Genomic DNA, 230047 nt, shown 5'->3' on the forward strand with positions numbered 1-230047 from the left:
CCCGCAGCGTATAGGCATTCATCGCCTCATAGAAAGCATGAAGACCTACCTGTAAAGCACCACGAAGTCCGCAGTTCTGATTAAGGCGGCATGCTTGGCCGTCACAATCGACTAACTCCGCATCACCTTCTAACTCACGCAGAACGGTTCCAACTTTCAAGGCTGATGCGTCAATGCAAAGACGCATGCCGCCGTTGCGTCCGCGGGTCGTTTGTATCCATCCGGCACGTGCAAGACGACCGACCACCTTCACCAGATGGTTAACTGATATGTCAAATTGAGAAGCGATTTCTGCAACCGTCACAGACGATTGAGCCTCGCGAACGCGGGTGAGGTAAATAAGGACACGAAGTCCAATGTCTGTGAAGTGGGTTAGGCGCATTGCAGGACCATTGAAGAAGCATGGATGCATTCTATCAAATATGCATATTCAATGCACCTTATGCAGTTTCTCTGTTGATTCCACCGGGTGGAACACACCGCTATCCATGGGAATGCCGGAGTACGAATTTTTCCGTACCCTATCAAGTAACCCAATAAGGCACTGGCAACGCAGCGTAGCCTTAGACTCGTTACTTGATTGGGATAATGGACTTTACGCCGTCAGCCTTTCCAGACCCGCTCCAAACCGGTGTCGGCATGAATCCACCCACCGCGGCTACTTTGCCGATAATAGAAACCTACCCCGCCTTGGCGGAAGCTGCGTATCAAGCCACCTAACACTTCCGAGTCCAATTTTGCGAAGCGGATGTCGGCCGCGCGTCCTTCCAGGTGCAACGATTTGCGCGCCGCCGGCACCCCTGTCTCGATTAAAGCTTGGTTGGACGCTGCGGTGCGGTATCCCGATAAGATTTCCAGCGGCTGGACCATCCCATAGCGCGCAATAAAGGCTTGAGTGCACCAGAGCGTTTCGAGTAACTTAGGGTCAATCGGTGCAGTTTGCTTACCGTGTACATCGCGTAACAGATGGCATAGCTGCTGGTAAGCAGATTCTTGGATTTCCCCGTCTTTCCAATACAACAACTTGGCACGCTCATTGCTGGCCGGGCGTATCACGTTTAATACCCGAGGTTTCAACCAGAATTCCAAATCCAATAGCTGGGCGTCAAAGAGGTCTGGTGGTGGTTGCGGTGGGAGCAATGCGGTGCGCGGCTTGGAAATGTTCGGCGTCTCTGGCGAGAGCGTCGACGATGTTGCGGATGCAATCTTGCAAAAATATAATCCCGATGAACCCAAAAGCAAGCTTTGCTTCAAAAATTTTCGACGTGAGGGCATGAAAGTTTTAAACGTATGGTGGATGTTGGGCCCTAAGGTGGCCCCTGAGAAGCAAAGAAGAAATAAACGGGTGTGTTGTGTTGGGGGCAGTGTGAATAATTCCGGCGGTCAGGCAAACGTATCTGCGGTCGGCCACAATTGTAGACTTGCTTTTCACTTTTTGGCACCCTGAATCAAAGGGAAAACCTTGATGAATCGTTACGGGTAGGCTGCTAGAGACACGAGTAGCTGGTCGTGCCGACTTTCGGGGAAGTAACCTCTTTCCTAAAGAAGATTTACCGAAAAGATTCAAGTAGCCGCCGCTTAAACTAACTTGACACTTGCCAAAGCTTAGTTTACCAAAGACATCAACTTCCAGTGTGGACTTTTGTGTCGACATGGGACAGCCGCCATTCCCGCAGTTGTTCCCGTACCACTTCGTCAAACACGCCCAGTTCCGAGTCGCAAATGATGAGTTCTCGCAGACCTTCCGGAAATTCGCTGGAGTAGTCGTGGAGCATTCTGTAGTCTGCCAATTTATACTGGTCCACGGGCCACTCCACGCTTTCCCAGCGTGACAGGTCGCGCGGAGTACCGCCGGCTAACCTTTCCGCGAGCGGACCCAGCCAGTCGCTTAGTTCATCATCACCATGGTTTTATCTCCAGTTTGTTGGAGTCGATGAATTTTTGACCCATGGCGCCGATTTTAAGTGACCCGCTTTATTGGTTCGAAAACTCGCATGCAGTAAAGGTGTCAGGGGTCTTGCGATGAGTCAGTAAAAATCGACGGCCTGGGTTAGTTTAGAGTCGGCCCCAGCAGCGTCTGTTCTAATTTCACACTGGCAGCATCGAGGGAGTGGCTTCTCAACAATACTGCAGTTCCTAGAGCCTGATGCACGTAGATGGCGGACGCAATTCGGGAGTCACTAGAGGATAAGTTTGCAGATGGAAAATACATCGCAATGTGGTGCTCTAGTTATCGAGGTGACGCTGAATTTTCTCTGCAGTTGTGACTGCAGAAGGTTCGAGTGATACGAACTAATGCATTGTCTACACATTTCAACTTCGTAAAAGATGCTTTCCAATGGCCCAAAAACTCCCCATTCATCCAAGTAACCCCAAGCGGATTTGCTGGGGCTGCGACAAATATTGCCCAGCCGATTCCCTTGCATGTGAAAACGGCTCGGACTGCACACAGTATTCGGTTGAACTGTTTGGAAATGATTGGCTTGATTGAGGCCTCGATGCTCCTGCCGAACTGTCAGAATCGGAAGGGCGCCTGGACCTCAGCGGCAAATCTCAGACGTGAGATAACAGGCAAGGGTGCTTATCCCTGGGATGATGGACAGCCCTGCGTTGGAGAATGTTGTTGGCCAAAAAGGTAAGAGGCTGGATTACAGTTTTAAGCCAGGTCCATTTCACGCACGCGGCCCCGGCGCATGGTTTCAACATGTTCCCGAATCGTACTCGCGAGCGCTTCCGCATCAGGAACTGCCCGAATCACAACGGTGGGGTGGGATTTATCGGAGGTCTCCAAAATAATGTTTGCAACCGAGAACAACCGGAGAAATAATGGTTGTTCAACTGTAAAGTCTTTCACACGATAGAGTTCCAAAGTACTCGACTCCTTGTTAAGCACACCGCTGCGCAGCCGCAATCGTTGCGTGGTCAACTCGTACTGAGTATTGCGAACCACCAGCCATTTCCAGAGCAAAATAAATACAGGAATAATCAACCAGAAAAACAGGATGCATAAAACATAGGTTCCAAGGTTAATTACTTGAGAAGGTGTTCCGGACCAGATAGTTTGCTCTTGAGACATGTTTGCGCTTTTAGGGGTGCCTGATATGGGAGTGGATTGCAATTCTAGTGCAAATCATCTTATCAGTTTCATACCGGGCCAGGAAAGCACGGGAATGTGTTAGCGCCGGCCGCCAAGTGAGCAATCTGTCGGGAAATTACTAAACCAGGCACATGCTTTCCAAGTTATTGTCATTATTGCGATTTGTGAACAGTGGGGCAACTCAAAATCTGCATCTGGAGCGACTGGCGGCAACTCTCTATACTCCTTAAGTTATGCGCATACAACTTTTCTCCGACCTTCATTTAGAACGTTATCCTGACTTCTTGCCCCAGTTCGCTCCCGACATTGACGTTTTGGTACTCGCGGGTGACATCGGCTCTTATCAATGTGGCTCGCGCCTGACGACCGACGACTTTGGTCTGGAACGATTTTCACCACTGCGGCCGGGCTCAACTTGTCCGAAGGTCCTATACGTACCAGGCAATCACGAATTCGACTCACTTGAGTTCGATGAAACGTACGCCCGACTCCGCGAGACTTGTGACCGTCTCGGCATTACCTGGTTGGAGCGGGAAGTCGTAACACTCGGACGTGTTAGATTCATCGGCACCACATTGTGGAGTGACTTCGAGGCACTCGTCGGCAACCAGACGAGCATGACCAAGCGAATGCAGTTACTGGAAAAAGCCTACCGTGCTGCGAACTATTATTTGAGAAAAAACACAACGCTGAAGAATGGAGAACCCCTTCTGGCAGAGGGCATCCGGGAGATGTCACTTGAATGCCAAGCTTGGCTTCGGGAGGCACTATCTGTGCCATTCGACGGCACAACCATAGCGGTCACGCACTTTGCACCCAGCCTGCGCAGTGCCGACCCGCGATACGGGCATACGCCGGGCACCTCTGGCTTTTGCAGTGCGCTAGACGACCTTTTCCCACTTGCGCACGTCTGGATGCATGGACATCTTCATTGCCTGAATGACTATATTGTTGAAGGCGAAAAGGATGGACAACCGTGGGCATGTCGAGTCGTTGCAAACCCGCTTGGCTACTTCAGTAAGGGCGAACAGGCGGCATTCAGGGAAAATCTCGTCATCGAGGTCCCGTCGTAATCACCAACGGAAACAAGTTACTGCGCTTATTTATTGAAAAGCAGCGGCAGCTTCCTGCCTCCCATTTGAATTCAGGATTACCTTCCCGTTAATGCTGCTTGGCCTAATATCGTCCTTTATAGGCTAAAGGTGTCGCGTACCTACGCGTAGTCACTCTGTAAAATTTTGGGCAAGGTCAACAGCCGACAGTCGAACTCGAGCCTATTCGAGTATCTAGCATGTCCACTGAGATGGCGACGTGCGGCATCTTCTCTTTAATGGAGAAGTCATCAATCAGGCTTTGCGCGTACTCGGTCTTGTAGGTCGCCTTGTCATCGAACTACACGCTGTACGGCGACATGAGCAACCGGGTCATGACCATCCTGCGCGACTTTAGTCCCCATATGGAAGTCTATTCAATCGACGAGAGTTTTCTGGACCTAAATGGTCTGGCCGGCCACTGGGATTCCATGACCGCTATGGGGCAATCGATACGCCACCGGCTGCGCCAATGGACCGGGCTGCCGGTCTGCGTCGGTAGCGCCCCCTCCAAAACTCTGGCCAAGCTGGGGCCAATCATGTCGCCAAGAAGCGTAAGGAGTTCGACGCGTGTGTGATTTCGCTGCGATGACGGAATCCGAGCTGGACGCGCTGTTTGCCTCCATCGACGTCGGTGAAGTCTGGGGCGTCGGCGGCAAAATCAGCGCCCGCTTGCGCACCATGGGGATAGAGACCGTCAAGGCTTTGCGGGATGCTCCCCCCGCATGGCTGCGCACGCATTTCGGTGTGGTGATGGAACGCACCGGCAACGAATTGCGCGGCATCTCCTGTCTGGAAATGGAGGAGGTAGCCCCACCCAGAAAGCAAATCATGTCGTCGCGTTCGTTCGGGACCATGGTGACGACGCTCGATGAACTGTCAGAAGCGGTGGCCACCTATGTGGCGCGGGCGGCCGAGAAGCTGCGGCAGCAAGGTTCGGTGTGCGGCGCCATCCATGTATTTATCCGCACCAATCGATTCCGGGAGCGCGACTTGCAGTATTCGAACGGCATCGTCATCCCGCTGCCGAATCCGTCAAACGACTCCATGATGCTGACCAAAGCGGCATTGTTCGGGCTGGAGCGGCTATTCCGCGAAGGTTATCTGTACAAGAAAGCTGGTGTGATGCTGATGGCTTTAACGGATGCGAAAAAACGTCAAAGTACGCTATTCGATGATGGGGCAGAGGACGCACGCGCGGCAAAACTCATGGGTGTTCTGGATGCGCTGAACCGGCAGCATGGGAGAGATACCGTGCAAATAGGAGCTGCAGGTATCCAGGCCAGATGGGCCACGCGCGCGGACAATCGCACGCCAAAGTACACGACCAGCTGGGATGAGGTGCCTGGCGTGTGGGCCAGGTGAGTCAAACAGCAAAAATCGACTAAGCAGTAAGCAGGCGAAAAGGGTATAGAAAAGATGGCAACGGACCGCAATAGAAGCCCGCCAGAAGTAATTTTTGTTGGAGTCACACCTGGCTCGGCTGCTGCTATTTATTGCTAAGAAATTAGCAATTGCGATTTTAGTGACAACTCACGACAATGAATTCGATGAAAGCATTCGATGAATTTAAAGGAGTTCAGTGTCCCGGCATCGCCAATAGCGTTTGTGCTGATTAGACCTTCACATTCGACACAGGTTTTAAGCTTGTTGAACAGCATTCTGTTGTGGCCCCACGTGAATTTGCCTGCAAGCTGTGATAGTAATCAACTGAAATTCGAGTCTAGCTGATGAGTGCCAAGATTACAGCTTTCAGCTAGAGATGTTAATTTTCACTAACCCGGCAGTGCTTCTAAATCCGAATCCATAGCTACCTCCTCAAATTCATCCGTTTTTTGCCCTGCTTCCGTGGGTAGATACGCTACGACTGTCCGGTACTCAACGTGAATGCTGGTTATTGATGCATCTGCGCTACTCGGCTGTATTCCATGCGCTTCAAGTGTCTCAATAACGTCTCGAATAACATCGTCACGGTGAAGAACAAAAGTTGATGCGAAGCATCGCCAGAAACGCCAACCAGCACGCTCAAGAATTCGTTGGCGTCGCATATCGCTGTCCCATTGGTCAGGCCCGTGGTATCGGTCCCCGTCACATTCGATTGCCAAGCGACTATCGTTTTCGCCCTCAATGACCATGTCAATCCGATAAGACCCCACTGGAATTTGGGGAACAACGCGATAGCCGCGCTCAACTAGGATGTCAAAAACCTCTCGTTCAAATGGCGACTCACAAAGGTCTCGAAGGTTCACAATCTCATCTTCGCTTTGGAAAAATGGCGCTTTGAAGTGTTGAATCAATTTTGCCCTGAGATGGTCTGCCTGGCTGAGGTCCTCTAGTTGAAGGCTTCTGACCAGGTACATCCGGTCACGTGCCCGAGAGGCTGCAACATTAAAGCGCTGTGCGACCATATCTTGAGTTTGCGCGTGAGCATTACCAGGTGAGGCCACCATAGAAAGAAACATGATGTCTCGTTCCTTACCTTGGAAAGTTCGAGCATCCCCACAGGCGATTTTGTACTGAGTAACAACTTGATCGCCAAGCTCTTCGTTGAGCATTTTCATGACTAATAAAGCCTGCTCATTACCAATTAACGAAACGACTCCAATTGTTCGGCCAAAAAGTTTCGGATTCTCAACAATGCACCTGATTTCGTCAACGATGAAGCGTGCCTCTGGGTGGTTCACATTCTTGTTGCGATACCCATCAGATACATAAATATCGACCAAGGGCGGGTCAAGCCGTTCCGAGACTTTCGGAAGGCGAAGTGGATTTAACTCGTGGTTATAGAACTCGCGCTTTGAATACTCAATAATCGGAGCAACGCACCGGAAATGTTCCCTGAGCATGACGGCACTTTTCGTAAAAACTACCTTGAACAGGTCATAGATAGACCGTTCTGGGGTCATCTGGGGACGATAGATATCTACCTGATTCACCAAAAATCGGGTCATCAGGTTCCTGATTTTACTTTCTTCGAGACCGACCCCGTCAGGCGAAACCTGCTTATCGTCACCTACGACCAATACCTTCTGAGCTCGACGAATCGCGGGTAGGCAGAACTCTTATCATCCAGTAACCAGACAATTATTTCCTAGTTTTTCAAAGATTGCATATACAACGAATGTAGAAATTTCATACTTTAATAGTTGTAATTAAACTTAATTTACACTCTAACCAGTCGTCGTATTCGTAACGTAGGACGATTTAAAGGTCGGCTATTGGCCGACATGGCAACTTCCGGTGAGGCGTCCCGTCTAGTCAATGGGGTTGCCGGCATGAGTAGAGTTAAAGGATATTGGCTGGAAGAGAGTCTTGACACTTTCTACCGGCATCAACACTGATAGCGAAAGAGAATATTTTTATTGATGACCGAGCTAGTATCCGGTAGCGAGTTCTTTAGCACGGGACTGGTGATAAAATACGCCATCATTAGTTGCCATGTGGAAATATTTTTATCGTATTATTTTATTACTATTCATTACCCGACTCGCTTTGTAAATGCATAGCGCCCCATGTCTAGTTCCAAGAGTCGACCGTACCGCAATCGTTTGCTGCTGTTTTCTTATAGTTGTATTGAACTGATTATCGTCCTATGACCGACAGCAATCCAGTTAAACGCCTGACCCAGAGTTTTAACGTCTTGCGTTTCTGCAGGCCCTTTCTTTGTTGGTATAAAACAGCTATTGGACACACGTTGTCTGGGTTTGAACTATCCAATAGCAGCTCTATTAGTGAAAATATTTAGATTCACGAACTAACAGTCGATACCAATAGTGAAAAACGATACACTTGGTTGCGCCCTCAAAGAAATTGCTTTTTTGTAGTAGTAAAAATATTATTGGCGTGTCTTTATTCGCATAAAAGGACCATATAAATGGATGATGCCCTCAGAGGCCTGAAACGAAAAAACAGCCATGCTTAATATTGATGAAGATATTGATAACCCGCAGCTTTTTACGCACTTCGGCACAACCAATCCTTTCTGGAAACTGGCAACCGACAGCGACGCGCTGCGACTTTCGGGAGAAGATAGAACTGCCATAGTGGCAGTAGAGCTCTCTTCTGAACAAGCCCAAGAACTCCGCGCCATGACTGGGGTCACTTCCAGCTTGGCGCTGTCGGTTGCTATTTTTGGTACCCCAATTCAACTCCATCTGGTTGGACGCAAGATAGACACTTGGATGTGGGGTGGCACCGCTGCACGCTATGATGATACAAAGGCTGTTGCCCGAGATTTGGGAAACAGCCTGACTTTCTCTGAAAAAGTCGTATCTGAAGTCAATTCGCTGGTTATCATTCTTGATGCTGCAGGTAAAATCAAAAGGTTCAATCGTTTGTGTGAGGAAGTCACGGGCGTGATGGAAGCTGATGTGGTAGGGAAAAACGCATTTGACCTCTTTGCTAATGAACAACAACGCGAAGACATCCGGGTTAATGTCCAGGATTTCTTTACAAAAGGTGTGACGTCCGGAACGGTGCGCCCCATCAACACCAAAACGGGTGTGCGCATGATTCAGTGGCGAAACACTCTCATGGAGTCCGGAAACGGTGTGCCAGAGAAATTTCTTGTTTGCTCCGGCACCGATGTGACAGAACAGCTACTCGCGCATTCCCGTTTGGCCGAGTTAGCCAATAACGATGTGTTGACCGGTCTACTGAACCGCCATGCCATTCAGGAGAAAATCAAGGCCGCAGTCACGTCAGAAAATGCCGAATCGTTCGGGTTGATATTTCTCGACCTCGACAACTTCAAGAAGGTAAATGACTATTATGGACATCTCACCGGCGACGCTCTCATCAAGGAAGTGGCCGGCGCCCTTGGCACCTGTCTGACTGATAACGATGTGCTGGCGCGCCTGGGGGGCGACGAATTCTTGGTTATAGTCGGAAGCCCATCGCAGGATACGGTGGAAGCAACAGCGCAACGCATCCTGAACCGTATGATGCGACCGTTCGCACTCAAGCGCGCTGAAGTTTATTCTAGCTGTTCGATTGGTATCGCCATGTTCCCGGCGCATGGCTCCAGCCTTGAGGAGCTGGTGCGCAGCGCCGACACCGCAATGTACGTCTCTAAAGAAGAGGGCAAGCGCACATACAGGGTGTTCTCGCCGAACATGGATAACAAGGCCAGCGAATATATATGGCTCGACACAAACATGCGTCACGCATTGGAGGAAAATCAGTTCGAGCTGTACTACCAGCCAAAAGTATCCCTGCTATCTGGTAAGGTGGACAGCGTCGAAGCGCTGATTCGCTGGAATCACCCAGAACGTGGTCTGATTACACCAGCGTCATTTATTCCGTACGCAGAAGATTCCGGACTGATTGTCCCGCTGGGGAGGTGGGTGATGAATGCGGCTGCCAAGCAGGCCGGCGTCTGGAAGAAGCAAGGATTGAACCTGCGTGTTGCCATCAATGTCTCCGCACGGCAATTGCGTATCCCCACGATTATGGAAGATTTTACGCATGCAATTCTTACCAACGACATGTCCCCTTCGATGCTCGACATTGAATTGACAGAGAGTTGTCTCGTGGAAGACGAGAAGTTGGCGCATCGTTTAATTCGCATGTTCCGCGAACTGGGTGCACATGTGCATTTGGACGATTTTGGTACCGGCTACTCGTCATTGTCGCAATTAGCCCGTTTGCCGCTTGATGTCTTGAAACTTGACGGTAGTTTCATCCAGTCTATACACACTGACGCCAAGATGAGAGCGCTAGTACGTTCGATGGTGGTTGTGGGGCATGAGTTGAACCTGAAAATAGTTGCCGAATGTGTCGAGACCGAGGAGCAAGCCGATTTCCTGCGAAATATCGGGGTCGACTACGCGCAGGGCTACCTATTTGGTAAACCGATGAAACTCGCCGACTTTCAGGCATGGATGCCAGTTTCGCCGAATAAAGTGCTGCGCCTCATCGCATAGTTCCACCGAAATCTGGTCGCGAAAAAGCCCCGGAAAGTCGTAGATATTTCGGGGCCTTTGCTTTATGTTTACAGAGGAATCGCGAGAGCGATTACTCCTGTGTCGCCAACTCGATTATTTTTGGTGGTATTCATATTTGCTCTGTCAAATATATTGACTGTCTATTTGCGCAACGTGGATGAGGTCGGCTACGTAAATATTCAGAGGAGAATTCATTCGGAATCGGACGCCCCTCCATGATGAATTTTGGATTCGGTCGGTCGCGCAAACATTTTGCGAAACTAAAATAGCCCAGTACCCGTTTTTAGCAATTATGCCCTGCAGTCGGCGCCGCAGATTCTTCATTAGCTGCGGGTGTTACCGCCGCTGCCAATGTTTCAAGGGTCTTGCCGCTGCGCCTATTCTGGAGCAGAACCAGGCGCTCCATGTAGGCGAGGTCTTTCTCTTCCAGAAGAAATGCAGATTCAGCCCAGTCTTCGGTGATGTCGAGCAGTTCAATTTTAGTGAGGGGAAACACACGCCGGCGGGTACGCAGCATTGCACGGATTCCATTTAGTTTTGGGCGCATCCCATCGATGAAGGTACGGGTCGCCTTGTAAGCTTCCCCCGGCTCAAATACGCGGTCTACCAATCCTTTCCCATGATGCCATTCAGCGGTATGGGCTTCGCCGCCACTAATGAGTTGCTCCGCCAGACGCATATGCGCCTTTCGTGCGACCAGCGAATAGCCCCCCATGCCCGGATACAGATTGAAGGCAATTTCGGGAAAACCCAACTTCACGTCTTTTTGCGCCAACACGTAGTCGTGTGCCAAAGCTGTCTCAAAGCCACCCCCAAGTGCGCTTCCTTCTACCATCGCAATGGTGATGGCCCCGACCCCAAAGCCGGTTATCACCTCGTGGACTGCATCAATGCACGCACGCGCATACGCCTTCAGAGATGCGCGCTCTCCTGAACGGATTTGGCGTGCAAAAAAAGATAAGTCACCACCGAGGTTATACAGCCCCGGCACCGTGGAGCCGGTCACCCAAAATTCAATAGGAAGATTCGAAGCGCGCGCGGCGCGCGTCAGATTGGCGATGTCCTTTAGGAGCTCAAAACTGACGCAAGGGCGTGGATGAGCTTGCAGCATCATCCACATCACATTACGCTCGGCTTCATACCATGCTGACATTTGGGTAAGGATACCTGCTTCGATGAAGCGTCGGGTTTTGGGGTGGTTTAATAAAGGCATTTTGAGGACTCATAAAATAGTAATAGGAGTCAAGATAATGACCAATACAGATGCGTCTGAATAGGTGTGTTGGCACCAGTCGTCAATTGACCGATACCGGAATATTGTTGACCTAGGCTCATGCCTTGCAAACCTTTGCCATTACTGGGTTTTTGAACTTAAATATAGGTCAGTACAACACTGGCATCTAGGTCAATTTCGGACTCGCAACAAAGTTGCCAGCATGATTGCTTTTGGCGATGGGAAGGACAGCCGGAATTGGAGGATTTTCCAGAGATTGCAAAGATAATCATTGAATAGTTTCGAATCGAATTTTACTATCAGTCTGTTTCGTTCCCGTCGATTTGAAAAGATGCAACTGTGCTGCTCCCCTGAATTTTTTCCCTCGCCGTATCTGGGCGTGGGATACGAATAAGTTTTTATACTATTTAACTATGCGCATACAGCTTTTTTCCGACCTTCATTTGGAACGTTATCCTGACTTCCTGCCCCAGTTCGCTCCCGACATCGACTTCTTGGTACTCGCGGGTGACATCGCAAGCGCGGAGTCAGTTGTTCCGGCTGCGTGGCATCATTTTTTTGTACGGTCATGCCTTCGGGCACATCCGCTTTTTCTGGCGAACGGACAATGCCCGTGACAATGTGGCCACGGCGAAGCGCTTCTGCGGCAATACGGAGCCGGCGCGGCCGGTGACCCCAATAATCGCAATCTTCATGACTACTTTCCTTTCTGTCGTGACGCACCGTATGTGCATACACCGTAAAAATTACAAGAATAGAGTGGTCCAGTGTCACGAAGACGCGGATAGCGGTGAATTGGCTTGATTTAACACAAACAAAGCGAGCATCTAGCATCCAAAACAGCGACATCGCATTTAACTGAATGCGCTATCAAAGATAACGATATCTAACAATTATCGTTGAAATTACTTTATCAAATATACCCTTTCACGCAACACAAAAACTCCCCATTGTCAGTTAATCTATGAATATGAAAATTCATCTTGATACCGTTATCCCATTACTGCACACAACATCATACGGCGTGCTGGCAACCCAATCCACGCAGGTACCAGGATATCCATTCGCATCCATCTTGCCATTCGTACCTGATGAGCGGCATACCCCCGTTTTTCTGATAAGCGGCTTGGCCGAGCACACGAAAAATCTCCTGGCGGACCATCGCGCCAGTTTTCTTGTCTCCAGCCCGACCGGGGGAAACGTACTGACCGGGGCGCGCCTGACATTAGTCGGAGATGTGCTGCGTTTCAAAGCATCGCAGGAATTGGTTGCGCGCTACCTTCGCTATCAGCCAGACGCAAAACGGTACCTGGGCCTTGGTGATTTTGCTTTCTTCCGGCTCACGCCGCGGCGCGCCAGGTACGTTGCTAGTTTTGGTGAAATGGGCTGGGTGGAAGAGGACGAGTGGGCGAGTGCGGCAGTTCTGCCGTTGGCCGACGAGGCAAAACTCTACCAGGACCTTAGCGAGGTTTTGCCGATAGGTATTCGATTGCTAGGCCTGGATTGCTATGGCGTCGACATCGAACGTCAGGGCAAGCATGAACGACAGCAATTTACGAATGCACCGGTGGCGGCAGAGAATATTGGCGATGTGGTTAGACGGTTTCTAACCGCGTTGTGAAATGCGAAGAAATCGCTTACATGGGAAGACTAGTACTCGGGTGCGCATGGCGAGACGCGAAAACGCTGCAAATTACCGGACATACTTAAGCCACCAACCGACAATATCCAAATTGAACTCATCGATGTGAGCCTAAATGAACCCACTTGCAGGTAGCAGACCGCTCTGCATTGTTCCAGCCGCGCATCTGCTAGTCGCCTAAGTACAGTTACTTCTTGCCAGACGCCTTAACGGATGGTGCTGTGGTCTTCCCACCTGTCATCTGCTTACCTCGATTACCTTGGTTCTGGTCGTACTGCTTATTTGTGCCGGGAGTACCCTTATTGGCATTTTTAATGTTGGAGTTGTTATCTTTCGGTGCGATTTTTCCAGTCATTTTTCTCTCCGAATGGATGACAGACCAGCGAAATTCCGCCCTATTCGTATAGACCATTTGCGAGGTGGTTGGTTCGGTGCATGCTGTAGGTTGCGCAACCGATGCGAGGTGTCATAGATGTAAATCAGCGCGCCATACTTTTTAGAAAAACAGCATATTTCTTCCGGGATATGCTTATCGTAAACGGTATCCCATGAAGCTTTCGCAGCCTTGTCCGCATGCTGATTTTCTCTAAAATTGGGAAATCGATGACGTTTTTTTGGCTCTTCAACGTTTATCGTGAGCGTCGTCATAGCCACCCGCCCATCAATTATGGACAAAGTTCTGCCGTTGCCGCTCCGGCATGATTGACCAGATGGCTGCCAATGATAGCGATGCTGCCACTATTCAAGTGATGTCCACATTTGGTGAAATGCGTCTACCTATTCAGCTAAATCGCCAAGATGGAGAAGCAACGCGTCGCAAGCCTCGATATTAGTAATGTGAGATTCGCGCATTTCATCCAGCATCTCGCGTAGTGGCCCCGGAGAAATTCTCGGGAGTGCTTCAATAATTTTGCGCGCGACCCATCCTTGGCCGCGATTAAGGAATGCCAACCGTGGTGCACGGCCTTCTATCGCAAGTGCCTTATCGAGGTACTCACCTACGGAGCGACTAGGCTTGTATTCAAGACTGCGAATTGCATCAATCAGTTTGGCGCAATTGTTTGCCTCGTCTTGCTGCAACTGGTGCAGTTGATTCCATGAATCTGAGCCACGTGTGTTTTCGTCAAGAAATGCAGCCAACACTTTTGCTCCGGCCCGCTCCGCTTCAAGCAACGTGTTAAGAAGTTTGACCAATCTTCCGCAGCTAAAACATCGGACGCTTCTGGCAATGCAATAGACAAAGATTGCTGTTTCATTTCTTAAACCTCACTTCAATGATGGTGGAAGAACGGGGGCCTACGAGATTTTGGCCCAGGCTGACGGATTTGGTTGACCCACCCGCATGCTTAGTAAATGATTGCTCTGTGTGGGATTTCAGAGTTTTAATATTGGGCAGTTAAATTCAGCACCTTGGGTGAAAACAGCATCAGCGCCAACAGATATGACGATGGCCTCTGCGTTGACGATTGGTTATGTCGCCTGTTTTGATGGAAAAGCTTCACTTGCTACTCATCATACATTTCCGTTTAAAACTAGCTGCAGCGCCGGACATTCACGACGATTTTCACCGAGGCACCGGCATTTTGGTGCTATCGATAGATTCATCAAAAGCTGTGGCCGTCGTTCAATCTCACTATTCGTATTCAAGTACGGGAAGCTTAGGGGGTGCCGACCTCGACTGGACGAATTTGACTTTGACCAACGGTTAAACATGACTATCCGTGACAAGCTGGAAAGGTGGATACTAGAGCAAACGTAAATCGACTTTGTACCAGTGCAAACGGGTATGCGTGTAGTAAAAAATGTATATCAAAAGGGGCAACGTGATGAGCGCAATCAACCTGACTTACACAGTAATTTCAAATCCAGACACCCTCGTAGGATTCAATTTTTACGTAGCATCTGGACATGTATTCGATGCCGATGAGTATGCGGAGGTATACAAATTGAATCGCACCGACCTCGACGCCGATGACGTGCGCGCCATTCAGGACGCCGCAGCCAGCCTCAAAACCGAAGAGTGGCTAAGGGTTTCGCATTCCATTGCCGCGTAACAGTTCATAGCGACAGGCTATCCCCGCAAGGAGAAAATCAGGAACCTTCGCTAGCCTGTTTGGCGCCATATTCAACGAAGGTACCTTTTGAAGGAATGTAGTGTTGATGCGCGTCGACATTTCGTTGAACCGCAATACTTGTAACCTACTGGGGCAAGAAAGGGCTCGCGTTGTCAGCCGAACGTTTCCATTATCTCTATCCCGAGGCGGAACTCCCGGAACTCGCGACGGCTCGGTGCAAAATCCCGACGGGTGCATGTCTTCTTCAACAATAATTACTCAAACTATGCACAGAGGAATGCGGCGGACTTTCGACAGTTGATTGATTAACTGTCCAGGCGTGCACAGGAGAATCGCGGGACACTTGCACTGCTGGATTTCTCGTATATCTCAGATGATGGCATGGCTTGATGTAGCGACCTCACTATTTCTTTTTTCCTGCACGCACATGCTGCGCATAGGCCAAAGCAAAACCATATACAAACTCCTTGTCACGTGCCGGCAACTCGGTCATTACCTCCGCCAACATCTCGGCATATGCGCCGCTCTTGCTTGTGTCGGCCAATAAAGCGGTGAGGGATACTTTCAACGCCTTGGCAATTTCCTCCAGTCGGTCGATAGAAGGAAGTTGCGCGCCGGTCTCAATACGCGACACGGTGACGTTTTCCAGGTCCAGCGTTTCCGCTAATTGACTTTGCGTTATGCCGAGTCTGGTTCGCGCAATCTTTACGTTACGACCTATTCGAACGCCCAAGCTGGCTCCGTCCGTAGTTTTGACTTTCCGAGGCATGTCGTCTTCTTTTGAAAAAGACACATGTTCGGTCGATGTTCGCCGCAAAAAAATGATGTAAAACGATATGTAACTTGATGTAAAACGATATGTAACTTGATGTAAAATGTTGCTTATTAAAAATGTTGTCGCATTATGCCCCTGTCGGATATGCGCTGCTTACGACAACCAACTATTTTTCATAATGCATTTTTACCAAGGTTTCAATGAATAATTTCAAGCTCCCTATTGCAGTTGTTTGCGCTATTGCTTTGTCTGGTTGCGGTGGCATGAACAGTTACCTGGCCGCCAAGACCAAGACGGTTGAGATGTATCACATTTTCGACATCAAAACTTCGGTCGATACGGCAACCATTGCTAAAGCTACGGCCAGTGGATTGAGCCAAAACACGAACGAGATTAGGGAGGCCATGCCACTACAGCTTGGTAAAATGGTGCCCAAAGAGCCGGGACGCTTCACGCTGAAGGACATTTCTAGCGTTCTAGGTGGTTCAGGCGGCGCCTTCTTGCAAATGACACAAATGCAGGGCGGGAATATCAGCATGAAGATGGCCAATTGCGAAGATGCCGTTTGGAATGCGAAAGCAACTCGCACAATTTCAGGTTCAAGCAATCTGACGCTCTACTCATGCCTGTATAAATATAAGGCCGGTTACAACCTCGATATGTATGCCATTTTTACTAAGCAAGAGGGTGGCTTATATCAAATCAGTCAAACGGTTGCGAATTCAATTGTCGGCACGCCAGAGGAGTGGGTCACCAAAACAATTATGGACACAGTGAGGTCTATCGAGAAAGCGACATCGGCAAAAGTCGTGCATCTGGAAGGACAGCCGGAACTCGGTAATTTGCCCTCGATTGACAAACTGAGCAGCAAATAGGAATTAAAAATCTGCGAAAAAAAACACTGAGCAATGACATGGATTCTTGGGTGGCTATTGCGCTTCTGGTGAAGAAAAAAATGCATCGATTGAGCCTACTTTGTGCTTTCCTATTGAACGCAACGATAATTTCTTTGTGTGTAAGCACCGGCACCGCATTTGCTGCGGACGGCAATTCTTATGTCGAAGGATTCCCAATCAACCATGCCGTTATCTTGGTGGGAGGAATTCACGATACTTCCCATTATTTTGATAATTGGGTAGCAGAACTGGCTTCTCCAGATACCGTTGTAATGGGCTGGGACCACGACCACCGGACGATGTCGATGAGGAAGAGTGCAAGGTTACTGGCCGGAAGAATTAGCGACCTGAGCGCCCAAGGCATCACCGACGTTACCATTGTTGCCCACAGCATGGGTGGCTTAGTTGCTAAAGGTGCCATCGACGAATTGTCCCGGACGGGCGAAGCAAAAAACTTCGTCCGAATTGAATTACGGGCATTCGGAACGCCATGGGGGGGCTATACCTTGGCTGACCTAGTTCCAGTACTTCCGTGGTCGGAGACCATTAGTAGGGCAATCGGTTATCCGATGGGGCCTGACATAGGTCCGCATAGCGATTACATGACGAGTCTGACGCAGCCCATGCCAGCCAATGGCGAGTTGCATATCTATGTCGGGACTGACGACGATATCGCGCGGCCAGAGGCTTTCCGCACGAAGGAGCGGTACAAGTCAATAGAAGCGCGTGCCGTCACTATCAAGGATATCGAGGGCATCAACCATGTTGCTTACAACACGGCACCTGCCTATTTGCCGAACAAGCCGCGCACCTTGGTCGCGCCCGACGCTAAAGCGCTCTCGTCTGCGGAGCACTGACCCCAAAATAAAGGTGAGCCGCTCAACGGGTCCCGTGACTGTTGTCCGCGTTAAAAATACGGTCCATGAGGTCGGCAGGACATTTTGTAATTATTAGGGCGTGAAATAGGTAGTGAAATGAAAAATGTGAAAATAAAGCGCACTACAGAAGCATTCTTATCACTAATCTTTTTTTTTGTAATTACGGGGTGTGCTTCCACGAAGCTGACAGTCGACGATGGACGTAAGCTCAACGAAAATATGTTGTCCGAGATGACTGCCTATGGTCGTGCGGTAACCGTTGTTCGCCCCGCCATTGTGAGGTCGGCAGCGCTTAATGACCCAGGCTGCAGCAACCAATACGAGTTACCGTTTGCCGTTTTAACGTCCTACGGAGTGAAGGGCGAGGATGCAAAAGTCGCATGGGTTCGCTCGTTGGGTGTAAATGAGAGCCTTTCGATTATTGCAGCTGACGCTTCGTCAGGTGTTGTGGTAGGTGTCCATTGTGATACGTGTGAGAGAGAACGCGCGCCGGACCGAGCAATTGCTTAGCGCAATCCGCACAAATCCAGCCTTGAATCGCGGTGTCAGTGCGTGCGAATGGCACATCTAACATTGGAGCATCAAACATTGGATGCGCAAGAGCACCCTTGGCCGCTTGCTTAGCGATAACTGAAATTTCGTATCGCAATGGATAGTGACGCAGCGCTTGTCGAGCACGCCCCCGGACCGAGTCCGGCACACCCGGGGTTTTAACTGGGTCAAGCAGTTCGGCTAGGAATTCACCTGCGTACAATAGTGCGCGGGTTCGCTCAAATGGCATGGTCATAAGTGTTTCCAGTCTTTAATCAGCTCGTTTAATTGACATCAATCATGTATGCAAGGAAAAGCGGGACTCTCAATGCTCAGTTCCTCAACGTTCGCTAGGGTTTTCATTTTTACCCTCGCGGATGAAAATCCTCACTTGAAGTCACAGCCCGCTCGCGGCGCAACTCGATGCGCGTTTTGTCCAGAGTAAGGCCATAAAATTCATGGTTACCGGCTAGATACAGAACCGGCACCGGCAAATCCTTGAACAAGTCGATGGCTTGTGTGCCGTTAGCGATATCCCCGGCGAGAAGGACATAAGCACCATACGCAGGTGCAATCAAGCGTTCACCTGGAAAGTCACGCTGAAAAAATTCAAGATGAAGGTCAGAGGCGAGCTGAATTTTCATTAAAAACGCTCCAACATTATGCGGACTGCATGTTGTATCTCAGGGGCGCTGATGCCACGAGAGCCATCGGTCTGTATCAGATTATTTCGGCACCACGCAGGCCAGTACATCGCGTCGTCATCAATCGAAAACCACGATTGCGGCGAGCGGCGGTAGACATCTTCCGCAATCTGCACACCGCGCGGCAGCATTGAAAACTCTCTATTTCGCATCTCTCGATTGTGAAAAGTTGCACCAATGACTCGTTCTTGCAGCGCGGGAGCCAACTGTTTTTTCGCAAAATTGAAGCTGCGTACCCGTACCCAACTTGTGGACAAAACGATTCGGACATCCGGGTGCGGTGCCAACAGCTCATCGAGAATGTGCATCCACTCAAACAGCTTTCGGTCGGGAGTATTCATGTAAATGCCGCGCTTCGGATGAAAGTAAACCTCTTCATCATGCAGCACGCCGTCAAAGTCCAGATACAGGATTCTTGTCATTTTTTCGTCCTGTCTTGGCGTTTTTTAAACGCACACAGTTGGTTATCTGTCATTACTCCCACGCGATGCAATGCCGTAGCTGACGTGAGTTGCGGCAACACCTGTGTTGTAATGTTCACCTAGCCTCCTAAAGTATTTTTCGGATTGGTTTGTGCACGGAGCTGCGTCTGCGCCTCCAAGAGCCTCGCAGCAACAAACCCACTCCCTGGCTCACACAGTACAACGTAGCTACGGTAGTCAAGTGGCGACCCGACCAAGTTCCACCCGCTTTCGCGGTCGTCAAGAACGAGTACCGGTTGCGCCGGCTGCCGGTGCAGGGCAATCCAAGCCTCGATTTCGCCCGGCCGCGAGGGCCCCAGGACTTTCGGTGTCGTCCAGTGTTTATGCAGATTTTTTGCAACGAACCCGAGTCCCGTGCGCCGGAAAACTACTTCCATCTGTCTTCGAGACAGGTAATTCGACCAGCTCGACGATACGACGTATTGTGGCCAGAACTCGTTATGCAACGCCTGGAGGTTGGTGCGTGCTTCGTCCAGAATTAGGCCAGACCAAAGTTCCGGCCAGCCATTTAAATCCTCCGTTTTAATGGCGGACATTACCTGATAGCTGGTGAATTCAGGGCTAATCGTAAGCACGTCATCGAGGTCTAAAAAAATTATTGGGCGCATCGTATTATTCTTTGCTGACGGTTTGAGCCTTTGGCACAATTACGGGCCGCATCGTCATGTCGGAATTTTCGTAGCCGTTGGCCGTGATAAACGTCTCGCTTGATGCTCCACACCGATGGCATTTTTTGTAATCATCAATTGACGGCGTCCGGTCACCGTAGCTGCGCTGCCGGTCGGCGGGCTCCAGCCGTGTCAAATACTCGGCCATTGTCCTCACCTCGTCGGCAGCATCCGCTTCGGCCATGCCGACATGGATGTGCCCACAGCCGGGGCATTTCAAGAATTTTGTTTTCACGTGCGCTCCTCCTGCGTATTGGCCGAGACCGGAACCGCCCATCCGAGGAGCTCGGCGGTGCGGCGGATTACCCACTTCATCTCGGCGTCCGAGCCCCATCCTGTTTTCAATAATCTTTCGAGGTACTGGGCAAGAATTTCTTCATCAGACATGTGAGAGCGCTTGCCCGCTTTGCTTTCCGTTGATTTCACAGCGAGATGCTGTGCAATGTCTTCGCACATATCCCAACGCTGAGACCGTTCCGGAGGTGTCCCACCTGGAAGATAGAACTTGCCTTCATATTCAACCAAAGCAAGTTTCGCCTGGTAGCCAGCAACCGCGCTTGCTATTTCGGGACGGGGAAAATCGTCCGGCACTCGCGCATAGCGCGCCACAGCGTCATTATTTGAAAAAGCGGTTCTGTTCATCTCACTTTGCCTCGACGTTGTACTTAAGATATTTAGTGTGGCGGTATTTTTTCGCGATTCATAGTAGGTGCTGCTATACACGGAAACAGCGGAGCTACTATCGATATCAGGCCGGCAAACCACCCGAAATTGCAGGCTTGGCTGTGCGAAGATTACCCATCGGTGTCGCCAGACTTCAGAGACGCAGATGTAGTTGGCGCTGATGGTGAAGAGGCGGTCTGCTGCGGCGCTTCCCTCGGGCGGCGGTAAATTTGCTGCAGCGCCTCGGCGCGTGTCAAATCCGTAAAGTCTTGCAGGTTGCAATTGGCACGTAGCGCGTAGTTTACCAACGCCCTCATCGCAGCGACCAGCGGTGTCGCGCCGTGCGCACTAAGATGACAAAATGTCGCGGTCCAAGTGTTATTTTCCCAAACAAGGTTAATGCCGTAATGCTCAATTAATGGTCCGCCAACGGACCATTCCCTACAGAACGACCGCAGAAAGGGAGATTTTTCGGGGTCGCCAACGAGGGCGATGGCCGCCCCATTTTCAAGTGAGCCAACAGCCGTTTTACCGTCGTAAGACACTTCCAGTCCTAGTGCAGCGACTACTGCAAAATCCAAGTAATTCCCTTCCATCATGTTTACGTTTAATAGTTGCGGGTCTGATGCCTCCATTAAAGTACTCCTTCAAAAAACTCCGCACAGACCCATAAGCGCAATTTGCCTACAAAGAGTGGGAGGTGAATTTGTGGATGCTTCTGAAACATTTGAGCCAATCAGTTTTCGTAATTAAAAATCTAGCAATTCAGCATGTGATACGTTTGCTATACAAAACATTCACATAAAAGACTCTTCTTTACGGGCCAGTTAGCACGGAAGGAAGAATCACCGACGAATAAATATAAACGCAAACAGTGTAGCCTTAAACAGTGTAGACGTAAACAGTGTCGCCTTAAACACTGTAGACCCAAACACTGTGGTGAGGGACGCTACGCATTAATATGACCCCTCACACACAAGAACCAACATTGCGCATAAGGTTTGCGCAAAATCTCCGAAAACACCGTACATCACAGGGCGTGTCTCAAGAAGCGCTGGCCGACATTGCCGGAGTTCATCGGACGTTCGTTAGTGAAGTTGAAAGAGGACTAAGAAGCCTATCAATAGATAATATTGAGAAGCTTGCAAAAGCACTGAAGGTTGACCCGGTAGAGCTTTTTAAGCCGCAATAAGGCCAATAATGCTGAGCAGGTCATCAGACTCCAAAATTAAAGACACTGTCTATACGCATCAGGTGGTGGCAGTGGGCCTCTTGTGTTCCATTGCCTCCACGACTCCCTTTCCTGATGAGTGCGCGTGTGATGACAAAATATTTGGATATTTATGAATTGGCAGAATTGTTGGGCAGGAGCTCTGAAACAATACGGCAAGACCTCAAACGCAATCCTATAAACGTACCGCCACGAATGTATATTCCAGGGACAAAAATGCTTAGATGGCGACCGCTGAAGTAAATAATTGGTTTCTCGAACAGACGGAGCTAGACGGTTGAGCCTATTTCGGCGGTAGACCCACCTCATGTTTAATAAAACACGATACGATGTTGAGCAAACTGAAAAAACAAATTCACTGAATAGTTTAGTCACCGGACGTCTAACCTTGAACGCCAAGCAATTGTCGAAAGCGCGTTCCGACATCCACCGAGTAGCACAAACATCGAAAATAGATAATTAAATTTAACCCCTAAATTTTTACGTTAGCGGAAATTCCCGCGTCTGTCCGTGGATAACTGGGTTGCCCACAGCCTCCTCGCGACGTTCGCCTCCGGCCTGACGCGCAGCGCTTGCCCAATTTTTGATTAAATTTCTTCAAGAAGTGCAGGGAAATATCGTTAGTCAATATTTTGTAGTAAGTAATTGGCGCCAATTGCTGGCCTTTAAATGTTAACTTTCGTGTCATGCCTTTCTTGATGTTACTTATGGTTATCGTAGGGCATGAGTGATGCCCAGCAACGGGAGTATTTTGTCAATTTTGTCTAACTACACCGTTGATAGTTATTATCTCCAACTCACCCGCCCGTAGCTTTGGTGCTGCAACTGCACACAACGACTACTCATTACGCGCTGACACCAATAATGGACAGTGCGTGCCGTCCTTGGCCACTCTTCACTGCAATGAGAAGAAGGGCGTTTGGCTGGGTGATGGGGTATCGTAAAAATACTGCGTAATTCGTCACTATTATGACGATGCACGGGGCACGCTTGTCGTCACGTCCGCCTTTTGCTGGAAGCGAGTTGGTTTGAGCCGCAAGGATGTCGGTGCTGGTCGTCGACATCATTCGCAGGGCGGGGGCAGGCGTACGGCACGGCGAGAAGGTGAGGGTGGACAATTCGCGGCGGGCTGACGAGCTGGGTGGTTACGGTCTGGCAGTGAAGGAGGCGATTACCGGAGGTCATCTGCAGGTGCAGATGGGCGTAAATCTGTTGGCGCTGTTGGGGGCGTGAGTAGATGGGGACTTACGATACCCCGAGCTGAGCGAGGGTGAGGGAGTGCGCTTGGAGCACCCCTACTTAGTATCGGGTTGAATCCGCTCAAACTGCCCGGTGTTGTTGAGCTTGTTCGAAAAGTCCAACCCTGTCGATGTAGGCATTGACGAGGCCTGAGGCGGCGCGGAAGCACCGGGATAGCTGTAGTAGTCGGGAAGAAAAAATTTGATGGAATTTATGCCAAATGGACCTTTTCCTGCTACCTCGGGTATGCTAATCTGTTGCTACACCGTTGCAGGTAAAGGTGAGCATTATCAAGGACTTAGATAGGTGGTGGGAACTCCCTCAGTCTCCGCCAGTAATTTGCTTTAGAATCAAGGCCCTACGGGGCCTTTGGTTTTTAAGCGACACCGCAACTGACATCCTGCGCACATGACACTTGACCACGTGCCATTAGTCCCTTCTTTCTTCCCTATACGGAGCGCTTGGTTAATCGCCACCCGATTCCAGCATCAGCCTGTTTAGTGGGTAAGCGCCTCATCAGGGCCGTCTGTACATTGGATCATTGACGCGCCAAAGTAGTGTCCACCAAATAGTAGTGGGGACCACTTTGAACACAAGCATAAAGACAGGCAGCCGGAAGGGTCGGCGCAATTACAACGTTGATTTCAAGAAGCGGCTGGCGATCGCCGCCTGCGAGCCAGGTATTTCGGTAGCCCGCCTCGCGCTGGACCATGGCATCAACGCAAACATGCTGCACAAGTGGCGGTGTGCGCATCTTGCCGGCGGCGTGGGCATCACAGAACTTCCTCAACCGGGATTTCTGGCCGTAACCATTGCGCGTTCGGGAAACACATTGGCGCAATGCCCGGCGTATGCGCCGTCACCTCCCATGGACCTCCCTGTATCAAAGCTACCTGCACCAAAGCCGGGAGTCATCGAAATCAGAGTGTGCGCTGCGACCCTGCGCCTGGAAGGTGTGGTCGACACAGCAACCCTGGAACAGGTGCTGCGCCACCTCCATCCATGATCGGCCTGCCAGCCGGGACACGCATCTGGATTGCCGCCGGTGTCACCGATATGCGCTGCGGCTTTCAGGGACTCGCTGCCAAAGTGGAAACGGCGCTTGCGGCCGATCCGTTCAATGGCCATGTCTTCGTCTTTCGCGGCCATCGCGGCGACGTCATCAAATTGTTGTGGGCCACCGGCGATGGCCTGTGCCTGCTGGCCAAGCGCCTTGAACAAGGCCGGTTCGTGTGGCCGCAGGCCACCAGCGGCTCGGTGTGTCTGACGCCGGCGCAGCTCTCCATGCGGCTCGAAGGGATCGACTGGCGGCAGCCCCGACGCACCTGGCAGCCCAAATCGGTGTTGTAAACTTTGCCGGGCATGCGTAAACTGCGCGCATGCCCCTCACCGCCACGCTCCCCGACGACATCGACGCCCTCAAGGCGATGGTGCTGGCGCAGCAGGCGTCGATGGAGCAGATGACGCTGGCACTGGCGTCACGGGCACTGGAAGTCGAACAACTCAAACTGCTGATCGCCAAATTGCAGCGCATGCAGTTCGGTCGCAAATCCGAGAAGATCGACCGGCAGATCGAGAAGCTGGAATCCCGGCTGGAGGATCTGCTGGCTGAAGAGGGCGTGATCGATGCGCAGCCGCCGGCCAGCGTGCCAGTAATGCCGCGCATGCCGTCGACGCGGCAGCCCTTGCCGCCCGAACTGCCGCGCGAAGACCGCATTCTTGAACCCGCCGATCAAGCCTGCCCGGACTGTGGTGGCAATCTCAAACCGCTCGGAGAAGACGTTTCCGAGCAGCTCGAAATCGTCAACGCGGCGTTCAAGGTGATTCGCCACATCCGGCGCAAAAAAGCGTGTGCGTGCTGTGACCGCATCGTGCAAGTGCCGGCACCGAGTCGCCCGATTTTGCGCGGTGTGGCAGGTCCCGGTTTGCTGGCCCATATCCTGGTGTCGAAATTTGCCGATCATCAACCGCTGTATCGGCAGTCGGTGATCCATGCACGGCAAGGCGTCGAGATCGACCGCTCCAGTATGGGCCGTTGGGTGGGCGCCTGTAGTGCGTTGATGGCCCCGTTGGTCGACGCACTGCGCCGTCATGTGATGGCCAGATCGAAACTGCATGCCGACGACACAACCGTGCCGGTGCTGGCAGCCGGCAATGGCCAGACCAGGACCGGTCGGCTCTGGACCTATGTGCGCGATGATCGCAACGCGGCATCGACGGTCGCACCGGCCGTATGGTTTGCCTACACGCCGGACCGCAAGGGGATCCATCCGCAAACCCACCTCGCAGGATTTCACGGCATACTGCAGGCTGATGCCTATGCCGGCTTCAATGCGATTTATGAAACTGGCCGAGTACAGGAAGCGGCATGTTGGGCACACACCCGGCGCAAATTCCACGATCTGCATGTCGTGCATCCAACGGCATTCACGACTGAGGTCCTGCGAAGAATCGGCGAACTGTATGGAATCGAAGACCAGGTACGCGGCAAGCCACCGGATCTGCGCCGTCAAATTCGGCAGGAGCGCGCGCTGCCGTTACTCATAGATTTCGAAGCGTGGCTGTGTGCTCGCTTACCGATGCTATCGGCGAAATCCAACACCACCAAGGCGATCAACTATGCGCTGAACCAGTGGCAGGCGCTGTTGCTTTACTGTGAACACGGCATCGCCGAGATCGACAACAATGCTGCTGAGCGCGCGTTGCGGTCGGTTGCATTGGGGCGAAAGAATTTCCTGTTTATGGGGGCCGATAGCGGTGGCGAACGTGCTGCCGCGATGTATACACTGATCGGAACGGCCAAACTCAACGGCATGGATCCGCAAGCGTATCTGCGCCATGTGCTCACGCACATCGCTGAACATCCAATCAACCGGATCAACGAGTTGCTGCCTTGGAACGTGATCGACCAGCTCGGCTCCACCGCCCCCTAACCGATCAGGCCCGGTTGCTATCGCAATGATTCAATGTCAAGACGTCCTTCGCGCGTCGCTTACTTTAGTGGCATACGTGTGCCGCGTATTGTATGGACGCCGGTAACAAATCCCCAGCGTTTCTAGAGCCAGAGTCCAGTATCGCTTTCTTGCATTCTGCTCATATGTTCGGCTTGTTCCTGCCCGGACTGCGGGTCAGCTTAATCGGAGTTTTTAAATCATGATCCTGCGCTGCATTCTGTGCAGGATCACCCTTAAGTCTCTTTTTAAATCTATCTTCAAGAAAATTTGATTTGTGTCCTAGTAGGCCGCGTTATCAAACGCGCGGCCTCAGAGATATCGTTTTATGGAAAGGCGCTCAGAGCTCCTGCGCTGCATCCGCTTTTGGAGTCGAGACAACCATCGGCTCCTCGTCCTTGAAACGCTGAAACAACGTCGCGAGCAAGGGGCCGGAAATGTTGTGCCAGACGCTGAAGATGGCGCTCGGCACGGCGGCCAGTGGTGAGAAATGCGCCGTAGCCAGCGCCACACCCAAGCCCGAGTTTTGCATACCTACTTCAATCGCAATGGCCTTGCGCTTGGGAACGCTTAATCCCGTTAGCTTGGCTAGCCAGTAGCCCAGCAGCAGCCCCAAGCCGTTATGCAGCACGACGACGACAAAGATCATCAGTCCGCTAGTGGCGATCTTGGCCTGGTTGCCGGCAACCACGGCTGCCACGATGGCTACAATCGCCACCACAGAAACCAGAGGCAGCACCTCCACACAGGTTTTGACTTTCTCACGGAGAAGGGATTGCGCTAGCACGCCCAGTGCGATGGGCAGGATCACCACCTGAACGATCGACCAGAACATGGCTGCGGCGCTGACTTCCAGCCACTGGCTCGCCAGCAGATAAATCAGCGCAGGCGTCACCACGGGCGCCAGTAGGGTAGTGACTGAGGTGATTGCCACCGATAGCGCGACATCCCCGCGTGCCAGGAAAGTCATCACGTTGGAGGCCGTGCCGCCAGGACAGCAACCCACCAGAATCACACCCACAGCGACCTCGGGTGGTAGTTGCAGCAGCGTGCAGAGCAGCCAGGCGAGGCTCGGCATGATGATGAACTGGCCGGCTACGCCAATGGCGACGTCACCAGGGCGCTTGAATACTTCGAGAAAGTCGTTCCTGGATAGGGTCAGGCCCATGCCGAACATGATGATGCCCAGCAACGGCACGATGTAAGGGCCGATCCAGCGGAACTGATTGGGAGTAAAGAAAGCGAGTACGGAAAATAACAATACCCAAATGGCAAAAGTCTTGCCGACAAATCGGCTTAGACGGGCGATGGTCTGCATGGTAAATGTCCTTGAAATTATGGGGCGGCCGCATCCGATGACACACAAAATGCAACCAGAAAAAAGAAAATGGGCGCGACTACCGCCAGAATGAAGCAGTGGTGTGGACCAACATGCACATGCCAGAGGCCGCAAGGTATGCGAGGCTGACAACAGTTACGCAGATCATGCGCAGACAAAATAACGCCAGCCCTGTTGGCTGGCGCTGCAACGGTAAGCGCCGATTATACTATTCAGGTACACACCGTTTCACACACGTCTTAGATGCGACCGCAGCACAGCGCTTGTGGCTTTTGCCAACGGCAGCGCTGTCGATTCTCGAATATCCAAGAACTCTCTAACTCGGCATCTGTTTGTTTAAGTTCGGCTAGAAGATATTCTTGCGGTGGCATCCAATGTTCTCGGCAGCATCTGCAATGATTGGCGGCGACCGTGGCCTTGCTCTGTACCAATTTACTCGGCGTGGCGTCGCTACGATTTTCGAAGGAAAGGCGCGTGATCAGTAGCGGCCGTAACTTTATTGCTCGACCCTAGTGGATCTGCAGATTAACAGACCGCCAGCCGCTACCGATCCCGGTTTGATGTTATAAGCTCAGGTTCGAAACCCATAGCAGAAAAGGCAAACCATGACGAGCAGCGCGAATAACTCACAAAAAATCATTGCAGATACCCAGGCGTGGGTCGAAAAAGCCGTGATTGGCTTAAATCTGTGTCCGTTTGCCAAGGCGGTGCATGTCAAGAATCAGATTCGTTATGTGGTCAGCGCAGCGACAACGCCGGAAGCGTTGCTGGAAGATTTGATGGCTGAACTGCAGATGCTGGACGATTGTGCGGCCGAGCAGATTGAAACCACGCTTTTGATCCATCCGGGCACGTTGACTGATTTTCTGGATTACAACGATTTTCTGGATGTGGCCGATGCGGCGGTTGAGGATATGGAGCTGGGCGGCGTGTTGCAGGTAGCCAGCTTTCACCCGCAATACCAGTTCGAGGGCACACGACTGGACGATATCGACAACTACACCAATCGCGCTCCTTACCCGACCTTGCACTTGCTGCGCGAAGAAAGTATCGAAAAAGCAGTGGCTGCGTATCCGCAGGCTGAAGATATTTTTGAAAAAAATATCGAAACCTTGCACCGCCTGGGACATGACGGCTGGGCGCGCTTGTTCGCCGCTGAATAAGCAATTTCCCGCAAGTTTTTATGCAGCTCCGCGCTCTCTATTGGCGAACATCAGCAGCAGCGCAGCGCCGCAAAAAACTGCTCCGGCATAAAAAGTAAAAGATGCGCCGTAGCGATCCCACAGCCAACCGGCCAGCGGACTGGCTACCAGCATCGCCAGTCCGCTGGCAAGATTGAAAAAGCCGAAGGCGGTGCCGCGCAGATCGACCGGTGCGGTAGCCGCCACCATCGCGGCCAGCAAGCCTTGCGTCATGCCCATATGCAAACCCCACAGCACTACGCCCAGCAACACTACCGGCCACGCATTGCTGCTGGCTAACACGATATCGGCTGCGATCAACACCAGCAACCCCGCTGCCAGCAAGCCGGTATGGCTCACGCCGTCGGACAGTTTGCCGAACGGATAGGCCGAGAGCGCATACACCACGTTCATCGCCACCATAATCAGCGGCACCCAGGCCAGCGCCATGCCGCCTTGCTGCGCGCGCAACAACAAAAATGCTTCGCTAAAACGGGCCAGCGTAAATACCGCGCCGATAATCACCACCCACCAATAGTCGCGTCCCATGCGCTGGAGATTGTCCCAGCGGATCGGATTGCTGCGTTTTTCCGTGATTTTGCGCTCGGGTTCCTGCACGCCGACAATCAACAGCACGACCGCCAGCACCGCAGGCACGGTAGCAACCCAGAATATGGCTCTGAAATCATTAGCCCACAGCAGCATCAGCACTATTGCAGTCAGCGGGCCAAGAAACGCGCCCACCGTATCGAGCGACTGGCGCAGCCCGAACGCTGCGCCGCGCAAATGGGGCGGCGCCAAGTCGGCCACCAACGCATCGCGCGGCGCGCCCCGAATCCCTTTGCCGACCCGGTCCATCAGACGCGCGCTCAAAATCCAGCCGATGCCAGACGCCAGCGCGAAGATCGGCTTGGTCAGTGCAGCCAAACCGTAGCCGAACACTGCCAAGCCTTTGCGCTTGCCCAGATAGTCACTCAATGCCCCTGAAAATACCTTGACGATCAAAGCGGTTGCCTCGGCCGCACCTTCAATCAGGCCGATGATGAAAACGCTCGCGCCCAAGGTGGTGACCATGAAGAGCGGCAACAGCGCATGCACCATCTCGGAGGAAACATCCATCAGCAGGCTGACCAAGCCGAGCGCCCAGATGCTAGAAGGAATCTGGCGCAGCGTGTGGAATTTTCCAGCTTTTATCATATTGAATTAATATATGGAGTATAGGTAAAAACATACTACGCCACGCACTGTTTTATTGCGGAACGTAAAAATACATTATCCAGTATATTAAATAGCGCCAATCGCAAGCTTGGCGCGCTGCGCTGTCACGGCGCAACACTCAGCAGCCAGCCGACCACGGCTGCATTGATTACGGGTAGTACGATTAGGGTGTGAAGCTGGCGACACAGTAGTTCCCAGAAGGCGCAATTGTGCTTACTGAATCAGGTCCACTGGACGCTTGGCAGGCAAGTTCTTCAGTTTGAACACATCGCTTAATCTATAAGGTCAACGCTGCGCGCATCGCGTCATCGACGGTTTCCAGCCAGACGAATGCCAGCCGCGTCTGCGCATCTTGCGAAATTTCTTCCAGATCTTTCTTGTTGCGCAGCGGCAGCAGTACGGTTTTGATCCCTGCGCGCAACGCGGCCAGCACTTTTTCCTTGACGCCGCCGACCGGCAACACCAGACCGCGCAGGCTGATTTCCCCGGTCATTGCATGGTCGCTCTGCACCGCCCGGTTGGTGGCCAATGATGCCAACGCGATGAACATGGCTACGCCGGCACTGGGCCCGTCTTTGGGGATTGCGCCGGCGGGCACGTGTATGTGGATGTCGCTTTTGTCGAACAGATCGGGGTCGACCTGCAATTCGGCAGAGCGTGATTTGAGCAGCGTCAGCGCAGCTTGCGCACTTTCTTTCATCACTTCGCCGAGCTGTCCGGTCAGTATCAGTTTGCCGTGCCCAGGGGCGCGGCTGGCTTCGATGAACAGGATGTCGCCACCCACCGGAGTCCAGGCCAGCCCGGTCGCAACGCCTGGGATGCTGGTGCGCATCGCCAGTTCGCTCTCGAATTTGGCGGGGCCGAGAATGGCGTGTAAATCGGCTGCATCAATGCGTACATGGTCGGCCGTGCCTTCGGCGATGCGCATCGCGACATGACGGAAGGTGTTGCCGATTTCGCGCTCCAGATTGCGCACCCCGGCTTCACGCGTGTAATCGCTGATGATGGCGTCGATCGCTTCGGCGGTGATTTCGCACTGCTGCGGCTGGAGGCCGTTGGCTTCCAATTGGCGCTGTATCAGATACCGCTGTGCAATCTGTGCCTTTTCCTGCTCGGTATAGCCGGGCAGGTGGATTACTTCCATGCGGTCGTGCAGAGGGCCGGGAACGGTATCGAGCAGGTTGGCGGTGCAGATGAACATCACCCGGGACAGATCAAACGCAACGGCAAGATAATTATCGCGAAACGTACTGTTCTGTTCCGGGTCCAGCACTTCCAGCAAAGCAGACGACGGATCGCCATGCACGCCGGTTCCGAGCTTGTCGACTTCATCGAGCATCATCACGCAGTTATTGGCGCCGGCTTTGCGGATCGCCTGGATGATATTGCCGGGCAGGGCGCCGATATACGTGCGCCGATGTCCGCGGATCTCGGCTTCATCGTGTACGCCGCCCAGACTGATGCGCACAAACTTGCGGCCAGTTGCCCGGGCAATACTCTGCCCCAGGGAGGTCTTGCCCACGCCCGGCGGGCCGACGAAGCACAGAATCGGGCTCTTGCCTTGCGGGTTGAGTTTGCGCACCGCGAGATGCTCCAGGATACGGCGCTTGATTTTTTGCAGTCCATAGTGCTCATCGTCCAGGATCTTGCGTGCTTCGGCAATATCGATACGATCGTCGCTGGCAACCGACCAAGGCAGTTCGGTCAGCCATTCCAGATAACTGCGCAGCATCGAAGATTCGCCCGCCGCTTCGGACATGCGTTCCAGTCGCCGCAACTCCTTTCTGGCATGAATATCGACCTCTTCCGGCATCTTTGCCCGGGTGATGGCCTCCAGCAGATCGGCCGTCTCTGCCGCGCCATCTTCGGCTTCGCCCAACTGTCTCTGGATCGTTTTCAATTGTTCGCGCAATAGCGCTTCCCGTTGCCGCTCTTCCAGTCGCTTCTTGGTTTGCTCGTCGATGTCAAGGCTGATGCGTAACACGTCGATACGCCGCACCAACAATTGCAGCACCTTGTCGAGCCGGGCTTGCAGATCGAAGGTTTCCAGCACATTCTGCTTTTCTTCATAGGGCAAATCCATCAGGCCAGCAATAAAATCCGCCAACATTCCTGGCGATCTGATGTTAAGCGCCATCGAAGCCAGTTCGGCCGGCGCTTGCGGCAGCAACTGCAGAATTTCGCCAGTACGCGCCTTGAGCTGCAACATGCGGGCCTCGATTTCGGCGCTCACGACTTCGGTTTCAGTCTCATGCAGCGGCACGATGCGCGCCACATGAAACGGGTATCCGGCCAAAAACTCCAGCACCCGAAACCGTTGTTCGCCCTGGCACACAATGTGGTGCGAGTCATCCTGCAAAGTGACATAACGCACGATGCTAGCGGTAGTGCCGACCTGATACAAGTCGCTCGGTTCAGGGTAGACGACATCGGGATCGCGCTGCAGAATGATGCCCAGTTTCCCCCCGCTGCGGGCAGCCTCGCGGGCCGCAGCAATAGAGCGTTCGCGGCCGATGGTGATCGGCACGATCAGACCGGGAAACAGCACCATATTGCGTACTGGCACGACGATAATGGCGTCAGGCGGCAATGCCAGAAGCGGATTCTGCTCCGTCTGTTGCGCTGCCGCTGCGGCCTCGGAAGACTGCACTGGAGCTTCGCCGGATGCTGCATCGGCGTGTTTTTTATCGTGCTGATTATCCATGGTTCACCTGTAACAAGTGGCGGGCGCAGCACAATGCGCAGGTGTGCAGCAGCCGCGGCCCGGCAGACGGGGCTGCCTACTCTGGTATCAGTATCTTCAACAGGGGATCACCAGTATTGCGCCGGCACAAAGACAGAAAATCTATTTCAAGCAAACCGTTTTTGACGCGGGCGCGATCTCAGAGCTTGCCTGTTCTGGACTTAAGCAGATTGCCTGCGGCATTGTGCGTGAACTGGTCCGCTTCCTCGATATAGCCTTGCACCGTGCCGTCATGCCGCCAGCCGCCTTGACGCTTGATATCCAGGAAATTAGCGCCGGCCCGGTGCGCGCTGGTAGCTAGCCCGCGCCTGAAACTATGGCTACTAAGCTCGGGCGCATACGGAAGTTGTATCGCTGTGGCGCATGCCGCCAGAATAGTGTTGACGCTGCCCGCATACAGCGCGCCGTCACCAATACGGTCCCAGCGCGTAATGCACCGAAACACCGGTCCGCTTACCAATCCAGCCGCTTGCAGCCAGCGTTTGAGCGCAGTGGCCGGGCAGCAAATCCCATCCGGCGCGCCATACGGAATGGCGCGTGTGATGCCTTGGCCTTCCTGATCGGTTTTCGAGCGCATCAGCGTGATTACCAAGCCATCGGGCTCCCAAGCGATGTCTTGCAACTGCAGCTTGACTACTTCGCTGCGCCGAAAAGCGCCAAAAAATGCAAGCTGCAGCAGCGCGCTATTTCTCAGCGCCGCCAAACTGGTTTTTTCAGACAACGCCACAATCATCCGTTCCAAATCTTCCAGCGGCAAAGCTTTGGCTTTCTTTTTCGGTTTGCCATGGGTGCGCCCGATACCGCGCAGCATCTTGCGTACCTCCGGTTGATCGGTCGGATCGGCAAAATTCTGGAAGCGATGCCACTGCGATAACGCAGTCAGGCGCAAGGCTAGGGTGCGCGGACTTAACGTCTCGGCGTAATTCAGCAGATAGCGCGTTATTACCGCCGTTTCACACGGCAATACGCCGCCCCAGGCATAAAAATGCCGGATTGCAGAACGATAAGCAAGGCGGGTGTTGTCAGAAGTTGCCGCCGCGATAAATTGCCGATGCCTTTCCTGCACCTCCAACTCTGTAAGCGCCGTACCGTCGGTACGCGTAACGGCGCCAGCCTGCATCAGGCTTGGCATGGCTTGCAGGGATTGAGAAATTTCAGCAGTCATGATTTTCGTTAATTTCAAAGAACGTACCAGTCATTACGCATTTTCAGGCATGTTTTATTCTATAAGCCACGATAATAAACTTTATCGTGCGTTAAAAATAGTAATTTCAATATTTTAAAATAAACTTTTTAAAGTATTATTACGTAATACGTAATACGATACAAAATATTCCTGGAGAACTTTTATGGCACGCGTAGGAATTACTTATGCTGAAGTGGAGCAGGCTGCATCGTTATTGGCTGCTGACGGCAAAAACCCCACGGTCGATGCAGTACGCGCCGCATTGGGCGGCACCGGCAGCAAAAGCACCTTGGCACCGATGCTCAAGCAATGGAAAAGCACGCACCGGGAACAGGCGCAGGCACATCAGGCAGGTCTGCCGGCAGAATTGCTGGACGTGGTCAAAGGGTTGCATGCGCATTTGCAGCAAGAAGCGGATTTGCAAGTACAGGCCGCGCAAGCTGCCGCCGCAGCCGTTGTCGCCGAATGCCGGCAACAACTCGAAGATGCGAATGCAGCAACAGCCGACCTGGCTGGCAAACGCGATGCGCTGGAGCGCGATTTGGCTCTGGAAAAAGCCCGGCGCGAACAACTGGAGACCTCGAATCACGCCCTGCAACTGGCATGCGCCACAGCGGAAGCGCAGAGCGTGGGGTTGATGCAGCGCCTGACTGACCGTCAAACCGAGATCGAGAATGTAAACCGGCAACTGGGTCAGTCGCGCACCCAGTTTGAACATTATCAGGAAGCCGTCGCAGCGCAGCGCGCCACCGAGCGACAAGAAGCGCAGCAGCGCTGCAATCAGCTGGAACAGGATTTGGGTGGGTTACGGCGCAGTCTGTCCGACTTGCAGAAAACGCTGGCGCAACGCGAAACGCAGCTGGAACAATTCTGTGCGCAGAATAATCGGCTGGAAAACGATCTCACTGTCTTGCAGCAAACGCATCAAGCAGTCTTGGCAGAGCGTCAGCAACTTAGTCAGGAAATTGCCACACAATCGGTTGTTTGCTCCGAACTGCGCGTGCAGTTGAAGGCAGTTTCGGAGACCTTGACCGAAGCCATAACCGAAGCCCGCTCGGAACTGGCCGTTTTGCATCATCAGACACCGCAGTTGCAGGCCCGTTTACTGACTCTGGAAAATAGCGCCGAGGCATTACAGCTTGAAAATCAGCTTTTAATGCAAGATAAGGCAAGGTTGGAAGGGCGGCTGGATCAGCTTTCTCAAACGGGATTTATTACAAAAATATAAACCAAGTAAATTGTTCTCATCAGCCCGCTAGGTGAGGACTATTGCGTTCTCTCGTCCGCCTGTGGGAGAAGGTTAGAGGCTGCCCTTGAGTGCTTTGCTCGGGGGCAATACGAGGAGGCAAATCGCATCACCGTCGTATTGTGCAAGGATGCGGTGCATATTCAGGAATATCGGCAGTAGAGTCGTTCGGGTTTGATAATGCATGCGTCAGCATTAGTGTCCAGTTAACTGCCTTGAATAATAGTTGCGTTTAATAGCGTCTACTCAACTGCCTTGGCGCACAAGCAAACGTGGTCTCAAAGTTACTTGGCAGCCAATGCCAACACACTCTAAACAATGGGTTTGCGCCTAAATCAATATAAATTTATTAAAATTTTCCATGTGGAAATTAAATTAACTAAGGCAAAAATCGTATCAAGATGTATCAGTTTTGAACTAATTGAATTGCAATACCTCTCACTGCCGTGATCATTTAGCCTGTGGCAATTATTCAGTATGGCAAATGCGTAAAAAATTATTTTAAGAGGGTTGTGAATTTTATTAGAGTTTCCATTAACTAAGCCCGGAGGGAATTATCTGAGCGCTTGGTTATAGCCTGCTTGACTCAATCTGAACGGTACTACAAATGAATTAGGTATATGCGCCTGCCTATGTGTGGCATCGCACAGATACAGCATTAATTCCAAATTAATATCAACATTTGTAAGTTACTAATTTTGGTATACACGCTGCAATTGTAGTTTGCGCGGGTAGCTATAACACGCATTGAGCGGCATCAAATTCGTCATCAAAACAGAGTCTAGTTTTTCGTTAACCATTCTCTACAGAAATACACACTAATTATGGGCCTGCATAAGCCGGCACCGAGAATAGCCGCGCCATTTCTCAAAAATATGGGCGATCTCGATGGGCTTGCGGCGAGCAAGAGTTGCGCTTTTCAATCGCATTGCAAGAGAAGCCACAAGAGTAATAATTTACTGCATTGAAATAAATAGAAGAGCCTATGTTTTTTAAAAAAAGGAATCCTGTACAAATGAAAATCAAGTTGCCTGCGTCCCCGTACCAACAGTTACCACTTTTGCGTCGGCAGTCGATGTTGCATTTGTTTCTGGGCCTGGGGGTAGCGACTTGCTTGCCTGCGTTTGCCGCAGAGGGCGATGTATTTCGTCCTTACGTAGGCTATTCGTTTGCCTATGACGAAAACGTATCGGGCATCTCGAACGCGGCTAATCCAGGCAACCTAAAGCTGTCCGACACTTCCCGCCGTGCCGAGGCTGGATTGGCCATCAACAAGCGTATCAGTCAGCAAGTGTTATCTGCCAAGCTCAATGTCGCGCATGTAACTTATGACGAACACGGTACGCTCAATAATGACCCCAAGGATCTCCTTGGCAACTGGAACTGGCATGTCGGCGATCGTATCGAAGGCAATTTAGGTGCAAGCTATGTACAGGACCTTTCTTCCTATGTGGAGGGGCAGAGCACGTCGGAGCCCAACCTGCGCACGCAGCGCCGGGAGTTTTTCGATGGCTCGTGGTTACTCCATCCGAGCTGGCGCTTGCGCGGTGGATTGTCGCGCGACCAACTCAGTTACGATGTTGATTCGGCCGCTGACCGCAACGAGAATATATCTGAACTCGGCATAGACTATTTGGCGTCCAGCGGCAGTACGGTCGGTATGCAGTTGCGCCACACACGCGGCAATTTCCCGAATCAGCAGAGCGTGGGCAATAGTTACAATCAGAACGAGATCAAGGCCAAGATCAACTGGCTGCTTACAGGAAAAACGCAGCTGCAGTTTCTGGGCGGATATGTACAACGCAAGCACGACTCTTCGTCGGTGCGTGATTACAATGGCGTGAATGCGCGCTTGATCGCGAACTGGAAGCCAACCAACAAGGTTGGGGTGACGTTAAGCGGCTGGCGCGAGATCGGCGCGATCGATGATCTGACTGCCGGCTATACGCTCGATCAACGCGCGTTCCGCGCACCGGAAAATCTAACTGCCAGCTATACGCTCAATCAGGGGGTTAGCATTGGGTCCACATGGGACTTGACGAGCAAACTTCGGCTTGATGGCCAACTCAAGCATGAGACCAGCGACTATAGCGGCGCTGCTGCGCTTACATCCGTGCTACCGGCGGATCGTAAAGATACTTTTCGCACCGCATCGGTCAAGCTTACTTACCGCACTACCGATCACCTGCAACTGGCAGCCTTGCTCTACCGTAGAAACAGGGATTCCAATATTGCCGGCAATAGCACTCCGAACAACGGCATGATGCTCAGTTCACGTTATGAATTCTGAGTTGATTCCATTTCTAAATCCATCGTCTACTTTGTCGGTTTCGCCAGTCGTGCCTACTGTACCTGGGTGCTGTCTACGCTTCGCCTTCGCACTCACGATTGATGGTGAAAAGGAACGAGATAGATCATGACCGTCAGCGACCTTCCAGTGCTATCGTTTTTCAAGCGCGTGCTTGATCCTCTCGTTATATTGAGCACACTGTACTTATTGACCCTGGCGCAAAAAGAACAGTTTTCCGGCAATTACCTGGTGCTGGCGATTATTGCTTTTTTCATTTCGTCGTACGTTCACGAGCAGATCGATTCATACCGCAACTGGCGGCGCGGCAGGTTGCTGGCATTTGCGGGTGATATTTTTTTCGGTTGGACAATCTTCGTTGCGGTTCTGGTTTTTATCGGTTACGCCACCGGATTTTCTTATAAATATTCCGATCGTGTCATCTTGTCCTGGTTCATCATTACGCCTTTCGCACTGCTGGCGGGTCATCTGGCATTGCGCAAAATAGCTTCCAGCCTGAGCAAGGGCGGGCAAGTTCGTTCTGTGGTGATCGTCGGCGCCAACGAGGTCGGTATGAAACTCGCCGATCGCATTGCGGAATATCCTCACATGTTCATGGATGTGCGCGGCTTTTTTGATGACCGGGCCAAAACTCGTCTTCCGGCGGAACTCGATATGCCTCTGCTCGGCCGCATGGCGGATATCGCTGGCTATGTCCGCGAGCACAATATTAATGTGATTTTTATCAGTCAGCCGATATCGGCGCAGCCACGCGTACGCCAATTGCTCGAAGAGTTGCAAGACACTACCGCTTCAATTTACTTCCTGCCTGATATTTATATCTTCGATCTGATGCAGGCGCGCTTTGATGAGGTAGGTGGCGTGCCGGTGGTCGCGATCCGCGAAACCCCATTTACCGGCATTAATAGCGTGGTCAAGCGCTTGAGTGACATCGTATTTGCCACGCTTATCCAACTATTGTTAGCGCCCGTCATGTTATCGATCGCGTTGGCTGTCAAGTTGACATCGCCTGGCCCGGTTATCTTTAAGCAACGGCGCTACGGCTTGAACGGTGAAGAAATCATCGTCTATAAATTCCGCTCTATGGCTGTGTGCGAGGATGGCGCGAATGTGACTCAGGCCCAAAAAAACGACCAACGGGTAACCAGGCTCGGCGCTTTTCTGCGCCGCAGTTCCCTTGACGAATTGCCGCAGTTCATCAATGTATTGCAGGGGCGGATGAGTATCGTCGGTCCGCGGCCGCATGCGGTAGCGCACAACGAGCAGTACCGCGGATTAATTAAGGGCTACATGCTGCGTCACAAGGTCAAACCCGGAATTACCGGGTGGGCGCAAGTGAACGGACTCCGAGGCGAAACTGATACCTTGGACAAGATGGCGGCACGCATTAAATATGATTTGGACTATCTGCGCAACTGGTCGATATCGCTCGATTTTTGGATCATCTTGCGCACTGTGAAGGTGGTGTTAGGTCGAGATAATGCCTATTAATTTGAGCCATTTTTCATAAACTGCAGCGTATCCAATGCGAAAAAATCCGACGCGTCCGGCGTGGAATTTGCCGGCGTTTTGAAACAAACTAAAAGGAGTTGCAATGAGAAAGCAGCGATTGTTGTTGGGTGCGCTGATCTTTAGCGTCTCCGGTTGGGTCAGTGCGAGCGTACCGATTATTAAGTTGCCTGAATCCCAGAGAGTAGAAGTGAATTTTTATTCGCTCCTTGCTTTGAATAACACTTTTTTTGGAATCAGAGACAACAGCAAGCCGGTCGAAAATAATGCAGGCAATGGCATGCGCGATTTGCAGCCGGCACCTGTTTCGCCTATGGCATTTGGCGTTTTCTCAGGCATCTTGAAGCAAGTGGGAAATATGTCGTCTCTGACCGATCACCAAGTAAGTGAAGGGTCATTCTCGTCTTCCGCTAAAGGGATATCTTCATCTTATCCCGGGTCAGTTTCCGATGTCGGTCCCCGCAGCACGGAACTGCGCTACGGCCCGATGGTTGTGTCGCCGCCAGCGCTGAAAAGTTGGGCCGTTCTGTTGCTTGCCGTTGGCTGCGTGATTTATCTAGGACGTCGTCGGCAACGTCCGTTTGGCTATCGAAAGTTAAATTGAGTGCCGTGTCTATTAACGCATTGACCATATGTTGCTGGAGCGATCCGCGCTCTTCCCTTGCTTTTATCGCTGGGTTGGTCCCGAAAAAACAATCTTGAAGGATCTAAATTTTGATTTTCCAAAAAGTTAGCCCATGCATTCAGACTGGGATAACTAACTACCCGACCTTAAAAAGGCAGGCATTGCTCGGCGCTCTCGCGTTGGTTGCGATTGTGAGTCTGTCTGCCTGCGACCGGCAAGCGAGCTCGGAAGCTAAAGTTGAGCGCTCGCTACCGCTAGTTAAGGTCAACGACGTCGAAATCGCCATGCTGCAACCCGTCGATGATTTGGCGCCTGCCGAAGGCCGCCCAACAGCGACTAAAGAGGCTGTCAATAAGCAATTGCTGGAGATGTCGATCGACCGCCAGTTGCTGCAGAAGGAGGCACTGCACAATGATCTCGACCGTGATCCGCAAGTGATCCAGGCGATTGATCACGCCAAGGCACAAATCCTGGCCCAAGCTTATCTGCAAAGCAAGTTCGTCACTATAGGCAAGCCTTCCAGGGCCGAAGTTGATGCCTACTTTCAGGCGCACCCCGAGTTATTCACCCAACGCAAGTTGTTCTACATGAATGAATTGGTGGTTGCCACCAAGGACTTTAGCGCGCAACTCAAAACAAGACTTGATTCTGCCAAATCGATCGATCAAGTCGCGACCTGGCTCGATAAGAACCATGTGCAATATAAACGCACCCAATTGACGCGTAGCACTGCGGACCTTGCGCCGGAAATGATAACGAAGCTGCGAACAATGCGTAGGGATCAATTGTTCGTCATTAAGGCAGGTGAATACAGCATGCTTGACTCTATTTATGATGTAAAACCCAGTCCTGTTACGGCGGCAGCGGCCGCTCCGCAAATTGAACTCTTTCTGCGCAACAAAAAACGCAAGGAGATCGGCGATATGGAACTTGGGCGCTTGCGCGCATCGGCCAAAATCGAATATCTCAACAAAAAGCAACTAGCTTCAGCGACTTCGCCAGCAGCCAAGACAGCCAGTTCGCCTACCACGATACAAATACAAAACGGCATGACAGGACTCAAGTAGGGCGGTCTACCTGGGTTTGCGGCTATCAGCTGAATATTGAATTAAATATCGATTAAGAATCGAGTAAGAATAGGATGAACAGAAAATGACAAAAATTATGATGGCCTTATTGGTATTGGCGCTCGGTGCCTGGAGCGCTGGTGCCAGCGCCGAAGATGTTCAGCTTGGCCCAAGCGATGTATTGAAAATTTCTGTGTATGGGAATCCTGATCTGTCACTAGAGACCAGAGTGAGCCAAACCGGCAGCATCACTTTTCCCCTGGTGGGCGAAGTCAAGGTTGGTGGACTTGCCACCTCGGCGGCCGAAAAGGAAATCGCCGGCTTGCTAATGAGCGGCGGCTTTGTTCGCGAGCCACAGGTGAATATTCTAGTCACCTCGTCGCAGAGCCAAATGGTTTCGGTCCTGGGTCAGGTTACCAAACCAGGACGCTATCCGATTAATGGAAAGCACAGCGTGATCGATATTCTGGCGCTTGCCGGGGGCGTGGTGTCGGATGGTGGCGACAAGGTAATCTTGATTCGCAAACGCAACGGCCAGAGCAAAAAAGAAGTGATCGACCTGACCGACATGATGCGCTCTGGCAATATGAAAAAAGATCTGGACTTGATTACCGACGATGTCGTGTACGTCGAGAAAGCTCCCAGATTCTATGTCTACGGCGAGGTCCAGAAGCCCGGTTCTTATCGCCTGGAGCGCAACATGACGGTCCAGCAGGTACTGTCGGTCGGCGGCGGGCTGACTGCGCGTGGCACCGAGCGCGGCATGCGCATCAAACGGCGCGATGCGGACGGCAACGTGCACGAGTTCAAGGCCAAGCAGGAAGATCTGATTCAGATTGATGACGTAATTTACGTTAAAGAAAGCTGGTTTTGATTTGTGCTGGCATTGGTATGCAAAGTCAAAACTGTCATCATGATCTAAGGACATCCCCATGAATTTATCCCAGTTTTTGCTGATTCTGCGCGCGCATTACAAGCTCATCCTCCTCACGCTCATCGTGACTGTGGCAGCGACATTTAGCGTGACCGTGCTCAAGCACAAGACCTACAAGGCAACGACATCGCTGGTGCTTAATTACAAGGGTAGCGATCCCGTGACCGGCGTCGCTATGCCGTCACGATTATTGCCCGGCTATATGTCGACGCAGGTCGATATTGTCAAGAGCCTGAGCGTCGCATCGATGGTGGTCGATGCGCTCAAACTGGCCGAAGGCGAGGATGTGAAGCAGAGCTTCATGAAATCTACTAATGGCGAAGGCAACATCCGTGACTGGGTGGCTGCGGGGCTGCTGGGCAAGCTTGAGGTTGAACCGTCGCGTGAGAGCAGCGTACTCAACATCACTTTCACGAGCTTTTCTGCGCAGATGGCAGCCAACGTTGCCAATGCTTTCGGTAATGCCTATCAGCAAGTGAGCGTCAAACTGAAAGTCGATCCATCGAAAAAAACCGCAGTGTATTTCAACGATCAGATCAAGTTGTTACGCGACAATTTTGAACTTGCGCAAAACAAGCTTTCCAAATATCAGCAGGAAAATGGCATTGTCAACTCTGACAAAAGCCTCGATGTCGAATCCGTCCGCCTTAACGAACTCTCCAGTCAGTTGGTGGCCGCGCAAGGATTGTCGATGGAAGCCGGGTCGCGTCAGAGCCAGGTCCAGGGTAGTAAAGCGGCCGACTCACCCGATATCGCGAACAATCCGATGATCCAAAACCTCAAGATGGGGCTGGGAAATGCCGAATCGAAGTTCTCCGATATCAAGCAAAAACTGGGCGAGAACCATCCGCAATATCTGAGCGCCAAAGCCGAAGTGGACAAGCTGCGCGCAGATATGAACGCGCAAATCGGTGCCGCCTCGAATGTCGTCAGCAGCAATGCGTCCATTATGCGACAGCGTGAAGCCGAGATACGTGCAGCATTGGGTGCACAAAAAAGCAAGGTACTGAAGCTTAATCGTACGCGCGATGAATTGTCCGTCCTCAGCAAGGACGTGGACAGTGCGCAACGCGCCTACGAGACCATCTCGCAGCGTTTGACGCTGACCAATCTTGAAGGACGGTCGAACCAATCCGATATCGCTGTGCTTACTCCTGCGCTCGTGCCTCTTATGCCGTTCGGTCCGAATCTTATGCTCAATACCCTGCTGGCACTCGTTGTCGGTACGCTACTTGGCATCGGTGGTGCGGTAATTCTTGAACTATTCGACAGGCGCGTGCGTTCGGCTGCGGATTTGGCCGGATCGCTCGGGCTTCCGGTACTTGGCGTAATAAAGAAATCCAATGCTGTGGCACGCCAACAATCCAATAATGCGGCGATCACGCGGCGCGCCCCCTCTACCGGATCGTCGGTTGCCGGTTAGTTGCAGCGGGCAGTCGCAGAGAACAACAATAGGCAGAAGCAACTACCTTGGAAAAAAATGATAGATACCAACATACCAGTGAAAACCAGCACCGAGTCAGAGTTCGCCGGTAAAGAAGATACCAGCCACCCGCATCGCTCAATTGGCGCGATCCTGGTCGATGCCGGACGTCTCAGCGCCGATAACGCTGAAAAAATTCTGCACCTCCAGCGTGAGCGTGGCCAGCGCTTCGGCGAAACTGCAATCGGTCTGGGTTTATTGACACAGGCCGACATCGAACTGGGATTGTCGCGCCAGTTCGATTTCCCCTATTTATTGAAAGGTGAAAGTCAGGTCAGCCATGAGCTGATCGCAGCTTACGATCCCTTTAGCACACAGGTTGAAGCGCTGCGGGCGTTGCGCAGCCAGCTCATGCTGCGTTGGTTCGATAGCGCTAAAGAGCACACTGCGCTGGCGATCACCAGCTCGGAGCGCAATGAAGGTCGTAGCTTTCTCGCTGCGAATTTGGCCGTTGCGTTCTCACAACTCGGTGAGCGTACTCTTTTGATCGACGCCGACATGCGCAATCCGCGCCAGCACGCACTGTTTGGCCTGCCAAACCGGACTGGCCTGTCCGCCATCCTTTCCGGTCGCAGCAACATCGACGCAATTGTGCGCATTCCCTCGCTAATCGATCTTTCCGTGCTGCCGGCCGGTGTCATACCGCCCAATCCGCAGGAATTGCTGGCACGATCGTTGTTCCAGCAATTGCTGCATGAGTTGGCGCGCAGGTACGACGTCATCCTGATTGATACTCCTGCTACGGATGTGTTCGCGGACGCCCAATGCGTCGCTGCCCGTGCCGGTGCAGCGCTGGTTGTCGCGCGCAAAGACATCAGCCGCATTCGTGCAGTCCGTAATTTGGTTGACACGATGAAACAAGCCAGCATCGTCGTAGTCGGTACGGTGCTGAATGAGTTTTGATAACTGCAGCAGTCCTGAATCGTGGTTGACTGTGCCGCTGCCGGTGCTTGCCCGTAGAGGGAACAGCGCCGCTGTCTGGGCGCTCTGTATATGAAAAGACAGATCTGGATAGACGTATTGAAGGGCATGGGCATCATCTTTGTGGTGGTGGGACACACCACGTATAACCAAGTGCTGTTCAAGACGATTTTCATGTTCCACATGCCCTTGTTTTTTTTGATCGGCGGCTGGCTGCATAACGCAGATGTTCCGCAACGCACCTATTTGAAGGCGAAGACGTTCAGCTTGCTGCTGCCGTACCTGAGCTTCTTGCTGATTCTGTGGCCATTGGAATTGCTTATTGCGTTTCCTGACCAGCCCTGGACCGGCGCCTGGATGCTCACTGAATTGATCAAGCCGATGTTGGTTGGCGGACAACTTTTGACCGGTTTTGCTGCGGTGTTCTGGTTTGTAACCTGCTATTTTCTGACGCAGCAGTTGATGCACTTTCTGTTGCGCAGATACTCGATGCAGCGCTGCGCGCTGATTTGCAGTGTGCTGCTGGCGTGCGCCTACCTGAATGCCCTGCTGTTGCGTCCGTGGTGGTTGCCCTGGAACGCCAATGTCGTACTCATCGCCGCTCCGTTTTACTTCATCGGTTATTGGGCGCGCTCCCGCAATCTTGTCAGCGTCATAGCCAGCGAGCTTACTAAGTACATGCTGGCGCTGGTGGTCGTCGCGTTAACTGCTGTGGCGCTTATTGTGCTCGGCTACCACAATAATTTCGACATGAAAGCCGTTGACTACGGATTCCCTGTTGTCACGTTCGTCAGTGCGCTGGCGTGTGTAGCGGTACTGGCCGTGATCGCCTGGCACTTGCAGTCAAACATTATTGGGCGCGGCCTTGCGGCAGTTGGCGCCGCCTCAATGACGATCATGTTCCTGCACCAGTTTGTGCAGCTGATGATGGGGAAAAAGCTCGGCATAGAACAGGCTCTGCCGCGCATCGTGGCGGCCCTGGTGGTGTGCTATCTGGTCCATGAGTTGCTGAAAAAATCGCCGCTTATGGCACGTTTTTTCCTTGGATTGCACGCGACTAAAAAGCCGCTTGCGGCTGCCGATGGATTGAAAAATGCAAAATAAAACTAAGATTACTGCAATCGTACCGGCATACAACGTAGAAAATTATATCGCCGCGGCGATCGATTCTTTACTGAATCAAACCGAAAAATTTCATGAAATTATTATTGTCAATGACGGCAGCACCGACGGCACCGGAGCGTTAATCAACCAATACAAGGATATCGCCGGAGTAAAAATTTTCCACACCGAGAATAATGGGCAAGGGTGTGCCAGAAATTTTTCCATATCTCAGGCAAGCGGCGACTATCTGTATTTTTTTGATTCTGATGATTTGCTCAATGCGGATTTTGTCGAATCGATGCATGCATTAGTGCGCCAAAAACCCGAGATCGACATCATTTATTTTTCAGGCGAGTCATTTCTGGATGACGGATGCAGGTCGGAATACATGCCATCGTATGACAGAAAAATCGACATGGAGTATCCATCCGGTATTGAAGCGACAGGTTTTATGCTACGGCGGGATGTCTATTTTGCTAGTCCCTGCCTGTATCTGTCCAAAAAAACTTTATGGGATGACAACAAGCTGTCGTTCATGAATATTGTGCATGAGGACGAAGAGATCATCATGCGGCTGAGTTGTGCTGCCGGTGTGTCGCACTGCCTTAGCAAAGTTTTCTTCAAACGTCGCATCCGCCTGGAATCGACGATGACGCTGCCGAAATCAAAACGCAATGCGATGGGCTATCTGCGCACGCTGGAATCGATTGCGTCCTACTGCAAAAGAAACAGGGCGCAGGTTGCACCAATTCTGGGTGACCTGGTCAGACGTTTTTACAATATTTTGCGTGGATATTTTGCGCTATGCAAAGCGATCAATCTACGTCCGGAATATAAAAAACTATTCATCCTGCTCATCAAATTAGGCCGCTTTCCCGCTCCCAGGCAGCTTTACGAAATGTGGGTTACTCCGGCTTTTCATGCAAGGATTTCCACCGTTAAACGGAAGTTGTGCAAATAAGAAATTTCACCGTTGATGCAGCGCATTGTCCACGAAAGACACGAACAGCACGAACAGGATTCGGAGCCCGACAAGTTTCGAAAAAACAAGGGGTATAGCAATTTTCATGGCATTTTCCGCATATATTCATTGCGGTAACAAAATATACGCCAGCAAGTACAAAATAAGCATCAAGCCCTTGCCTGACAACTTGGGCAGCTGCTCCGATGCACTCCATTGCCACCTTTTTTCGTGCCTTTCGTGGACATCGTTTTCACCATGATGAACATGCGCAACTTCAGTTACACAGAAAAAATAAGGATAAAACGTTGTCGACAATTTCAAATGCACGATGGGTCGCGCTATCGCAAGCTGCCAGGGTAGTGTCGCAATTGGTCAGCATGACCGTGCTGGCGCGATTGCTGGCGCCTGAAGCCTATGGCCTGATGGCATTGGCCGCTATCGTGACCAATCTTGCCTATCTTTTCCGGGATATGGGAACGGCTGCCGCCGTGATTCAGGCTAAAGATGTTTCGCCGGTGATGGCAAGTACGGTGCACTGGACCAATGTCGGTCTTGGCCTGCTGATCGGGGTTCTGATTGCTGCCACCGCGCCGCTGATGGCACATGTTTTCCATGAGGCGGGGCTGGCCAATGTGCTGTATCTGCTGGCGTTTGTGTTTCCGATGACCGGCTTGAGCGTGCTGCACCAGGCTTTGCTGGAACGCGAGTCGAAGTTCTCGATCGTGGCCAGCGCGGAGATCGTCGCCGCACTGGCCGGATTGGCGGTCGCTCTGCTGTTGGCCTGGCGCGGGGCTGGTGTGTTGAGCCTGGTATTTCAGATCATTGCCGCGACCCTGGTGTCGACCACCATCATCGTGCTGCGCTCGACATTTCGCCCTGGCATGCATTGGAGCGCGCAGGCGTTCAAATCAATCGCCCGCTTCAGCGGCAATTTGTCTCTGTTCAATGTCGTGCTGTATTTTTCCCGCAACTCCGACAGCATGGTGATCGGCAGAATTCTCGGTACGGCCGTGTTGGGGGTCTATTCGATGGCGTACCGGGTGATGCTGTTCCCGCTGCAAAACATGACCTTTGTCGTGTCGCGCGTGCTGTACCCGGTCATGAGCCGCAAGCAGGATGATGTCACCGATGTGGCGCGTTTGTACCTGAAGGCGGTCGGCTTCATCGCTTTCCTGACGGCGCCGCTGATGGCCGGTTTGTTCGCCCTGCGGGAGCCTTTTGTTCATCTGTTGCTGGGTGAGAAATGGCACGCATCGGCGGTTATTCTTGCCTGGTTGGCACCGGTCGGTTTCATCCAATCCCTGGTCAGCACCACCGGCACGGTGCTGATGTCGCGCGGCAGTACCGGCTTGATGCTGCGGCTGGGTCTGTTGGGAGCGGTGTTGCAGGTTGGCGCTTTTGTGGTCGGTGCCCGTTGGGGTATCGAAGGTGTGACAGCCGCCTATCTGGCGGCCAACATCCTCAATGCGATCCCGGCCCTGTATTTCAGCGGACGCATGATAGGCATCACTTTGGGCGCGCTGATGCGTTGTATCGCGCCAGCCGTTGCGGCCTCGGTTTTCATGGCTTTTGTGGTGATCGCGATGACAGAAACCGTCTCGGCTGCCGTCCCTAACGCCTTGCTGGCGTTTCTGATAATGATTGCCATCGGCGCTGCGACGTATGGCGTGGCAAGCCTGTTGCTGCTGCGCCCGCAACTCATCAGCCTGCGCTCGTTTTTAGGTTTTCAGAAGAAAGTAGAGGGGTAGATGGCCACTTTTGACGTATTGCTGCCGGTTAAAAACGGCATCGCTTTTCTTGCCGAGGCGATCGACAGTATCGTGCACCAGACTTTCAAGGATTGGCGCCTGATCGTTCTGGATCACGGCTCGACAGATGGCAGTCTCGAACTGGCGCAGGCTTATGCCGAGCGTGATGCGCGCGTCATTGTTCGCTGCTTCCCTGAGGCGCAAGGGCTGTCCGGCTTGCTCAACTGCGGCCTGGATCTGTGTGATTGCGCATATGTGTTGCGGCAAGATGCCGACGATGTCTCGCTGCCGGACCGCATGGAAGTGCTGGCACGCACGTTTGAGGCCGACAGTGCATTGGTGGTGGTGGGTTCGCTGGGCGACGTCATCGATGCGCGTGGCAAGACCATCGGAAAAATCGATATGCCCACCGGACGCCACGGGGTAGCCGCAGGCGCATTGTTTCGCACGCCGATCTGCCATCCAGCGGCCGCGATGCGGCTCGACGGGATGCGCCGATTAGGTAGGGCAGGGGGGCCGGGGGTTCGCTATGGCGAGGATTTCATCGGCGCGGTGCCGGCCGAGCGACGCATGCAAGTTCCGGGGCTGGCGGAAGATTACTTCTTGTTCGGACAATTGGCACTGGTTGCACCATGCATCAACATCGACCGCGGCCTGATCCAGTACCGATGGCATGGTGCCAACGTCGGGGCCACCAAACACCTGGCGCAAATGCAGGTGGCGCTGAATATCTCCCGCTATCTTGCCGAATCCATCTCCATTGTGCATGGTGTGACGCAGCTTGATCCCGCACCGTTTTGCAACCATGGCGAGCGTTTGTTCGAAATCGAGGAACAGAGCGATTTTTCAGCAGAATATGCGGCGCTGCGCCAGGTCCTGGTGAAGATTGTGCCGGCCAGCGACGCGCTTGAGCGCGAACTGGCTTTTCGCAAGGTGATTTCCAACAGAGCAAAGGCAACGATGGCTGCACGCTTTTGCTCCTACGCTGTGCGCCATGGTGTGCGCCCGGCAGAATCAAACACGATCAAATCCTGGATGTTGCACGGCTTTAAAAAACAGCCCATTTTGAAACTCAAGCCATCCGGATTGTTGCCATGAGCATCACCGGCAATATTGCCGAAATTAATGGAATCACTGGAGAAGGATTGCGCATGCTTACCACGTCTACCACGCCTGCCACGCCGGTCGTCAGCATCATCATTCCCTCGTATAACCGAGGGTATTGCATCGCGCAATGTATCCGAAGCGCACTGAATCAGACCTTCACAGACTTCGAAATTATTGTCGTGGACGATGCCTCGAGCGACGATACGCGGGCCCAGGTTTTGCGCATTTCCGACTCCCGCATCCACTACATCGCGCATGACTCCAACCAAGGCGGGGCAGTCGCACGCAATACCGGCATCCGGACCGCGCAAGGCGAGTTCGTCGCCTTCCTCGATAGCGACGATTACTGGCAGCCGGACAAGCTGGAAAAGCAAATTGCGTCGTTGCGGCGGCTTGGGCCGACATGCGGCCTGAGCTACACCTGGCTTTCTTGCGTCGATGACGACGGCACGGAAACCTTGCGCATCAACCCCGAAATCGAGGGCGAGTGCTTTGAAGAGATGCTGGTAAAGAACTTCATGGGTACTTTTTCCAATATTGTCGTGCGCAAATCCTTGCTCATCGAGGTTGGGGCGCTGGATGAATCATTTCGCAGTTGCCAGGACTGGGACTTGTTCATTCGTCTGACCCGGCGCGCATCGGTGCATTGCTTGCGCGAATACGCAGTGTGCTATTTGCTAAGTGCATCCGACAAGGTTCGGATTTCAACCAACCCGCGCTCCGTGATTCAGGGACACAGGCGTATTCTGAAAAAATATGCACACGATTATTCGGCATTGGCGCTGCCATACCGGCGCCGCGCGTTTGGCTTTTTCATGCGGGTATTTGCCGATGCGGGCAGTGTCCCCGACGCGATCTCGAGCGGCTTCAAGCGCTTGCGTTGCGGACTCTCGCTTGTTGAAGTGAAAGATTCTGCTCACCTGATGCTGCGTGTATCAAGAAGGTTCTTGATGATGAAGATGCATGCATTGCGTCGTGCCTGAAGGTCGTATTCTTATGGAAAAACGCTTCTTTTTATCGTCCAGGCAGTTCTCTGTGGCTGCGCTTGTCCTGATTGCCATTCTGGTGGGAATGGCGCTGCCGGCGTATGTGGGTGCGATGGATGACAATATTGCGCGTTCGATGGCGTTGCCTGCGGTGCTCCTTTTGGGCCTGTTGCTGCTGTACAGCCGGGTAATGCTGCTGATGCTGATACTTTTGTTCAGGTCTTCCGGTGACTTAATCTTTGAATCAACGCGGTTTTCTTTGGGAGCAATGCAAATCGGCGTGGGTGGCTTGATCAATGTTTTTGTGGTTTTGATTGCATTGCTGCTGGTAGTCGAGAAGCCAAGCTTCGTACCGAAAAAAATGCTCTCGATGTGGGCTCCGTTTCTCATTCTGGCAGTCGTCGGTGTCGTGATCGCCCCGGAAAAAGGCGCTGCGATCCGTGTCTTGCTTGCACTGATCTCCTATTTTGCGATTTTTGTCAGTGCCTTTTATGTGGTCCGGTCGCCGGACGATTTCAAGCGCTGCGTACGGGTCGTTTTGTGGTCTTCGGTGTTGCCGGCGCTGTATGCCCTGGCTGATATGGCGCTGCACGGCGGCATTACCGGGCCACATGGGGCCAGGCTGATGAGCACATTCTCGCACCCAAATATCTTTGCATTCTATTTGACGCTGGTAGTCTCCTTGGGTTTTTACGTGCTCAAGAGCGCAACTTATACGTTATCAAACCGGGACCGGGTGATATTGACCGCGTATACATTTCTGATGCTTGCGTTCCTGATGTTGACGCAAACCCGAAGCGCCTGGATTGCATGCTTCTCGTTGTTCGCCGCATACGGCTTGTTTTTTGAGCGGCGATATCTGCTGTATCTGATTTTGCTTCCTTTGCTTGCCTTGCTGATCCCGAGCGTGCGCGATCGTTTGCTTGATCTGGGTGCAGGCAATGAAGTCGTCCAGTATGCAAAATTGAACTCGTTCGCCTGGCGCGTGTATCTCTGGGAGTCCGCCTTTAATTGGATGCGCCCGGAGAATTACCTGGTTGGATACGGTCTGGATTCATTTCAACGCTATTCCCCAACGTTTTTTCCACTTGCGGGGAAAACCAATTTCAATGCACACAATATTTACGTCCAGTGGATTTTTGAATTGGGTGCGCTCGGCTTGCTCGCGTATGTGTGGCTGTTCGGGCGCTTGTTATGGTTACTCAGGAAGATGCTGCCGATCAATAAGCTGGGCGGCTTCGTTCTGATATTGCTGGTAATTCAATATTTGATGGTTTCCTTCTCAGACAATATGGCCGCGTATCTGGCTTTCAATTGGTATTTTTGGTTTATCGCAGGCTCGGCATGCGCGGTGGTGGCGTCTGATTTGAAATCGAAATCGGACAAAAACAGGGGAGGTGATGCCAATGGCGCGTGATCCAGACTGGTCTGCCGACCTGCAGCGGTACGGCGTATCTCGCCCCTTCTTGCAGGAACAATCAATTTGGGCGGTGTGGACTTACCGTTTCGGTCGGCGTTTGGACCAACGCCCCGAGGGCCTGGTCAAGCGCCTGTTGACGACCGGGTACTGGCTGCTGTTCCGTCTGGTCGAGACGGGCGTTGGCGTGAGTCTGCCCAAGTCGGTACGGATTGGACCAGGCTTGCGCATATGGCATTTTGGCGGAATTTTCATTCATCCCGAAACGGTGATCGGATCGAACTGCACGCTAAGACAGGGTGTAACGATTGGTAATCGACGGGAAGGCGGCCCGGTTCCGGTGCTCGGAGATAACGTCGAACTGGGCGCCTACGCGCAAGTTCTCGGTGGTATCCGCATAGGCAATGGTTGCAAGATCGGGGCGATGGCGGTTGTGCTGTGCGATGTCCCCGATGGCGCCACAGCGGTCGGGGCGCCGGCCAGAATTACTCTTGCGAAATGCGCCGAGGTGTGAAGGTGAAGGTATTTTATGGATAAAACGAAACGAATGAAAATTGCGTATCTGGTTAATCAATATCCAAAAGTAAGCCATAGTTTTATCCGGCGCGAAATTCTCGCGCTGGAGCGGCAGGGGTTTGACGTCCAGCGGATCGCGGTTCGTGGCTGGGACGGCGAACTGGTGGACGATGAGGATCTGCGCGAGCGCGATCGCACGCGTTATGTTTTGCAAGATGGAATGGCAAGCTTGTTGGCTGCCAGCATGCGCATGCTGGCAGCCAGTCCGCTGCGGTTTTTTCAAGCATTGCAATTGGCGCTGAAAATGGGCTGGCGTGCGGACCGGCCGTGGCCGTTTCACCTGATCTACCTGGCGGAAGCCTGTCGCATCGTTCCCTGGTTGCACGAATTCGGCGCGTGCCATCTGCATGCGCATTTCGGCACCAATTCTGCGGAAGTGGCAATGTTGGCGACGACCTTGGGTGGCCCGCCCTACAGCTTTACCGTGCATGGACCGGAAGAATTCGACAAACCGGAATTTCTTGGTATTAAAGAGAAGGTCAGCCGCGCCGCTTTTGTGGTGGCGATCAGCTCCTTTGGCCGCAGCCAGCTGTTTCGCTGGGTCAAATATGTCGATTGGCCCAAGGTGCAGGTGGTGCATTGCGGGCTTGAGCCGGTGTTCCATGCAGTGCCTGCGGTGCCGATTCCCGCTGCGCCTCGGGTGGTGTGCGTGGGACGATTGTGCGAACAAAAAGGGCAATTGCTGCTGGTGAACGCGGTCAGCCAATTGGTCCGCAAGGGCATCGAGATCGAGCTGGTGCTGGCCGGCGACGGAGAAATGCGGGCCGAACTGGAGTTGCTGATTACACAGCGCAGGCTGCAGGCCAAGGTGCGCATTACCGGCTGGATCAGCAGCGACCAGGTCCGGGCAGAAATTCTGGCGGCGCGGGCGCTGGTGCTGCCGAGCTTCGCCGAAGGGCTGCCGGTCGTGATCATGGAAGCGATGGCCTTGCGGCGACCGGTACTGACCACCTATGTGGCGGGGATACCCGAACTGGTGCGTGCGGGCGAGAGCGGCTGGCTGTTTCCTGCCGGGGATGTCGATGCGCTGGCAGCAGCGCTGGAGGAGTTTTTGGCAACGCCTGTTGCGGTACTGGAATCGATGGGCGAGGCCGGCTACCAACGCGTGCTGGAACGCCATTCGGTCGATATCGAAGCGGCAAAACTGGCGCAGCTGTTTTGCGCCGGGCAGGCTGTGGCCCCAGCCATAACACCGGCTCCGGCCTCCATGCCGCAAGTCTGAATGGAATGAACGCTATGGTTTTTTTTGAAACGATTTTCCTGTTATTGCTGGTGCTATTGTCGGTGCCGGTATTGGTTTTTGCAATACAGATTGCCATTGCGCTGCCGGCCGAACGCAGGAAACCAGCTTCCGGCGGCTATCGGCCATCGATCGCCGTCCTGGTGCCGGCGCACAACGAAGCCGCTGGCATCGCCGCAGCCTTGCGCTCGATTCAGGCCCAGCTGCAGATTGGCGACCGGTTGTTGGTGGTGGCGGACAACTGTACTGATGACACTGCCGCCGCTGCCTTGGCGGTTGGGGCCGCAGTCCTGGAGCGGCGTGACGCAGAGCGGCGCGGCAAAGGGTATGCGCTCGATTTTGGCGTGCGCCATCTGGCATTGGCGCCACCCGAGGTAGTGATCATTATCGACGCTGATTGTTTGCTGGCGCGGGACGCGCTCGATCTGTTGGCTTGCCGGAGCCTGGCTGCCAACCGGCCCATTCAGGCTTTATATCTGATGCAATCGCCAGCTGGGGCAGGGCTCAAGACCAAGGTAGCTGAATTTGCCTGGACCGTGAAAAATCGGGCCCGGGCCATCGGTTTTCAGCGCCTGGGTTTGCCGTGTCAATTGATGGGTACCGGTATGGCGTTTCCCTGGACCTTGATGGAACGCGCAGAGCTGGCAAGCGGTCATATCGTTGAAGACCTGAAGCTGGGTCTTGATTTTGCACGCTTGGGCCAGGCGCCGCTGTTTTGCCCTGAAGCGCAGGTCACCAGCGTGTTCCCGGTAAATACGGAAGGGATGCAGTCGCAACGCACGCGTTGGGAGCATGGACATCTGGGCATGATGCTCAAGGAAGGCCCACGGCTATTACTCGAAAGCCTGCGTACGAGGAATCGGGACCTGTTTGCGCTGACCATCGATATGTGCGTCCCGCCGCTGGCCTTGCTGACTTTGCTGGTGCTGGTTGTTGGTTTGTTGGGGATGATGTTATGGGCCGTGACTGGCAATGCGCTGCCCTGGAGTCTCGCCATCATTAGTCCGGCCCTATTGGGCCTTGCAGTATTACTGGTGTGGGCCAGGTTCGGGCGCGGCATCCTGACGTTCCGTAATCTGGCGTATGCGCCGATTTACGCTCTGTCGAAAATCCCGCTATATATGAAATTTTTAGTGCGCCGTCAAGTTGAATGGGTGCGCTCCCACCGGGATGAACCTTGAATCATCGGGTGCGCAAAAGCATTTAATTTATGTGGCAACACGGAGCTGAAACAGAGCTGAAACACAAGGAGAATAATTATGAAATCAAATCATGCATCACAATTTTCCTGCGCGCCCGGCCGGCAAGCATCAGCCGCTGCCGCAGCAGGCGCCACAGAGTCGAAGCGACATGTAGCAACCGCTTTGACTGCCTTTACCGCCTTTACAATACTTGTGGCGGTCTTGGCTGCGTCTTCGTCCAATGCCAGTGCCGCACAGACATTGTTTACAGACAAAGTCTTCGCGCCCGACAGTTTTTGGTATTCTCAGATCCCGAAACAGGTGCCGTTGCATGCCAATTCCGTCGCGTTTGTCAGTGAGTTCTTGCGACAAAAAAAATCCTATTACGGCAACGTCAACATCAACACCAAGTCTTACGCCAGTCCGGTGTTCGTGGCCGATGCTAATGTACCTATGACGCGGGTCACGGAATGGAATTGTCAAAAAAAGACATTCACAGACAAGAACCTGGCGCAGCAATGGGCGGCAGTTCCGATTCCTCCCCATGCGGAACCGGCCGATGGCACTGACAGAGAAATGGCTATTTATCAGCCTTCGACCGACACGATTTGGGAATTCTGGCAAGCCCGCAAAGTCGATGGCAATTGGCAAGCATGCTGGGGTGGACGCTTAAGCAATGCCACCAAGAGCGATGGCAGCTTCCCCAATCATTACGGCACCACGGCGACCAGTTTGCCTTTTATCGGCGGTCAAATCACGGCAGAAGAACTACGCCGTGGCGAGATTCGCCATGTAATCGGCATTTCGCTGGTGGAGGCCGAGCATTTCACCGTGAAGTCATGGCCAGCGCATCGCTCGGACGGCTACAACCCGACAAAAGTACCAAACCGGATTCCTGAAGGCTTGCGTTTTCGCCTCAATCCGGACGTGAATGTGGATAATCTCAACATGCACCCAGTCGCAAAGATTATTGCGAAGGCGGCGCAGAAATATGGTTTCGTGGTTTGGGATAAAGCCGGCGCAATCTCAATTCGGGCGCAAAATCCGAAATCCTACACGGCACTGGGAATGCCTGATCCCTATCCCGCCTTATTCAATGGCACCAGTTCTCCGAAGGTCCTGGATGGCTTCCCATGGGATCAGTTGCAGTTTTTGCCGAAAGATTATGGCAAACCATAAAGAGTTCAGATGGGATTGACGCATTGACGCAATATCGCTCTTCACTTTATTTACCGAAAGTAAAATCACAATATGAAAATAACTGTCATCGGCACCGGCTATGTGGGACTGGTTACCGGCACCTGCCTGGCTGAAATGGGCAATGAAGTACTGTGTCTGGATTTGGATGAAAACAAGATTAAGATTTTAAACGAGGGCAATATCCCGATCCATGAGCCAGGTTTGCTGGAGATGGTGCGACGTAACGTGGCCACCGGACGCTTGCGGTTCACCACCAGCATCGAGGATAGCGTCGCGTTCGGCATCTTGCAGTTCATTGCCGTCGGTACTCCGCCCGATGAAGACGGTTCTGCCGACATGCAGTATGTCACTGCCGCTGCCCGCAATATCGGCCGGTATATGATTGAATATAAGGTGGTCGTCGATAAATCCACGGTTCCGGTCGGCACCGCTGACAAGGTCAAGGCTGCCATGCAGGAGGAGCTTGCCACCCGCAGTATCGATCTGCCGTTCTCAGTCGTATCGAACCCCGAGTTTCTCAAGGAAGGCGCTGCGGTAGACGATTTCATGCGTCCCGACAGAGTTGTCATCGGCGCCGAAGATGAGCGGGCGATTGCTCTGATGCGCGAATTGTATGCACCGTTCATTCGCAATCATGATCGTGTCATCGTGATGGACGTGCGTTCAGCCGAACTGACCAAATACGCGGCCAATGCCATGCTGGCAACACGCATCTCGTTCATGAATGAGCTTGCCAATCTGGCCGATAAGCTGGGCGCGGACATCGAGCAAATCCGGATCGGCATCGGGTCCGACCCGCGGATCGGATTTCACTTCCTCTATCCTGGCTGCGGCTACGGCGGCTCGTGTTTTCCGAAGGATGTGCAGGCTTTGATTCGCACCGCCGATGAAAACGATTCCGGTCTGAAGGTGTTGCAAGCGGTTGAAGAGGCCAATGAGGCGCAGAAGCATTTGCTGCTGCATAAGATCAGGGCGCGTTTCGGCGCCGATCTGAGCGGCATGAATTTCGCGCTGTGGGGCTTGGCATTCAAGCCCAATACCGATGACATGCGGGCATCCTCCAGCCGTGTCGTAATCCAGGGCCTGTGGGATATGGGCGCCACAGTAACGGCTTACGATCCGGTGGCAATGCGTGAATCAAAGCGTATTTTTGGTGCAGACCCACGCCTTATTTATGCCGATTCGCCGATGGCCGCCCTGAAGAACGCCGATGCGCTAACGATCGTCACCGAGTGGAAAGAATTCCGGGTGCCGGATTTCAATGCCATCAAAGCGGCATTGAGAACGCCCACCATCTTCGACGGTCGCAATCTCTATAACCCCGCGCAAGTTCGCAGTCACGGCATTGAGTATTTCGCGATTGGGCGGCGCTGACAGCGGTTCTGTAAAGCGTCTTTGCACCAAAAGCTGGAAGGACGCTGGATGCAAAATCGACGCGTGATGGCGTGCTTTCACTCTGTTCGAATATGCGCTTGCCATTACTAGCCATAATTACTTGCCATGATGTCGGCGGTATGTTGGAAGCTGCATGGTGTGCAATCTGGCATGGCAGATTGCCATCCGCTGGTTCGTCAGAATGTGTGACGAAATGTATCAATGTTGAACTATCAGTATTAAATTTCCTCTATTTTCAAGTCTTCAAGAAGCTTGTGAGAGACGTAGTGTCGAAAAACGAGGAAATATATTGCTTTTGCGAATGAAACGATCTGCCAAATTTTGTCACTTGTCATTTCTTCCTCGAGCTGTTCCGCTCATTTAATCGTTTGCCTTAATAGGGAAATTTCAAGAAATTGCATTTTCCTTAAGCAAGCCAACGCGTCAATTTATGTGTGGCATCACACAGACAATGTCGTGGTAGCACGACTATCTTAAATAGTTGTGTCTTCTTACCTAGTAAAAAAACCAAAATTTTCCTGTGCGCGTGGTGTGAAATCGCCGCGAGCTTATTAATTTAAGTCCGGAAAATACAGCCGGAATGTGGGTGGGTGTGCGATTTTTTTTAAGCCGCCCTAAATGATATGAACAAGTATGAAAGTAAGTAAGTTATGCAATCAAAAAAAACTATTCCAATTGCCGGTTTTTTAGTTAGAAAAACCAGCTCTCATAGTTTGGCCCAGTATCTATTGGCAGAGTTGCAGATTAAAAATAAAGTGGCGTTATTTTTTGCAAATACCAATTTCATTGTGCAGTGCCGAAGCCAATTGCACCGGATGCGTGATGACTCCGTAATCGTCGTCAATGATGGTGTGGGGATGGATATTGCCGCTCTGTTGATGCAAAAAAAACGTTTTAAAGAAAATTTAAATGGCACTGATTTCACGCCGTATTTTTTTAATCGCTCTGACAGGCCGCTGCGCGTCTTTTTGTTGGGCGGAAAGCCGAATGTTCTGCAAAAAGCAGCAGATTATGCCCGCCATCAGCTAGGACAAAAAATTGTCGGCGTCTGTGATGGGTATGAAGATATACAGAAAGAACATAATTTAATTAATACGATTAATCGAACCAAGCCAGAGGTCGTATTAGTGGCGCTCGGCAATCCTATTCAGGAAGAATGGATTCTGGATAATCGCCACGCGCTCAATGCCGGTGTAGTGATTGGTGTGGGTGCATTATTCGATTTTTGGGCCGGCGATAAGGCCCGGGCGCCCATTTTGATGCAAAGACTCCGGCTTGAATGGTTTTATCGGCTTTGCTTGGAGCCGCGGCGTTTATTGCGTCGATACACGGTCGATATTGTCCGGTTTCTTTTGCACTGCCATAAATATCGTTACAGCGATCCCTTGGCGCCAAAAATTGGTAATAGGTAATAGATCGAAAAATTTTAAAAAGGTTATTTATGAAAGTATTGGTGGTAGGAGGAGCAGGGTATATCGGCTCTCATATGGTGCAGATGCTGCTTGCCAACGGGCATCAGGTCATTACTTTCGATAACCTTTCGGGCGGTTTCCGGGATGCCGTGTTGGGTGGCGAGTTTGTTGAAGGCGATCTTGCTGACAGGGTTGCGCTTGACAATGTATTTGCGCTGCATCAGCCCGATGCGGTGATGCATTTTGCATCCTTTATTCAGGTAGGCGAATCGGTGAAGTTGCCCGATAAATATTATCGCAATAATTTTTCCAATACCCTGAACCTGTTGGACGCGATGTTGGCGCATGGCGTGAAGCGCTTTATTTTCTCATCGACTGCCGCCATTTTCGGCGAACCGGAATATGTGCCAATCGATGAGCTGCACCCGACACGGCCGCTTAATCCGTATGGGCGATCGAAGTGGATGGTGGAGCAAGTGTTGGCCGATTACAGGCTTGCTTTTGGATTGCAGTATGTTTGCCTGCGGTATTTCAACGCGGCCGGCGCCGACCCTGGCGGTTTGCTCGGCGAGCGGCATGAACCTGAAACCCATCTGATTCCGTTGGTGCTGCAAGCCGCATCCGGTCGACGCCCGCATATCGCGGTGTTCGGCCGCGACTACGACACCCCCGACGGCACCTGCATCCGCGATTACATCCATATTGTCGATTTGTGTTCGGCCCATTTGCTGGCGCTGAATTTGCTGAACAATGATGGGCACAGTGATTGTTTCAATCTGGGCAATGGGGAAGGATTTTCGGTACAGCAGGTGATCGAGGCCGCGCAGCGGATCACCGGCGTCAGCATCGATGTGGTCGATGCAGAGCGTCGCGCAGGCGACCCGGCCAGATTGGTGGCCGATGCTTCCAAGGCGCGCCGCATCCTGGGCTGGACCCCGCGCCATGCCGAGCTCGATTCCATCATCGAAGACGCGTGGCGCTGGGAGTGCAAGACAGCCAGCCGCAGCAATAAGCAATAAGCAATAAGCAATAAATAGATCCGTTGGTCGTCTGCTGGTGTCGGCTTTGATAATTTTTGATGTAATGGAGAAAAAATGAAAGCGATGATTCTTGCAGCAGGTAAGGGCACACGGGTGCGTCCCTTGACCTACGATTTGCCCAAGCCGATGATTCCGATCCTGGGCAAGCCCGTGATGGCGTACCTGGTGGAGCATCTTGCCAAATTTGGTGTTCGCGACATCATGGTCAACGTGAGTTATTTGCACGAGAAAATCGAGGAGTACTTCGGTGAGGGCGACCAGTTCGGGGTCCAGATCGGTTATTCCTTTGAGGGTTATACCAACGACAATGGCGATGTGGTGCCGCAACCGATCGGCTCTGCCGGCGGAATGAAGAAGATTCAGGAATTTGGCGGGTTTTTTGATGAAACCACCATCGTCCTGTGCGGCGATGCATTGATTGATCTTGACCTGAAATCCGCACTGTTCGAACACAAGCGCAAGGGCGCATTAGCCAGTGTCATCACAAAGGAAGTGCCGTGGGATAAGGTGTCCGACTACGGCGTGGTGCTCACAGACGAGGATGGCAAAATACTGTCGTTTCAAGAAAAACCATCGCAGGAAGAGGCGCGCTCGAATTTTGCCAGTACCGGCATCTACATTTTTGAGCCGGAAGTGCTCGAGCTGATCCCCGCCGATACGGTATTCGATATCGGATCGGATTTGTTCCCGTTGATGGTGGAGCAGGGGCTGCCATTTTATGCGCAGAAACGCACTTATAACTGGATTGACATCGGCAGCGTTACTGATTTCTGGACCGTATCGCAGAGCGTACTGATGGGCGAGGTGGCGCAAATGGATATGCCGGGCCTCCAGATCACGGACGGAGTTTGGGTCGGCCTCAATACGCGTATCGATTGGGAAGACACGATCATCGAAGGGCCAGTGTATATCGGGTCCGGCTGCCACATCGAGGCGGGCTGCCATATCGTCGGCCCGACCTGGATCGGACACGGTAGTCACCTCTGCGCCGGATCAGAAGTGATCCGCAGCGTATTGTTCGAATACACCCGAATCTCGCCCAACGTGTATCTCGACGAGAAGGTCGTGTTCAAGGAATACAGCGTAAATCGGGCCGGTGAGATGACGCATGTTTCTGAATACGGCGACAGCGAATGGGGCAATGCCCGCGACCGGCGCCTCAAACGTCGTTCAAGCAACATTAACGAGTCAGAGAAAGCAAACGCCTGATAGAAATATGCTGGATCGTGAAATTGTTTTTTTAACAGTTTGTTGGGCTTGATAATGCATGTGTCACCCATATTTCCTGGGGTGTGTACAACTCTGCATTGATGGGAGATCGTAATGCATACGACGCGTCAGCCAGCTGTCGCCGGTGCTTTCTACCCGGCGCAAAAACAAGTATTGGCAAGCAATCTGGATGCCATGCTGAAAGCGGCAGAATCGGGCGATCGCGCTCCTGACAAAAGCTACCCCAAGGCAATTGTCGTGCCGCATGCCGGATATCGCTACTCCGGTCCGACTGCTGCGCTTGCCTATGCGCGTCTGGCTGCCGGACGCACAGCGATCAGGCGCGTGGTATTGCTGGGGCCGGTACATCGGGTGCCGGTACGCGGGCTGGCACTGCCTGGTGCCGACGCTTTCGCCACGCCGCTGGGCGAAATTACGCTCGATACCGCAGCCATCGCATCGATTGCCGGCATGCGTCAAGTCAGCGTCAGCCCCGCTGCCCATGCCCTGGAGCATTCACTGGAAGTCCAATTGCCGTTCCTGCAATCGGTTCTGGATGATTTCACGCTGGTGCCGCTGGCAGTTGGCGATGCCACACCTGCCGAAGTGGCGCAAGTGTTGGAGGCGCTATGGGACGGACCGGAAACGGTCATCGTGATCAGTTCCGATCTGTCGCATTTCCTGTCTTACCATGCAGCACAGAAAGTCGACCGGGAAACCGTGCGCAGCATTTTGCAGCTCGACAGCACCCTCACGCATGAACAGGCCTGCGGCGGCACTCCCGTCAACGGCTTGCTGCTGGCCGCGCAGCAGCACCACCTGCAGCCCGAACTGCTCGAACTGTGCAACTCGGGCGACACCACCGGCGAGTGGGACCGAGTGGTCGGCTACGCTTCGTTTGCTTTCATTGAGGAAACAAATCATGCCTGAAGCCGCCGAAAATCCCGGTCAAATACTGTTGCAGATTGCCCGTTCCGCCATTTCCTGTGCATTGGGAAATGTTTGGGACGCAGATGAAAAAGCCGCCTGGTTGCAGGAGCCGGGCGCATGTTTTGTCACGCTGACGCAAAACCGGCAACTGCGCGGATGCATCGGCACGCTGATGGCGCATCGTGCGCTGTTGGCAGACGTTAAAGCCAACGCCCAGGCAGCAGCTTTGCGTGATTCGCGCTTCGCGCCTCTGAGCGCGATCGAACTGAACCATATCGAAATTGAAGTGTCATTATTATCAACCCTGCAAGCGCTGAATTTTTCCTGCGAAGCAGATGTTCTGACCCGATTGCAGCCTGGTATTGACGGTGTAATGTTTGAATTCGGCCGTTACCGCAGCACGTTCTTGCCGCAGGTCTGGGAGCAGTTGCCGGTTGCCGCCGAATTCATGGCGCAACTGAAGCACAAGGCCGGATTGCCACCGGATTTCTGGGCGGAAGAGGTCAAGATCAGTCGCTACACGGTGCGAAAATGGCGTGAAAATGATTTTCGCAGATCATCTTAGAAGTAAAAAACATGGGAGTATGAATAAAAACATGCCATTTTACGCATATTGATATTGCGGAATATTAAAATACATTATCTAGTATATTTAAATGCAAAGTTAAATACAAAGCCCAGCCGGCGGTAGCGGGCAGCTTCAGAATCGCACTTGCCGCATTGATGTCGCATTGATCCACAGAGGGATAAATGATGGGAAATTCCAGCTACCCAGCCCGCTACTGGCACTTTTTAGAAGATAGTCGCATTCAGTGCGACCTGTGCCCGCGCGATTGCAAGCTGCATGAAGGACAGCGCGGCGCCTGCTTCGTGCGCATGCGCGCCGGTGACCAGATGATCCTCACTACCTATGGACGATCGTCCGGTTTCTGCATCGATCCGATCGAGAAAAAGCCGCTCAACCACTTTTACCCAGGCAGCAGCGTGCTGTCGTTCGGCACTGCCGGCTGCAATCTGGCATGCAAATTCTGCCAGAACTGGGACATCAGCAAATCCCGGGACATGGACCGCCTGATGGATCAGGCGTCGCCGGAAGCGATTGCCGCCGCAGCGCTGCAGTCCGGCTGCCAGAGCGTGGCATTCACTTACAACGATCCGGTCATTTTTGCCGAATACGCGATGGATGTGGCCGATGCCTGCCGTGCGCACGGCATCAAGACGGTGGCGGTGACTGCGGGCTACATGCACGACCTGCCGCGGCGCGATTTCTACGCGAAAATGGATGCTGCCAACGTCGACCTGAAGGCATTCACCGACGATTTCTACGCCAGAGTCACTAGTGCGCACTTGCAGCCGGTACTCGATACCTTGCGCTACTTGAAGCACGAGACCGATGTCTGGTTCGAGATCACCACGTTGCTGATTCCCGGCAAAAACGATTCCGATTCCGAACTCGCCGCGATGAGCAAGTGGATCAGGCAGGAGTTGGGTACCGATGTGCCACTGCACTTTTCGGCTTTCCACCCCGATTACAAGATGGACGATATCCATGCCACGCCGCCGGCCACGCTGGTGCGCGCACGGGAAATCGCGTTGCAGGAAGGATTGCACTATGTGTATACCGGCAACGTCCACAATCAGGAGGGCGACACCACCTTCTGCCCGGATTGCCATGCGCCGCTGATCGTGCGCGACTGGTATCAGATCGAGCAGTACCGGCTGACCGAAGAGGGCCGCTGCCCGCACTGCGGCGCTGCTGTGGCAGGACGCTTTGCAGAACAGGCCGGGCATTTCGGCAGAAGGCGCATACCGGTTGCGATCAACCTGGCCGGGGTCTGAGAAAAGGGCGGAATCGTGTCAGCCAAAGTTGAGCGCCTGGTCCGCAGGTCAGCATTCCAGCCGATTCCGTCCACGTCGAAGGCATGCTGTCCGCGTTTGCTCGTGAAAACTCCAAATATCCGGCGGCTTCAGTTCCACGTCGGACAACGATATTGTGTAGCGGGCCGGGACGATTGCCCTGGCCGCGAAGGTAAATATATTAGTCGGCGATCTTGATGACCACCTTGCCGAACGCGCCACGCGAGAGGTGCTCGTAAGCCTGAACCGCTTCTTCGAACGCATAGACATGGTCGATAACTGGCTCGATTTTGTGCTGGTTAAGGAATGGATTCATGCGATCAAACGAACTGCGAGGAGCGACCGCGATGCCACGAATCGTGGTCTGGCGGAAGATGAGCGGCATCAGGTTGAGCGCCGTGGTTTGTCCGGTCAGGAAGCCCACCTGCGCGATTACACCGGCGGCCTTGGTCGCAGCGACGGATTGGTTTAGGCCATCGCCACCGGCCACGTCGATGGTAATGTCGACGCCTTTTCCATCGGTCAACTCAAGCACTTTTTGTTCCCAGTTGGGGTGCGTCTTGTAATTGATGCCATCGGTGACGCCCAATGCTTTGACTTTGGCCAGGTTGGCGTCGCTGCTGGAGGTCGCAATCACGCGTGCGCCATGCGCTAGGGCAATTTGGGCGGCAAAAATCGACACGCCACCAGTGCCTTGCACCAGCACAGTTTGGCCCGGCTGCAAATTGCCTACATCCATCAGCGAATACCAGGCAGTCAGGGCGGCGATGGGAAGTGTCGATGCACCTTCGTCGCTCATGGCTTCCGGTGCTTTAACGGCGCCATCTTCATGCAGAATCATGTATTCGGCCAGGCCACCGGGAAGTGGCGAACCCAGACAAAACTCTGGCTCATCCGGTGCTGGAGCACCGTCCAACCAGTGCGAGTACAAATGCGAATTAACGCGGTCGCCAACCTTGAAACGGGGGACGCCGGGACCAACCGCCACCACCACGCCGACGGCATCCGAGACAGGAATCAAAGGCTTCGGTACCTTGTGCGGCTCATAGAAGCCGTCGACAATCGCCTTATCGCGGAAATTCAGGGAGACGGCACTTACCTTCACCAGCAACTCGCCAGCTTTCGCCACAGGCGTCGGCACATCTTCTAGATGCAAATTTTTCAAGCCAAAATCTTTCAACAGCCATGCTTTCATTTTTTTCTCCAGGTAGCGGGCATAGGTAAAGCGTTGGGCGGTGCCGCTAGGTCTTTCAACGCTAGAAATAGTTTAATTGTTTCCTTGAGCGATAGTTAGTAGGCAAGGCGATTGACACTCCATCCAAAAATTCCACAATTGGGTGAAAAGAAGCACTTTTTGAAAGCGACAAAAATCTCTCTTTTACCTAGATAAGCGCCCGTTCAGCCCGAGCGGCCCGGTTTTGGTTTCCGAATTGACCCAAGATACGACGGCGAGACTCAATCGCGCGTTTGGCGTCGACGTCAACTTCGATGTTTTGTCATTGAGCCCCGCCAAGAACTTCGGACTGAGCGTGACATAGCCGTCGTAGACGGTGGTCACAACTGGAAACCCTATCGACTGTTCCTAACGTTGAACCTAGCTTAATTCAATCCAATAAATCCAGTTATTAACTATAATTACATACACTTCATCCAAAAACTCCGTAATTAGGTAATGCATGGAAGATCGGTTCGCAGGAATCAGAGAGTTTGTCGCCACTGTCGATGGCGGCAGTTTTACGGCCGCAGCCGTTGAACTGGGCGTCACCGGCTCGGCTGTGGGTAAAAGCATTTCCAAGCTGGAGGCGAGATTGGGTGCGCAACTTCTACACCGGACCACGCGCCGGATTGACCTGACCACCGAGGGCGAGGTGTATTTGGTCAGTTGTAGGCGTATTTTGGAAGAGCTGGACCAGTCTGAAGCGTATCTGGCAACTGGCCACCAGCAGCCCATAGGGCGTTTGCGCATTGATTTGCCGACGACCTTCGGACGACGCCACATCTTGCCTTCGTTGTTGGCGCTCGGACTGCGACATCCCGGTTTGGACCTATCGATTTCGCTGCGTGATCGCGCTGTCGATATGGTGAGCGAAGGGATTGATATCGCGGTGCGCATCGGCGCTCTTGGTGACCATGCGGACCTCGTCGCGCGTCGTCTGGGCGAGCAGCGTCTGGTCCTCTGCGCTTCCGCCACGTATTTACAACTGCGCGGCGCCCCGGTCACGCGCGCCGACTTGGCCAAGCACGATTGTCTGGTCGGTTGGCGACGCGGCAATCGCCCTACCTGGCTACTGAAAAACGAGCAGGGCGATACCGCGCCCCAGGAGGTGCCGGTACGCCATGAGCTGACCGACGGCGATGCGCTGCTACAGGCCTGTTTGATTGGGTGCGGCATTGCGCAGATGCCGACGTGGTTGGCAGCCGAATCCTTGCGTACAGGAGCCTTGCTGCCGGTGTTGAGCGACATCGCTGGCGGTGCGATGCCCATCCACGTTATTTGGCAGAAAACCTGGCATATGCCACCGAAGGTTAGGGTGACAGTGGATGAGTTGGTGCGCGTTGCGGCGGCTGAAAGTGCTGTCTTCACCCCGATCTAAGCTCGATGTTAAGTGGCCTCAACCGCGCGGCCTACGCCTGCATGCGCTGCGCCAAGGAACTCTCCATCGTTCCCGGCTCATCGAACCGGGAACGCTGGAACAGGTAGCGCGTCAGGCTGCCGCGTGGTTCAGCCGCTACCTGAAGGGGCCGCACCGCGCCCAATAACCCGCTGCAAATTCCAGGCGGGGTCATCGCTAGCATACAAACAGCTCAGGCCGAAAATCCTGGCCCTGTTTCTGCCCCGTTTCGCTCTGGTAAGCCCGAGTCAGAACTTGGGCGATATGCGATTCAGAACAAAGTTATGGCAATAATACTTGCATGCCATCAATACGCGTTTAGCGTACCGCCCCGTTTCGACTACAATGCCCCGCTGTAGGATGCACACCGGCACACAACCAGATAGGGAGCGTACGCACCATGTCAGTCCAGGACCTGTACAGAAAAAAACGTGGCACCGTAGAAGATGCGATCGGCCAGATAAAGAACGGCGACTTCATCATTGTCCCCACCGGTGTCGGCGAGCCGCCAACTCTGCTAACAGCGCTGTCAGAACAGCGGCGACGTTTCCATGATGTGAAGGTGGGGCAGATCCTGGCGGTGCGCAAGTATGGCTACATCGACCCGGAAACGGTCGACCATGTACGCCATGTTGCGTTTTTCTTCGGTGGCGCCTCGCGCACTGGCGGCCAGAACGGCTGGATCGATTTCATTCCAAGCTATTTTTCGGAAATGCCAAGCATGATCGAACGCGGCCAGATTCCGGCTGACGTGGTGTTTTCGATGGCTTCGCCCATGGACCAGCACGGCTATTTTTCACTCAGCCTGGGTGCCGATTACACCATGGCGGCGGTCGCCAAGGCTCGCGCAGTAGTGCTGGAAGTGAACCCAAACGTGCCGTTCGCATACGGTAATTGCCATGTACATATTTCGCAAGTGGCGGCCCTGATCGAAAGCAGCGAGCCGGTCCTGGAAGTGGGCTTGCCGAAAATCGGCCCGGTGCAGGAAGCCATCGGCAAATATGTCGCCGACATGATCGAGGACGGCTCGACGCTGCAGATCGGCTACGGCGGCATCCCGGATGCGGTGGTGATGCAACTGACCCACAAACACGACCTGGGCATTCATACCGAGATGATCGGCGACGGCATCCTGACGCTGGTCGAAAGCGGCGCCGTCACCAACCGCAAAAAGACGTATATGCCGGGAAAAATGGTCGCCACTTTTGCGCTTGGCTCGAAAAAACTGTACCAGTTCATGGACCGCAACCCGGCACTCGAAATGCATCCGGTCGACTTCACCAACGACCCGTATCTCGCGGCGAAAAATGACAATCTAGTGGCGATCAATGCCACGCTGCAGATCGACCTGCTCGGCCAGTGCGGGTCCGAGAGCCTTGGCTACCTGCCGTATTCCGGCAGCGGCGGCCAGGTCGATTTCGTGCGCGCCGCCAATCGCTCACGCGGCGGCAAGGCGTTCATCGTACTGCCGTCTACCGCCAAGGACGACAGCATTACGCGCATCGTGCCAACACTCACGTCCGGCACCCACATGACCACCAGCAAGAATGACATCAACTACGTCGTCACCGAATTCGGTGTCGCGCAGCTGCGCGGTAAGTCGGCGAAACAGCGCACGCAGGAACTAATCTCGATTGCCCATCCGGATTTCCGCGCCGGCTTGACCGAAGCGGCCAAACAGATGCATCTCTTGTAACAACTGACACTTCCGTGCCTGCAAGCTTGGGCACGGAACTTGCGCACTCCATCCAACTCCGGTGCTGTAGCGTCTGGCAAGCGTAGTGTGCGCTCTTGTTTTCTTCAGAGTTGGATCGCTAAATCACACTAGGTGAGCGTACTTTCCAGCACATAGACCGAGTTACCTTTAATTTCTCGATTAAAAAAATATCTCATAATATATTTCGGAATTTTGTTTATCCCGAGATCTACAGATACCTCCACGATGGAAATTTTCTTTTTGACTTTATAGCCGTTTATTAAGAATATCGATTCAGGATTATCGACTGCCTTGAAAGAAGCCTTCATTTTCGAGGCTATCTCTTTCAGTTTTTGTCCGTAACTTTCGACCATCTCGCGATTCACCAGATCGCAAATAAGTTGATGCTTTGGAAATAGGCTCTTGAATATTTGAAGTAATTTCCTGATCTCGTTTTCATTTAAATATATAAAGACGCCTTCAAGAATGAATACGATTGGGCCTCTATGCGAAATAGAGGCGAGTTTTTCTTCCAGTGAATCAGTGCAAAAATCTATTGGGATACGGCGCAGTGGATTTACGCATTCAGCAATCGGTAATCGTGCATTTTTGTACGTCATCACCTGAGGCTCGTCCAGTTCAAACCATGTGCCTCCAGCTAATCTATAAGGACGACTATCAAAGCCGGCGCCTATAGTTATAACGCACAAATTGGGTTTGGAAACCAGCATTTTACGTAAAGCGTCATCGATTATGCGGTGCCTGACAATAATGCTGGCGTTGCAAAATATTTCCCCTTTGAATTTATTGTAAATGCGCCGCCCATATTCATCCATGAACAATTTCGCATACTCATCGCTACATACGGGACTTGTTTGTGCGGCATCCTGCATCCGTACGCCGCAGCAATAAAAAGCCATATTTGAAATTGGTTTCATCCGGCGCGGAGCTCATTTTTTTGCATCATACTCTGTGGCGCATGGAATAATTTCATGGACCACCAGAGAGGTGTCGGAAGATACCTCAGCAAGCCATCCGGAGAGTTCGATAGCCCGGCTAAGGTCGCTATAACCTTGCTCCCAGCGCCATTCAATGGACCCCCTTGAAAAATTGATATCCTTGAATCCCATGCTCCAGTCCCGTCCGGCATAAGAAAGTCGCACGATATGAAGCGTGGTGTCGCAACCGAGGGTGGACAGCACTTTCAGATCAGCCTTGTTTTTTTGGCCGGGCGGTAAGCGCTCATATAAATCGCGTGCAATGCGCTGGAGTTTATGCATGTTTATGTAATCTTCCATATGGCGTATTGAGCGCGATGCAAACATCAGATCTTTTTCTCGCGTTGACACTTCGTCGAGTGTGGCCGGTTCTTTTCCTTGCGCACTCCATAAATCCACCATGAAACATAATGCATCGACATGTGGCTTGTCGCGCAAAACGGTCTCAAGAGGCGTATTTGAATATAGGCCGCCATCCCAATAAAGATCTCCGTCCACGCGAATCGGCGGGAAACCTGGCGGCAGTGCGCCACTCGCCATAATGTGCTCGACGCCGATAGTTTGTTTCGCACTGTCAAAATTGACCAGTTCTCCACTTTTTACTTTCATCGCATTCACTGTGAGCCGCATACGCTTAATCGCATTCAGATAGTCGAAATCAACCAAATCGTTTAGCGTATCGGCCAAATTGCTGGTGTCATAAAAGCTCGCAGCTTCTGGTGCTACCGGAAGGCCTGTTGCAAAAAGGCTAGACAAACGGGGCGAGAAAAAACCAGGTATGCCGCGTACCATGGTATCGAGCGTCGATAAGCGAATATTCATGCGCCGCACCGCATCTGGCACTGTGCGCATATCAACACTATCTTGCAGCGATACCCGATCCCAAAACCCTTTTAGCCGCGCCAGTCGATTAGCCTTGTTATTGCCAGCGATAAGAGCGGCATTAATCGCGCCGATTGACGTTCCTACCACCCAGTCGGGGATCAGATTGTGCTCATGCATCGCGTGATAGACCCCAGCTTGGTAGGCGCCGAGTGCACCGCCACCCTGCAACACCAGGACTACACGCTTATTTTTAGGATTTAATCTATTTTCGACAGCTGCATTGGTTTTCATGTGAGCCTCTTTTAAGAAGCTAAAAGACGACAACAGGGACTGGATCTGACGGCTCTTCCGTATGACACGTTCGCCGATAGTCCATAAACACTAGCAGGCGCAAGTAATCAGTTCTTTGAGGTTCATCAAAGTTAATTGCCGGTCTTTAAATATACTTTTTGGATTAATTAGTGTAATTAATCCAAAAAGCATCACATCGTTCGATCGGAATATTCTCGGCTTTGTGAGGATTGCACCAGTAACTGCACCATTAATCGGCAGGATCGGCAATCTGACATCCGAGACTGCAAAAAAGTGGCTGGTCAAACTGGAAAGACTGGGCGGGCAGGGTGATTAACGGTCAAGTCTTGATTGGCAGCGTAGCTCTGCGGTTACTGGAACTGCCACGGGTTCAGTTATGAGCAGGACGTGATCCCGATGCCAAATCTGAAGTATTTTTTAAAAATGATGTGATTCCGGGCCGATACAGCATTCCAAAGGACATGTTATCAGTCAGCTTCCGTTCATTTCGACGTGCATACCTTTAACCTTGATTAAAGGCCGAGCAGTCCAACGCACAAACCAAAAAGAAGAACACCATGTATAAATTATTGAATATCGCTGCGCGAGTGGCTTATAGCTCAGATTTTCATCATCTCCGGTTTTGGAAAAATTATGGGCTATGGCGCAACCGTGTTTGGCGACAAAATGCAGATGATTAGCTTCATGAAAAATCTTGCGATGGCGGGCGGTCTGCTGTTGGTTGTAAAGCATGGAGTGGGGCAACCGAGCATCGACAATAAGTAGGTCAGATCAGACGTATTCAATGGAATGTAGTAGTGAGCGGGCAGAATTCTACTAGTGGGTTATTACTGCCTCCTTCTTTGATTTAACATAATATACATTATGCGAAGTTCTCCAAAGCAGTAAATACACCAAGGCCCTGAACATTCAGGGCTTTTTTTTATTGTCATACTGCAACAATGAAACACCCCAACCAGCGCTACGGCAACCCGGCCGAATTTGCCTACTACACCACAGGCATACCAATTCCCGAAATTGCCCGACGCCTGCGCCGCTCGGAACGCTCAGTCAAAGACTGGCTATCCGGCAAACGAAAATTGCCGTGGTGGATACCGGAACTACTCAGACTACAACAGATGGAAGCCGCCGAGAAAACACGCCAGATGCAAAAATATTAGTGACGCATCACATTAATCAAAACGGGCAATCCACAATCAACGCCCCAGCATGCGGAGCCGTCGCAAGCCACACCACCCCCAGCCCATTGTTGCACCACGTCTGTACACCCTCTAAACCATGTTCAGCAGCCACCGCAAATGCCACCTGAACAGCACTTAACATGTCGGTAGAACCTAGCCGCCAACTAATCACTTCTGGCAGCACAATCCCCCTCGAGCGAAAATAGCGTTTTTGATTCAAATCACGACAATCCATTGTTTTTGAGCAATATTTGGCGATATACGCCGCCAACTTATGCGCACCATTTCTACCGAAGCCAAAACGGTGAGGATCACGCACGTTTACCTGCCCCATCTGTTCTCCATGCTGGCCCAAACCACACACTGAATACCAAATCGCACGCAACAAATGATAATTTTGCCGACCGCGCACAGCAATGTGAAAATGCAACGAACCACGCTCTTGCGGCTCAATGACAGCAACGTAATAAAATTTTGTATGTTTACCGAGCTTGCGACGAAAAAGATCAAAGTGCCTGAGTGCCAAATCACGATCAACAACATTGTCACGATGCGTTAATGTCAACATTCTGTCAGCGCCAATTTCCTTACAGCACAACCGCACATTTTTCTTGGCCCGACGCCCTGCCACGTCATCATTGCGTTCACGTTTCTCAGACTCACCACGCACAGCACGCGGCATAGCCCTGATTTCCCCGCCTATATGAAATTTTTCCTTGCTAATTGTGATCTCGCATTGACCATCCGGGAAAACACGCTGACGTGCCGTATACGTGTCTTGCCACCCGTGACCATCATCAGACCACCACTTAGGTTTTTGATTTATTGCAGGAATTGTTGATAAAGCAATTGACGTATCGAGAGATTCAATGTCAAATTCAGTCATTCGGTTTTCCTACTTCAACTAGGTTTATCGAAGGCCCGGACAGGTTCGAACTGTACCGGGCTTTTTTTTGTCTAATTCAAAAACTGGACTTCAAAAAACAAGTGTTTTAGAACCACTCTTCATTCTGTTTTACCTATGTCATCCGTTAAGTGTTCGTAATACAAGTTTAGGCGGCGCTTCGCGCCGCCGCTCGCTGGTGCGCTTCGCTCCCCACTCACGGCGGCACTCGCTATCGCCAATCCACAATATCTGCGCATCACCAAACACGAGCCAGCCACCGGCCATCAGGAACGCTTCAAAAGCAAAAACCGAACGGGGTATCGACAATGCGAGAGTGGCGCGCTGGAGGCGCACCATAGAGGCGGCAAGGTGCGGCGCTACGCTTGCATCCGACCATGCGGTTGTGTCTGCGCTACGCTCGCACAATTCCAGCAATGAAGCCGCTGGAATCAGACTCAAATCGCCTTGCTTCGGTTGATTAACGGTCTGTAGGTCAGCTTGCATAACGAAGGAATTTACAGCGCCGTCGCCAAACCAAGATTTACCCATAATCAAAGTGATCATAAGACAGGCGGCTTTGGCAACGCCTTGCCACGATGGCCGCTAGCAGGCACGTCTTCATGCGCAGAAACAGACTTCGGAGCATCGACAGGCGCAGACAACGACACCGTAGCGCCACCCACACGACCGGAATCATTGGACGCCAAAACCACCGCATCCGACCGCGTATTACTGGCTACAGGCGCTAGACTCTTGCCGCCATTAACATCGAAATCCACAAAATAACCACGAGCAACAATTTCACGACAAACGAGCTGAGGAACAATCATTGAAGTAGCCTGTTGCGTATAACACTGGCACCGTTTTTTATCAGCAATGCAACTGGACGGCACCGGTACAACCGTGGCTTTAGTCAGTGCATCGTACCTGGGTGATGTTTCAGGCAACCCGGCCACGCGAGGCGTGTGATCGAACGCAAACTGATGCGCATCAGGCAACGCATTCAGGTACGAGGCCCCGACAGCAGCAGCAGGAACAGGAGCAGACACAGAACCGGGAGCAGCTCCGGCAGCGGCAACGTCAGCATGTTTTGTCCCTTTTTCACGTAAACGATTAAAAACATAGAAACCAGTAGCGATAACACACACAACGAACAAACACGCCAAAATTAACTTGGCAGGAATAGAGCGCTTGACGGTATGCACTTCGGCAGATTTGTACCAGCCGAAAACCTCTTTCGGATAACCAAATTTATGCAACACCGCATTTTTGTGACTGGACGCTTTTTCTGGAGAAATATTGGCCGCGGGCCACTCCCATACATTGGCACGTTGCATGCCAAATTTGCGAATAACGTGCAGATGACGCCCGATCAAATCACGTACAAAACCATCGAAAAACTTAGGATGTTGCGTAATTAAAAAAATGTCGTAACCGGAATGACGATGCACCGCCAATTGCTCATAATGCGGCGGCAATTTGGAGCCATTCGGTTTTTTCGGAAAAACAAATTGCGCTTCATCAATAACGATAATGGCGCCAGCCGGACATTTTTGCCACTCTTCAGGCTTAAATTCAGTCCACGGCAACGTGCATTCTTTAATGCCATGATAGTAAACTTCTCTGCCCTCTTTTTCAGCAAGAGCATTGATATACCACAGCGCATAGAGCGTTTTCCCGTTACCCGGCAACCCCGTAATTGTAGTGATCATTTGAAAATCATCCGCTTGACCGAACCGCCAATCGCGCGCATAGCCAGCGACGCCGCAACAGCGGAAAACATGATCGTAATCCCCTTATCCAGCCACAAATAACCAACCAAACTCAAAGCATCACCGGGAATCCCACTCACAGCAGACATGACCGAAGATTTCATTGCGGTAATCGCCACCGTGATACCGGTATACGTCACAAAACCAATACCCAAGGCAAGAATTGCACGGCCAATAAGCGACCCCATAACCGTAGCCAAAGCACCGATCAACGCAGGAACAAATACAGCAAGAAACATACGTTTACCCCTGTAAAACGGACTTAGAAACGAGCAAATAAGCAGCGATCAACGAACACGCCAAAATCACATAACGCAATGGCGTAATGTTGCTGCACACCTGAGAAAAAGACACCGGAATAGAATGACCAGCAACAGAAATTGAGCGATCGGAGAGACAGGAACCACCCCCAAGAAAACCAGATTGATCCAGCGCCTGAGAGCTTAAATCTACTGTAGTGCCAGCAAAAGCAGCATCAATTTGCCCCTGCATTGGATCAGAACCATTAATCAGACTATTGCCAAGGTCCTTGACAGCAGAAGCTTGCAAATTCGCACAATTATCGTCAGCCAATTGCTTCAATATCGCGCCTTGAATAGCATCACCGGTCACAGAAACATTAGACACGGCACCACTACAACCTGAACTATTCACAGCCGAATTAATGCACACATTCAATTGCGGATGCAATGTGCATAAATCATCCGGTTTACGATCCGGCAACGGCACACCGGGCGCACCGGGCGCACCAGCAACACCATCCTTACCAGCAGCGCCGTCCTTACCAGCAGCACCACCCGCACCAGCAGCACCGGCACCATCACCCTGACCGCCGACACCACCCGCACCACCCGTGCCACCAGCACCAGCAGAACCACCAGCGCCACCCGCACCACCAGCAGCACCCGGCCCACCCGTACCACCAGCAGCACCGTTAGAACCATTACCACCAGCACCACCCGGTGATCCCGCACTACCAGCACCACCAGCAGCACCAGAACCCGCAGGAGCATTAGAACCGGCAGCACCAGCAGCACCCGAAGCACCGGGCGAACCAGAGCCACCCGCACCACCAGCACCACCCGGAGAACCCACATTACCGCCAGAAGCACCGGCGGCACCGGGCGCGCCATCCTTACCAGCAGAACCACTACCAGCGGCACCGGCAGCACCACCAGCCGCACCAGAAGAACCCGTAGCACCGGGCGCAGAACTTGGCCCCGTACCAGCAGTCACACAAACAAAACTGCCCTGAAACTCGCCCAACACCTTGCCAACCGGGCAACGCGGCGGAGCAGTGCCGGGAATACACACCAGCATATTGCCAGCCGGCAGTCCGGCAGAAATGCGATCTACATAATCTTGACTCGGAACCATGCCGGGATTACACGGATTGGCATTACATGTGCCAACAGCATCAGGCACCATGCCGTTAGCGCACAAACAAACACCCGAACTATTTTGAGTTACACCTGGAGGACACACAGGAAGCGCAACACACAACCCCGTTACAGAATCATATGTTTCAGGAGAAACACACGTAGAACCAGAACGAAGAACCGTTCCAAATCGACTAACAGTACCGAATTCAACATTTTTCTCATTACAACCATATTCAGTAGTCGTAACAAAAAACGAACCAACATAAACCACAAATGTTTGACTAGGTGAACGAATAGAGGCCCACTTAGCGCGACACGCTAAATCCGGACTAACATATGTTGACGCACCATTAAATGCCCACACGTAATCAGCGGCAAAGACATTTTGCGAAAAAATCAGGAGAAACAGTGCGAGAATGCGCAGAAAAAAATATCTCATGAGCTAAACAAAATCCAGAAAGCGCCACAAACCGCAAAAATAACAAATAGACCGTTCATAACACCCCCGAAGAAAAAAACAGGAGCCGCAGCCCCCGTTCAATAAAACAGAACGCCGCTTGAATTAATGCACCACGCGACGAATCCAAGCAATAGCAGCAACAGCCACCATCACACCGATAATCAACGCACCAGCAGTGCCAACATCGGTTGTGGCCGTAGCAGTAGCAGCCGAAATATCCAGACCAACAGCACCGGCAACAGACGACGCAGCAGCCAGAGCAGAGACAACGGAAACGCCAGCAATTTGACGGCCATACTTACGAGCTTGTTTATACAATTTCATTTGAAGACCCCTTAATAACATTAATAACAACCTTTATTCCCCATGCAGCCAACCAAACAGACACCAGCCCCGCAGAGATTAAAGACCCATCTTCGGCAGACATAGAAAACAAAGAATTTCCAATATCCGCACCGCTTTGCACGACATAAGAACACGTCGTCACATCAATAACCGACGGATCAATTTTCAAAAAATATGAACCATCCGGCTGTAATACTGCAACGGCACAAGTCGCCATTACATGCCCCAGACAAAAACCAGACCGCCACCGATGCACACACCGGTAAAAAGCCAGCCTAGTAGGAGAATTGAGCGAAACATTTATGCAGTTTTAACCTGAGATTGCACAGGAGCAGGAGCTCCTGCAGGACGCGGCACAAACAACGTCATAGTGTCAACCACCGAACCCACGCGCTTTTCTTGCGTAATGGAAACTTCGAAATCGACTTCATAATGGCCGGGCGCAATTTCCTTATAACGCTCAGGCAGCACCAGTTCACCTATTAGCGGCTCAATGACGCCCGTTTCCTTATTGACTTTATGCACGATACATTGCGCCATGCGCATGTCATAGTCGTTACCGGTTTTTTTGGAACGACCAGCCACTTTGGAAACGTGGAGAATTTGGATAATAGTTTTTTTAGACATTTTCAAGCCCCTAGACTGATTGATTAAAATAAAAGTTGACTACTTGATAGCAGCCATTAATTCACTACAAAACATGAGAAAAATCACAATTCATCCGCAAAATCTCAGCTTCAATTTCAGCAAGCGCCGCAAATTCTTGCGCTACCCACCTATTCAATTCAGACGGCCCACACACCCGATCAGATTCTTCTTTTAAAAACTTGCGCGATTCAAAAAGCGATGTCGAAACAGATGCTTGTGCGATGCGCAATGTGGAATAATTCATAACCTAGCCCCTAGACTGATTAAAAAACTAAGAAAATCATGCAAATAAAAATAGACGGCATTGAACTGATACTTGACTGGATTTGGAGCTCGCTACTCATTGCACTAGGAATGTGGATTCAAAGAATCTACGACAGACGCAAAGCAAAAAAAGACAACACAAAAAATGCATTCAACCCAAAAGAACCCAACTGGTAAAAAATAAACTTGTGCTATCGTTTACGTAACCGTTCGGATTCATAACCGAATGGATACGTCAAATATAAACTGTTTGGTTATTAGTTGCAAGGAGGAAATTCAATGAATTACGCAGAAATGATTACAAAAGCCCTAAAAGGACGAAGCGTGTATGCCGCAGCTAAACTATGGGGATTGAATCAAATGTCATTAAATCGATATGTCAGAGGCGAAAGACTGCCTGACTATTCGACAGCATTATTAATAGCAAAAGAAGCAGGAATTGACGAAGGCGAAGCATTCAAAATGCTAGCCGAAGAAGAAGTAAAAAGACGATCAAAAACAGACAAAATGTCCACGTCTTTTGAGTACTTGCTGCGCACCGCAAACGCTTACTGGGCTTGGCCCCGGCGAGTGGCGTAGCTCGTAATTTGGAGACTTAACAGCATATACATTATGCGAAGTTATTGAGGTGCAATAATGACAATGTCGCCTTCAAGCACTCCCATGTTTAATTCTCTTAACGTCTCACGTAAAAAAAATCAAAAACCGTTTGAAATCATCGAAAATTTCTCCAGTAGCTCTGACGAAATCAACAACCCCCCAGGCGAATCGATGCCGATCAGCCTGGGTATTTTCGCCAGTTGGGTGCCAAATCACGTACGCCGCTTGGGGGCGACTTGTCGCAATAGAAAGGCTTAGTACAAGCTTCGAATCAACCGATTGCGAGCCGCCATAGCGATGTCAGTTCTGCGGCGCGCGCTTTGTGGAGCGCATCGATAGCGTCGCTGGCGCGCGGATGATGCGGCTTGATATCGGCTCTAGCCACGATTTTCAATCCCGCTCGATCGAAAGCAGCCAGCAAATCGGCGCGGGTACGCAAGCCCAGATGTTCGGCCAGATCGGAGAGGATCAGCCAGCCTTCGCCGCCCGGTTCCAGATGCGCGGCCAAACCATTCAGAAATCCGTACAGCATGCGGCTGTCGGGGTCGTATATCGCGGATTCGATGGATGCGCTGGGCCGGGCCGGCAACCACGGCGGATTACAGACAATCAACGGTGCCCGTCCGGCTGGGAACAGGTCTGCCTTCACCACCTCGACTTGCGCGGCCAGCCCTAGCCTGGCGATGTTTTCGCCGGCGCAGGCCAGCGCGCGCGGATCCTGGTCGGTGGCGATGATGCGCTTGACGCCGCGCCGCGCCAGCACAGCGGCCAGTACGCCGCTACCGGTGCCGATATCGAAAGCCAGTTCCATGGACGGCAGTGGCGCTTCAGCCACCAACGTCACATATTCGCCGCGTAGTGGTGAAAATACGCCGTAGTGTGGATGGATGCGCTCGTCGAGCGCTGGAATTTCCACCCCTTTTTTGCGCCATTCATAGGCACCGATCACACCTAGCAATTCACGCAACGAGATCACCGAAGCGACTTCGCCCGGGCCATACGCTTCCACGCAAGCTTGCTGCACATCGGGTGCGCGCCGCAGCGGAATACTATAGTCGGCCTCCAGCGGCAATAACAGCATCGCCAGCGTGCGTGCGCGCTGGGACTGCGCCTGACGATGCAGGTGAAAAGCTTCGCTCGGCACTTCGGACGACTTGCGCGGCTTGCGGTCGGCGCGCCGTGCAAGCGCCTGCAGCAATTGGCGCGCATTCTGAAAATCGCCGCGCCACAACAGCGCGTTGCCTTCGCAAGCCAGACGATATGCAGTGTCGGCCGCCATGCGGTCATCGGCAATCAGCACGCGCTTGGGTGCCGGTGCTGCGCTTTCGGAATGCCAGCGCGCGCTGCGCTCTACGCCCTCCTCGCTCCAACAAATAACCGGATGGTTGCTCATTGCGACGCCTTGCGCTGGCAGAGAACAACTGGGCGCTGCAATATCGGCAGCGCATTGAAATGAAAATGCAAACGCATGGAATCGACCTGATAAAAGTGTGTGATAAAAATGCGCAATAAGGAAAACGCGATGTTTGTTGGTTGGTATGTTGAAGCACCCCAGCGCAGCCGCATTATTTGCCTGCGGGCTGCAGCTTGCCGGCTTTCTCCAGTTGATATTGCAATCCTTCGGCAATATCCTTGTGGCCGGATTTGACTGCGAAATCAATCGCGCTCATGCCCAGCTGATTTTTGAGCGTGGCGTCGGCCCCTGCATCAAGCAATAACTTGACCGTCAGGATGTGGCCGGAACGCGCCGCCATCATTATCGGCGTGGTGCCGTTCGGCGATGCGGCGTCGATGTAGGCAAACTTATCCAGCAGCAGTTGCACGATCTCGTTATTGCCCACTGTTGCCGCGTAATGCAGCGCGGTCCAGCCGGGGCGGTTGACCTCGGCGCCCTTGTCCAGCAGCGTTTGCACCACTTGCGGCAACTCTTTGTAGGCGGCCAGCATGAGAGCGGTGTTGCCATTGAATGCGCGGGCTTCATAGTCGATGTTGCGCGCATGGATCAGCACTTCGATGACTTTTTTGGAGCCGCCCTGAATTGCCAGCATCAGGCCGGTATCGCCGCGTTTTGCCTCAATGGTGTTGGGGTCGAAACCGCGCTGAAGCAAGGAAGATACTTCGCCCGCATTGTCGTTGTCCACCGCGCGGAAAAAATCGGTATAGGAGTCGGCAAAAGCTGGCGTCGCAATCAATGCCAGCGCTGCAATCCAGCCGGCAAGCGCTGCCAGGCGCAATTTTCGTCCGATGTTTTTTATTAAATTACTTTTAATAATCGACATGATGAATTCAGCGTATGACATTGAATAGATTGAAAAAATTATCGCTGGTCTGCTCTGCAACTTGCGCCAGCGGAACGCCCTTCAGATCGGCCAGGTGCTCTGCCACATGCATGACGAAGCCCGGCTCGTTCATCTTGCCGCGATGCGGCACCGGTGCCAGATAGGGCGAATCGGTCTCGATCAGGATGCGTTCCAGCGGCACCACACGCGCCACTGCCTGCAATTCCCGGGCGCTTTTGAAAGTGACGATGCCGGAAAACGAGATGTAAAACCCCATCGCCATGGCCGCTTCCGCAACCTCCAGCGATTCGGTAAAGCAATGCATGACGCCAGCAGCGCCGCCTGCCCCGGCCGCATTACCGGCGCCCTCCTCCTGCATGATCCGTATCGTATCGGCGGATGCGGCGCGGGTGTGGATGATGAGCGGTTTGCCGCTCGCCCTGGAAGCGCGGATATGGGTGCGAAAGCGTTCCCGCTGCCATTCCAGGTCCCCTTTCAGGCGGAAATAATCGAGGCCGGTTTCACCGATGGCGATGACTTTAGGGTGCTGCGACAGCGCAACCAGTTGTTCGACGCTCGGCTCCGGCGTGTCTTCATAATCGGGATGCACGCCAACCGAAGCATAAATGTGCGGATATTGCTCGGCCAGTGCCAGCACTTGCGGAAAGTCCGGCAGATCGACGCTCACGCACAGCGCATGCGTGACGTGGTTTTCTGCCATGCGGGCCAGAACCTCGGGCATCCGTGCTGCGAGCTCAGGGAAATTGATGTGGCAATGGGAATCGATATACATAGTGTGACTTTACGCGCTTCCTGCAGAATCCGGATAATTAGACAAAATTAGGGGGTATGGCAAAAAACATATGATTTTCCGCATAATTTATATGCGGAGTTAAAAAATACCCCATAGGTTGGCGCTGAGTGCAGCGAAGCCCGGCATTTACCGCCAGATGATCGAAAAATCCTGCTCCAAAAATATCGTAAAGCGAATTTACCCCACCCGCTTGCCCAGGATTATTAAGTCGCGCTCAACGCCGTCCAGCGTTGCAACGCGCGGCAACAAGGCCCAGCGCGCAAAACCGAAGCCGTCGAACAGTTTCAGGCTGGCCAGGTTGTGGCCGAAGACGAAGCCGAGCAAGGTATGCACGCCGACTTCCGGCGCAAAGCGAATCGCTTGCGACAGCAGATAACTGCCCAATCCTTTGCCGCGGGCGTCCTGATGCAAATAGATCGAGAGTTCGGCGGTGCCGGCATACGCGGGCCTGCCGTAAAAATTCGAGTACGACAGCCAGCCCAGAATATTAGCCGTGCCGCCGGCCTCCGATTCAACCACCCACAGCGGACGTTTTTCCGGCGAATGTTCAGCGAACCAGGCGTGGCGCGAGGCGACGCTGACCGGCTCGGTATCGGCCGTGACCATGCGCGATGCGACGGTCGAATTGTAAATGGCGACGATGGCGGGCAAATCCTCAAGGCGGGCCGGGCGATACGTATAAGACATTCTCATAATTTACAAAGTGTGCGTGGCGCGGGTCGACTGCAAGGCAGACCCCAGTAATGCCTCAATGGAATGTTTGACGCGCTTGCCGCTTTCGTCGTCCGGGAAATGCACGCCGATGCCCTGCGTCTTGTTGTTCTGCGCATTGGCCGGCGTGATCCAGGCCACCTTGCCGGCAATCGGATATTTGTTCGGATCGTCCATCAGCGACAGGATCAGATAAATTTCGTCCCCCAACTTATAAGATTTGTTGGTCGGCACGAAAATGCCCGCATTCTTAAACAAAGGCATATACGCCGAATATAGCGCCGACCTTTCCTTGATCGACAGCGACAGTACGGACGGCCGGCCGATTGGCGTTTTTGCGGCGGGGTTTGCCACCGTAATTGGTGCTGTGACGGCTGCGCTAGCGTCATTCATTGTGGGTGCTTTCAAGGAAATAGAGTCAAATAATCCAGCAACATGTCTTCCACGAACAGCTTGGCCGACAGCGGATGTTCCGCAATCGCCCGGCGTTGGCTGGTGGCTTTCAGTATCCGCAACAATGCCTGCGGTTCGATGCGTTCAGCCAGCGCCGCAAGCGCCGTGCGGTGCGCCGGGTAATATCGAATTTTGCCGGCAAGCTTGACAGAAATCAGATCGAACAACCAGCGTTGCAGCCACGTTACCAGACGGGTTGCGGGCACTTTTTGCAGCCGGTCGGCGGTTTTCAGCAGCGCGTCTGCACCAGGCTTGGCCAGCAAAGCCAGCAGCGCGTCAATCTCTTCGCGATTGCCAGCCTGCGCCTGGGCGCTGGCCGCAAGCGGCGCTCCGCCCTCTTGCGCCAGCCAGACGGCGGCGTCGTTTACGCCTTGCTGTTGCAGCCAGGCCAGTGCTTGCGCGGTCGATGGTATGTTCAGCGCAAATTTGCGGCAGCGCGACAAGATGGTTGGCAACAGGCGATCGATGCTGTTGGTGACCAGCAAAAACAAGGTGTCCGGTGCCGGTTCTTCGAGGGTTTTCAGCAATGCGTTGGCTGCCATCTCGTTGAGCGCTTCGGCCGGATACAGCACGATCACGCGCTTGCCGTGCCGGTGGGTGGAAATATTCATAAAATCCGCCAGCGCCCGGATCTGGCCTATCTTGATTTCCTTGGACGGCATCTTGGTGGACTTCCCCGCCTTCTTGCCGTCGTCGGATTCTCCATCCTCGGCTGCGCCGCCGTCCGGCTCCAGAATTTCAGGCCGCACACGGCGATAATCGGGATGGCTGTAGCGGGCAAACCAGCCGCAGGAGGCGCATTGGCCGCAGGCATGACCGTCCACGCGCGGCGCATCGCACAGCACTGCTTGCGCCAAGCGCTCGGCAAAAACGGTTTTACCGATCCCTTGCGCGCCGTGGAGCAGAATCGCGTGCGGCATCCGGTCGCGCTGTTGCTGCAACTGTTGCCACGCTGTTTGCTGCCAAGGATAAATCGAATTATTCATTAATAATCAAACTATTATGATTTTTTATTAAAGCCAAAAGTGTAAAGTTAAAACTGATGTTGCTTACAAAAAATCGGACAATATTTTTCATGTCAACTATAGCAATATCAAATGTTTGCAACGATTTCTTCAAGCACTTTGCGAACACTGACAATCGGCTGGGTGGCATCGACGATGCGAAAGCGCTGCGGAAATTGCGCCGCGCGGCGCAAATATTCGGCACGCGTGGCGCCAAAGAAATCTTCCCGTTCCTGTTCGAACTTGTCCAGCGTGCGGCTTGCATCCAGGCGCGCGCGCGCCACTTCCAGCGGCACGTCGAACAGCAAGGTCAGATCGGGTTGCAAATCCGGATGCACCCATTGCTCCAGCAGATTAAGCTTGTGCAAGTCAAGCTTGCGGCCGCCGCCCTGATAGGCAAAAGTGGCATCGGTAAAGCGGTCCGAGATGACCCAGTCGCCGCGTGCCAGCGCCGGTTCGATCACTTGCACGATATGTTCGCGGCGGGCGGCAAACATCAGCAGGGCTTCGGTTTCCAGGTGCATTTTTTCATGCAGCAACAATTCGCGCAGCTTTTCGCCCAAGCGCGTGCCGCCCGGTTCCCGCGTCGTGACCACGGTTTTGCCGCTGGCTGCGAGCAACTCGGCGACGAAGCCGATATGGGTCGATTTGCCGGCACCATCGATGCCCTCGAAAGTGATGAATTGTCCGCGTTCCGGATTGCGCATGGCTAGTTTCCCCCACGGATATATTTGTTGACGGCGCGGTTATGGTCATCCAGATTGCTTGAAAACTGGCTGCTGCCGTCGCCCCGCGCGACAAAATACAAGGAATCGGTATTGGCGGGCGCCAATGCTGCCCGCAGCGATTCGGCTCCCGGCAAGGCGATTGGAGTCGGCGGCAGGCCTGCGCGGGTGTAAGTGTTATAGGCGGTGTCGGTTTGCAGGTCGCGCTTGCTGATATTGCCGTTATATTGCTCGCCCATGCCGTAAATCACGGTCGGATCGGTCTGCAGCATCATGCCGGCTTTCAGCCGATTGATGAACACGCTGGCAATCGTGTTGCGGTCTGCCTTTTTGCCGGTCTCTTTTTCGACGATGGACGCCATGATCAGCGCTTCATACGGCGTCTTGTACGGCAGGCTCACGTCGCGCTTGCTCCAGGCTTCATTCAGGCGCGCCATCAGCGCGGTATTGGCCTGACGGTAAATCTGCAGGTCGCTCGCGCCTTTGGCGAACAGGTAGGTATCGGGAAAGAACAGGCCTTCCGGATGCTTGTATTCCTGGGAGATTTCGGCCAGCAGTTGTGCATCGGCAAGGTCGACGGTGTCGTGTTTCAGGCCCGGATGCGCGGCCATCGCACTGCGCATCTGCTTGAAAGTCCAGCCTTCGATGATGACCAGGGACTCTTGCGCGAACTGGCCAAGCACCATTTGCCGGATCAGCGTTTTCGGGGTTGCGCCGGGCTTCAACTCATAGCTGCCGGCCTTGATCTTTCCGGCCTGGCCGGTGATGCGCGCCAGCAGCGTCAGTAGCTCGGCATTGACCGGAATGCCGGCACCGACGATTTGATCGGCGGTGCTGCGCAAGTGACTGCCGGGCTTAATGGTGAATGGCAGGCTTTGATACGGCACACTCTGCGCGCCGCTCTGGATCGGCTGGTCGGCCCAGAAGTACAACCCGGCACCAGCCAATAGCACCAATATGATGCAACTTAACAACAATTTTTTCAGGAAATACATGTCTGATAGTGGTTCCGGCGTAATTTTTTTAGCGGCTCTATAATCGCCCACAATGATAAAGCATAGGGCGCGCCCAGATACGGTATCGGGCGCGGAGACACAATTTAAGTTGCAAATAACGGCAACGCCGATTTGATGACTATTATGGGTATAAGACAGGGATGATGAATAATTGGTTGCAATTTTTGGCCGCGCAAGGCGCACACGTTAGCAACGACAATCCGTCCGAAGTTCTGTATTTCGGCCAGCCTGCGCCGCTGGCAACGTTACAGGCCGGCTTCGTCGCGCCGCTTGCCGACCTGGGCGTAATTGCCGTTGGCGGCGCAGAGGCTGCCGGCTTTCTACATAATCAATTGACCAACGACGTGGCCCATCTGGGCGCCGATGAAGTGCGGCTGGCCGGTTATTGCACGCCCAAAGGCCGCCTGCTGGCAACCTTCCTGATGTGGAAACCGGCCGAGACGATTTTGCTGCAGCTGCCGCGTTCTTTACAGCCAGCGATCCAGAAGCGCTTGCAAATGTACGTCATGCGCGCCAAAGCCACATTGACCGATTTGAACGACAGCCATGTATTGCTGGGACTCGGCGGACGGGCGGCCGGCGCTGCGTTGAACGCCTGGTTCCCTGCCCTGCCGGCGGCACCGTATGCCAGCGTGAGCAATGACGCCGGCACTGTGCTGCGTCTGGCGGACGCTTTCGATGCGCCGCGTTATCAGTGGTTTGCCAGCGCAGAAGCAGCGCAGGAAGCCTGGCCGGCGCTGACTGCAAAGCTCGCGCCGGTTGGCAGCAGCGCCTGGCGCTGGTCGTCGATCCAGGCCGGCGTGCCGCAAATTACCCCGCCGACGCAAGAACAGTTCGTGCCGCAAATGTTGAATCTGGAGCTGATCGGCGGCGTCAACTTCAAGAAGGGCTGTTATCCCGGCCAAGAAATCGTGGCCCGCATGCAGTATCTGGGCAAACTCAAGCGCCGCATGCTGGCGGCCAGCGTCAGCGCTCCCGCCGTTACCGTCACCGCCGGCATGGAAGTTTTCTCCAGCAGCGATCCGTTGCAGCCTTGCGGCATGATCGTTAATGCCGAGCGCAGCGCAGGCGATAATTTTGATTGTCTGGTCGAAATAAAGATTGCCGCAGCCGCTGAGGGCGCGATCCATCTGGGCGCTGCCGACGGCGCACCGCTGCAGTTCCGGGCGCTGCCGTATGCGTTGCCAAACGATCCGGAATAATTTCGCCCATCAAACATACTAGACTTTGTATTTTATAAATGCGCAATGAATTATGCGGTGAGTCACTTGTTTTTGGCTATACCCCTTATATTTTCGTTTATTGAGGCAAGCCTAAGTGGATTACTACATTTACTATCAAGTCGGCGATGCACAGGCGCAATCCTTGCGCGACAAGGTATTGCCGATGCAGGCTGCACTGCAGCAGCAATATCAGATCAGCACCGCTCTCAAGCGCCGCCCTGATCGGCAGGATGGTCGCCAGACCTGGATGGAAGTCTATCTGGCGGTGCCAGATGGCTTCGATGCAGCGTTGGCCGCAGCATTGGCTGCGGCGGAAATCGCGCTGCTGATCGATGGCGAACGCCATATTGAACGTTTTATCCCCGTTTTATAGCTTTATTGGAAACCAGCTTATGTGCTTGATCGTCTTCGCCTGGCATGTGTTGCCCGATGTGCCACTGATTGCGGCTGCCAATCGTGATGAATTTCTGGATCGCCCCACTGCGCCCGCCATGAACTGGGATGATTACCCGCAAATTTACGCGGGACGCGATCTGCAAGCCGGCGGCACTTGGATGGGCATTACCCAGCCGGGCCGTTTTGCCGCCATCACGAATATCCGAGCACCGTCCGAAAAGCGCACCGATGCGCCGTCGCGCGGCAATCTGGTGGCCGATTTTCTGCGCGGCGACATGACTCCGCGCAGTTATATCGACGCGATCCGGAACACTACCGAGGAATACAACGGCTTCAATTTGCTGGTCGGCGACCGCGAACAGCTGATCTGGTTTTCCAATCGCGGCGCGGAAGACGCGCGCAACGGTCAGATTTTGGCACCGGGAATTTACGGCATATCGAACGCATTGCTCGACACGCCCTGGCCGAAAGTGGTGCGCACCAAAGCGCAATTTGCCAGCCTGCTGTGCCAGCGTGCGCCGGAAGAAGCCTATTTCGACATGTTGTTCGACACCACCCGCGCCGCCTCCGATTGCCGCTTGCCCAAAACCGGCATCGATATCGAACTGGAACGCCTGCTGTCGGCCCCGTATATCGAAGCGCCGAATTACGGTACCCGCGCATCGACTTTGGTGCGGCTCTATAACAAGGCTCCCGCTGCGCTGATCGAACGCACCCGCCCAAGCATCGCCCTCACTCTCGCCCAAAAGCAGGACGCCCAAGCTGAACGATTGTATTCAAGTAATGTACGCAGCTGTCGCTACTCAGAATACAACCCTGAAGGAGATCATCATAGACGTTAGCAGCATTGCCAGCCTGGCAACATCCCTTGCATCAACCCAGACCAATGACGCAATCGGCATCTCGGTACTCAAGAAAGCCATGGACATCGGCGCGTCCAATGCAGAAGCGTTGATCGCCGGCTTGCCGGAAATTCCGGTCGCAGCCAGCAATCTGCCGCTGCATCTGGGCCAGAACGTAAATACAACCGCTTGAGTTTGATGTGAATTAACGCAAATAGTGCGCAAAAAACCAAAGGGCTGATTTTTCAGCCCTTTGGTTTTTTTTCGTGCATTTCGTGGGCCGAACAAGAACGTCAGCTACGTTCATTGAAGATATGCCGCATGGTCACATGCGGTATTCCGGCGTCCTGGTATTGCTCGCCTTCGCGCACGAAGCCGTGGCGGGCATAAAAAATTTCGGCGTGGGTCTGGGCGCTGAGTTCCACTTGATGCTCGCCGCGCCGCTGTGCCTGTTGCATCAGCGCCAGCAGCAGCGCAGCGCCGACGCCGTTGCCGCGCGCTTCATTCAGTACCGCCATGCGGCCAATATGGCCGTCCGGCAACAAGCGTCCGGTGCCAACGGCACGCTCCACACCATCGCCATCCGGCATGAAAGCGACCGCGTGCAGGCACTGCGCGTCCATCTCATCCCATTCCATTTCGAGCGGGACTTTTTGCTCCAGTACAAAAACCACATAACGAATGGCTTGTGCTTCGGACTTTTGGGTGGCCCAATCACCGAGTGCGATGCGAATAGTCATAAATATCCCGGAGAAAATTTTTCAAAGGCCGCAGTTTACGCCGCTTTCATCTTGGCCCGCAGCATGTCGCGGATATGCGGCGTGGCGGCAAACGGATCACTCGGATTGGTCTGGCTGACGATCTCTTCCATCCGGATCTGGACCCCGGCCAATGCGTCCGGATGCGAGTAGATGTAAAACTTGCCGTCGCTGATTGCATCGAAAGTCCATTGCGCGACATCGGCCGCACTGACCTTGCCGGAACTGACTGCTTTATCGACCATGATTTGCGATGCCATCTGGCTGGCGGTCGGCTTTGCCATCATTTTCACATCGTCAGGTCGGTTGCGGTGCGACTGACTGATGCCGGTCGGCACAAAATACGGGCATAGCACCGAGGCGCCGATCGGCGCTTCAACCAGTTGCAGGTCGTGGTACAGCGACTCCGACAGCGACACCACCGCATGTTTGGAAACGTTATAGACGCCCATTGCCGGCGCATTCAGCAAACCGGCCATGGAAGCGGTATTGACGATGTGACCTTGATAGCCGGCTTCCTTCTTCGCGCATTCCAGCATCAGCGGGGTGAAGATGCGTACGCCATGGATCACGCCCCACAGGTTCACGCCCAGCACCCATTCCCAGTCGGCCACCGAGTTCTCCCACACCAGGCCGCCGGAGCCCACGCCGGCATTGTTGAACAATAGATGCACCGCACCGAAGCGCGCCATGGTGGCGTCTGCCAGCGCTTGCACTTGCTCGGCCTTGCGCACGTCGCAGATCATGGCCAGCACTTGCGCGCCTTGCGCTTCGAGTTCGGCTTTGGCTTGATCGAGTGCATCTTGCTGCACGTCGGCCAATACCAGTTTCATGCCGCGTTGCGCACCGATATGGGCGAACTCGCGGCCGAAACCGCCTGCACCGCCAGTAATGACCGCGACTTTATCCTTGAAGTTTTGCATCTTGTCTCCTGATTGTTTTTTTGAAAATTACGCTTTTTTGAGCTGAAAACCTAAGCGCGGAAAATGCACCACCACCGTGCCGGCACGGTCATCGCTGCGGCGCACGGCAAATTCCTCCGCACTACAAATGACCAGTTCGCCGGCCACCGGATCGACGCCGTAATCGGTGGCGGCGATAGTGACTTGCGTACCGAGGGCAATGCGGTGGGTATCGACGAATGTTGCAGCGCCTGTGGCATCAATCGCAACAGGCGTACTGTCGCGGGCAATTGTCAGTGCATCCTCGGCGCGCAACTTGCCGCACTGATGATGGCCGATGGCGGCCATGCGGTCGGCCCAAGCCAACAGCTTGGGTGCGACGTCCAGAATACCGGCCACCGCGTTGATGCGCCGGATGGTCCAGATTGCGTGATACACCGAAAAATCCGCGATGCAAGGCGCGTTGCCCAGCAGATAAGGCGTGCCTTGTTCCAGCATCGATTCCAGTTGGCCCAGGTATTGGCGCAACTGGCCGGTGGCGTCGGCCGCCGAGATGCGCGCTGCGTTGCCGCGCAACAAGGAGCGATCGACGGCAAACGCCTTGAGGTGCTCCTCGGGCACATTGGCGAACATTTCCTGCAAGCCAGCCGGCTGGAATGCGTACGCGATGGCAGTCCAGAACAATGTCGAATCGGCCCACTGCGCCAGCGTCCTGGCAAGTCCTGCCACCGCGCTCGGATACAGCGATGGCGTCGGCGCGATGCGCTCCAGCACCTCGGCAATCAGTGCTGTATCGCAATAGATGTCGGCGCCGATTTGCAGCACCGGCGTTTTGCGATAACCGCCGGTCAGCGCGGTCAAATCCGGTTTCGGCATGATCACCGGGATATTCACCGATTGCCATGCCAGTTGTTTAAAGCCGAAGATCAGCCGCACTTTCTCGGAAAACGGGGAATTCGGGTAATGATGAAAAATAAGATCCGGCATGGTTTTTCCAGTTGCTGGCTGCGAAAGGCACAGCAGTCGCAGCGAGGTTGGTTAATTTGGTTGATTATTAGTCGCCCACTTGCCCGGGCAATGGCGTACTACCGTCATCAAAGTGGCGCAGGTATTTGAAGGTGCCCATGGCCTTGGCCACCAGTTTGTCGCCGTTCCAGACTTCCCCTTCGCAAAAACACAGCGAAGTGGAGCGATGAAATGCTTTGCCGATGGCGATCAGGCGGCTGCCCGGCTTGCCGCCGGGTTGCAGGAAGCTGGTGTTCATCTCGACCGTGACTGCGCCCTTGGCCTGCGGAAAAATCGAGCGCCCGGCCAGCGACATCGCCACATCGAGCAGCGTCATCGTCAGGCCGCCGTGGGCGACCGCCCAACTGTTCATGTGGCGTCCTTGCAGATCGACGGCGACTTGCGCCTGGCCGTCGCCCATACTGAGCAGTTCGACGCCGATTTCATTGAGGAACGGGATTTCGACCGGAAACGGTATTTTGGCCGATGTAGGCACCGTGCTCATCAGACTGCGCTCACGCCGCCATCGACCGCCATGATCTGGCCGGTGATGTGCTTGCCGGCGTCGGACGCAAACAATGCCGCGATGCCTTTCAAGTCTTCGTTGTCGCCGATGCGCTGCAGCGGCACGCCAGAGCACAGCGCGTCGATGCCGATGTTTTGCAGCACGCCTTTGGTCATCTTGGAGGGGAAGAATCCGGGTGCGATGGCGTTGACGGTGATGCCGTACTTGCCCCACTCGCCTGCCAGCGTGCGGGTGAAATTGATGACCGCGCCCTTGGAAGTGTTGTAGGCGATGGTATCCATGGTGCCGGGCGGATTGCCGGAGAGGCCGGCAATCGAGGCCAGGTTGATGATGCGACCGTATTGGCGCGGAATCATCGCGCGTTTGCCCACCGCTTGCGAGACCAGGAAGATGCTGCGGATATTCAGGTTCATCACCTTGTCCCAGGCTTCGATCGGATGGTCTTCGGCCGCTGCGCCCCAGGTAGCGCCGGCATTGTTAATCAGGATATCGATATGACCGAGACGCGCCAGCGTTTCCGTTACCAGCGGCTCGATGGCGGCGTCCTGCGACAGATCGGCGGCAATCGCGCTGGCTTCGATGCCGCGCTGCTTCAGGTGCGCGACCGCATCGTCCAGATCTGACTGCTTGCGCGCCGACAGCACGATTTTTGCGCCCAGTTCGCCCAGCGCTTCGGCGATCTGCAGCCCGAGTCCGCGCGAGCCGCCAGTAACCAGCGCGGTTTTACCTTGTAAATCAAAGAGTTGCTGAACTGTACGCATGTGTTTTCCTGGTTGTAAGTTTGGGCGGGTGAAACCCGTTCAGTTTGATTATATGAAAAGCGCGGGTTGCACCCGCACAACTGTAATATAACGGGAGTATGCACAAAAATAATGCATTTTCCGCATTAATATAAGCGGATATTAAAAATACACCACGACGTATAGCTTATGCTGCGACTATTTACAGCCTGTTGGCAACCTGCCTACAGCACATAATCCATGCACTGCCGGGCCTGCCGTATTGCGCCGATAAAGGGCTTGATGGCTTGGTGCGTCGGATGATTTTGATACGCGTCCAGCGCTGCTGCCGACTCGAATTCCGCATACAGCACCACGTCGTAAGTCGCCTCCAGCCCGTCCTGCGCCAGCGCGACTTCAAGCTTCAGGATGCCCGGCACGATGCCATTGCAACTTTCGATCATCTGTTTCATCTTTACCGCATTGCTGGCCTTGTCTGCGCCTTCGGCGTGGTCTTTAAGTTGCCACATGACGATGTGCTTGAGCATGATTGATATCCTGTTTATGTGATTTTGAAGAGACCAGCACCTTAAATCTTTGCGGGCCGGATGTCCAAGCGCAATAAGTGTGCCGAGTCAGGGCCGAGTCAGGGCTGAGTCTTAAACCACTTCAAACAGGCCGGCAGCGCCCTGGCCGCCGCCGATGCACATGGTCACAACCACGTATTTGACGCCGCGCCGCTTGCCTTCAATCAGCGCATGCCCGGTCAGGCGTGCGCCGGATACGCCATACGGATGGCCCACCGCAATCGCTCCGCCATCGACATTCAGGCGATCCATCGGAATCCCGAGCGTGTCGGCGCAATACAGCACTTGCACCGCAAACGCTTCGTTGAGTTCCCACAGGCCGATGTCGGAGACTTTCAGGCCGGCTTTTTTCAGTAGTTTGGGAATCGCAAATACCGGGCCGATGCCCATCTCGTCAGGTTCGCAACCGGCTACCGCAAAACCGCGGAAGATGCCGAGCGGCTGCAAGCCTTTGGCTTCGGCAACCTTGCTGTTCATCACGATGGCAACCGATGCGCCGTCGGAGAATTGGCTGGCGTTACCGGCGGTAATCACGCCGCCCGGAATTGCCGAACGGATTTTCGATACCGCCTCGAGCGTGGTGTCGGCGCGGATGCCTTCATCGGCGCTGATCGTGACTTCCCGCGTCATCAGCATGCCGCTCGCCTTGTCGGCCACGCCCATGATGGTGGTCATCGGCACGATTTCATCCATGAACCTGCCGGCGGCTTGCGCGGCTGCGGCGCGCAACTGGCTTTGCACACCGTATTCGTCCTGACGCTGGCGCGCGATGTTATAGCGCTTGGCGACGGTTTCCGCGGTTTGCAGCATCGGCCAATACAGTGCCGGCTTGTGCTCTTGGAGCCAGACTTCCCGGATCATGTGCAAGTTGGCTTCCTGTTGCACGCAGGAGATCGACTCGACGCCGCCGGCTGCATAGATATCGCCTTCGCCGGCGATGATGCGCTGCGCCGCCAGTGCGATGGTTTGCAGCCCGGAAGAGCAAAACCGGTTGATCGTCATGCCGGCCGTGGTCACCGGGCAACCGGCGCGCAAGGCAATCTGGCGCGCAATATTGCTGCCGGTCGCACCTTCCGGCGTGGCGCAACCCATCATTACGTCTTCCACTTCACCGGGCTCGATTCCAGCGCGTTCAATCGCGGCATGCAATACATGACCGCCCAGCGTGGCGCCATGGGTCATGTTGAAAGCGCCCTTCCAGGATTTGGCCAGAGCAGTGCGGGCGGTCGATACGATGACGGCATCGGTCATGAAAGTCTCCTAATTGTCGGTGGTATGTTTGGTTTTCTAGTCTTGCAAAGGGCTTGTTTGCAACAAAGCCGATGCGTTCATTGGGTTTGTTAAATCGCAGAATATCATAATTTAGTACGATCGTTCGTAAATATAAAAGACGCTTGAAATTCCAATCAGGCTTGCCCTTTGCGGCGCTGCCGGCTGGTAATTTCCTCGCAAGAATCACGTAAGCTTCAAAGCTGAAACTCAAACACTGCTTGGACCAGCGCGTAGCGCGCAAGCCCCTGATAAAAATAGTTTGAGGAGAAAAAATGGCGCCCGCAACACCCCCTGCGCACGTCATCACAGCAGAAGAACAGAAGGTGATTTTTGCATCCTCGCTGGGCACCATTTTCGAATGGTATGACTTTTATCTGTATGGCTCGCTCGCCACCATCATTGCCCGGCAGTTCTTCTCGGGCGTGGATGAAAACACCGGTTTCATCTTTGCGTTGCTGGCATTTGCCGCCGGCTTCATCGTGCGCCCATTTGGCGCGCTGATTTTCGGCCGCTTGGGCGACATGATCGGGCGCAAATATGTCTTCCTGCTGACGATCCTGATCATGGGCAGTGCAACTTTCATCGTCGGCCTGTTGCCCAGTTACGCCTCGATCGGAATGGCCGCGCCGATTGCGCTGATCACCATGCGCATTTTGCAAGGCCTGGCTCTGGGCGGTGAATACGGCGGAGCCGCAATTTATGTCGCCGAACATGCGCCGCATCACAAGCGCGGCATTTTCACCTCGTGGATTCAGACCACGGCAACGCTGGGTTTGCTGATGTCGTTGCTGATTATTCTGGGCATGCGCAGTGCAGTCGGCGAAGAAGCATTCCAGGATTGGGGCTGGCGCATTCCGTTCCTGGTATCGATCTTTCTGCTGGCGGTGTCGGTCTGGATCCGCATGTCCTTGCGTGAGTCACCCGCTTTCGCACGGATGAAGGCGCAAGGCAGAACTTCGCCGGCACCGCTCACCGAGTCTTTCGGGCGCTGGAAAAACATGAAAATCGTCATCCTGGCGTTGTTCGGCTTGACCGCAGGCCAGGCTGTAGTCTGGTACACCGGCCAGTTCTACGCGCTGTTCTTCCTGATCCAGACCCTGAAGGTAAACAGCCAGACCGCAAATCTGCTGATTGCAGCCTCGCTGTTGCTGGGAACGCCGTTTTTCATCATTTTTGGCGCGCTCTCCGACAAAATCGGCCGCAAGCCGATCATCATGGCCGGCTGCTTGCTGGCTGCATTGACGTATTTCCCGATCTTCAAGGCCATCACGCATTACGCTAATCCGGCGCTGGAAGCGGCGCAGATCAGCGCACCCGTAATCGTCAAAGCCGATCCAGCCGAGTGTCATTTTCTATTCAATCCCACGGGCGTAAAGAAATTCGATTCTTCCTGCGACATCGCGCGCACCGCGCTGACCAAGGCTTCCGTCAATTATGCAAACGTCGACGGTCCTGCCGGATCGGTCGCCACGATCCAGATCGGCGAGCAGGTCCTGCAAGGATTTGACGCCTCCGGCCTGAGCGCGGCAGATGCCGACGCGCAAACCGAAGCTTTCACCAAACAGATGGCGGTCGCCCTGAAAGCTGCCGGTTACCCAAGCAAGGCCGATCCGGAACAGCTCAACCGCGGCATGCTGCTGTTTTTGCTGTTCATGCTGATGCTGTTTGTGACCATGGTGTACGGCCCGATTGCGGCGCTGCTGGTGGAATTGTTCCCGACCCGCATCCGCTACACCTCGATGTCGCTGCCGTACCACATCGGCAACGGCTGGTTTGGCGGCTTTTTGCCCACCACCACTTTCGCGCTGGTGGCCTTCAAAGGCGACATTTACTACGGCTTGTGGTATCCGGTGATCATCGCCCTGATGACATTCGTTATCGGCATGCTGTACATCAAGGAAACCAGCGGCAAAGACATTTACGCCAGAGATTGATGTTATTTGGATACGCCACACCGGTACAATCGACGCCACTTGCATGGCCGCGTTCAGATCGATTGCGGCTTCCACGATGAACAGAAAGAGAAGATATGGCATCCGGAAAAATTCTTGTCGCCCAAGGCGGCGGCCCGACTGCAGTAATCAACCAGTCGCTGGTGGGCGTGACGCTGGAAGCGCGGCGTTTTCGCAATGTTGAACTGGTCTATGGCGCCCGTCATGGCGTGCGCGGCATCTTGGAGGAAGACTTTCTCGACCTGACGCAGGAAACCAGCCAAAACCTGGAACTGGTGGCCAATACGCCTTCTTCAGCGCTCGGCTCCACCCGCGACAAACCGGACGTCAAGTATTGTCAGGAAATCTTCAAGGTGCTGAAGGCGCACCAGATCGAACACTTTTTCTACATCGGCGGCAACGATTCAAGCGACACCGTGCATATTGTCAGCCAGCAAGCGCAGAAAGCCGGTTATCCGCTGCGCTGCATTCACATTCCAAAGACGATAGACAACGACCTGGTCGGCAGCGACCACACGCCCGGATTTCCATCGGCGGCACGCTTTGTGGCGCAAGCGTTTACCGGCGCCAACCTGGATAACGCATCTTTGCCCGGCGTGTATGTCGGCGTCGTGATGGGCCGCCATGCGGGCTTTCTGACGGCGGCAGCGGCGCTGGGCAGGAAATTCCCCGACGACGGGCCGCACCTGATTTATCTGCCCGAGCGCACCTTTGTGCTGGAGCAATTTCTGGCCGACGTGAAGGCAGTGCATGATCGTATCGGGCGCTGTGTAATTGCGGTTTCCGAGGGCATTCACGACGCTTCAGGTACGCCCATTATCAGCCTGCTCGCTAAAAATTCAGAGCACGATGCGCACGGCAATCTGCAACTCTCGGGCACCGGCGCGCTGGCCGATCTGTTGTGTGAGGAAATCAAGAACAAGCTCAAGATCAAGCGCGTGCGAGGCGACACCTTCGGCTACCTGCAGCGCTCGTTCATCGGTTGCGTGTCGGATGTGGATCAGCGCGAAGCGCGCGAGGTCGGCGAAAAAGCGGTGCAGTTTGCGATGCGGGGCGGCCGCGACGGCTCGGTGGCGATCCGGCGCAGCGGCAATTATGCGGTCGATTATACGTTGCTGCAATTGCAGGAAGTGGCGGGAAAAACGCGCGTAATGGAAGATGCATTCATCGCCGCATCCGACACTGACGTCACCGAAGCCTTCCGCCAATATCTCCGTCCTTTATTGGGCGCCGACATGCCGGAAGCATCCCGGCTGCGGGCCAATCCGGTGGCGAAGATTATTGCTGCCGCTGGTTGATATTCGACGGTATTCACCGCCATGGTTCAGTTTTTCCGCTCGCACCACCACCTACGCCTGACTTTTGCACTGCTGACCGGGTGTGCTGCCATATTTGCACTGCCCGAATCCTGGCTCTGGATCACCCGTATATTGGTTGGCTGGGATATTGCAGTGTGGTCGTATCTGTGCCTGATGGGATGGTTGATGCTGCGCGCCGATCACGCCAGGGTGCGAAAAATTGCCGAGCAGGAGGATGAGAGCGCGGTTGCCGTGCTGGCTATCATGTCCCTCAGCGCCATTGCCAGTCTGGCTGCAATCATCCTGGAACTGGCAGCCGCGCAAGAATTGTCCACTGGCCAGCGCGTTCTGCACTATGCGTTTACCGGCGCTACCGTGCTAGGTTCATGGTGCATGGTCGGCACCATGTTTACCATTCATTACGCCCGCATGTTTTATCGGGCTCCGGCCAGCAAGCGGCCGCTCGGGTTTCCAGAGCAAGAAAAAAATCCGGATTACTGGGATTTCCTGTATTTCGCATTCACCATCGCAGTGACGGCGCAAACCTCGGATGTAAGCATTTTGAGTCGCCCAATGCGCAAGGCGGTGCTGGCGCAATCCCTGCTCAGTTATCTGTTTAACGCGGCAATTCTGGGGTTTTCGGTCAATATTGCGGCGGGCTTGCTGGCGGCCTGAGTATTTCGCGTACAGCATGCTTCTTTCGAATGAAGCGGAGTATGCATAAAAACGATGCCATTCCCGCATTAATTATTTGATCTACTAAAAATACATCAGCATGTATTTTCATGCTACCGATTATGCCAGCTATCAGTTCGGGGAAAAAAAACGGCCATCACTCGATGGCCGTTTTTTGTCAAACACATCCAGCACATCAGCTTATCCGTTAAAGGTTTTTCCTTCATCGGCCAGCTTTTGCAACAACGGTGCTACTTTCCACGCGTCACCATTGCGGCCGCGTGCGTATTTTTCCATCGCCATCACCACATTCGGTAGACCGACGGTATCGGCATAGAACATCGGGCCGCCACGGAATAGCGGGAAGCCGTAACCGGTCAGGTACACGATGTCGATGTCGGAGGCGCGTTGGGCAATTCCTTCGTCCAGGATAGTCGCGGCTTCATTGAGCATCGAGAACACCAGGCGCTCGACGATTTCCTGATCGCTGATCTTGCGCCGTTCGATACCCAGATCGGCCGAGTGATTAACGATCATGTCGTTGACCACTTGTGCTGGGTACGCCTTACGGTCGCCGGCCTTGTAGTCATACCAGCCAGCCTGTGTTTTTTGGCCGAAACGTCCCATTTCGCACAGCAGATCGGCGGTTTTGGAGTAACTGATGTCCGGTTTGTCGATATACCGGCGCTTGCGGATATACCAGCCGATATCGTTGCCGGCCAAATCGCCCATGCGAAACGGTCCCATCGCGAAGCCGAATTTCTCGACAGCTTTGTCGACCTGCTCCGGCAGGCAGCCTTCTTCCAGCAAAAAGCCGGCCTGGCGGCTGTATTGCTCGATCATGCGGTTGCCGATGAAGCCGTCGCAGACTCCGGAAACGACGCCAGTTTTCTTGATTTTTTTCGCCAGTACCATGACGGTGGCCAGCACATCCTTGCCGGTTTTCGCGCCGCGCACGATTTCCAGCAACTTCATCACATTGGCCGGGCTGAAAAAGTGGGTGCCGATCACGTCTTGCGGTCGCTGTGTATAGCTGGCGATGCGGTTTATGTCTAGCGTTGAAGTATTGGTGGCCAGAATGGCGCCCTGTTTCATTACTGCATCGAGCTTTTTGAACACGGTTTCTTTCACGCCCATGTCTTCGTACACTGCCTCGATCACGATATCGGCCTGACCGATTTCTTCATACGATAGCGTGCCCTTGATCAGATCGATGCGCTGTGCGCATTTCTCGGGTGAAAGTTTGCCCTTCTTCATCGTATTTTCGTAATTCTTGCGAATCGTAGCTAATCCCTTGTCCAGCGCTTCCTGCTGCATTTCGAGAATGGTCACGGGAATGCCGGCATTGGCGAAATTCATCGCAATGCCGCCGCCCATGGTGCCGGCGCCGATCACGGCGACCGAATGGATCGCGCGCACTGGCGTGTCGGCAGGTACGTCGGCAATCTTGCTGGCCGCTCGTTCGCTGAAGAATGCATGACGCAACGCTTTGGATTCCGTGGTTTGTATCAGTGCCATGAACAGGTCGCGCTCGAACTTGAGGCCATCTTCGAACTTCATGGTTACCGCTGCTGCCACCGCATCCACGCATTTCAACGGGGCCGGAAACGGACCCGCCATCGCCTTGACCGTATTGCGCGAGAACTGGAAAAACGCTTCATGGTTCGGGTAGTCGACGTTGATGTCGCGCACCTTCGGCAGCGGACGCACGTCAGCCACGCTGGCGGCAAAGGCGAGTGCACCCTGCATCAAATCGCCTTCGATGATTTGATTGAACAAGCCAGTTTGTGCCAGCTTTTCAGACGCAACCGGCGTGCCGGACACGATCATGTTCAAAGCCATTTCAACCCCGACCGCGCGCGGCAGCCGCTGGGTGCCGCCGGCACCGGGCAACAACCCAAGCTTGACTTCAGGCAGGGCGATTTGAGCGCCGGGCACCGCTACCCGATAGTGGCAAGCCAACGACAGCTCCAGCCCGCCGCCCATGCAGACCGAATGTATTGCCGCTACCATCGGCTTGGTGGAATTTTCGACCATATTGATAACGGTGTGCAAGGAAGGCTCAGTCAGCGCTTTGGGCGAATTGAATTCCTTGATGTCGGCACCGCCGGAGAATGCCTTGCCGGCACCGGTAATCACCACCGCCTTGACGGCATCGTCTGCCAGCGCTTTTTTCATCCCGTCGACCAGCGCGCTACGGGTCGATAATCCCAGACCATTTACCGGCGGATTGTTCAGAGTGATGACGGCGACCGCGCCATTGACTTGATATTCGGCAGTCATAACTGCTCCTTTAGGGTGAGGTTGTCTCACATTGTTGAATGGTTGAAATGCGGCTGTTGAAAACGGGTGTTTCGCGTACTGCAGAGCGTTTAACTATACCGTAAAAAGAACGATCGTATTATTTTAAGTTTAAAAAAACCGATGCAAAAATGCATCGGCAAATTCCGTCTTGCGTTGCCGGTCAAACTTCCAGCCATTCCTTGCGAATTGCGGCGTCAACGCGCAATTGCTGCGGCGTGCCCTCAAATACGATGCTGCCGTGTCCCATGACATACACGCGCTGCGAGATTTCCAGCGCAATCGCCAGTTTTTGTTCGACCAATAGTATCGAGATGCCCCGCTCTTGCAGTGCTTTCAGATATTCGGCCACCAGATCGATAATTTTTGGCGCCAGACCTTCGGTCGGCTCATCGATCATGATCAGATCAGGATCGCCCATCAAGGTGCGGCACAGCGTCAGCATCTGCTGCTCGCCGCCCGACAGCACGCCGGCGGCCACCTGCCGGCGCTCTTTAAGCCTGGGAAACATTTGGTACATGTCGTCAAACGACCAGCGCGACTTTTTACCTTTTTTCTGGCCCAGCAGCAGATTTTGCTCCACCGTCAGGGTGGGGAAGATGTCGCGATTTTCCGGCACATAGCCGAGTCCTTTGTGGGCGATCTGAAAAGCCTTCAAGCCAATCAATTCCTCCCCCTTGAACAGAATCGAGCCGACAGCTTCGACCTGCCCCATCACAGCCTTGACTGTGGTGGAGCGCCCGACGCCGTTGCGGCCCAACAGGCTGACGATCTCGCCTTTGGCAACCGTCAGGTCAACCCCGTTCAGGACGTGGCTCTTGCCGTAAAAGGCGTGCAAGCCCTTGATTTCGAGAAGTGGCTTCATGCCGTAGCCCCCTCTGGTGCATGATTGCCCAGATACGCTTCTTGCACCTGGCTATTGCCGCGAATATTGGCCGGAGTATCGCAAGCGATGATTTCGCCATACACCAGCACCGCAATTTTGTCCGCCAGGCCAAACACCACGCTCATGTCGTGCTCGACCATCAACAAGGTTTTGCCGGCCGTTACCTTGCGGATCAGTTCCACCGCCGCATCGGACTCGGAGCGGCTCATGCCGGCAGTGGGTTCATCGAGCAGGATGACATCGGCGCCACCGGCAATGGTGATGCCGATTTCCAGCGCGCGCTGTTCGGCGTAGGTCAATAAGCCAGCCATCACGTCACGCCGTCGGGCCAGGCCGATATCGACCATTACCTTTTCGGCGCACTCCTTTGCATCTTTCAAGCCATTCAAGCGGTGCCAGAACGAGTATTTGTAACCGAGCGACCAGAGCACTGCGCAGCGCAGGTTTTCGAATACCGTCAGGCGATGGAAAATATTCGTAATCTGAAAACTGCGCGACAAGCCCAGCCGATTGATCTGAAATGGCTTGAGCCCCGCAATGCTGCTGCCATTGAGCAAGATATCGCCGGAACTCAGCGGGAAACGCCCCGAAATCAGATTGAATAATGTCGATTTGCCCGCACCATTGGGGCCAATCACCGCAAAACGCGCGCCTTTCGGTATCTGCAAATGGGTGCCGCGAATGATTTCGGATTTACCAAAACTCTTGCGCACATCCTTCAGTTCCAGAGAAAAATTACACATTATGCTGCACTCGCAATCAATTGAATTTCCGCATTTACTTCATCCCAGACTTGCTGAAATGCCGGCCGGGTGCGATTTATCCCCAGGCAACCCAGCACGAACAAGATGGCAGCCACCGTCCAGCCGGGGGCTGCCATGGTATCCACAGTAAAACCGAACAATTGCATCTCGCTGCCGTTGACCAATTCGAGACTCAGGTGATACAGCATTTCGATGGCGATCACAGCGCCGCAGAAGGCCACCAGCGAGGCCGCGCACACTGCGGCCAGATGCGGCCAGACGCGGCCAAACTTGCGGTATTTCATCAGCCGTAAATTCAACATCAGCAAGCTGGCGATGCCGCCCGGCGCATAAATCACGATGATGATGAAAAATACCCCCAAGTACAACTGCCAGGCCTTAGTAAAATCCGACAGCAAGACGGTCAGGAACACGCCGATGACGGCGCCCAGCATCGGGCCGAAAAAGAAGCCGATGCCGCCGATAAAAGTGAATAACAGGATGGCCCCGGAGCGCAGCGCACTGACGTTCTCGGCGCTGACGATTTCAAAGCTGATGGCCGACAAGCCGCCCGCTATGCCGGCAAAAAAGGCCGACAGAATCAGGGTCAGGTAGCGCACCCAATGCGGGTTGTAGCCAATGAATTCAACCCGCTCCGGATTGTCGCGCACCGCATTGATGATCCGGCCGAGTGGGGTCTGGGTAAATGCGTACATGCCGATGGTGCTGACGAACAGCCAGAATGCAATCAGGTAATAGACCTGAATCTGTGGGCCATAAGTAATGCCAAGGAAAGCCTGCCCGACCACCCGATTGGCCGAAACGCCGCCTTCACCGCCGAAAAATTCCGGGAACATCAGCGAACAGGCAAACACCAGTTCGACAATGCCCAGGGTAATCATGGCGAAAGTGGTGCCCGATTTTTTTGTGGTGACATAGCCGAACAGCACGCCGAACAACATGCCGGCAAAACCGCCCACCAGCGGAATCAGGGTTATCGGAATCGGCACCGTGCCAACCGTAGCCAGATTGATGGCGTGAATGGCACAGAATGCGCCCAGTCCGGAGTACACCGCGTGACCGAACGACAACATGCCGCCCTGCCCCAGCAGCATGTTGTAGGACAGGCCGAAAATCATGATAGTGCCCATCTGGGTCAGCACCGATAGCGCAGCGCCTTGATGGAAAATGACCGGTGCGATGACCAAAATCAGCGCAAACACACTCCAGATGATCCAGCGACCCAAGTTCAACGGGGTAAATTTTACATTGGTAGTCATGGCATCATCCCTCCCGCGTGCCCATCAAGCCCTTCGGCCTGAAGATCAGAATCAGCACCAGAAACAGGTACGGCAGGATCGGCGCGACTTGCGCAATCGTCAGCCGCAGCACCGGGTAGCCAAAGGTTTGTGCGTTGATTTGAGCGCCAAACGCACTCAGCACGCTGATGATTGAATAATCCAGCGCCACCGCAAAGGTCTGCAGAATACCGATCAATAGCGACGCCAGCAGTGCGCCCACCACCGATCCCATGCCGCCGACAACTACTACGACAAAAATGATGCTGCCCACCGCATGCGCCATATTCGGCTCGGTGACAAAGGCATTGCCGCCGACCACGCCAGCCAGCCCGGCCAATGCACAGCCGCCGCCAAACACCAGCATGAATACGCGCGGCACGTTGTGCCCCAGCGCTTCGACGGCATCCGGATGGGTCAGCGCAGCCTGGATTACCAGGCCGATGCGGGTGCGCGTGAGCATCAGATACATCGACAACAACATCAGCAAGGCAATCAGCATGATGAAGCCGCGATAAATGGGAAAGGTAGTTGTATACAGCGTAAACAAGGGGCCATCCAGCTCGGGGGGAATTGGGTACGGCACTGCCGCGCGGCCCCAGATCAATTGCACCAATTCGACAATTATGTAAGACAAGCCGAAGGTGAATAACAGTTCAGGGATGTGTCCATATTTATGCACTTTACGCAGACCATAGCGCTCGACACCGGCCCCCAGTACGCCAACCAGCAAAGGTGCAATAAACAAAGCCGGCCAAAACCCTAGTTGGGTACTGATGCTATAGGCGAAATACGCGCCAACCATGTAGAAACTGGCATGGGCAAAATTGAGTATGCCCATCATGCTCAGAATAAGGGTCAAACCGGATGAAAGCATGAACAGCAAAAGCCCATAGCTCAAGCCATTCAATAATGTAATTAAGAGGAACTCCACGCGATGCGCCCTTGGTTTTTGGGTTATTCAGACTTTTTCAAGTGCACCGGATTGTCTACCTAAGGCACGAAAAAAGTGGCGCAGATGCAAACTGCGCTACTTTGCTATATCAATTCGTGAGTATTCAGCTCGATTCAGTTTTAATCTGGAGTATGCCAATTTTCATGGCGTTTTCCGCATATTTTTATTGCAGATATAAAATATACCCATACTTTTTCAATTTTATTTGAATCTACATCTGCATCTGTAAGTGAAATTACGCTGTCGGCAATTTATGATCTTTAAACTGTTCCCGCATCTTGTTTTTCAGAATTTTTCCGGTGGCGCCGATCGGCAACGCTTCCACGAAGGCGATATCATCCGGAGTCCACCATTTGGCGATCTTGCCTTCATAAAACTGGATCAATTCTTCCTTGCTCACTTCGGCACCCGGCTTTTTCACCACCACCAATAACGGGCGCTCGTCCCATTTTGGATGCACTACGCCGATGCATGCCGCTTGCTGGACTGCGGGATGCGCCATTGCGATGTTTTCCAGCTCGATAGTGCTAATCCATTCGCCGCCGGACTTGATCACATCCTTGCTGCGGTCGGTAATCTGCATGTAACCATCGGCATCGATGGTGGCCACGTCGCCGGTCGGGAACCAGCCGTCTTCCAGCACATCGCCGCCTTCGCCCCTGAAATAACTGCTGATGACCCACGGCCCCTTGACCAGCAGATTGCCGTAGGTTTTGCCATCCCACGGCAACTCACGGTCATCGTCACCGACAATTTTCATGTCCACGCCATAGATCACATGGCCCTGTTTTTCCAGAATTGCCTCTTTTGCGTCTTCCGGCAAGGCGGCCTGCCGCACCGACAGCGTGCAGGCGGTGCCGAGCGGCGACATTTCGGTCATGCCCCAGGCATGCACCACCTCGACCCCATATTGATGGCGCAAGGTTTTCATCATGGACGGCGGACAGGCGGAGCCGCCGATCACGGTACGCTTGAAGCTGGAGAATGTCAGATTGTTTTGCGCCACATAGGTCAGCAAACCGAGCCAGATAGTCGGCACGCCGGCAGAGAACGTCACCTGCTCCTGCTCAAACAATTCATACAGCGATTTGCCGTCCATCGCAGGGCCGGGAAACACCATTTTCGCGCCGACCAGCGGCACCGAATACGGCAAGCCCCAGGCATTGACGTGGAACATCGGCACCACGGGCAATACCGTATCGCGCGCAGAAACATTCAAGCCATCCGGCATCGCCGACGCATAGGAATGCAGTAACGTGGAGCGATGCGAATACAGCGCCCCCTTCGGATGGCCGGTGGTGCCGGAGGTATAGCACAGGCTGGACGCGGAATTCTCGTCGAATAGCGGCCATTCATAATCGTCGGAGCTGGCGGCGATCAATTCCTCGTAGCACAACAGATTGTCGACCTTGCTTGTTGCGGGCATGTGTTCGCGGCCGCACAGCATCACGAAACCCTTGACCGTGCCGCATTGCGCCGCAATCGCTTCGATGATCGGCAGGAAATTCATGTCAAACAGCAGATACTGGTCTTCTGCATGGTTGACCATGTAAGCGATCTGCTCCGGGAACAGGCGCGGATTAATCGTATGCAGCACCGCACCGGAGCCCGAAACAGCGTAATAGGCTTCCAGATGGCGATACCCGTTCCAGGCGATGGTGGCCACCCGGTCGCCCATTTTGACGCCCAAATTGGCCAGCGCCTTGGCCAGTTGACGCGCTCGCTTGTGGCAATCGGTATAAGTGTATCGATGCAAATCGCCCTCAACCCGCCTTGATACGATCTCGCTTTTACCGTAATAACGATCGGCGTGACGGATGATATTGGAGATCAACAAAGGCTGACTCATCATTTGCCCCATCAGCGGGCTTTTTGAATACTGCGACATGAACTCTCCTGAGTTAGAGCAAGCTGGTTTGCGATTGATTATTTGATTGATTTTCGAACGAGCGTGCTAAAAGTGTCAATTACTTTCTGTTGTGCAGGGCAGCATGAAAACCCCATCGCCCTCCCTGTCAATAATAAATTTAACATGGAGTATGGTATTTAATTGTGCATTATCTGCATATATTTAAGCATGCATTAAAAATACATTATGTAGTATATAAAATTATCAAATAATACTTGAATGCCGGAGATACGAATCGCCGTCAAAATGCACGACTTTCCGGATAGTGTGATACTGCCGGAAAACACAGACAAACATTTGACACAGACAGGATTAATCGACATGAGCGCCCCCATTTCACCCCAGAGCGGTCATTTAACAGGCACCTTGCCACTTAGCAATTCATTCGCGAGACTGCCGCCGGCATTCTTTACCAAGCTGATGCCAACGCCGCTGCCCGCGCCTTATCTGGTCGGCGCCAGCGCTTCTGCTGCACGGTTGATCGGGCTTGCACCGGCCGAATTTACCAGCCGGGAGTTCATTGAAACCTTTACCGGCAACCGCACGCCAACCAGCGCGGTGCCGGTGGCGGCAGTGTATTCCGGTCACCAGTTTGGAGTCTGGGCCGGGCAACTCGGCGACGGCCGCGCGATTCTGCTGGGCGAAGTGCCGGATTGCAGCAACTCCGGGAACGCCTGGCAGGAATTGCAGCTCAAGGGCGCAGGCCTTACGCCCTACTCCCGCATGGGTGACGGGCGGGCGGTGTTGCGTTCCTCGATCCGCGAATTCCTATGCTCGGAAGCGATGCACGGGCTGGGCATTCCCACCTCGCGCGCGCTCTGCGTGACCGGCTCGGATCAATATGTGATGCGCGAGACGCCCGAAACTGCCGCGGTCGTCACGCGCATGGCGCCCACTTTTGTGCGTTTCGGTTCCTTCGAGCACTGGTTTTACAACGACAAGATGGAAGAGCTGAGAACGCTCGCCGATTACGTCATCGACCGTTTCTACCCGGAATTACATGCAGCCGACAATCCGTACCAGGCCTTGCTGCAGGAAGTAACCCAGCGCACCGCGCACCTGATGGCCGGCTGGCAAAGCGTCGGCTTCATGCATGGCGTCATGAATACCGACAATATGTCGATACTCGGCCTGACGCTCGATTACGGCCCGTTCGGCTTCATGGAAGCGTTCGACCCGCAACATATCTGTAACCACACCGACCGCCAGGGCCGCTATTCGTATCGGATGCAGCCGCAAATGGCAGAGTGGAATTGCTACGCGCTGGGGCAAGCGCTGCTGCCGCTGATCGGCAGTGTCGATGCGACGCGGGCCGCGCTGGAACCGTTTCAGGCGCATTACGCCGCTAAACTCGATCGCCTGCTGCACGCCAAACTCGGCTTGATCAGCGTGCAAAAATCGGATCAACTTCTGTTCGACGCGATGTTTGGTTTGATGCAGGCCAATCAGGTCGATTTCACTTTGTTTTTCCGTCTTTTGTGCGATCTGGAATTGGATAATGCAGGTAAAGATACGCGGTTGCGCGACCTGTTCATTGACCGCGCCGCCTTTGATGCTTGGGCCGATCAATACCGGGGCCGCCTGCGGCAGGAGAATAGTTCCGACCTCCAGCGCAGGCTTGCAATGCAGGCAATAAACCCCAAGTACGTGCTGCGTAATTACCTGGCGCAGGTTGCCATCGAAAAAGCGCAAAATAAGGATTTTTCGGAAGTTGCCAAGCTTTTGGCAATCCTCGAAAAACCGTTTGACGAACAGCCGGAACACGCCGCTTACGCCGAATTGCCGCCAGACTGGGCAAGTCAGCTGGAAGTGAGCTGCTCATCCTAGGAGGCACGATGAATTCACCCAAAGTCACCAAAACCGAGGCCGAATGGCAGGCACTGCTCGATCCATCCGATTATGAAGTCACCCGACACGCGGCGACCGAACCCGCTTTCAGCGGCCGCTTCTGGGATCACCATGAAGCCGGTATCTATACCTGCGTCTGCTGTAACACGCCGTTGTTCGAGTCGGACGCCAAATTCGACTCCGGTTGCGGCTGGCCGAGTTATTTCAAGGCAATCAATCCTGACAATGTTTCCGAGCATGTCGACCGCAGCCATGGCATGATACGTACCGAAATTTTATGCAATGTATGCAATGCCCATCTGGGGCACGTGTTCCCGGACGGGCCGCCGCCGACCGGACTACGCTATTGCATTAATTCAGCATCATTGCGATTCGAGCCAAAAACCTAGCCATCAAGAAAAATTATCCAATGAAATTTTTATTCGACCTGCTCCCCGTCATCATTTTCTTTGCCGTATTCAAATGGGGCGAGGGCCACGCCGATTCGGCGCAAGCGCTGGTATCGCATTATTTTTCCGGTCTTATTTCCGGCGGCGCGATTACTGCCAGCCAGGCGCCGATCCTGCTCGCTACCGTGGTCATGATTATCGTGAGCGTGGCGCAAATCGGCTATTTATTGTCGCGCGGCAAAAAAGTCGATCCGATGCTGTGGGTGTCGTTACTGATCGTCGGCATATTCGGCGGCGCCACCATCTATTTCCATAACGAGAATTTCATCAAGTGGAAACCGACCGTGCTGTACTGGTGTTTTGCCTCAGCGTTGTTGGGCGGCCAGATTTTCATGCGGAAAAATCTGATTCGCTCCATGATGGAAAAACAGATAAAGCTCCCCGACATCATCTGGCAGCGGCTGAATCTGGCCTGGAGTGCATTCTTTCTGGCAATGGGCGTTCTTAATCTGTATGTCGCGTTTAATTTCCCCACTGCGATCTGGGTCAATTTCAAGCTTTTCGGCGGCATGGGCTTGATGTTCGCGTTCATCATCGCGCAAAGCTTGTTCTTGTCCAAATACATGAAGGATTCGGCATGAGCGCGCGTTTTGATGCGATCCGCAACCAGTTGATTGCAACTTTCGATCCGACCGCATGTCAACTGGAAGATGATTCGGCGCGTCATGCCGGCCATGCGGGTGCCGCATCCGGCGGTGGACACTACACGCTATACATTGTGTCGCGCCACTTTGAGGGGCAAAGCCGCCTTAGCCGGCATCGGCTGGTGTATGATTCCTTGCAAGGTTTGATGCATTCCGACATTCATGCCTTGGCCATTACAGCCCTGGCACCGTCCGAAATATAATAAAATTATTTTCTTTTGTATTTTTCTTTACTTCCCATTTTAGGAATCAATGATGACTTTAAAGCCTGCCCGTTTACTGGTGATACTTTTTGCAGCCGCTGCCCTGCCTGTAATGGCACAAAACCTTGCCATAGTTAATGGCAAGAAAATTCCTTCCTCACGTGTTGAACTGATGGCCAAGCAACTGGCGTCGCAAGGCCAGCAGGATTCGCCGCAGTTGCGCGCGATGATCAAGGAAGAATTGATCAACCGTGAAATCCTGATTCAGGAAGCCGACAAACGTGGCTTGGGCATGAGTGCCGATGTCAAGAATCAAGTTGAAATTGCCCGCCAATCAATCGTAATTCGTGCTTTGGTGGCAGACGTCATCAAGAAAACCCCGGTCAGCGACGCCGATATCAAAGCGGAATACGACAAGTTCAAGGCTCAGGCCGGCGACAAGGAATACCATGCGCGCCATATCCTGGTTGAAAAGGAAGACGACGCGAAAGCAATCATCGTCAAGCTCAAATCGGGTAGCAAGTTTGAAGACCTGGCCAAGCAATCCAAAGATCCTGGCTCGGCAGCCAACGGTGGCGATCTCGACTGGGCCGCTCCTGCCGCCTACGTAAAACCGTTCTCCGACGCGATGATCGCGCTGCAAAAAGGCCAAGTCACTGAAACGCCGGTCAAGAGCCAGTTCGGCTATCACGTTATCAAGCTTGAAGATGTTCGTGCCGCAAAAGTGCCGACGCTAGAAGAAGTCAAACCACAAATTGCAGAAAAGCTGCAACAACAAAAGCTGCAGGAATTCCAGCAGGGATTACGTAAAAAAGCGAAAGTGGAATAAAACCCAGGTTTTTGATGTAATCAAAAAAAGCGCTCTGAAAAGAGCGCTTTTTTTATAATATGCAACTAATTACCCAACTCGATTACCCAACCCATTTGCGCGCATTGCGGAACATGCGCATCCACGGCGAATCCTCGCCCCATGACTCCGGGTGCCAGGATTGCTGCACCGAGCGGAACACGCGCTCGGCATGCGGCATCAATACGGTAAACCGCCCATCCGGCGTAGTCACGGAGGTAATCCCTTGCGGCGAGCCGTTCGGATTGTACGGATAGCCTTCTGTAACTTGGCCTTGGTTATCGACGAAACGCATTGCGGCAACAACTTCATCGATATTGCCTGTCTGGCTAAAATCCGCATAGCCTTCGCCGTGTGCGATCGCGATCGGGGTTTGCGTGCCGGCCATGCCCTGGAAGAAGATCGATGGTGAATCCGCCACTTCGACCATCGCAAAGCGCGCGTCGAACTGTTCCGATTTGTTGCGCGTAAACTTGGGCCATGCCTGCGCGCCAGGAATGATGGATTTCAAATTGCTCATCATCTGGCAACCGTTGCAAATGCCGAGACCGAAAGTATCGGTGCGCTGGAAGAACAGCGCAAATTGCTCGGCCAGTTTGGCATTGAAAAGTATGGTCTTGGCCCACCCTTCGCCGGCGCCCAGCACGTCGCCATAAGAAAAACCTCCCACCGCGATCAGGCCGCTGAAATCATCCAGACGAGCACGACCGGCAATCAAATCGCTCATGTGTACATCGACTGCGGTAAAGCCCGACTTGTGCATCACATACGCGGTTTCCACATGCGAATTGACGCCTTGCTCGCGCAGGATTGCCACGCGCGGCCTGACTCCGGTGGCGATATACGGCGCGGCGATATCTTGCTGCGGCTCGAACGTCAGTTTCGGGGTGATGCCGGGGTCTGTGATATCCAGAATGCGGTCGTATTCGGCATCGGCGCAGGCTGGATTGTCGCGCAAACGGGCGATGCGCCAACTGGTTTCGCTCCACAAACGCTGCAACGCCACACGCGGTTGTTTGTAAATCGACTTGGCATCGCGCATGAATTCAATCACGTCCTGCATATGCGGCTTGCCGATGATGTTGCTGCAGGCACCCAGATTGTGGGCGCGCAGCACGTTCATCACGTCCGATTTTTGCTCCGCACGAACCTGAATCACTGCCCCCAGCTCTTCACTGAACAGTGCGCGCAGGGTCAGGTCGTTGCGGCGCTCTGCCACTTGGCCGGCCCAATCCTTGGCTTCGCCACTGTCGGTGGCGTGCTCGCCTTCCAGCGTTAGCATATCCAGATTGATGGCTAAACCACACCGGCCGGCGAATGCCATTTCGGTCAGCGTGGCAAACAGGCCGCCGTCGGAACGGTCGTGATACGCCAGCAGCTTACGTTCGGTATTGAGTTGCTGGATCGCCGCGAAGAAAGCTTTCAAGTCGTCGGCGCTATCGACATCCGGCGTTTCGTTGCCGATTTGCTGCATGACTTGGGTTAGTGCGGAAGCTCCCATGCGGTTTTTGCCGCGACCGAGATCGATCAGAATCAGCACGGTGTCGCCAGCATCGGTGCGGATTTGCGGCGTCAGTGACAGGCGTACATCGTGTACTGGTGCAAAAGCGGTGACAATCAGCGACACCGGCGAGGTAACCGCTTTGGCAACGCCTTCGTCTTTCCAGGTGGTGCGCATCGACAGCGAATCCTTGCCGACCGGGATGCTGATGCCGAGCGCCGGACAGAGTTCCATGCCGACTGCCTTGACGGTATCGAACAAGGCGGCGTCCTGTCCCGGCTGGCCGCAGGCGGCCATCCAGTTGGCGGACAATTTAATGTCTGAAATATCCTTGATCGGTGCCGCGGCAATATTGGTGATCGCTTCGCCTACTGCCATGCGGCCGGAAGCGGCGGCGTTGATGGCAGCCAACGGGGTACGTTCGCCCATCGCCATCGCTTCGCCCAAGAATCCCTCAAAACTCATCGTGGTGACTGCGCAATCGGCCACCGGCACTTGCCACGGGCCGACCATCTGATCGCGTACCGTCATCGCACCGACGCTGCGGTCGCCGATGGTGATCAGGAAGGACTTGTCAGCCACTGCCGGCAGGCGCAACACCCGCTGCGACACTTCCAGCAAATCCATGCCGGTCAAATCGAGCTCGGGTAAATCCAGTGCGACATGCGTGGCGTCCCGATGCATTTTCGGCGGCTTGCCGAGCAGCACGTCCATCGGCATATCGACCGGATTGTTGCCATGTTCCGGATCGATCACTTTCAGTTGGCGCTCTTCGGTGGCGGTGCCAACCACTGCGAACAAACTACGCTCACGCTGGCATATGTATTCGAACAAAGGCAGGCTGTCGGGCGCGATGGCGAGCACGTAACGCTCTTGCGACTCGTTGCTCCAGATTTCTTTCGGTGCCAGACCGCTTTCTTCCAGCGGAACTTTGCGCAAATCGAAAATCGCGCCACGCTTGGCATCATTGGTAATTTCCGGAAAAGCGTTCGACAAACCGCCGGCGCCGACGTCGTGAATCGAAATGATCGGGTTCTCGTCGCCCATCGCCCAGCAAGCGTTGATGACTTCCTGCGCACGGCGTTCCATCTCCGGATTGCCGCGTTGCACCGAATCGAAATCCAGATCGGCGGTGTTGGTGCCGGTCGCCATCGAGGATGCGGCGCTGCCGCCCATGCCGATGCGCATGCCGGGGCCGCCCAACTGGATCAGCAGGCTGCCGACCGGGATATCGTTCTTGTGCGTGTGTATGTCAGCAATGCTGCCGATACCGCCGGCAATCATGATTGGCTTATGGTAGCCCAGCACATTGCCACCGACGTTTTGCTCGTAGGTACGGAAATAACCGGCCAGCGTCGGACGGCCAAATTCGTTACTGAACGCAGCGCCGCCTAACGGGCCATCGATCATGATTTGCAATGGCGACGCGATGCGGTCCGGTTTGCCATACACACGGGAATCGGTATTGGCATCCACGCCGGCTTGCGTCACATCGAGATCGTTTTCCCAAGGCTGAACGGCATCCGGCAAATTCAGGTTGGAGACGGTAAAACCGCACAAACCAGCCTTCGGCTTGGAGCCACGGCCAGTCGCGCCTTCGTCGCGGATTTCGCCACCGGCACCAGTAGAAGCTCCAGGAAATGGCGAAATCGCAGTCGGATGGTTGTGCGTCTCAACCTTCATCAAGGTATGCGTCAATTCCACCGAGCTCTCATACACGTTGCCCTTAGCCGCACCGCGCTGATAAAAGCGCGCGACAGTCGCCCCTTCCATGATGGAAGAATTGTCGCTATAGGCAACGATGGTGCCTTTCGGCTGCAGCAGATGGGTATTCTTGATCATCGCAAACAGCGATTTATCTTGGACTTCACCGTCAATGGTCCAGTCGGCGTTAAATATTTTATGGCGACAATGCTCGCTATTGGCTTGCGCGAACATCATCAATTCAACGTCAGTCGGATTGCGCTTGGCTTGCGTAAATGCGGCCAGCAGGTAATCGATTTCATCGTCCGACAAGGCCAGGCCGAGATCGGTATTCGCCGTCACCAGCGCAGCTTTGCCGCCGGCCAGCATATCGATAGATTCCAGCGGCTTGGCTGCCAGCTCGGTGAACAAGCCGGCGGCGTCGCTGGCCGAACGCAATACCATCTCCGTCATACGGTCATGCAGCAAGGCGGCAACCGTTTGCGCTGCCGCATCAGATAATTTTTTAACGCCGCCCAGCAAGCCGGACTTCAACTGCACCCGATACGCCACGCCGCGTTCGATGCGCTTGATATGCGCCATGCCGCAGTTGTGCGCGATGTCGGTAGCTTTGCTGGCCCAGGCAGAAATAGTGCCAAAGCGTGGAATGACGATGAACTCTTCGCCATTTTCGACCAAATCTGAAAAGGGTTCGCCATAGGTCAGCAACGCGTGCAGGCGGCTGGTGTCGTCTTCCGATGCAGTCAGGCCGGCATCAACAAAATGGGTGAAGCGCCCGGTGATGGCGATAATATTGGCATCGACAGCCTGCAATTGCGACAGAAGACGTTGGGTACGGAAAGCGGACAGTGCGTTGGAACCGGGAAGAATCAGCATAGGGAGAGGAAACGCTCGAAGGAGATTTGATGCAGTGGAACTGCATGATTAAGACATTTAAGGGATGCGGCATTATACCGTGGCGCACTAGGCGGGGCAGCAGACAAAACGGCAATCCGGCGTGCCTGCACAATTGGGCAACAAGCATCCGATAGCGTATCGGCCGGATTTGAACGCTATTCGTAAAACGCTGTGAATAAATTCTGGAAGTTTGCGGCAATGCAATACTGAAGAAGCTTACAAATGTTACATTCACGGCCCGGAATATGAGACACGCAACAGCGAGTGCGGCAGTATCTTGCCGGCTTCTGGCAAAAAGGATTAGGTTCTAAATTGGCACAAAAGCAAATAGCAGTTATCGGTGGTGGCGTAATTGGCGTTTGCACAGCGTATTACCTGGCTGTCGCGGGGCATCAGGTGGTCGTGATCGAACGTCGCGGCAATGTCGCCGAAGAAGCCAGTTTTGGCAATGCAGGAATAATGGCGCCAGGTTATGTGACACCGTGGGCCAGACCCGGTATGCCCAAGCATTTGTTAGGCTATCTGTTCAAGCAGGAAGCGCCGCTGATGTTGCCGCGCAAAATGGATCCGGCCTTGTGGCGCTGGATCCGCTTGTGGCTTTCCGAATGCGAACTGAAAAATTTTCACGCCAATATGGAGCGCATGCAGCGCCTGATCGCCTATAGCCGCGACACCTTGCAGCAACTGAAGCAGCAGTTGGAGCCGCAAGATTTGCAAATCGACAAAAAAACGCAGGGCTACCTGCAGCTGTTTCGTACCGTGCAAGATGTGGCGCTAGCCGAGCCGGCGCTTGCCATGTTAATCGAGCTGGATAGCGCGCACCGCTTGCTCGATGCCGATGCTGCACGCCAGCTGGAGCCGGCACTGTCGCCGCACACAGCACTGGCCGGCGCGTTGTATCTGCCCCATGCAACAACAGGCAACTGCCCTTTGTTTACCAAGCAACTCAAGCAGATTGCGATGTCGATGGGAGTGGAGTTCATTTTCGGCAACAGCGTCAGCACAATCACACAAAATGGCAATCAGCTTGCGCTGGAGATCGGCGAGACTTCTTTTTCGGCTGACGCCATCGTGCTGGCAGCAGGCGCAGAAAGCGCCCGGATGCTCAAGACTCTTGGTATCAGCACCCCGCTTTTTTCCGTCAAAAGCTTTGCTGCAACAGCAACCGTGAAAGATATGGATACGCTGCCGCTAGCCGCATTGATGGATGAAACCTATCGCGTTAGCATCACCGGCATGGGCAACCGAATCCGCCTCGCGGGAACCGTAGAGCTGGCCTCGCGCTCTGTAACAGTGGCCGAGACCGCGCAACGCACTTTGCGTAAAGTAGGCGTTGACTGGCTTCCGAACGCTGCCAACTATAACAATGTGAATTTCTGGTGCGGCCTGCAAGCGACTTTGCCGGGCGGCCCGCCGCTCATTGGCGCAACCCCGATCAGGAATCTATTCGTTAATATCGGCCACGGTGCGAATGGCTGGGCAATGGCTGCAGGCGCCGGCAAACTGGTGGCCGACATCGTTTCCGAACGCGAACCGGAAATCGATCTGGACGGTTTGACGCTGGCGCGCTATGGAGTGCAAACTTCCTGCTAATCCAGTTACCATGTAAATATTAAAATAGTGGGAGTATATTAATATTTAGCGTGTTATTCTCAATATTTTATTGCGGGGAACAAATATACAGTGGCCTAGTATTAGATTTAGAATTTTCCTGCAGTACATAAATAGTGGATGCGCTATTTAGCACGAACGTGTTGCCACTCTTTACAAAAATATAGCGGAGCCTCGATGCCAACCCGACACGCACTATATTCGATTGCTGAAATCCGCCGGATTGAACAAGCCGCCTTGGCCGAATTGCCCTGCGGCACACTGATGCATCGCGCCGGGCAAGCCGCCGCCGCTGCCGCAATGACTCTGCTGCAGCCAACGCCGTCCGGCGCGCAGGTGTTGATATTGGTCGGCCCCGGCGACAACGGCGGCGATGCTCTCGAAGTCGCCGCCCAGTTGGCGCAAACCGGGTTCGCTGTCACCGCCTTAATCGCCGGTCCGATTCCGTCGTCAAAAGATGCGCAACAAGCTTTGCAACGCGCCCAGAACAGCGCGGCTGTGTTCAGGGATGGTGCATTTTTGCCGGAAATCTCCAACACCCAATGGGCGCTGATTGTCGATGGTTTGTTCGGCATTGGCTTGACGCGTCCGATTGCCGGCGTCTATCGCGATCTGATCGAGAGCATTAATCGCATCAATCGACTCAATCACTTTACCTGCCCGGTACTGGCGCTCGACATCCCAAGCGGATTGGACGCCGACACTGGCAATATCCTTGGCGGGGTTGCGAACGCCGATTCCGGCAATTCAGCCGTAGCCGTCAACGTGCAGCAGACTATTACTTTCATTGCCGACAAGCCCGGCCTGCACACTTGTGACGGCCGTGATTATGCGGGCAAGGTTACAGTCGCCGCACTGGATATCGACGCGCGGCATTTCGATCGCAACCCGGCCAGCATGCATCTGGCTACGGTTGGCGAATTTAGCCATTCGTTGCAACTGCGCCGAAATAATTCGCACAAAGGCAGCAATGGCGATGTCGTCATCGTCGGTGGTGCAACAGGCATGCATGGCGCACCCGTGCTATGCGGACGCGCCGCAATCCAGAGTGGCGCGGGCCGGGTTATCGCCGGATTCATTGGCGCGGCGCCCGCCTTCGACAGCGCGCAACCGGAACTGATGTGCCGGTCCGTGGCGCAATGCGCTTTTGCTGCAACCGTGGTAATCGGGCCGGGGCTGGGAAACTCGCATGCCGCGCTTGCAGCACTGCGCAAAGCGCTGCAATCCGAGGCGCGGCTGGTGTTGGATGCCGATGCACTGAATCTGATCGCCGCCGATCCTGCGTTGCAGCAAACACTGGCGCTGCGCACGGCAACTGCCATCATGACGCCGCATCCACTGGAAGCCGCGCGCCTGCTTGGTATATTCAGTGCCGAAATCCAGGCAGATCGGGTTGCCGCCGCCCGCCGATTGGCGCGCACTTACCATGCAATCATTGTGCTCAAAGGATCTGGATCGATCATCGCCGCCCCGCAGGACAATATCGTGATTAACCCAACCGGCAATCCAGGATTGGCTACCGCAGGCACCGGCGATGTTCTGGCAGGCATTATCGGTGCGCTGCTGGCGCAAGGATGGCCGGAATGGGAAGCTGCAATCGCGGCAGTCTGGCTGCATGGCGATGCAGCCGATGCACTTGTAGCCACAGGCCAAGGGCCAATCGGGCTAACGGCAAGCGAACTGATTCCGGTTGTGCGCCGCAGCCTGAATCGCCTCAGCAATCAATACGCAGCGGTACGCTGATGGTCCTCTGATGACAATAATCTGCCGGCCGCAATGGTAATCGTGCGCTCGCAGCGGGCGGCAATCAAGCTATCGTGCGTGACCAGCACCAGAGTCGAATGGCGCTCCCGATTCAAGTCAAACATCAATTGAATCACCGCCTCGCCATTTGCAGCATCCAGGCTGCCGGTCGGTTCATCGGCAAATAGCAAAGGCGGTTCGGTCACGAAAGCGCGTGCCAGGGCGACCCGCTGTTGCTCGCCGCCGGACAGGTATTTCGGAAAGTGTTTCAGGCGACTGGATAATCCGACCCTACCCAACATGGCTTCAGCTTTGTTTCTTGCATCAGAATCACCACGTAACTCCAGCGGCAGCATGACGTTTTCCAACGCATTCAGGTGTGCCAGCAACTGGAATGACTGGAACACAAAGCCGATTTTTTCCTTGCGCAAAAGTGCCCGGCCATCCTCATCCAACGCAAAGATATCGACCCCGTCAAGCCGAACCGTACCACTCGATGGCGTATCCAGCCCAGCCAGCAAGCCCAGCAGGGTTGATTTGCCCGATCCGGACGCGCCCATTATCGCGAGCGTCTGCCCGTATGGCACGGTAAAATCGATGTCGTGCAAAATAATCAGTTCACCCGTCGCATCCGCGACGCGTTTAGTAAGGTTGTCAGCGGCAATGGCTGGCGCAAGCAAGGAAAGATCAGGCATGCAGAAAAATAGTGGATGGTTGGAAGGTTTAATGCGCATATTCATAGCCGCAACGTTGGTCTTGTTGACCCTATTCGCGACAAGCGCCCATTCTGCATCAAAAACGATACTGGTGCTTGGCGATAGCCTGTCAGCAGAATATGGTTTGGCGCGCGGAACCGGCTGGGTGTCGCTGCTCGAAAGTCGCCTGAAAACCGAAAATATCAATGCCACAGTCATCAATGCCAGCATTAGCGGCGAAACCACCAGTGGCGGCAAAAGCCGTCTTGGCACCTTGCTGGAAAAGCACCACCCCACGGTGGTCGTAATTGAATTGGGCGGCAACGATGGCTTGCGCGGCTTGTCGATCCGAGCATCGGAAGACAATTTGCGTAGCATGATTAGTGCAGCCAAAAAAAACCGAGCCAAAGTGCTTCTGGTTGGCATGCAGATCCCACCCAATTATGGTCGGAATTACACAGACCAGTTCTCGGCCCTGTATCCCAAATTGGCCAAGGAAACCAGGTCGGCTCTCGTGCCTTTTTTACTCACTGGAGTCGCCGATCGGCCTGAATTGTTCCAGTCCGACCGCATACATCTAAAAGCGCAAGCCCACCCGGTCATACTCAAGAATGTCTGGGCGCACCTTAAACCCCTTTTGTCCAAGTGAGCGTATGAAGTACCCTGCCCTACTCCCTTTTGCCGAAATATTGCCTGTGTTGGATAAATTCGATGCCATCATAGACGTTCGAAGCCCAGCCGAATTCGCAGAAGACCATATCCCCGGCGCCATTAATTGTCCGGTGCTGAGTAATGAAGAGCGTCAACGCATCGGCACTCTATACAAACAAGTCAATGCATTCGAAGCCAAGAAAGCCGGCGCGGTAGTGGTGGCAAAGAATATCGCCCATCACATTGACACCTTGTTCATGGATAAACCACGCGATTGGTCACCCCTAATTTATTGCTGGCGCGGAGGCAACCGCAGCGGAGCGCTGGCCCATATCATGGCCAAAATCGGCTGGCCGGCGGTACAACTGGATGGCGGTTACAAGGAGTATCGCCGTCATGTAAATGCCGCATTCGGCGAAATCGCATCGCAATTTTCTTTTCAGGTCTTGTGCGGCACCACTGGCAGCGCCAAAAGCCGTTTGTTGCAAGTTCTGGCGCAGCAAGGTGCGCAAGTACTGGATCTGGAGCAACTGGCCGAACATCGGGGCTCCGTGCTGGGCAACTTGCCGCTGCAGCCGCAGCCTTCACAAAAAATGTTTGAGAGCCGCCTGTGGCAAACGCTGCGCGAGTTCAATCCTGCACAAGTCGTGTATGTCGAATCTGAAAGCAAGAAAGTTGGAAATGTCCGGATACCGGAAATATTGATAGAAAAAATGCGTTCTTCATCCTGCATTGCGGTGCAACTATCACAAGAGAATCGCATCAAATTGCTGATGGAGGATTATGCGCACTTCGTCGGTGACCCTGAGAAATTGAACGTGCAACTGGACTGTCTGGTCAGTATGCACGGCAAGGAAAAAATCGCGCACTGGCAACTGTATGCCCTATCCAGCAACATGGAACCTTTAGTCACGGAACTCTTGGCAGAGCATTATGACCCGGCCTATAAGCGCTCGATCCAGCGCAACTTCAATCAATATGGGCAGGCGCGAATACTGGAACTCGCTGGCATCGATATTGACTCTTTGCAGAGCGCGGCACGGCAACTCACTGGTATGCATTGATACGCTTTCAAGTCATCTACTGACACGATAAAGACCTTCGCTACTGCGTAGCGGTCATTGGAATCCGGAACAAGAATGATGCAAGGTTTTTGCAACCGAATATAGAATAAAAAAACCGCTCATTGAGCGGTTTTTTGTTATGTAGCTTAATTTTCTTGCAAAAATGAGCTGCGCCCTATTCTATACATCACTGTTTTTGGGTGTGATAGGTTGCAATATTTTGACTATGGCTTTCTGCTTTAAATAATCAATATAAGTGAGCATTTCCTGCTGGGCCAAAGCATTAGAAATTTGCTGCTGCTCCGCTATCCGGCGTACTTCATCCTTAACAGCAGGCTCAGTTACTTTATTAATACGATAAATCGCATATCCTTGGCCCGGTAAATCAATGCCAACGAACGCGGGTAATTTTGAGACGTCGGCTTTCATTGTGGCAGCCAGCACACTACTGTCTAAATCGGACTTCTTCGCCCTGGAAACAATTTTTGTTGCACTAAAACCAGCATCAGTAGGGATTTTCTGCAGGGATAGCAATCTTGATTGGCCTGCTTTCTTAGCCAGTTTCTGTGCTTCAATTTGCGTTACACGCTCTCGCACTGAGGTTTTTACCTCCTCAAAAGGACGCTTGCTAGTCGGCTTGTGTTCGACCACGCGTCCCGACATCAGGATATTTGGAGCAATCTCCACTGCCTCCGTGTTGTGCTTGTTTTTGATCGAGTCATCAGAAAACAATGCCTGCAGGAACTTTGGATTATTAAACGCAGCATTGTTACCGGCGGCATTGTCAATCTGACGCGTCACCTTGGATGCAGTCTCAACCGTCAACTTCAGTTTATCAGCCACCGGTTTCAAGCTGTCTGACTGCTCATAGATTGTATTGCTGAAAATTTCCGCCATTTCCGCATACTTCTTTGCAGTCATCTGCTTTTTAATTTCTACTGTAATCTCGGCTCTGGCATCATCCAAAGACTTAACAGAAGCAGGTTTGATGGCACTTATCTGGATAATATGAAAACCAAAATCGGATTGGACAATATCGCTGACTTCCCCTTTCTTAAGCTTGTAAGCTGCCTCTTCAAAAGGTTTGACCATCATTCCACGACTAAAAAAATCAAGATCGCCACCGCGTTCTGCAGAGCCGGGGTCTTGGGAATTTTCCTTGGCAAGCTTGGCAAATTCCGCCGGATTTTTACGCAATTGAGCTAGCAGATTTTCCGCCTTTGTCTTTGCCTTTGTTATTTCCGCTGGCGAAGCATCTTTCTTAGTTGCAATTAGAATATGGCTGGCGCGCCGTTGCTCGTCAACCGTATAGCGTTTTGCATTTTGTTCATAGTAAGACTTGATGTCGGCATCCGTGATCGACAACTGCGACTCAACGACGGCACTGTTCAAAATGACATATTCAATTTTCAATTGTTCAGGAATCGCATACTGAGCCGAATTATCCTTGTAATAGGACTGCAGCATTTCGTCAGTCACTTTTGCCTGCGCATTGAAATCAGTAGCATTGAAATTAAGCTGTTGAATTTCTCGCTCTTGGGTTGCAATTCCAGACAAACGGGCAACCACAGTTTTTGGTGCGAATGCACTTGATTGAATGGCGCTATTGAGTTGCTGCAAAGCCAGATCCTGGCGCAAGCTTGCTTCATAAGAAGATGGCGTCAGGCCCTGTGCTGCAAGCAAAGAAGCATAACGTTCACTATCGAATTTTCCATCAGGAGAAGTCAGACCCGGCATGGATAGAATTGCCTGCTGCAATGCCTGATCGGAAACAGACAGGTTTTTGCGTGATAATTCGGCCAATAATGCGCGTTGCGCAATGAGTTTATCCAGTGCGCTTTGTCGCATTTCTGGAGTATCCAGCAATTTTTGATCAAATTGTGTTCCAAGCATTTGCCTGAAGCGATCCATTTGCTCTCGCTGCGCCGCTTCTAGTTCTTGCTTAGTAATTGAATATCCTGCCACTTTGGCGACAACATTACTGTCCGTTCCAAATCGGCTATAGCCTTCAAGCCCCACGAAAGCAAAAGAAGGAATAATAAAGAGCAATAACAATAACTGTGTCAAGCGCTTGTGGCCGCGGATAAACTCTAGCATGGTCAACCAATCTGGCAAATTTCAAAAAAATGACGCTTAATGTAAAAAAAGGCGAACTTTCGTTCGCCTTTTTTTTGTTCTGGCGGAGTGGACGGGACTCGAACCCGCGACCCCCGGCGTGACAGGCCGGTATTCTAACCAGCTGAACTACCACTCCTGAGTTACTTTAATAAAAATTGACTGATTGGTGGGTGCTGAGAGGCTCGAACTCCCGACCTACGCCTTGTAAGGGCGCCGCTCTACCAACTGAGCTAAGCACCCATAACTACTTAGTCAGTCAAATTTTTGATGCTTGTCACCACACCAAAAAAGCTAGTTTACAGCATCTTTTAAGCCTTTGCCAGCTTTAAATTTAGGGACTTTAGCAGCTTTAATTTTAATGGATTCACCAGTACGCGGATTGCGCCCAATACGCGCCGCACGCTTACCTACCGAGAATGTACCGAATCCAACGAGGGTAACAGCCCCATTCTTTTTCAGCGTAGTTTTTACCGCAACAATCAATGCCTCAAGCGCACGCGTTGCCGCTGCCTTGGAAATATCTGCTGACTGGGCAATATGCTCGATTAGTTCAGTTTTATTCACTTAATCCCCCTAAAGGTTGAATTCCGCAATAGTGCTATGCATCGTTTTTTTTCGTGCATCCATTGCGCCACAGGAAACCTGCAACCGGTATTAAAACAAGCCTTAAAGGCCGATGTCAAGCGCTTTACAACTTAATCAATAACAGATAATCCTGTGGTACCGACATTTGATAAATGATTACATGTGCGCTGTCATACGAACAAAAATGCCTCTACGTCAGGCACTCTTGTTAGCAACTGTAAGGTTAATGTTTGACGACACCAATATCAGTTTGAGTGCTTTGGCCAGGAACAGCGGATACAGTTGCCTCCTCGTCCGTCAATGGCTCTGGGTGCCGCTCAAGAGCAATCTCCAGAACCTTATCAATCCAGCGGACCGGGATGATTTCGAGTTTATTTTTGACGTTATCGGGTATTTCAACCAAATCCTTGACATTCTGCTCTGGAATCAGCACGGTTTTTATGCCGCCGCGGTGTGCTGCAAGCAATTTTTCTTTCAAGCCGCCAATAGGCAACACTTCTCCTCGCAAAGTAATTTCACCCGTCATCGCAACGTCTGCACGCACCGGAATTCCTGTGAATATAGACACCAAGGCCGTCGTCATTGCAGCACCGGCAGATGGACCATCTTTAGGGGTGGCGCCTTCAGGAACATGGATATGGATATCCGTTTTTTCGAAAACTTCGTTCTTGATTCCGAGGCTTTTTGCCCGACTACGCATCACAGAACGGGCAGCTTCTATCGACTCTTTCATTACATCGCCGAGAGTGCCGGTACGAATAACTGCACCTTTTCCAGGCATTGCCACTGCTTCGATTGTCAATAGTTCACCACCAACCTCAGTCCAGGCGAGTCCAACCACCTGACCAATTCGATTGTCTTTTTCGGCCACGCCATAATCGAAGCGGCGAACACCCAGGAATTTATCTAAGTTCTTCGCCGAAACGATAATTTTCTTGTCTTGTTTCTTGAGCAGCAACAATTTAACTACTTTACGGCAGATTTTCGAAATCTCACGTTCCAGCGAACGTACTCCCGCTTCTCTGGTGTAAAAGCGAATAATGTCTCGAATAGCGGATTCGGCAACGCCGATTTCCTCATCCTTCAATCCGTTATTCCTGATTTGCTTGGGTAGTAAGTATCGTTGAGCAATGCTGGTTTTCTCATCTTCCGTGTAGCCGGACAAGCGAATAACTTCCATCCTGTCTAGCAGTGCTGGCGGGATATTATATGAATTCGATGTAGCAACAAACATCACATCCGACAAATCGAAATCGACCTCGACATAATGATCGGCAAAAGTATGATTCTGTTCGGGGTCAAGCACCTCCAGCAGCGCTGAAGAAGGATCGCCCCGATAATCCGCTCCCATTTTATCTACTTCATCAAGCAGAAATAATGGATTGCGCACACCCGCCTTGGCAAGACTTTGTAAAATTTTGCCTGGCATCGAGCCAATATACGTGCGACGATGTCCACGTATCTCAGCTTCATCCCTAACCCCGCCCAGTGCCATACGAACAAATTTTCGGTTTGTGGCGCGCGCTATGGACTGCCCTAGAGATGTCTTACCTACTCCTGGAGGACCAACAAAACAAAGAATAGGCGCTTTGAGTTTGTCAACACGTTGCTGAACGGCAAGATACTCAAGAATGCGTTCTTTAACTTTATCTAGGCCGTAGTGATCATTTTCAAGGATTTTTTCAGCATTGGTCAAATCATTATTCACCTTGGATTTTTTCTTCCATGGCAAACTAACTAGAGTATCAATATAGTTACGAACAACCGTAGCTTCGGCCGACATTGGCGACATCAGCTTAAGTTTCTTAAGCTCACTCTGTGCTTTCTCACGGGCTTCCTTAGGCATTTTTGCAGTAATGATTTTTTTCTCAAGCTCATCAAAATCTGCACCTTCCTCACCTTCCCCCAATTCCTTCTGGATTGCCTTGACTTGCTCGTTCAGATAATACTCACGTTGGGATTTTTCCATCTGACGTTTGACGCGTCCGCGAATACGCTTTTCCACCTGAAGAATATCAAGCTCACCTTCGAGTTGGCCCAATAAATGTTCAAGGCGCTTTGCGACGTTGAAAATCTCAAGGATCACTTGTTTTTGTTCGAGCTTCAAAGGCAAGTGTGCAGCAACCGTATCGGCCAGTCGACCGGCATCGTCAATACCTGCCAGTGATGTCAGAATTTCAGGGGGGATTTTTTTGTTTAGTTTTACATACTGGTCAAATTGTTGAACGATAGTGCGGCGCATCGCTTCCAATTCGGAATCGTCCCCGAGTTCGGATTCAATAGGGGTCAGATCGGCAACAAAATGCGTTTCCAATTCACTAATATGATGGATCCGTGCGCGTTGAGCGCCTTCTACAAGTACTTTTACAGTGCCATCAGGCAACTTAAGCATCTGCAATATATTTGCTACGCAACCGATTTCATAAATGTCTGCAGGTGATGGCTCATCCTTTGCTGCGGTCTTTTGTGCTGCGAGCATAATGCTCTTGCCCTGTTCCATGGCAGCTTCTAAAGCCTTGATTGATTTTGGCCTACCAACGAACAACGGTATGACCATATGCGGGAAGACAACAACGTCCCGCAACGGCAATAGCGGCAGTTGGCTTTGTTCAGTAAATGTGGGAGTCGTCATAGCAAGCCTTTTCAAATAAACCTGTTAGTGATGTTGGCGCAAGTGGCCAGAACACAAGCCCGAGAGAAACAAAAATCATCGCCAATAGGTAAAATCCCAATAAAAAAAGCCACACACGAGATATTTCTCGGGTGGCTTTGCGATTGAAGCCATAATAACCATTATTACATTAAATTATATCGCTTTTAGCAACCATTTAACGCAGGCCTTTAGGCTAGTGTCTCTAACTCGGTTTGGAAGGGGTTTGCACCCATCCAAAACCACACTGATCGAAACACCTGCCTTCAGACCGGGGATTTCAAACTTATTTAGATGCCCCAGATGCCTTGGGCTGCTCATGATAAATCAACAATGGCTTGGCGCCATTTGTGATGGTGTTTTCATCGATGACCACTTTTGCCACATTTTGTTGATTAGGTAAATCGTACATAACATCGAGCAATGCATGCTCAAGAATTGAACGTAATCCACGTGCACCCGTTTTGCGGGCAATCGCTTTTTTGGCAATGGCATGTAAAGCAGCTGGTCTGACCTCCAATTCAGTGCCTTCCATTTCGAGCAGTTTTGAGTATTGTTTGATCAGTGCATTCTTTGGTTCCACCAAAATCCGTATCAGTGCCTCTTCATTGAGTTCAGTCAAAGTGGCAACAACTGGAAGGCGCCCTACCAATTCTGGAATCAATCCAAACTTGATCAGATCTTCTGGTTCAGCTTCCAGCAATACATCACTGGCCATTTTCTGGTTTTCACTCTTTACCGTTGCAGAAAAACCAATTCCACTTTTTATCGCACGATTGGATATAACCTTCGCCAATCCATCAAATGCACCACCACAAATAAACATGATGTTCGTGGTATCAATCTGCACAAAATCCTGATTAGGATGCTTGCGTCCACCTTGCGGCGGAACTGAAGCCATTGTGCCTTCGATCAGCTTCAACAGCGCCTGTTGCACGCCTTCTCCAGAAACATCGCGTGTAATGGATGGGTTATCGGATTTGCGCGAAATTTTGTCGATCTCGTCAATATAGACAATACCTTTTTGCGCCTTTTCGACTTCATAGTTACAGCTTTGCAACAATTTTTGGATAATATTCTCGACATCTTCACCAACATAACCGGCTTCAGTGAGTGTTGTTGCATCTGCCATCACAAAAGGCACATTCAACATACGTGCCATGGTTTGCGCCAACAAAGTTTTACCTGAACCGGTTGGACCAACAAGCAATATATTGCTTTTTGCCAGTTCAACATCATCCACTTTACCCAAATGCTTGAGCCGTTTATAGTGATTGTAGACAGCTACAGACAAAATACGTTTCGCGGTAGTCTGTCCAATAACGTATTGATCGAGCAAGTCGCTAATCTCTTGCGGTGTAGGTAGCGCAGATTTTTCTCCGCTAATGGATTCAACACTAACGGCTTCATCATGAATGATGTCGTTGCATAAATCGATGCATTCATCACAGATGAATACGGAAGGACCGGCGATGAGTTTTTTGACCTCATGCTGGCTCTTACCGCAAAATGAACAGTAGAGCAGTTTTTCGCCGCTGGAGGTTTTTTTGTCAGACATGGGGAGGGATCTATATAAATTTAAAGTTTCAGCTTGATATTACCCGTTAATTTAAAAATCGTCATATCAGTTTAATCGGGCAATCACTGCATTATCAATGGAAAACGCCCGGACGATAAAACGTTCGGGCGTTTTCCGCAGGACTATACGTCACTCGCGGTTTATCAGAACTTTGTCAATCAAGCCGTATTCAACTGCGGCGTCAGCCGACATGAAGTTATCCCTATCTGTATCTTTGCCGATTTGCTCAAGGGTTTTCCCAGTTTTTTCTGCCAGGATACCGTTTAATCTTTCACGCAGATAAAGAATCTCACGCGCCTGTATCTCGATATCGGACGCCTGCCCCTGAGCACCGCCCAGAGGTTGATGAATCATGATGCGAGAGTTAGGCAGAGAAAACCGCTTCCCTTTAGCACCAGCCGCAAGCAGAAAAGCACCCATGGATGCAGCCATCCCGGTACATAGTGTTGAAACATCGGACTTGATGAATTGCATCGTATCGTAGATAGCCATGCCGGCAGACACCGAACCACCGGGTGAATTAATGTACAAGGAAATATCCTTGTCAGGATTTTCACTTTCCAGGAACAATAATTGCGCCACTATCAAATTCGCCGTTTGGTCATTGACCGGACCGACCATGAAAATCACACGTTCCTTCAACAGGCGCGAGTAAATATCGTAGGAGCGCTCGCCCCGACCGCTTTGCTCAACCACCATCGGCACCAGACCGAGCATGTCTGTATCAAATGCGGATTTTCTGATTAGGCCTGTCATTTTCGCTCCATATGAAAGACGCTCAAGTATATGCTTGAGCGGTATTTGCTAGCGAATTATGCTTGCGTGTTATTACCCATCAATTCATCAAACGCAACGGATTTTTCTGTCACTTTCGATTTACTGAGGACATAGGTGACGACATTTTCTTCCAGCACAAGGGCTTCAACCTCAGACAAACGCTGACGATCGCTGAAATAATATTTAACGACCTGCTGCGGATCTTCATAACTTTGCGCAAAGTCTTCTACTTGTGCTTTTACTTGTTCCGCAGTTGCCTGCAGTGTATTTTCCTTGACCACTTCAGCCAGAATCAGTCCCAGGCGTACCCGACGTTCCGCCTGTGCAGTAAACAATTCAGGAGGGAACGGCATATCTTTGGCATTCATGCCGCGTTGCGTCATGTCTTGACGCGTCATCTCTGTCAGACGCACGACATCCTGATCAACCAGCGCTTTTGGAACGTCCAACTCAGCAATCTTGATGAGTGCATCCATCACGACATCCTTGTTTTTCGCCTTGATGCGGCCGGCAACTTCGCGCTCCAGATTGGCTTTGATATCTTCACGCATTTTTTGCATGTCGCCATCTACTACGCCAAGGGATTTTGCAAACTCGGAATTCAACTCAGGCAAATGTGCCCATTCGAGCTTTTTCAGGGTAATGGTAAACTCCGCTGTTTTCCCTGCAACGTCCTTGCCATGATAATCGGCTGGAAATGATAATGGAAAGGCTTTCGCTTCGCCTATTTTCAATCCGATTACCGCAGCCTCAAATTCAGGCAGCATGCGGCCTTCACCCAAAACGAACGGGTAATCTTCAGCCTTGCCGCCAGTGAATTCAACGTCATCAATTTTGCCGACAAAATCGACCGTCACGCGATTGTCGTTCTGTGCCGTCAAATTTGCGCCGCCATCGCCATGTTCACCCTGCTCGCCTTTGACGTGGTAATGCACACGTTGTTTGCGCAGAATTTCGATAGTCTTGTCGACCTCTACGTCTGTTACGGCAGCTGTGATTTTTTCGACCTCAACGTCGGACAGATCGCCGATTTTGACTTCCGGGTAAACTTCAAAAGTAGCATCGAATGCGACCGAACCATCAGCCAAATCCTCGCTTGTTTTTGGCTCAATTTTCGGATAACCGGCGACGCGCAAATTGTTTTCATTCGCAGCATCGCTGAATGCACGACCAACTTTATCGTTCAATACTTCAGTTTCGACTTGAAAGCCATATTGTGCGGCGACCATTTTCATCGGCACTTTACCTGGACGAAAGCCCGGCGCTTTGGCCGTGCGAGCGCGGACTTTCAGGCGCTTTTCAACCTCTTCCTGGACTTCAGTCAATGAAAAAGTGATGGTGAGACGGCGCTCTAATTTACCTAGGGTTTCGACTGCAGTTGCCATGTAAATCATCCAAAAAATAAGAATTCTGTGGTGTGAGAAAAGGGGTTTGAATAACGCATCATTTCTGGCTGCGGATTCGATCGATTTCTCAAGAAATAAAATAAAATTGCCGGCTTGAAAACGATTGAAAAAATTAAGCAATTTATTCAGTGACTGGCAGCAAATATCCAATGCATTTTTTGATCGGCCGAGTTGTTGGCTATGATCAATAAAGATCCAATAAAAATCTTGGTGGACTTGGTGGGGATAGTCAGACTCGAACTGACACGTCTTACAACGCTAGAACCTAAATCTAGTGCGTCTACCAATTTCGCCATATCCCCAAAATACTGCAAGCCCTCTATTGTGCAGTAGTATCGGCTACTTATCAACCAGGTCAACCAGGTTTTTTTACGCGGAACCAGGCTGCATACAAGGCCGGTAAGAATAACAGAGTTAGCGCAGTTGCGATGATCAAGCCTCCCATGATGGCGACCGCCATCGGCCCCCAGAACACCGAGCGCGACAGCGGAATCATTGCCAGCACTGCGGCCGCGGCAGTGAGAATGATGGGGCGGCAACGCCGCACGGCCGATTCGATAATCGCATTCCAGGGCGCTACGCCGGCAGCGATATCCTGTTCAATCTGATCGATCAGGATCACGGAATTGCGGATAATCATGCCAAATAACGCAATTACCCCGAGTTGCGCGACAAAACCGAATGGACGCTGCAGTAGCAGCAGCGCCATTGCCGCTCCGGCGATACCCAGCGGACCGGTCAGAAATACCAGCAACGCCCGCGAGAAGCTGTGCAACTGCAGCATCAACAAGGTAAAGATGATGAAAATCACGAGCGGAATATTGGCTGCAATCGAGGCCTGCGCCTTGCCGCTGTCAGCTGCAGCGCCAGCCAGTTCTATCTTGTAGCCTGGCGGCAATGTGGCACGCAGCTTATCCAATTGCGGACTAATCTGCCCGGACACGGTCGCACCCTGGATGCCATCGACCACATCCGACTGGACTGTCACCGCCCATTCTCGCCCTTCGCGCCAGACCACGCCGGGCTCCCAAGCCATCCGGATATGCGCCAGATTGGACAGCGGCACCGACTTGCCGCTAGCGGTTGGGATATTTGCTGCATTGAGAGCTTCCACGGTCGAGCGCTCTTGCACCGGTTGGCGCACCACTATGTCGATCAGATTATTGTCTTCACGATATTGTCCGACGGTGGTGCCGGTCAAAATGGTATTGGCGGCACGCATCACGATTTGCGAACTCACACCCAGCGCGCGCAATTTTTCCTGATCCAGATCGATGCGCACTACCTTGATCGACTCATTCCAGTTGTCGTTAACTCCGATCGCATTCTGGTTGGCGTTCATGACGGTTTTTACCTGATCCGCGATGGCGCGTACTGCGTCAACCTCGGTGCCGGTGACGCGGAACTGCACTGGATACGGCACCGGCGGGCCGTTCGGCAGCAGCTTGACGCGCCCCCGCACTTCCGGGAAATTATTTTTGAAGACTGCAGTAATTTTCAGGCGCAGCGCTTCGCGTGCCTTCAAATCCTTCGGCAGCACGACAAATTGCGACACGTTGGTCTGTGGAAATATCTGATCGAGCGGCAGGTAAAACCGCGGACTGCCGGTGCCAACATAGCTGGTCACGCTTTCCACCCCGTCCTGCGCCAGAATAAAGGCTTCAAACTTTTTTGCTTGCGCTTCATTGGCAACAAAAGTGGTGCCCTCGGGCGACCACATTTCGACCATCAGTTCCGGACGACTGGAGTCGGGAAAGAATTGCTGCTCGATGAACTTGAATCCGAATACGCCCAGCGCAAATACGCCCAAAGTGATCAGAATTGTGGTCTTGCGCCAGGTAATGCACCAGGTCACGGCGGCTCGGAAGCGCTTGTAAAAAGGCGTGTCGAACAGTTCATGGTGGCCATCTGCATTGGCGGCAGGCTTCACCTTCAGCAGCAAGAAGCCGATATACGGCGTAAACAACACGGCCGCCAGCCAGGAAATCAAAAGCGCCAGCGCATTGACTGAAAACATCGAAAAGGTATATTCGCCTGCTGCCGACTTTGCCAGTCCAATCGGCAGGAAACCGGCTGCGGTGATCAAGGTGCCGGTCAGCATCGGGATCGCAGTCGAGGTGTAGGCAAAGGTGGCTGCATCCAGACGCGAAAAGCCCTCTTCCATCTTGCGCACCATCATTTCGACGGCGATGATGGCGTCATCGACCAGCAGTCCCAGCGCGATGATCAGCGCACCGAGCGAAATTTTGTGCAAGTTGATCTCAAATATGCGCATGAACAAAAAAGTTACCGCCAACACCAGCGGGATGGTCAAGCCGACCACCATGCCCGGCCAGATATCGAGCCGGAATGGCTTGGTATGCAAACCCAGCGCCAGAAAACTGACCACCAGCACAATCAGTACCGCTTCGACTAGCACCTTGATGAATTCGCTCACCGACTCCGTAACTGCTTTCGGCTTATCTGAAACATTCTGAAACTCAATGCCTACCGGTAATTTTCCTTTGATTTCGTCTACCGTCGTTTGCAGGTTTTTGCCGAGTTTGATGATGTCTCCGCCATTTTCCATCGAAATCCCGAGGCCGATGACTTCCTTGCCGTTAAAGCGCATCTTGTCCTGTGGCGGATCCTTGTAACCGCGCTTGACGACGGCAAAATCGCCCAGACGGAAAGTCGTGCCATTGGCACGCAGCTCAAGATTTTCCAGATCTCGGGTTGCTTGCAAAGCGCCGCTCACCCTGACCTGCAGGTTGGCGCTGGGCGTGACCACTACGCCAGTGGATTCCACCGCGTTTTGCGCATTAATCTGATCGATGACATCCTGAAACGGAATACCTAATTGCGAAAATTTCTTTTGGGAAAACTCGATGTATATTTTTTCATCCTGTACACCGAACAATTCCACTTTCGCCACCGAGGGCACTTTCAACAATTGCTGACGGACGAAATCGGCGTATTGCTTCATCTGCGCATAATTGAAGCCATCGCCTGACAGCGCAAAAATGGAGCCATAAGTGTCGCCGAACTCGTCATTGAAAAACGGCCCGACCACGCCGGGCGGCAAGGTGCCCTTGATATCGCCGATTTTCTTGCGCACCTGATACCAGGATTGCGCGGTTTCTTTCGGTGGCGTCGATTCCCGCAATTGCAGGATGATCAGGGTCTCGCCGGGCTTCGAATAGCTGCGAATCTTGTCGATGTAAGGCGTTTCCTGCAGCTTTTTTTCCAGCTTGTCGGTGACCTGCTCGGCCATCTGCAGCGCGGTGGCGCCCGGCCAGTTGGCGCGCACCACCATCGCACGAAAGGTAAATGGCGGGTCTTCATCCTGCCCCAGATTGACATAACCGAGGATGCCGCCAATCATCAAAACGACCATCAGGTAACGGGTAAACGGAATATGTTCGAGCGCCCAGCGCGACAGATTGAAGCCGCCTTTCATTGGCTGGCTCCAGCGCTATTGGCTACAGACTTAGCTGCAGATTCAGGTGGGGCATCGACTGCGGCAGAATCCCCCAATATTTTTACTTTTTGTCCGGCTTTCAACAGATTCACGCCAGCCGTCACGATGGTTTGCCCGGCCGTGACGCCACCCGCCAGCAGCACATCGTCACCCGAAGTGCCGCCGATCTGAACCGGAACCAGTCTTACCGCGCCGTTTTCGACCAGCCAGACCGCAGTTGCCGCCTTGTCCTGCAACAGCGCGGTCAGTGGCACGGCGAACATCGCATCCGGCGTTTTTGCGACAAAGCCGACATAGGCGGTCATGCCCAGTTTGACCTCGGCCGGCGCGTTCAATATGGTTATTTTGGCGGCATAGGTGCGGGTGACCGGATCGGCTACCGGCGACAGTTCGCGCAACTTGCCTTGCAAAACCGCTTGCGGATTGGCCCAGATGCGCACCCGCACATCGGTGATATTGCGCAGATTGGCGACCTTGTCTTCCGGGATGCCCACTACCACCTCTTTCTCTCCCGCTTGCGCGACCCACACCACAGGCGTGCCGGCCGCCACTACTTGCCCGATTTCCGCATCGACCTTGGTTACCACACCATCCACGTTTGCCACCAACGCCGCATAACCGGTTTGATTCGATTGGCCTCTGTGAGCGGCCCGGGCTTGCGCGACATTCGACTCGGCTGCTTTATAAGTAGTCTGCTTTGCATCCAGCACCGCCTGGCTGACGAAATTCTTGCTGCGCAATTCCTGGTAACGGGACAACTCGGCTTGGGCTAGATCGCGGTTGCTTTGCGCCGCCTGCAGCGCGGCTTGGGCCTGCGCCTGCACCAGTTGCAAGTCTTGCGGATCGAGCTGCATCAGCACTTGGCCGCGCGTGACCAAGGCGCCGACATCGACCTTGCGCGCAGCAATTTTGCCGCCGACCCGAAAGCCCAGGCGAGACTCCACCCGCGCCCGCACATCGCCAGAAAATTCGACAGCCACTTCAGCCTGTTGCGCGCCCAGCTGGATTGCTCTTACCGGGCGGATGTCCACCACCTTCGGCACCGGCTTGGAACAGCCGCTAACCGATGCAACCAGCGCAACCAGCACAATCAGGAACGGCAAGGTGAAGTTTTGCAGCGGAATCCGGGATGGTATTTTCAGGGCGGCCACGTTTGTTTTCCTTTACTATTCGGGCTGAAATATCGGGGCTGGGGTTGAAGCGGGAACTTCCGCCGGCGATGTTCCCACGATGTTCCCGATGTATTACTGACTGGGCGGTTAGTAATTATATGTGGGCCTATATCATTGTGGCAATTGTCTTTTTAGACGCTAAGTTCAAACCATGGCCGTTGATCATTACGAAAATTTTCCTGTTGCTTCGCTGTTGCTGCCGGCCCGCTTGCGCCCGGCGGTGGCTGCGATCTATGCGTTTGCGCGCAGCGCCGACGATCTGGCCGATGAAGGCGATGCCACGCCGGATCAACGGCTGATCGCGCTGGGCACATATGAACAAGGACTGGATGCAATAGAGCAGAATCGTCTGGCTGACGCGCCGGCCGCGCTAGAAATACCATCGTTGTTTTTTGCGCTGGAAAAAACCATACGCGATTACCAATTGCCGCTGCAACCGTTGCGCGATTTGCTGTCGGCTTTCCGCCAGGATGTGGTGACCACGCGCTACCCGACGTTTGCTGAATTGCTGAATTATTGCCAGCGCTCGGCCAATCCGGTCGGGACACTGATGCTGCATTTATACGGCGCGGCCGATGCGACAAATTTGCGCGATTCGGATGCGATCTGCAGCGCCTTGCAGTTGATTAACTTTTGGCAGGATGCCGCGATCGACTGGCAAAAAGGCCGCATTTACTTGCCGCAGGAAGACATGGAGCGCTTCGGCGTGACTGCCGCGCACCTGACGGATGCGCGGGTGGATGCGGCCTGGTGCGCGTTGATGCGCTTTGAAGTTGCGCGCGCGCGCGCCATGATGCTGTCAGGCGCGCCGCTGGCGCTGCGGTTGCCGGGCCGGATTGGCTGGGAGTTGCGACTGGTGGTTCAGGGCGGCTTGCGCATCCTGGAAAGGGTCGAAGCCGCCGGTTTTGATGTATTCCGGCAGCGTCCCAAATTGCGCGCAACCGACTGGCGCCGCGTCTTGTGGCGCGCAATGTGGATGAAATAGAACTGAAATCGCACTAATTTTCTGCAACCTGGCAATATAAGCATACTGCATTATGTAATTATAATTACCGCAATGTATATATGCGTACATTGGCATATTTTTACTTATACCCCTATAATTTTACGTTTATAAAAATATTCTGGCTGCGTATGCAACGCTGCAGCCGGCTTTAATCACACGCCGGATTTGTTCTGAATCGCACAGTCGGCTAGCATAGCGGCTTGATTTTGCATCCAGACCACTTTTAATCCTCATTCAGCCGTACCCACCATGTCACCAGACGAATACTGCCAGCAAAAAACCGCGCAAAGCGGCTCCAGCTTTTATTACAGCTTCCTGTTCCTGCCGACAGAACGACGCCGTGCGATTACCGCGCTGTACGCCTTTTGCCGCGAAGTCGACGATACCGTCGATGACTGCACCGATGAGACGGTAGCGCGCAACAAGCTGGCCTGGTGGCGCAAGGAAGTAGCAGCCATGCTGACCGGCAACCCGACCCATCCGGTGATGAAAGCGCTGCAGCCGCACATGGAGACTTACGGTTTGGACGGCCAGCATCTGCAGGCAATCATCAACGGCATGGAAATGGACCTCGATCAAACCCGCTATCTGGATTATCCGAATCTGCAGCGTTATTGCTGGCACGTGGCTAGTGTGGTGGGTATTCTGTCGGCCAGAATTTTCGGCAAAACGCGGCCGGAAACGCTGCAATACGCCGAAAAACTCGGGCTGGCGTTCCAGCTCACCAATATCATCCGCGATGTCGGCGAAGATGCGCGCAAGGGGCGGATTTATCTACCGGTGAACGAACTGCAGCAATTCAAGGTAACCGCCGCCGACCTGCTCAACGCGCGCCACAGTGAAAACTTTGAAAACCTGATGCGCTTCCAGGTACAGCGCGCCCAGACCGCTTATGACGATGCGTTTGCGCTGCTGCCCAAGGAAGATCACCGCGCACAACGCCCTGGCCTGATGATGGCGGCCATTTATCGCACCCTGCTGCACGAAATCGAAGCCGACGGCTTCCATGTGCTGAGTCAGCGGATTTCACTGACGCCGATTCGCAAGCTTTGGCTGGCCTGGAAAACCTATATCCGTGGCTAAGGCTGCAACGCCAAAAAATGTCGCTGTCATCGGTGCCGGCTGGGCCGGTTGCGCGGCGGCGGTCAAGCTGACGCAACTCGGGCATCGCGTCAGTCTGTATGAAGCCGCACGCACGCTGGGCGGACGCGCCCGGCGGGTTGAAGTCGATGGCAGAATCATCGACAACGGGCAACACCTGCTGCTCGGCGCGTATCGGGAAACCTTGCAACTGATGTGCAGTATCGGCATCAACGAACGCGATCATTTTTTGCGGCTGCCGCTGCAAATGCGCTATCCACCCGAAACCGGCGGCATGGATTTCATCACATCCAAACTGCCGGCGCCCTGGCATATATTGCTGGCCTTATGGCGCGCCACCGGACTGACACGGGAAGACAAACTGGCGCTGGCCCGGTTTACCTCTGCCGCACGCTGGATGGATTGGCGGCTCGATACCGATTGCAGCGTGGCCGAGTTGCTGCAACGCTTCGACCAGACGCCGCGCCTGTGCCGGCTGATGTGGCAGCCGCTCTGCATTGCTGCCCTGAACACCCATCCTAAGCGCGCCTCGGCGCAGGTTTTCTTGCATGTATTGCGCGACAGTCTGGGCGCGAAGCGCGCCGCTTCCGATATGTTGATACCGCGCTGCGACTTGAGCGCGTTGTTTCCGCAGCATGCGGCAGCGTATGTGACAGCCCAAGGCGGCAGCGTGCATGCGGGTTGCGCTATTCAAGGATTGCGGCAAACGGTGGCTGGCTGGCAATTGGCTGCGGGAACGATGAATATTCCGACCAACTTCGATGCCGTGATCTTCGATGCAGTGATACTTGCCACGCCGCCGAACCGGGCCTCGAAACTGCTGGCCGCACTGGAAGCCGATACACAAGATTTACAAGATCTACGTAAACAGCTAAATGAATTCACCTACGAAGCGATCACAACCTGCTATTTGCAGTACCACGCAGATTTCAGGCTGGAGCGGTCTTTCATGGCGCTGCTGGACGATCCCGCCACTAATAGCTGGGGCCAATTCGTGTTCGATCGGGGTCAGTTGCAGCCGCAGGACGCCGGTTTGCTGTCAGTCGTCATCAGCTTACCGAACGCGGCGCTGGACGCTGGACGCGAAGTTTTGACAAGCCAGGTCAGCCGGCAACTGGCGCGCGCATTCAACAACGCGGCATTATCTGCGCCGCTATGGAGCGCGGTGATCACGGAAAAACACGCAACCTTTTCCTGCCGCCCTGCCCTACGCCGCCCAGACAATCCAACCGGCCTGCCCGGCTTGCTGCTGGCGGGCGACTACACCGCCGGCGATTACCCGGCGACGCTGGAATCGGCAGTGCGCAGCGGTTTGCGGGCGGCTTCGCTAGTGCAATAAATCCCAGCATGACTTGTCAGTCATCCAACTCGCGCATTTTATTGAACGCTTCGTCGATGCGCTCCACAGCGATGATCTTCATGCCCTCGATTTTTTGTTTCGGCGCATTCGCCTTCGGAATCATCGCCGTCGTAAAACCCAGCTTGGCCGCTTCGCGCAAGCGTTCCTGACCGCGCGGCGCGGGACGGATTTCACCGGCCAAACCCACTTCCCCGAACACCACCAGCCCGCGCGGCAGCGGTTTGTCGCGCATCGAGGAATTGATCGCCAGCAGCACAGCCAAGTCGGCAGCCGGTTCGGTAATCTTGACACCGCCCACCGCGTTGATGAACACGTCCTGATCGAACGCAGCCACGCCGGCATGGCGATGCAGCACCGCCAGCAGCATCGCCAGACGGTTTTGCTCCAGCCCGACCGACAGCCGTTTCGCATTCGGCGCGTGGGAAGTGTCGACCAGCGCCTGAATCTCGACCAGCAATGGGCGCGTGCCTTCTTGCGTGACCATCACGCAAGAGCCTGACACCGCATTGTCGTGCTGCGACAGGAATAGCGCGGACGGATTGGAAACGCCTTTCAAACCTTTTTCAGTCATTGCGAACACGCCCAGTTCATTGACCGCGCCGAAGCGGTTCTTGACCGCGCGCACCAGCCGGAAGCTGGAATGGGTGTCGCCCTCGAAGTACAGCACGGTGTCGACGATATGTTCCAGCACACGCGGCCCGGCCAGCGCGCCTTCCTTAGTCACATGCCCGACCAGAATGATGGTGATGCCGTTCTGTTTGGCGACACGCGTGAGTTGCGCGGCGCACTCGCGCACTTGCGCAACAGAGCCGGGAGCGGAACTCAAGGCGTCGGAATAGACGGTCTGGATCGAGTCGATGACCGCAACTTCCGGCTTCAGGTCCGCCAGCGTTTTGAGGATTTTTTCGAGTTGGATTTCGGCTTGAAACTTGAGTTCGCTGGCTACGATATTTAGCCGCTTGGCGCGCATGGCGATTTGTGCACCGGATTCCTCGCCACTGACGTACAAGGATTTTTTGGTGTCGGATAAATTTGCCAGCGCCTGCAATAGCAAAGTGGATTTGCCGATGCCGGGGTCGCCGCCGATCAGCACTACGCCGCCGGTGACCAGACCGCCACCGAGCACGCGATCAAATTCCTCGATCCCGGTGCCAAAACGGGGCACATCGGTGGCGTCGATATCGGCCAGGCTCAACACCGGCGCGGTTTGCGCCAGCGCTTGCGGTTGCGCCGAAAAGCGGTTGGCGCCGGTTTCGACTATCGTCTCGACCAGCGTATTCCACTGGCCGCAAGCCAGACACTGGCCCATCCATTTGTTCGATACGTCACCGCATTCGGTGCAGGTGTAATTGGTTTTTGCTTTAGCCATGGTGCGTAGAATTTATAAACTAGGGGGTATGCCTATAAAAGCATTACTTTACGCATATATTTAATGCGGCATTAAAAAATACATGCAACAGTATATTTTATGTTGGGGAAATTTCAATAATGCGCACCCGAGCCGCTAGCGCGCACATCAATTCATAACCGACGGTGCCTGCGGCCTGCGCCACTTCGTCAATCGGCAAGCCTTGCCCCCACAAAGTGACGCTGCTACCGATGTGCGCGCCCGGCACTTCGGTCAGATCGACGGTAATCATGTCCATCGAAACCCGGCCGACGATTCGGGTCTTGACGCCATCGACGATGATCGGCGTACCGTTCGGCGCATGGCGCGGATAGCCGTCGGCGTAACCGCAGGCGACCACGCCGATCTTCATGGGCCCCTCGGCGCAGAAGCGGCTGCCATAGCCGACCGCATCGCCCGCCGCAATATCCTGGGTGCCGATGATTTCACTCTTCAGCGTCATCGCCGGCAGCAGGCCGAACTCGGCCGCGCTCTTGCCGCCGGGAGTGGCGCCGTACAGCATGATGCCGGGGCGCACCCAATCGGTCTGGATATCGGGATGCAACAGATCGGCGGCCGAATTCGACAGATTGATTTCCGCCTCCAGACCTTGGACGGCGGCGTTAAAACGGCGCACCTGCTCCATCAACGGGAAAGTGGTATTTTCGGCATCGTCGGCATTGGCAAGATGGGTCATCAAGGTGATCTTGCCGACCGCCGGCATAGCGCGCAGGCGGGCGTAAGCATCCCGAAAAGCAGCGGGCTGGAAACCGAGCCGGTTCATGCCGCTATTCATCTTCAGGTGCACCTGCAGCGGCGCGTCAAATTGCGTGCGTTCCAGCATTTCGATTTGCTCGTTGCAGTGAACCGCGAATTCCAGATGGTATGCATTGATGACTGCCAGATCGGCGGTATCGAAAAAGCCTTCGAGCAACAGGATCGGCTTATCCCAACCCAGTTCGCGCAGGCGCACCGCCGCTTCGATTTCGATCAAGGCCAAGCCATCGGCCTGTGCGAAGCCGCGCATGCCGCGCTCCAGGCCGTGGCCGTAGGCATTCGCTTTGAGCACTGCCCAAGTTTTGGCGGTGGGTACTTGCGCTTTGGCAATAGCTAAATTGTGCTGCATGGCAGCGATGTCAATGAGGGCAACAATAGGTCTTGGCATGGGACAAACCTGACAATAAAAGTGCGTAAAAAGAAAGAATAATGGCTGACGGACATTTTACCGGAGCCACTCTGCGACGCGTAGATTCTGGCGAATAGCCCATATTTTCATGGTATAAAGCAGTCCAGACATATTCTGTCACAGGCTGGATTTACGAAAACAACCCATTCTCGCAGCGCAGGCCCAACAGGCTGCGCTGCTTAAGTAAATTAAGCAAACTAAGCAAATGCATTCATGTTCTTGATAATCAGTGAGCCAACAGCCGAATGAAACGCGGTTTCTATACCATCATGGCGGCGCAGTTTTTCTCTTCGCTCGCTGATAACGCGCTCCTCATCGTTGCTATCGCACTATTGGCACAATTGCAATCACCGGACTGGATGACGCCGATGCTGAAATTGTGTTTCGTATTGTCTTATGTATTGCTTGCAGCATTCGTGGGCGCCTTAGCCGATGCGCTGCCCAAGGGTCGCGTGATGCTCATCACCAACCTGATCAAGGTTTCCGGCTGCACGCTGATATTTTTCAATGTGCATCCGCTGATCGCATATGCGGTGGTAGGCTTTGGCGCGGCCGCGTATTCTCCCGCCAAGTACGGCATCCTGACCGAATTATTGCCGCCCGAAAAACTGGTGGCTGCCAATGGCTGGATCGAAGGCTTGACCGTCATTTCCATCATTCTCGGCACCATGCTGGGCGGGGCGCTGGTCAATCCGGCGGTTACGGCGGGACTGCTGCAGTTTGATTTCCCCCTGATCGATTTTGGCTTCAATACTTCGACCGAAGCTGCGTTGTGCGTGATCATCACCGCTTACTTGTTTGGCGCTTTATTCAATCTCAAGATACCCGATACCTATGCACATTATGCGCATCAGGAACGCAACCCAATCAGGCTGATCGCCGATTTTGCGAACAGCTACAGCATTCTGTGGAAAGATAAACTGGGTCAGATTTCACTCGCAGTGACCACGCTATTCTGGGGCGCTGGCGCCACGCTCCAGTTCATCGTGTTGAAATGGGCTGAGAAATCGCTCCATATGCCGCTCGACAAAGCCGCCATCCTGCAAGGTGTGGTGGCGCTCGGAGTTGCTCTGGGCGCAGTCGGCGCCGCCCGTTTCATTCCGCTCAAAAAATCCCTGTCGGTGATGCCGATGGGTATTGCGATGGGTGTGGTTGTGATCATGATGACGCTGGTGCATTCGGTCTGGATCGCTTATCCATTGCTAGTTTTAATTGGCGTCCTATCCGGTTTTTTTGTGGTGCCCATGAATGCCCTGCTGCAACATCGTGGTCACGTGCTGATGAGTGCCGGGCATTCGATTGCGGTGCAAAACTTCAATGAAAACCTGTCGATTCTGACCATGCTGAGTCTGTATGCGCTGATGATTTCATTCAATCTCGACCTCAATGTAGTGATCACCCTGTTCGGCCTGTTCGTGGCCGGCACCATGTACATGGTCATGCGAAAGCACGCCGCCAACCAGCGCGAACATGATTCGCTGGCGCTGATTGGCGAGCATAAGCACTGAGTTAATCAATCCGTCATGAATAGCTTTACAACGCGTGCCTGGCACAAAAAAGCACAAAACAACTCCGAACACTAGCGCGACTTCAGCAAACGGCTCAAAACATAGCCGACCGCAGTAGCGATTCCCAGCGACGTTAGCGGATTCTGTTGAACGTAACTCCGACAACTTTCCATCAATTTCACCTGCGCCACTTTCAATTCTTCTCGCTTCACGTCGAAGATTGCGGCGGCCTGGCCAGCGGCATCGACGGCCTTGTCAAAACCCTGATGGGCGCCAGCGGAAAGGCTGTCAACAGCGGTACGGGCAACGTCAGAGACTTTATCTATTTTGGCATGTGCCCCCGCATTCGCCGGGTCGCCGGCCGTTCCCAACGCACTACCCGTGTCGTTCGCATTCGAATTGACGTTTTCAAAAGCATCCATCGTTGCCTCCGTTGAAATTATCATGGCTCTTTCAGTATTTCTTCTGGCAAGCTCTGGCCCATGCGCCGTCTAAACGAGCGCAAGACAGCAGCGCAAGACGAACCGCACACACCGGTTTTAGTGGACGCTTTTTTGGGTTGACGACACGCTCCGGGAACGCTTCACGCTACTGGCAGGCGGGGCGTCCTGCATTTCCATTTCGAATCCATATAGCGCCGCCAGCGCCTGTTTGCGGTGGTCAAGCTCTTCTCCGAGTTGATTCAGATCCATCCCGCTTTTCTTTGCCATAGGAAATAACTGGTTCTGTTCCTCCTTGACATGATGCGTTACATATTCGGCCAGCACCGTGAACTTGGCGTCGTAAAGTTCATCGGCAGGATTCATGAATTCAAGCTCTGACACCAGTTTTTTGACCGTTGTGTGCTCCACCTTCGCTTCATCGAGCAGATCTCCGGCGCCCTGCACCTCGCGCATCGCCGGATAGAAAATCTCTTCCTCGATTTGCGCATGCACCGTCAATTCATTGCAGGCTTGCTTGACCAGCGCACGTTTTTCCTCATCACTCTCCTTGCCTTTCAGTTTTTTATACTGTTCAAAAATCTTGCTGACTTTTTCATGATCGGCAGTCAGCAACTGGATCGCATTTGGAATCGATCTTTTGCTGCTGGATTGGCTCTTGCTGCCGGGTTGTGCTTGTTGTCCCATCACATTCTCCTTCGGTCGGTGAATCGGACTCAATTTCATGCAAATGCCATGCCAAAACGGCGAACTGCGCTAACCCCTAGCAATAACCAACTCTCGATCTGCCATCCCATACTGTCGCCAAGTAACATCCGCAAACGACAGTCGATCCACTTGTAAAAATTACAGTCAAAATTGTAATTTTTACCTGATGTTACGCACTGCCATAATTAAAAAAAGTACGTAACATCAGATACTTAATAATGTATTTTTAAAACACCATAAAAATAATGCGGCAATCACAGTGTTTTTGCTTATACCCCCTGAAATTTGTTGCGCAATGAAACGCCGCAGACCCGATCAAACGCATTGCCTCGTAATTTTTAGTGGGTAATGGGATAACGCTGGAAACCTCAGTTGAGCTTAGTCAAAACTTTCTGGCCGTTGCAGCGCAACTTAAAAATACTTGCAGGCAACGTGTTTGGCTAACCGTGTTCCCCTAGGGAAAATCGGCAGCATTGCACCATGGTAATCGTACATAGTGAAACGCCATTATCAGGATGGCATCATGCTAAAAACAAGTTAAACGGGAGCAGTTTTGTCTGTCCAAATCGATGTAAATTTGCTATTGTTCGTGCGTCAATGAACCTCCGCAACCGCTCCAGCAATGAAATCAATTACGCGCTTCAGCGCATCTTTAACCCCCTGCACGTCGAATATCAGCTTAAGTGGCTCAGGCCAAACTTCGCACCTTTTCGTTTTTATTTTCGTTTTAATTAATAGAGTTATAAGAATTAACAGCACAGCAGAAGCCGCCAGCAAAGTCGCCCGGCGCGCTGCGGTCTGCTGATGATGAGATCCTTTCTTAAATCGAAAAACACACTCGCCGGCGCTGATATTTTTCGCATCCTGTCCCCGTTTCTTTATGCCTCGGCGCTGCTGCATGCGGGGTTTACCTTGCCTTGGCAGCACGCTGCAGAGTCCTATGCACAGCTGGCGGCAACGGCTGTGCTGGCACTCTTGCTGTTGCTTGCACTGCAACGCCTGCTTGTCAGTACGGCACCGAAAAGCACACCTAAGCGCAGCCTGATTGAGTGTTGCGCCATGCTGGGGGCGCTGATCGCACTGTCGCCATCGCAGATGTCATTTCCCTGGCTGGTCATGATGACTGGCCTGTTCCCTTTGATTCTGAGCGGCAAGTTGATGATAGGCGCGGCAACCGCAATCGGCCTGACCGGCCTGACGCTCAACCTGTTCTCAGGCGTACCCACGAGTGACTTGCTCTCCCAGTTTTTCGTGACCATGTTTACCGGTGCGCTGGCAGTATTGCTCTCTGATGTGCTGCGCGTTCATCTTGTCACGGCGCGCAAAGCGCACGTCGATCTGGCGCGTTTCAATGCCATCGCCCGCGTAACCCATAACGTTTTTATTATTACCGATGCCGACTTCAAGGTGCTTTTCGTAAATGCGGCAATCAAGGAAATCGTCGGCACACCGGAGCATGAAATTTTATCCAATGGCCTGCCGTCTTCGATCCATCCGGACGATTTGGCTGCGTATCAGAAAAATTTGCGCACATTGCAGAAATTACCAAACAGCACTATTTTTACCCGCTACCGGCTGCAGCACAAGAATGGGCGCTGGATATGGCTGGAAACCTATGGCTACAATATGCTGCACGACGATGCCATCCATGGCTTCGTTTTCGCCATCACCGACATTACCGAGCGCAAGCTGGCAGAGCAAAAACTCGACAATGAGCGCAGCCTGCTGCGCGCGGTGCTGGATCACAATCCATCCATGATTTACGCCACCGATTTGAAGGGGCGCTTCACCATCAGCAATCGCACTTTTCAACGCAGCTTTGGTTTCCTGTCGGAAGATGATTTGCGGGGCAAAACCCATCACGATGTCATGTTGATGCAGTCCACGGAGATACAAAAGCATATTGCCAGGCAACTCGCGCATGAAAGCCAGTTGTACGATGCCAATATCATGCAAAGCGGCGAACCGGTACAAAATATCGAAATCGAAGGCGTCTGGAAGAATGAAGCGCAGGATGAGGCGCCGCGCTGGTACCAGTCCAGCAAGTATCCGTTGCGCGACAGCAATGGCAACACCATTGGCGTGCTCAATAAAATGCGCGATATCACCTATCGCAAGGAATATGAAGTTCATCTGAAATATCAGGCGCTGCACGATCCATTGACTGGCCTGGCCAATCGCCGTTACATGCTGCAGAGCATTGCGGAGAGCATTGTTCTTTTCCATACGACAGAGGACAAGTTTGCAGTGCTGTTTTGCGATCTCGATTCCTTCAAGAACGTCAACGACATCCACGGCCATGAATTCGGCGACAAGTGCCTGCGGGAAATCACGCGACGCTTTAGCGCGCAACTCGAAAATACGGATTTTGCAGCCCGCTTCGGCAGCGATGAATTCGTGATTCTGGTCAAGGCTTCACTCACTGAGGCCACAGCCAAGGCACAGGCGCTGTTGCAGGCATTGTCCTTGCCGATTACTGTCAATGACGTCGTGGTCAAGATCGGCGCCAGCATTGGCATCGCCCAGATGCGCGACGACCACAACAGTCCTTCCGACCTGATCCGCGATGCCGATGCGGCCATGTATCAAGCCAAAGAGCTGGGCCACAACCGGATTAAGATTTTTGACGCTTCACTGCACGACATCTCGACCCGGCGCGCCCAACTCGATGCTGCTTTGCATTTCGCGCTGGAACGCAATGAACTCAGCGTTCTGTATCAGCCGAAAGTTGCGATGCAAAATCGCAGCCTCAAGGGGCTGGAGCTGCTGCTGCGATGGAACAGTCCGCAGTATGGGGAAGTTTCACCGGCCGAATTCGTCCCGATTGCAGAGGGCAACGGCCTCATCATACCGATCGGATTGTGGGTGCTGGAGCAGGCCTGCAAACAGCAACGGCAATGGCAAACCGCATTCCCGGAAGTGACCGGCATGAGCGTTGCAGTCAATGTTTCGATGCGTCAATTGCTGCAACCGGAATTCCTGTCAACAGTCACGCGTGTTCTGGAAGCGTCGCGCGTAATACCGGGCAGCATCGAACTCGAGTTGACCGAAACTGCGGTCATGGCAAATCCGCTGCAAGTGATAGAAAGCCTGACAAAGCTCAAGCGACTGGGATTGCGTCTGGCCCTGGACGATTTCGGCACCGGCTATTCCTCGCTGGCGTATCTGCAAAAACTGCCGATGAACACGCTGAAAATCGATAAGGCTTTCGTGACTGGCATAGCCACGAAAAAGAGCGAGAAGGAAATTGTTCGCCTGATCATTGCATTAGCCAGAACATTGGCGCTCGATATCGTCGCAGAAGGCGTGGAAACGCAAGAACAAATAGCTGAACTGACCAGATTAGGGTGCGACATCGGGCAAGGCTTTCTGTTTTCGCCGCCAATCAGCGCTCAGGAAGTGGAAAAATGGTTCGCCGCGCCCGAACTCAGGTGTACAAAAATCACCCCAGAACATATCCAGATGGATTGAAGCGCACAATGGCACCTTTGACGTTGCATCCGCTATAGTTCCTCGTCCCTCGTCCCTTAACCAACTCATTCATAGACTCCCATGAAATTTGATGTCGTCATTATCGGTAGCGGCTTGGCCGGCCTCTCCGTAGCACTCCACCTGGCTGAAACCCATCAAGTCGCCGTCGTAACAAAACGGCATCTGCTCGACGGCGCCAGCAACTGGGCCCAGGGCGGGATTGCCGCCGTGCTCGATTCCGGCGACAGTTACGAGCAACATATCGAAGACACTTTAATCGCCGGCGCAGGACTGTGCGACGAGGCGGCCACTCGCAACATCGTCGAGCACGGGCGCGAAGCGATTGAATGGCTGATCTCCCAAGGCGTGCCATTTACCCGCGACGACAGCGCCGAACTCGGCTACCACCTGACTCGCGAAGGCGGCCATAGCCAGCGCCGCATCATCCACGCGGCCGACGCCACCGGGCACGCAGTACAAGTCACGCTGGAAGAAAAAGTGCGCAAGCATCCGAATATCACGCTGCTGGAAAACCATTACGCGATTGACCTGATCACATCCACCAAGCTGGACCAGAAATCGCTCACGCCGGAGTGTGTCGGGCTGTATGTGCAGGATGTCGTCACCGGAAAAGTCATTACGATTTCCGCTGGCCACACCGTGCTGGCCACAGGCGGCACCGGCAAAGTGTATTTGTATACGACCAATCCGGACACCGCCACCGGCGACGGCATTGCGATGGCCTGGCGTGCCGGCTGTCGGGTGGCCAATATGGAATTCATCCAGTTCCATCCGACTTGCCTGTATCACCCGTACGCGAAGTCGTTCCTGATTTCGGAAGCGATGCGCGGCGAAGGCGGCTTGCTCAAGTTGCCGCCGGAAGCTGGCGCTGCGGCGGGCCTGCGTTTCATGCCGGAACACGACGCCCGTGCCGAACTGGCGCCACGCGACGTAGTCGCCCGCACGATTGATTTCGAAATGAAAAAGCGCGGCCTCGATTATGTCCATCTGGACATTAGCCACAAGACCCCGGAATTCCTGCAAGAGCATTTCCCGACCATTTATGCGCGTTGCCTGGAACTCGGCATCGATATCAGCAAAGAGCCGATCCCAGTGGTGCCGGCGGCGCACTATACCTGCGGCGGCGTAGTCACCGACATGAACGGCAGCACCGATATCGCAGGTTTGTATGCGGTGGGCGAAAGCGCGTATACCGGCTTGCATGGCGCCAACCGTTTGGCCAGCAATTCGCTGCTGGAATGCCTGGTGCTGGGCCGCGCCGCCGCGTTGGAAATCGACCGTGCGCCAAGAGAAATCCATCCATCGCTGCCGCAATGGGACGAAAGCCGCGTCACCAATGCCGATGAAGAAGTCGTGATTTCGCATAACTGGGATGAACTGCGCCGCTTAATGTGGAATTACGTCGGCATCGTGCGCACCAACAAGCGCCTCGAACGGGCGCAACATCGGATCAGCCTGTTGAAGAAAGAAATCCACGAGTACTACGCCAATTTCCGCATCACCAGCGATTTGCTGGAATTGCGCAACCTGGTGGAAGTCGCTTCGCTAATCGTGGATAGCGCGCTGATCCGGCGCGAAAGCCGCGGCCTGCATTACAGCCGCGACTATCCGGCTACCTTGCCCAAGGCTTTGCCGAGCGTGCTGTCGCCGAAACGGCTTTAACCATGAAAAATGCACGGTAGCATACTGCTCCGTGCATTTTTTAATTCCGCTTTATATATATGCGGAAAATAGCCTGTTTTAAGGCATACCCCCATCAAAAATGAATTGATTGGTTAGGCTACAGCTTCCCCAGTATCCGCAATGAATAATCGGTAGCCTGTACATCCTTGGTCAAGCCGCCAATCGAGATCCGGTCAACGCCAGTTTCGGCAATCGCGCGCAGCGTCGTCATGTTGATGCCGCCGGATGCTTCCAGCAACGCACGCCCGGCGGTGATGTGCACCGCCTCCCGCAGCGCATCGGTGCTGAAATTATCCAACAGCACCGATCTGGCGTCAGCAGCCAGCGCTTCTTCTAGCTGTTGCAGGGTTTCGACCTCGATCTGAATCGGCACGCCGGAACGCAAGCCCAGCGCCGCCGCCATCACCGCGCCGATGCTGCCGGCCGCGGCAATGTGGTTTTCCTTGATCAGAATGCCGTCATACAAGGCCAAGCGCTGATTCTGGCCGCCGCCCACGCGCACCGCGTATTTCTGCGCCAGCCGCAATCCCGGCAAAGTCTTGCGCGTATCCAGAATCGCAGCGTGCGTGCCTTCGATTGCCGTCACGTGACGCCGTGTGGCGCTGGCCACGCCGGACAATAGTTGCAGAAAATTCAAGGCGCTGCGCTCTGCCGTCAGCAGCGCGCGCGCCGGCGCTTCAATCGTGCAAACTGTGCTGTCGGGGGTCATCAGATCGCCTTCCGCGTAACGCCATTCGATCCGGATGCCGGGGCCAACCGATTGCATCACCCCTTCAAACCACGGCGCGCCGCATAACACGGCTTCTTCGCGCACCAGCACGCGGGCCTTGACCCATTCCTGTTCCGGCACCAATCGGCCCGTGACATCGCCGCTGCCGATATCCTCTTGCAGCGCGACCCGGATATTCTCTTCAAACGCTGCCGCCAGATCGACATCCATCGGCGCAAATCGGTTGTTCAAGGTGCTCATGCCGGCCCGATCCCTGAAAATAGTTTGGCTTCCTGCGCCAGATCGGCACCGGGGCGCACATTGGCTTTCTTTTTAGCGGCGAAATCGAGCATACGGTCGATGCAGAGCACCGCCTTGCGACCGATTTCAGGATCGACAAAGACTTCACTGCTGCCGTTTTCCAGCACCTCGACCAAGTTGGCCAGGCCATTCATCGCCATCCACGGGCAATGGGCGCAACTCTTGCACGTGGCGCTGTTGCCGGCGGTCGGCGCTTCGATGAAATGCTTGGTCGGCGCGGCCAGCCGCATCTTGTGCAGGATGCCGTTATCGGTTGCCACGATGAAAGTATCGGTATCGAGTGTTTGAGTGGCCGCAATCATTTGCGAGGTGGAGCCGACCACATCGGCCAAGGCCACTACCGCTTCCGGCGACTCCGGATGCACCAGCACTTTTGCATGCGGATATTGCTGCTTCAGCAATTCCAGCTCGACTGCCTTGAATTCGTCATGCACCAGACACGAGCCTTGCCACAGCAGCATGTCGGCACCGGTTTTTTTCTGGATGTAGCCGCCCAGATGTTTGTCCGGCGCCCACAAGATTTTTTTGCCCTGTGCATGTAAATGGGCCACGATATCGAGCCCGATGGAGGAAGTCACCATCCAGTCGGCGCGCGCTTTTACTGCTGCGCTGGTATTGGCATACACCACTACGGTGCGGTCCGGATGGGCATCGCAAAAGGCGGCGAATTCGTCGGCCGGGCAACCCAGATCGAGCGAACAGGTGGCGTCCAGATCCGGCATCAGCACGCGCTTTTCCGGACTTAGGATTTTTGCGGTCTCGCCCATGAAGCGCACGCCGGCCACCACCAGCGTCTTGGCAGGATGGTCGCGGCCGAAGCGCGCCATCTCCAGCGAGTCCGAGACGCAGCCGCCAGTTTCTTCGGCCAGATCCTGTATGTCGGGATCGACATAGTAATGCGCCACCAGCACTGCATCACGCTCCTTGAGCAAGCGCCTGATGCGCTCTTTCAGAACATTTTTTTCGGCGGGAGACGGCTCGACGGGGGTGCGGGCCCAGGCCTGCGCTGTACAACTGGAACCAGTTTCCATTTGCGGGCGCTCGAATTCAACGGGTTTGATCACTTGAGTTTGCATATGCGGTTTGGTCGGTGTAGTCAGTGTAGAAGGGTTGACGGTGGCTTTCGGTACGGCTGATATCGGCGCAAGATGGATGAAAACAAGGTATCCGATATCGCCCTGGAGTACCTGCAGTCTTCCTTGGAAATCAATACCTGCGAGGCACGGTCTGCTATGCTCTGCGTCGTGTTTTATGCGGTGCAATTCGGCGCAATAAAACACGATTTGGCAACAGCACGAATTTTACGCTCGTTTTCAAGATGAAATTTTTCCGATAAAATTCTTCGCCGAAGCATGTGCAATCATGCCTGCCCGGCAATGATCACCAGACTGAAGCTGTCTCCATGAACAATACCATTTTCGACAAATCCCAAAAAGGCCGCGAAGAGATAGCCATGCGCAAATATGGCCTGGCGCTGCGGCTGCGCGCGCTGCTGGTGATGATCGACGGCCAGCACAGCACTGCTGATTTACTGGAAAGAGTATCCGGCCTCGGGCTCGACGAATCCAGCATCCAGGAGTTGCTCGACAACGGCTACATTCAACTCAGCAATAACCCGAAATGACAAAAAGCGCACTGTGCTTGAATCAACAGTGCGCTTTTTTTAGTGAGGCTTTCCGGAGCGGTTAAGCAATGCCCTGACTGCTCAGGTAATCCTCATAGTTACCCAGGTAATCGACGACTTCATTGTCCTTGATCTCCAGGATGCGGGTTGCCAGCGAGGAAACGAATTCCCGGTCGTGTGAAACGAAGATCAGCGTGCCGGCGTATTTTTCCAGTGCAATATTGAGCGACTCGATCGTTTCCATATCCATATGGTTGGTCGGCTCATCCATCAACAGCACATTATGGCGGCCCAGCATCAGCTTGCCGTAGGTCATCCGACCTTTTTCGCCGCCGGATAACACGGTTACCGATTTTTTCACATCATCGCCACTGAACAGCAAGCGGCCCAGAATCGAGCGCACGGCCTGATCGTCGTCGCCTTCCGTAGTCCAGCGGCCCATCCAGTCGGTCAGATTGATGTCGTTGGCGAAATTTTCGGTAGGGTCTTGCGGCATGTAGCCCACGTCGGCATGTTCGGCCCATTTTGCAAAACCGCTATCCGCATGCAAACCGCATACATCCCCGCCGATGCAGCGCAGCAAAGTGGTTTTGCCGATGCCGTTGGCGCCGATGATGGCGATCCGTTCGCCGGCTTCGACCATCAGACTGACGTTTTTGAAAATCGTGTGGTCGTAACTTTTGGACAAACCTTGCAGTTCGACTGCCTGGCGATGCAATTTCTTCTCGCCATCAAAACGCACGAATGGGTTTTGGCGCGACGATGGCTTCAGGTCCTCGACCTTGATCTTCTCGATCTGCTTGGCGCGCGATGTGGCTTGGCGCGCCTTCGATTTATTGGCCGAGAAGCGGCGCACGAAATCCTGCAGTTCGGCGACTTTTTCTTTCGCCTTGCTATTGACCGACTGCTGCTGCTGGCGCGCTTGCGTGGAAGCGAACATGTAGTCGTCGTAATTGCCCGGATACACTTTCAATGTGCCGTAATCCATATCGGCCATGTGGGTGCAGACCTGATTCAGAAAATGGCGATCATGCGAAATGATGATCATGGTCGAGTTGCGCTCGTTAAGCACGTCTTCCAGCCAGCGGATGGTGTTGATGTCGAGGTTATTGGTCGGCTCATCGAGCAGCAGGATGTCCGGGTTGGAGAACAACGCCTGCGCCAGCAAAACCCGCAATTTCCAGCCGGGTGCGACGTTGCTCATCGGCCCCTGGTGCTGCTCGATCGCTACCCCGACGCCCAGCAATAATTCGCCGGCGCGCGATTCTGCAGTGTAGCCATCGTATTCGGCGAATTTCGCCTCCAGATCGGCGGCCTTCATGTAGTCGTCGTCAGTGGCTTCCGGATTGGCGTAAATGGCGTCGCGTTCAGCCATCACCGCCCACATCTCGGTATGGCCCATCATCACCACATCCAGCACCCGCATATCTTCAAAAGCAAACTGGTCCTGGCGCAATTTACCCAAGCGCTCATTGGTGTCGAGCATGACCGTGCCGGAAGACTGATCCAGGTCGCCGCCCAGAATTTTCATGAAGGTGGATTTGCCGCAACCGTTGGCGCCGATCAGGCCATAGCGATTGCCATCGCCGAATTTGACGGAAATGTTTTCGAACAACGGCTTGGCGCCGAACTGCATGGTGATGTTTGCTGTAGATAGCACTGCTGAAACCCTTAAAAAGGTGAACTGAATAACTGCCTATTATACCTTGTAAGTCAAGCGCTTATTTTGGCTTTGCTGCGGGGTGTCGCGAGGCGAACGCGTGAATTTCGAATCGTCATTGCATTCCCTGAATGGAGTATTCGACATACTCCGTTATATTTTCGAGAAATGCATATTTTTCCGCCTGTAATCATTACTGCAATAAAATATACCTATATTAGTATATTCAATATGCGTTACAGATTGTCAGCGCGCCAGTCCCGGATATGCAGAAAAAGTGAGTTGAAACGATGTTGTATCCGATCCCAGTTGTGCGTGGGCGCCCACCGGCAAGGTCAATTTGTTGGCTATATGGCCGAAAGGCAGTCCGGTCAGGATTGGGATATGCAATTGCGAGCGCATGAACGCCAGCATCGCGTCAAAATCGTAGCCCCGGTCGTAATCCGTGACGCGGTAGCCGGAAAAATCGCCCAGGATGATCACCTTTTGTTGCGCCAAAACGCCTGCGTGCAGCAGTTGCAGCAGCATGCGTTCGATCCGGTACGGATGTTCGTTGATATCCTCGACAAACAGGATGCCGTTCTGGATCTGCGGGAAGTACGGAGTGCCGAGCAAATGGTTCAGGATCGTCAGATTACCGCCCCACAGGGTTCCGTCGGTATCGACTGCAGGATTGCCAGCGGCCTGCACGTTGATCCGATACGAAGTGGAGCGCAGGCAATCCCAGAAATACTGGATGGTGAAAGCGCTGATATCTTCGCGGCCAAAGTCGCTGCACAGCATCGGGCCGGCAAAACTGACGGTATTGGTTTGCGCCAGCAATGCCATCTGCAGCACGGTAAAGTCGCTGTGCCCGACAAAAAGTTTGCCGCTGGCAGCCAGTTGCGCCAGATCCAGCGCCGGCAACAAGCGCGACAAGCCGTAGCCGCCGCGCACGGCCATGATGATCTGCACTTCTGGATTGGCGGTTGCCGCCTCCAGTTGCGCCTTGCAAGATGCTGGGGTGCCGCCGAAACGCTGGTAACTTGCCGCCGGGTCATAATAATTATGAATCTGACAGCCTTGCGCCTGCAGCAACGCAATGCCGCGCGCAAGCGCTCTGTCGTCAGCCGGATAACCGCTGGGGGCGACGATGGCGACACCGACATTCTGGGCGGCAAGTGGGAGATTCGCGGTCATTGCACTTCCAGAGATTTGTTTTGCTGCATCTGGCGGCGCTGGGCAAAAAAATCTTTCAGTAGCGTGCTGCATTGCTGCGCCAGTACGCCACTGACGACTTCTGTGTGGTGATTCAGTTTTGCTTGTGCGAACAGGTTGATGATCGAGCCGCAGGCGCCGGTTTTCGGGTCTGACGCGCCAAAAACAATGCGCGACAAGCGCGCATGCATCATCGCTCCCGCGCACATCGCACACGGCTCCAGCGTGACATACAAATCGCAGCCGGGCAGCCGGTAATTGCCCAGCACTTGCGCCGCCGCCCGCAAGGCCATGATTTCTGCGTGCGCGGTCGGATCATGCGCGCCAATCGGCTGATTGCAGCCAACCGCCACGATCCGGCCATCCTTGACCAGCACTGCGCCGACCGGCACTTCGCCCAAATTCCAGGCTTTTTGCGCCTGTTCCAAAGCCTGGGCCATGAAGAAGGCGTCATCCATGTTGCGGGTTGTTATTGCTGCTGGCGTCAACTTCTGCCCAGCAATTGGGCGTTTCATATAGCGTGATTTTGCTTAATGACAAGCCGGTGCCGTATCTGTCCTGATACACGTTTTTTAAAATATCAAAGGCCGCGCTAGCCAGATTCTCGACCGTAGGAATGCGCTCCAGCACTACGGTCTTGTGATCCGGCATGCTGTCCAGAAATTGCCTGACCGCAGTATCGTTCTTGTATACCAGAAAAGCATGATCCCAGAGATCGACCAAATGGGTTTTGGCAAGCGCCTTGATGTCGGAAAAATCCATGATCATGCCGTTATCCGATTGGCCATCTTCATCAACCACTGCGCCTGTCAGCGTAATGAGCAGCGTATAGCGGTGCCCGTGCAGGTTGCGGCACTGGCTTTTGTGGTCGGGAATGCGATGGCCGGCATCGAACTCCAACTTGCGGGTAATCGTCAACATGGTGTGTACTTCATTTAATTAAGGAATCTGTAACAGTTTATGAGTTTGCAGGCTGAGTTTCCATTGCGGATTACGCTTGCAAGTCTCGATCGCCAGCCGGGTATTGGCAACAGCATCCGGCCCATCCATCGGCTGCACGAAAAAATGCTCGAAATCGAGCGCCGCATAGTCCGCCAGGTTCTGGCTGGCTTGCGGGATCACGACTTTGATCTCGTTGCCGTGCTCAACCGTCAATACGGAACCCATTTTCGGGCTGACGCAAATCCAGTCCACTCCAGCCGGCACGGCTATGGTCCCGTTGGTCTCGATGGCAATGGTAAATCCGTGGGCGTGCATGCTGGCAATGAGCGCGGCATCCAGCTGCAACAGCGGTTCGCCGCCGGTAAAAACAACGTATTTATTGATTGGATAATCCTGCGGCCACAGGCTGGCTATCGTGTGCGCCAAGGTGTCGCTGTCGCGAAATTTTCCGCCGCGCTCGCCATCGGTACCGACAAAATCGGTATCGCAAAATCGGCACACTGCGCTGGCGCGATCAGCCTCGCGGCCCGACCACAAGTTGCAGCCGCTAAAACGGCAAAACACCGCCGGCCGGCCGGAATGCGCGCCCTCGCCTTGCAAGGTATAAAAAATTTCTTTGATGCTGTATGTCACTGGGTTCTTCAAATTGGATAAAAAATGGCTGCATCAATAATGGCATCAGGCCCGGGACAGTAGATTCTGCGTCACGGCACAAATTGTAACGTGCAGATGGCGTTCCCGCTAAAGACAAAGACGATGCGCCGCTCAAGGCGGCGCATCGTCCTGTGGACAAGCCAACAATGCGTTCAATCGACCAAAGTCATTCCCACTCGATCGTCGCCGGCGGCTTGCCGGAGATGTCATACACAACACGATTGATGCCGCGCACTTCATTGATGATACGGTTTGAAACCTTGCCCAACAACTCGTGCGGCAAATGTGCCCAGTGTGCAGTCATGAAATCCTGCGTCTGCACTGCACGCAGCGCCACCACGTATTCGTAAGTGCGGCCATCGCCCATTACGCCGACCGATTTCACCGGCAGGAATACGGCAAAGGCCTGGCTGGTCAACTGGTACCAGTTGCTGCCGCTATTTTCATCTACTGTGTTGCGCAATTCCTCGATGAAAATGGCATCGGCGCGGCGCAACAGGTCGGCGAATTCCTTTTTCACTTCGCCCAGAATGCGCACGCCCAAGCCGGGCCCGGGGAACGGATGGCGATACACCATGTCGTGCGGCAGGCCGAGTGCGACACCAAGTTCACGCACTTCATCCTTGAAGAGTTCACGCAAGGGTTCCAATAGTTTCAGATTCATGGTGTCAGGCAAGCCGCCAACATTGTGGTGGCTCTTGATGGTATGGCCCTTCTTGCCCTTGCCGGCGCTTTCGATCACGTCGGGATAGATGGTGCCCTGGGCCAGCCATTTGGCGTTTTGCAGCTTGGTGGACTCGGCCTGGAACACTTCGACAAATTCGCGGCCGATGATCTTGCGCTTGGCTTCCGGGTCAGAGACGCCTGTCAGCGCACCCATGAACTGCGTTGTGGCGTCGACATGGATCACTTTCACGCCGAGGTTCTTGCCAAACATGTCCATTACCATCTTGCCTTCATCCAGGCGCAACAAGCCGTGGTCGACAAAGACGCAGGTCAGCTTGTCGCCGATGGCGCGGTGAATCAGGGCGGCAGCCACGCTGCTGTCGACGCCGCCGGAAAGTCCCAGGATGACTTCGTCCTGTCCGACTTGCTGGCGGATGAGTGCGACTGCTTCGGCAATGTAGTCCGGCATGTTCCAGTCGGACTTGCAACCGCAAATCTCGTGGACGAAACGGCCGATGATGGCATTGCCCTGCAGGGTATGCGTGACTTCCGGATGAAATTGCACTGCGTAGAAGTGGCGTTCTTCATCGGCCATCGCTGCAATCGGGCAGTTGTCGGTCGAGGCCATGAGCTTGAAGCCGGGCGGCATCTGAATCACCTTGTCGCCATGGCTCATCCACACCTTGAGCATGCCATGGCCTTCGGCGGTCACGAAGTCATTGATTTCATTGAGCAAGGCAGTATGGCCACGGGCGCGCACTTCGGCGTAGCCAAATTCGCGCACCAGGCCGTTTTCGACCTGGCCGCCGAGTTGGGCGGCCATGGCCTGCATGCCATAACAGATGCCCAGCACCGGCACGCCCAGTTCAAAAACTGCCTGCGGTACGCGCGGTGTATCGCCTTCCATTACGGAATTCGGCCCGCCCGACAGAATCACTCCGGCCGCACCATAATTGCGAACGAACTCATCCGATACGTCGTAAGGAAAGACTTCAGAAAAAACACCTGAGTCGCGCACGCGGCGGGCAATCAGTTGCGTGACCTGGGAGCCAAAATCAAGAATGAGAATTTTAGAATGCATGGAGGCGCTTTTATAAAAAAGACATTGAAACGGAGATTAAGACGATGAGGGTTCGCCAGGATTAGCTTGGACAACACAATTACGGCCTGTTTTTTTAGCCGCGACCAAGGCTTTTTCGGCACGCTCGATCAATTCTTCAGAGCTTGCGTCAGGAAACGTGTCGGTCGATACGGTGCCGGCGCTGACCGTTAATTGGTGTTTGACAGCGCCGACCACTTCTGTGTGCGCCATGATGGCCAACCGCATCCGCTCTGCCACCGCCAGTGAAACCAGATGTGACGCGCCGGGCAAGACCACCATGAATCGATCGCCATCGTAACGGCCCAGCGCATCGTGGGGACGGATGCAGGAACGCAGTCGGCTGACTACTTTGAGCAGCAACGTGTCGCCGCTCGGACGGCCATGTTCTTCATTGATGTTTCTGAAGTAATCCAGATCGACAAGAACCATGGACAATGGTTTTTGCGCCTGACGGCAATTGACCATCTCGGCCGATAATACGCGCATGATGGCGGCGCGGTTCCAGGTACCGATTAGGGGATCGGTCAGGGAATCCCGTCGCAAATTGCGGTTTTTCTTGATCAGATCGAGTTGCGTTGCGCTTGCGCTATTAAGCCGCAATTCACGCTCGAACAGGGTTGCCAGGTCGGCCAAAAGCAGCCCGTCCTCTGGATTAAAAGTGCGTGGCGCATAATCGACCAGGCAAACGCTGCCGATAACCTGGTTCTGCGCATCCGTGATTGGCTGCGCCGCATAAAAACGAATGTAGGGCGCACCAACAACCAGTCGGTGCTGGCGCAACGATGGATCGATACGGGTATCGTTAGCCACATGCAAAGCCTGCGGAACCGGCAACCCATTTACAAAAGCGGCTTCAATCGATTCCATCGAGCGCTCGGACTCGGCGGCGCCTGCCATGAAATCGGTGATGCTGACAAAGCAGTTTGAAACACCGAACAAACGCTTGCCGATACGCCTTATCCGTAAAATTTGCTGATGAATGCTGAAACCGGAGGCATCCAGCGGTACGGTATTGGCACAGCTCAAATCATCCATATTTTCTTGATGCGTCATTGTCATCCAGGAGCTTCCTGATCAAGCAAAAGGCGTAACTAGCACCTGTCACAAATTCGACAGGTGCAACAGGTTCGACAAACTCAATCTGCGCGGTAATTCGGCGCTTCCTTGGTGATCTGTACATCATGCACATGCGATTCGCGCATGCCGGCCGAAGTAATTTCGACAAATTCCGCTTTTTCGCGCAGTTCATCGATGGTGGCGCAACCGCAATACCCCATGGATGAGCGGATGCCGCCGACCAGTTGATACATGATGGCCAAGACGCTTCCCTTGTAAGCGACGCGGCCTTCAATACCTTCCGGCACCAGTTTGTCGAGGTTGTTGGCGGGGTCCTGGAAATAGCGGTCGGCCGAGCCGTCGGCCATTGCTGCCAGACTGCCCATGCCGCGATAGGATTTGTAACTGCGCCCCTGGAACAAAATCACCTCCCCTGGCGCTTCTTCGGTGCCGGCAAACATGCTGCCCATCATGACGCTGGATGCGCCGGCCGCTAGAGCCTTGGAAATATCGCCCGAGTAACGAATCCCGCCATCGGCAATGCACGGCACACCAGTGCCTTGCAGCGCCTTGCTTACATTGGCAATCGCAGTAATTTGCGGCACTCCGACACCGGCCACGATGCGGGTGGTGCAGATAGAACCAGGGCCGATGCCGACCTTAACGCCATCGGCGCCATATTCGACCAGTGCCTTGGCTGCGGCTGCGGTGGCAATATTGCCGCCGATGACATCGATCATCGGGTAATTGGTCTTCACCCATTTGACACGGTCAAGCACACCTTGCGAGTGGCCATGTGCGGTGTCGACGACGATAACATCGACGCCCGCCTTGACCAGCAGATCGATGCGAAGATCGTTTTCCGGGCCGACTCCAACCGCCGCACCGACACGCAACTTGCCGTATTCATCCTTGGATGCAAACGGATGCTCAGTTGCTTTCTGGATATCCTTGACAGTAATCAGGCCGCGCAATTCGAATGCATCATTTACTACGAGTACGCGTTCCAGGCGATGCTTGTTCATCAGACGCTTGGCTTCGACCAGGTCTTCACCTTCCTTGACGTATACAAGTTTTTCCCGGGGAGTCATCTTGTCTCGGGCTTGCGCATCTAGTTCATGCTCAAAGCGCAAATCGCGGTTGGTAATGATGCCAACCACAGTCTTGCCATCGACCACAGGAAAACCGCTGATGCCATGCTGCAATGACAGCGCGATCACGTCGCGGATGCGCATGGTCGGCGGGATAGTGATCGGGTCACGCAACACGCCCGACTCGAAACGCTTGACCTTGGCAACCTCACGCGCCTGCTCCGCAGCGGTCATGTTCTTGTGAATGATGCCGATGCCGCCCTCTTGCGCCATCGCAATCGCCAGCCGAGACTCTGTCACGGTATCCATTGCGGCCGAGGCCAGCGGCATGTTTAACGTGATATTGCGCGTCAGGCGCGTTCTCAGAGAGGTATCTTTGGGGAGGATGTTTGAATAAGCCGGCACGAGCAGCACGTCATCGAATGTGAGTGCTTTTTGAAGTAAACGCATCTTAATTCCTATTGGCGCAAAACAGGATTATACAGAAATCCGCTTTAAAAACGTTTTTCATGACAAATCCCATTTCGCGTCATTTGGAATTTATGCAGTTTTTTAGTGCATCAATGTGCTGCAGGTTTCTGATGACGAAAAACAACGTCCACCAAAAAAATGCCAGCAAGAAGCAAGTCCTTAAACGCAAGAGTTCTGCCAACACCAATCATTGCATGAGTATATTTCATATTGGCAATGAATACATGCGTGAAAATGCATGAAAATACCTATACTCGCTGTTTTTATGAAACCATTCGTGCGCTGGTGTTAGTGCGTGTTTTTCATGAACCAGGCAACATCCGCGATGTTCAGGAAATTTCCGCCACATGGTGGCAAGCAACCATCCTGCCTTCAAATGGCAGCAGCTGTGGAATCTCCACCCGGCAACGCTCGGTAGCATATGGGCAACGATTATTGAAGGCGCACCCTGGCGGAGGCGCCAGAGGCGAAGGCAATTCGCCGTGCAAAATGATCTTTTTCTGGCGCTGGGCGGGATCAATGCGCGGCGTGCTGGCAAGCAAGGCGCGCGTATACGGATGCAGCGGGCGGCTAAAAATCTGATGCTTGGGGCCGTGCTCGACCGTTTTGCCCAGATACATCACCAGCACTTCGTCGGCGATCATCTCGACCACAGTTAAATTATGCGAGATGAACAGGTAAGCCACATCGCTCGCCTCTTGCAAATCCATCAGCAAATTCAACACCTGAGCCTGAATCGATACGTCCAGCGCCGACACCGGCTCATCGGCCACGATGACTTTGGGGTTCAGCATCAGGGCGCGGGCGATGGCGATACGCTGGCGCTGTCCACCGGAAAACATGTGCGGGTAACGGCCGTAATGTTCAGGCCGCAAGCCGACCTTGGCCATCATGGCTTGCACGCGTTCCATACGTTCCGGTTTGGCATGGCCGGTATTGATCACCAAAGGTTCTTCCAGAATCGCACCCACTTTCTTGCGCGGATTCAGGCTGGCATACGGGTTTTGAAACACCATTTGCACCATCGGACGGACGTGCTTGCGGGCGGCCTTATCCGCATTTGCGATATTGATGCCATCCATCCATAACTCGCCGCCGGTCGGTGCTTCAATCATCACAACCTGGCGCGCCAGCGTCGATTTGCCGCAACCGGATTCGCCCACTACAGCCAATGTCTTGCCTGGGGTAAGCGTGAACGATACGCCATCGAGCGCGCGCGCAGCCACCTTCGGCTTGAACCATCCCTGCGATACCGCGTAGTGTTTGCTGAGATTTTTTGCTTCAAGCAGAATATTTGTATTTGTCATCATCAAACCTTTTGCCAGCCGTTGGTGGGAAGGCCTTGATTATCAAGCGGAAAATGGCAACGCGCCTGCGCACCCGATACGCCGGTCAATTCAGGCCGCTGCTGGCGACATTTTTCGGTAGCGTAAGGACAGCGCGGACTGAGCAAGCAGCCGCTAGGACGATCATATTGACCTGGCACGACGCCAGCCAGTGTCTGCAATCGATTACGGCCAATATTGTGTTCCGGCAGCGCGGCCAGCAAGGCTTGGGTGTAAGGATGCCTTGGCGCATTAAAAATATCTGGCACGTTTCCGGTTTCGACCACCTGCCCGGCGTACATCACCACCACGCGTTTGACTGTTTGCGCGATCACGCTCAAATCGTGGGTGATGAGCATCAGCGCCATGCCGCGTTCGCGCTGCAATTGCAGCAACAATTCCAGCATTTGCGCTTGCACTGTCACGTCGAGCGCAGTGGTTGGCTCATCGGCAATCAGCAAGCGCGGATTGCAAGCGATGGCGATGGCTACCATCACGCGCTGGCTCATGCCGCCGGACAATTGGTGCGGGTAAGCATCCAGGCGGCGCTCGGCATCTGGGATATCGACTTGCTTCAATAGCGCCAATGCCTTGGCCCGAAGCGCCTTGTTCGATCCACCTTCGTGGACGCGCAAGGTCTCCATCAATTGGTAAGCGACAGTAAAAGATGGGTTCAGACTCGTCATCGGGTCCTGGAATATCATCGCAATATCCTTGCCCAACAGCTTGCGCCGCTCGCCTTCCGACATCTTCAGCAAATCACGGCCATCGAAAGCCATGCGTTCAGCCTGAACCCGGCCCGGATAATCGATCAATCCCATCAGCGCGAGCGAAGTGACGCTCTTGCCGGAGCCGGACTCTCCCACGATGCCAACCACTTCACCCTGATCGATATTCAAATCCAGACCATCGACAGCCATGAAAGGTGCTTTTTCTGAGCCGAACTGTACGCTCATGTTCTTGATTTCTAAGAGTGCCATGATTTATCGTTTCAGTTTCGGGTCGAGTGCATCGCGCAATCCATCGCCCATCAGGTTAAAAGCCAGCACGGAAACCAGAATCGCCAAGCCAGGAAAAGTCACCACCCACCAGGCGCTCTGGATAAATTCAAGCGCGCTGGACAGCATGGAACCCCATTCCGGCGTCGGAGGCTGCGCGCCCAGACCCAGAAAACCCAGTGCCGCCGCATCCAGAATGGCACTGGAAAACCCGAGTGTCGTTTGCACGATCAACGGCGCGGCGCAGTTAGGCAAAATGCAATTGAGCATCAGGCGCAGGTTGCCTGCGCCTGCGATGCGCGAGGCATTGACATAATCTTTCGATACTTCGCCGATCACCGCAGCACGGGTCAGGCGGGCAAAATGCGGCAGCATCACGATGGCTATCGCATACATTGCATTCATCAGGCCAGCCCCAAGAATGGCTACCACCGCAATCGCCAGCAACAAGCTGGGCAAAGCCAGCATGATGTCCATCAAGCGCATGATGGCGACTTCAATTCCACCTCGAAAAAAACCGGCAAGCAGTCCGAGCACAACGCCGATACTGAGCGACAACGTGACCGATACCAGACCGATGAACAGAGATAGCCGCGTGCCGTAAATCAGGCGCGACAGCATGTCGCGGCCGACAGGGTCGGTGCCCAGGATGAATTTACTGCTGCCGCCATCCTGCCACATGGGCGGAACCAAAGTCGCTTCGCGGTATTGCGCAATCGCGGAGTGCGGTGCGATGACATCGGCCAGCAATGCCACTAATATCAATCCGATGACGGCAAACAGCCCTATCAAGGCGCCGCGATTCTGGCAAAAATAATCCCATAATTCACGCAATGGATGCGGTGGGATATGTGAAAACGTCGGAGAAAACGCCGGGGAAGGCGCCACGGAAGATGCAGGAGATGTAGACGTTGGATTGCTCATGAGCTGTGTCGAATACGTGGATTGATGGCGCCATACAGCACGTCAACAAGAAGATTGACAATGATGATGATGGTGGCAGACATCAGGATGCCTCCCTGCACGACAGCATAATCGCGGCGCTGTATTGCACTTACCAGCCATTTCCCGATGCCGGGCCATGAAAATATGGTTTCGGTCAGAATCGCGCCGGCCAGTAGCGTACCGACTTGCAAGCCGATGATGGTAACCACTGGAATCAGTGCATTGCGCAGTGCATGAATACCGATGACCCGCCATTTCGACAATCCTTTGGCGCGTGCGGTACGCACATAATCTTCGCGCAAGACCTCAAGCATTGCTGAACGCGTCATGCGGGCAATCACGGCAAGTGGAATTGTTCCCAGCGCAATTGCAGGCAAAATCAAATGCGACACCGCCGATTTGAAGGCTCCGGGCTCGCCCGACAGCAAGCTGTCAATCAGCATGAATCCGGTAACTGGCGGCAGATCGAACATGATGTCGATCCGGCCCGATACCGGAGTCCAGCCAAGGGTGACCGAGAACAGCAGGATGAGCAGCAGCGCCCACCAGAAAATCGGCATCGAGAACCCGGTCAGCGACAGACCCATCACCGAATAATCAAGATACGTATTGCGCTTCAGCGCTGCCAATATGCCGGCGGGTATTCCGATCAATAGCGCCAATAGCATGGCACACAAGGATAATTCGACTGTCGCCGGAAACAGTGTGATGAATTCTTTAAATACCGGCTCATGGGTTGAAAGAGAAAACCCGAGATCACCGTGAAGTATATTTTTCAAATAATCAAAATATTGTATGTACAGCGGCTGATCAAGGCCGAACTCATGCAGCAGGCGCGCATAACGTGCTGCATCCATGCCGCGCTCACCCGACATGGCTTCTACGGCATTGCCGGGGATCATGTGAATGAGAGAGAACACAAGTAAGGTAATGCCTAGGAAGGTCGGAATGACCAGACCTATTCGGCGCAGGAGAAATCCAAACATCGGGGGCCTTCGATAGTCAATTGGTGTTGTGCGATAGGTTGACAGCGCCATACCCGCATCACTGCTTTACCTAATCCAAGCCAAGCAGGATCAGTCATAACGGTGTTGCGGGAACAACGCTTATCACTTGCAGAAATCTTATTTCTTCAAATCGACGTTATTGAAATTAAAATGGCCGGTAGGGTCCATCTTGAAGCCGATCACATTTTTCCGTACCGGAGTGTAGGCAACCGAATGGGCAATCGTAATCCACGGTGCTTCTTCCTTGACGATTTCCTGCGCTTTTTCGTACAGCTTGCTGCGCTCCGCCTGCGTTGGCGCAACCTTGGCTTTCTGGGTCAATGCTTCAAAATCCTTGTTGCACCAGCGCGCCACATTACCCCCACCCTTGACTGCGTTGCAGCCGAGCAGCGTATCGAAGAAATTGTCTGGATCGCCGTTATCGCCGGTCCAGCCGAACATCATCGACTGTTGCTCACCCGCTTTGCTGCGTTTTTTGTATTCGCCCCATTCGTAGGTGGTGAGTTTTGCTTTGACGCCAATCTTGGCCCAATCGGCCTGGATCAATTCAGCCATACGCTTGCCATCCGGATTGTAGGGACGCGACACCGGCAGGTACCATAAATCTATTTCCAGACCATTCGGATAACCGGCCTTGGCCAGCAAAGCTTTGGCCTTGTTGATGTCATACGCGTAATCCTTGATCTTTTTGTTATAAGACCACATGGTTGGCGGAATCGGATTTATGGCGGCCTTACCGCCGCCCTGATAGACCGAACTGAGAATGCTTTTCTTGTCCACGGCCATATTCAGGGCTTGGCGCACGAGCTTGTTGTCGAACGGTTTTTTCTCGACATTCATTGCAATGTAGCCAATGTTCAATCCTTCCTGCGACAACAGGTTAATCGCTGGATCGGACTTCATCATCGCAATATCGGCTGGCTTGGGATGCGCCATCACATGACATTCGCCGGCCTTGAGCTTGGCATAACGCACCGATGCATCAGGTGTGATGGCAAAGATCAGATTATCGATCTTCGGCCGGCCTTTCCAGTATTGATCGAACGCCTTGTAGCGGATGATTGCATCTTTTTGGTAAGAGCCGAACACGAACGCGCCGGTACCAATCGGTTCGCGGTCGATCACTTCCGGGGTGCCGGCCGCCAGCATTTTGTCAGCGTACTCGGCAGACAATATCGAGGAAAAGTCCATCGCCAGATTGGCGATGAATGGCGCCTCCGGATGCTTGAGCGTGAAGCGTACGGTTCTGTCGTCGATTTTCTCCAGTTTGTCGACGATATTGTTCATTCCCATATCTTCAAAATAGGCAAAAGTCTGGCCTTGCGCCGTCTTGTGGAATGGATGTGCAGGGTTCGCCATGCGGTTGTAACTGAACAAAACATCGTCCGCATTGAAGTCGCGTGACGGCTTGAACTTGGCGCTGCTATGGAATTTGACGCCCTTGCGCAGGGTGAAGGTATACGTCAGCCCATCGGGAGATGCCACCCAGGATTCTGCCAGTCCAGGACCAACCTTGGTCGTGCCAAGTTCGAATTCGACCAAACGGTTATACATCGGCACCGACGAGGCATCGAAGGTTGTGCCCGTGGTAAAAAATTGGGGATTAAAACCTTCCGGGCTGCCTTCCGAGCAATACACCAGGTTAGTGGCAGCTGCAGCGAATCCCGCGTAAGCAAACAAGACCGCAAGCACACCAACCTTGATCGCATATTTTCCATTTATTCCCATTGTCCGTTCTCCTCTTTAGTATTGAATTCAATGAATTGAATCGCTTTATTTCTCACCGGATGAGAATGTTTTAAGCACTCCGCGCTCCGGCTAGACCGGGACAAATATACATTTAATTCAATCCATAGTTCAGTCCTTGTTTGCATAGGGTTATGCAAACAAGGACTAAGATTTTTGCTGAGGTTGTGGGAAATACTAGAAAAAATATCTGAACGGAAGTTCGGCGGCAAACCAGTTAGCGGACGTCCAGATTAGACTTGATGCGACTGCAGATAATCCCATAACTGCGCAACCAGGCGCTTTCCCGGCTTTTGGCTGGAAGGTTTTTCGCGGTACAAGCGAATTTCCATATCGGTTTCCCAGCGCTGTTGCGGGCTATCTGCGCGCACCAATTGCTGCTGCGCGAGTTCCTGCGTGACGGCTGACTCCGGTAGGAATGCAATGCCATGACCTTCCAGCGCCATCATCTTCAGGGCTTCCGCAGTCCCCGTCTCATAGCATTTTTCCAGATGCAATGGCATCAGGGCGTCGGCCTGGATCAAATCAATAATACGGCCGAGATAGGCGGTGTTTGCATAGGATAAATACGGCAGCGGTGCATTGGCGCTCCCTGGCAACACGAACTCTGGCCGGCCGGCCTGATCGCACCGGCTATAAGCACACAATTTTTCATACCCCACAATCATCATGTCATAACGGTTGGCGTCAAGCTGGAGCGGTTGCAGAGGGTGGTAAAAAGTCAGCAACAGATCACAACCGCCTTCGGATAACACCAACACGGCATCATGCACATTGAATGCCGTCAGCCGCGCACTGAACGGTCCGATGCCGGATTTCAGGTCTGTCAGCCATTTGGGGGTATAGGTCAGCGCCAGCGTATGGTGAACTGCAAAATCAATCGAAGATTGGGTGCTGGAACGATTCTGACGCAACAATGCCCTGACATCGTTGATCTGGCCGAGCATGGCGATGGCCTGCTCATAAAACAGATGCCCTTCCCGCGTCAGACTGGTGGGGAATGAGGTACGGTCGATCAGATCGGTGCCGATCCACGCTTCAAGCGATTTAATGCGACGCGAAAACGCTGATTGCGTTACATGACGCTGCTCTGCCGAGCGGCTGAAGCTATGGGTTTGCGCCAGAGAAATAAAATCCTCCAACCATTTACTATCCATTGCACTGCATTTCTATATAATATTTTCGGTTGAAAGTACGGTTGCGACGGATTATAGGACGTAAATCAGCACGACAATCCTATGGTCCGCATTCTTATGTTTCTTCCCAGTTTTCATAAAACCACCATGCAGCAACCTTTCCGGCTGACTGAATCAGCAAGGCAACAATGAACCACTTGTATCTCAAACGCCTCACCGCATTGACTATCGCCAGCCTGATACTTGGCCTGTCGTTCCATGCTGTTGCCCAGCATGTATGGCTCGATGATAAAGGCGTAAAGCAGTATTCCGACATGCCGCCGCCAGCCACGGTGCCGAGCCGGCACATATTGAAGTCTCCGGGCGCAGCAAATCGGGCACCTGTTTCCGGTATTGTGCCCGAAGCTGCTTCAGCCGGGAGCGATAATGCGGCGGCTGTGGCAACAACGAAGCTGCCGCTGACAACCGCTGAAAAGAATGCCGACTTCCAGAAGCGCAGATTGGAGCAGGCTGAAAAAGACAAGAAAGCAGCCGATAACGCCCAACGCGCGGCCGACAAGAGCAAAAACTGCGAGCGCGTCAGTGCTTATCAGAAAGCGCTTGATTCCGGTCAACGCATCTCGCAGCAGGGAAAAGATGGCCAGCGCGATTATCTGAGCGACGCAAACCGCGCCCAGGAATTGCGCGACACGAAGAAAATTCTCAGCGAATGTAAATGAACGTTACTTACAGGAAAATCATCCTTGTACGCTGGGATTTGCTCCCAGTTTTCTGTCGGCGCGTCGGCGGCGCGACTCTTTCGGGTCTGCTATTAGCGGCCGATAAATTTCGATCCGGTCGCCATCCCGCAGAATCGTTTCCAAAGTCCTGAGTTTGGCGTAAATGCCGACACGGCAAGTCAATAAGTCAATTTCCAGCATGTCACGCAGTATCCCGCTGTGCACGATTGCAGTCTGCAAGGTGCTTCCAAGCGGCACGCTGACGTCGCGCAATAGCGCAATCTCCGGTTTGGCGTAACACACCTGCACCTGTATCTGCGCATTGCCGATGGTCTTATCCATACGCGGTCTCCGCCCTTTTACAAAATGATTCGACGAAACTATTGGCGATCATGCCGAATACCGGCCCGATGAGTTTATCCAGAATCCGGCTGGAAAATTCATATTCCAAGTCGAATTCAATCTTGCAGGCATCTTCGCGCAGCGGCTTGAATATCCAGGAACCCTGCAGTTGCCGGAATGGACCTTCCAGCAAGCGCATTTGTATCGATGTCGGCCGGACATTGGTATTTTCCGTTGTGAAGGATTGCTTGAGCCCGTGATAATGTATGGCGATGGTTGCAACTAGCCCATGCCCGTCGGCTGCGCGATCGCGCACCTCAGCACCGCCACACCATGGCAGGAAGCGTGGATAATCTTCCACCTTGTCAACCAGAGCAAACATCTGCTCGGCGCTATAACCTACAATTACTGATTTATGTACTACTGCCATCGAATCTCAACCGTTTGGTAAAATTACACGAATTCTAACCGACTCCCCTTATTGCCCCATCACATGACCATAGTTGACAACAGAAAAGCTTTCCATGACTACTTTATCGAGGAGCGCTTCGAGGCCGGTGTTGTCCTGCATGGCTGGGAAGCCAAGTCCATACGCGCCGGACGGGTGCAACTCAAGGAAGCCTATGTGATCGTGCGCGATGGCGAGATTTTCTTGTTCGGCGCCCATATCAGCGCACTATTAAGCGCCTCCACCCATGTCCATCCGGAAGCCTTGCGTACGCGCAAGTTGCTGCTCCATGCAGCCGAAATCAGTAAGCTGGTCAGCAAGGTCGAACGCTCCGGCTACACTCTGGTGCCCATCAACCTGCATTTCGTGCGGGGACGCGTCAAGTGTGAAATCGGGCTGGCTAAAGGCAAGAAGCTGCACGACAAACGCGACACCGAGAAATCACGCGATTGGCAACGCGAACAACAGCAAATCATGAAACAGAATTTCCGTTAAGTATGAAGCCAACGCTCTATACGCTTTAAATTTAAAGTGGAGTATGCAATAAAACATGGCATTTTCCGCTGTAATTTATTGGAATATATTTGATACATGTGCGTATACAGATAAAACGCACCAAAACTGCTCATCTGACTATCCGTATAAAAAACCGAAATTGCAGCCGTTTTAGACACGGTTGCCAATCGTCTATCAGGATATCAGTTCGATGTCCCATAGTGCACCTCGATACATCGTACCGGCATGATTACTCTGTTATTGCTTGAAGTGTGCCGGGGAATGTTTTGGCAATGGCGAGGATGCCCTCCATGCCAAACCAGATCATCCTGTTTTGCATCCAATGCTCCTGTGTATTGTGAAATAAGCGACCTCTCATTGCGATAAGCTGGCCCGTGGAAACAGGCTCACCATCGTAGGCTAAAAAAAACGCGAATCGACTTGGTCGACTCGCGTTTTTTTTGCCAGCAATAAATTTTTATCTAAGTGCGGCCAGCGCTTGCCAGGTATCGATTACCGTATCCGGGTTGAGCGAAATCGATTCAATGCCCTGTTTCAAGAGCCACTCGGCAAATTCCGGATGGTCTGATGGCCCTTGGCCGCAAATCCCGATATATTTGCCTTGTGCACGGCAGGCGGCGATAGCCTGCGAGATCAAAGCCAGCACGGCAGGATCGCGTTCATCGAAATCGGCTGCCAGCAATTCCATGCCGGAATCCCGATCCAGGCCGAGCGTCAGCTGTGTCAGGTCGTTGGAGCCGATGGAGAAACCGTCAAAGTGCTCCAGGAACTGTTCAGCCAGAATCGCGTTCGAAGGCACTTCGCACATCATGATGACGCGCAAACCATCCTGGCCGCGCTTGAGGCCGTTCTTGCCCAGCAGGCCGATCACTTTTTCGGCTTGCCCCAGCGTACGCACGAACGGAATCATGATTTCGACGTTGGTCAAGCCCATTTCGTTACGTACCCGCTTCATGGCCAGACATTCCATTTCAAATGCTTCGGCAAAATCGTCGGCCAGATAGCGCGCAGCGCCACGGAAGCCCAGCATTGGATTTTCTTCGTCGGGCTCATAACGCGAGCCGCCGATGAGCTTCTTGTACTCATTCGACTTGAAGTCGGACATGCGCACAATCACCGGTTTCGGCCAGAAAGCTGCCGCGATGGTGGCGATTCCTTCAGCCAGCTTATCGACATAAAAGGCTTTCGGCGAAGCGTGGCCGCGAGCCACAGATTCAACCGCTTTCTTCAACGCAGCATCGATATTCGGATATTCCAGAATTGCTTTTGGATGGACGCCGATATTGTTGTTGATAATGAACTCAAGACGCGCCAGACCGACACCGGCATTCGGAATCGATTGAAAATCAAACGCCAGTTGTGGATTGCCGACGTTCATCATGATTTTCAGCGGCAATTTCGGCAATTCGCCGCGTGCTACTTCAGTGACTTCGGTTTCCAGCAAGCCGTCATAAATCTTGCCTTCATCGCCCTCGGCGCAGGATACAGTGACCAGCGTACCTTCCTTGAGCAATTCGGTTGCATTGCCGCAGCCCACTACCGCAGGAACACCCAGTTCGCGCGCAATGATCGCTGCGTGACAGGTGCGACCGCCGCGGTTGGTAACGATGGCCGCAGCCCGCTTCATGACCGGCTCCCAGTTGGGATCGGTCATGTCGGTGACTAGCACATCGCCGGGTTGCACCCGCTCCATATCGGCTGAATCGTGAATCACGCGCACCGGACCGGCACCGATCTTCTGCCCGATCGCACGACCGCTAGCCAATACCGTACCGGTGCTTCTGAGCTTGAAACGCTGCTGGGCATCGGTCGCTTTCTGCTGCGACTTTACCGTTTCCGGACGTGCCTGCAAGATGTACAACTTGCCGTCACGACCATCTTTGCCCCATTCGATATCCATCGGACGCTGATAATGGTTCTCGATGATGACCGCGTATTTGGCCAGTTCCACTACTTCCTGGTCGTTCAGCGAATAGCGATTGCGCAGTTCGATTGGCACATCCACCGTCCGCACCGAGCGCCCAGCCTTGGCTTCGCCGGTAAATTCCATTTTCAGCAGTTTAGAACCGATGTTGCGGCGAATCACTGGCGATTTACCCAGTTGCAGCATCGGTTTGTGGACGTAGAATTCGTCCGGATTGACCGCGCCCTGCACCACCGTTTCACCCAGACCGTAGCTGGAGGTGATAAAGACCACATCCTTGAAGCCCGATTCGGTATCGAGCGTAAACATCACGCCAGCCGCGCCGAGGTCGGAACGCACCATGCGCTGCACACCGGCAGACAGGGCCACTTCCGCATGCGTGAAACCCTTGTGGACGCGGTACGAAATAGCGCGGTCGTTATACAGCGAAGCGAACACATGTTTCATTGCTTCGAGAATATTGTCGATGCCGACTACGTTCAAGAAAGTTTCCTGCTGACCGGCAAAAGATGCATCCGGTAAATCTTCAGCAGTAGCCGAGGACCGCACCGCGAACGACATTTCGCTTGCAGAATCCGCTACCAGTCGCTCATAAAAAGTATTGATTTCACTTTCAAGCCGTGGCTGGAAAGGTGTATCGATGATCCACTGGCGGATTTCAGCACCGGCTTGGGCCAAGGCCCGGACATCGTCGATGTTCAAGTCAAACAAACGCTGCGCAATGCGGTCGGCCAAAGTCGCGCTGCCATTTGCGCTATATGACAAGAAATCCCGAAAAGCCTGGGCAGTAGTGGCAAAACCGCCCGGCACACGCACTCCTGCGTTTGCCAATTGGCTGATCATTTCGCCTAATGATGCATTTTTGCCGCCGACGGAATCCACATCCGTCATGCGCAAATTTTCAAATGAAGCCACGTAAGTGGCCTTCGTAGACACCCCTGTAAGCACTGCGTTGGACATAACAACCTCTAGTTTGATGATAAGAAATCTTCGTGCGCATCGTCATTGATCACTTCTTTTTGTTATTCTTATAAGAGCAACTTGATGCAAGCTAATGTGCAGCATTTTACATGCTGCGATTAGTTTTTATCTGCAGGCATGCTATTTTTAGCACAACCACTCTCTTAAGGCCCCATGTCAGCTATCTCGATCATCCCGCCTACAGCATTCGATCGCACCGTGTTTTTCGTCTCTGATGGTACCGGCATTACTGCCGAGGCTTTCGGCCATGCAGTGCTGACACAGTTCAATCTGCGCTTCAAGCAAGTGCGCCTGCCCTTCATTGACGACCTGGACAAGGCGCATTACGCTGCGGCCAAAATCAATGAAAACTTTGAACAGGAGGGCATGCGCCCGATCATTTTCTCTACACTGGTCAAGGAAGACCTCTCCAAGATCATTCGCAATACCAAATGCATGTATATGGACCTGATCCAGACCTTCGTTGGCCCGCTGGAACAGGAACTGGGAATCAAATCGACCCACACCATCGGTCGTGGTCAGGACATTGCCAATTCAGAAGCATACAAAAACCGTATCGAAGCGATCAATTTTTCGCTGATCCATGATGACGGTCAGTCGCACAAGAACTTGTCTGCCGCCGATGTGATCCTGGTCGGCGTATCGCGCTCGGGAAAAACCCCGACCAGCCTGTTTCTGGCGATGCAATACGGCATCAAGTCGGCGAACTATCCGCTGATACCGGAAGACTTTGAGCGTGGCAAAATGCCTTCGGCCTTGCTGAAGTATAAATCCAAGATTTTTGGCCTGAGCATTACGCCGGAACGCTTGTGCATAATCCGCAACGAGCGTCTCCCTGGCAGCAAGTATGCAGCCCTGGAAAACTGCCGCTTTGAGGTCAACGAGGCAGAAGCGATGATGAAGCGAGAGGGAATACATTGGTTGTCCTCCACCACAAAATCGATAGAAGAGATCTCCAGCACGATTTTGCAGGAACTCAAACTAGAAAAACGGGTGTACTGAGGAATTGATGTTATGCACAAAAACCCAGTCCACGAAAAGCACGAAAGACACGAAAAAACTTCTCTGTCGTAGTCGAAGTGAGTGGTTATGCATTCTTTCGTGTCTTTCGTGGACAATGCTTTTCATATCTTGCACCGTGCGTAACATCAGTGAGGAATATAGAACTGACGCAAAATACTGTTGTTTTCAGTAGTGCAGGCCTCCGTGCCTGCACTACTGAAAGCTAGCGTCTTTGCCTGACTTGCTCAAAAAAGCAGACTGCCGCACTGGCCGCCACATTCAGGGATTCCATCTGGCCCAGATGCGGAATCCCGACCTGGTGCGTGGTCAGTGTCATCAGTTGATCGGAAATTCCCTGCCCTTCGTGACCGAACAGCCACGCTACAGGTTGCTGTAAATCGATATCGTAAATGGTGGCTTCTGCATGGGAACTTGTCGCCAGCACCGGTATGCTTGCAGATTGCAATAACTGCACCAAATCGACCTCTTCCGCGATACGCAGGTGAAAGTGCGCACCCATGCCTGCCCGTAATACTTTGGGCGACCAGGCGAAGGCGGTGCCGGGGCTGCAAAAGACATCTGTGATTCCTGCCGCGGCGGCGCTACGCAAAATCGAGCCCAGATTGCCCGGATCCTGCAACCGGTCCAGCAGCACCGCATTGCCGGACAAACGCAATGACGCGTCATGTGCCGGCGTATCGACCACGAACAGCAGGCCAATGCCATGTTCGACCTGACTGATGGCTTTGAACAGGGCATCCGGCAGCACAATACATTGCGCGCCGCTTTCTTCGCAGCGCTGCAGGATCGGCGTGACTTCGTGTTGCGACGCTGCACTATCGCTGACGATGCACAACGGAGGCGCTCCGACCTGGTCAAGATAAACTTCGCACAAATGGACGCCATCGAGCAATGTGCGCTGCGACTTGCGCCGGGCTTGCGAACTGGTCGCCAGCTGTTTGATTTCTTTGTAGAGCGGATTGTCGCGCGAAGAAATCGGTTTCATGGCTGCCCCACTACGAGCAATGCGCGCACCGGCGCATACGATTTGCGATGCACCGGCGACACGCCATGTTCGCGCAAACGGGCCAAATGCAAGGCAGTCGGATAGCCTTTGTGCTGGTCAAAGGCGTATTGCGGAAATTGCTGATGCAGTGTGAGCAATGCGGCATCGCGCGCAGTTTTGGCCAGAATTGAGGCGGCCGAAATAGCCGGCACCTTGTCGTCGCCTTTGATAATCGCTTCACAATGCATGGTCACCACAGGACAGCGATTGCCATCGATCAGCGCCAGCGTCGGCTGGGTGGAAAGCCCTTCGACCGCACGGCGCATCGCCAGCATCGTGGCTTGCAAAATATTCAGGCGATCGATTTCTTCCTCGGAGCACTGGGCAATCGACCAGGCCAGCGCGCGCTGTCTGATCTGGAGCGCCAGCACCTCGCGCCGCGCAGCGGTCAGTTTTTTCGAATCGCGCAAGCCTTCAATCGGTCTAGTCGGATCGAGAATGACGGCGGCGGCGAATACCGGACCCGCCAGCGGTCCTCGCCCTGCTTCATCGACACCACACATCAACGTGTTGTCAAGTTCAATCGACAACAGGAATTGTTCCAATTTTTGCACGCAGATCACTTTAAAAAATTTAACGAAAATAATAAAATATGGAGTATGGCAAAAAACACAGCTAATTCCGCATATATTAATTGCGGTATTGAAAATTACAGTACGGTGTATTAATCATTACCCAGCGTTCATCACTTGTAAGACAGCCTGTGCGCTTTCCTTGGCGGTATTGCGCAACAACGCATGATGCATCTCGGTAAAACGTTGCTGCAAGGACGCTTGCAGGCTGACATCGGTCAATTGCTGCCAGAGCGCATCGGCCAGAGCTTGCGGCGTGGCGGCATCCTGCAATAGTTCAGGCACCAGGAATTCCCGCGCCAGGATATTCGGCAACCCGATCCAAGGCTGATATCCCATGTGGCGCATGATTTCCCAGGAAGCGCGCATCATCCGGTACGCGATGACCATTGGCTTCTTGAACAGCGCGACTTCAAGCGAAGCGGTGCCGGAAGCCACCAGCACTGTATCGGCCGCCGCCAGCACGGTATGCGACTGACCATCGACCAATTGCAGCGGAACGTCGGCCAAGCCGGCTTGCGCCAGCAATTGCACAAAATAATCGCGCTGCTGCGCGCCTGCCATCGGCACCACGAAGCGCAAGCCGGGCTCGCGCTGGGCCAGCAATTTTGCCGCACCGATAAAAGCTTCGGTGTTGTATTTCAATTCCGAGATGCGGCTTCCAGGCAAAATCGCCACCACCTTTGCAGCCAATGGCAAATGCAACGCAGCCCTTGCTGCCGCCACATCCGGCAGCAACGGAATCACTTCCGCCAGCGGATGGCCGACGTAGGTAACCGGGATACCCGCCTTGCGATAAATGGCTTCCTCGAATGGAAACACTACCAGCATGTGCGATACCGCTTTGGCGATTTTCTTGATGCGTCCGCCCCGCCAGGCCCAGATTTGCGGGCCGATGAAATGCACGGTCGGTATGCCGGCGCGCTTTAACTGCATTTCCAGACCGAGATTGAAGCCTGGATAATCGACGCCGATGAAAACCGCCGGTTTTTCAGCCAACAACTGATCGCGCAAAGTGTTCTGGATCGACTTGATCTCGCGGTAGCGCGGGATCACTTCAAACAGGCCGCGCACCGTCAGTTTCTCCATCGGCCAATCGCTGACAAAGCCCTGCTCGGCCATTTTGACGCCGCCGATGCCGTGCATGCGGGCTTGCGGCAGATGCACCCGCAGGCCCGATAGCAAGCGGCTCGCCAGCAGATCGCCGGAACTCTCGCCGGCTACCATCGCTATGGTGGTGTTAATGGCGGTCTTAATGATGGCTTTAGCGGATGATGCCACGGGAGGACGAGGCAATAAATTCACGCATCAAACGCAAGTATTGCGCGGCTTGCGGGGATTTCGATTCTTCTTCCAGCAGCGCAGACTGGGCCGCGTCGAGTGGCAATCCGGCGCGGTAGATCAATCTATAACCGCGCTTGATTGCCATAATCTGCTCGCTGCTGAAGCCGCGCCGCTTGAGGCCTTCGCTATTGATTCCGGCCGGCACCGCACGATTGCCGGCGGCAGTCACGAACGGCGGCACATCCTGGCTGACTGCTGCGGTAAACGCGGTCATCGCATGCGCGCCGATACGGCAAAACTGATGCACGGTCGTAAAGCCACCGAGAAACACCCAATCGCCCAGGTGCACATGTCCGGCCAGCGTCGCGTTATTGGCCAGAATGATGTCATTGCCCAACTGGCAGTCATGCGCAATATGGACGTAAGCCATGATCCAGTTGTCATTGCCAAGCCGGGTGACGCCGGCATCCTGCGCGGTGCCGCGGTTGAGCGTGCAGAATTCACGAATCGTATTGCGATCGCCGATTTCCAGCCGGGTCGGCTCCCCTGCATATTTCTTGTCCTGGGGCGCCGCACCGATCGAGGCGAACTGGAAAAAAACATTGTCGCGCCCGATGCTGGTATGGCCATCGATGACGACATGCGGGCCGATTTTGGTGCCAGCGGCGATGCTGACGTTCGGACCGATGACCGAATACGGCCCGACCTCGACGGAACTATCCAGTTGCGCCTTGGTATCAACCAGTGCAGTGGAATGAATCTCCGCCATTATTTTCCCGCAGCCTTGCTCGCATCGACAGCGCTGCGCATGGTGCACATCAGTTCGCCCTCGACCGCAAGCTGGCCATCCACTGTTGCCCTGGCAGAATATTTCCAGATGCCGCGCGCCACACGCAGGATTTCAACCTCCATCCTGAGTTGGTCACCAGGCTCCACCGGCCGCTTGAAACGCGCGCCATCGATGCCGAGAAAATACACGATGGTGTCTGCATCCGGCTTCATATCCATGGTCAGAAACGACAAAATCGCTGCAGTCTGGGCCATCGCCTCGATCATCAACACACCCGGCATCACCGGTTTGTTCGGGAAATGGCCATTGAAAAACTCTTCATTGGCCGTGACGTTCTTGATCGCAGTAATGCGTTTGCCTGCCTCCCAGTCCAGCACGCGATCGACTAGCAACATCGGGTAGCGGTGCGGCAGATATTGTTTGATTTGGTTGATATCTAGGGTTTTCATGATTCTTGACTCTTGTCTGTAAGCGATTTTGTAAGCAATTGCACGGTTTTTTCCAGATTACGGATTTTTTCCCGCATTGATGTCAGGTTGCGCACGATGGCGGCGGATTTTTCCCAGTCGGCATTCTTGGCCAGCGGATAAAAGCCGGTGTACTGGCCTGCTTCCCGGATCGAGCGCGATACCATGCTGGCGGAAGAAATATGCACGTTGTCGGCGATGCTCAGGTGACCAAGCACCATTGCAGCGCCGCCAAAAGTGCAATATTTACCAATTGTGGCGCTGCCGGCCACGCCGACGCAACCCGCCATCGCCGTGTGCGCGCCAATATGGCAGTTGTGGCCGATCTGGATCTGGTTATCCAGCTTGACGCCGTCTTCTATGATGGTGTCCGTCAGGGCACCACGATCGATGCAGGTATTGGCGCCGATGTCGACATCGTCGCCGATGATCACACGACCAGTCTGCGGAATCTTGATCCACGCTCCGCCTTCATTGGCAAAACCAAAGCCGTCAGTGCCGATCACGGCGCCGGAATGGAGAATGCCGCGCTGCCCGATTTCACATCCGGAATGGAATGTCACATGCGCAAAAAAATGGGTACCGGCACCGATTTTGGCGTCGCGTCCAATAAAACAGCCGGCATCAATCACCGCGTGGTCGGCAATCTGAGCCCCTGCTTCGATCGTCACATGCGGGCCGATGAATGCGGTGGCCGCAATCGTGGCGCTGGCATCCACATGCGCAGTCGCATTGATGCCGGCTGCCCGCGGATGCGCGTTTTCCGCCGCGAACCATTGCGCCGCCCTGGCAAAATACGCATAGGGATTGTCCACCACAATCCGCGCGCCCTGATACTCGGGGCCGATTGCCGCGGCATTTGAAGCCGATAGAATAATGGCGGCCGCTTGCGTGTGCGCCGCCTGTGTCCGAAGCTTGGGATTAGAGAGAAATGTGATGTGCGACGCGTTTGCGTCATCCAAAGGCGCAATGCCGAACACTTCCGTGTTCGGATCGCCCATCAATTGCCCACCCAAGCGTTCGACCAATGCACCAAGTCGAATGCTCATAGTGGTTTTTTCATGAAATTACTTCTTGTTGAGGATCTTCAGCACTTTTTCAGTGACATCGATACGCGGATTGAAGTACGCAGCATCTTGGAAAATGATGTCGTATTTTTCAGATTCGGCAACCTGCTTGATTGCCTTGTTGGCACGTTCAACTACGATAGCAATTTCTTCATTGCGGCGCAGATTCAAATCTTCGCTGAATGCACGTTGCTTGCGCTGAAAGTCTTGGTCCATGTCGCTTAGTTCACGCTGACGCCGGATCCGGTCTGATTCGGAAATTACCGCCGAATCCTTGTCGAGTTTTTCTGCCAGAGTTTTGATGCGGCTGGAAGAATCGAGCAATTCTTTCTGGCGTTTTGAAAATTCCTGTTCGATTTTTGCTTCAGCCGCCTTGGCCGGGGCCGATTCGCGCATCACGCGCTGGGAATTGATCAAGCCGATCTTGGATTCCTGCGCATGCACATTTACGGCCAGGCATAGCAATACAGCGGCAACGATTTTTGATGATGATGTAGTTAGAAACTTCAAGTGCATTCTCCAAGAGTCAAACGACCAGGGCCGTCATAATATTTAAGTCGTATAAGTTAAAACCCGATTAAAACCCGGTACCCAGTTGGAATTGGAAGTTCTGCTTCCGATCCGTAGACGTGGCATTTATAGGTTTGCCATAACTTAATTTCAGTGGGCCAATCGGCGATATCCAGCTCAAGCCGATACCGACCGATGTGCGCAAATCCGTAGCACGGATCTTCTGCCCTTCTGCAAACACATTGCCTGCATCAAAAAAGGTAAACCAGCGCAAAGTCCGATCTTTTCCAGAACCGGGAAATGGAAATTGCAGCTCGGCATTCGCAATCAAGCGGGTCGAGCCGCCCAGGGATTCGCCGGTTACGCGATCAATATTGGTTCCGACACCCAATGAGGAGCCTTCATAGCCGCGCACCGATCCGATACCACCGGCATAGAAATTTTTGAATATCGGATACTTCTTGCCGCCTAACCCACGACCGTAATCGACTTCGCCATTCAAAGCCAGCGTCATGGTACTGGTAATCGGCAGGAAATATTGATCCTGATATACCGCACGGTAATACCCTAGTGTGCCGATCGCAGACAACTCCAGGTTGGCACGTTGATAGCGGCCTTTGTTGGGAGCAATCGCACTGTCGCGCCCGTCGCGTTGCCATGCAGCGGTTAATGGAAATGACGTTGTGCTGGCTTTTCCTATACCGGATGCACTACCGTTATCTTTGACAAATTCTTGCCATCTGTCCGGACTGCTGGCAAAAGTTTCAACTGCTGTTTGTTCAGCACCGATGCCGAAAAATACTGTGTCCAATTCAGAGAATGGCACGCCGAATCGTATACTGCCGCCCGAGGTTACCACTTTGTAGTCGTATGTATAGGTTTCAGCCGGGCGGGTTGTCCGATAAAACAGTTCATAGCTGCGACTGATACCATCCTTAGTGAAGTACGGGTCGGTTTGTGACAATGCTACCGTGCGATTGCGTTTGCTGGTATTGACATCCAGCCCTATCGTATTGCCGGTACCAAAGGCATTGGCTTGCTGAATGGAACCTGTTAGCGTCAGCTTCTCGCTACTGGAATAACCGGCACCCAATAGCAAGTTACCGGTCGGCTTTTCTACTACCGCCATGTTGACATCGACCTGATCTGTGCTGCCGGGCACTTCTGGTGTTTCAATATTCACTTCTTTAAAGTAGCCAAGACGATCCACCCGGTCCCGTGAAAGCCGGATTTTGGTGCCGTCATACCAAGCATCCTCAAATTGCCGGAATTCGCGTCGTATCACCTCGTCGCGCGTCTTTGTATTGCCGGCAAGATTAATGCGCCGAACATAGACGCGCTTACCAGGGTCCAGAAGAATCGTCAGCGCGACTTCTTTTTTCTCCCGATTGATTTGCGGATTGGCATTGACGTTAGCGAAAGCGTAGCCGAAGTTACCCATGCGTTCCGATATTTTTGCAGTGCTTGCCGTCAGTTTTTCGCCTGAATAAACATCGCCTTTTTTCAAGGTCAGTAGGGAAGCAAATTCCGCTTCGCGGCCAAACATCTGACCCTCTATCTTGACGTCGGAGACGGTGTACTTTTCCCCTTCGTTGACATTGATGGTAATGAAGATATCTTTTTTATCAGGCGTGATCGAGACTTGCGTCGACTCCACCTGCATCTCAATATAACCGCGATTCAGATAAAAGGATTTTAGCGCTTCAATGTCGCCTGCCAGTTTTTGTTTCGAATATTGATCAGCTTTGGTGTACCAGGTAAACCAGCCTGGCGTTGTCAGGTTTAACAGATCAGATAATTCGCTGTCGCTAAACGCTTTGTTACCAACAAAATTGATCTGTTTGATGTGGGTAATATTGCCTTCTTCCACTGCAAAATTGACCGTTACCCGATTACGCTCGATCGGTGTGACCGTAGAGGTAATTTGAACCCCATATAAACCCCTGGCAAGATATTGGCGTTTTAATTCCTGTTCGGCTCGGTCCACTAAAGCCTTGTCGAAAATGCGTGATTCGCCCAGGCCAATTTCTTTCAACGCCTTGGTCAGCATTTCCTTGTCGAACTCCTTGGTGCCAGAGAACTCCACGCTGGCAATCGCAGGGCGTTCTTCTACCATGACGACCAGCACATCGCCATCGACTTCAATCCGAACATCCTTGAAGAAACCGGTTGCATACAGAGACTTGATCGCGGTTACACTTTTTTCATCGGTGAAGGTTTCGCCAACACGCACCGGAAGATAACTAAACACAGTGCCGGCCTCAGTACGCTGTATTCCTTCTACGCGTATATCTTTCACCTTAAACGGTTCAATCGCCAGCGCTTGTCCGGCACACAGGGAAAAAACAGCAATAGCGAGTAGATTTCGGCGAAAAACAGGAATGGAAAAACGCTCAGAATATAATTTCATTGGGTACCGATTATGAATACTTTTTGTTTTGCGAGTGCCCATTAGGCAAGATCATCATCAACTCAGGAAATAAGGCGCACGATATCATTGAAGACAGCGACAAGCATCAATGTCATCAAAATACCCATCCCGGCCCGTTGGGCAATTTCACCAAAACGTGCAGAAACAGGGCGTCCGGTAAAAACTTCCACGAAATAATACAACAAAAGTCCACCGTCCAACACCGGGATCGGTAGCAAATTCATCACACCCAGGCTGATGCTGATGAATGCGATAAAACTGATATAGCTAACAATGCCAATGCGTGCTGTCTGACCTGCATAGTCGGCGATGGTGATCGGACCAGTGATGTTTTTCAAGGAAACCTCGCCCACCAACATCTTTCCGAGCATTTTGAGCGACAGTACGCTAGTGTCCCAAGTGCGGTTGACGCCCTTGATAATTGCATCAATCGGTGTCGAGCGCACGGTGATCATGGCTGGGATCATGGAAATTTCTGCCTTGATCTTGCCAATGATCCGGCCGCCTTGCGCTTGCCCTTCCGGGGTAACGGTTGCAGCGAAATCGCGCCCGGCTCTTTGGCCCGTCAACTTCAGTGACTTATTGGCAGAATTGCGCAACATATCTATTAAAGCCAATCCATCGACTACAGGTTTTCCATCGACGGCCAGGATTAAATCTCCCTCTTGCAGTCCGTCTTGCATGGCAGGACCATCAGGCATAATTTTTCCCAAAACGGCAGGCGGCATTGCAAGCGAAATACCTAGTCCGCCTAAAAAATCACCTTCCAGATCCTCCGGCGTCAAACTATCCAAAGGCACTGTAATGGTGCTTAACAGCGTTCCTTTTGGATCTACCGGGTCGGCCGAACTAACGTCGAGCTTGGCGGCGCTCTTATCGATAGCTAACTGCACTATTCTCCAGCGCAAGTCAGACCATAACTCTATTGCCTCACCATTGACTGCCGTGACACGCTCTCCGCCGCGCAAACCGGCCTTGTATGCGACCGATTGCTCGGGAACAACCCGAATGTTGGCAACAGGCTCTGGAATGCCATATGTATAGAGTGAAGCGAATAACAGTATGGCAAGAATAAAGTTGGCAATGGGTCCGGCTGCAACGATGGCAATGCGCTTCCAGACATTTTGGCGGGTGAATTCGCGCTGCTTATCCTTGGGAGCCAATGTATCCAAGTTCTGCTCCCGAGCATCCAGCATTTTCACGTAGCCGCCAAGAGGCAGTGCTGAAATCACCCATTCGGTTTGATCTGCACCGAACCGGCGCGAAAAAATCACTTTGCCCATTCCGACTGAAAAACGCAGCACTTTAACCCCGCACAGGCGGGCAACCACAAAATGTCCTAGCTCATGGAAGATGACAAGTATCCCAAGGGCAAAAACAAAAGCAATCAGCGTTTGTAGTAAGTTCATGAGTTCATGTAGCCGCTGGCGATTCTGCGAGCCTCGAGATCCTGCTCCAGCAAACCTTCGATGCTGTCCACCTGAATGTGTGGCAATGCATCCATTACGCGCGCAATCAGTTGGTCTATCATACGAAATCCGGTACGCCCATCCAAAAACCCCTGGACCGCAACTTCATTGGCTGCGTTCAAAATTGCCGGTGCCGAACCGCCTGCATGCAAAGCGTCAAACGCCAGTCTGAGGCAGGGAAACCGATTGAAATCCGGTTTTTTGAATTCCAGCTGTCCGATACTAGTCAGATCGAGAGGCACCACGCCGGACGAAATACGCTCTGGGTAAGCAAGAGCATGTGCAATGGGCGTGCGCATGTCGGGATTACCTAACTGTGCGAGGACAGAGCCATCGACGTATGAAACCATGGAGTGAACCACGCTTTGCGGATGAATTACTACCTCGATCTGATCGGCTGAGGCGCCAAACAGCCAGTGCGCTTCGATCACTTCCAGTCCCTTGTTCATCATCGTAGCTGAATCAACCGAAATTTTCCTGCCCATGATCCACTTTGGATGCGCAACGGCTTCTGCTGGCGTCACGACATCCAGTGTCTCGACAGGCCGATTCAAAAATGGGCCGCCAGATGCTGTTAGCAATATCTTGGCAACGCCCTGCCTGGATTGTCCGCGAAGATAATTCTTCGGAAGGCATTGGAAAATCGCATTATGCTCGCTGTCAATCGGCAGCAGTGTGGCTCCATTCAGTTGCACCGCATCCATGAAGAGCTGGCCAGCCATCACCAAGGCTTCCTTATTTGCCAGCAGTATTTTTTTACCAGCCCGGGCTGCTGCCATTGTAGGCACCAAACCGGCAGCACCCACGATTGCTGCCATGACAACATCACAGTCTAGATCGGAAGATACCGCTGCCAGCGCGTCGGGTCCAAATTCGACCTGCGTTTTTAGATTTTTTTGCCGTAGCTGTTGCGATAAAATTTGTGCCGCCTGCGCAGACCCGACCACTGCTATGCGCGGTTTGAATTGTTCACACTGCCGGCACAGTGCATCAACACTGGTATGCGCGGTCAACGCATGTATAGAGTAACGATCAGGATGCCGTGCAACCACATCCAGTGTTGATACGCCAATGGAACCGGTAGAACCGAGAATGGTAATTCTTTGCATAATTTCTATTCCAACACCGATGCTATAACCATACATTTATCAGTACGGCTAGCGGCAAAACAGGGATTAAGGCATCAATCCGATCCAGCACGCCGCCGTGGCCTGGCAGCAGATTGCTGCTATCTTTCATGCCGGCACGTCTTTTAAGTTGCGACTCAAACAGATCGCCAACCACACTGGCTGCAACCAAAAATGTCATGCATGCCATTAAGCTTGCAAGCCCCCAACGGTCATGTGATCTTACTAAGATTGCTGCAAAAGTATCGTGTATTGCCGGGAAGCGGGTCGAAATGAATGCTGCTAGCATGACTGCAATCCAGCCCCCGATAGCCCCTTCCCAGGTTTTCCCCGGAGAAATCGATGGCGCCAATTTGTGTCGGCCAAACGCTTTACCGGAAAAATAGGCTCCAATATCCGCAATCCAAACAATCGCCATAATAGAAAGCAAAAAAAGTGGGGAGTGTTGAAATGCAGAAACAATCGCAACAAAGCATCCAAGAACGGCAATACTATAAAAACCGACCAGGAATCGACCACGAATACTTTGCAAAGGAGGTAAGCCATTTGCCAGCAAGGGCGTAAATACCAGTAGCCAGAGTATTACGCAGGATGCGAACAATAACGTCGCTCCCGCTCCGCTTGCATTACCACTCAAAAGAATGGATGCGAATACGACGGTCCAGAATGCTGCACTAACTAGTGGGTAAGCGTTGTTGCACAGACGAAAATTTTCCCATGAAGCTGCTGCAAAAAAAATCGTGGAAATTACTGCAAATGCAAGAAAATTATTCAAAAACAAAACCGGCAGCAGCACCGCCAGCAGTATCAGTGCTGTAAGTACCCGCACTTTAAGCATCAGGAAGCCTTTTTATTTTCAAACAACTGTTCGCTTGTGCGCCCAAAGCGGCGCTCGCGCCGTTGATAAGAGGCGATCGCCTCATCTAGTTTCTTTGAATCAAAATCGGGCCAAAAAGTCTCAGTAAAATACAGTTCTGTATACGCAAGTTGCCACAATAGAAAATTCGAAATGCGCTGCTCGCCGCCAGTGCGAATAAACAAATCAGGTTCTGGCGCATACGCCATTGCCAGATGCGGCGCCAACTGATCTTCGCTAAATTCGGTTGCATCGGGATGCAGGGCTAGCATTTTGTTGACGCCTTGCATCACATCCCATCGACCGCCGTAATTAGCACATATTGTGATGGTCAGATGCGTGTTTTCTGCCGTTTTTTTTTCGGCTTGAAAAATCTTGTCCTGTAGCTTGGCTTCAAATCGACTAAGATCACCCACCACCTTAAGCCGAATACCATTCGCATGCATCCGGGAAACCTCCCCGTCCAGTGCAGTAATGAATAAGCGCATCAAAAGCGATACCTCATCCGCCGGACGCCGCCAATTTTCGGAACTGAAGGCAAATAGGGTCAAGTACTCAACCCCACGTTCAACACAAGCCTCTACGATGTTTCGGACAGTTTTGACACCTTTGACATGCCCCGCCACACGCGGCAAAAAACGTTTGGTAGCCCAACGGCCATTACCATCCATAATGATGGCTATATGATTGGGCACCGCAGACACTACCGGCACTTGTTGAGTCGAACTCGATTGTGTCATGATTTCATGGGGGAAATAAGATAGTCTTGTCGTAAGGAAAAGCTGTTTTTAAGTTATACCGTCAAGATTTCTTTTTCTTTTTCGGCTACCAATTTGTCAACATCCGAGACAAATTTATCCGTTAGCTTTTGTATCTCATCCTGAGCGCGACGCTCGTCATCTTCTGAGCACGCTTTATCTTTCAGTATTTTTTTCAGCGCTTCATTGGCATCGCGGCGTATGTTGCGAATGGCTATCTTTGCATCTTCCGCTTCATTTTTTGCCAGCTTAACCATTTCCTTGCGGCGCTCTTCCGTCAAGGCAGGCGTCGGTACGCGAATCATATCGCCTTGCGTCGATGGGTTCAATCCGAGATCGGATTCACGAATCGCCTTTTCAACCACCGCCACCATCTTTTTTTCCCAGGGTTGGACGCCTATGGTGCGGGCATCGATCAAAGTCACATTTGCCACTTGCGTCAACATGGTAGGGTTGCCATAGTAATCCACCTGGATATGATCAAGAATTCCAGGATGCGCGCGACCGGTCCGCACTTTAGCCAGATCAGCCTTTAACGCTTCAATGGATTTCTGCATTTTTTGATCGGTATTTTTTTTGATGTCAGGTATGGTCATCTGCAATTCTTTTTTCAAAGGTTAAATCTTATTCTATTCCCACTGCAATCGCGAACACGAATGCAGAACATCAACCGCGCAAAATAAAATGCACGGTTAAGGTAAAAATGAAATTAAACGTGAACCAGCGTGCCCTCGTCTTCACCCATAATTGCGCGCATTAACGCACCAGGCTTGACTATCGAGAATACTTTTATCGGCAATTTTTGATCACGGCATAAAGCAAAAGCAGTTGCATCCATTACCTGAAGACGCTTTGCAATTGCCTCGTCAAAAGTGATTGTGGAATATCGTACTGCGTTCGGATCTATTTTAGGATCAGCGGTATAAACGCCATCAACCTTGGTAGCCTTCAGCACAATTTCAGCGCTGATTTCAGACCCTCGCAATGCCGCGGCAGTATCGGTGGTAAAAAATGGATTGCCGGTACCTGCAGCAAATACCACAATTTTCCCTTCTTCCAGATATTGAAGGGCCTTGGGGCGAACATACGGTTCAACCACTTGCTCAATACTGATGGCCGACATGACGCGGGCGGTAATTCCGGCTTGGCGCATGGCATCGGCAAGTGCAAGAGCGTTCATGACCGTCGCCAGCATGCCCATATAATCGGCGGTGGCACGATCCATACCTTGGGCACCCGGCGCCACACCACGGAAAATATTACCGCCGCCGATAACAATCGCCAATTCGACCCCCATACTGGCCACTTCAGCTACATCCGCGACCATGCGCTCAATCGTGGCGCGATTAATGCCATAGGCATCATCGCCCATTAGTGCTTCTCCGGATAGCTTGAGGAGGACACGCTTGTAGGCAGGTTTTGTCATGAGCTGATTTCCTTTTGGTTGTCCGGATGATTATCTATTGTGCTGCAAACTCCATATTGAAAATACCGACAACGGGACTATCGAGTGGAGTTCGCAACATTAACTGCTGCCGGCTGGGTGTCGCCAGTCAGCCTAAAAAAACGGGCCTTTCGGCCCGCTTATTTCCGCTTAAGCCTGCTTGGCTGCGGCGACTTGGGCCGCAACTTCTGCCGCAAAGTCATCTTGCTTTTTCTCAATGCCTTCACCGACCACATACATCGCGAATGATTTCACGTTTGTATTTGCAGCTTTCAACATTTGCTCAACGGTTTGCTTGTCGTTTTTTACAAAAGGCTGATTGAACAAAGATACTTCTTTCAAGTACTTTTGCACCGAACCCGCAACCATTTTTTCAGTGATTTCAGCGGACTTACCGGATTCGATTGCTTTTTGTGTTGCGATCGAACGCTCTTTCTCGATCATTTCTGCCGGCACTTGGTCTGAAGACAAGGAAACTGGCTTCATTGCCGCGATGTGCATGGCAACGTCCTTCCCAACTTGCTCGTCAGCGCCCTCAAATTCAACCAGGACGCCGATACGCGTTCCATGCAGGTACGATGTCAACTTGACAGGCGTTTCAAAACGGACGAACCGACGAATCGACATGTTTTCACCGACACGGCCAATCAGTGCTGAGCGGAATTCTTCGACTGTTTGCGCACCCATCGGCAGCACTGACAAGGCAGCAACATCGACTGGATTGTGCTCTACAACCAGTTTGGCGCAGGCATCTGTAAAAGCGATGAAATCATCATTTTTAGTAACGAAGTCGGTTTCACAATTAACTTCGATCATGGCGCCCACACCACCTGCAATATGCGTGGTCACTACACCTTCAGCTGTAACCCGGGAAGCGGCCTTGGATGCCTTGCTACCTAGCTTGACGCGCAGAATGTCTTCTGCTTTTGACATATCGCCGTCGGCTTCAGTTAATGCTTTCTTGCACTCCATCATTGGAGCATCGGTTTTTGCACGTAATTCGCCAACCATTGCTGCGGTAATTGCTGCCATGTAGATCTCCTAACTCAATTCACGTCCTATCGGACGTCGATATTCGTTATATGTTCAAAAAAATCGCTCAAAAAAAGAGGCGAACATTGTTGCCCCTCTTTCCCAACGACTGAAAAATCAGAAGAAGGGCTTATGCCTGCTCGCTGACCTCGACGAATTCATCGCCGTTGCCGGCCTTGATAGCCGCAACCACATTGTTCTCTGCATTGGCACGGCCTTCCAGAATTGCATCTGCCACTCCGCGTGCATACAGCATGATCGCCTTGGAAGAATCGTCATTACCAGGAATGACATAGGCTACGCCTTCGGGCGAATGGTTGGTATCAACCACCGCGATTACAGGAATGCCCAATTTCGCTGCTTCAGTGATTGCACCCTTGTGATAACCGACGTCCACAATAAAAATCGCGTCCGGAATACCGCCCATGTCCTTGATGCCGCCAATCGATTTTTGCAGTTTGATCATTTCGCGATCAAACATCAGCGCTTCTTTTTTGCTCAATTTTTCGACCGAACCATCGGCAATCGTTGCTTCCATGTCTTTCAGGCGCTTGATGGAGGTCTTGATTGTCTTGAAGTTGGTCAGCATGCCGCCCAACCAGCGCTGATCCACAAACGGAACACCGGCGCGCTGCGCTTCAGCGGCGATGATGTCGCGTGCCTGGCGCTTGGTGCCAACCATCAGGATGGTGCCGCGGTTTGCCGACAATTGGCTAATATGCTTCATTGCCTCCTGGTACATGCCAAGAGTCTTTTCCAGATTGATAATGTGAATTTTGTTGCGGTGACCAAAGATGAACGGCGCCATCTTTGGATTCCAAAAACGAGTTTGATGGCCAAAATGGACGCCGGCTTCCAACATTTCACGCATAGTAACGGACATAAATATCTCCAGGGTTAGGTCTGGAATCCGGTCAGCCACCTCTTTTTGAGGCACCCTTTGTCGAGCGGATTCGCGATTTTTCAAAAACTAGCTATTTGTAAAGTAAGCTAGCCGGGCATTTTACCCTGATTTCTAGTTATTTTTCAAGCGCGTCTTTTCTAAAAACTCGCGAAGAATCAAAGACCACGCGCTGTAAAACGGCTCTCGCCTGACAATTCGTTTGAAGTGAAACATGTCGGAAGTTGGAATCCCAAATAATATCCGGCCATAGTCAATGGGTAGATTAAAGTTCCATGTCGTGTTTTCTATTGAAACCCTTCCGATCATCGGTATCACGCAACGACAAACTGCGTCAGTGTAAAAACTGACGCAGTCTTGCCTGGGATTCTTAGCCATAACAACCATCACCAACGTGAACATCAAATCATTCAATTAATTGATCACACTCACATTGCATTGGGCATTAAAAAATCGTTAATAAAAAATATCCTGATTAGCTGCCAACCTTAGAACGCCTTGAAAACACTACTGTTTTTTGCATACAGTATTAATAAGATGATAGGGCAGCCTCTAAAACCAAGTACAACACCCTTTGCTGTAAGGTGCTGCCATGCCAAGAATTTATACTCACCTGACGACACAGGAACGTGCCGTCGTCATGACCATGCGCGACGACCAGTGCAGTATCCGGTCCATTGCCAAACGACTTTGCCGTGCCCCAGTTCCATCAGCCGCGAACTGCGGCGTGCGCCTGCCGGTTCCAGCATCTACGATGCCAACCTTGCGCATCTGCAAAGCGAGGCGCGCCGGGTGATGCCACGTCGTACGCCCAAACTGGAGACGGGTGGCGTGTTGTTTCAAGTGGTACGCCATTATCTGAATTTGCTCTGGTCGTCCAACAAATTTCGAACATACCAAGACCATGTGGCCCACCGAATCCGACAAAACCGTCTCGCACGAGACCATCTACAACGCGATCTATTTGCACCCGCGTGGCGAACTCAAGCGTGAGCTGATCGCCTGCCTGCGCCACCACAATCAGGTGCGCAAACCCCGTAGTCGCGGCACCGACCGCCGCAGCCAGATCAAAGACATGTAAAGCATCCACATCCGCCCGCCAGAGATCGAGGATCGCGTCATTCCCGGCCACTGGGAAGGCGACCTGATCAAGGGCGAAGGCAACCGCTCATCGGTCGGTACGCTGGTCGAGCGCACCACCCGCTTCGTGGCCCTCGCCAAGATTGATAACGCCGGCACCAAGTCGGTCGTCGACAGTTTCTCCGCCGTGCTCAATCGTGAACCGGAGGCCTTACGTAAATCGATGGTCTACGATCAGGGACGTGAGATGCATGATCATAAAATTCTGAGCGAGCGCACTGGAGTGCAGATCTATTTCGCCGCCCAGCACAGCCCCTGGCAGCACGGTCCCAACGAGAACACGAACGGCCTGCTGCGCCAGTACATGCCCAAGGGCTCCGATCTGTCGATTTACTCGCAAGAGGAACTCGACGCCATCGCTCTGTCACTCAATACCCGCCCTAGGGAAACACTGGGATGGAAAACTCCGCTCGCCGTTTATACCGAGCACTTCAACGCCCATCGAGCAAATTCACGCTAACGCCAGGAGATTCCGGCAAGGCACTTTGCAGGAGTGCCTTATGAGATGGGACTCCCATAGCATTACCTTAAGCCGCAATTTGCCATGATTTGTCTGGAAAGGATCAGCCCGCCTCCGTTATCGCCTTGAATCCCGATTGCGCAATGAAGCGCGCCAGATGGTGATCGGTATCGCCCAAAGTTAGCTCGATCATCGTCAGCCGCTTGAAGTAATGGGCTGCCGGCAGTTCGTTGGTGACGCCCATGCCGCCATGTAGCTGTATCGCTTGCTGGCCGATGAACTTCAGCGCCTGTCCGACCCGCGCCTTGGCGGCTGAGACCGTACGACGGCGCTCTTCCACATCGGCAGAAGCAACTTTTACCGCCGCCAGCATCGCCATCGAACGTGCCTGTTCCAGTTGCATGAACATCTCCGCCATCCGGTGTTGCAGCGACTGGAACTTGCCGATCGGTACCCCAAACTGCTGGCGGGTTTTGACATATTCCAGCGTCGCGGCGTTGATGGCGTCCAGCGCGCCGATGGCTTCGGCACACAATAAAGCGGTGCCATAATCGGCAACAGCATCCAGCAGATCCCAGCCCGCGCCAAGCTTGCCCAACAGTGCGGAAGCAGGCAACTTTACATCGTTGAACGTGATGTCGGCCGCGCGCTGGCAGTCGATGGTGCGGTAATCGGTGCGTGCCACGCCGACCGTGTCAGCCGGCACCACAAACAGCGAGACGCCGTCGGTATCGTTCTGTGCGCCATGGCTGCGCGCAGAGACGATCAATGCGCCGGCCTGCGCACCGTGCAGCACCACCGTCTTGACGCCATTGAGCACAAAACCATCGTTCTGCATCTGGGCGCTGGCCCTGATGTCAGACTGGTCGTGGCGCGATTGCTTCTCGCCCAGCGCACAGGCCAGCTTCAGCTCGCCGGCGGCGACCTGCTGCAGCAAGTCGTCATGGCCGCCGGCGCGTTTCAAAAACTCCGCACCCAGCACGGTGGCCAGGTACGGTTCGATAACCAAGCCGCGCCCCAGTTCCTGCATCACTACCAGCATATCGATGGCGCTGCCGTTAAAGCCGCCTTGCGCTTCCGGGATGGGCAATGCGGTCAAACCGAGCTCCGTCATGGCGTTCCAGGCAGCGCCGGATATGCCCTGCTCGGAATTGACGATGGCCTGGCGTTGCGCAAAGGTGTAATCCTTGTCCACCCAGCGCCGCACGGCGTCTGAAAATTGCTGTTGTTCCTGTGTAAAACTGAAATCCATTCTGGTCTCCTTGGTGTTTTTGCATGCACCGTGGTGCACACGTGGCGCAGATTTTTTTGATCGTTTTACAGCCCCAAAATCATCTGGGTAATGATGTTTTTCTGGATTTCGTTCGAGCCGCCGTAAATCGAAGTCTTGCGGAAGTTAAAGTAATACGACGCCAGCGGCGCGGCGTCATCATCTTGCGCCACGCTGTGCGCATGCTGCCCTTCCAAGAATGCCGGGTCGAATGGCATGCCATACGGGCCGACCGCTTCCAGCATCAGTTCGGTCAGCATTTGCTGTACTTCAGTCCCCTTGACCTTGAGCAAGGATGCCTCCGGCCCCGGACCGCGCTTGCTGCCCTCTTGCGACACTACGCGCAGCACCGTTATTTCCAGCGCCATCAATTCGATCTCCAGCGTCGCCACCTTGTTGGCAAACACCGGATCATCCAGCAATGGCTTGCCGTTTTTATGCTGCGCTAGCGCAATCCTCTTGAGGAAGAGCAATTCGCGTTTGGAGCGGCCGACTGCGGCGATGCCGGTACGTTCGTGTCCAAGCAGGTATTTGGCGTAAGTCCAACCCTTGTTCTCTTCGCCGATCAGGTTTTCTAGCGGCACCTTGACGTTATCGAGGAACACTTCGTTGACTTCGTGCTCTTCGTCCAACGTGATGATCGGGCGCACCGTGATGCCAGGCGTGTGCATGTCAATTAACAAAAAGGAAATGCCCTCCTGCTTGCGCCCGCTGGTATCGGTGCGCACCAGGCAAAACATCATGTCTGCATGCTGGCCGAGCGTGGTCCAGGTTTTCTGGCCGTTGACGATGTAGTGATCGCCAGCGCGTTCAGCGCGAGTTTTCAAGGAAGCCAGATCGGAACCCGAACCCGGTTCGGAATATCCCTGACACCACCAGTCGTCGCAATTCAAAATGCGCGGCAGGTAATGACGTTTCTGCGCCTCGTTGCCGAAAGCCATGATCACGGATGCCACCATATTCACGCCGAACGGCAGGATAGGCGGGGTGCCGGCGCAGGCGCACTCATCTTCCCAGATATGGCGCTGCACGGCATTCCAGCCGGTGCCGCCGAATTCGACCGGCCAGGCCGGCGCGGCCCAGCCCTGTTTTGCCAGCGTCTTGTGCCACCGGACGTAATTCTCTTTGGATAGGCGCTGATGATTCAGTACCTTTGACTTCAAATCTTGCGGCAGGTTTGCTGCCAGATAAGCGCGCACCTGCTGGCGAAACGCCAGGTCTTGCTCTGTGTAATTTAAATCCATGCTGTCTCCCCATTTATATTAAAAGCACGACCGTTCAAAATTAATTGTACAGCGGATTACTTATAAACAGGATTTTTGCATCTGTGCTCAAACAGACAATAATTTTCAGGAATACTGGATTTGATCGATGCTCCGATTACATGCAGAAAATCACCCTCACTTTAATTCGTGCGGAGAAGATGTGGATGTGGATGTGGATGGCAGCGTGCCTTCCTTCTTTTCATCAATTTGCAAGCGCGCTGCATAACGCTGCGCCAGCACCGCACACACCATCAACTGGATCTGATGAAACAATATCAATGGCAACACGATGGCGCCGACCGCATGGCTGGCGAATAACACATTGGCTATCGGCACCCCACTGGCCAAACTTTTTTTGGAACCGCAAAACACGATAGCGATTTCATCCTCCTTGTTGAAGCTCAAACGGCGTGCCGCGAATGTAGTGATTCCTATGGCCAGCGCCAGCAATATCGCACTGACGATGAACAAGCCACCCAACGCCCGCAGCGGCAACTGTTGCCACAAACCCTGTCCGACCGATGCGCTGAACGCCGTATATACCACCAGCAGAATGGAACCCTGATCGATAAATTTCAGACCTGATTTATGACGATCAACCCAGCGCCCTATCCATTTTCTGGCAATTTGGCCGGCTATGAAAGGCAGCAGCAATTGCAATGCAATGCGGATAACGGAATCTGCTGAAACATGGTTGGCGCTGTCTGCGACCACCAGCAAACCGACCAACAGCGGCGTAAGAAATATGCCGATCAGGTTGGATGCGGAAGCGCTAACAATAGCAGCCGCCACATTACCCCGTGCCATCGCGGTGAATACAATCGACGACTGCACAGTGGACGGCAGTACGCACAAAAACAGGATGCCCAGATATAACTCAGGCGTCACCAGCGGCAACAAGAGCGGTTTAAGGAGTATCCCCAGTGCCGGAAACATCAGGAAAGTGCATGCCATCACAGTTAAGTGCAAGCGCCAGTGACGCATGCCGGCGACAACTGCTTCACGCGGCAGTTTGGCGCCATGCAAAAAGAACAGCAAACAGATGGCAATGCTGGTGACCCAGTCAAAAGCTACCGCGACCTGCCCTTCGCAAGGAAAAATACTGGCGACGATAACGACAAAAATCAACGCCAGGGTGAAATCATCCGGCAAAAAACGAGGACGAGTCATTGGGGGCCTATGGAAAATAAATACACAATTTAGATTTGTATTGCATCAGCATTACTTGCTGGAAACAGAACTGCAAGGCGCAAGTTTAACTCCAACCATCACGCATCGGCGCATTGGAAGAACCGCTGCCGGAGCAAAAAAATCAAAATATTCCTCACAAGACCTAGTCAAAATCCGAAACCCCATGTATAGTTTCGCTTCTTCGGTGCTGCAACATAAACATCGATAGTTTGACTGACTAAGCAAAGAATATGGGTGCTTAGCTCAGTTGGTAGAGCGGCGCCCTTACAAGGCGTAGGTCGGCGGTTCGACCCCGTCAGCACCCACCATCAGTCAAACAGCAATTGTGACAGATTGCGAATAGTGTTAATTAGGAGTGGTAGTTCAGTTGGTTAGAATACCGGCCTGTCACGCCGGGGGTCGCGGGTTCGAGTCCCGTCCGCTCCGCCAATATTTAAAAAGGGTGAACTTCGGTTCACCCTTTTTTCTATTCCGCTGCGCATTTCTTGCAGTTCAGTAGTGCAGGCATAGAGACCCGCACTACTACTGTCATCCCGCTTCCAAATCAATCGTGCGCAGCAATCTTTGGCGTGTTCACCCGTACATCGCCGCATTGAGCCCGATGCCGTAACGCATGATCCATCAATACCAGAGCCAGCATCGCTTCAGCAATCGGCGTGGCGCGAATGCCCACGCATGGATCGTGCCGGCCGAAGGTTTCTACCGTGCTGGGCGTGCCTTCTTTATCAATCGAGCGGCGCGGCACGCGAATCGAAGAAGTCGGCTTGATCGCAATCGACACCGTGATGTCCTGTCCGGTCGAAATGCCGCCCAGCATGCCGCCGGAGTTGTTGCCGACGAAGCCTTGGGGCGTGAGTTCATCGCCGTGTTCCGAACCTTTTTGCACCACGGATTTAAAACCGGCGCCGATCTCCACGCCTTTGACCGCGTTGATGCCCATCATCGCGTAAGCAATTTCGGCATCAAGCTTGTCGTAAATCGGCTCGCCCAAGCCGACGGGCACGTTTTGCGCCACCACATCAATGCGAGCGCCGATCGAGTCGCCGGCCCGGCGCAAGGCATCCATATATTCCTCCAGCTGCAAAATAATCCCGAGGTTGCCGGTCGCCGCAAAGAACGGGTTGTTGCGCACATGCTCCCAGGATTCAAATGGAATCGCGATTTCACCCAACTGGCTCATGCAGCCGGTGAAGGTGGTGCCGTATTGCTGCAACAGCCATTTCTTGGCGATGGCAGCCGCGCCCACCACTGGCGCGGTCAGACGCGCCGACGAGCGGCCGCCGCCGCGCGGGTCACGGATGCCGTATTTTTGCCAGTAGGTATAGTCGGCATGGCCGGGCCGGAAAGTCTCGGCGATGTTGCCGTAATCCTTACTGCGCTGGTCTTCATTGCGGATCAAGAGCGCAATCGGGGTGCCGGTGGTCTGGCCCTGATACACGCCGGACAGAATTTCCACCGTGTCGGACTCTTGCCGTTGCGTGACGTGACGCGAGGTGCCGGGCTTGCGGCGATCCAGATCAGGCTGGATGTCGGCTTCCGACAAGGCCATGCCGGGCGGGCAGCCATCGATGACGCAGCCAATTGCCGGGCCGTGCGATTCGCCAAAGGTGGTGACTGTAAACAACGTACCGAATGTATTGCCGGACATAAAGTGGGCCAATTGAACTGGAAAAGTCTGATTTTACCAGCCTATCCGTGCACAATCATGCTGCGGATCTGGTGCAATCTAGCGTCCAGGCAGCCATGCCACGAATCGCATCCAGAATTCCGGCACGGCTGAAAAAATCGCCAGCGCCACCAGTGCGTTCAACACTGCCGTCACCATGAAAATCTGCGGGATGCTGCATCCCATCTTCAGCAAAATCATTGCCACCAGCGCGGCGCCGACCATGAACAGCGCATTCAGAATATTCATGCCGGCGATGGTGCGCGATACATGCTGCGGATCGCAGCGGGTCTGGATCAGCGCGAACAGCGGCACAATGTAAAACCCTCCGAAAACGCCGATCAACAGGCAGTCAAACAGAATCCGCAGGCTGCCATGTCGGGCCACAAAACCGCTCATATCGACCATTGCTGTCTGGGCGACGTCGGCATAACCGATGCTAGCAAGAAACAAATCGAAGCCGAATGCCGTCAGGCCAATCGCGCCCAGCGGCACCAGTCCGATCTCCACCCTGCCCCTTGACAAGCGTTCGCACAATAACGAGCCAGCGCCGATGCCAAACGAAAACATCGTCAGCAGCAGCACGAACACGCTATGGTCGCCGCGCAGGTAATCGCGCGCATACACCGGAAACTGTGCCAGCACGATCGCGCCGTAAAACCAGAACCATGAATTGCCCAGCATGGACAGGAACACGGTGCGGTTCTGGCGCGAAAAACGCAGATTGCGCAGCGTCTCGCGCCACGGGTTCCAGTTGATCTGCAACTCCGGCGCCGGCGCCGGCGTCGGCGGGATGGCGCGACTGGCCGCCCAGCCGATCAGTGCGAACGTCATCGTGCTGCCGGCAATGAGTTCCAGTCCCCACGGCTTTTGCACCACCAGCACCGCACCCAGCACTTCGCCCAGCAGGATGCCGACGAAGGTGCCCATTTCCACCATGCCGTTGCCGCCCGTCAGCTCTTCAAGCTTCAAATGCTGCGGCAGATACGCGTATTTCACCGGACCAAACAGCGTCGAGTGCAGCCCCATGCCGGCCACTGCCGCCACCAGAATCCACAAGCTGTGCGTCATCCAGCCATAAGCGGCGACCAGCATGATGCCGATTTCAAGCAGCTTCACAAAACGCGCGATGCGCGCCTTGTCGAACTTGTCGGCAAATTGTCCCGACAGCGCGGAAAACAGCACGAATGGCAAAATGAACAGCCCCGGAACCAGGTTATTCAACAAGGCCACATCCATCGTGGTCCAGCGCAAGGCGTCGTAAGTGATGATGGTCAGCAATGCGGTCTTGAACACGTTATCGTTAAACGCGCCGAAAAACTGGGTCCAGAAGAATGGTCCGAAACGCCGCTGGGTGAGCAGGGAAAATTGGCCGGATTGACGCATGGATAAGGATTGTTGAAAGGTTGCTGGTTGGGTGCGCGTAAAAAATGCGACGGATAACGATTTTATCGACAGCGACAATTTGCTGCCAGCAGTTTCATGCATTTTTTGAAATAAAATATACTCATTTATGTATTTTTAATTACCGCAATTAAATTATGCGCAAATTGCGGTGTTTTTAAGCATACCCCTGATAAATTATCAATTCATGGAACTATTCAGCCGGTCACGAACGTTCTTTTATATTGCAAGAGATGGTGTCGGAGTGCCAGTACGGAAAGACTCAAAATCTGCGGCAAGTTAGCGCGAACCGCATCATTGAAATGGTCAAAATGCTATCGTGTCACAGTATCTGGCGCGATAATCGGATTGCGCCAAATACCAACTTGCCTGCCCCCTATTGCGTCACTAACCGCGGAGAGTCTGCCCATGCGCTACGAACTGTATTACTGGCCCACCATACAGGGCCGGGGAGAATTCATACGACTTGCCCTGGAAGAGGCGGGCGCCGATTACGACGATGTCGCCCGTGGCCCGGATGGCGACGCCATGTTGATGCGCTTGCTGGACAGCGATGCGCTCGCCCAGCCACCATTCGCGCCGCCATTCCTGAAAGCCGGCGACCAGATCATCGGACAGACCGCCAACATATTGCTGTTCCTGGGTCCGCGGCTCGGGTTGGTGCCGGAAGATGAAACGCGCCGGCACTGGGCGCACCAACTGCAACTCACGATTGCTGACCTGTTGACCGAGATACACGATAGCCATCACCCGATCGCCAGCGGTCTCTATTACAAGGACCAAAAGCCGGAAGCGCTGCGGCGCGCGCAAGACTTTACCGGCGCACGGCTGCCGAAATTCCTCGGCTATTTCGAGCGCATCCTTGAACATAACTGCGATAACGACGGTAACGGCGACGATTATTTGCTAGGTGATGCGCTGTCCTACGTCGATTTGTCGATGTTCCAGATCATCGCCGGTTTGCGCTACGCGTTCCCGCGCACGATGAAGGCGCTGGCACCTGCGCACCCACGCTTGATCGCGCTGCATCAAAGCGTCGCAGCGCGTCCGCGCATCGCCGCCTATCTGGCGTCAAGCCGGCGCTTGCGGTTCAACCAGCAAGGCATTTTTCGGCACTATGCGGAGCTTGATGGGTAGCTGGTGGAGAGATTATTGCCAGGCGTGCAGGTTGGGCTAACGTTTCATCAGCCCAACATTCTGCGGGCAATGTTGGGCTTCGCAAGTGCGGCGCCAACCTGCGGCGCTACGCCATACATGACTATTGCGGACTATTGCGCTGCCTCATTCCCGCACAGCGCCACGTCCGCCGGCCCTCTTTTCCAGCATGGACTTTCGGCGTCCGGCACCGGGTGCGGAATACCTTCACTGTCGATGTGGGCGACGCTAGTCTCGAAATGCTGCACGCCGTTGCGGTCGAGTTGCAGCCGCAATACCCAGCCGATTGCCTGGTTGGCGTTGTCGAGTTCTTCCATCACGAAGTTGCCTACGCTGTAGACGATCAGCTTGCCCTTGTAGCGCTCGATTTCTTGCGTGACGTGCGGGTGGCCGCCGATGATGACGTCGGCCCCGGCGTCGATCATCAAGTGCGCCAACTGGCGCTGGCGCACGCCGGAGTGGGTTTCGTTTTCCCAGCCCCAGTGCATGATCGGAATGACCAAATCTGCTTTATGCACGCTGCGCGCAGCTTTGATGTCGGCTACGACTTGTTCGTCCTCGCTCCACGCTATGCCGGGAGCGTTGTAATCGGCTTCGAAGCTGCGCGGCATGAATTCGTTGTAACTGAGCAGCGCGATGCGGATGCCGTTGCGCTCGACGATGAGCGGGGCGTGGGCTTCGCGCAGATTGTGGCCGCCGCCGAATTTCAGGATGCCCTCGCGGTCAAGCAGGCCGAGCATTTCAGCAAAGGCAACACGGCCAAAATCGCCCGAGTGGTTGTTGGCCAGCGCGACCGCATCGAAGTGGCGCTTGAGCACGGCCAGCGTGCGCGGGTGGGCGCGAAAGGTGAAGTTTTTGTCGGCCGGCTCGCCGCTGGTGGCAACCACGCATTCGAGGTTGCCGATGCGAATGTCGGCCGCTTGCAGTATTGCGGCGAACGGGGCGAATGGATCGCGCCCCTGTTCGATGGCTTTGCCAGGTTTGCCGTCCAGTACGATGTCGCCGGCGAATAGCAGGCTGACCGTTGGCGCCGCTTCTGCTGCGATGGCACTGGTGCTGGATATGCACAGCGCCAGACAAGCTGCTCTGATGATCCAGTGTCTGATGTGCCTGGCAAGATGATTGATCATCACTGCACTCCCTGCAAGGTGCAACTGTACTGAAGCTCGCGCTCCACATTGGATGCGTAAAGGGAATTGTTGCCAGTCAGTGCGATGGGCGTGACGGACGCCTTGAAAGGCGGCAAGTATTTGGCTTGATGGATAAGTATCGGCTGGCGGCTGGCGTCGAGGTAAGCGTACAGATTGATTACGTCGATCCGTTGTTGCGTGCCGAGCACCACGGCCTTGAAGCGGAATCGCCCGCCGATGTCGACCGATGGAACGCTATAGGGGTCCGAGTCGGGCGCAGCTTCCACAATATGCGTGGTGCCGGCATATGTAACCTGGCAGCGCAACAATGGCGTGGCGTGGGCAACCGTGGTTGCGGTGGCTAACAGCAAAGTTGCCAACAACGTGGCGGCGCGCATCCTGATGCCGGAGTGTCGAAGTGGTATGGACATATTTAGAAGCGGTATTCGGACACGATATGTTTGCTGAAATTGTGCTTGGTGCCGCCAGGTAATATATCGGCCAGCTTTCGGGGGCTGGCCGCGGAAATGAAAATGTCAGCGACCTGATCCTTGCAGCGGAACTTCATTGCAGGGCTGAGTATTTCGCTGGCTTTGATTTTCAGATGGCGGAAAACCTTGGCCTTTTCGCTGCAGAGCAGGATGTGAATTTCCTTTTTGAACTGCAACAAAGGGATATGTATCCACCAACCTTCATCGCCGGCATGTGCGACGACGGTTGCCCAATGCGTGTTGCTCTCATTGAGCAGCGGGCTGCCAAGAGCCCCGTTAACGCGCTTGATGGCTTCACTTTTGATCATGGTTTTCTCTTGATAATGGCTGGTAACGATAGGACTTACATTTGCCCGTGGTTTTTGAACAATAATCATACTAACTGCGGTATTTTATAGTTCCGCAATATACACGTGCGGAAGATACAACATTTATGTACATACTCCCTTTATTTATAAAAACTCCAAATTCAATTAAGTAAGGTTTGCTCGCCGGCGGCGAAGCCTTCCACCAGCGCGTCGATGAAATCCCGCACCGCCGGCACCAAACCGCGGCGCGATGGAAACAGCGCATGCACGACGCCCTGCGGAATCGTCAATTCCGGCAACACATGTTCCAGCGCACCACTGGCGAGATCCTCCTGCGCCATGAATTTGGGCAGATACGTGATGCCGACGCCGTTCAGCGCGGCTCTGTGCAAGGTAACGAAATCATCGGTGGCCAGACGCGGCAGGTGTGAAACAGCCTCGACGCTGCCATCGGGCTTGGTGAACTGCCACAGGTATTTGTCGCCAGGGCGCGTCATGCTCAAGGTGGGAAAGCGGCTCAAATCGGCGATGTGCTGCGGTTTGCCGTGCAGGGCAAACAGGCCGGGGCTGCCGAGCAAGATGAGCTCCGTATTGGCCAGCAGGCGAACGGCCAGATTGGAGTCTTCCAGCGGCAGGCTTCGGACCCGCAATGCAATATCGAAGCCCTCTTCGACCACGTCCACACGGCGGTTGGTGGCTTCCACATGGACCCGCACCAGCGGCTTTGCCAGCAAAAATCGCGTCACTATGGCGGCGACATTGCTATGCAGCAATCCGACCGGACAACTTAAGCGCACCAGCCCTTGCGGCTCGGCGCGGGTGCGATCGATCGTATCGCGCGCCGCCTGCGCTTCGGCGACGAGCGCAATGCAGTGCTGGTAAAACGTATTGCCAACGTCGGTCATCGAAATTTTGCGGGTGGTCCGGTTGAGAAGACGCACCCCCAAGCTGGTTTCAAGTTCGCTGATACGCCGGCTGAGTCTGGAAACCTGCATCCCCAAATGCCGCGCAGCAGCGCTATAACCGCCCTGCTCAACCACTTTGGCGAACAGGTACATATCGTTCAAATCATACATTGCAGATCCAATTATTCTATATACAGGATAATCATTCTCGAATTTGGCTATTTAACTAATATTGTTTCTATTTTAAACTTAGTCATCGAAAAAGATTTATAACCCAATTCTTAAATATTAAATGGAGTTCCAACATGAAAATTCTGCATATTGATTCAAGCGCACTTGGTGCTATGTCGGTTTCACGGGAAGTGACAGCCGCTACCGTTTATCAACTGCAAGAAACCAATCCGAATGCAACCGTCACTTACCGCGACCTGGCCGCCACGCCGCCAGCGCACTTGGGTGGCGAATTGCTGGCGGCATTGCGGCCACAGGAAGGTTACGTTGCGCCGCAGAGTTTGCACGCAGAGTTGGCATTGACGGAAACCATGCTGGGCGAATTTCTGGCAGCCGACGTGGTGGTAATCGGCGCGCCGATGTACAACTTCTCGGTGCCGACCCAGCTCAAGGCATGGATTGATCGCATTGCGCAGGCAGGCCGTACTTTCCGCTACACCGCTCAAGGCCCGGAAGGATTGGCCGGCGGCAAGAAAGTCGTGATCGTATCGTCGCGCGGCGGCATGTATGCGGGCACCGCTTATGAAGGTGCAATGGATCATCAGGAAGCATTTCTGCGCGCGGTACTGGGCTTTTTCGGCATTACCGACATCGCGGTGATTCGCGCCGAAGGTATCGCGATGGGCCCGGATGCACGCGCACTGGCTTTGGACAAGGCACTGAATCAGACCAAAGAATGCGCCTGACGCCGCTGTTTGGCTGACCTGAATGTAAAAATGTCGCACCGCTTTGTATTGAGCGGTGCGACATTTTTTATGTTCAGCACATCGTGCTACTACATCAAACCAGCTTTTCCTGCGCCACCAGCACGCCGTCCTGATCGGCAAAGATCCAGTTGCCGGGCCGCACTACAACTCCGGCGATCATGACGCGCAACTGTATTTCACCAACACCCTTCTTGATGCTTTTTTGCGGATGCGTTGCCAGCGCGCGCACGCCGATGGCGCAGGCATTGATCTCGACTGAATCGCGGATGCAGCCGTTGACGACGATGCCGCTCCAGCCGTTATGCGCTGCCAGCACGGCCAAATTGCCGCCGACCAGCGCGCAGCGCAGACTGCCGCCGCCGTCGATCACCAGCACCTGGCCGTTGCCCGGCTGCTCCAGCGCGGTACGCACCAGCGCGTTGTCTTCGAACACTTTGAGCGTATAGGCAGGGCCGGAAAAAATCAGGCTCTGTCCGTAAGCCTTGAACACCGGCGGCAACACCGTAAGCGCACCGCTGGCGAGTTGGTCTTCATGCGCGTCGCATATATCGCAGGTGGCAAAAGTCATTCGATTCTCCGGCAAGGTTTATAAAATATGGGGTTGCAGCAATACAGCGCTATAGAATTGCACCAAAAAACTACGCCGCCTGTACCTTGGTGTTGCGTTTGCTGGTGTCGCTACCGACACTGATGGCCGTGGCAATCGACAGCACCTGAAACAAGCCAATACTGATGAAAACCCAGGCCGGGTGGTCGGCGTCCATCAGTGCGCCAAATAGAAGCGGCGCCACCGATGAACCTGCATCCAGCCCGGAATACACGACGCCATACACGCGTCCGGTGGCGTTTTTCGGCGCAGAGGCACGGATCAGCAAATCGCGCGACGGCCCGGCAATTCCGGCACCGAAGCCCACTGCCCCCATCAGCACCACGGCCATCCATGCCGGCACCACACCGAGCGCAATAATCAAGGCCATCACGCCGGCAGCGGTAAATGCCAGCGCGATAGTGCGGTCATGGTGCGTGGTTTTGGTGGTCAGAAACCCGCCCCACAACATGCCCGCCGCCGAGGCCAGCATATACGCGGTGAACGCGGTCGTCGCCAACGGCAACGACATCCCATACAAGGCACGCAGGCTGGAAGAAGAAAAACCCTGGATGCCGCTCAAGGCCATCGCGGTCATAAAGAAAAATCCGAAACACAACCAGACCGAAGGCCCGCGCATAAAGTCTAAAAGAGAACCCTCTTCCTCTTTAGCATCTGCGTGATGGGCTTGGGCAGCTTGGGTAGATGCAGCAGATGTAACAGCTGCAACCGGTGTCGCCAGCACCGCCCGATTGATCCATAACAGTGCCAGCACCGCGAAAGTGACGAGCGCGGCGAAAAGCAGGGCCATGCGCCAGCCGCTCATGCCGGCGATGGCGATCATGAAGACCGGCGCTGCGGCCCAGCCGAGATTGCCGGAAATGCCATGTACCGAAAAAGCATGTCCCAGGCGCGACGTCGAAACCCGCTGATTGAGGATGGTCAAGTCAGCCGGATGGAATACGCAATTGCCCAGCCCGGCCAGCATCGAGCCCGCCAGCAAAATCGCGTAATTCGGCGCTATCGACATCACCAGCGCGGCACCGCCCATGCAGCCAATCCCGGCAAACAGCACCGTGCGGGCACCGACCTTGTCCACCACAAAACCCGCCAGCGCCTGCCCGACGCCGGAGACGATGAAAAACACCGTCATCAAAAAACCCAGCTCCGCATACGACAGATCGAAAGCCACTTTCAGCCAGGGAAACAACGAAGCCAGCAGTAAATGGGAAAAGTGCGACACCGCATGGGCGCTACCGACCAGCCCAATCACCAGCGCATCTTGTTGCAAAGTTTGATTTTTATGCATGGCACTCTCGCAGCGGAATGGTCTGTGTATTCAAGATTTAACTCTTCGCAAGGTCATTGCAAAACGAAATTGATCGATTGGATACAAACTGAACGCGATTTCAGCAACCTTGCCGGAGCTAAGGCGATAGGTTCGTTGTATCTGAATCACGTTTTCACCCGCTTCAATCTCAAACTGCGGCGCAATTTCGGCTGGTACCACGCGCCCATTTAACACTTGCTCGACTTCTGCGATGCGTTCGCCGTATAAATCTTCTATCAATTCGAAAACAGTGCCGGGGCGATGTCCAATCAAGCGAGACAGCCCGGCGTACTCGGCATCGAGGAACACTTCGGTCCAGCATACCGGTTTCAATTGTTTCTCAGCGTAGCGGAAGCCGCGTATGCGCAGCCAGCGCTGGCCGACGCTGCCGCCAATGCGCCGTACGGTTTCCGCATCGCTCACGATCATTTCGGATGAGTCAACCTGATAGCGAATCTCGGTAGCAAACGTAATAATGTCGTTGATAGAGCTGACTTCATGCACATACGAGTCGCCGGTTCCGATTGGCAGCACGGTCGTTCCCACGCGCTGGCGCGATGCGACCAGTCCATCGTCTCGTAATTGTCGTAGCGCCTGACGCACCGTATGACGGCTGACGTCAAAACGCACCGTCAACTCTTCTTCGGTCGGAATCTGTGTACCCACCGGATAGACGCCGCTGATTATTTCATTCTTCAGGGTATGCGCCACCTGCCGATATAAAGGCTGGCGCACACTTGGACCGCTTTTTTTAATTGCTTCGTCCTGGGCCAATGCTTTCGTTGCAGCTTGCGGTTTCATTTTTTTTGTTCCGGCAGGACGCGCCTGCTCTTCTTGATGAATGCCCGCAGCCTTAAAAATCTCCCGATCGAATCGTCAGGAAAATTTCACAGATAAGCAGGCACACAGGGTTGTCGGATTTGGAAAATCGCCTGATTTTTCCAAGCCCTGCACGGAAGCACGGGCCTTACAGGGTTTCTTGATCTAAACATTCTCTCATCAATTTCTTTATTAGGCAAAGCAGCTGGACAGTGGCGGAACCAGACATTTTAAGGTGCTGCGCCGAAGCGAAAAGCGAGGCATTGCGTCTTACTTTCCGCTTCGGCGCAGCACTGGCCTAGTTTTGTTTTTTAGTCATCCACCGCATGACCGCGTTTGGGCACAAGCACTGTCCGGTCGAAACGCATGAATTCAGTGCCGTCCGCTTTCTTGCCGATGGTGCGCACCGTGACGATGCCTTGCGTCTTGCGCGAGCTGGATTCGCGCTTGGACAAGACTTCGGATTCGGAATAGATGGTATCGCCGACAAATACCGGTGCATTCATCTTGATGTCGGTCCAGCCCAGATTTCCAATCGCCTTTTGGCTGATATCACTGACACTCATGCCACACACGATGGATAGCGTCAGGCAGCTATTGACGACGGCCTGTTTGAATTCGGATTTCTCCGCGTAGGCGTTGTCGAAATGCAGTGGATGCGTATTCATCGTCAACAATGTGAACCAGATATTGTCAGTCTCGGTAATGGTGCGGCCCGGCCGATGCTCGTATACATCACCGATGGTGAAGTCTTCGTAATAACGGCCAAAGCTTTCGCGATAACGTCCTGGGGAAATTTCCTGTACGGTTTTTGTCATGATTGATGCTCCTTTATTGTTTTGATTCAGGTTGAATAAGGCCGTTTTGCCCGGATTCCAGTCGATGCATGATCTGCTCGGTATGCTCGCCGATGGTCGGCGTGTCGAGAACGGGCATCGACGGCTCATGCTGGAAATGGATGGCGCTGGCAATATGGGGGCGGCCAGCAGCATCGCGCAGTACCATGCCGCGCGCTAACAGGTTGGCGTCTTCGATGGCTTCCGGCAAGGTATTGACGACGCCGTAACAGACGTCCATTCCTGCTAGCAAGGCATTCCATGCATCGCGAGTCTTGCCAAGGAACGACGCAGCCAGAAAATCCACCACTGGCTGCTGGTGCACACCGGGGCCGCGCAAGCACAGATCCACCAATTCGGGGCGCCCCAGCGCTGTTAATAGCGTGCGTATGAATTTTGGTTCCTGACCCGCTAGCGCCAGATGTTTGCCATCGCTGGTTTCATATAAATGGTAAAAAGCCGAACCCCCTGTGCTGCGCTCGTGTTTCGGATCGGGCATGCGTCCTTCGGCGAACACGGGGCCGAGGATATTGAGCGTGCCAGCAACGGCAGCGTCCTGCATGCTGATGTCGAGATAATCGCCCAGTCCAGTTTGCTGGCGACGCAACAACGCCATCAGTACCCCGGACAATCCCTGCAAACCACTCAACACATCGGCAATCGGTATCCCGGGAATCGCCGGACGACCATCGTCTCCAAGCGTCATGGAAAGTAATCCACTGATCGCCTCGACCGCGAGATCGTGCGCCGGCCGCTTCGCGTAGGGACCATTTTGGCCGAAGGCACTAATCGAGCAATAGACGATGCCCGGATTGCGCTCGCGCACTTGTGCATAGCCGATACCCAACCGTTCCATCACCCCGGGCCGAAACGATTCGACGAATACATCCGCGGTCTCGCATAGGCCAAGCAAGGTTTCGCGCCCCGCCTCTGTTTTTAGATCGAGCACCACGCTCTTTTTGCCGCGATTCAGATTCCGAAAGAACACGGTATGCGCTCCATCGGACGGGCTGATGTGGCGTCCGGCATCACCTTCGCCGGGGGATTCAATCTTGATGACTTCCGCCCCGTGATCCGCCAGCGCCAAGGTCAGATAGGGCCCAGGCAAAAACACTGACAGGTCGATTACCCGCAATCCCTCGAGCTTCATGACGCTGCTCCGGTCGACTGGGGTACTGGCTGCGGTGGTACGGCTAGCGCGTCGTTGTCTGCGCCGAGTGGCGAGCACATGACTTGCTCAGGCCGCACGCCATCGAATTTCAACGGGCTGGACAACACTTTCATGTCGGCCCTAAGCGGATGCCGCACGGTGCTCACCATGCCGGTTTCAGTCACGAAGGGGTTGTTCAGCGCTTGCTCCAGCGTAAACACGGGTGCCACAGGAAGCACTTGGCTCAGGGTAGACAGCCAGTATTCGCTTGGCTGCTTACGAAACTCGATGTCGAGAATGCCGGTCAGCACCTCGCCGTTGATGGCGCGCGCCGCTGTTGATGTAAAGCGCGGATCCAGATTGAGGTCGGTACGGCCCAGCGCACTGAGCAACGCATTCCAGAATTTATCCGTCATGCACATAACGTAAATCCAGCCATCGGCGCTTGGATAGGTTTGCACCGGAGCAACCGAAAAATGCGCGCTGCGCGCCTGCCGCTTCGACAAATGTCCTTCATTCAGAAACCAGGTTCCAGCGTAGCCAAGTTGATGCAGGGCAACATCGAACAAGCAAGTATCGACATCGCAACCCTGACCGGTTTTGTCAGCGCGACGCAAACAAGCGAGCAGTCCAACCATGCCGGTCATGCCGGTCAAATAATCAACAATCGAAGGGCCGGAGCGCGATGGCGGGCCATCTGGCTCGCCAGTCAGGTGCATCAAACCGGCCTCGGCTTGCATCAGAAAATCATACCCAGGCCGTGCCGCACGTTCATTGTGGCGGCCATAGGCGGAGATGTGCAGGCACACTATGCTGGGCTTGATGTGCTTCAGGCTGGCGTAATCGATTTTCAACTTCTCTGGCAGATCGCCGCGGAAATTATTGACTACGGCATCAGCACTTGCCACCAGCTTTTCAAATGCTGCGCGACCCTCGGGCGATTTCAAATCAATCGCCACGCTGCGCTTGTTCATGTTCCAGGTCTGGAAATAGAGACTGTCGTCCGTGCCCAGCAAGTAAGGACCGGTATGGCGGGACGGGTCGCCGCCGGTGCTCTGATTTTCAATCTTGATGACTTCAGCGCCCATATCAGCTAGAAACATCGAGCCATAAGGTGCCGCAGCGAAGTGTTCAAGGGACAGTACGCGAAGGCCTTCGAGTGGTTTCATTGGATAAAACTCCTTGTCGAAAACTGCTCATATTCATTGGCTCTTATGCAGAGCGCCTTATCGGCAGGGCTAATCCTGTATCCGGTCATCATGTCATTCACGTCTCGTCTCCTTGGCAATGGTATTTTCATTAGCTTTAAAATGTACGGATAATTATATATTCTCACATATTAAAGTCAATATGTGCGTACAAATTAAATTAAGCGTTACACACCCATCTCAAGTGAATACTCCATATACAGTGCCTATTTTTAATTTAAATATTTACAATTTAGAACGTATTTTGCCTTTATTTTCCCGATGGAAATTAAATTTATTACCTATAAAAAATTTAAATAAATTTGTACGTACATATTGACGACGTGTTTTAATTAGACTACATTCGCGTTTGAAGGATTTATCTGGGCTGGCTGTATCCCTGCTGCTATTTGGCCGGCACTGATGTTCGATGATCAATCACCAACATCTGAAAATTGAGGAAATACGATGAGTAATAGATCTTTTCTTTTTGTCCCGGGCAATCGGCCGGAACGGTTTGACAAGGCGATCAATTCTGGTGCAGACGCGATAATCGTGGATCTGGAAGACGCCGTAGCACCCGCCGACAAAGTCGCGGCGCGCGAACATATCAGGCAATGGCTGACACCAGAACGCAAAATTTATATCCGCATTAATGGTGCCGAGACGGAATGGTTTGCCGATGACATCGCACTATTGCAGTCGCCAGGCGTGGTGGGTGTGGTGCTGCCAAAGGCAGAAAACGCCGAACAAATCAATACGGTGGTTGCCCGTTGCACCCCTGCAATGCGAGTTATTCCGATCATCGAAACGGCCCTGGGGCTTTGGAACGTGGAACACGTTGCCCGTGCGGCACAGGTAGAACGGCTGGCTTTTGGCTCGGTGGATTTTCAACTGGATTGCGCTATCAATGGCGAGGGCGACGAGCTCCTTTTCGCCCGGTCGCAACTGGTCATTGTGTCGCGAGTCGCGGGTTTACTGGCGCCCATCGATGGTGTCACGGTAGATCTCGATAATGCAGAAACATTGACGCAGGATGTAATGCGCGCCCGCAATCTCGGCTTCTCCGGAAAGTTGTGCGTGCATCCCAAACAAGTTGCCGGGATCAATGCTGGATTCCGTCCAAACCCAAGCGAAATTCTCGCGGCCCAGCAAATTCTCGAAGCTGTAAAAAATTGCGGTGAAAACGCCATTCGTCTCGAAGGCAAGTTGATCGATCGACCGGTGGTCGAGCGCGCGCGGGCAATCCTCACGTCCGCTTCCTTATGAATTAAGTTTTAAACGACCTGCAGTACACACTATAAAAATGGAGACAGTAATGAAATTGCTTACAAAATTGCTTGGTATCGCTACCCTCGCCGCGAGTTCTTTGGCGTTCGCGCAGCAACCGATCATTATCAAATTCAGCTTTGTCACGCCGGCGGATTCGCCAAAAGGCAAAGCCGCAGAATACTTCAAGAAAGCGGCCGAAGAAAAGACCGGTGGCAAGGTGAAAGTCGAGCTCTACCCTAATAGCATTCTGTACAAAGACAAGGAAGAACTGGAAGCATTGCAGCTAGGTTCCGTGCAAATGCTAGCACCGACCCTAGGTAAATTTGGCACCATGGGAGTGCGCGAATATGAGCTGTTCGATCTGCCGTTTTTGTTTGAAAATTTTGACGAAGTCCATCGTGTAACGCAAGGGCAAATTGGCAAAAATATGCTGGCATTGCTGGAACCAAAAGGTATCAAAGGCTTAGGTTTTTGGGATAGCGGTTTCAAGCAAATGAATGCGAACAAGCCTCTCCGGTCGGTAAACGATTTCAAAGGCGTCAAGATGCGCATCTTTTCGTCCAGAGTGCTGGACTCGCAGATGCGTGCGCTCGGCGCCAACCCTCAGGTGCTCGCCGCAAGTGAAATTTATTCGGCAATGCAGACTGGGCTAGTCGATGGTGGCGAAAATGTGGAAGCCATCTTCTGGAAGTTTAAATTCTTCGAGGTACAGAGTCACTTGACGCTTTCCAATCATGGGTACACCGGTTACGCCGTGGTGACCAGCAAGAAATTCTGGGATGGATTGCCTGCTGACATCCGTACCCAGCTCGAATCTGCAATGAAAACGACTACTGACTATGCAAACGCGATTGCGAAAAAGGAAAATCAAGATGGCCTGGAATCCGTAAGGAAAAGCGGCAAGACCCAGATCATTACACTCACGCCAGCTGAACGCGTTGAATGGAAAAAAGCATTGAAAAAAACGCATACACAAAGCGAAGACAGAATCGGAAAACCACTGCTCGAATCGATTTACAAGGAAGTCGGTCACCATTAATAGTCTTGTCAATCTAAGCGTGGGAAACCGAGCTTAAAAAACCGTTGCACCGGCCGCTGCCCGTCTTTTCCATCCTGAGACTGGCAGCGGCTTTTCAATAAATCGGTTACAACCTGGAGTGTGCTCGTGACCCAGATATTAAATTCACGCTCTCTTGATTTGTCCCAATTCGTACGACCTGGTGACGCAATTCTGTGGAGTCAGGGCACCGCTGAACCATTGACTCTATCCGAGGCGTTGGTAGAACAGCGCGCGGGGCTCGGCAACTGTTCCGTGTTTCTCGGCGCACTGTACTCGCACACTGTGCGCCCGGAATATGCGGACCATCTGTCGTTTTGCGGCTACTCAGGGATAGGCAACAACCGGCGCTTAATTGATGGCGGCGTATTCGACGTGATTCCGGCCCAATATTCGCAACTGCCGAGTTTGCTGGCGGACGGTCTAATTAAATGCGACGTCGTATTTCTGCATCTCAGCGCTGAAGGCCAGAACGGAAAACCGAGTCTGGGCATCGCCAACGATTACATGATTGCTGCGGCGCGACGTGCGCGCGTTGTGATTGCCGAGATTAACGATCAGATGCCGTGGACCTATGGTTCCGAAGATCTTTCCGGATTGCGTATCGATGCAGTGGTACGTACTTCACGCCCGGTGCTGGACTTGCCAAGCCCGCCGGTTGGCGATACCGAGCGTCGCATCGCACGCCATGCCGCGCCCTTCATCCCTGATAGTGCGGTGCTGGAGCTTGGGCTGGGCGCGATTCCGGATGCCATTCTGGCCGAATTGCGTAACCACCGGGATATTGGGATTCATTCTGGAATGCTGGGTGATAGCTTCGTCGATCTTGTCGAATCGGGTACTGTTACCAACGCATCCAAAGCTATTGATCGCGGTGTAAGCGTGGGCGGAGTGCTATTTGGCACGCAGCGCCTGTACCGTTTTGCCGAGCGCAACCCGGCGCTTATTCTGCGCCCGGCCAGCTACACGCATAGCATCCGGATACTGACGCAGTTGCAGCGCTTCATTGCGATTAACTCGGCGATTGAAGTGGACCTTACTGGTCAGGTCAACGCCGAAGTAGCGAATGGAAAATATCTCGGCGCCATCGGCGGCCAGCTTGATTTTGTGCGCGGCGCCAACGCTTCCGACGGCGGTCGCTCCATCATCGCGCTGCCCTCAACTACCAAAAATGGCAGCCTGAGTCGTATTGTCGTCAATCTTTCGCGGGGCGTCACGACGACACCGCGCAGCGATGCCGACCTGATAGTCACCGAATGGGGCGTTGCGCAGTTGCGCGGCCAAAGCTTGAAGGAACGGATGCGGCGCATGATATTGATTGCGCACCCCGACCACCGCGAACAGCTGGAACGTGATGCATACGCGCAGCAATAAGCCGTGCTGGGTGTTTGGTCCGAGCAGCGTCATCCCGCGTGATTAATCACGCGGGATGACGCTGCTCGGCAACTGGCTTCAAATACGATAGCGTTCCACCAATTGCTTGGCAATCACTTGTCGCAAGATCTCGTTGCTGCCTTCACCGATGACCATCAACATGCAGTCGCGATAGTAGCGCTCGATCTCGTACTCGACCGAATAACTGTAGCCGCCAAAAATGCGCATCGCTTCCTGCGCACAGAAAACGCCTGCCTCAGACCCTGCCAGCTTCGCAATAGCGGCTTCCAGATCACAGCGTTCGCCACGGTCGTACTTGCGGGCTGCCGTTTCTATCAAGTGTTTGGCGCCCTCGACCTGCGTCACCATGTCGGCCAATTTAAGCTGAATGGCCTGATGCTGGCAGATCGGTTTGCCGAAGGCGCTACGTTCCTGCGCATAGCGTAATGAATGTTTCAGCGCCCCTTCGCCGATGCCAGCGCCGCGCGATGCGACGTTGATGCGGCCCAGTTCCAGCCCTCCTGCAGTTTGCGCAAAACCTTTGCCCTCCATGCCGCCCAGCAGATTATCGACCGGCACCTTGTAATCTTCGAAGTTAAGTTCGCAGGTATCAATGGCGCGGTAGCCCATTTTCTTCAGCTTGCCGACGACGTTGTAGCCAGGGCCTTTTTCGGCGATCAGAAGGCTCATGCCCTTGTGGCGCGGATCGGCGTGAGGATCAGTTTTGACCAGCAACAGCGTGAAATTGCCGTGCATGCTGTTGGTAATCCAAGTCTTGTTGCCATTGACCACATAGTGGTCGCCCTCGAGTTTGGCAGTAGTGCGTATGGCCTGCAGGTCCGACCCCGCATTGGGCTCGGTCAAGCCCAAACTGCCGCGAAAATCACCGGTTGCCATTATCGGCAGGTACTTCAGCTTCTGCGCCTCGGTGCCATTACGCTCAATGGCCGAGGCCACGATCAAGTGGGAATTGAAGATGCCGGAGGGAGCCATCCAGACCGACGCCACCTTCATGGTGATCTGCGCATAAGTCCAGGCCGATAGTCCCAATCCACCGTATTGCTCACCGATGGTGGCGCCAAACAGGCCCAATTCCTTCATTTGGTCAACGATATCCTGCGGGTACTCGTCGGCCAGATCAAATTTTCGCGCAACCGGCCGCAGTTCCTTTTCGACCCAGACTTCTATGGCGTCGACGAATTCCTGCTGATCGTTATCTTTATTGTTTGTCATGCTGTCTCCAGTTGCTTGGTAGTGGATTTTGTATTCCATGTTGTGGCCGCGACCGGCGATCAGCATGGAACTCTGCGTAATAACGGCCCAGGTTGCGGCAAAATGGCACTCGCCGATCTGTTTGATGTTTTGAACCAAGGAGCAATTTGTGAGAGGCTGAGACTCACTAAATTGCGCAATATTAAATTAATTTGTATGGACAATATATTGTTACACGATCTCATTGTCAAGAATTTTGTCCGGAGCATAATTTGATCCTGTCCTTTACGGTCTCATAGCGTAATGTCTTGTGTTGACATAGGACGCGTGTCGGGTCTCATTGATCAAGTCGAACGTTAGCTGTTGGGCGGGGATAGATGGAATGAACCAAGACATCTCTGGCGATCTTCTCGTTCCGAGGCGCCATTTCAGCGATATGGGGGCGTTACCGAATACAGTTTGCCACAAAATATTTGGTCGGATTTGGTCCTTGACAGGACAATATTCAAAGACTTAAGATGATTTGTACTTACAAATATATGAGACATTCGAATGCAAAATTTTTCCCGCCCCAGCCTCCTGGAAAGTCGGATCGGCAAGGACGTGATCGGCGCGATTAAGAAAGAATCCTCAAGCCTCGGTTTCAAATAAAAAAAGAACCCGACAGCAATGCGGCTGGCAAGCTGCATTGCTGTCGGGTTTAACCATGGAGATTTCATGAAATTCCTCGATTATCTTGAAGAATGGCTGATCGCCTTCTTGATGGCAGCGGCCACCATTGTCACCTTTGTCGCCGTCCTGCACCGCTACGCGTCCGGCATTACCCTGTTCGGCATCCAGGATGTACTGATCCACATCAATACCAGCTGGGCCCAGGAATTGACCATTTATATGTTCGTATGGATGGCAAAGTTCGGCGCCGCTTATGGCGTGCGCACCGGCATCCACGTCGGCGTTGACGTCTTGATCAACAAGCTGAATACGCCGTGGCGCAAAAAATTCGTCATCTTCGGCCTGCTGGCCGGCGCCACTTTCACCGGTCTAGTCGGTACTTTCGGCGCCAAATTCGTATACGAATTAAGCCATACCAGCAGCGTTTCCGAAGTGCTGGAAATTCCGATGTGGATCGTCTATATGGCGGTGCCGCTCGGCTCGTACCTGATGGCATTTCGCTTCCTGCAAGTGGCCTGGCATTTCATTCAAACCGGCGATTTGCCAAAACACGACCATACCCACGTAGAAGGTTTGGAAGAAGAGATTAAAGGGGAAAAAGCATGAATGCACTGATCATCTTTGTGCTGCTGTTCGGCCTGATGCTGACCGGCATGCCGATCTCGATTTCGCTCGGCCTGACGGTATTGACTTTCCTGTTCACGATGACTTCGATACCGATCGAAGCGGTCGCTTTGAAGCTGTTTACGGGTATCGAAAAGTTCGAGATCATGGCGATCCCGTTCTTCATTCTGGCGGGCAATTTCCTGACCCACGGCGGGGTGGCGCGGCGCATGATCAATTTCGCCACGTCGATGATCGGCCACTGGCATGGCGGCCTGGCTTTGGGCGGAGTAGCGGCTTGTGCATTGTTCGCCGCAGTTTCCGGCTCTTCACCTGCCACCGTGGTCGCAATCGGCTCGATTATGTTGCCGGCCATGGTCAAGCAGGGTTATCCAAAAGGCTTCGGGGCAGGCGTCATCACGACATCCGGTGCATTGGGCATCCTGATCCCGCCATCGATCGTGATGGTGATGTACTCGGTCTCGACTAATACTTCGGTGGGCAAACTGTTCATGGCCGGCGTGATCCCTGGCTTGTTGCTGGCCTTCTTTTTAGGATTGACTACCTGGGTTTTGGCGCGCAAGCGGGGATATCCGCGCATGCCGAAGGCAAGCTGGAGCGAGCGTTTGGTGGCCTTTCGCAAAAGCGCCTGGGGTCTGCTGCTGATCGTGATCGTGATGGGCGGCATCTATTCCGGCATGTTCACCCCGACCGAGGCAGCTGCGGTGTCAGCGGTATATGCGTTTATCGTCGCCGTATTTATCTACAAGGATATGGGCATGAAGCAAGTGCCGAAGGTCTTGCTGGACTCGGCTTCGATGTCTGCGATGCTGCTGTATATCATCACCAATGCGGTGCTGTTCTCTTTCCTGATGACCAGCGAGCATATCCCGCAGGATATGGCGGCCTGGATCATGGACAAGGGTTTTGGCATGATTTCCTTCCTGCTGGTGGTCAACGTGCTGCTGCTGTTGGCGGGTAACGTGATGGAGCCGTCGTCGATCGTTCTGATCATGGCGCCAATCCTGTTCCCTGTGGCGATGACGCTCGGTATCGATCCGATTCACTTCGGCATCATCATGGTGGTCAATATGGAAGTCGGCATGTGCCATCCGCCGGTGGGTCTAAACCTGTATGTGGCATCCGGAATCGCCAAAATGGGCATCACCGAGTTGACTATCGCCGTCATGCCGTGGCTGCTGACGATGCTGGGCTTCTTGGTACTGATCACTTATGTTCCGCAAATCTCGCTCTGGCTGCCTAATCTGATTTTTAATTAAATCGAATTGGCTAAAAAACTGGAGTATAAGGCCGTCATTTTCTCTGCACGACAGATGATGGCCTTTAACTGCAGGCAAAAATCTAATGCAACCTTGCCGGCACTCGCACCCCATTTTTCGGTCAGGGCGCAAAGCTTGCGGCCAAAAATAGATCAAAATGGAATTTCACATCGTCAGTCTCAGAAAAAATGCGCTGGTGTACATCGTCAAGATCATCACTGGCTCGGTGATACTCTGGTTTGGCTTACATGCCCTGGGCATTGCCGATCCATACTGGGCCATGATCTCGTTGATCATCGTTACCGAGCCAGATGTCAAAGTAGCCAAGGAGAATTTCAACGCACGTTTGATTAATACTATTAGTGGCAGCGTAGCGGCTGCTTTGGCACTTGTCTTCTTTGGCACGGGCTTTTTTGCAATCCTATTGGCTCTGACCGCAGCCATACTGATTGCCATGCTATTGGAAGGCTATCCCTCTAACTGGCGACTCGGCCCTGCTACCGTTGTGGTTGTGATGTCTGCCGCGGCTTCTGGAAGCGAACTCAGTCAGGAACTGCATTTCGGCTTATTGCGCATCGGCGAAGTATTGGCGGGAAGTGCGGTCGCATTATTGCAGTCACTAGCTTATGCATACATGCTTAAACGCCTAACCTCGCCACTCTAGCAGTACGACATTGCTGCAGGCGGAGACCGAACTCGGCAAGGCTAGTCACTCGTTCGCCCCATTTTTTACACACAACCAGAATGCGACGAGCAATTACGCCGCAATCAGAAAATAATGTAAAAACAATGGGTATATTTTATAAAATCAATAGATATATGCGGAAAATGGCATGTTTTTAGTCATACTATAATCAGTATAAAACCTACGCCAGCTCTTCCGAACGGATTCTGACCACTTTGCCGCGCACTGTCGACAAGGCTTCGATGCTGGCGATGACGGCATCGATATACTTCTCTTGGGTCTGGTGCGTCAGGATGATGATGTCAGTCTCCGTTGTGCTTTCCTCCGGTTCCTTCTGCAGCATCGCTTCCACAGAAATTCTGGAGTTGGCCAGGATGCTGGTGACGCTGGCCAGCACGCCGGCTTCATCGGCGACGTGGATGCGCAAATAATACGAAGTCGTGATTTCGCTCACTGGCAGAATCGGCGTGTTGTGAACCGCGTCCGGCTGGAACGCCAGATGCGGCACCCGATGCCCGGGGTCGGCAGTAGCCAGGCGGGTAATATCGACCAGATCGGCAATCACCGCAGAAGCAGTCGGCTCGGCGCCGGCGCCTTTGCCGTAATACAGCGTTGGGCCAACCGCGTCGCCCCGCACCATTACCGCGTTCATCGCGCCTTCGACGTTGGCGATCAGGCACTTGGCCGGAATCAGGGTCGGGTGCACGCGCAACTCGATCCCGTCTGGCATGCGCTTGGCAATCCCCAGCAACTTGATGCGGTAGCCGAGTTGTTCGGCGTACTGGATATCGATACCTTGCAGTGTGGTGATGCCTTCGACATACGCTTTGGTGAACTGCACCGGAATACCGAATGCAATCGACGCCATCAGCGTGACCTTGTGGGCCGCGTCGACGCCTTCGATATCGAAGGTCGGGTCGGCTTCCGCATAGCCCAGCCGCTGCGCGTCCTTCAAGGCCACATCGAAGTCCAGGTCCTTGTCGCGCATCTCCGACAGGATGAAGTTGGTGGTGCCGTTGATGATGCCGGCCAGCCATTCGATCCGGTTGGCGGTCAAGCCTTCGCGCAACGCTTTGATAATCGGAATGCCGCCGGCCACTGCAGCCTCGAAAGCGACCATCACGCCCTTCTCTTGCGCGGCCTGGAAAATTGCATCGCCATGCAGCGCCAGCAAGGCTTTGTTGGCAGTCACAACGTGCTTGCCGTTGGCGATTGCCTTCAACACCAAATCTTTGGCGATGCCGCAGCCGCCGATCAATTCGATGACGATGTCGATGTCTGGGTTATTGATGACCAGGTTGGCGTCGCTCACTACTTCACATGCGCCGCCGGTCAGTTCTCTGGCGCGTTCGGTATTCAGGTCAGCCACCATCGTGATCTCAATAACGCGACCGGCGCGGCGCATGATCTCTTCCTGGTTGCGCTTCAAGACGTTGAATGTGCCGGAACCCACGGTTCCGATGCCCAATAAACCTACTTTGATTGGTTTCATAATTTCACTGGTGATGAGGTGACTAAATGCGGGCAGGTCGGCTGGAAAATTATGGATTTTCCAGGCCAACCCGCTGAGTATAAAAAGGAGTTAAGCAGTACCGTGCCGTTTGCGATAACCGCCGAGAAAGCGGGCGATCCGGCCCATTGCATCGGTCAGATCATCTGCATTGGGCAGGAACACAACCCGGAAATGGTCCGGCGCGATCCAGTTGAAGCCGGTTCCCTGCACGATCAGGACTTTCTCTTCGATCAGCAACTCCTGGGCGAAGTTTTGATCATCGGCAATCGGATACATCTTCGGGTCCAGTCGCGGGAACATATATAACGCTGCTTTGGGCTTGACGCAGGTGACGCCGGGAATGTCAGTCAGCAAACGGTGCGCCAGATCGCGCTGCTTGGTCAAACGCCCATTGGGTGCAACCAGATCGTTGATGCTCTGATAACCACCCAGCGCGGTCTGAATCGCAAACTGGCCCGGCGTATTCGAGCACAGACGCATCGAGGCCAGCATGTCCAGGCCTACGATGTAATCCCTGGCATGACGTTTCTCGCCCGACACCGCCATCCAGCCGGCGCGGTAGCCGCAGGAGCGATAATTTTTCGACAAGCCGTTGAAAGTGATGAACAAAACATCGTCGGCCAGCGAGGCGATGGAAGTATGGGTTTCGCCGTCGTACAAGGTCTTGTCGTAAATTTCATCGGCGAACACGATCAATTGATTCTGTCGAGCAACTTCAACCAGCTGTTGCAGTATTTCAACCGGATACAGCGCTCCGGTCGGATTATTCGGATTGATGACGACAATCGCCTTGGTGTGCGGCGTAATTTTCTTCTTGATGTCTTCGATGTCGGGCAGCCAACCGGAGGCTTCATCGCAAATATAATGCACCGGTCTGCCGCCGGACAGGCTCACAGCGGCAGTCCAGAGCGGGTAATCGGGCGCTGGCACCAGCACTTCGTCGCCGCTATCGAGCAAGGCGTTCATGCTCATCACGATCAGTTCGGAGGCACCGTTACCGAGATAGATGTCGTCGATGGCGACACCGGCGATTTCTTTCTCCTGGGTGTAATGCATGATCGATTTGCGTGGCGCAAACATGCCTTTGGAGTCGGTATAGCCGGCGGCTTGATGCAGATTGCGAATCATGTCCTGGACGATCTCATCCGGCGGATCGAAGCCGAATACGGCCAGATTGCCGATATTGAGCTTGATGATCCGGTGGCCTTCGTCTTCCATCTGGCGCGCTTTTTCCAGCACGGGCCCGCGGATGTCATAACAGACGTCTGCTAATTTTTTCGATTTCTGAATCGGTCGCACAGCTACACTTCCTTGTTGTTTTGATACACGATAGGGCGCATTTTGTTGCAACGCCGAAAAGCCTATTCTGCCGAATGGATCGTGTTTTATCAATCAAAAACACCCATTGCAGCCGAGATTGGCAAAGAAAAAAGCTACAATGCCAACTTTGTTGCGCTCCCATCGTCTGCAAAGCGCACAAATATCCTGCTCTGACGCACTGTCCTCATTGATTTGACTGACCTGACAATCACACCATGAAGCTCCAAATTACTTCCACACAACAATACCAGACCGTCACCGCGTACGATGACGCTGGCATAGAAATCAACGCCAAGTACTTTACACACAGTCTGTTAGTGATGCCGGAAATCGCCCCGGTTGCATGGCCGGTCGATTGTTTTGAGGCACTTACCGCCGAACATTTCATGCAGATCGACGCCCAGAATCCCGATGTGGTGATCCTGGGCACTGGCCAGCGGCAACGCTTCGTGCATCCGAAGCTGACAGCCGTGCTGACGGCGCACCGCACCGGGGTCGAATGCATGGATAACCAGGCGGCCTGTCGCACCTACAACATCCTGATGTCGGAGGGTCGCAAAGTCGCGCTGGCGCTGATCATCGAGCCTGCCGCGACCAACGCCAACGATACCATTCCAGCCTCAACCTGACTGAATGACATGAGCGACATGCGCGATTTGTACAAATCCCAGCCTTTCGTCTGGGCGCTATTTCTTATTTTCACCCTGTGCTGGTTTTACGCACTGGACTTGCGCACGCTAGTACCCACCGACGAAGGCCGCTATGCCGAGATGGCGCGCGAGATGGTCACCAGCGGCGACTGGATCACCACCCGCTTGAACGGCATCAAATACTTCGAAAAGCCACCGCTGCAAACCTGGATGAACGCGCTGACTTTCACGCTGTTCGGCATGGGCGAATGGCAGGCGCGTTTCTGGACCGGCTTGTGCGGTTTTCTCGGCATCTTGCTGACGTATCAGGCTGGGCGCAGCGTTTTCAATGCACGGGTCGGCTATTTGGCGGCGCTGGTGCTGGGATCGAGTTTTTTGTGGGCGGCGCTGGGGCATATCAATACGCTGGATATGGGCTTGTCCGGCATGATGACACTGGCGCTGTGCAGCTTGTTGATCGCGCAACGCGATAGCGCCGGCGAGCGCGAGCGGCGCAACTGGATGCTGGCCTGCTGGGCCGGCATGGCGCTGGCGGTACTCTCGAAAGGTTTGATCGGGCTGGTTTTGCCCGGCGCGGCGCTGGTAATTTATGCGCTAGTGGCAAATGACATCGGGATATGGAAACGTATTCATATTGGCAAGGGACTGCTGCTATTTTTCGCCATTACGACGCCCTGGTTTGTACTGGTGTCGATTCGAAATCCGGAGTTTCCGCAGTTTTTCTTCATCCATGAACACTTCCAGCGCTTCACCAGCGAAGTACATCATCGCGCCGGCCCCTGGTATTACTTCATCCCCTTGCTGCTGCTCGGCATCACGCCATGGCTGGGAATTCTGTTGCAAAGCTTATTTCACAGTTGGCGCGCGGCACCGGGCACTATTTTCAAACCGAAACGCATGCTGCTGATATGGGCCGCTTTCATCTTTTTCTTTTTCAGTATTTCAGGCTCGAAACTGCCGTCCTACATTCTGCCGATTTTTCCGGCGCTGGCCTTGCTGATTGCCGCTTACTGGGATAGTGCCGGCCGCAAACACTGGATGCTGGCGTCCGGCTTGATGGTTGTCATCGGTGCGGTCGGCCTGTTTTTCGTGCAGCGTATTGGAAAAATGTCGGATGTGCCGCTTGAAATCCCGTTGTACCTGGCTTACCAGCCATGGGTGACTGCTGCTGCCATCGTGGCCCTGATCGGCGGCATCGGCGCATTCTTTCTGGCGCAGCGCGGACGTGGGGAATTGGCTGCGACCATCCTGGCCTTGTGCGGCTTTGCCGGCGGGCAAATACTGACGCTCGGCCATGATCCGTTCGGCAATTACGCGTCCGGGCGGCCGCTGGTGGCTGCCATCAACGCGGAAAGTACGCCTGCCACGACGCTGTATACGGTTGGACGACTGGATCATTCGCTGCTGTTCTATCTGCGCCGCACCATGGTCATGGTGGAAAATCCGGACGAGCTGGAGTTCGGGCTGGCGCAGCAGCCGCAGCTGTGGTTGCCCACCCGCGCAGCATTTATCCAACAATGGACAAATGGCCCGAAAGCCATTGCCGTTACTTCACCGACAATCTATGGCGAACTGCAAAAGCGCGGGGTGCCAATGCGCATCATCGCTCGGGATGGGCGCCGGATTGTCATCGCAAGCGACGTAAAAAAATGAACTTATCACTATGAATCTACCTACTTTCGGCTTTATCTTCGTCGGCATTTGCCTCAACGCCGTGGCGCAATTGCTGCTCAAGGCAGGCACCAATGCGGTCGGCGCGATTCACCTGACGGCGGAAAACTGGTTTGCCACCGCAATCAAGCTGGCCACGCAACTGCCGATCGTTGCCGGACTGACTTGCTACGTTATCTCCGTGGTGGTCTGGATCATCGGCTTGTCGCGGGTGGATGTCACCATCGCCTACCCATTATTATCGCTGGGCTATATCATCAATGCGATTGGCGCATGGTATTTCCTGGGCGAAATGGTGTCGGCACAGCGCATCCTGGCAATTGGCGTCATCATCGTCGGCGTGATATTGCTGACCCGCAGCTGATAGACAAATCATGGGAGTATGCAAAAAAATACCGCATATTCCGCATATATTAATTGCGACACTAAATTATACATAATGTAGTACTCTAATATCGCCAGCCTACCTTCACCTAATGTAGGTAAGTAAATAGCCAAGTAAACGAGCGAATCACCCTTTTCTGATGCCGACAACATGACCGATAACACTGCCCTGCCCTTTCTGCCTTTTTCCAGGCCCAGCATTGATGAAGCGACGATTGCCGCGGTCGGTGAAGTGCTGCGTTCCGGCTGGCTCACCAGCGGACCAAAAGTTCAGGCTTTCGAAGCCGCGCTGTCGGCCTATTTTGGCGGCCGCCCGGTGCGCACTTTCAACTCCGGCACCTGCACCATGGAAATCGCGCTGCGCGTCGCCGGTATCGGGCCCGGCGACGAAGTGATCACGACGCCGATCTCCTGGGTCGCCACCGCCAATGTCATCATCGAAGTCGGCGCCACTCCGGTCTTTGCCGATATCGATCCGATTACCCGCAACATCGATCTGGATAAACTCGAAGCCGCCATCACGCCCCGCACCAAGGCGATTATTCCGGTCTTCCTGTCCGGCTTGCCGGTCGATATGGATCGCTTGTACGCGATTGCCAAAAAACATAATTTGCGGGTAGTGGAAGACGCCGCGCAAGCCCTCGGTTCGCGCTGGAAAGGCCAGCCGATCGGCTCCTTCGGCGACTTGGTGTCGTTCAGTTTTCAGGCGAATAAAAACATCACCACAGCCGAAGGCGGCTGCCTGGTGCTGAACAATGTCGAAGAAGCGCAGTTGGCTGAAAAATACCGGTTGCAAGGCGTCACCCGCAGCGGTATGGATGGCATCGATGTCGATGTGCTGGGCGGCAAATACAATATGACCGATATCGCGGCCGCCATTGGGCTGGGCCAGTTTGCCCATTTGGATGCCATCACCGCGCATCGCCACACGCTGGCGAAACGGTATTTCGCCAGTTTCGGCCCCGATTTTGAAGCCAAAACCGGTGCTCAATTGCCGCTGGCAGACTTTAGCAATACCAACTGGCACCTGTTCCAGATCATCTTGCCCGACCATGTTATCCGGGCCGAATTCATGGCAAAAATGAAGCTGCACAATATCGGCATCGGCTTCCATTACGCGCCGATCCATCTATTTACGCTCTACCGCGAACGCGGCTTCGGCCCCGGCATGTTCCCGGTAGCAGAGCGGATCGGCCGCCAGACTGTATCGTTGCCGATGTTTTACGCGCTAACGGAAGCGGATGTCGAGCGCACCGTAGCAGCGGTCAAATCCGTACTCATTCACTAAAAATAATAACCAGCCGCAAAAGGACACAAAGGAAGCGATACAACTCCTTTTTGCTTTGAGTGGCTGCTGGGGCGCATGCAAAAAAATGAAACCAGAACTTTCCGTCGTCATCCCGATATACAACGAAGAAGCAGGCTTGTCCAAGCTGTATGCGCGGCTTTACCCGGCGCTGGATGCGCTGGGTCTGTGCTATGAAATCATTTTCGTCAACGATGGCAGCCGCGACAATTCGCCGGCGCTGCTGGCCGACCAGTTCCGGCTGCGCCCCGACGTCACCAGAGTCGTGCTGCTAAACGGGAATTATGGTCAGCACATGGCGATTCTGGCCGGCTTCGAGGCATCCCGCGGTGAAATCACCGTTACGCTCGACGCCGACCTGCAAAATCCACCGGAAGAAATCGGCAATCTGGTCGCCAAGATGCGCGAAGGGTACGACTACGTCGGTTCGATTCGCCGCATCCGGCAAGACGCTGCGTGGCGCACCTATGCCTCCAAGGCCATGAACCGCCTGCGCGAAAAAATTACCCACATCAAGATCACCGACCAGGGCAATATGTTGCGCGCCTACGGCCGCAACGTAATCGACCTGATCAACCAGTGCAGCGAAGTCAATACCTTCGTGCCGGCGCTGGCATACACTTTTGCCCGAAAACCGACCGAAATCGTAGTCGAACACGAAGAGCGCGTGGCAGGCGAATCCAAGTATTCGCTGTACAGCCTGATCCGTCTGAATTTTGACCTGATGACCGGATTTTCGCTGGTGCCTTTGCAATTGTTCTCGATGGTCGGCATGATCCTGTCCGCCGCCTCGGGCCTGCTGGTGCTGCTGTTGCTGGTGCGCCGCTTCTTGCTGGGCGCGGAAGCCGAAGGTGTATTCACCCTGTTTGCCATCGTATTTTTCATGTTGGGCGTGGTCTTGTTTGGCATCGGCTTGCTCGGCGAATATGTCGGGCGCATCTTCCAGCAAGTGCGCGGCAGACCGCAATACGTGGTTAAAACCGTGCTGCAGGAACCGCCTTTCATCGAACGGCGCCTGGGGAAAAAAGAATCGTCCGCCATCCCGGAGCAATCATGAAAGCGGTGGTTTTCGCCTATCACAACGTCGGCGTGCGCTGCCTGAAAGTATTGCTGGCGCGCGGAGTGAATGTAGCGCTGGTGGTCAGCCATGAAGATAATCCGGCTGAAACCATCTGGTTCGAATCGGTCGCTGCGCTCTGCCGCGAACATGGGATTGCCTGCGTAAGGCCGGACGATCCGAATTCGCCCGCATTATTCGCACGGATACAGGCGCTGCAGCCCGATTTCATTTTCAGCTTTTATTACCGCCATATGCTACCGGTCGCCCTGCTGGCACTCGCCAGATATGGTGCCTACAATATGCACGGCTCGCTGCTGCCAAAATACCGTGGTCGCGTACCAGTCAACTGGGCCGTGCTGCACGGCGAAACCGAAACCGGCGCCACTTTGCACCAAATGGCCGCAAAACCGGATGCCGGCGCCATCATCGCGCAAACGGCGGTACCCATCCTGCCGGACGACACCGCCTATGACGTATTCGGCAAGCTAACAGTCGCTGCCGAGCAAACGCTCTGGAATGCATTGCCGGCGCTTTTGGCAGGCAATGCACCACAATTGCCAAACGACCTGTCGCAAGGCAGCTATTTCGGCGGACGCAAACCGGAAGATGGCCGCATCGACTGGTCACAACCGGCACAGGCAATCTACAACCTGCATCGGGCAGTCGCACCGCCCTACCCGGGCGCCTTCACTGAAATCCAAGGCAAGAATTTTGTTATCGGCAGCGCCCGCCTGGGTACCCTGGCCCGAGCGGATTTTCCGCCAGGCTTGGCGGTGGAGGATAATGCCATTCTGGGCGTTTGCGGCGATGGCCGCACGCTAAACATCCACGCGCTATTGTGCGAAGGCAAAGCCATCTCACCACAAGAGCTCCAGGCATTCCTTGTAAATCAATAAAAAATTAGAGTAAACAATGAAAAAAATTCTCATTCTCGGCGTCAACGGCTTTATTGGCCACCATCTGTCCAAACGCATTCTGGAAACCACCGACTGGCACGTCTACGGCATGGACATGATGACGGACCGCATCGCGGATCTGATCGAAAATCCGGAATACAAGTCGCGCATGCATTTTTTTGAAGGCGATATCACGATCAACAAGGAATGGGTCGAATACCACGTCAAGAAATGCGATGTGATCCTGCCTTTGGTCGCCATCGCCACGCCAGCGACTTACGTCAAGCAACCTCTGCGCGTATTCGAACTCGATTTCGAAGCAAACCTGCCGATCGTGCGATCTGCCGCAAAATACGGCAAACATCTGGTGTTTCCATCCACGTCTGAAGTGTATGGCATGTGCCACGACGAAGAATTCGATCCGGAAAACTCAGAGCTAATTTGTGGCCCGATCAACAAGCCGCGCTGGATTTACTCCTGTTCCAAGCAATTGATGGACCGTGTGATCTGGGGCTACGGCATGGAAGGCTTGAATTTCACGCTGTTCCGCCCATTCAACTGGATCGGTGCCGGCCTTGATTCGATTCATACGCCAAAAGAAGGCTCGTCGCGCGTAGTAACCCAATTCTTTGGCCACATCGTGCGCGGTGAAAATATTTCACTGGTAGACGGCGGGTCACAGAAACGCGCTTTCACGCACGTGGGCGACGGTATCGATGCCCTGATGAAAATCATCGCCAATGAAAATGGCGTTGCCAGCGGCAAAATTTACAATATCGGCAATCCGCTGAACAATTATTCGATTCGCGATCTGGCCAACATGATGTTGACGCTGGCGACCGAATATCCGGAATATGCAGAATCCGTCAAACAGGTGCAGTTGCTCGAAACCACCGCCGGAGCCTATTACGGCGCAGGCTACCAGGACGTGCAGAACCGGGTGCCGAAAATTACCAATACCTGTGAAGAACTGGACTGGCAGCCGACCACCACCATGGCCGATGCGCTACGTAGCATCTTTGATGCATATCGCGGCCAGGTCGCGCAAGCCCGCGCATTGATGGATTAATCAATTGCAGACCGCCTTGCCTTCCATCACCTTAAAAATCGACGTTGACACTTACCGTGGCACCCGGGAAGGCGTACCAAATTTGGTGCGCCTGCTGAAAAAGCACAATGCCGATGCAACCTTCCTGTTCTCGCTCGGCCCGGATCATACCGGTTGGGCGCTGCGCCGGGCGTTTCGGCCCGGTTTCGTCAAGAAGGTATCGCGCACTTCAGTGGTCGAACACTACGGGTTGAAAACACTGATGTACGGCGTATTGCTACCGGCACCCGACATTGGCCTGGAGTGCGCTGCAGAAATGCGTGCAGTGCAGGATGCCGGCTTCGAATGCGGTATTCACACCTGGGATCATGTGCTCTGGCAAGATAATGTGCGCGCTGCTAGCGTCGCCTGGACACAACGTCAAATGTTGCAGTCGTGCGAGCGCTTCAGAACCATTTTCGGCCAGAAACCGCAAACCCACGGTGCAGCTGGCTGGCAAATGAATGAATGTGCGTTCGTGCAACTCGATGCATTCGGCATTGCCTATGCATCCGACACTCGGGCCATGTTGAGCGAATCCGGCGCGCTCATTGACCCCAATACAGGACCATACAGGCTACAAATCTCGGGCAAAACGCTGTCCTGCATCCAGATGCCGACCACGCTGCCGACGCTGGATGAAATGCTGGGGCGAACCATAAACGGTGAAGTCATTACACTGTCAAATATTGCCGATACACTATTCAAATTGACGCAATCGCCGCGGGACCATGTCTACACTTTGCACGCTGAACTTGAAGGTCAGAAATTTGCCCCCATTTTGGAACAGTTGCTACTGGGCTGGCAGAAGCAAGGTTATAAATGCATATCGATGGCGCAATTGCATCGAAAAATTAAAGGCATGAGGTTACCAACGCATCCGCTCAACTGGGCTGAGTTGCCAGGACGCTCAGGCCAATTAATCGTTCCAGGCATTTAATTCAGGCGGTAAGATTTATTTGATACATGCGCGCCAGCCGTTGCGCGCCATGCCATAGAGCAAATAAACGAAAACATGAGCAGATTGGCGTAATGCCATAATCAAACAACGATACAGGAGCATACCTTGGCAGACAGTTGCGTCGAAATGGGTCAGAAGTTGCCGGAGCTTACCGCAGCGATGACCAGTGAAAAAACATTCAGACTCTCCGAATACAAAGGCAAGAACGTCGTATTATTCTTTTATCCCAAAGACAACACGCCGGGTTGCACCACCGAAAGCATCGCCTTTCGCGATCTTTTCACAGAATTCCAGCAAGCTAATACCGAAATTTTTGGCCTGAGCAGAGACAGCATTCGCTCGCATGAAGGTTTCAAGGCTAAACTGGACATGCCATTCGAACTTATCTCCGATCCGGATGAAGCGATTTGCACGCTTTTCGGTGTAATGAAAATGAAAAGCATGTATGGCAAAACCGTCCGCGGCATCGAACGCAGTACCTTCCTGATTGACGCAACCGGCCAATTAGTGAAAGAATGGCGTGGAGTAAAAGTCGCTGGGCACGTTGATGAAGTACTGGAATTCACGAAAAATCTTTCTTGATCAGAACAACCATTGAATCACAATATATTTTTGCAGGAAGCCGTTTGTGGATCGGACATGCCTCCATCCCAGACGGCTTTTTTACTTCACGATTTAGCATCAAATCTACCATTTTTCCCGCAACCGCTTGCAAGCTGGTGTATGGATTCTTTTCAAACATTTTTAATTTGAGGTTCTGATGCCACTGCCAAAAATGCCAAACAAGCCCGCCACAATACTGTCACCGACAGACTATCCGAAAGCGGCCAAAGGCAAATTCATCAAGCCGATACTGGCACCTGTTGAAGCTGCGCCGCAACTGATAAAGCAAGTGATACTGGCACCGATTGAAGCCGCGCCAGAGCAGACAAAACAGGCCCGGTCTAAAGTTGAAACGGCAACTGTGACTGCAGCTGCGACGGCAACACCGCAAGCACGCACCATCCGTAGCAAGACCACCCCCGCAGCAAAAGCAGCCTTGTTGCAAGCAAAACCGATCGAGCGTCACCTGAAATCAAGTACCAGCCGTGCTGCCGACAAAGCTGGCGTGCATAAACTCTTTGTGCTGGACACCAATGTCCTGATGCATGATCCGGCATCGTTGTTCCGTTTCGAGGAACATGACGTCTATCTGCCGATGATGACGCTGGAAGAACTGGACGATCATAAAAAGGGCATGTCAGAAGTCGCCCGCAACGCACGCCAAGTGTCACGTTCACTCGATGCGCTGGTAGCGAACACTCCTGACAATGCGATTGAAGATGGCATTCCACTGGCCAAACTTGGCAACAAGGAAGCTAAGGGTCGCCTGTTCTTTCAGACCAAGCTGCAAATCGCAACCTTGCCGGAAGGACTGCCGGTCGGCAAGGCGGATAACCAGATTCTCGCTGTGGTACGTGCGCTGGAAGCGCAACAGCCTGGCCGCGCCATTGTGCTCGTCTCGAAAGACATCAACATGCGTATCAAGGCGCGTGCGATGGGTTTGCCGGCAGAAGACTACTTCAATGACCATGTCATGGAAGACACCGACCTGCTCTACTCAGGGATATTGCAGCTGCCCGACGATTTTTGGGACAAGCACAGCAAGAACATGGAGTCATGGCAGGAGAACAAGAACGGCACAGGCACCACTTTCTACCGCATCACCGGGCCAATAGTGCCGTCATTTCTTCTCAATCAATTTGTTTATCTGGAACCCCAAAACGGTGAAACGCCTTTGTATGCCCATGTCCGGCAAATCAATGGAAAAACAGCCGTGCTGCAAACTCTACGCGACTATGGGCACGTTAAAAACAGCGTATGGGGAATTACATCACGCAATCGCGAGCAGAATTTTGCACTCAATCTGTTAATGGATCCTGAATGTGATTTCGTCACCCTGCTGGGCCAGGCTGGCACCGGAAAAACCTTGCTGGCACTTGCATCCGGATTGGCACAAGTACTCGAAACCAAGCTCTACAACGAAATTATCGTGACCCGGGTGACCGTGCCGGTAGGCGAAGACATCGGATTCTTGCCGGGTACCGAAGAGGAAAAAATGTCGCCATGGATGGGCGCATTCGACGACAATCTTGAAGTCCTGAACAAATCAGATACCGATGCCGGCGACTGGGGCCGGGCAGCGACGCAAGATTTGATACGCTCGCGCATCAAGATAAAGTCGCTCAATTTCATGCGCGGCCGCACTTTCGTCAACAAGTTTTTGATCATCGACGAAGCACAAAATCTGACGCCTAAGCAATTGAAAACATTGATTACGCGCGCCGGCCCCGGCACCAAGATCATCTGCCTCGGCAATATCGCGCAAATCGATACCCCTTACCTGACTGAAGGCTCCAGCGGTCTGACCTATGTTGTTGATCGATTCAAGGGGTGGGACCACAGCGGTCATGTAACGCTGGCGCGTGGCGAACGTTCACGTTTGGCAGATCACGCAAGCGAGGTGCTATAGCATTCGTTTTGTTGTACTAAACAAAAAAAACCCACCGAATTAATTCGGTGGGTTTTTTTTGCACAATAATTTATAGAATCTTCGTGCCTATCCACCAGGCAATGGCAGCAACGAAAGCAGATGCGGGAATCGTGAAAATCCATGCCCACACAATATTACCAGCCACGCCCCAGCGTACGGCTGACATTTTTTGCACTGAACCAACCCCGACAATCGCACCGGTAATAGTATGTGTGGTCGAGACGGGAACTCCCAGTGCAGTTGCCAAGAACAGTGTCATCGCGCCGCCGGTTTCAGCGCAAAAACCGCCAACCGGTTTGAGTTTTGTGATGCGCTGCCCCATCGTTTTGACGATGCGCCAACCGCCGAACAGGGTACCGAAACTAATTGCGCTATAACAAGAGATGATGACCCAAAGCGGCAAAGGGTCATGCGCTCCAAGAGATCCGGAAGCAATCAGCAGCATCCAGATGACCCCCATGGTTTTTTGCGCATCATTGCCACCGTGCCCGAGGCTGTACATCGATGCCGAAAACAATTGCATGCGACGAAACCATTTATCCACCCGGCGCGGCGTTGATCGTACGAATAGCCATGAAACCAGCAGCATCATGATTGAACCAAAAATGAAGCCCAGCAAGGGTGACAATACGATGAAAGCTATGATTTTCAGCAAACCGGCCATCATCAGCGAGTCCGTTCCCGATTTTGCCACTGCGGCACCAATCAGGCCGCCAATTAAGGCATGGGACGATGATGAAGGAATGCCGTAATACCAGGTCAGGAAATTCCAGCAAATTGCGCCGATCAGCGCGCCGAAAACCACATACTGATCAATCACCTGCGGGTCAATAGTGCCCTTGCCAACCGTCGACGCCACTTTCAGCTGAAAGATGAGAATTGCAACAAAGTTGAACAAGGCTGCCATTGCCACCGCAGTTTGCGGCTTCAGGACTCCCGTTGATACGACCGTAGCAATGGCGTTTGCAGCATCATGAAAACCATTCATGAAGTCGAACAACAACGCCAGTGCGATCAGTAAGGCGAGCACATACATGCTGATTTGAAGTGTATGCATGGAATCCGTTTAACATTTTGATGCACGCACAAAGAGTGCATCGGGAGAGCAAATTATTGTTGGGGATTTGTGACACCGCGCGGCCTTCAAGCGCCAAAATCAGGCTAGATGCCAAACCCGACTTGTCATACTTGGAATTAGCTTAAGAACGTTACGCATTCTCTACTATGATGCCCTCAATAATATTCGCAACATCCTCACAACGGTCTGTGACTGTTTCGAGAATTTCGTAAATAGCTTTTAACTTGATCAGATTGCGCACGTCGGGTTCATCACGAAACAGTTTCGACATGGCGGCACGCATCACATGATCCGCATCCGATTCCAGACGATCGATTTCCTCGCAGATTGATAGCATTTTTTCCGAGTTATCCATGTTATGCAACAGGGAAACTGCAACTTTAACTTTCTCGGTGCACTCCAGGCATAGCTCCGCCAACCGTTTCGCCTCGGGCGTAATGGCCTTGATGTCATACAGTGAGACTGTCTGCGCTGCATCCTCAAGCAAGTCGAGGATATCGTCCATACGCGTGATCAATTGATGAATATCGTCACGATCAAGCGGTGTAATGAAAGTTTTATGAAGCAGATCAATAGTTTCATGGGTCACCTTGTCTGCCTGTTTTTCAAGGGCCTCGATAGCATGTGCACGCTTATCAATGTCATCAAAATTTGTCATCAACGCGACCATTTCTTGCGCGCCCTGCACGCACAGATCGGCATGCTGACAAAACAAATCAAAAAACTTGCCTTCGGTAGGCATTAAACGTCCGAACATATTTATTCTTTCTTTTGTTCTGCAGCGCTAAATGAAAATTTACTGGGAAATCGGCACTACTACCGATACAAACTCAAAAATAAAACGTCGCTCAATCGCCGCCTTGGAAATTTTGCCCACCGGTATAGTTGTCAAATTTGGTGTATTGCCCCATAAAGGTCAGCCGCACGCTGCCAATCGGCCCGTTACGCTGCTTGCCTATGATGATTTCAGCGGTTCCTTTGTCGGGCGAATCTGGGTTATATACTTCATCGCGATAAATGAAAAGGATTACGTCGGCATCTTGCTCAATCGCACCAGACTCCCGTAAATCCGACATTACCGGCCGCTTGTTGGGGCGCTGCTCAAGCGAACGATTCAGTTGGGACAAAGCGATCACAGGGCAATTCAATTCCTTGGCTAACCCCTTCAGACTGCGCGAAATTTCTGAAATCTCGGTAGCGCGGTTTTCACCTGAACTATTGGCAGACATCAACTGCAGGTAATCGACGATGATAAGGCCGAGTTTGCCGCACTGGCGCGACAAGCGACGGGAACGAGCGCGCAACTCGATCGAATTCAGCGCCGGCGTCTCGTCGATATAGAGCTGTGCATCATTCATTTTCTGGATCGCGTGGGTCAGGCGCGGCCAATCCTCATCGGCCAGTCGCCCGGTACGCAACCGGTGCTGATCCAGACGACCGACTGAGCCCAGCATACGCATGGCCAGTTGCGTACCCCCCATTTCCATCGAGAACACCGCCACCGGAAGACCGCTTTCAATGGCGACATGCTCTCCGATATTGATTGAAAAAGCGGTTTTACCCATGGATGGTCGCCCAGCCACGATAACCAGGTCGCCTGGCTGCAAGCCGGACGTCATTCGATCCAGATCGGTAAATCCGGTCGGAACACCCGTAATGTCGTTCTGGTTGTCGCGGTTGTAAAGCTCATCGATACGCTCGACCACTTGGGTTAGCAGGGGCTGGATTTCCTGGAAGCCTTGCGCACCACGGGAGCCTTCTTCGGCGATTGCGAAAATTTTGGATTCAGCCTCATCCAGCATCTGCTTGACTTCCTTGCCCTGTGGATTAAAGGCCTGTCCGGAAATTTCATCAGATACCGTAATTAGCTTGCGCAGCACTCCCCGATCGCGCACGATTTCTGCATAACGGCG

219 protein-coding genes, 5 tRNA genes and 2 pseudogenes (2 of these 226 running past the window's edge) are annotated in these 230047 nt (G+C 53.4%); 94 read left to right on the forward strand and 132 right to left on the reverse strand.

Annotation, left to right across the window (positions count from 1 at the left end; all coding sequences use genetic code 11):
• From FKCLFG_RS07485 to FKCLFG_RS07495, 3 genes are all read right to left on the reverse strand, one after another.
• Positions 1-382: the 5' portion of an RrF2 family transcriptional regulator gene (locus tag FKCLFG_RS07485; RefSeq protein ID WP_472615578.1), read on the reverse strand. 98 nt of this gene lie to the left of the window's left edge; only the first 382 of its 480 coding nucleotides appear in the window; it begins with the start codon at positions 380-382; its stop codon lies off the left edge, out of view.
• A gap of 221 nt (positions 383-603) precedes the next feature.
• On the reverse strand, positions 604-1254 hold the full coding sequence (locus FKCLFG_RS07490) for a YcbK family protein (protein ID WP_472615579.1): 651 nt from the start codon (positions 1252-1254) through the stop codon (positions 604-606).
• 368 nt (positions 1255-1622) lie between these two features.
• Positions 1623-1775 (reverse strand): hypothetical protein, encoded by a 153-nt coding sequence (locus tag FKCLFG_RS07495; protein WP_472615580.1) that lies wholly within the window; start codon positions 1773-1775, stop codon positions 1623-1625.
• A 563-nt stretch (positions 1776-2338) separates the two neighbouring features.
• Here FKCLFG_RS07495 and FKCLFG_RS07500 point away from each other — a divergent pair.
• Positions 2339-2491 (forward strand): DUF3079 domain-containing protein, encoded by a 153-nt coding sequence (locus FKCLFG_RS07500; RefSeq protein WP_472615581.1) that lies wholly within the window; start codon positions 2339-2341, stop codon positions 2489-2491.
• A 165-nt stretch (positions 2492-2656) separates the two neighbouring features.
• Here FKCLFG_RS07500 and FKCLFG_RS07505 read toward each other — a convergent pair whose 3' ends face one another.
• Entirely contained in the window at positions 2657-3076 is a 420-nt protein-coding gene (locus FKCLFG_RS07505; protein ID WP_472615582.1) for a PH domain-containing protein, read from the reverse strand.
• A 254-nt stretch (positions 3077-3330) separates the two neighbouring features.
• On the opposite strand from FKCLFG_RS07505, the gene FKCLFG_RS07510 reads away from it, so the two are divergent.
• From FKCLFG_RS07510 to FKCLFG_RS07520, 3 genes are all read left to right on the forward strand, one after another.
• On the forward strand, positions 3331-4170 hold the full coding sequence (locus tag FKCLFG_RS07510) for a metallophosphoesterase (RefSeq protein ID WP_472615583.1): 840 nt from the start codon (positions 3331-3333) through the stop codon (positions 4168-4170).
• Positions 4171-4478: 308 nt separating this feature from the next.
• A complete protein-coding gene (locus FKCLFG_RS07515) occupies positions 4479-4766 on the forward strand; it encodes a Y-family DNA polymerase (protein ID WP_472615584.1) in 288 nt (95 codons plus the stop codon).
• Positions 4759-5553: a DinB/UmuC family translesion DNA polymerase gene (locus FKCLFG_RS07520; protein ID WP_472615585.1), complete on the forward strand. Its 795-nt coding sequence runs from the start codon at positions 4759-4761 to the stop codon at positions 5551-5553. The genes FKCLFG_RS07515 and FKCLFG_RS07520 overlap by 8 nt, the downstream gene beginning before the upstream one ends.
• 410 nt (positions 5554-5963) lie before the next feature.
• Here the strand turns inward: FKCLFG_RS07520 and FKCLFG_RS07525 are convergent, their stop codons facing one another.
• Positions 5964-7139: an AAA domain-containing protein gene (locus FKCLFG_RS07525; protein WP_472615586.1), complete on the reverse strand. Its 1176-nt coding sequence runs from the start codon at positions 7137-7139 to the stop codon at positions 5964-5966.
• 972 nt (positions 7140-8111) lie between these two features.
• On the opposite strand from FKCLFG_RS07525, the gene pdeR reads away from it, so the two are divergent.
• Complete coding sequence (gene pdeR / locus FKCLFG_RS07530) at positions 8112-10112, forward strand: cyclic di-GMP phosphodiesterase (protein WP_472615820.1); 2001 nt, start codon at positions 8112-8114, stop codon at positions 10110-10112.
• Positions 10113-10416: 304 nt separating this feature from the next.
• Here the strand turns inward: pdeR and FKCLFG_RS07535 are convergent, their stop codons facing one another.
• Complete coding sequence (locus tag FKCLFG_RS07535; protein WP_472615587.1) at positions 10417-11346, reverse strand: crotonase/enoyl-CoA hydratase family protein; 930 nt, start codon at positions 11344-11346, stop codon at positions 10417-10419.
• A gap of 587 nt (positions 11347-11933) precedes the next feature.
• The gene (locus FKCLFG_RS07540; protein ID WP_472615588.1) at positions 11934-12062 is read right to left on the reverse strand and encodes a hypothetical protein; all 129 of its coding nucleotides are present in this window, start codon (positions 12060-12062) and stop codon (positions 11934-11936) included.
• Between the two features lie 269 nt (positions 12063-12331).
• On the opposite strand from FKCLFG_RS07540, the gene FKCLFG_RS07545 reads away from it, so the two are divergent.
• Complete coding sequence (locus FKCLFG_RS07545; RefSeq protein ID WP_472615589.1) at positions 12332-12988, forward strand: HugZ family pyridoxamine 5'-phosphate oxidase; 657 nt, start codon at positions 12332-12334, stop codon at positions 12986-12988.
• 208 nt (positions 12989-13196) lie between these two features.
• Here the strand turns inward: FKCLFG_RS07545 and FKCLFG_RS07550 are convergent, their stop codons facing one another.
• Both FKCLFG_RS07550 and FKCLFG_RS07555 read right to left on the reverse strand, forming a co-directional pair.
• Positions 13197-13364, reverse strand: coding sequence for a hypothetical protein (locus FKCLFG_RS07550; RefSeq protein ID WP_472615590.1), 168 nt, complete (start codon positions 13362-13364; stop codon positions 13197-13199).
• A 422-nt stretch (positions 13365-13786) separates the two neighbouring features.
• Entirely contained in the window at positions 13787-14203 is a 417-nt protein-coding gene (locus tag FKCLFG_RS07555) for a DUF6306 domain-containing protein (protein ID WP_472615591.1), read from the reverse strand.
• Positions 14204-14835: 632 nt separating this feature from the next.
• Between FKCLFG_RS07555 and FKCLFG_RS07560 the strand changes: the two genes are divergently transcribed.
• Positions 14836-15063 carry a hypothetical protein gene (locus tag FKCLFG_RS07560; RefSeq protein ID WP_472615592.1) on the forward strand — a complete coding sequence of 76 codons (228 nt, stop codon included), beginning with the start codon at positions 14836-14838 and terminating at the stop codon, positions 15061-15063.
• Positions 15064-15487: 424 nt separating this feature from the next.
• Here FKCLFG_RS07560 and FKCLFG_RS07565 read toward each other — a convergent pair whose 3' ends face one another.
• Positions 15488-15853 carry a helix-turn-helix domain-containing protein gene (locus FKCLFG_RS07565; protein ID WP_472615593.1) on the reverse strand — a complete coding sequence of 122 codons (366 nt, stop codon included), beginning with the start codon at positions 15851-15853 and terminating at the stop codon, positions 15488-15490.
• A gap of 206 nt (positions 15854-16059) precedes the next feature.
• Here FKCLFG_RS07565 and FKCLFG_RS07570 point away from each other — a divergent pair, with 206 nt between their 5' ends.
• From FKCLFG_RS07570 to FKCLFG_RS07580, 3 genes are all read left to right on the forward strand, one after another.
• A complete protein-coding gene (locus tag FKCLFG_RS07570; protein WP_472615594.1) occupies positions 16060-16734 on the forward strand; it encodes a hypothetical protein in 675 nt (224 codons plus the stop codon).
• A gap of 38 nt (positions 16735-16772) precedes the next feature.
• Entirely contained in the window at positions 16773-17612 is an 840-nt protein-coding gene (locus FKCLFG_RS07575; protein WP_472615595.1) for an esterase/lipase family protein, read from the forward strand.
• A 117-nt stretch (positions 17613-17729) separates the two neighbouring features.
• Complete coding sequence (locus tag FKCLFG_RS07580; protein WP_472615906.1) at positions 17730-18143, forward strand: hypothetical protein; 414 nt, start codon at positions 17730-17732, stop codon at positions 18141-18143.
• Here the strand turns inward: FKCLFG_RS07580 and FKCLFG_RS07585 are convergent.
• The 7 genes from FKCLFG_RS07585 to FKCLFG_RS07615 form a co-directional block, all read right to left on the reverse strand.
• The gene (locus FKCLFG_RS07585) at positions 18052-18420 is read right to left on the reverse strand and encodes a BPSL0761 family protein (RefSeq protein WP_472615596.1); all 369 of its coding nucleotides are present in this window, start codon (positions 18418-18420) and stop codon (positions 18052-18054) included. The two genes, FKCLFG_RS07580 and FKCLFG_RS07585, sit on opposite strands and share 92 nt — an antisense overlap.
• A 109-nt stretch (positions 18421-18529) precedes the next feature.
• Entirely contained in the window at positions 18530-18808 is a 279-nt protein-coding gene (locus tag FKCLFG_RS07590; protein ID WP_472615597.1) for a metallophosphoesterase, read from the reverse strand.
• Complete coding sequence (locus tag FKCLFG_RS07595) at positions 18808-19290, reverse strand: HAD domain-containing protein (RefSeq protein WP_472615598.1); 483 nt, start codon at positions 19288-19290, stop codon at positions 18808-18810. The genes FKCLFG_RS07590 and FKCLFG_RS07595 overlap by 1 nt, the downstream gene beginning before the upstream one ends.
• A 119-nt stretch (positions 19291-19409) precedes the next feature.
• Positions 19410-19958, reverse strand: a complete 549-nt coding sequence (locus FKCLFG_RS07600; RefSeq protein ID WP_472615599.1) for an HAD domain-containing protein — start codon at positions 19956-19958, stop codon at positions 19410-19412.
• Positions 19959-19962: 4 nt separating this feature from the next.
• Entirely contained in the window at positions 19963-20253 is a 291-nt protein-coding gene (locus FKCLFG_RS07605) for a hypothetical protein (RefSeq protein ID WP_472615600.1), read from the reverse strand.
• The gene (locus FKCLFG_RS07610) at positions 20250-20660 is read right to left on the reverse strand and encodes a hypothetical protein (RefSeq protein WP_472615601.1); all 411 of its coding nucleotides are present in this window, start codon (positions 20658-20660) and stop codon (positions 20250-20252) included. The genes FKCLFG_RS07605 and FKCLFG_RS07610 overlap by 4 nt, the downstream gene beginning before the upstream one ends.
• Before the next feature lie 152 nt (positions 20661-20812).
• Positions 20813-21316, reverse strand: coding sequence for a phage protein NinX family protein (locus tag FKCLFG_RS07615; protein ID WP_472615602.1), 504 nt, complete (start codon positions 21314-21316; stop codon positions 20813-20815).
• A 326-nt stretch (positions 21317-21642) separates the two neighbouring features.
• On the opposite strand from FKCLFG_RS07615, the gene FKCLFG_RS07620 reads away from it, so the two are divergent.
• The 5 genes from FKCLFG_RS07620 (at position 21643) to tnpC (ending at position 26084) form a co-directional block, all read left to right on the forward strand.
• The gene (locus tag FKCLFG_RS07620) at positions 21643-21873 is read left to right on the forward strand and encodes a helix-turn-helix domain-containing protein (protein ID WP_472615603.1); all 231 of its coding nucleotides are present in this window, start codon (positions 21643-21645) and stop codon (positions 21871-21873) included.
• A 1080-nt stretch (positions 21874-22953) separates the two neighbouring features.
• Positions 22954-23145 carry a hypothetical protein gene (locus FKCLFG_RS07625; protein WP_472615604.1) on the forward strand — a complete coding sequence of 64 codons (192 nt, stop codon included), beginning with the start codon at positions 22954-22956 and terminating at the stop codon, positions 23143-23145.
• 592 nt (positions 23146-23737) lie between these two features.
• The gene (tnpA, locus tag FKCLFG_RS07630; protein WP_472615605.1) at positions 23738-24157 is read left to right on the forward strand and encodes an IS66-like element accessory protein TnpA; all 420 of its coding nucleotides are present in this window, start codon (positions 23738-23740) and stop codon (positions 24155-24157) included.
• On the forward strand, positions 24154-24501 hold the full coding sequence (gene tnpB / locus FKCLFG_RS07635) for an IS66 family insertion sequence element accessory protein TnpB (RefSeq protein WP_472615606.1): 348 nt from the start codon (positions 24154-24156) through the stop codon (positions 24499-24501). The genes tnpA and tnpB overlap by 4 nt, the downstream gene beginning before the upstream one ends.
• A gap of 29 nt (positions 24502-24530) precedes the next feature.
• Positions 24531-26084, forward strand: a complete 1554-nt coding sequence (tnpC, locus tag FKCLFG_RS07640) for an IS66 family transposase (protein WP_472615607.1) — start codon at positions 24531-24533, stop codon at positions 26082-26084.
• A gap of 358 nt (positions 26085-26442) precedes the next feature.
• On the opposite strand, the gene FKCLFG_RS07645 is transcribed toward tnpC, so the two are convergent.
• Positions 26443-27420, reverse strand: a complete 978-nt coding sequence (locus FKCLFG_RS07645; RefSeq protein ID WP_472615608.1) for a bile acid:sodium symporter family protein — start codon at positions 27418-27420, stop codon at positions 26443-26445.
• A 626-nt stretch (positions 27421-28046) separates the two neighbouring features.
• On the opposite strand from FKCLFG_RS07645, the gene FKCLFG_RS07650 reads away from it, so the two are divergent.
• Entirely contained in the window at positions 28047-28604 is a 558-nt protein-coding gene (locus FKCLFG_RS07650; RefSeq protein WP_472615609.1) for a DUF1415 domain-containing protein, read from the forward strand.
• Positions 28605-28622: 18 nt separating this feature from the next.
• Here the strand turns inward: FKCLFG_RS07650 and FKCLFG_RS07655 are convergent, their stop codons facing one another.
• The 3 genes from FKCLFG_RS07655 to FKCLFG_RS07665 all read right to left on the reverse strand — a co-directional run bounded on the left by FKCLFG_RS07655 (position 28623) and on the right by FKCLFG_RS07665 (position 33748).
• Entirely contained in the window at positions 28623-29819 is a 1197-nt protein-coding gene (locus FKCLFG_RS07655; RefSeq protein WP_472615610.1) for an MFS transporter, read from the reverse strand.
• Positions 29820-30117: 298 nt separating this feature from the next.
• Entirely contained in the window at positions 30118-32544 is a 2427-nt protein-coding gene (gene lon, locus FKCLFG_RS07660; RefSeq protein ID WP_472615611.1) for an endopeptidase La, read from the reverse strand.
• A 178-nt stretch (positions 32545-32722) separates the two neighbouring features.
• Entirely contained in the window at positions 32723-33748 is a 1026-nt protein-coding gene (locus FKCLFG_RS07665) for a site-specific integrase (RefSeq protein ID WP_472615612.1), read from the reverse strand.
• A 184-nt stretch (positions 33749-33932) separates the two neighbouring features.
• On the opposite strand from FKCLFG_RS07665, the gene FKCLFG_RS07670 reads away from it, so the two are divergent.
• The 25 genes from FKCLFG_RS07670 to amrS all read left to right on the forward strand — a co-directional run bounded on the left by FKCLFG_RS07670 (position 33933) and on the right by amrS (position 63210).
• Positions 33933-34997 carry a DNA-binding protein gene (locus tag FKCLFG_RS07670; RefSeq protein ID WP_472615613.1) on the forward strand — a complete coding sequence of 355 codons (1065 nt, stop codon included), beginning with the start codon at positions 33933-33935 and terminating at the stop codon, positions 34995-34997.
• A 1033-nt stretch (positions 34998-36030) separates the two neighbouring features.
• On the forward strand, positions 36031-37305 hold the full coding sequence (gene epsL, locus FKCLFG_RS07675) for an XrtB/PEP-CTERM-associated polysaccharide biosynthesis outer membrane protein EpsL (RefSeq protein WP_472615614.1): 1275 nt from the start codon (positions 36031-36033) through the stop codon (positions 37303-37305).
• Between the two features lie 126 nt (positions 37306-37431).
• Complete coding sequence (locus FKCLFG_RS07680) at positions 37432-38814, forward strand: undecaprenyl-phosphate glucose phosphotransferase (RefSeq protein WP_472615615.1); 1383 nt, start codon at positions 37432-37434, stop codon at positions 38812-38814.
• Positions 38815-38917: 103 nt separating this feature from the next.
• Positions 38918-39436, forward strand: a complete 519-nt coding sequence (locus FKCLFG_RS07685) for a hypothetical protein (protein ID WP_472615616.1) — start codon at positions 38918-38920, stop codon at positions 39434-39436.
• A gap of 182 nt (positions 39437-39618) precedes the next feature.
• Positions 39619-40524, forward strand: a complete 906-nt coding sequence (locus FKCLFG_RS07690) for an EpsD family peptidyl-prolyl cis-trans isomerase (RefSeq protein ID WP_472615617.1) — start codon at positions 39619-39621, stop codon at positions 40522-40524.
• A gap of 85 nt (positions 40525-40609) precedes the next feature.
• Positions 40610-41398 carry a polysaccharide export protein EpsE gene (gene epsE, locus FKCLFG_RS07695; RefSeq protein WP_472615618.1) on the forward strand — a complete coding sequence of 263 codons (789 nt, stop codon included), beginning with the start codon at positions 40610-40612 and terminating at the stop codon, positions 41396-41398.
• Positions 41399-41456: 58 nt separating this feature from the next.
• A complete protein-coding gene (epsF, locus tag FKCLFG_RS07700) occupies positions 41457-42881 on the forward strand; it encodes a chain length determinant protein EpsF (protein ID WP_472615619.1) in 1425 nt (474 codons plus the stop codon).
• Positions 42882-42938: 57 nt separating this feature from the next.
• Positions 42939-43844: a chain length determinant protein tyrosine kinase EpsG gene (epsG, locus tag FKCLFG_RS07705; RefSeq protein WP_472615620.1), complete on the forward strand. Its 906-nt coding sequence runs from the start codon at positions 42939-42941 to the stop codon at positions 43842-43844.
• A gap of 90 nt (positions 43845-43934) precedes the next feature.
• Positions 43935-44966, forward strand: coding sequence for an acyltransferase family protein (locus tag FKCLFG_RS07710; RefSeq protein WP_472615621.1), 1032 nt, complete (start codon positions 43935-43937; stop codon positions 44964-44966).
• Complete coding sequence (locus FKCLFG_RS07715) at positions 44956-45927, forward strand: glycosyltransferase family A protein (protein WP_472615622.1); 972 nt, start codon at positions 44956-44958, stop codon at positions 45925-45927. The genes FKCLFG_RS07710 and FKCLFG_RS07715 overlap by 11 nt, the downstream gene beginning before the upstream one ends.
• 308 nt (positions 45928-46235) lie before the next feature.
• Positions 46236-47678 carry a lipopolysaccharide biosynthesis protein gene (locus FKCLFG_RS07720; RefSeq protein WP_472615623.1) on the forward strand — a complete coding sequence of 481 codons (1443 nt, stop codon included), beginning with the start codon at positions 46236-46238 and terminating at the stop codon, positions 47676-47678.
• Positions 47679-48776, forward strand: a complete 1098-nt coding sequence (locus FKCLFG_RS07725; RefSeq protein ID WP_472615624.1) for a glycosyltransferase family 2 protein — start codon at positions 47679-47681, stop codon at positions 48774-48776.
• Positions 48773-49768 (forward strand): glycosyltransferase family 2 protein, encoded by a 996-nt coding sequence (locus FKCLFG_RS07730; RefSeq protein ID WP_472615625.1) that lies wholly within the window; start codon positions 48773-48775, stop codon positions 49766-49768. Before FKCLFG_RS07725 ends, FKCLFG_RS07730 begins: the two co-directional genes overlap by 4 nt.
• Before the next feature lie 13 nt (positions 49769-49781).
• On the forward strand, positions 49782-51188 hold the full coding sequence (locus FKCLFG_RS07735) for an O-antigen ligase family protein (RefSeq protein ID WP_472615626.1): 1407 nt from the start codon (positions 49782-49784) through the stop codon (positions 51186-51188).
• Positions 51178-51702, forward strand: a complete 525-nt coding sequence (locus tag FKCLFG_RS07740; RefSeq protein WP_472615627.1) for a serine acetyltransferase — start codon at positions 51178-51180, stop codon at positions 51700-51702. Before FKCLFG_RS07735 ends, FKCLFG_RS07740 begins: the two co-directional genes overlap by 11 nt.
• Before the next feature lie 33 nt (positions 51703-51735).
• A complete protein-coding gene (locus FKCLFG_RS07745) occupies positions 51736-52986 on the forward strand; it encodes a glycosyltransferase (protein WP_472615628.1) in 1251 nt (416 codons plus the stop codon).
• Positions 52987-53000: 14 nt separating this feature from the next.
• The gene (locus FKCLFG_RS07750) at positions 53001-54185 is read left to right on the forward strand and encodes a glycosyltransferase family 2 protein (RefSeq protein WP_472615629.1); all 1185 of its coding nucleotides are present in this window, start codon (positions 53001-53003) and stop codon (positions 54183-54185) included.
• A gap of 78 nt (positions 54186-54263) precedes the next feature.
• Positions 54264-55364, forward strand: coding sequence for a DUF4124 domain-containing protein (locus FKCLFG_RS07755; protein ID WP_472615630.1), 1101 nt, complete (start codon positions 54264-54266; stop codon positions 55362-55364).
• A 72-nt stretch (positions 55365-55436) separates the two neighbouring features.
• The gene (locus FKCLFG_RS07760) at positions 55437-56759 is read left to right on the forward strand and encodes a UDP-glucose dehydrogenase family protein (RefSeq protein WP_472615631.1); all 1323 of its coding nucleotides are present in this window, start codon (positions 55437-55439) and stop codon (positions 56757-56759) included.
• A 671-nt stretch (positions 56760-57430) separates the two neighbouring features.
• Positions 57431-58192, forward strand: coding sequence for a WecB/TagA/CpsF family glycosyltransferase (locus FKCLFG_RS07765; protein WP_472615632.1), 762 nt, complete (start codon positions 57431-57433; stop codon positions 58190-58192).
• Between the two features lie 29 nt (positions 58193-58221).
• Positions 58222-59211 (forward strand): UDP-glucose 4-epimerase GalE, encoded by a 990-nt coding sequence (galE, locus tag FKCLFG_RS07770; RefSeq protein ID WP_472615633.1) that lies wholly within the window; start codon positions 58222-58224, stop codon positions 59209-59211.
• 75 nt (positions 59212-59286) lie between these two features.
• The gene (locus FKCLFG_RS07775) at positions 59287-60441 is read left to right on the forward strand and encodes a sugar phosphate nucleotidyltransferase (protein WP_472615634.1); all 1155 of its coding nucleotides are present in this window, start codon (positions 59287-59289) and stop codon (positions 60439-60441) included.
• Positions 60442-60555: 114 nt separating this feature from the next.
• A complete protein-coding gene (amrB, locus tag FKCLFG_RS07780) occupies positions 60556-61371 on the forward strand; it encodes an AmmeMemoRadiSam system protein B (RefSeq protein ID WP_472615635.1) in 816 nt (271 codons plus the stop codon).
• Positions 61364-61936: an AmmeMemoRadiSam system protein A gene (gene amrA, locus FKCLFG_RS07785; protein ID WP_472615636.1), complete on the forward strand. Its 573-nt coding sequence runs from the start codon at positions 61364-61366 to the stop codon at positions 61934-61936. The genes amrB and amrA overlap by 8 nt, the downstream gene beginning before the upstream one ends.
• A gap of 188 nt (positions 61937-62124) precedes the next feature.
• Positions 62125-63210, forward strand: a complete 1086-nt coding sequence (amrS, locus tag FKCLFG_RS07790; RefSeq protein ID WP_472615637.1) for an AmmeMemoRadiSam system radical SAM enzyme — start codon at positions 62125-62127, stop codon at positions 63208-63210.
• Between the two features lie 199 nt (positions 63211-63409).
• Here amrS and FKCLFG_RS07795 read toward each other — a convergent pair whose 3' ends face one another.
• The gene (locus FKCLFG_RS07795; RefSeq protein WP_472615638.1) at positions 63410-64423 is read right to left on the reverse strand and encodes a zinc-dependent alcohol dehydrogenase family protein; all 1014 of its coding nucleotides are present in this window, start codon (positions 64421-64423) and stop codon (positions 63410-63412) included.
• Between the two features lie 481 nt (positions 64424-64904).
• On the opposite strand from FKCLFG_RS07795, the gene FKCLFG_RS07800 reads away from it, so the two are divergent.
• On the forward strand, positions 64905-65822 hold the full coding sequence (locus FKCLFG_RS07800) for a LysR family transcriptional regulator (RefSeq protein WP_472615639.1): 918 nt from the start codon (positions 64905-64907) through the stop codon (positions 65820-65822).
• Between the two features lie 31 nt (positions 65823-65853).
• On the opposite strand, the gene FKCLFG_RS07805 is transcribed toward FKCLFG_RS07800, so the two are convergent.
• The gene (locus FKCLFG_RS07805; protein WP_472615640.1) at positions 65854-66024 is read right to left on the reverse strand and encodes a hypothetical protein; all 171 of its coding nucleotides are present in this window, start codon (positions 66022-66024) and stop codon (positions 65854-65856) included.
• A gap of 216 nt (positions 66025-66240) precedes the next feature.
• On the opposite strand from FKCLFG_RS07805, the gene FKCLFG_RS07810 reads away from it, so the two are divergent.
• Positions 66241-67536, forward strand: coding sequence for an acetyl-CoA hydrolase/transferase family protein (locus FKCLFG_RS07810; protein ID WP_472615641.1), 1296 nt, complete (start codon positions 66241-66243; stop codon positions 67534-67536).
• Between the two features lie 128 nt (positions 67537-67664).
• Here FKCLFG_RS07810 and FKCLFG_RS07815 read toward each other — a convergent pair whose 3' ends face one another.
• The 3 genes from FKCLFG_RS07815 to FKCLFG_RS07825 all read right to left on the reverse strand — a co-directional run bounded on the left by FKCLFG_RS07815 (position 67665) and on the right by FKCLFG_RS07825 (position 70403).
• Entirely contained in the window at positions 67665-68474 is an 810-nt protein-coding gene (locus tag FKCLFG_RS07815) for a class I SAM-dependent methyltransferase (protein ID WP_472615642.1), read from the reverse strand.
• A 12-nt stretch (positions 68475-68486) separates the two neighbouring features.
• Positions 68487-69650 (reverse strand): patatin-like phospholipase family protein, encoded by a 1164-nt coding sequence (locus FKCLFG_RS07820; protein WP_472615643.1) that lies wholly within the window; start codon positions 69648-69650, stop codon positions 68487-68489.
• Between the two features lie 492 nt (positions 69651-70142).
• The gene (locus FKCLFG_RS07825; protein ID WP_472615644.1) at positions 70143-70403 is read right to left on the reverse strand and encodes a hypothetical protein; all 261 of its coding nucleotides are present in this window, start codon (positions 70401-70403) and stop codon (positions 70143-70145) included.
• Positions 70404-70612: 209 nt separating this feature from the next.
• Between FKCLFG_RS07825 and FKCLFG_RS07830 the strand changes: the two genes are divergently transcribed.
• Positions 70613-70831, forward strand: coding sequence for a hypothetical protein (locus tag FKCLFG_RS07830; protein ID WP_472615645.1), 219 nt, complete (start codon positions 70613-70615; stop codon positions 70829-70831).
• A gap of 16 nt (positions 70832-70847) precedes the next feature.
• On the opposite strand, the gene FKCLFG_RS07835 is transcribed toward FKCLFG_RS07830, so the two are convergent.
• The 10 genes from FKCLFG_RS07835 to FKCLFG_RS07880 form a co-directional block, all read right to left on the reverse strand.
• Complete coding sequence (locus tag FKCLFG_RS07835; RefSeq protein WP_472615646.1) at positions 70848-71738, reverse strand: rolling circle replication-associated protein; 891 nt, start codon at positions 71736-71738, stop codon at positions 70848-70850.
• 138 nt (positions 71739-71876) lie between these two features.
• Entirely contained in the window at positions 71877-72302 is a 426-nt protein-coding gene (locus FKCLFG_RS07840) for a hypothetical protein (protein ID WP_472615647.1), read from the reverse strand.
• On the reverse strand, positions 72299-73450 hold the full coding sequence (locus FKCLFG_RS07845) for a zonular occludens toxin domain-containing protein (protein ID WP_472615648.1): 1152 nt from the start codon (positions 73448-73450) through the stop codon (positions 72299-72301). Before FKCLFG_RS07845 ends, FKCLFG_RS07840 begins: the two co-directional genes overlap by 4 nt.
• Positions 73447-73749, reverse strand: a complete 303-nt coding sequence (locus FKCLFG_RS07850; RefSeq protein WP_472615649.1) for a DUF2523 domain-containing protein — start codon at positions 73747-73749, stop codon at positions 73447-73449. Before FKCLFG_RS07850 ends, FKCLFG_RS07845 begins: the two co-directional genes overlap by 4 nt.
• Positions 73750-73753: 4 nt before the next feature.
• Entirely contained in the window at positions 73754-74137 is a 384-nt protein-coding gene (locus FKCLFG_RS07855) for a virulence factor TspB C-terminal domain-related protein (protein ID WP_472615650.1), read from the reverse strand.
• Positions 74138-74184: 47 nt separating this feature from the next.
• Positions 74185-74712, reverse strand: coding sequence for a hypothetical protein (locus FKCLFG_RS07860; protein ID WP_472615651.1), 528 nt, complete (start codon positions 74710-74712; stop codon positions 74185-74187).
• A 742-nt stretch (positions 74713-75454) separates the two neighbouring features.
• Positions 75455-75676 (reverse strand): hypothetical protein, encoded by a 222-nt coding sequence (locus FKCLFG_RS07865; RefSeq protein ID WP_472615652.1) that lies wholly within the window; start codon positions 75674-75676, stop codon positions 75455-75457.
• A complete protein-coding gene (locus FKCLFG_RS07870) occupies positions 75663-75914 on the reverse strand; it encodes a hypothetical protein (RefSeq protein ID WP_472615653.1) in 252 nt (83 codons plus the stop codon). The genes FKCLFG_RS07865 and FKCLFG_RS07870 overlap by 14 nt, the downstream gene beginning before the upstream one ends.
• 83 nt (positions 75915-75997) lie before the next feature.
• On the reverse strand, positions 75998-76324 hold the full coding sequence (locus FKCLFG_RS07875) for a hypothetical protein (RefSeq protein ID WP_472615654.1): 327 nt from the start codon (positions 76322-76324) through the stop codon (positions 75998-76000).
• 64 nt (positions 76325-76388) lie between these two features.
• Positions 76389-76589: a hypothetical protein gene (locus FKCLFG_RS07880; RefSeq protein WP_472615655.1), complete on the reverse strand. Its 201-nt coding sequence runs from the start codon at positions 76587-76589 to the stop codon at positions 76389-76391.
• A 38-nt stretch (positions 76590-76627) separates the two neighbouring features.
• On the opposite strand from FKCLFG_RS07880, the gene FKCLFG_RS07885 reads away from it, so the two are divergent.
• From FKCLFG_RS07885 to FKCLFG_RS07895, 3 genes are all read left to right on the forward strand, one after another.
• Positions 76628-76786, forward strand: a complete 159-nt coding sequence (locus tag FKCLFG_RS07885) for a hypothetical protein (protein WP_472615656.1) — start codon at positions 76628-76630, stop codon at positions 76784-76786.
• Between the two features lie 102 nt (positions 76787-76888).
• On the forward strand, positions 76889-77188 hold the full coding sequence (locus tag FKCLFG_RS07890) for a hypothetical protein (RefSeq protein ID WP_472615657.1): 300 nt from the start codon (positions 76889-76891) through the stop codon (positions 77186-77188).
• Positions 77189-77272: 84 nt separating this feature from the next.
• Positions 77273-77467 (forward strand): hypothetical protein, encoded by a 195-nt coding sequence (locus FKCLFG_RS07895; RefSeq protein WP_472615658.1) that lies wholly within the window; start codon positions 77273-77275, stop codon positions 77465-77467.
• 13 nt (positions 77468-77480) lie between these two features.
• Here the strand turns inward: FKCLFG_RS07895 and FKCLFG_RS07900 are convergent, their stop codons facing one another.
• The 9 genes from FKCLFG_RS07900 to mltG all read right to left on the reverse strand — a co-directional run bounded on the left by FKCLFG_RS07900 (position 77481) and on the right by mltG (position 84190).
• Entirely contained in the window at positions 77481-78602 is a 1122-nt protein-coding gene (locus tag FKCLFG_RS07900) for a 50S ribosomal protein L11 methyltransferase (RefSeq protein WP_472615659.1), read from the reverse strand.
• Positions 78599-78775 (reverse strand): hypothetical protein, encoded by a 177-nt coding sequence (locus FKCLFG_RS07905; RefSeq protein WP_472615660.1) that lies wholly within the window; start codon positions 78773-78775, stop codon positions 78599-78601. Before FKCLFG_RS07905 ends, FKCLFG_RS07900 begins: the two co-directional genes overlap by 4 nt.
• Positions 78775-79488 carry an ankyrin repeat domain-containing protein gene (locus tag FKCLFG_RS07910; protein ID WP_472615661.1) on the reverse strand — a complete coding sequence of 238 codons (714 nt, stop codon included), beginning with the start codon at positions 79486-79488 and terminating at the stop codon, positions 78775-78777. The genes FKCLFG_RS07905 and FKCLFG_RS07910 overlap by 1 nt, the downstream gene beginning before the upstream one ends.
• Before the next feature lie 7 nt (positions 79489-79495).
• The gene (locus FKCLFG_RS07915; RefSeq protein ID WP_472615662.1) at positions 79496-80281 is read right to left on the reverse strand and encodes a TatD family hydrolase; all 786 of its coding nucleotides are present in this window, start codon (positions 80279-80281) and stop codon (positions 79496-79498) included.
• A 198-nt stretch (positions 80282-80479) separates the two neighbouring features.
• The gene (locus FKCLFG_RS07920; protein ID WP_472615663.1) at positions 80480-80995 is read right to left on the reverse strand and encodes a GNAT family N-acetyltransferase; all 516 of its coding nucleotides are present in this window, start codon (positions 80993-80995) and stop codon (positions 80480-80482) included.
• A gap of 3 nt (positions 80996-80998) precedes the next feature.
• Positions 80999-81406 (reverse strand): PilZ domain-containing protein, encoded by a 408-nt coding sequence (locus tag FKCLFG_RS07925; RefSeq protein WP_472615664.1) that lies wholly within the window; start codon positions 81404-81406, stop codon positions 80999-81001.
• An 11-nt stretch (positions 81407-81417) separates the two neighbouring features.
• A complete protein-coding gene (locus FKCLFG_RS07930) occupies positions 81418-82452 on the reverse strand; it encodes a DNA polymerase III subunit delta' (RefSeq protein WP_472615665.1) in 1035 nt (344 codons plus the stop codon).
• A gap of 107 nt (positions 82453-82559) precedes the next feature.
• Complete coding sequence (gene tmk / locus FKCLFG_RS07935; RefSeq protein ID WP_472615666.1) at positions 82560-83177, reverse strand: dTMP kinase; 618 nt, start codon at positions 83175-83177, stop codon at positions 82560-82562.
• A 2-nt stretch (positions 83178-83179) separates the two neighbouring features.
• On the reverse strand, positions 83180-84190 hold the full coding sequence (mltG, locus tag FKCLFG_RS07940) for an endolytic transglycosylase MltG (RefSeq protein WP_472615667.1): 1011 nt from the start codon (positions 84188-84190) through the stop codon (positions 83180-83182).
• A gap of 164 nt (positions 84191-84354) precedes the next feature.
• Between mltG and ygfZ the strand changes: the two genes are divergently transcribed.
• The 4 genes from ygfZ (at position 84355) to FKCLFG_RS07960 (ending at position 86865) form a co-directional block, all read left to right on the forward strand.
• On the forward strand, positions 84355-85413 hold the full coding sequence (ygfZ, locus tag FKCLFG_RS07945; RefSeq protein ID WP_472615668.1) for a CAF17-like 4Fe-4S cluster assembly/insertion protein YgfZ: 1059 nt from the start codon (positions 84355-84357) through the stop codon (positions 85411-85413).
• A gap of 115 nt (positions 85414-85528) precedes the next feature.
• On the forward strand, positions 85529-85807 hold the full coding sequence (locus tag FKCLFG_RS07950; protein ID WP_472615669.1) for a DUF4936 family protein: 279 nt from the start codon (positions 85529-85531) through the stop codon (positions 85805-85807).
• A 19-nt stretch (positions 85808-85826) separates the two neighbouring features.
• The gene (locus FKCLFG_RS07955; protein ID WP_472615670.1) at positions 85827-86672 is read left to right on the forward strand and encodes an NRDE family protein; all 846 of its coding nucleotides are present in this window, start codon (positions 85827-85829) and stop codon (positions 86670-86672) included.
• On the forward strand, positions 86614-86865 hold the full coding sequence (locus tag FKCLFG_RS07960) for a YjfB family protein (protein WP_472615671.1): 252 nt from the start codon (positions 86614-86616) through the stop codon (positions 86863-86865). Before FKCLFG_RS07955 ends, FKCLFG_RS07960 begins: the two co-directional genes overlap by 59 nt.
• Before the next feature lie 100 nt (positions 86866-86965).
• Here FKCLFG_RS07960 and FKCLFG_RS07965 read toward each other — a convergent pair whose 3' ends face one another.
• The 7 genes from FKCLFG_RS07965 to FKCLFG_RS07995 all read right to left on the reverse strand — a co-directional run bounded on the left by FKCLFG_RS07965 (position 86966) and on the right by FKCLFG_RS07995 (position 92420).
• Entirely contained in the window at positions 86966-87412 is a 447-nt protein-coding gene (locus FKCLFG_RS07965; RefSeq protein ID WP_472615672.1) for a GNAT family N-acetyltransferase, read from the reverse strand.
• Positions 87413-87447: 35 nt separating this feature from the next.
• Entirely contained in the window at positions 87448-88353 is a 906-nt protein-coding gene (locus FKCLFG_RS07970) for an SDR family oxidoreductase (protein WP_472615673.1), read from the reverse strand.
• A gap of 27 nt (positions 88354-88380) precedes the next feature.
• Positions 88381-89319, reverse strand: a complete 939-nt coding sequence (locus tag FKCLFG_RS07975) for a glutathione S-transferase family protein (protein ID WP_472615674.1) — start codon at positions 89317-89319, stop codon at positions 88381-88383.
• A gap of 67 nt (positions 89320-89386) precedes the next feature.
• Positions 89387-89842 (reverse strand): PaaI family thioesterase, encoded by a 456-nt coding sequence (locus FKCLFG_RS07980; RefSeq protein ID WP_472615675.1) that lies wholly within the window; start codon positions 89840-89842, stop codon positions 89387-89389.
• A complete protein-coding gene (locus FKCLFG_RS07985) occupies positions 89842-90624 on the reverse strand; it encodes an SDR family oxidoreductase (RefSeq protein WP_472615676.1) in 783 nt (260 codons plus the stop codon). Before FKCLFG_RS07985 ends, FKCLFG_RS07980 begins: the two co-directional genes overlap by 1 nt.
• Before the next feature lie 203 nt (positions 90625-90827).
• Positions 90828-91130, reverse strand: a complete 303-nt coding sequence (locus tag FKCLFG_RS07990) for a Dabb family protein (RefSeq protein WP_472615677.1) — start codon at positions 91128-91130, stop codon at positions 90828-90830.
• A 111-nt stretch (positions 91131-91241) separates the two neighbouring features.
• On the reverse strand, positions 91242-92420 hold the full coding sequence (locus FKCLFG_RS07995; RefSeq protein ID WP_472615678.1) for an acetyl-CoA C-acyltransferase: 1179 nt from the start codon (positions 92418-92420) through the stop codon (positions 91242-91244).
• Between the two features lie 293 nt (positions 92421-92713).
• On the opposite strand from FKCLFG_RS07995, the gene FKCLFG_RS08000 reads away from it, so the two are divergent.
• The 3 genes from FKCLFG_RS08000 to FKCLFG_RS08010 all read left to right on the forward strand — a co-directional run bounded on the left by FKCLFG_RS08000 (position 92714) and on the right by FKCLFG_RS08010 (position 96366).
• Complete coding sequence (locus tag FKCLFG_RS08000) at positions 92714-94375, forward strand: MFS transporter (protein WP_472615679.1); 1662 nt, start codon at positions 92714-92716, stop codon at positions 94373-94375.
• A gap of 95 nt (positions 94376-94470) precedes the next feature.
• Positions 94471-95691: a 6-phosphofructokinase gene (locus FKCLFG_RS08005; protein WP_472615680.1), complete on the forward strand. Its 1221-nt coding sequence runs from the start codon at positions 94471-94473 to the stop codon at positions 95689-95691.
• 21 nt (positions 95692-95712) lie between these two features.
• Positions 95713-96366: a DUF1345 domain-containing protein gene (locus FKCLFG_RS08010; RefSeq protein ID WP_472615681.1), complete on the forward strand. Its 654-nt coding sequence runs from the start codon at positions 95713-95715 to the stop codon at positions 96364-96366.
• 201 nt (positions 96367-96567) lie between these two features.
• Here FKCLFG_RS08010 and FKCLFG_RS08015 read toward each other — a convergent pair whose 3' ends face one another.
• The 6 genes from FKCLFG_RS08015 to FKCLFG_RS08040 all read right to left on the reverse strand — a co-directional run bounded on the left by FKCLFG_RS08015 (position 96568) and on the right by FKCLFG_RS08040 (position 104437).
• Complete coding sequence (locus FKCLFG_RS08015) at positions 96568-98649, reverse strand: 3-hydroxyacyl-CoA dehydrogenase NAD-binding domain-containing protein (protein WP_472615682.1); 2082 nt, start codon at positions 98647-98649, stop codon at positions 96568-96570.
• Between the two features lie 181 nt (positions 98650-98830).
• Positions 98831-99532: an ABC transporter ATP-binding protein gene (locus FKCLFG_RS08020; protein WP_472615683.1), complete on the reverse strand. Its 702-nt coding sequence runs from the start codon at positions 99530-99532 to the stop codon at positions 98831-98833.
• Complete coding sequence (locus FKCLFG_RS08025) at positions 99529-100296, reverse strand: ABC transporter ATP-binding protein (RefSeq protein WP_472615684.1); 768 nt, start codon at positions 100294-100296, stop codon at positions 99529-99531. The genes FKCLFG_RS08020 and FKCLFG_RS08025 overlap by 4 nt, the downstream gene beginning before the upstream one ends.
• Positions 100296-101576, reverse strand: coding sequence for a branched-chain amino acid ABC transporter permease (locus FKCLFG_RS08030; RefSeq protein WP_472615685.1), 1281 nt, complete (start codon positions 101574-101576; stop codon positions 100296-100298). The genes FKCLFG_RS08025 and FKCLFG_RS08030 overlap by 1 nt, the downstream gene beginning before the upstream one ends.
• 4 nt (positions 101577-101580) lie before the next feature.
• Positions 101581-102528: a branched-chain amino acid ABC transporter permease gene (locus FKCLFG_RS08035; protein ID WP_472615686.1), complete on the reverse strand. Its 948-nt coding sequence runs from the start codon at positions 102526-102528 to the stop codon at positions 101581-101583.
• Between the two features lie 256 nt (positions 102529-102784).
• A complete protein-coding gene (locus FKCLFG_RS08040; protein ID WP_472615687.1) occupies positions 102785-104437 on the reverse strand; it encodes a 3-(methylthio)propionyl-CoA ligase in 1653 nt (550 codons plus the stop codon).
• A gap of 342 nt (positions 104438-104779) precedes the next feature.
• Here FKCLFG_RS08040 and FKCLFG_RS08045 point away from each other — a divergent pair, with 342 nt between their 5' ends.
• Genes FKCLFG_RS08045 through FKCLFG_RS08065 form a run of 5 tightly spaced genes read left to right on the forward strand, consistent with a single transcriptional unit; the run spans position 104780 to position 108431 of the window.
• Positions 104780-106285 (forward strand): protein adenylyltransferase SelO, encoded by a 1506-nt coding sequence (locus FKCLFG_RS08045; RefSeq protein WP_472615688.1) that lies wholly within the window; start codon positions 104780-104782, stop codon positions 106283-106285.
• Positions 106286-106293: 8 nt separating this feature from the next.
• Entirely contained in the window at positions 106294-106695 is a 402-nt protein-coding gene (msrB, locus tag FKCLFG_RS08050) for a peptide-methionine (R)-S-oxide reductase MsrB (RefSeq protein ID WP_472615689.1), read from the forward strand.
• A 20-nt stretch (positions 106696-106715) separates the two neighbouring features.
• Positions 106716-107336 (forward strand): septation protein A, encoded by a 621-nt coding sequence (locus FKCLFG_RS08055; protein WP_472615690.1) that lies wholly within the window; start codon positions 106716-106718, stop codon positions 107334-107336.
• Positions 107333-107602 carry a BolA family protein gene (locus FKCLFG_RS08060; RefSeq protein WP_472615691.1) on the forward strand — a complete coding sequence of 90 codons (270 nt, stop codon included), beginning with the start codon at positions 107333-107335 and terminating at the stop codon, positions 107600-107602. Before FKCLFG_RS08055 ends, FKCLFG_RS08060 begins: the two co-directional genes overlap by 4 nt.
• 52 nt (positions 107603-107654) lie before the next feature.
• Positions 107655-108431 carry a peptidylprolyl isomerase gene (locus tag FKCLFG_RS08065; protein WP_472615692.1) on the forward strand — a complete coding sequence of 259 codons (777 nt, stop codon included), beginning with the start codon at positions 107655-107657 and terminating at the stop codon, positions 108429-108431.
• Between the two features lie 82 nt (positions 108432-108513).
• On the opposite strand, the gene purL is transcribed toward FKCLFG_RS08065, so the two are convergent.
• On the reverse strand, positions 108514-112530 hold the full coding sequence (gene purL / locus FKCLFG_RS08070) for a phosphoribosylformylglycinamidine synthase (RefSeq protein WP_472615693.1): 4017 nt from the start codon (positions 112528-112530) through the stop codon (positions 108514-108516).
• Positions 112531-112863: 333 nt separating this feature from the next.
• Here purL and FKCLFG_RS08075 point away from each other — a divergent pair, with 333 nt between their 5' ends.
• Positions 112864-114144, forward strand: coding sequence for a D-amino acid dehydrogenase (locus FKCLFG_RS08075; protein ID WP_472615694.1), 1281 nt, complete (start codon positions 112864-112866; stop codon positions 114142-114144).
• A gap of 195 nt (positions 114145-114339) precedes the next feature.
• Positions 114340-115905: an NAD(P)H-hydrate dehydratase gene (locus FKCLFG_RS08080; protein WP_472615695.1), complete on the forward strand. Its 1566-nt coding sequence runs from the start codon at positions 114340-114342 to the stop codon at positions 115903-115905.
• Here FKCLFG_RS08080 and FKCLFG_RS08085 read toward each other — a convergent pair.
• Positions 115884-116600: an ABC transporter ATP-binding protein gene (locus tag FKCLFG_RS08085; RefSeq protein WP_472615696.1), complete on the reverse strand. Its 717-nt coding sequence runs from the start codon at positions 116598-116600 to the stop codon at positions 115884-115886. The genes FKCLFG_RS08080 and FKCLFG_RS08085 overlap by 22 nt on opposite strands.
• A gap of 31 nt (positions 116601-116631) precedes the next feature.
• Between FKCLFG_RS08085 and FKCLFG_RS08090 the strand changes: the two genes are divergently transcribed.
• Positions 116632-117249: an arylesterase gene (locus FKCLFG_RS08090; RefSeq protein WP_472615697.1), complete on the forward strand. Its 618-nt coding sequence runs from the start codon at positions 116632-116634 to the stop codon at positions 117247-117249.
• A 4-nt stretch (positions 117250-117253) separates the two neighbouring features.
• A complete protein-coding gene (gene mnmH, locus FKCLFG_RS08095) occupies positions 117254-118315 on the forward strand; it encodes a tRNA 2-selenouridine(34) synthase MnmH (RefSeq protein WP_472615698.1) in 1062 nt (353 codons plus the stop codon).
• 180 nt (positions 118316-118495) lie between these two features.
• Here the strand turns inward: mnmH and FKCLFG_RS08100 are convergent, their stop codons facing one another.
• The 11 genes from FKCLFG_RS08100 to FKCLFG_RS08150 form a co-directional block, all read right to left on the reverse strand.
• A complete protein-coding gene (locus tag FKCLFG_RS08100; protein ID WP_472615699.1) occupies positions 118496-120412 on the reverse strand; it encodes a SurA N-terminal domain-containing protein in 1917 nt (638 codons plus the stop codon).
• Positions 120413-120492: 80 nt separating this feature from the next.
• A tRNA-Asp gene (locus FKCLFG_RS08105) sits at positions 120493-120569 on the reverse strand.
• Between the two features lie 28 nt (positions 120570-120597).
• Positions 120598-120673, reverse strand: a tRNA-Val gene (locus FKCLFG_RS08110).
• 51 nt (positions 120674-120724) lie between these two features.
• Positions 120725-120997, reverse strand: coding sequence for an HU family DNA-binding protein (locus FKCLFG_RS08115; protein ID WP_472615700.1), 273 nt, complete (start codon positions 120995-120997; stop codon positions 120725-120727).
• 244 nt (positions 120998-121241) lie between these two features.
• Positions 121242-123650 (reverse strand): endopeptidase La, encoded by a 2409-nt coding sequence (lon, locus tag FKCLFG_RS08120; RefSeq protein ID WP_472615701.1) that lies wholly within the window; start codon positions 123648-123650, stop codon positions 121242-121244.
• A 304-nt stretch (positions 123651-123954) separates the two neighbouring features.
• Complete coding sequence (clpX, locus tag FKCLFG_RS08125; RefSeq protein WP_472615702.1) at positions 123955-125226, reverse strand: ATP-dependent Clp protease ATP-binding subunit ClpX; 1272 nt, start codon at positions 125224-125226, stop codon at positions 123955-123957.
• 150 nt (positions 125227-125376) lie between these two features.
• Complete coding sequence (gene clpP / locus FKCLFG_RS08130; RefSeq protein WP_472615703.1) at positions 125377-126003, reverse strand: ATP-dependent Clp endopeptidase proteolytic subunit ClpP; 627 nt, start codon at positions 126001-126003, stop codon at positions 125377-125379.
• A 56-nt stretch (positions 126004-126059) separates the two neighbouring features.
• Positions 126060-127409, reverse strand: coding sequence for a trigger factor (gene tig / locus FKCLFG_RS08135; protein WP_472615821.1), 1350 nt, complete (start codon positions 127407-127409; stop codon positions 126060-126062).
• Between the two features lie 238 nt (positions 127410-127647).
• Positions 127648-127732: transfer RNA gene (locus FKCLFG_RS08140), tRNA-Leu, on the reverse strand.
• 53 nt (positions 127733-127785) lie between these two features.
• Complete coding sequence (locus tag FKCLFG_RS08145) at positions 127786-130869, reverse strand: efflux RND transporter permease subunit (RefSeq protein WP_472615704.1); 3084 nt, start codon at positions 130867-130869, stop codon at positions 127786-127788.
• Complete coding sequence (locus FKCLFG_RS08150; protein ID WP_472615705.1) at positions 130866-132041, reverse strand: efflux RND transporter periplasmic adaptor subunit; 1176 nt, start codon at positions 132039-132041, stop codon at positions 130866-130868. Before FKCLFG_RS08150 ends, FKCLFG_RS08145 begins: the two co-directional genes overlap by 4 nt.
• Positions 132042-132213: 172 nt before the next feature.
• Between FKCLFG_RS08150 and hpnC the strand changes: the two genes are divergently transcribed.
• From hpnC to hpnE, 3 genes are all read left to right on the forward strand, one after another.
• Complete coding sequence (gene hpnC / locus FKCLFG_RS08155) at positions 132214-133047, forward strand: squalene synthase HpnC (RefSeq protein WP_472615706.1); 834 nt, start codon at positions 132214-132216, stop codon at positions 133045-133047.
• A gap of 270 nt (positions 133048-133317) precedes the next feature.
• Positions 133318-134151 carry a presqualene diphosphate synthase HpnD gene (gene hpnD / locus FKCLFG_RS08160; protein WP_472615707.1) on the forward strand — a complete coding sequence of 278 codons (834 nt, stop codon included), beginning with the start codon at positions 133318-133320 and terminating at the stop codon, positions 134149-134151.
• Positions 134144-135508 (forward strand): hydroxysqualene dehydroxylase HpnE, encoded by a 1365-nt coding sequence (gene hpnE / locus FKCLFG_RS08165; protein ID WP_472615708.1) that lies wholly within the window; start codon positions 134144-134146, stop codon positions 135506-135508. Before hpnD ends, hpnE begins: the two co-directional genes overlap by 8 nt.
• Positions 135509-135524: 16 nt before the next feature.
• Here hpnE and radA read toward each other — a convergent pair whose 3' ends face one another.
• Positions 135525-136898 (reverse strand): DNA repair protein RadA, encoded by a 1374-nt coding sequence (gene radA, locus FKCLFG_RS08170; RefSeq protein WP_472615709.1) that lies wholly within the window; start codon positions 136896-136898, stop codon positions 135525-135527.
• Positions 136899-136995: 97 nt separating this feature from the next.
• The gene (gene alr / locus FKCLFG_RS08175) at positions 136996-138081 is read right to left on the reverse strand and encodes an alanine racemase (RefSeq protein ID WP_472615710.1); all 1086 of its coding nucleotides are present in this window, start codon (positions 138079-138081) and stop codon (positions 136996-136998) included.
• Between the two features lie 266 nt (positions 138082-138347).
• Here alr and lplT point away from each other — a divergent pair, with 266 nt between their 5' ends.
• Positions 138348-139610, forward strand: coding sequence for a lysophospholipid transporter LplT (gene lplT / locus FKCLFG_RS08180; protein WP_472615711.1), 1263 nt, complete (start codon positions 138348-138350; stop codon positions 139608-139610).
• Positions 139611-139681: 71 nt separating this feature from the next.
• Here lplT and FKCLFG_RS08185 read toward each other — a convergent pair whose 3' ends face one another.
• From FKCLFG_RS08185 to FKCLFG_RS08195, 3 genes are all read right to left on the reverse strand, one after another.
• Positions 139682-140032, reverse strand: a complete 351-nt coding sequence (locus FKCLFG_RS08185) for a glycine zipper domain-containing protein (protein WP_472615712.1) — start codon at positions 140030-140032, stop codon at positions 139682-139684.
• Between the two features lie 117 nt (positions 140033-140149).
• On the reverse strand, positions 140150-140737 hold the full coding sequence (locus FKCLFG_RS08190; RefSeq protein ID WP_472615713.1) for a hemerythrin domain-containing protein: 588 nt from the start codon (positions 140735-140737) through the stop codon (positions 140150-140152).
• A 615-nt stretch (positions 140738-141352) separates the two neighbouring features.
• Positions 141353-141658, reverse strand: coding sequence for a hypothetical protein (locus FKCLFG_RS08195; protein ID WP_472615714.1), 306 nt, complete (start codon positions 141656-141658; stop codon positions 141353-141355).
• Positions 141659-141670: 12 nt separating this feature from the next.
• Between FKCLFG_RS08195 and FKCLFG_RS08200 the strand changes: the two genes are divergently transcribed.
• A complete protein-coding gene (locus FKCLFG_RS08200; RefSeq protein WP_472615715.1) occupies positions 141671-144229 on the forward strand; it encodes a sensor domain-containing protein in 2559 nt (852 codons plus the stop codon).
• An 81-nt stretch (positions 144230-144310) separates the two neighbouring features.
• On the forward strand, positions 144311-145912 hold the full coding sequence (nadB, locus tag FKCLFG_RS08205) for an L-aspartate oxidase (RefSeq protein ID WP_472615716.1): 1602 nt from the start codon (positions 144311-144313) through the stop codon (positions 145910-145912).
• Positions 145913-146030: 118 nt separating this feature from the next.
• Here nadB and nadC read toward each other — a convergent pair whose 3' ends face one another.
• Entirely contained in the window at positions 146031-146903 is an 873-nt protein-coding gene (gene nadC, locus FKCLFG_RS08210; RefSeq protein WP_472615717.1) for a carboxylating nicotinate-nucleotide diphosphorylase, read from the reverse strand.
• Positions 146900-148039, reverse strand: a complete 1140-nt coding sequence (gene nadA / locus FKCLFG_RS08215; RefSeq protein ID WP_472615718.1) for a quinolinate synthase NadA — start codon at positions 148037-148039, stop codon at positions 146900-146902. The genes nadC and nadA overlap by 4 nt, the downstream gene beginning before the upstream one ends.
• A gap of 326 nt (positions 148040-148365) precedes the next feature.
• Here nadA and FKCLFG_RS08220 point away from each other — a divergent pair, with 326 nt between their 5' ends.
• Positions 148366-148587 carry a hypothetical protein gene (locus FKCLFG_RS08220; RefSeq protein ID WP_472615719.1) on the forward strand — a complete coding sequence of 74 codons (222 nt, stop codon included), beginning with the start codon at positions 148366-148368 and terminating at the stop codon, positions 148585-148587.
• A gap of 61 nt (positions 148588-148648) precedes the next feature.
• Here FKCLFG_RS08220 and FKCLFG_RS08225 read toward each other — a convergent pair whose 3' ends face one another.
• From FKCLFG_RS08225 to FKCLFG_RS08290, 14 genes are all read right to left on the reverse strand, one after another.
• Positions 148649-150247, reverse strand: a complete 1599-nt coding sequence (locus FKCLFG_RS08225) for an ABC-F family ATPase (protein WP_472615720.1) — start codon at positions 150245-150247, stop codon at positions 148649-148651.
• A 246-nt stretch (positions 150248-150493) separates the two neighbouring features.
• Positions 150494-151426 (reverse strand): muramoyltetrapeptide carboxypeptidase, encoded by a 933-nt coding sequence (gene ldcA, locus FKCLFG_RS08230; RefSeq protein ID WP_472615721.1) that lies wholly within the window; start codon positions 151424-151426, stop codon positions 150494-150496.
• Positions 151423-151902, reverse strand: coding sequence for a tRNA adenosine(34) deaminase TadA (gene tadA, locus FKCLFG_RS08235; RefSeq protein WP_472615722.1), 480 nt, complete (start codon positions 151900-151902; stop codon positions 151423-151425). Before tadA ends, ldcA begins: the two co-directional genes overlap by 4 nt.
• Positions 151895-152365: a 6-carboxytetrahydropterin synthase QueD gene (gene queD / locus FKCLFG_RS08240; RefSeq protein WP_472615723.1), complete on the reverse strand. Its 471-nt coding sequence runs from the start codon at positions 152363-152365 to the stop codon at positions 151895-151897. The genes tadA and queD overlap by 8 nt, the downstream gene beginning before the upstream one ends.
• An 18-nt stretch (positions 152366-152383) precedes the next feature.
• A complete protein-coding gene (queE, locus tag FKCLFG_RS08245) occupies positions 152384-153019 on the reverse strand; it encodes a 7-carboxy-7-deazaguanine synthase (protein WP_472615724.1) in 636 nt (211 codons plus the stop codon).
• A 187-nt stretch (positions 153020-153206) separates the two neighbouring features.
• Positions 153207-154787 carry a glutamine-hydrolyzing GMP synthase gene (gene guaA, locus FKCLFG_RS08250; protein WP_472615725.1) on the reverse strand — a complete coding sequence of 527 codons (1581 nt, stop codon included), beginning with the start codon at positions 154785-154787 and terminating at the stop codon, positions 153207-153209.
• Positions 154788-154823: 36 nt separating this feature from the next.
• Positions 154824-155861 carry a GGDEF domain-containing protein gene (locus FKCLFG_RS08255; protein WP_472615726.1) on the reverse strand — a complete coding sequence of 346 codons (1038 nt, stop codon included), beginning with the start codon at positions 155859-155861 and terminating at the stop codon, positions 154824-154826.
• A gap of 83 nt (positions 155862-155944) precedes the next feature.
• A complete protein-coding gene (guaB, locus tag FKCLFG_RS08260; RefSeq protein ID WP_472615727.1) occupies positions 155945-157405 on the reverse strand; it encodes an IMP dehydrogenase in 1461 nt (486 codons plus the stop codon).
• Positions 157406-157755: 350 nt separating this feature from the next.
• Positions 157756-158733, reverse strand: a complete 978-nt coding sequence (locus FKCLFG_RS08265; RefSeq protein WP_472615728.1) for a peptide ABC transporter ATP-binding protein — start codon at positions 158731-158733, stop codon at positions 157756-157758.
• A gap of 2 nt (positions 158734-158735) precedes the next feature.
• Positions 158736-159731, reverse strand: a complete 996-nt coding sequence (dppD, locus tag FKCLFG_RS08270; RefSeq protein ID WP_472615729.1) for a dipeptide ABC transporter ATP-binding protein — start codon at positions 159729-159731, stop codon at positions 158736-158738.
• A gap of 3 nt (positions 159732-159734) precedes the next feature.
• Positions 159735-160673 carry an ABC transporter permease subunit gene (locus tag FKCLFG_RS08275; protein ID WP_472615730.1) on the reverse strand — a complete coding sequence of 313 codons (939 nt, stop codon included), beginning with the start codon at positions 160671-160673 and terminating at the stop codon, positions 159735-159737.
• Positions 160670-161680, reverse strand: coding sequence for an ABC transporter permease subunit (locus tag FKCLFG_RS08280; RefSeq protein ID WP_472615731.1), 1011 nt, complete (start codon positions 161678-161680; stop codon positions 160670-160672). The genes FKCLFG_RS08275 and FKCLFG_RS08280 overlap by 4 nt, the downstream gene beginning before the upstream one ends.
• 138 nt (positions 161681-161818) lie before the next feature.
• Positions 161819-163429, reverse strand: coding sequence for an ABC transporter substrate-binding protein (locus tag FKCLFG_RS08285; RefSeq protein WP_472615732.1), 1611 nt, complete (start codon positions 163427-163429; stop codon positions 161819-161821).
• A gap of 251 nt (positions 163430-163680) precedes the next feature.
• Positions 163681-164604 (reverse strand): LysR family transcriptional regulator, encoded by a 924-nt coding sequence (locus FKCLFG_RS08290; RefSeq protein WP_472615733.1) that lies wholly within the window; start codon positions 164602-164604, stop codon positions 163681-163683.
• A 167-nt stretch (positions 164605-164771) separates the two neighbouring features.
• Here FKCLFG_RS08290 and FKCLFG_RS08295 point away from each other — a divergent pair, with 167 nt between their 5' ends.
• Positions 164772-165302, forward strand: a complete 531-nt coding sequence (locus FKCLFG_RS08295) for a DUF4124 domain-containing protein (protein ID WP_472615734.1) — start codon at positions 164772-164774, stop codon at positions 165300-165302.
• 18 nt (positions 165303-165320) lie between these two features.
• On the opposite strand, the gene FKCLFG_RS08300 is transcribed toward FKCLFG_RS08295, so the two are convergent.
• A complete protein-coding gene (locus FKCLFG_RS08300; RefSeq protein WP_472615735.1) occupies positions 165321-165644 on the reverse strand; it encodes an RnfH family protein in 324 nt (107 codons plus the stop codon).
• Positions 165637-166074, reverse strand: a complete 438-nt coding sequence (locus FKCLFG_RS08305; protein WP_472615736.1) for a type II toxin-antitoxin system RatA family toxin — start codon at positions 166072-166074, stop codon at positions 165637-165639. Before FKCLFG_RS08305 ends, FKCLFG_RS08300 begins: the two co-directional genes overlap by 8 nt.
• A gap of 63 nt (positions 166075-166137) precedes the next feature.
• Here FKCLFG_RS08305 and smpB point away from each other — a divergent pair, with 63 nt between their 5' ends.
• A complete protein-coding gene (gene smpB / locus FKCLFG_RS08310; protein ID WP_472615737.1) occupies positions 166138-166587 on the forward strand; it encodes an SsrA-binding protein SmpB in 450 nt (149 codons plus the stop codon).
• A 478-nt stretch (positions 166588-167065) separates the two neighbouring features.
• Here the strand turns inward: smpB and ppsA are convergent, their stop codons facing one another.
• Entirely contained in the window at positions 167066-169492 is a 2427-nt protein-coding gene (gene ppsA / locus FKCLFG_RS08315; protein WP_472615738.1) for a phosphoenolpyruvate synthase, read from the reverse strand.
• Positions 169493-169666: 174 nt separating this feature from the next.
• On the opposite strand from ppsA, the gene ppsR reads away from it, so the two are divergent.
• Positions 169667-170515 carry a posphoenolpyruvate synthetase regulatory kinase/phosphorylase PpsR gene (ppsR, locus tag FKCLFG_RS08320; RefSeq protein WP_472615739.1) on the forward strand — a complete coding sequence of 283 codons (849 nt, stop codon included), beginning with the start codon at positions 169667-169669 and terminating at the stop codon, positions 170513-170515.
• Between the two features lie 223 nt (positions 170516-170738).
• Here ppsR and FKCLFG_RS08325 read toward each other — a convergent pair whose 3' ends face one another.
• The 16 genes from FKCLFG_RS08325 to rpsB form a co-directional block, all read right to left on the reverse strand.
• Positions 170739-171521 carry a TrmH family RNA methyltransferase gene (locus FKCLFG_RS08325; RefSeq protein ID WP_472615740.1) on the reverse strand — a complete coding sequence of 261 codons (783 nt, stop codon included), beginning with the start codon at positions 171519-171521 and terminating at the stop codon, positions 170739-170741.
• Positions 171518-172084: a ribonuclease HII gene (gene rnhB / locus FKCLFG_RS08330; protein WP_472615822.1), complete on the reverse strand. Its 567-nt coding sequence runs from the start codon at positions 172082-172084 to the stop codon at positions 171518-171520. The genes FKCLFG_RS08325 and rnhB overlap by 4 nt, the downstream gene beginning before the upstream one ends.
• A gap of 168 nt (positions 172085-172252) precedes the next feature.
• Positions 172253-173434 carry a lipid-A-disaccharide synthase gene (gene lpxB / locus FKCLFG_RS08335; protein ID WP_472615741.1) on the reverse strand — a complete coding sequence of 394 codons (1182 nt, stop codon included), beginning with the start codon at positions 173432-173434 and terminating at the stop codon, positions 172253-172255.
• Positions 173418-174206, reverse strand: a complete 789-nt coding sequence (lpxA, locus tag FKCLFG_RS08340) for an acyl-ACP--UDP-N-acetylglucosamine O-acyltransferase (RefSeq protein WP_472615742.1) — start codon at positions 174204-174206, stop codon at positions 173418-173420. The genes lpxB and lpxA overlap by 17 nt, the downstream gene beginning before the upstream one ends.
• Entirely contained in the window at positions 174206-174676 is a 471-nt protein-coding gene (gene fabZ, locus FKCLFG_RS08345; protein ID WP_472615743.1) for a 3-hydroxyacyl-ACP dehydratase FabZ, read from the reverse strand. The genes lpxA and fabZ overlap by 1 nt, the downstream gene beginning before the upstream one ends.
• The gene (gene lpxD, locus FKCLFG_RS08350) at positions 174673-175743 is read right to left on the reverse strand and encodes a UDP-3-O-(3-hydroxymyristoyl)glucosamine N-acyltransferase (RefSeq protein WP_472615744.1); all 1071 of its coding nucleotides are present in this window, start codon (positions 175741-175743) and stop codon (positions 174673-174675) included. The genes fabZ and lpxD overlap by 4 nt, the downstream gene beginning before the upstream one ends.
• An 18-nt stretch (positions 175744-175761) precedes the next feature.
• Positions 175762-176277, reverse strand: coding sequence for an OmpH/Skp family outer membrane protein (locus FKCLFG_RS08355; RefSeq protein ID WP_472615745.1), 516 nt, complete (start codon positions 176275-176277; stop codon positions 175762-175764).
• Between the two features lie 61 nt (positions 176278-176338).
• On the reverse strand, positions 176339-178681 hold the full coding sequence (gene bamA / locus FKCLFG_RS08360) for an outer membrane protein assembly factor BamA (RefSeq protein ID WP_472615746.1): 2343 nt from the start codon (positions 178679-178681) through the stop codon (positions 176339-176341).
• A 62-nt stretch (positions 178682-178743) separates the two neighbouring features.
• Entirely contained in the window at positions 178744-180111 is a 1368-nt protein-coding gene (gene rseP, locus FKCLFG_RS08365; protein ID WP_472615747.1) for an RIP metalloprotease RseP, read from the reverse strand.
• On the reverse strand, positions 180108-181280 hold the full coding sequence (gene ispC / locus FKCLFG_RS08370) for a 1-deoxy-D-xylulose-5-phosphate reductoisomerase (RefSeq protein ID WP_472615823.1): 1173 nt from the start codon (positions 181278-181280) through the stop codon (positions 180108-180110). The genes rseP and ispC overlap by 4 nt, the downstream gene beginning before the upstream one ends.
• A gap of 22 nt (positions 181281-181302) precedes the next feature.
• On the reverse strand, positions 181303-182136 hold the full coding sequence (locus FKCLFG_RS08375) for a phosphatidate cytidylyltransferase (RefSeq protein ID WP_472615748.1): 834 nt from the start codon (positions 182134-182136) through the stop codon (positions 181303-181305).
• A complete protein-coding gene (gene uppS / locus FKCLFG_RS08380) occupies positions 182136-182894 on the reverse strand; it encodes a polyprenyl diphosphate synthase (RefSeq protein ID WP_472615749.1) in 759 nt (252 codons plus the stop codon). The genes FKCLFG_RS08375 and uppS overlap by 1 nt, the downstream gene beginning before the upstream one ends.
• Positions 182895-182947: 53 nt before the next feature.
• Positions 182948-183508: a ribosome recycling factor gene (frr, locus tag FKCLFG_RS08385; protein ID WP_472615824.1), complete on the reverse strand. Its 561-nt coding sequence runs from the start codon at positions 183506-183508 to the stop codon at positions 182948-182950.
• Between the two features lie 113 nt (positions 183509-183621).
• Complete coding sequence (gene pyrH, locus FKCLFG_RS08390; RefSeq protein ID WP_472615750.1) at positions 183622-184338, reverse strand: UMP kinase; 717 nt, start codon at positions 184336-184338, stop codon at positions 183622-183624.
• 168 nt (positions 184339-184506) lie between these two features.
• Positions 184507-185388: a translation elongation factor Ts gene (gene tsf / locus FKCLFG_RS08395; RefSeq protein ID WP_472615751.1), complete on the reverse strand. Its 882-nt coding sequence runs from the start codon at positions 185386-185388 to the stop codon at positions 184507-184509.
• A gap of 130 nt (positions 185389-185518) precedes the next feature.
• The gene (gene rpsB, locus FKCLFG_RS08400; RefSeq protein WP_472615752.1) at positions 185519-186271 is read right to left on the reverse strand and encodes a 30S ribosomal protein S2; all 753 of its coding nucleotides are present in this window, start codon (positions 186269-186271) and stop codon (positions 185519-185521) included.
• 610 nt (positions 186272-186881) lie between these two features.
• Between rpsB and FKCLFG_RS08405 the strand changes: the two are divergent.
• Positions 186882-187889 (forward strand): annotated as a pseudogene (locus tag FKCLFG_RS08405) (IS30 family transposase).
• A gap of 103 nt (positions 187890-187992) precedes the next feature.
• On the opposite strand, the gene FKCLFG_RS08410 reads toward FKCLFG_RS08405, so the two are convergent.
• From FKCLFG_RS08410 to FKCLFG_RS08420, 3 genes are all read right to left on the reverse strand, one after another.
• Complete coding sequence (locus FKCLFG_RS08410) at positions 187993-189141, reverse strand: acyl-CoA dehydrogenase family protein (protein ID WP_472615753.1); 1149 nt, start codon at positions 189139-189141, stop codon at positions 187993-187995.
• 65 nt (positions 189142-189206) lie between these two features.
• Positions 189207-190403 (reverse strand): acyl-CoA dehydrogenase family protein, encoded by a 1197-nt coding sequence (locus tag FKCLFG_RS08415; RefSeq protein ID WP_472615754.1) that lies wholly within the window; start codon positions 190401-190403, stop codon positions 189207-189209.
• A 156-nt stretch (positions 190404-190559) separates the two neighbouring features.
• Positions 190560-191594 (reverse strand): bile acid:sodium symporter family protein, encoded by a 1035-nt coding sequence (locus FKCLFG_RS08420; protein WP_472615755.1) that lies wholly within the window; start codon positions 191592-191594, stop codon positions 190560-190562.
• A 253-nt stretch (positions 191595-191847) separates the two neighbouring features.
• Here FKCLFG_RS08420 and FKCLFG_RS08425 point away from each other — a divergent pair.
• Together FKCLFG_RS08425 and FKCLFG_RS08430 are read left to right on the forward strand one after the other, a co-directional pair.
• Positions 191848-191923: transfer RNA gene (locus FKCLFG_RS08425), tRNA-Val, on the forward strand.
• A 44-nt stretch (positions 191924-191967) separates the two neighbouring features.
• Positions 191968-192044 (forward strand) — tRNA-Asp (locus FKCLFG_RS08430).
• Positions 192045-192159: 115 nt separating this feature from the next.
• On the opposite strand, the gene aroC is transcribed toward FKCLFG_RS08430, so the two are convergent.
• Together aroC and FKCLFG_RS08440 are read right to left on the reverse strand one after the other, a co-directional pair.
• A complete protein-coding gene (gene aroC / locus FKCLFG_RS08435) occupies positions 192160-193263 on the reverse strand; it encodes a chorismate synthase (RefSeq protein ID WP_472615756.1) in 1104 nt (367 codons plus the stop codon).
• Positions 193264-193353: 90 nt separating this feature from the next.
• A pseudogene (locus FKCLFG_RS08440) lies at positions 193354-194667 on the reverse strand (MFS transporter); the annotation flags it as partial.
• Positions 194668-195093: 426 nt separating this feature from the next.
• Between FKCLFG_RS08440 and FKCLFG_RS08445 the strand changes: the two are divergent.
• Positions 195094-195822, forward strand: coding sequence for a glutathione S-transferase (locus tag FKCLFG_RS08445; protein WP_472615757.1), 729 nt, complete (start codon positions 195094-195096; stop codon positions 195820-195822).
• Between the two features lie 131 nt (positions 195823-195953).
• Here FKCLFG_RS08445 and FKCLFG_RS08450 read toward each other — a convergent pair whose 3' ends face one another.
• From FKCLFG_RS08450 to FKCLFG_RS08465, 4 genes are all read right to left on the reverse strand, one after another.
• Positions 195954-196970 carry a CapA family protein gene (locus FKCLFG_RS08450; RefSeq protein ID WP_472615758.1) on the reverse strand — a complete coding sequence of 339 codons (1017 nt, stop codon included), beginning with the start codon at positions 196968-196970 and terminating at the stop codon, positions 195954-195956.
• Positions 196970-197401, reverse strand: coding sequence for a hypothetical protein (locus tag FKCLFG_RS08455; RefSeq protein WP_472615759.1), 432 nt, complete (start codon positions 197399-197401; stop codon positions 196970-196972). The genes FKCLFG_RS08450 and FKCLFG_RS08455 overlap by 1 nt, the downstream gene beginning before the upstream one ends.
• Before the next feature lie 2 nt (positions 197402-197403).
• The gene (locus tag FKCLFG_RS08460) at positions 197404-197838 is read right to left on the reverse strand and encodes a hypothetical protein (protein ID WP_472615760.1); all 435 of its coding nucleotides are present in this window, start codon (positions 197836-197838) and stop codon (positions 197404-197406) included.
• 92 nt (positions 197839-197930) lie between these two features.
• A complete protein-coding gene (locus FKCLFG_RS08465) occupies positions 197931-198845 on the reverse strand; it encodes a LysR substrate-binding domain-containing protein (protein WP_472615761.1) in 915 nt (304 codons plus the stop codon).
• A gap of 134 nt (positions 198846-198979) precedes the next feature.
• Here FKCLFG_RS08465 and FKCLFG_RS08470 point away from each other — a divergent pair, with 134 nt between their 5' ends.
• Positions 198980-199591, forward strand: coding sequence for an FMN-dependent NADH-azoreductase (locus FKCLFG_RS08470; RefSeq protein ID WP_472615762.1), 612 nt, complete (start codon positions 198980-198982; stop codon positions 199589-199591).
• Positions 199592-199685: 94 nt separating this feature from the next.
• On the opposite strand, the gene rraA is transcribed toward FKCLFG_RS08470, so the two are convergent.
• From rraA to FKCLFG_RS08500, 6 genes are all read right to left on the reverse strand, one after another.
• A complete protein-coding gene (rraA, locus tag FKCLFG_RS08475; RefSeq protein WP_472615763.1) occupies positions 199686-200180 on the reverse strand; it encodes a ribonuclease E activity regulator RraA in 495 nt (164 codons plus the stop codon).
• 70 nt (positions 200181-200250) lie between these two features.
• Positions 200251-201507, reverse strand: a complete 1257-nt coding sequence (locus tag FKCLFG_RS08480; RefSeq protein WP_472615764.1) for an MFS transporter — start codon at positions 201505-201507, stop codon at positions 200251-200253.
• Between the two features lie 30 nt (positions 201508-201537).
• On the reverse strand, positions 201538-202329 hold the full coding sequence (locus FKCLFG_RS08485; protein WP_472615765.1) for a GntR family transcriptional regulator: 792 nt from the start codon (positions 202327-202329) through the stop codon (positions 201538-201540).
• A 329-nt stretch (positions 202330-202658) separates the two neighbouring features.
• A complete protein-coding gene (locus FKCLFG_RS08490; RefSeq protein ID WP_472615766.1) occupies positions 202659-203165 on the reverse strand; it encodes a MaoC family dehydratase in 507 nt (168 codons plus the stop codon).
• 13 nt (positions 203166-203178) lie between these two features.
• A complete protein-coding gene (locus FKCLFG_RS08495; protein WP_472615767.1) occupies positions 203179-204333 on the reverse strand; it encodes a CaiB/BaiF CoA transferase family protein in 1155 nt (384 codons plus the stop codon).
• Entirely contained in the window at positions 204330-205502 is a 1173-nt protein-coding gene (locus FKCLFG_RS08500; protein ID WP_472615768.1) for a CaiB/BaiF CoA transferase family protein, read from the reverse strand. Before FKCLFG_RS08500 ends, FKCLFG_RS08495 begins: the two co-directional genes overlap by 4 nt.
• A gap of 486 nt (positions 205503-205988) precedes the next feature.
• On the opposite strand from FKCLFG_RS08500, the gene FKCLFG_RS08505 reads away from it, so the two are divergent.
• The 3 genes from FKCLFG_RS08505 (at position 205989) to FKCLFG_RS08515 (ending at position 209223) form a co-directional block, all read left to right on the forward strand.
• Complete coding sequence (locus FKCLFG_RS08505; protein ID WP_472612665.1) at positions 205989-206789, forward strand: HpcH/HpaI aldolase/citrate lyase family protein; 801 nt, start codon at positions 205989-205991, stop codon at positions 206787-206789.
• A gap of 49 nt (positions 206790-206838) precedes the next feature.
• Positions 206839-207831, forward strand: a complete 993-nt coding sequence (locus tag FKCLFG_RS08510) for a DctP family TRAP transporter solute-binding subunit (protein WP_472615825.1) — start codon at positions 206839-206841, stop codon at positions 207829-207831.
• Positions 207832-207957: 126 nt separating this feature from the next.
• Positions 207958-209223 carry an acetyl-CoA hydrolase/transferase family protein gene (locus FKCLFG_RS08515; RefSeq protein WP_472612666.1) on the forward strand — a complete coding sequence of 422 codons (1266 nt, stop codon included), beginning with the start codon at positions 207958-207960 and terminating at the stop codon, positions 209221-209223.
• 78 nt (positions 209224-209301) lie between these two features.
• Here the strand turns inward: FKCLFG_RS08515 and FKCLFG_RS08520 are convergent, their stop codons facing one another.
• Positions 209302-210456, reverse strand: coding sequence for an acyl-CoA dehydrogenase family protein (locus FKCLFG_RS08520; RefSeq protein ID WP_472612667.1), 1155 nt, complete (start codon positions 210454-210456; stop codon positions 209302-209304).
• 696 nt (positions 210457-211152) lie between these two features.
• Here FKCLFG_RS08520 and FKCLFG_RS08525 point away from each other — a divergent pair.
• From FKCLFG_RS08525 to FKCLFG_RS08535, 3 genes are all read left to right on the forward strand, one after another.
• Entirely contained in the window at positions 211153-211713 is a 561-nt protein-coding gene (locus tag FKCLFG_RS08525) for a TRAP transporter small permease (protein ID WP_472612668.1), read from the forward strand.
• Positions 211710-212990 (forward strand): TRAP transporter large permease, encoded by a 1281-nt coding sequence (locus tag FKCLFG_RS08530; protein ID WP_472612669.1) that lies wholly within the window; start codon positions 211710-211712, stop codon positions 212988-212990. Before FKCLFG_RS08525 ends, FKCLFG_RS08530 begins: the two co-directional genes overlap by 4 nt.
• Before the next feature lie 157 nt (positions 212991-213147).
• On the forward strand, positions 213148-213654 hold the full coding sequence (locus FKCLFG_RS08535; RefSeq protein ID WP_472612670.1) for an FUSC family protein: 507 nt from the start codon (positions 213148-213150) through the stop codon (positions 213652-213654).
• 202 nt (positions 213655-213856) lie between these two features.
• Here FKCLFG_RS08535 and FKCLFG_RS08540 read toward each other — a convergent pair whose 3' ends face one another.
• Together FKCLFG_RS08540 and FKCLFG_RS08545 are read right to left on the reverse strand one after the other, a co-directional pair.
• Complete coding sequence (locus FKCLFG_RS08540) at positions 213857-215167, reverse strand: homoserine dehydrogenase (RefSeq protein WP_472612671.1); 1311 nt, start codon at positions 215165-215167, stop codon at positions 213857-213859.
• 90 nt (positions 215168-215257) lie between these two features.
• Positions 215258-216487, reverse strand: coding sequence for a pyridoxal phosphate-dependent aminotransferase (locus FKCLFG_RS08545; RefSeq protein ID WP_472612672.1), 1230 nt, complete (start codon positions 216485-216487; stop codon positions 215258-215260).
• Between the two features lie 236 nt (positions 216488-216723).
• On the opposite strand from FKCLFG_RS08545, the gene FKCLFG_RS08550 reads away from it, so the two are divergent.
• From FKCLFG_RS08550 to FKCLFG_RS08595, 10 genes are all read left to right on the forward strand, one after another.
• On the forward strand, positions 216724-217137 hold the full coding sequence (locus tag FKCLFG_RS08550) for an Mth938-like domain-containing protein (protein ID WP_472612673.1): 414 nt from the start codon (positions 216724-216726) through the stop codon (positions 217135-217137).
• A gap of 18 nt (positions 217138-217155) precedes the next feature.
• The gene (locus tag FKCLFG_RS08555) at positions 217156-218811 is read left to right on the forward strand and encodes a glycosyltransferase family 39 protein (RefSeq protein WP_472615826.1); all 1656 of its coding nucleotides are present in this window, start codon (positions 217156-217158) and stop codon (positions 218809-218811) included.
• Positions 218812-218821: 10 nt separating this feature from the next.
• Positions 218822-219193 (forward strand): EamA family transporter, encoded by a 372-nt coding sequence (locus FKCLFG_RS08560; RefSeq protein ID WP_472612674.1) that lies wholly within the window; start codon positions 218822-218824, stop codon positions 219191-219193.
• A gap of 171 nt (positions 219194-219364) precedes the next feature.
• The gene (locus tag FKCLFG_RS08565) at positions 219365-220501 is read left to right on the forward strand and encodes a DegT/DnrJ/EryC1/StrS family aminotransferase (protein WP_472612675.1); all 1137 of its coding nucleotides are present in this window, start codon (positions 219365-219367) and stop codon (positions 220499-220501) included.
• 85 nt (positions 220502-220586) lie between these two features.
• Positions 220587-221576: a glycosyltransferase gene (locus tag FKCLFG_RS08570; RefSeq protein ID WP_472612676.1), complete on the forward strand. Its 990-nt coding sequence runs from the start codon at positions 220587-220589 to the stop codon at positions 221574-221576.
• Positions 221573-222475 (forward strand): formyltransferase, encoded by a 903-nt coding sequence (locus FKCLFG_RS08575; RefSeq protein ID WP_472612677.1) that lies wholly within the window; start codon positions 221573-221575, stop codon positions 222473-222475. The genes FKCLFG_RS08570 and FKCLFG_RS08575 overlap by 4 nt, the downstream gene beginning before the upstream one ends.
• A gap of 16 nt (positions 222476-222491) precedes the next feature.
• Positions 222492-223544, forward strand: a complete 1053-nt coding sequence (locus FKCLFG_RS08580; RefSeq protein ID WP_472612678.1) for a bifunctional UDP-4-keto-pentose/UDP-xylose synthase — start codon at positions 222492-222494, stop codon at positions 223542-223544.
• Between the two features lie 16 nt (positions 223545-223560).
• A complete protein-coding gene (locus FKCLFG_RS08585; RefSeq protein ID WP_472612679.1) occupies positions 223561-224502 on the forward strand; it encodes a polysaccharide deacetylase family protein in 942 nt (313 codons plus the stop codon).
• Positions 224503-224649: 147 nt separating this feature from the next.
• Positions 224650-225105, forward strand: coding sequence for a peroxiredoxin (locus FKCLFG_RS08590; protein WP_472615827.1), 456 nt, complete (start codon positions 224650-224652; stop codon positions 225103-225105).
• Between the two features lie 178 nt (positions 225106-225283).
• Positions 225284-227035, forward strand: a complete 1752-nt coding sequence (locus tag FKCLFG_RS08595) for a PhoH family protein (protein ID WP_472612680.1) — start codon at positions 225284-225286, stop codon at positions 227033-227035.
• Between the two features lie 70 nt (positions 227036-227105).
• Here FKCLFG_RS08595 and FKCLFG_RS08600 read toward each other — a convergent pair whose 3' ends face one another.
• The 3 genes from FKCLFG_RS08600 to FKCLFG_RS08610 all read right to left on the reverse strand — a co-directional run.
• Entirely contained in the window at positions 227106-228113 is a 1008-nt protein-coding gene (locus FKCLFG_RS08600) for an inorganic phosphate transporter (protein WP_472612681.1), read from the reverse strand.
• 151 nt (positions 228114-228264) lie between these two features.
• Positions 228265-228891, reverse strand: coding sequence for a DUF47 domain-containing protein (locus FKCLFG_RS08605; protein ID WP_472612682.1), 627 nt, complete (start codon positions 228889-228891; stop codon positions 228265-228267).
• Between the two features lie 91 nt (positions 228892-228982).
• A protein-coding gene (locus FKCLFG_RS08610; RefSeq protein ID WP_472612683.1) for a replicative DNA helicase crosses the window boundary here: on the reverse strand, positions 228983-230047 show its 3' portion. Its footprint extends 321 nt past the window's final position; 1065 of the gene's 1386 nt are visible here — the last part of the coding sequence; its start codon lies beyond the right edge, outside the window; its stop codon occupies positions 228983-228985.

The organism is Gelidimonas denitrificans (assembly GCF_055694065.1).

Coding starts and splice junctions, on each gene's coding strand:
- FKCLFG_RS07495 (WP_472615580.1), bottom strand. CDS start 1,775: ATGCTCCACGACTACTCCAGCGAATTTCCGGAAGGTCTGCGAGAACTC.
- FKCLFG_RS07500 (WP_472615581.1), top strand. CDS start 2,339: ATGGCCCAAAAACTCCCCATTCATCCAAGTAACCCCAAGCGGATTTGC.
- FKCLFG_RS07505 (WP_472615582.1), bottom strand. CDS start 3,076: ATGTCTCAAGAGCAAACTATCTGGTCCGGAACACCTTCTCAAGTAATT.
- FKCLFG_RS07510 (WP_472615583.1), top strand. CDS start 3,331: ATGCGCATACAACTTTTCTCCGACCTTCATTTAGAACGTTATCCTGAC.
- FKCLFG_RS07525 (WP_472615586.1), bottom strand. CDS start 7,139: ATGACCCGATTTTTGGTGAATCAGGTAGATATCTATCGTCCCCAGATG.
- FKCLFG_RS07535 (WP_472615587.1), bottom strand. CDS start 11,346: ATGCCTTTATTAAACCACCCCAAAACCCGACGCTTCATCGAAGCAGGT.
- FKCLFG_RS07540 (WP_472615588.1), bottom strand. CDS start 12,062: ATGAAGATTGCGATTATTGGGGTCACCGGCCGCGCCGGCTCCGTATTG.
- FKCLFG_RS07545 (WP_472615589.1), top strand. CDS start 12,332: ATGAATATGAAAATTCATCTTGATACCGTTATCCCATTACTGCACACA.
- FKCLFG_RS07550 (WP_472615590.1), bottom strand. CDS start 13,364: ATGACTGGAAAAATCGCACCGAAAGATAACAACTCCAACATTAAAAAT.
- FKCLFG_RS07560 (WP_472615592.1), top strand. CDS start 14,836: ATGAGCGCAATCAACCTGACTTACACAGTAATTTCAAATCCAGACACC.
- FKCLFG_RS07565 (WP_472615593.1), bottom strand. CDS start 15,853: ATGCCTCGGAAAGTCAAAACTACGGACGGAGCCAGCTTGGGCGTTCGA.
- FKCLFG_RS07570 (WP_472615594.1), top strand. CDS start 16,060: ATGAATAATTTCAAGCTCCCTATTGCAGTTGTTTGCGCTATTGCTTTG.
- FKCLFG_RS07575 (WP_472615595.1), top strand. CDS start 16,773: ATGGATTCTTGGGTGGCTATTGCGCTTCTGGTGAAGAAAAAAATGCAT.
- FKCLFG_RS07580 (WP_472615906.1), top strand. CDS start 17,730: ATGAAAAATGTGAAAATAAAGCGCACTACAGAAGCATTCTTATCACTA.
- FKCLFG_RS07585 (WP_472615596.1), bottom strand. CDS start 18,420: ATGACCATGCCATTTGAGCGAACCCGCGCACTATTGTACGCAGGTGAA.
- FKCLFG_RS07590 (WP_472615597.1), bottom strand. CDS start 18,808: ATGAAAATTCAGCTCGCCTCTGACCTTCATCTTGAATTTTTTCAGCGT.
- FKCLFG_RS07595 (WP_472615598.1), bottom strand. CDS start 19,290: ATGACAAGAATCCTGTATCTGGACTTTGACGGCGTGCTGCATGATGAA.
- FKCLFG_RS07600 (WP_472615599.1), bottom strand. CDS start 19,958: ATGCGCCCAATAATTTTTTTAGACCTCGATGACGTGCTTACGATTAGC.
- FKCLFG_RS07610 (WP_472615601.1), bottom strand. CDS start 20,660: ATGAACAGAACCGCTTTTTCAAATAATGACGCTGTGGCGCGCTATGCG.
- FKCLFG_RS07615 (WP_472615602.1), bottom strand. CDS start 21,316: ATGGAGGCATCAGACCCGCAACTATTAAACGTAAACATGATGGAAGGG.
- FKCLFG_RS07620 (WP_472615603.1), top strand. CDS start 21,643: ATGACCCCTCACACACAAGAACCAACATTGCGCATAAGGTTTGCGCAA.
- FKCLFG_RS07625 (WP_472615604.1), top strand. CDS start 22,954: ATGTCGGTGCTGGTCGTCGACATCATTCGCAGGGCGGGGGCAGGCGTA.
- tnpB (WP_472615606.1), top strand. CDS start 24,154: ATGATCGGCCTGCCAGCCGGGACACGCATCTGGATTGCCGCCGGTGTC.
- tnpC (WP_472615607.1), top strand. CDS start 24,531: ATGCCCCTCACCGCCACGCTCCCCGACGACATCGACGCCCTCAAGGCG.
- FKCLFG_RS07645 (WP_472615608.1), bottom strand. CDS start 27,420: ATGCAGACCATCGCCCGTCTAAGCCGATTTGTCGGCAAGACTTTTGCC.
- FKCLFG_RS07650 (WP_472615609.1), top strand. CDS start 28,047: ATGACGAGCAGCGCGAATAACTCACAAAAAATCATTGCAGATACCCAG.
- FKCLFG_RS07655 (WP_472615610.1), bottom strand. CDS start 29,819: ATGATAAAAGCTGGAAAATTCCACACGCTGCGCCAGATTCCTTCTAGC.
- lon (WP_472615611.1), bottom strand. CDS start 32,544: ATGGATAATCAGCACGATAAAAAACACGCCGATGCAGCATCCGGCGAA.
- FKCLFG_RS07665 (WP_472615612.1), bottom strand. CDS start 33,748: ATGACTGCTGAAATTTCTCAATCCCTGCAAGCCATGCCAAGCCTGATG.
- FKCLFG_RS07670 (WP_472615613.1), top strand. CDS start 33,933: ATGGCACGCGTAGGAATTACTTATGCTGAAGTGGAGCAGGCTGCATCG.
- epsL (WP_472615614.1), top strand. CDS start 36,031: ATGAAAATCAAGTTGCCTGCGTCCCCGTACCAACAGTTACCACTTTTG.
- FKCLFG_RS07680 (WP_472615615.1), top strand. CDS start 37,432: ATGACCGTCAGCGACCTTCCAGTGCTATCGTTTTTCAAGCGCGTGCTT.
- FKCLFG_RS07685 (WP_472615616.1), top strand. CDS start 38,918: ATGAGAAAGCAGCGATTGTTGTTGGGTGCGCTGATCTTTAGCGTCTCC.
- epsE (WP_472615618.1), top strand. CDS start 40,610: ATGACAAAAATTATGATGGCCTTATTGGTATTGGCGCTCGGTGCCTGG.
- epsF (WP_472615619.1), top strand. CDS start 41,457: ATGAATTTATCCCAGTTTTTGCTGATTCTGCGCGCGCATTACAAGCTC.
- epsG (WP_472615620.1), top strand. CDS start 42,939: ATGATAGATACCAACATACCAGTGAAAACCAGCACCGAGTCAGAGTTC.
- FKCLFG_RS07710 (WP_472615621.1), top strand. CDS start 43,935: ATGAAAAGACAGATCTGGATAGACGTATTGAAGGGCATGGGCATCATC.
- FKCLFG_RS07715 (WP_472615622.1), top strand. CDS start 44,956: ATGCAAAATAAAACTAAGATTACTGCAATCGTACCGGCATACAACGTA.
- FKCLFG_RS07725 (WP_472615624.1), top strand. CDS start 47,679: ATGGCCACTTTTGACGTATTGCTGCCGGTTAAAAACGGCATCGCTTTT.
- FKCLFG_RS07730 (WP_472615625.1), top strand. CDS start 48,773: ATGAGCATCACCGGCAATATTGCCGAAATTAATGGAATCACTGGAGAA.
- FKCLFG_RS07735 (WP_472615626.1), top strand. CDS start 49,782: ATGGAAAAACGCTTCTTTTTATCGTCCAGGCAGTTCTCTGTGGCTGCG.
- FKCLFG_RS07740 (WP_472615627.1), top strand. CDS start 51,178: ATGGCGCGTGATCCAGACTGGTCTGCCGACCTGCAGCGGTACGGCGTA.
- FKCLFG_RS07745 (WP_472615628.1), top strand. CDS start 51,736: ATGAAAATTGCGTATCTGGTTAATCAATATCCAAAAGTAAGCCATAGT.
- FKCLFG_RS07750 (WP_472615629.1), top strand. CDS start 53,001: ATGGTTTTTTTTGAAACGATTTTCCTGTTATTGCTGGTGCTATTGTCG.
- FKCLFG_RS07755 (WP_472615630.1), top strand. CDS start 54,264: ATGAAATCAAATCATGCATCACAATTTTCCTGCGCGCCCGGCCGGCAA.
- FKCLFG_RS07760 (WP_472615631.1), top strand. CDS start 55,437: ATGAAAATAACTGTCATCGGCACCGGCTATGTGGGACTGGTTACCGGC.
- FKCLFG_RS07765 (WP_472615632.1), top strand. CDS start 57,431: ATGCAATCAAAAAAAACTATTCCAATTGCCGGTTTTTTAGTTAGAAAA.
- galE (WP_472615633.1), top strand. CDS start 58,222: ATGAAAGTATTGGTGGTAGGAGGAGCAGGGTATATCGGCTCTCATATG.
- FKCLFG_RS07775 (WP_472615634.1), top strand. CDS start 59,287: ATGAAAGCGATGATTCTTGCAGCAGGTAAGGGCACACGGGTGCGTCCC.
- amrB (WP_472615635.1), top strand. CDS start 60,556: ATGCATACGACGCGTCAGCCAGCTGTCGCCGGTGCTTTCTACCCGGCG.
- amrA (WP_472615636.1), top strand. CDS start 61,364: ATGCCTGAAGCCGCCGAAAATCCCGGTCAAATACTGTTGCAGATTGCC.
- amrS (WP_472615637.1), top strand. CDS start 62,125: ATGGGAAATTCCAGCTACCCAGCCCGCTACTGGCACTTTTTAGAAGAT.
- FKCLFG_RS07795 (WP_472615638.1), bottom strand. CDS start 64,423: ATGAAAGCATGGCTGTTGAAAGATTTTGGCTTGAAAAATTTGCATCTA.
- FKCLFG_RS07800 (WP_472615639.1), top strand. CDS start 64,905: ATGGAAGATCGGTTCGCAGGAATCAGAGAGTTTGTCGCCACTGTCGAT.
- FKCLFG_RS07805 (WP_472615640.1), bottom strand. CDS start 66,024: ATGCTAGCGATGACCCCGCCTGGAATTTGCAGCGGGTTATTGGGCGCG.
- FKCLFG_RS07810 (WP_472615641.1), top strand. CDS start 66,241: ATGTCAGTCCAGGACCTGTACAGAAAAAAACGTGGCACCGTAGAAGAT.
- FKCLFG_RS07815 (WP_472615642.1), bottom strand. CDS start 68,474: ATGAAACCAATTTCAAATATGGCTTTTTATTGCTGCGGCGTACGGATG.
- FKCLFG_RS07820 (WP_472615643.1), bottom strand. CDS start 69,650: ATGAAAACCAATGCAGCTGTCGAAAATAGATTAAATCCTAAAAATAAG.
- FKCLFG_RS07825 (WP_472615644.1), bottom strand. CDS start 70,403: ATGCTTTACAACCAACAGCAGACCGCCCGCCATCGCAAGATTTTTCAT.
- FKCLFG_RS07830 (WP_472615645.1), top strand. CDS start 70,613: ATGAAACACCCCAACCAGCGCTACGGCAACCCGGCCGAATTTGCCTAC.
- FKCLFG_RS07835 (WP_472615646.1), bottom strand. CDS start 71,738: ATGACTGAATTTGACATTGAATCTCTCGATACGTCAATTGCTTTATCA.
- FKCLFG_RS07840 (WP_472615647.1), bottom strand. CDS start 72,302: ATGATCACTTTGATTATGGGTAAATCTTGGTTTGGCGACGGCGCTGTA.
- FKCLFG_RS07845 (WP_472615648.1), bottom strand. CDS start 73,450: ATGATCACTACAATTACGGGGTTGCCGGGTAACGGGAAAACGCTCTAT.
- FKCLFG_RS07850 (WP_472615649.1), bottom strand. CDS start 73,749: ATGTTTCTTGCTGTATTTGTTCCTGCGTTGATCGGTGCTTTGGCTACG.
- FKCLFG_RS07865 (WP_472615652.1), bottom strand. CDS start 75,676: ATGAAATTGTATAAACAAGCTCGTAAGTATGGCCGTCAAATTGCTGGC.
- FKCLFG_RS07870 (WP_472615653.1), bottom strand. CDS start 75,914: ATGGCGACTTGTGCCGTTGCAGTATTACAGCCGGATGGTTCATATTTT.
- FKCLFG_RS07875 (WP_472615654.1), bottom strand. CDS start 76,324: ATGTCTAAAAAAACTATTATCCAAATTCTCCACGTTTCCAAAGTGGCT.
- FKCLFG_RS07880 (WP_472615655.1), bottom strand. CDS start 76,589: ATGAATTATTCCACATTGCGCATCGCACAAGCATCTGTTTCGACATCG.
- FKCLFG_RS07885 (WP_472615656.1), top strand. CDS start 76,628: ATGCAAATAAAAATAGACGGCATTGAACTGATACTTGACTGGATTTGG.
- FKCLFG_RS07890 (WP_472615657.1), top strand. CDS start 76,889: ATGAATTACGCAGAAATGATTACAAAAGCCCTAAAAGGACGAAGCGTG.
- FKCLFG_RS07895 (WP_472615658.1), top strand. CDS start 77,273: ATGTTTAATTCTCTTAACGTCTCACGTAAAAAAAATCAAAAACCGTTT.
- FKCLFG_RS07900 (WP_472615659.1), bottom strand. CDS start 78,602: ATGAGCAACCATCCGGTTATTTGTTGGAGCGAGGAGGGCGTAGAGCGC.
- FKCLFG_RS07905 (WP_472615660.1), bottom strand. CDS start 78,775: ATGCGGCTGCGCTGGGGTGCTTCAACATACCAACCAACAAACATCGCG.
- FKCLFG_RS07910 (WP_472615661.1), bottom strand. CDS start 79,488: ATGTCGATTATTAAAAGTAATTTAATAAAAAACATCGGACGAAAATTG.
- FKCLFG_RS07915 (WP_472615662.1), bottom strand. CDS start 80,281: ATGTATATCGATTCCCATTGCCACATCAATTTCCCTGAGCTCGCAGCA.
- FKCLFG_RS07920 (WP_472615663.1), bottom strand. CDS start 80,995: ATGAGAATGTCTTATACGTATCGCCCGGCCCGCCTTGAGGATTTGCCC.
- FKCLFG_RS07925 (WP_472615664.1), bottom strand. CDS start 81,406: ATGAATGACGCTAGCGCAGCCGTCACAGCACCAATTACGGTGGCAAAC.
- FKCLFG_RS07930 (WP_472615665.1), bottom strand. CDS start 82,452: ATGAATAATTCGATTTATCCTTGGCAGCAAACAGCGTGGCAACAGTTG.
- tmk (WP_472615666.1), bottom strand. CDS start 83,177: ATGCGCAATCCGGAACGCGGACAATTCATCACTTTCGAGGGCATCGAT.
- mltG (WP_472615667.1), bottom strand. CDS start 84,190: ATGTATTTCCTGAAAAAATTGTTGTTAAGTTGCATCATATTGGTGCTA.
- ygfZ (WP_472615668.1), top strand. CDS start 84,355: ATGAATAATTGGTTGCAATTTTTGGCCGCGCAAGGCGCACACGTTAGC.
- FKCLFG_RS07955 (WP_472615670.1), top strand. CDS start 85,827: ATGTGCTTGATCGTCTTCGCCTGGCATGTGTTGCCCGATGTGCCACTG.
- FKCLFG_RS07960 (WP_472615671.1), top strand. CDS start 86,614: ATGTACGCAGCTGTCGCTACTCAGAATACAACCCTGAAGGAGATCATC.
- FKCLFG_RS07965 (WP_472615672.1), bottom strand. CDS start 87,412: ATGACTATTCGCATCGCACTCGGTGATTGGGCCACCCAAAAGTCCGAA.
- FKCLFG_RS07970 (WP_472615673.1), bottom strand. CDS start 88,353: ATGCAAAACTTCAAGGATAAAGTCGCGGTCATTACTGGCGGTGCAGGC.
- FKCLFG_RS07975 (WP_472615674.1), bottom strand. CDS start 89,319: ATGCCGGATCTTATTTTTCATCATTACCCGAATTCCCCGTTTTCCGAG.
- FKCLFG_RS07980 (WP_472615675.1), bottom strand. CDS start 89,842: ATGAGCACGGTGCCTACATCGGCCAAAATACCGTTTCCGGTCGAAATC.
- FKCLFG_RS07985 (WP_472615676.1), bottom strand. CDS start 90,624: ATGCGTACAGTTCAGCAACTCTTTGATTTACAAGGTAAAACCGCGCTG.
- FKCLFG_RS07990 (WP_472615677.1), bottom strand. CDS start 91,130: ATGCTCAAGCACATCGTCATGTGGCAACTTAAAGACCACGCCGAAGGC.
- FKCLFG_RS07995 (WP_472615678.1), bottom strand. CDS start 92,420: ATGACCGATGCCGTCATCGTATCGACCGCCCGCACTGCTCTGGCCAAA.
- FKCLFG_RS08000 (WP_472615679.1), top strand. CDS start 92,714: ATGGCGCCCGCAACACCCCCTGCGCACGTCATCACAGCAGAAGAACAG.
- FKCLFG_RS08005 (WP_472615680.1), top strand. CDS start 94,471: ATGGCATCCGGAAAAATTCTTGTCGCCCAAGGCGGCGGCCCGACTGCA.
- FKCLFG_RS08010 (WP_472615681.1), top strand. CDS start 95,713: ATGGTTCAGTTTTTCCGCTCGCACCACCACCTACGCCTGACTTTTGCA.
- FKCLFG_RS08015 (WP_472615682.1), bottom strand. CDS start 98,649: ATGACTGCCGAATATCAAGTCAATGGCGCGGTCGCCGTCATCACTCTG.
- FKCLFG_RS08020 (WP_472615683.1), bottom strand. CDS start 99,532: ATGAAGCCACTTCTCGAAATCAAGGGCTTGCACGCCTTTTACGGCAAG.
- FKCLFG_RS08025 (WP_472615684.1), bottom strand. CDS start 100,296: ATGTGTAATTTTTCTCTGGAACTGAAGGATGTGCGCAAGAGTTTTGGT.
- FKCLFG_RS08030 (WP_472615685.1), bottom strand. CDS start 101,576: ATGACTACCAATGTAAAATTTACCCCGTTGAACTTGGGTCGCTGGATC.
- FKCLFG_RS08040 (WP_472615687.1), bottom strand. CDS start 104,437: ATGTCGCAGTATTCAAAAAGCCCGCTGATGGGGCAAATGATGAGTCAG.
- FKCLFG_RS08045 (WP_472615688.1), top strand. CDS start 104,780: ATGAGCGCCCCCATTTCACCCCAGAGCGGTCATTTAACAGGCACCTTG.
- msrB (WP_472615689.1), top strand. CDS start 106,294: ATGAATTCACCCAAAGTCACCAAAACCGAGGCCGAATGGCAGGCACTG.
- FKCLFG_RS08055 (WP_472615690.1), top strand. CDS start 106,716: ATGAAATTTTTATTCGACCTGCTCCCCGTCATCATTTTCTTTGCCGTA.
- FKCLFG_RS08060 (WP_472615691.1), top strand. CDS start 107,333: ATGAGCGCGCGTTTTGATGCGATCCGCAACCAGTTGATTGCAACTTTC.
- FKCLFG_RS08065 (WP_472615692.1), top strand. CDS start 107,655: ATGACTTTAAAGCCTGCCCGTTTACTGGTGATACTTTTTGCAGCCGCT.
- purL (WP_472615693.1), bottom strand. CDS start 112,530: ATGCTGATTCTTCCCGGTTCCAACGCACTGTCCGCTTTCCGTACCCAA.
- FKCLFG_RS08080 (WP_472615695.1), top strand. CDS start 114,340: ATGCCAACCCGACACGCACTATATTCGATTGCTGAAATCCGCCGGATT.
- FKCLFG_RS08085 (WP_472615696.1), bottom strand. CDS start 116,600: ATGCCTGATCTTTCCTTGCTTGCGCCAGCCATTGCCGCTGACAACCTT.
- FKCLFG_RS08090 (WP_472615697.1), top strand. CDS start 116,632: ATGCGCATATTCATAGCCGCAACGTTGGTCTTGTTGACCCTATTCGCG.
- mnmH (WP_472615698.1), top strand. CDS start 117,254: ATGAAGTACCCTGCCCTACTCCCTTTTGCCGAAATATTGCCTGTGTTG.
- FKCLFG_RS08100 (WP_472615699.1), bottom strand. CDS start 120,412: ATGCTAGAGTTTATCCGCGGCCACAAGCGCTTGACACAGTTATTGTTA.
- lon (WP_472615701.1), bottom strand. CDS start 123,650: ATGACGACTCCCACATTTACTGAACAAAGCCAACTGCCGCTATTGCCG.
- clpX (WP_472615702.1), bottom strand. CDS start 125,226: ATGTCTGACAAAAAAACCTCCAGCGGCGAAAAACTGCTCTACTGTTCA.
- clpP (WP_472615703.1), bottom strand. CDS start 126,003: ATGACAGGCCTAATCAGAAAATCCGCATTTGATACAGACATGCTCGGT.
- tig (WP_472615821.1), bottom strand. CDS start 127,409: ATGGCAACTGCAGTCGAAACCCTAGGTAAATTAGAGCGCCGTCTCACC.
- FKCLFG_RS08145 (WP_472615704.1), bottom strand. CDS start 130,869: ATGAAAGGCGGCTTCAATCTGTCGCGCTGGGCGCTCGAACATATTCCG.
- hpnC (WP_472615706.1), top strand. CDS start 132,214: ATGGCCGTTGATCATTACGAAAATTTTCCTGTTGCTTCGCTGTTGCTG.
- hpnD (WP_472615707.1), top strand. CDS start 133,318: ATGTCACCAGACGAATACTGCCAGCAAAAAACCGCGCAAAGCGGCTCC.
- radA (WP_472615709.1), bottom strand. CDS start 136,898: ATGGCTAAAGCAAAAACCAATTACACCTGCACCGAATGCGGTGACGTA.
- alr (WP_472615710.1), bottom strand. CDS start 138,081: ATGCCAAGACCTATTGTTGCCCTCATTGACATCGCTGCCATGCAGCAC.
- lplT (WP_472615711.1), top strand. CDS start 138,348: ATGAAACGCGGTTTCTATACCATCATGGCGGCGCAGTTTTTCTCTTCG.
- FKCLFG_RS08185 (WP_472615712.1), bottom strand. CDS start 140,032: ATGGATGCTTTTGAAAACGTCAATTCGAATGCGAACGACACGGGTAGT.
- FKCLFG_RS08190 (WP_472615713.1), bottom strand. CDS start 140,737: ATGGGACAACAAGCACAACCCGGCAGCAAGAGCCAATCCAGCAGCAAA.
- FKCLFG_RS08195 (WP_472615714.1), bottom strand. CDS start 141,658: ATGCAGCAGCGCCGAGGCATAAAGAAACGGGGACAGGATGCGAAAAAT.
- nadB (WP_472615716.1), top strand. CDS start 144,311: ATGAAATTTGATGTCGTCATTATCGGTAGCGGCTTGGCCGGCCTCTCC.
- nadC (WP_472615717.1), bottom strand. CDS start 146,903: ATGAGCACCTTGAACAACCGATTTGCGCCGATGGATGTCGATCTGGCG.
- nadA (WP_472615718.1), bottom strand. CDS start 148,039: ATGCAAACTCAAGTGATCAAACCCGTTGAATTCGAGCGCCCGCAAATG.
- FKCLFG_RS08220 (WP_472615719.1), top strand. CDS start 148,366: ATGAACAATACCATTTTCGACAAATCCCAAAAAGGCCGCGAAGAGATA.
- ldcA (WP_472615721.1), bottom strand. CDS start 151,426: ATGACCGCGAATCTCCCACTTGCCGCCCAGAATGTCGGTGTCGCCATC.
- tadA (WP_472615722.1), bottom strand. CDS start 151,902: ATGGATGACGCCTTCTTCATGGCCCAGGCTTTGGAACAGGCGCAAAAA.
- queD (WP_472615723.1), bottom strand. CDS start 152,365: ATGTTGACGATTACCCGCAAGTTGGAGTTCGATGCCGGCCATCGCATT.
- guaA (WP_472615725.1), bottom strand. CDS start 154,787: ATGCATTCTAAAATTCTCATTCTTGATTTTGGCTCCCAGGTCACGCAA.
- FKCLFG_RS08255 (WP_472615726.1), bottom strand. CDS start 155,861: ATGACGCATCAAGAAAATATGGATGATTTGAGCTGTGCCAATACCGTA.
- guaB (WP_472615727.1), bottom strand. CDS start 157,405: ATGCGTTTACTTCAAAAAGCACTCACATTCGATGACGTGCTGCTCGTG.
- FKCLFG_RS08265 (WP_472615728.1), bottom strand. CDS start 158,733: ATGACAAATACAAATATTCTGCTTGAAGCAAAAAATCTCAGCAAACAC.
- dppD (WP_472615729.1), bottom strand. CDS start 159,731: ATGGCACTCTTAGAAATCAAGAACATGAGCGTACAGTTCGGCTCAGAA.
- FKCLFG_RS08275 (WP_472615730.1), bottom strand. CDS start 160,673: ATGAGCAATCCAACGTCTACATCTCCTGCATCTTCCGTGGCGCCTTCC.
- FKCLFG_RS08280 (WP_472615731.1), bottom strand. CDS start 161,680: ATGTTTGGATTTCTCCTGCGCCGAATAGGTCTGGTCATTCCGACCTTC.
- FKCLFG_RS08285 (WP_472615732.1), bottom strand. CDS start 163,429: ATGGGAATAAATGGAAAATATGCGATCAAGGTTGGTGTGCTTGCGGTC.
- FKCLFG_RS08290 (WP_472615733.1), bottom strand. CDS start 164,604: ATGGATAGTAAATGGTTGGAGGATTTTATTTCTCTGGCGCAAACCCAT.
- FKCLFG_RS08295 (WP_472615734.1), top strand. CDS start 164,772: ATGAACCACTTGTATCTCAAACGCCTCACCGCATTGACTATCGCCAGC.
- FKCLFG_RS08300 (WP_472615735.1), bottom strand. CDS start 165,644: ATGGATAAGACCATCGGCAATGCGCAGATACAGGTGCAGGTGTGTTAC.
- FKCLFG_RS08305 (WP_472615736.1), bottom strand. CDS start 166,074: ATGGCAGTAGTACATAAATCAGTAATTGTAGGTTATAGCGCCGAGCAG.
- smpB (WP_472615737.1), top strand. CDS start 166,138: ATGACCATAGTTGACAACAGAAAAGCTTTCCATGACTACTTTATCGAG.
- ppsA (WP_472615738.1), bottom strand. CDS start 169,492: ATGTCCAACGCAGTGCTTACAGGGGTGTCTACGAAGGCCACTTACGTG.
- ppsR (WP_472615739.1), top strand. CDS start 169,667: ATGTCAGCTATCTCGATCATCCCGCCTACAGCATTCGATCGCACCGTG.
- FKCLFG_RS08325 (WP_472615740.1), bottom strand. CDS start 171,521: ATGAAACCGATTTCTTCGCGCGACAATCCGCTCTACAAAGAAATCAAA.
- rnhB (WP_472615822.1), bottom strand. CDS start 172,084: ATGTGTGGTGTCGATGAAGCAGGGCGAGGACCGCTGGCGGGTCCGGTA.
- lpxA (WP_472615742.1), bottom strand. CDS start 174,206: ATGGCGGAGATTCATTCCACTGCACTGGTTGATACCAAGGCGCAACTG.
- fabZ (WP_472615743.1), bottom strand. CDS start 174,676: ATGAAAACCCTAGATATCAACCAAATCAAACAATATCTGCCGCACCGC.
- lpxD (WP_472615744.1), bottom strand. CDS start 175,743: ATGAGCATTCGACTTGGTGCATTGGTCGAACGCTTGGGTGGGCAATTG.
- FKCLFG_RS08355 (WP_472615745.1), bottom strand. CDS start 176,277: ATGCACTTGAAGTTTCTAACTACATCATCATCAAAAATCGTTGCCGCT.
- bamA (WP_472615746.1), bottom strand. CDS start 178,681: ATGAAATTATATTCTGAGCGTTTTTCCATTCCTGTTTTTCGCCGAAAT.
- rseP (WP_472615747.1), bottom strand. CDS start 180,111: ATGAACTTACTACAAACGCTGATTGCTTTTGTTTTTGCCCTTGGGATA.
- ispC (WP_472615823.1), bottom strand. CDS start 181,280: ATGCAAAGAATTACCATTCTCGGTTCTACCGGTTCCATTGGCGTATCA.
- FKCLFG_RS08375 (WP_472615748.1), bottom strand. CDS start 182,136: ATGCTTAAAGTGCGGGTACTTACAGCACTGATACTGCTGGCGGTGCTG.
- uppS (WP_472615749.1), bottom strand. CDS start 182,894: ATGACACAATCGAGTTCGACTCAACAAGTGCCGGTAGTGTCTGCGGTG.
- frr (WP_472615824.1), bottom strand. CDS start 183,508: ATGACCATACCTGACATCAAAAAAAATACCGATCAAAAAATGCAGAAA.
- pyrH (WP_472615750.1), bottom strand. CDS start 184,338: ATGACAAAACCTGCCTACAAGCGTGTCCTCCTCAAGCTATCCGGAGAA.
- tsf (WP_472615751.1), bottom strand. CDS start 185,388: ATGGCAGCAATTACCGCAGCAATGGTTGGCGAATTACGTGCAAAAACC.
- rpsB (WP_472615752.1), bottom strand. CDS start 186,271: ATGTCCGTTACTATGCGTGAAATGTTGGAAGCCGGCGTCCATTTTGGC.
- FKCLFG_RS08410 (WP_472615753.1), bottom strand. CDS start 189,141: ATGGATTTCAGTTTTACACAGGAACAACAGCAATTTTCAGACGCCGTG.
- FKCLFG_RS08415 (WP_472615754.1), bottom strand. CDS start 190,403: ATGGATTTAAATTACACAGAGCAAGACCTGGCGTTTCGCCAGCAGGTG.
- FKCLFG_RS08420 (WP_472615755.1), bottom strand. CDS start 191,594: ATGACTCGTCCTCGTTTTTTGCCGGATGATTTCACCCTGGCGTTGATT.
- aroC (WP_472615756.1), bottom strand. CDS start 193,263: ATGTCCGGCAATACATTCGGTACGTTGTTTACAGTCACCACCTTTGGC.
- FKCLFG_RS08445 (WP_472615757.1), top strand. CDS start 195,094: ATGCGCTACGAACTGTATTACTGGCCCACCATACAGGGCCGGGGAGAA.
- FKCLFG_RS08450 (WP_472615758.1), bottom strand. CDS start 196,970: ATGATCAATCATCTTGCCAGGCACATCAGACACTGGATCATCAGAGCA.
- FKCLFG_RS08455 (WP_472615759.1), bottom strand. CDS start 197,401: ATGTCCATACCACTTCGACACTCCGGCATCAGGATGCGCGCCGCCACG.
- FKCLFG_RS08460 (WP_472615760.1), bottom strand. CDS start 197,838: ATGATTATTGTTCAAAAACCACGGGCAAATGTAAGTCCTATCGTTACC.
- FKCLFG_RS08465 (WP_472615761.1), bottom strand. CDS start 198,845: ATGTATGATTTGAACGATATGTACCTGTTCGCCAAAGTGGTTGAGCAG.
- FKCLFG_RS08470 (WP_472615762.1), top strand. CDS start 198,980: ATGAAAATTCTGCATATTGATTCAAGCGCACTTGGTGCTATGTCGGTT.
- rraA (WP_472615763.1), bottom strand. CDS start 200,180: ATGACTTTTGCCACCTGCGATATATGCGACGCGCATGAAGACCAACTC.
- FKCLFG_RS08480 (WP_472615764.1), bottom strand. CDS start 201,507: ATGCATAAAAATCAAACTTTGCAACAAGATGCGCTGGTGATTGGGCTG.
- FKCLFG_RS08485 (WP_472615765.1), bottom strand. CDS start 202,329: ATGAAACCGCAAGCTGCAACGAAAGCATTGGCCCAGGACGAAGCAATT.
- FKCLFG_RS08490 (WP_472615766.1), bottom strand. CDS start 203,165: ATGACAAAAACCGTACAGGAAATTTCCCCAGGACGTTATCGCGAAAGC.
- FKCLFG_RS08495 (WP_472615767.1), bottom strand. CDS start 204,333: ATGAAGCTCGAGGGATTGCGGGTAATCGACCTGTCAGTGTTTTTGCCT.
- FKCLFG_RS08500 (WP_472615768.1), bottom strand. CDS start 205,502: ATGAAACCACTCGAAGGCCTTCGCGTACTGTCCCTTGAACACTTCGCT.
- FKCLFG_RS08505 (WP_472612665.1), top strand. CDS start 205,989: ATGAGTAATAGATCTTTTCTTTTTGTCCCGGGCAATCGGCCGGAACGG.
- FKCLFG_RS08510 (WP_472615825.1), top strand. CDS start 206,839: ATGAAATTGCTTACAAAATTGCTTGGTATCGCTACCCTCGCCGCGAGT.
- FKCLFG_RS08520 (WP_472612667.1), bottom strand. CDS start 210,456: ATGACAAACAATAAAGATAACGATCAGCAGGAATTCGTCGACGCCATA.
- FKCLFG_RS08525 (WP_472612668.1), top strand. CDS start 211,153: ATGAAATTCCTCGATTATCTTGAAGAATGGCTGATCGCCTTCTTGATG.
- FKCLFG_RS08530 (WP_472612669.1), top strand. CDS start 211,710: ATGAATGCACTGATCATCTTTGTGCTGCTGTTCGGCCTGATGCTGACC.
- FKCLFG_RS08535 (WP_472612670.1), top strand. CDS start 213,148: ATGGAATTTCACATCGTCAGTCTCAGAAAAAATGCGCTGGTGTACATC.
- FKCLFG_RS08540 (WP_472612671.1), bottom strand. CDS start 215,167: ATGAAACCAATCAAAGTAGGTTTATTGGGCATCGGAACCGTGGGTTCC.
- FKCLFG_RS08550 (WP_472612673.1), top strand. CDS start 216,724: ATGAAGCTCCAAATTACTTCCACACAACAATACCAGACCGTCACCGCG.
- FKCLFG_RS08555 (WP_472615826.1), top strand. CDS start 217,156: ATGCGCGATTTGTACAAATCCCAGCCTTTCGTCTGGGCGCTATTTCTT.
- FKCLFG_RS08560 (WP_472612674.1), top strand. CDS start 218,822: ATGAATCTACCTACTTTCGGCTTTATCTTCGTCGGCATTTGCCTCAAC.
- FKCLFG_RS08565 (WP_472612675.1), top strand. CDS start 219,365: ATGACCGATAACACTGCCCTGCCCTTTCTGCCTTTTTCCAGGCCCAGC.
- FKCLFG_RS08570 (WP_472612676.1), top strand. CDS start 220,587: ATGAAACCAGAACTTTCCGTCGTCATCCCGATATACAACGAAGAAGCA.
- FKCLFG_RS08575 (WP_472612677.1), top strand. CDS start 221,573: ATGAAAGCGGTGGTTTTCGCCTATCACAACGTCGGCGTGCGCTGCCTG.
- FKCLFG_RS08580 (WP_472612678.1), top strand. CDS start 222,492: ATGAAAAAAATTCTCATTCTCGGCGTCAACGGCTTTATTGGCCACCAT.
- FKCLFG_RS08590 (WP_472615827.1), top strand. CDS start 224,650: ATGGGTCAGAAGTTGCCGGAGCTTACCGCAGCGATGACCAGTGAAAAA.
- FKCLFG_RS08595 (WP_472612680.1), top strand. CDS start 225,284: ATGCCACTGCCAAAAATGCCAAACAAGCCCGCCACAATACTGTCACCG.
- FKCLFG_RS08600 (WP_472612681.1), bottom strand. CDS start 228,113: ATGCATACACTTCAAATCAGCATGTATGTGCTCGCCTTACTGATCGCA.
- FKCLFG_RS08605 (WP_472612682.1), bottom strand. CDS start 228,891: ATGTTCGGACGTTTAATGCCTACCGAAGGCAAGTTTTTTGATTTGTTT.